Raw genomic sequence first — 230,686 nt, 5'->3', positions numbered from 1 at the left:
CGGCTTTGGCTAGGCCGGTTTTCTTTTCGTCGGCAAAGACGGCGAGTTCGTATTTTTCGAGCTTCTCGAGGACGCCTTTGGCACGTTCGATTACTGTTTGCGGCAGACCGGCGAGTTTGGCGACGGCGATGCCGTAAGATTTTGAGGCTTTGCCGGGTTGGAGTTTGTGGAGGAACACAACATTACCGTCCTTTTCGGCAGCCGTTATCTGATAATTTTTTGCTCCGGGTAGGTTTTCGGCAAGCTCGGTCAATTCGTGATAGTGCGTGGCGAATAAGGTCTTTGCAGAGTGCTCCTGTGAATTATGAAGATACTCGGCGACGGACCAGGCGATAGATAATCCGTCAAAGGTCGAAGTGCCGCGTCCGATCTCATCGAGCAGGACGAGGCTTCGCGGCGTGGCGTTGTGGAGGATGGCGGCAGTCTCGGTCATCTCGACCATGAAGGTCGAGCGGCCCGATGCAAGATCGTCCGACGCTCCGACACGCGTCCAGATCCGGTCGAGGACCGGAAGTTTGGCCGACGAGGCCGGGACGAACGAACCGATCTGTCCGAGGATCTGAATGATCGCGACTTGACGCAGGACGGTCGATTTGCCGCCCATGTTTGCGCCGGTGATGACCAGCAGACGGTCGGTCGAGTTGTTCATCACAAGGTCGTTAGGAATGAACGATGTGCCAAGCGAGGCTTCGACAACGGGATGACGGCCGCTCTTGATCTCGATCTCATCGCCATCATGCAAAACAGGGCAAACGTAATTTCTTTTTGCTGCGACCTCAGCCAAAGAGCAGAGTGAGTCTAACGTAGCAAATGCTCTTGCGGTGGACTGTAGTTTGCGCGTTTCTTCGCAGACTTTATCTCTAACTTGTTTGAATAACGTAGTCTCGATCTGGGCGATGCGGTCTTCGGCACCGAGTATTTTCTGCTCCCATTCTTTTAGCTGCGGCGTCGAATAGCGTTCGGCGTTGGCGAGCGTCTGGCGGCGTTCGTAATCGTCGGGAACACGTGAAACAGCTCCTTTCGATATCTCGATGTAGTAGCCGAAGACGTTGTTGAAACGGATCTTTAGATTTGAAATTCCGGTGCGTGTTCGCTCTTTTTCTTCAAACGCAGCGATGGTCTGTTTCGCGGAAGTCGAGATGCCGCGAAGCTCGTCGAGTTCGGCATCGTAACCATCGCGGATCACACCTCCGTCGGTTACATTGACGGGAGGTTCATCACTAATGGCACGGTCGATAAGATCGCGTGTCTCAGGCAATTCGAAAATGTTCTCGGACAATACTTGAAGCAGCAGGGAAGTCGCGTCCGACAGCGTCTCATTTACAAGTGGAGCCTGGCCGATCGAGCGACGCAACGCGATCAGATCGCGAGGGCTTGCCGTTCCGTAGTTTAAGCGGCCGATGAGACGTTCGAGATCGCTCACGTTCTTCATCAGGAAACGTAGCTTGTCGCGTAGAATCAGATCGGAAAGTTCGGTCACCGCCGAAAGTCGGGTTTGAATTTCACTGCGCTTGATCGACGGCCTTGTTAGCCATTGCTTTAAGAGCCGCGATCCCATTCCGGTAATACACTCGTCGATAACGCCAAAAAGCGTGTTCTTACTCTTTTCGCCGCGAGATTCAAATATCTCAAGATTCCGCAGCGTCACCGCATCGAGGACGAGAAAATCGTTGGACTCGAAATATTTTATCTCGGAAATATGGCCAGCTGTCGCACGCTGCGTTTCCTGCGCGTATTTTAGACAGGCTCCAGCGGCACTTGTCGCGGCACTTTTCCCGCCGAGACCAAATCCCGAAATTTCGCTCACTTCCATCTGGCGTTTGAGAAGGCTTTCCGCATCCCGAAGATCGAATTCTGCGTCATCGAGCGGCGTAAGCGTCAATGATGCATCGGACGATCTCGGCGAACCGTTGTCTTCAAAAAGAGACTGTGCCACGTCATTTTTTGACGCTCCAAATACTTGCCTAACTGCTTTTTCCAGCGATCGTGGATACAAAAGCTCGCGAGGTGCGTAAGACTCGATCTCGCCGCAGACCTTTTGAAGTGAATCCGCTCCGACGATCTCGGTTGCTAAAAATTGACCGGATGATGTTTCAAGGAAAGCTGCTCCGAAAGTTTCGCCGCTTCCGTATATCGCTGCTAGGTAAACAGACTCCTTTGATTCGACAAGTTGCGGGTCAATCGCGGTGCCGGGCGTAATGACCCGGACGACCTCGCGTTTTACGAGCTTTGTTCCTTTGGTAGGCGTTTCGGTCTGTTCACAGATGGCGACGCGATAGCCTTTTCGGACCAAGCGGGCGATGTAGTTTGAAGCTGCATGATGCGGAATGCCGCACATTGGGATCGGATTTGGCGTGTCCTTGTGGCGAGCGGTTAATGTAATCTCAAGTTCACGAGAGCCAACTAGAGCGTCCTCGTTGAACATCTCATAAAAGTCGCCCAGCCGGAAGAAAAGGATCGTTCCGGGGTACAGTTTTTTGATCTCGAGATATTGCCGAAGCATCGGCGTTGCATTTTCCATCGTTCAAAGGGTATGAATCAGAGTTTAGCGAAAGCCGTCAAAGTTTCAAAATCAGTGTTTTCAATGGCCGCAACCTTTGTTACTATAATTGTTTGCATGTATCTTGAGGTGCGTTTTTGAGTAGTTCCTTAACTACCGCGTTCGGGATGGTTGGAGCCATGAGAAATGATCTCCAAGGGAATTAGTTGTTGATTTGCTGGAATTTAGTATGAAAAAGTTAGGAATTTGTTTTACGTTTTATTTTCTGACCCTTTTTTGTGTCGTGAATGCCTTTGGGCAAGCCGTTGCCCCGCAAACAGCAGCAAAACCAACGCCACCAGAATCACTCATCAAAGTCATTTCCACACAGACGCCGGAAGAGGACCAATACAAGATCGGAACACAGGATATACTTGATGTTCAGGTATTTAAGCATCCCGAATTAAATCAGAGGATCGCTGTCGGCCCGCTTGGCACAATTGCCCTTTTTAAGCTTGAAAAGCCTGTAACGGCAGTTTGCAAGACCGCAAGGGAACTCGCGAATGATATAGAAATCGCTTACAAGGAAAAGTACCTGAGAGATCCCGACATCCAGGTAATGGTGCTTGAGCAAAAATCACGCTCATTTGCTGTTATCGGTGCGGTCGAAAAACCCGGAAATTATTTCATTTCGCGAAGGGTGCACCTGCTTGAATTGCTGGCTTTCGCGGGTGGGCCAAATAAGGAATCGGGAACGCGGGTTTTGGTCGCTAGAGCCGGGAGCAATTCGAACTGTAAAGAGAACTCAGCTTCGGCAGGTGATGACGAAGGAATCGAGGTAATGGACTTTAAACTTCGCGACGTCCAGGAAGGTAAACAAACGCTCTGGATGAAGGCGGGAGATGTGGTGTCGGTTTTGGATGCCGACATTGTTTATGTTTATGGAAATGTAAATAAACAAGGCTCGTTAAAGATCCGCGAGCCGATCACTCTGACGCAGGCAATTGCTTCTGCTGAAGGATTAAAACCGGCTGCGAAGACGAGCAAGATTCGAGTCTTACGACAGACTCAGGGAAAGGCTGATCGTGAAGAGATCATTTATGATCTTGGCCTTATCGACAAAGGAAAAATGAAGGACCCGTACCTTGAACCGAACGATATCGTTGCCGTTTCTGAGGATAAAGCAAAGGCGATCTTGCGAGGAATCACAAACACGATCAAGAATACTGTTCCGTCTGCGGCTTACCGTTTCTGAGGATAAAGAACGTTTACCGCGTTGTATAAAATGAAAGAGACCCGTGGAATAATTAAAAGCCCTTTGACGGAGACTACTGAGCTTGAGAGCAATTTTGAAACTCCTTTTGCTCCAGTCGGACGATACCCTGCATATCGCGATATCAATCAGCGCGAAGGGTTTCAGTTGGCGGACTATTGGCGTGCCATCCGCAAGCGTCTCTGGCTTGTGCTCGGCATTGCTGTTTTAATGACCACGCTGGCCGCGATCTACATGGCCCGCAAGCCAAACGTCTATCGGGCACAGGCCGTAGTTCAAGTTGATAACGAGCAAAACAATCCCGACCTCGTCACTACAGACCGTCAGCGGCCAATCTCAAATCCTGATCCGTCATATTTTAATACGCAGCTTCAACTCCTTTGGAGCGAAAGTCTTTTGCGACGTGCCGTCAAGGAACACGATCTCGACACAAATAAAGAACTGCTGCAAGCTAAAGCAGAAACTGGTTCCTCCGCCTGGAGATCGATACTGAAATCTATTGGCTTAGCGACGGCTGATAAAAATGACAAGGCGGGAACGGTTCGCCTTGAAGAGTCTGGGCTTGCAAGTTCCGACGAGATCGCCGAAGCAGTCAGGTTGACACCGTTTGTCGAATTGATCCGCCGTAACCTCGAAATTGAGCCTCGTCGCGAATCAAGGGCGACCGTCAAAGATACGCGTCTCATAGACCTCGCATTTTCTAATACAAATCCAGAACTCGCGGCATTCATCGTAAACAGCATTGCAGAAACATTTACTACCGTAAATCAGGAAAAGCGTTCGGGCACGAGCCGCAAGACTAACGATTTTTTGCAGGAGAGGATCGCCACTCTTCAGACAGATATTCAGAACGACGAACAAAAACTTGCCGATCTGACGCGGAGCGAAGGCATCCTCAAAACCGGCACCGATCAAACGATTGTGATTGATCGGCTCAGCGGTCTAAACAAAGATCTTTTGGTCGCTGAGAACGAGCGAAAGAATGCCGAAGCGGATTTTATGACGGTTAGCAATTCGCCCGACAAGGTCAAGGCCCTTGCCGAGGAGAAAATGGCTTCGTTTATAACCCAGCAAGACAATATCACTCGTACTCTGCAGGCCGATCTACTCAAAAAGATAGCCGAACTCCGTAAGGACCGGGCACAAAAGCTGCAGGAATTTCAGGAAGGCACAGATGTTATTCGCGAGATCGATGACCAGATAAAAAGCTACGAGGAATCCATAGACAAAGCCGTTGCGAAATTTAATACATATCGGGAGACGTATCGCGAAAGGGCGGCAAAGGAACTGCTTGAAAATCTGCGGACAAAATATCTACAGGCTAAGTCGAAAGAAGATAAGATCCGCGCGGATTTTAATAAACAATATAACGAAGCCCAAGGGCAAAATCAGGGTGCAGTTAATATAAGATTGCTTGAGCAAAATATTGAGACCAATAGAGGCTTCTTAGATAACCTGCGAAAGCAAGTGAGCGGAAACGACATCGCCGCTCAAGGCTCCGATAACAACATCAGTGTCATCGAGATCGCGATACCGCCGGAATTGCCAATTGGGCCACGCCGACTTATGACGGTTTTTGCTGCGTTGTTTTTATCGACGCTCTTCGGAATGGGACTCGCATTGGTCTTGGAGTATCTCGATGACTCTATTCGTTCTACGGAAGAGATAGAACAATTTCTGCAGCTTCCGGCACTTGCGGCGATACCGCGTATCGATCAGTTACAGAAACGGAAACTTTTACTTGTCGGATCTGACAACGAGACCGGCGTGGACTATTTGGCGTCGGAGCTGCTTATCCATGCCGATCCGCGCTCGTCTTTGGCAGAGGCCTATCGTCATCTGCGAACTTCAATATTGCTATCGACCGCCGGCCACGCTCCTAAGTCGCTTTTGATCACATCGAGTTTGCCGTCAGAAGGCAAGACCACAACGGCAACAAACACCGCGATCAGTCTCGCCCAAACGGGAGCAAAGGTTCTCATCATTGACGCCGATATGCGTCGGCCTCGGCTGCACTCCATTTTTGACATTGATAATCGCGCGGGACTTAGTACGCTGCTGGCAAGTGAATTGAGCGATGCCGAGATCGACGATGCGATCAGACAGGACGAAAAGTCTAAATTGTATTTGCTCACTTCAGGTCCGATACCGCCAAATCCCGCCGAGCTGATCGGTTCCGAGCAAATGGCAACGTTGCTGAGAATGCTGCAAAATCGATTTACTCACATAGTGGTAGATTCGCCTCCGATAGCGTCGTTTACCGACGGAGTTCTTATCGCATCAATGGTCGATGGTGTAATATTGGTGGTTCATTCAGGCAAAAGCTCGAAACAGGTTGTTCGCCGTTCACGGCAACTGTTGAATGAGATTGGAGCAAAGGTCTTCGGAGTGGTTTTGAATAACGTCAATCTTAACTCTCAGGATAATTACTACCACTACCAGAGCTACTATCATAGTGACAATTACCGCAGCGACGATCAACAAAACGGCTAGATCGACGGCTCTTGTATGAACTACAAAGAAAAGCGGATCTATATTGCGGGTTCCGGCGGTATGGTCGGGAAAGCAATTCGCAACAATTTTGAAAAAAGCGGCTACCGAGATCCGATTGTCCGAACATCCATAGAACTTGATCTGACCGATCAGACTAAGGTCGATCGTTTCTTTTCCGTAGAAAAGCCGGAAGTCGTTATCGTCGCCGCCGCCAAAGTTGGCGGCATTCTAGCGAATGATACGTACCGGGCTGAGTTCCTCTACGACAACCTGATGATCGAGGCGAATGTGATCCATTCCGCTTATAAACATCAGGTCGAAAAACTTATTTTTTTGGGCAGTTCGTGCATTTACCCAAGACTTGCATCACAGCCTATCAAGGAAGAATCTTTGCTTACAGGGCCTCTGGAATCGACGAATGAGCCCTATGCGATCGCAAAGATCGCGGGCATCAAACTTTGCGAAAATTATTTCCGGCAGTACCAGAGCGATTTCTTTTCCGTAATGCCAACAAATCTATACGGCCCGAATGACAACTTCGATCTGCAGTCATCTCACGTTATTCCTGGATTGATCCACAGGCTTCACATCGCTAAAACAGCTGCGTCCGATGAGGTAATTGTTTGGGGAAGCGGTACGCCGCTTCGAGAATTTTTATATGTCGAAGACCTCGCCGATGCCGTTGTATTTTTGCTGGAAAATCTTGAGGCCCGCGAAGCTTATGCTTACGGCATTTCACATATCAACATAGGCTCAGGGATCGAGATCGAGATACGGGATCTCGTCGAGTTAATCAAGAAAATTGTGGGGTTCGAAGGAAGTATTCGTTTTGATACTGAAAAGCCGGACGGCACACCACGAAAATTTTTGGACAGCTCTCGCCTGTCAAAAATCGGCTGGCAGCCAAAAATCTCACTTGAAGATGGATTGAAACTGACCTACGATTGGTTTCTTAGATCAGGAGTTTTCGAAAATTCAAAGCACGCATTGGATCACAAATGAAAAAGGCGCTCATCACCGGAATTACAGGACAAGACGGCAGTTACCTGACCGAGATCCTGCTTGCAAAAAATTACGAAGTGCATGGGATCATTCGAAAATCCAGCTCCTTTAATACGGGACGTATCGATCACCTTTATCGTGATCCTGAGATACTGAACAAGACCCTATTTCTGCATTACGGAGACCTGATTGATCCTAGCAGTCTTAATCGTTTACTGGACAAGATAGAACCTGAGGAAATATACAACCTGGCCGCGCAAAGCCACGTAAAGGTCTCATTTGATATTCCTGATTACACAGCCCAAGTTGACGCTCTCGGCACATTGAGATTTTTAGACGCCATCCGCGAAACTGGACTCAGAAGAGTAAAATTTTATCAGGCATCAACCTCAGAATTATTTGGAAAAGTGCAAGAAACGCCGCAGACTGAAACCACGCCTTTTTATCCGCGTTCCCCGTACGGAGTTTCTAAGCTTTTTGGATATTGGATGATCGTCAATTATCGCGAGGCATACGATATTTTTGCGAGCAATGGAATTCTGTTCAATCACGAATCACCGCGGCGTGGAAATACCTTCGTAACCAAAAAGATCACTCGCGAGATCGCTCGTCTTGTCCACGGAAAAGGCGGAAAGCTGATTTTAGGAAATCTTGACGCCAAAAGGGATTGGGGTTATGCACCGGAATTTTGCGAAGGTATGTGGCGAATCCTCCAACACCACGAAGCTGACGATTTTGTACTCGCAACCGGAGAATCGCACTCGGTTCGCGAGTTCGTTGAAACCGCATTTTCCAATCTTGGGATCGAGATCGATTGGACAGGAAAAGGCGTCGATGAAAAAGGCGTAATCAACAGTATTGACGAAATGGTCTTTGGAGAGAAGATCGGTTCGGTAGAACGATTTGTTAGTGTCAACGATGTTGTAGTTGAAATAACCCCGACATACTATCGACCGACTGAAGTTGACTCGTTGATCGGCGACGCGTCCAAAGCGGAAAAGATTCTCGGCTGGAAAGCGAAAACGCGCTTCGACGAACTTATCAAGATCATGATCGATGCCGACGTAGAATCCGTTAAAAATTCCCCGGCCGATTTCTAACCTTTTCGAATGAAAACACGAAAAATTGAGATCATCACGCCGGTTCATAATCGCCGCGAAGAGACGCTCCAATGTTTGAGAAGTCTCGCGCGGATCGACAAAACAGGCTTGCAGGTTCACATCATCGTCGTCGATGACGGTTCAACAGACGGGACTGCGGAGGCTATTGCAGCCGATTTTCCGGATGTTGAGATCATTAAGGGCGACGGCAACCTTTGGTACACGGCCGGAACGAATCGCGGATTAGAAGCCGCTCTTCGTCACGATCCCGATTATATTCTTGCGATAAATAACGATTCGATCTTCGATGAAAAGTGCATCCTGAGCATGGTCAAATGTGCCGAAAAATATCCACGGTCAATCATCGGCTCGCTTCTTCTGGATTGGTCAACACCGCATAGGATCTTTCAGGTCGCACCGCGTTGGGAATTGTTGCGAGGCGGTTATCGCCATTGGTTTCAACAAACGATATGGACCGTTCCGGAACGCCCCTGGGAAGTCGAGTTGATCGTTGGCAACTGTGTTCTGTATCCTGCCAAAGCGGTAAGGGATAACGGTTTAATGGACGAAAAGCACCTCGTCCAATATGGTGACGCAGAATACACACCACGAATGCGCCGACGAGGCTGGCGACTGCTCATCGAGCCGCGTGCCCGAACCTTTTGCAAGCCAAACGATCCAGCAACAGGATTTCGGAAATTGTCTCTAGCGAAGAAACTCAGCCGTTTCTTTTTTGACTCTACAGGCCCATATAGTTTCCGGCGCAAATTTTATGGGAGCATGGGAGGCGCGCCAAATCTAGTTGAAGGTTTGTTGGCAATTCCGATCTACTATTTGCGTTTGCTCATCGGGAAAAATACTGAGGGAGCTTGGGCACTTCAACAACACGAAGAACCGCTATCAAAAACGTTTGCGGCGGCTGTGATCGATGAATAAAAATTAGTTAAATGCGTCAGATCATCTACGTTTGGAATTATCGCGAATGGGGTGGTGCACAGATATATTTTTTGTCTCTGATGAAACAGGCAAAAAAGTCGTATCATGTGACCGCTCTAATCCCTGCGAACTCCGAACCGAAGATCTTGCAATATCTCAATTCGTTGCAGATCTCCATCGAATTTCTGCAAAATTCCTCCTTGCCTGATAGTAAGTACGGTCTGTTGGGTAGATTGGCAAATCGCATCACTATTCACCGCTCGGAAAGCCAAATGGTCCGCAACATTCTGGCTCGTCCAAACATTGCAGATGCGATATTTCATATTGATCTCGGCTTTTGGCAGTCTTTCTTTTCGCTTTTCAGGTTGTGCCGGAAGACCAATGTCTTTATGACGATTCATACCGGCCTGCCGCTTTACACGGGCTGGCGAAAATTGCGTTGGCAGATAAAAGGAAAAGTCATTAGCCGGTTCTCAAGCTTTCATCTGCTTGCTTCAAATCAAGAGGCAAAAGGTAGTTTACAACCGTACATCGGTTCGCAAAAATTCGCGCAGGTTGACGTCACTTATTCCGGCATTGATCCTGTTGAGATAACCAACGTTATAAACATTCTTCCTGCAAAAACTGAGATATTGAAACGATACGGACTGCCTGAAAATAAAACGATACTAATGACGGTAGGACAGTTCATCGAACGTAAGGGCTGCTGGGTTTTACTGGAAAGTCTAAAACAACTCAAAGACGCCGGGAGAGAATTTGTTTTTGTGTGGCTGTCGACAACGCTTCCTGACGCCGAGACTTTGAAGAAGGTAGAGTCTTACGGACTCGGCAGCTCATTTCGATTAATTGACTCGGAAGAGATCGGCCAAACACGCGAAGACATGTTGACACTGCTGAGCAGTGCGGACATTTTCATTCTTGCGAGTTTGCAAGAAGGATTGCCAATCGCCCTGATCGAGGCAATGGCACTAGGACTGCCATGCATCACCACAAACGTCAACGCCATACCCGAAGCAATCCTTGACGGCCAAACGGGCGTGTTAGTTCCTCCGCGCGATTCGATTCAACTAAGCAAAGCAATCGCCTCACTGCTAGACGATCCACTGCATAGGGATAGTCTCGGTGCAGCAGCGAAAAAAACTGCATTTGATAAATTCAATGCTCAAACTACAGCCGAGCGAACGCTGAAACTGTACGACGACGTGTGGCAAACAAACCGCTAGCAATGTAAAATCGTGCATTAGTATTCATTTTATGAAGGTTGTCATTCTATGCGGCGGACAGGGAACTCGTCTGCGTGAGCAGACAGAAACAATTCCAAAGCCGATGGTCGAGATCGGCGGCAAGCCGATCATTTGGCATATAATGAAGACCTATGCCCATTTTGGCTTGAATCAATTTGTCTTGTGTCTAGGTTATAAGGGCGAGGTCATCAAAGATCACTTTAGCCGGCATGGTAATAGTGAATGGGAAGTTTCGCTGATTGAAACCGGAGAAAATGCGATGACCGGCGCCCGTGTTTTTCGCGTTCGGGAACAATTGGGAAACGAAGCCTTTTGTTTGACTTACGGCGACGGACTAGGAAGTATCGACATTGCCACACTACTAGAGTTTCACAAAACTCATGGCAAACTTGCGACTGTCACCGGCGTGCGGCCTCCAAGCAGGTTTGGCGAACTGATGCTCGACGGCGATAAAGTTGTAACGTTTGCAGAAAAGCCACAGGTCACAGAGAGCTTTATCAACGGCGGCTTTTTTGTAATGGAGCCGGAATTCATCGACCGTTATTTGTCGGACGATGACAACCTCACGCTCGAACGTGAACCGTTACAGCAGGCAGCTCTCGATGGTGAACTGATGATGTTCGCTCATACAGGTTTTTGGCAGCCGATGGATACCTACCGCGAATGGAAAATGCTCGAGGAGATGTGGGATAACGGCACCGCCGAGTGGAAAATGTGGGATTAAGTTATGGATCTGAATCCGAAATTCTGGCTTGACCGTCGCGTCTTTGTGACAGGAGCGACGGGCCTTTTGGGAAGTTGGTTGACGGCTAAACTGGTGTCTGTCGGCGCCGATGTTGTGGTGTTGATACGCGATTGGGTTCCTGAATCTGAGCTGTTTCAAAATAACGCTGTGTCCGGCGCGACCGTGATACGCGGTGACCTTACTGACCAGGAACTTTTAGAACGCATTTTCAATGAATACGAGATCGAAACTGTTTTCCACGCCGCCGCTCAGACTATTGTCGGCACGGCAAATCGAAGTCCGATCTCGACGTTTGAATCGAACATCCGCGGAACTTGGTGCCTTCTCGAAGCTGCTCGCCGATCGGAGTTAATTAAACAAGTCATTGTCGCATCATCCGACAAAGCCTATGGCTCACATGACGAGCTTCCATATCGCGAGGACGCTCCACTGCAAGGGAAACATCCTTACGACGTCAGCAAATCCTGTGCAGACCTGATCTCGCAAAGTTACGCTCACACATTCGATCTGCCCGTATGCATCACGCGATGCGGAAATCTTTTTGGCGGCGGCGATCTCAATTGGAACAGATTAATTCCGGGCACGATACGGTCGGCAGTTCGTAATGAATCACCAATCATTCGCAGTGACGGCACTTACATCCGCGATTATTTTTATGTCGAGGACGCTGCACTTGCATATATGATGCTGGCGGAAAAAATGGAGGAAAATCCTGATATTTGCGGCGAGGCGTTCAACTTCAGCAACGAGATACAAATAAATGTGCTTGATCTAACGCATCAGATACTGAACTTGATGGGCCGCGATGATCTGAAGCCGACAATACTAAACCAGGCTGGAAATGAGATACAGCATCAATACCTGAACGCCGAAAAGGCCCGTAAAATTCTAGGGTGGAAACCTGAATTTACTCTCGACGACGGGCTGAAACTCACGATCGGCTGGTATCAGCGCTTTTTCGCTCAAAAATCATAAAAACAAATGTCGAATCCGGCTAACACGCGAATACTCGTAACTGGAGGCACCGGATTTATCGGGCGTTATGTTGTCGATCTGCTTTCGTCGGATGGACTTGATCCATTAGTCACAACATTTAATGAGACCACCCCAAATGCAGTTAACGTTGATCTGACGCATGTCGAGCAGGTAAATGACCTTGTCCAGAGTTATAAGCCGAAAATTGTCCTACATCTCGCCGGCGTTACAGGAAATGCCGACCCGACTGGCAGCATATACGATGAAGTAAACTTTAAGGGCACCGTCAATCTCCTGAAAGCTATTGAAAAAACAGGGGTTACACGAGTCATACTGCTCGGCACGGCCGCTGAATATGGCGATCAGCCAACGCCTTTTTGCGAAGACATGCCGGGAAAGCCAATTTCTCATTACGCGGTCTCGAAAGCAAAGGCCAATCAGTTCGCTCTTGACCTGCACGCCGCGAACGGTTTTCCGGTTACGATACTTCGAGTGTTCACAGCATATGGTCTTGGTCAGCCGCATAAGATGTTTTTTCCACAGTTAGTTACATGCGGATTACTCAACAAGCACTTTAAGATGTCCGACGGTCTTCAAAAGCGAGATTTTATATTTGTTGAGGATGTCGCGGCCGCAATAGTGCAGTCAATTACAGCCGAAAACGCCATTGGACGCATTATAAATATCGCCGGCGGGCAAGGCGTTGCTTTGCGGGATGTTGCCCGAAAGGTTTGGGAGATCTGTAGTGCAGACGATGATCTTTTGGACATAGGCGCACGCGAAAAATCAGGCGACGATGTATTCGATACAGAGGCTGACATTTCATTGGCTGCGGAAATACTAAACTGGCGTCCCGGACCTGGCATTTTGAGCGAACCTGACGATTTTTCCCGCTTGAAAGAAACCATTCGCAAAATGAAACACGAAATTACAACTTCAGCCGACCGATGAATCAGGCGATCAACAATCAGACGAGCAAGAGCATCTTCCGCAACGTCGTGTACGGTTCACTGACCTGGATCTTGCCGATCGGACTAGGGTTTGTCGCGACACCGATCATTGTCCGCTCGCTTGGCAACAGTGACTACGGAATTTACGCGCTTGTCTTGGGCTTTATCAGCTATTCGTTCACATTTAATTTTGGACGAGCTATCACAAAATACATTGCCGAATATCGCGTAACCGGAGAATCCGAAAAAATTCGCGATGTAGTTTCAGCCAGTTTTTTTCTCAATATCGTGATCGGACTCATCGGTGTTTTCGTGATGTGTCTGTCGGCAGGCTGGCTCGTTCGCACTGTATTTAACATCGAACCGGAAGCACAGCACAAAACAATTACGGCGATCTATATAGCCTCGGGAATTATTTTTCTCTGGATGCTCAGTCAGGTTTTTACATCCGTGCTGCAGGGAATTCAAAGATTCGATGTCTATTCCAAGATATTCACCGCCAATAGTTTTGTTTTAACTCTGGGCAATCTGGCTTTGGCATATTTCGGTTATGGCCTGCTCTCGCTGCTTACTTGGAATATAGTCGTACTATCCGCGTTTTTTATAGTCTTCGGCTACGCCGCAAGAAGGCTCCTACCGGAATTTGGGATCACATTTAAGTTCAACTCCGAAACGCTAAAACTCGTACTTCGATACAGCTCAGCGATCGTCGCAACTCAGTTACTCGCCAATCTCCTACTCCTGTTTGAACGCGGATTTATAACCCACCGACTCGGTCCTGAAAGTCTGACTTACTATGTTGTTCCGATGTCACTAGGCTTATATTTACACGGATTTGTCGCAAGTCTCGTACAGGTAGTGTTTCCGCTCGCCAGCGAACTCAAGAACGAACCGGAAAAGCTGCTCAGACTGTATTCAAAGGCCACAAAAGTAATTTGCCTGCTTGTCGTTTTCGTCGTTGTGAGCGTGTCCGTTGAAAGTTCTTTGTTTTTACGCCTTTGGATGGGCGAAGCCTTTGCCGTCAATTCAGCGAGTTTGCTTGTTCTGCATATCACCTGTTTTGGGCTTATCGCAATAGTATCCGTTGCCTGGCAAATGACAGAAGGATTAGGCCGCCCCCAATTCAACGCCATAGCTACCGCGGTTTGCACAACGATTGGAATATCGCTGATGATCCTGCTTTCAAACGGCCTCGGAAATTTTGGCGTTGCGCTCGCTCGGCTTATTGCCTTTATCGTTATGTTCTTCTCTATTTTTGTCGTAGAGAAAATGTTTTTCAAAAAGATGCAGTTCCGATTTTGGCTTGCTTTGACAGGCAACCTTGCTTTAGCTGCGATCACTGCCGCTGCGGTCGAATACTCGATCTCATCTTCACTACCATCAAATTGGCCGTCTCTTATTCTTGCAATTTTCGTCGGCGGTTTGGTTTATTGTCTGATCTTGTGGCTGCTAAACTTTGTAACGGAAGATGACAAACTCTTAGTCAAAAGAATATTCAATAGTTAGCATTAAAATGACTGGCTAAACGAAAAGATCTGACACTTTTCTTTTATCAAAATTCTGCGGAAGGCACAGAACATTTGCACCTATGTCATCCGGTTCAAAGCCATCTATTTTTTGAAGAGTGAAATGCGTCTCGTCGATCGCATAGAAATCGTAGCTAGCTTTTGAGCGAATAAATTCGATCAGATCGTTCGGGATATAACCAAACCCTTTTGAAGTAGCCAGAGCCATTTCGATTTCAAAGATAGGCAGCCTTTCCTGTTCGAATAACTTTGACGCTCCCTGCAGAGCCATTAACTCTGCACCTTCCACATCCATTTTGACTATGCTCACATTGTCGATCTCGTGTTCACTAAGATAAGAATCAAGCGTTGTCATCTTGCTTGTAAAAGTCTCATAGTCTGCATGGCCAAATGTCGAAATAGATGAGTGTCCGTCAGGCATATCGGCAAAAACATGCAACTCAACGTCCTTTTCCTCGTTGCCTAATGCGAGGTTATTTATCATGACATTATCAGGCGGAACATTTAGTTTTACGTTGCGTCCCAGAAGCGTGAAAATATGCGGAACAGGCTCAAAACCATGAACCTGCCCAGCGGGGCCAACCAATTTCTGAAACAAAGTCGTGTACCAGCCAATGTTCGCACCAATATCCAAACAGATGTTGTCGGGATTTATCAGTCGTCTGAAAATGTTAGAGATCACCGACTCGTATTCGCCCAGGAAATAAACATATTTGTAGGAGTTGTTTTTCGTATCAATAAACAGCTCGCGGCCGTCAATTGTTTTTACAACGATCTCTCGCGGCATCGTCGGAGAAAGGCTAAATGCCAAATTCGACAACCTGTGCCTGCCTCTCTTTAACGGCGAATTAAGTGTGTAAAGCCGGACGAGTTTGTGAATAAATCCCGGCTGTGTATTGTCTAATGTCATCTAAGAAATCTATTTCGCGCTTCCCTAAGATCCTGTCGGAACGCAGCCTGCCTGCCTGCGTGTAATGCCTCCCAAAACTAAATTGTCAGCTTGCTCGGCGACTAAAGTCTTCTGCGATTGCGCGTCCCTGAGATTTTTTTGCCACAGAAAACACAGAGAGCAAAGAGAAAATTAAAGGCCAGTCACACTTTGAGCTCGTCCCAAATTCTTCGTTCTCAAGCCAATTCATATGTTATTTTATCGGCGCCTCGAGTTTGAGGTCTTTGGGATCGTAAACGTAGTCAAAAAGTTTCTACCCAAGTTACCTTACTGCCGTCGATACCGTTGACCTCGACTTTCCTAAGGATACGTCCCAACTCATCGAACCAATATGTCGCGCAGCGACTGCCACTGTAGGTGAGCATGTCGGTCATCGAGAACGGGTTAGCGACTCGCAACGATTCGACCTCGTATTTGTCTGCTTTCGTTCCATGGAGATTTGCTTTACCAAGAAACCGGTAACGAACATTCGTAAGATCATCGGGCTCCCTGCTTTCCCTCAACTCGGTAGAGCCGCCAATAGACTTTATCCAATCGCCGTCGTTTTTTCGCTTAAAGAAGTACTTTCCATCCGAAATATATTCATGCCTCGACGGCCTTGGATAGTTGCTTTCGTCAACGCGCCGCCATTTGTTTGGATGGACAACCTCCTCAATCGACCGCTCAATTAACGCCCCCGACTTGTCCGGCTCTTCGAAATACTCAAATGTCTGTGTCATCCGATACGTCGCAGTCTTGAGCATTTCCTTTGCCTTTTTCTCTGCTTTTTCGAATTCCTTCTTTGTTATAGATTTTTGCTTCTCTGATAAGGATGTTGTTTGAGCCCGAACACCAAACACCGACAAGACCAACACAGCTAAAATCAACACAGGTCTAAGAAATTTCATCATTGAATAATACACGAAAAACATTTTCTGGCGTGCGTCCCAGAGTTTTTTTTTCACCACAAAGGCACGGAGAACACAAAGAAATAAAATCAGTCAATGTTCTTGTGTTTGCGTCCCTGAGAGTTACGGTTCAAGAACCCGGTCGCGACCGCTCCCGGTTCTGACATGCGCGTCCCTGAGATTTTGTCGGAACACAAGCAGCTTGCCTGCATGTGATGCGTCCCAGGATGTTTTTGCCACAAAGAAATCCTTTCCTGTCGCCGAAGGTGACAAAGATAATAGCCTGGGGTGAGTGAGCGGAGCGAACGTAACCCCAGGGATCTCGTTCGAACAATTCCGCTCCCTGAAGGGGAGCAACATCACGCGCCGATTGTTCGACCCCTTCGGGTCGGCGTTGTGTGTAACGCTGTACCGAGGGTTGCGGCCAAAGGCCTTACCCTGGGCTATTATCTTTTTCCCGGTCGGGGACAGGAAAGCGTATTGTCGTTTCACATACCTCATCTGATTCACCTCTGACACTTCATAAAAGCAGTTATCACTATGCACTTTGCTGATTGCGGATCTAACACCTAAGAATTCCTCACGAAATAGACACTAGCGCGGTTCGTCGAAAATTGAAATACCAACTTTCCAGATATGACGTAACTTTCTAGAAACGACGCAACTTTCCAAATATGACGTGGTTTTCCAGCCGTTATACATCACTAAATCGTTGTAAAAAAGTTTTTGCGCGAATGGGGTGAAATGAACAAAATCGATTGGGTTTCCATTCGGACCGTTCCTACCGTGCGGGCTTATATAAATATGTGGTAAAGTCACTATTTCGGCAGTTTATGAAGCTTGTTCAAAGGGTCGATTTTATTAAGAAACACTGTGCCGGTAAGAAGGTCCTGCATCTTGGCTGCGCCAATTATCCGTACACACAGGACTCGATCGACAAAGAAATGCTCCTGCATTTTGATCTGCAAAAGATCGCAGGCGAATTGTATGGGTTTGATTTTGACCAGCCGGGAATCGATGTTTTGGTAGCCAACGGCACCAAAAACCTATACAGAGCAGATCTCGAAAAACTCAACGAAGTGCCGCTGAACGAAACTTTTGATGCAATTGTTGCGGGCGAAATGATCGAACATTTGAACAACCCCGGTTTGTTCCTTGACGGCATCAAACGCTTTATGAACGCTGACACGCGTCTATTGCTGACGACGATCAACGCCTATTGCGGGATGCGTTTTGCGTGGTACGGTTTGCGCGGGAAAGGAGGCATTCAGGAACCCGTTCATCCCGACCATGTCGCTTATTATTCCTATTCAACGCTTACCGTGCTTTTGAAAAGATATTCGCTCAGCGTCGATGATTTTTTGTTTTATGACATTGGTACCGAGCACCGGCCACATAACAAATGGTATCTGAATGCGGTGAATGATGTTTGTACCTTTTTTGCACCACAATGGGCGGACGGCGTGATCGCAGTTTGTCGATTGTCAGATTAAACCGCAATAGGACGATGCAGAACGCTACTGACTACAATCGAAATTTTAGCCGTGGAAGCGGCGACCGGACGATCCTCGTTGGAGTCGCTCTAATGGCATTGACCGCGATCGTGGCAGCGTTTGCACTCTTTGCAACAACAGATACGTTTCGTTCATTTCCTTATCTATTTCTAGTTCCCTGGATCATCGGCCTCGCGATCGTTATGGCCGTGCCTTCGCTTGTTCTTTATTACAAAGGAAAATTTAGTTTTGCGGACCCAATTGTCTTTGCGACGTGGTCCTATTTCTTTCCGGCGTTTGTGATGGGTGGTTTGTTTTTCGCGTTTGGGTGGTCGCAGCCTTACTATCTCGCCTACACGCAGGACATCCCATGTACTTTGCCGCTTACCGTCGGCCTGGTCGCTCTCGGATTTACAGGATTGTCCGTTGGGTACTTTTTGCCGTTAGGGGAAAAGATCGGGGCATTTTTTGAACGTTTTTTGCCGCAGGCTAATTACGAACCGCCCAAGTATATTGGCCCGGGAATCGTACTTTTGATGCTTGGCATCTTGAATACGATACTTGCATTTATACTCGGCGTTTTCGGATATCAAAGGGCCGATGAGATCAGTTCGTATGACGGGTTGATCTATCTGACAACGCTTCTGTGGATGCAGGCGAGTTTTCTGCTTTGGAATGTTCTGTTTCGGAAGAAGCAGTTAACGGTCAGCAGCGTGATCGTTTTTGTCTTGCTCGTATCTACGGCGATAAGCAAGGCACTTCTCGCGGGCAATCGCGGCAGCGCTCTTGTATTATTTGAAGTGATTGTACTCGCATATATTTTGTCGGGACGCGAGTTGAAACTTAGACAGGCCGTCGTTTCCGGCATTGTTTTGACAGTGCTCCTTATCGGTGGAATGATCTACGGCACTACATTCCGAAACGTTAAAGGCGGTGAGGCTCAGCAGAGTTTTGATAAATATACAGATGACATAGGACGCACATTTGATCAGATCGGTAAAAGCGGTTCTGCAGAATCGCTGCAGTTCGGTGTTGATCGCCTCGCCGAACGGCTTGATATTCTCACAACACTTTCCGTTGTTGTTTCAAATTACGAACAACTCGCTCCATACGAAGAGGCCTACGATCTCGACAATAATATCTGGAAAGACATGACAATATTCCTGATCCCGCGAGTGATCTGGAAAGAAAAACCCTCGGCATCAGACGCCCGTAAATACAGCGACCTATATTTCAACCAAAGCGACACATCGTTTGCCATTACACCCATTGGCGACCTTCTGCGCAATTTCGGAATCGTTGGAATATTTATCGGCATGCTTGTCATCGGAATATTCTTGCGTGTCATTTACCGCACTCTTGTCGAGTCTCAAACGCAGAGTATTTGGCGCGTAACTTTGTATTTCATGCTCCTTACTTCGGTTTCCTACGAAGCATTTTATGGAACAATAATACCTACATTTATTAAGGTAGGTTTCGTCGCCGTTATTGGTGTTTTGCTTGTTACTCTGCTTGCAAAAACGAATATTGTGGCAAACCGAATGAGTTTACCGACCTCGCCAAATAGATGATAGCTTCAAAGGAAAAATCAGGCCTTTGTAGAGTATGCGGTTCGAGTACTATCGAATTCCTTTGCGAAACACAAAACGAGCATAGTTCAACGACCGTCATTCGCAATTACAGGTGCATAGAATGCGAGTGCGTTTTTGTGGGGAATGAGATCACCAGCAAAGAATTGGGTGAGGCATATTCTACTCTTGATTCAACAAGTTATTATGCTGATATCGAGGCCGAAAACCGCGAAAAGATGGCGACCGCCATTACCCATCTCGATAGTTTTATTTCAAAGAGCGACAGCGTGATCGACATTGGCACCGGCAATGGAATGTTTGTTGAGATGTTGCACGAAAATGGCTATAGCGATGTTTCTGCCCACGAGATAAAAGGTTCGGATCTCTCGGGGATCGCTGATATTGCCACGCACATTTATCAGGACTACGATTACAGCGCCGTTCCGTCGGCTGCATTTAATGCGGCGACTTTGCTGGACGTGGTCGAGCATGTTCCCGATCCGGCATATTTGATCGGTGCGTGTTCGAGGATCCTAAAAAAGGACGGATTCGTATATTTTCACACGCCGGTCGTAACGCGAACTGATCGTGTAATGCATTTCGTCCAGAAAATTCCCGGCTTACGAAAAGCGGGAATTATTTGGCAACGCGGCAGAACGTCGGTTTTTCATCTTCAGAATTATACGTCGGAAGCATTGAAAAGACTGCTCACAAATGCGGGCTTTGCCGACATCGAGATCGAGATCAAAAACGAACTGTCATGGCCCGTGAGAAAGTACGTGGAAATATACCTGCTCGAAAGACTTGGACTTCCGTCGTCCCTATCACCAATTATCACACCATTCGCGTATCCATTTTTAGGAACAAATCTATTCAATTCCAACAAGGCAATCGTCAAGGCACGAAAAGCCTGATTATTCGAGCTTTCGTGGCAAAACGATAAGGCAGAGGCTATAATCGTTCCAGTCATCTATGGAAAAGATAGTTTTCACCAACGGCTGTTTTGACATTTTGCATCCTGGACATATCGATCTATTGTCGAGGGCAAAAGCTCTTGGAACAAAACTGATAGTTGGCATTAACAGCGATGCGTCCGTGGCGTCGATAAAGGGACATGGAAGGCCGGTCAACAGTCAGAAAGAGCGATCTGAAGTGCTGTTAGGTTTGAGGTCGGTGGACGAGGTTTTGGTTTTTTATGAGTTGACACCAGAGAATTTGATAAAACAGATCAAGCCTGATGTCCTTGTAAAAGGCGGTGACTGGCAGGAATCTGAGATCATCGGTGCAGATTTTGTTCGTTCTAACGGCGGGGAAGTGTTTTCGCTGCCTTTAAAGGACGGATTTTCAACCAGCAATATTATTAAGCGGATGGAAAAGAATACTGTTCAACAAAATGAAGGTAGCGATCCGATGATCGCCAGTTCACTTAATGAGCACATCGCGCTTTTCAAAATGCTGCACGCCACTTATGAAGCGAACATTGCGGAATGCGCTGAGCTTATTTTTCAAACTTTTCAAGCGGGTAAAAAAGTCCTTATTTGTGGAAACGGCGGCAGTGCTGCCGACGCCCAACACATTGCAACTGAGCTCGTCTGCCGTTACGAATCCGAACGTAAGGGGTTGCCAGCGATAGCCTTGACGACCGACACATCAGCACTGACTGCAATAGCTAACGATTTCGATTTCGAACGTGTCTTTGCCCGTCAGGTCGAAGCTCTCGCTTCGGACGGCGACTTGCTTATCGCGATAAGTACAAGCGGCAATTCACCGAATATAATTTCCGCCGTAATGACGGCAAGAAGTGCAGGCTGTAAAATACTTGGCATGACAGGTGCTAACGGCAAGAAATTGGCGTCGCTCTGCGATGCTTGCTTTATGGTTCCGTCGAAACGTACCGCTCGTATTCAAGAAGCGCACATAACTATCGCTCACATCTGGTGCGAGATCATCGACACTAAATTCGCCGATACCAAATGAGCATTTTAGATAATTTTGCAAATGTAAAGATTCTCGTGGTTGGCGACATAATGCTCGACCGTTATTGGTGGGGCAGCGTCAAACGCATTTCCCCTGAGGCTCCTGTACCCGTCGTCGAGCTAGAAAAAAGCACTTTCGCTCCGGGCGGTGCCGCCAATGTCGCCGCAAACATCGCCGGACTCGGTGCAACGGCTCACCTTGTCGGGGTGATTGGAGCGGATAATGATGCCGACACGCTTGTAACTTTGCTTAAAAGGAAGGGGGTCGAATCAGATTCGCTTGTACGCATCGCCGGTCGTCCTACTAGCGTTAAAACGCGAGTTATCGCTCACAGCCAACAGGTTGTTCGCGTAGATCAAGAAACTACAGAGGACTTTTCGGATGAAGACCATGAAAGTATTTGGAAAAATATTGCAGCCGTATTACCTGACGTTGACGCTATTATAGTTTCTGATTATGCCAAAGGCTTGTTGTTGCCAAGTCTTTTGTGGCGTTTGATCGATTCCGCTCGTTCGCAAGGAAAAATCGTTCTCGTCGATCCTAAGGGCAAAAACTATTCACGTTACGCTGGAGCATCGCTCATAACACCTAACCGCCGCGAAGCTGCGGAAGCCTGCAATCTTAACGAGGACATGCCCGACCTTGTGTCTATCGCCGGCAATCAGTTGCTGAATGAGTTAGACCTTGCAATGGTTCTGATCACACAGGGCGAAGACGGCATGACGCTGTTTCAAAAAGATAAGGAACCGTTTCATCTGAGTACAGCGGCGAAGGAGACGTATGATGTAACGGGTGCGGGAGATACAGTCATTGCGAGTCTTGGAGTCGCTTTTGGGGCTGGATTGGATTTTGTCGAAGCAGCTCGCATCGCAAATCTTGCTGCCGGTTTGGTCGTAGAACAGGTTGGAACGACTGCGATCACACGCCAAATGTTGGAACCTGCTATTGAGAAGACTTGACGTGCCAAATTTGATGAATCACAAGATCCTCTTTGTCGATAGAAAGCCGTTTGAGTCAGTCAGTATCGAAAGGGTTTTTGACCAAATTTCCAAGGATATTCCGGCCGACCAATTCGACATCGAATCTCAAAAGATGCCATACGGCAACAGTCCGTTAGACATTTTGCTGAATCTGTTGTTCTTTCGACCGAAGTTGGCAGATATTTATCACATAACGGGCCAAATACATTATATGGCCTTACGACTGCCTGCGGACAAGACCGTTCTGACGATCCATGACTTGGTGTTTCTCCATCGGCGAACGGGTGTCAGGCGATATGTTCTAAAAAAGCTATTTCTGGACTTGCCAGTAAAAAGGCTCAAATTTATAACGGCCATTTCACAAGCGACGAAGGATGAAATAGTCAAATACACACATTGTGATCCAGGGAAGATTCGCGTCATCGAAAATCCTCTCGTCAATGGTCTCGCCCCAGAACCGATCAAGCCATTTGATCAAAAACGTCCGATAATCCTGCAGATCGGCACATCCGCAAACAAGAATGTCCCCAATTTGATAAGGGCTCTGGACGGCGTAAATTGCAGACTTCGAATAATAGGGCGAGTGAGTGCTAATATAAAAGAAGCTTTAGCGACCAGCGATGTTCAGTTCGAAAATGTTTTTGACTTAGGGACAAAAGACATGATCGAAGAATATAGAAACGCGGACATTATAGCCTTTTGTTCAACTTATGAGGGATTTGGGCTGCCTATCATAGAGGCTCAGGCGATGAAAAAGCCGGTAATTACAAGCTACCGTTCGCCAATGAAAGATGTGGCGGGAGCCGGCGCGTTTCTCGCAGATCCAAACGATGTGATTGCCATTAGAAATGGTTTGATTAAGATAATTAACGAACCAAAGTATCGTGAGGAATTAGTTTTAAATGGAACTCGAAATATCCTTAGATTTAGTTCAAAGAGCTTGGCGGCAGAGTATTTAGAGATTTACGAATCGGTATTGGGCAATTAATTTCATTTCACTAAGAATTAAAATGCGGGTTTTAATATTTGGCGCAAGTGGGATGCTTGGCCACAAACTTTATCAGCAGTTGAGTACCGATTTCGAGGTTTTTGCCACAATCAGATTGGGTTTTGATTCGATCAGCAAGTTCGGTTTCTTTGATAGAAAAAGCATCGTTGAGAATATTAATGTTCTAGACATCGAGTCCATACGCTCAGCAATTGAAAACACGAAACCAGACATTGTTATCAATGCCGTCGGCGTTGTTAAGCAACTTCCGGCATCGGAAGATGTCATCAATACTCTCAGCGTCAATTCTGTTTGTCCTAAACGCTTGGCGGTCTTGTCCAGCGAATATCATTTTCGACTTATCACGTTAAGCACCGACTGTGTCTTTGACGGCAAAAAGGGAAATTACGTCGAAACTGATAATCCTGATGCAAATGATCTTTACGGCATCAGCAAATTTCTCGGTGAACAAACGGGAGACAACTGTCTTACTATCCGCACTTCAATAATTGGAAGAGAATTGACAACGGGTCACAGCGTGGTCGAATGGTTCCTCAGCAATCGCGGCAAAAACGTTACAGGATATGTGAATGCTATCTATTCCGGATTTCCGACGATTGTTCTAGCAAAGATCGTATCCGACATCGTCACTAAACATCCCGAACTCAACGGCGTCTATCACGTTTCCAGTGATCCGATAAATAAGTTCGAGTTACTTGGCCTTTTGAATAAATATTATCAAGCAAATGTTGTGATCGAACCTTTTGAAGATTTTGTCATAGACAGAAGCCTCAATTCACTGTCATTTAGGAAGGCGACCGATTTCTCACCACTCTCCTGGGAAAAGATGATCGAACAGATGGCCGCCGACCCGACTCCCTACGATAAATGGAAAAAGTAAAACCGGTCATCCTGATTATCTGTGATTATTATCTCCCCGGTTTCGAGAGCGGCGGAGCAATGCGGACACTCGTGAATATGGTTGACCGTCTAAGCGATGGTTATGAGTTTAAGATCGTCACGCGAGATCACGACGGCCCTCTAAATAGGGCATCTTACACAAATGTCAGGATCAACGACTGGAATCAAATTGAGAACACCGACGTCCATTATCTTTCGAAAGATAGTATTCGGCTTGGGTCGATCAAAAAGCTTGTCCGCGAGATCAAACCCGACGCCATATACCTCAATAGTTTTTTTAGTCCGTTGACTGTCTTTACGTTGATTTTGCGTAGATGTAACGCGATTGACGCTATTCCGATCGTCCTTGCCCCAGAAGGCGAGCTTGTTCCCGGAGCTTTGTCCATCAAACCTCTTAAGAAACAACTTTACCTGAGGGCGGCTAAATCATTGAAATTATTGGACAATATTGCATGGAAAGCAGCGTCTGAATTCGAGCAGGAAAGCATACATGCCATTTTCGGCGGCGAAGCCAAGATCTCTATTGCTCCAAATATGCCACCGCAGATAACTCTTGGCGATTTTGATCTGGCCGCAAAACCGGAAAAGAGGCCAGGACAAGCAAAGATGGTTTTTTTGTCGCGGTTTATGCGGAAAAAGAACTTCAATTTTCTCCTCGAGCATGTTCGGAGGCTTAAGGATGATCTTTGCATTGATATTTTTGGGCCGATAGAGGACGCTGATTATTGGCGAGAATGTCAGGCTCTCATCAAAAAGCTACCACCTAACATCAAAATAGAGGCAAAAGGGCCGGTTTTACATGAAGATGTCGCAAGTACGCTCGCCAAATATCATTTTTTTGTGCTGCCAACACTTGGCGAGAATTTTGGCCACATTTTTATTGAGGCACTCGCTGCCGGCTGTCCGCTCATTATTAGCGACCGTACGCCGTGGAGAAATTTGGAAAAAGACGTGATCGGCTGGGATATTCCTCTTGAAAATCCCGATTCGTGGCTAGCCGTAATTAACAATTGTCAGAATATGGACAACGACGACTTTCGCATAAGGTCGGAAAATGCACGCCGATTCGCCGTTGCTTGGCTTTCGGACCCTGAACACGAGAATTCTAACCGGAAAGTTCTCGATTTTGCTCTTGTTTCGACCTAACGCATATCTGGTGCAGGTATTTTGGTAATTATCAGAATAAAGCTAAACTTGTTGTTTCGCTGGAAAATGAAAGAATTAGAAGGTAAACGAATACTTGTAACCGGCGGCACAGGCTCGCTTGGGAAAACGCTTGTCAACCGTCTGCTGACGGGTGAAATGGGTATGCCTGAAAAGATCACCGTCTTTTCACGCGATGAGGCCAAGCAGCATTACATGCGTCTCGAGTACATGAATCGCGAGACGGCGACCGACGACGTTATCTATCAAAATTCTCTTGACCGTCTTAATTTCCGTATCGGCGATGTTCGCGATTATTCGGCGTTAGTCGCCGCGATGCGCGATGCCGATGTTGTCTTCAACGCGGCCGCATTAAAGCAGGTGCCTTCCTGCGAGTATTTTCCTTTTGAAGCGATCCTGACAAATATCTACGGTGCGGCAAATATCGTCCGCGCTGTGCGCGAAAACGATCTGCACATTGAAAAAGTGATCGGAATTTCGACTGACAAGGCGTGCAAACCTATCAATGTCATGGGTATGACAAAGGCATTGCAGGAACGAGTGTTGATCGAGGCGAACCGTGATTGCGACTCGACTAAATTTAATTGTGTCCGTTACGGAAACGTGATCGCTTCACGCGGTTCGATCATTCCGCTGTTTGTTGAGCAGATCAAAAATGATCAGCCGATAACGATCACACTTGCCGAAATGACACGGTTTTTATTGAGTCTAGATCACGCCGTCGATACGGTTTTTGAAGCGGTCCGATCTGATGGACGTGGTGAGACTTTTGTTCCTAAAGTAGCGTCGGCGAAAATATCGGACGTTGCTCTCGCTCTGATGGGTGGGAAAAACCTGCCTTTGGTTTACACCGGAATTAGACCCGGCGAAAAGGTTCACGAAATAATGGTTTCGGAAGAAGAGTGCTTTAGAACAGTCGAACGCGGGGATTATTATGTCATTCTTCCTGTTTTGCCGGAGCTTAGAGCGGAACAAGATATTATGCCTGCGCTCGAAACTGAATATTCTTCACGCGACAATAATCTTGCCGTGCCGGAATTACGTGACCTACTGAGGAATTCGAGCGGAGAAATCATGCAATTCATGAATTAACGACAAAAGTCGTTCGTAATAGGCAAGAAATGCTCGTAACAGGCAAGAAATGCCCGTAACACGGTAGAAACGCTCATAACAGGCGAGAAATGCTCATAACAAGTGAGAAACACTCATAACAGGTGAAAATCGCTCATAACAGGCGAGAAATTGCCATAACACAAAAAAATTGCATATAACACGTAATATTTAAAGCAAACAGGCGAAATACTTAACACTATTAAGTTCCTGGCATAAAATACGCTGAAAACTGAAATTTATGAAGATAATGACGATCTTCGGCACGCGGCCGGAAATAATCAGGCTCAGCCTCGTCATGAAGGTGCTCGACCAACATTGCGAGCATGTCTCCGTACATACCGGCCAAAATTATGACGAGAGCCTGAGCGATGTTTTCATCCAGGACCTCGATGTTCGTACGCCAGACGTTCATCTCGGCATCAAATCAAAATCATTCGGCGATCAGATCGGACAGATCCTGACAAAGTGCGACGAGCTGCTCGAACAACACAAGCCGGACCGCGTCCTTATTCTTGGCGACACGAACAGCGCACTTTCTGCGATCGTTGCATCCAGACGACGCATTCCGGTATTTCATATGGAGGCGGGCAACCGCTGCTTTGACGACCGCGTTCCCGAAGAGATCAACCGGCGTATCATCGACCATTCCAGTACTGTGCTTATGCCTTACACCGAACGAAGCAAAGAAAATCTCGTTCGCGAAGGCATTGAGCGCGACCGCATTTACATCACCGGCAACCCGATCAAAGAGGTTTTGGACAACTATGCTGACAACATCGAGTCCAGCGACGTGATGGATAGCCTCAAGGTCAAGCCTTTTGATTACCTCCTTGTTACTTTGCATCGCGCAGAGAATGTCGATATCCCTGAGCGGCTGGCGGGAATTTTTAATGGCCTTGCTGAGGTCGCTTCAAAATTCGGAAAGAATATTTTGGTCTCGGTCCATCCGAGAACGGCCGAAAAACTTGAGCAGTACGGCATCCGCCCGGATTCGCAAAAAGTGCGCCTTTTGAAAGCACTTAGATTTTTTGATTTCGTAAAACTGGAAAAAAATTCGCTCGCCGTTTTAACCGACAGCGGCACGGTGCAGGAGGAATGTGCGATATTCGGCATTCCAAATGTGACGCTTCGCGATGTTACCGAGCGGCCTGAGACAATTGAATGTGGCAGCAATATTCTAGGCGGAGGAGATGTTGAATCTATCCTTCGTGCAGTCGAGATCGCCATAGCGCAGCCTGCAGCCTGGACCGCACCGCGCGAATATCTGGCTGAGAACGTTTCACAAACCGTAAGCAAGATCCTGTTGGGATATACTAGCCAACGACGGCATTTCTCGTGATTGGCAGCAAGAAAGAAACACAACTAAGACGGCTATGGATTTTGACTGAGGTTTATTATCCTGAGGAGATTTCCACCGGATATTATCTCACGTCGATCGCTGAAGGACTCGCTGAAAATTTCGATGTCAAGGTTTTATGCGGACAGCCGAAGCACATGTCTCGCGGCATGAGAGCACCAAAAAGAGAAGTCCGCAATGGCGTCGAAATTTTCCGTGCGGCTGCGACAACGTTAGACAAAAATGTGATGCTCTATCGTCTGTTCAATATGTTCACGATCGGCGTCGCGATGTTTTATAATTCGCTGAAACGCTTTCGAAAAGGCGATCAAATTCTCGTTGTAACGGCTCCGCCGACGATGCCGGTAACGACCGCGTTTGCCTCGCTATTGCGCGGAGCAAGTTACACGGTTTTAGTTCAGGACAGCTATCCGGAAATTCTCATCGCTGTCGGTGCGTTGCGGAAAAATTCGCTGGCCGTCAGCACCATCAATTTCTTCAATCGCTGGGTTTACAAATATGCTGCAAAAATAATTGTCATGGGCCGTGACATGAAAGAGCTTTTCGAGCGAAAGACAGCCGGACTCGACATTCCAATTGTGACGATTCCAAACTGGGCCGACCTCGAAACAATTCACCCGACGCCAAGAGAAAGTAATCAGCTTTTGAAGGATCTTGGTATTTCGGATAAATTTGTCCTTTTGTATGCGGGCAACATCGGCCATCCGACCGATGTCGAAACGATCATTAGTTCGGCAGAGCAACTCCGCGATCATCAAGAAATTCACTTTCTTTTCATTGGTGCCGGCGTTAAGAAAAAATGGGTCGAAGATCAGGTTCGCGATAGATCATTAACGAATGTTTCTGTTCTCAATTATCTTCCACGTGGCCAACAGATCGTATTCCTAAACGCCTGCGATGTTGGATTGATCGCATTGATAAATGGAATGTTGGGTACGGCGATGCCAAGCCGCACTTATAATATTATGGCTGCGGGCAAGCCGATCCTTGCGTTGACTGAGCAAGGTTCAGAGTTGGCCCAAGTGATCGACGAAGAGGGAATTGGAAAGTATGTCGATCCCGGCAAAACTCACGATTTGACGAACGCCATCTTGCAGATATTTGAGGACCGCGACAAGCTCGGTGAAATGGGTGAGCGTGCCCACAAAGCGGCGGTCGCAAAATACTCTTTGCTCGATGCCGTGGCAAAATATAGGAACGAATTAGTTTAGACAGAATGATCGATCTCGTTATGTTTTTGGTAATGCTTGCCGCGTCGTATATCGGCGTCGGTTATTACCTGCGCTGGAGCGAAAAAAACGAGGTCTTTGCGATTCCCAACGAACGCAGCTCTCACACCGAACCAATGCCACACGGTGGCGGACTCGTAATTGTCATAATTAGCCTGATTGCCTACGTTCTTATTTCGCTGTATCTCCCCGGCACATTTTCATGGGGATATTTTTGCGGCGCTTTGATGATCGCTTTGGTCAGTTTCCTCGACGATATTTACTCTATTGCATTTCCTTGGCGTCTCTTGGTCCACAGCATAGCTGCTTTCCTATTGATTCTCGACGTCGATACATGGCACGGCATATCAATGCTCGGCCATATCAATCTCGGAAATTTTGGCTACGTCCTGACATTCATATGGATCGTGTGGATGGTGAATTCATACAACTTCATGGATGGCATCGACGGACTTGCAGGTTTACAAGCGGTAATCGCCGGCGTCGGTTGGCTTGTGCTTGGCTACATCCTACAGATGCCTTCGATATTTCTTTTTAGCGGAGTCATCGCAGCAGCAAGCTGGGGATTTTTGATCCACAACTGGAATCCGGCGAAAATATTTATGGGTGACGTTGGCAGTGCATTTCTCGGATTTACGTTCGCATCACTGCCGCTTATTGCGAGAGTAAAAGCGAGTAAAAACCCTGATCTGCTACCGATCGCGGCGGTGCTGTTCGTGTGGTTCTTTCTGTTCGATTCGGTTGTTACAATTCTGCGGCGTGCCGTTCGCGGTGAAAAAATTTGGCAGGCACATCGCGAACATCTCTTTCAAAGGCTCACATTGTCGGGACTATCGCACCGCCGCGTAACGATATTTTACGGGATACTGGCATCAGTTCTCAGCCTGTTCATTTTGCTATCGGTGGAATTCAGGCAAGACATCGAGGTTGCGATCCTGCCGGTAGTTATAATTCTGACAGGAGCGTTGCTGGTTTTCCTGGCGAAAAGGGGCGTGTTAGCATAGATAATTATCTCGCTGATTTAAGAATGTAAAATTCAAAATAATTTTATGACATCAATTAATTCTGCTGCTGCGCTATCTGTCCGGCCTTTCAAATTTGAGTCGTATGGCGTGGTCGCCCAGATCACTAGTAACGTGCAGGATATGGTCGAGGAAGGAGAGCGTGTCGCCATAAGATCTCTGGTGGGCCAGATTAAGCCCGCCAAAGGAAAAAAGGTAGAGCAGTTGTTCGAAATTGAGCGCACTAAAAGCTCCTATAGACTCTTTGTTAATGGCGAAGGCATTGCATCGTGCCGAGGTAAAAAAAAGTTCTTCAAGTTTTTTGATGCTATTATGCGGATCACTATCGGCGAGCATGCCGTTGATAGGGTATTTATGCACGCCGGAGCCGTCGGATGGAAGGGGAAAGGCATCATATTTCCGGCGCAAAGTTATCAGGGAAAGAGCACGATCGTAACGGAATTGGTTCGTAGAGGTGCGGATTACTATTCGGACGATTTTGCTATCTTTGACCGCGACGGCCTTTTGCATCCCTTTCCGCGAATCATTACGATGCGCACCCGTGATGGAGAATTCAGGCATTATGACCTGCCCGTAGAATCTATTGGCGGGGTTCCCGCAACGGAACTGCTGCCTGTTGGACTGGTTCTCTTTACTAACTACGAGGCCGGAGCAGAATGGAATCCAATAAAATTGACTCCCGGACAAGGCTCTCTTGAGATGATGCCATTTGTCCTGCCATTGCGCCGCGATCCGAAACTATCCATGCTCGCCTTGAATTCCATTGCAAATAGTGCCATAATTGCTAGAAGTCGTAGAGGAGCCGCTGAGGAATTTGCGGATTTGATCCTCAATTTCGTTGACAATAACGCTAATTGAGGTAGAATTATGATAAATGCGTTTGTTTTACTTCCTTTGACATGTGTGCAATTTGGGTTAGAATACCCTTGTAATTAATTTTGTTTATATTATTTTGCTGGAGGAGACGATGAATAATCCTAATGGTCTGCAGAATCCAATGGCTCGCAATAGCGGCCTCGTGGTTCAGGAAATGCCCGACGAAGTTTTGGTTTACGATATGGACGCGAACAAGGCCCATTGTTTGAATCAATCGGCGGCTTTGATTTGGAAGTCCTGCGACGGCAGCAATTCCGTAACGGACATTGTAAAAGAGTTTGAATCCAATGGCCGCGGAAAAATCACTGAAGATTTTGTCTGGCTCGCCATCGATCAGTTGAGCGAGAACGGCCTGTTGGAGAATAAAGTTGCTCCAAGATTTCAGGGCCAGTCGCGCCGAACAGTCCTCAAGACCATCGGTTTGGCTTCAATGGTTGCACTGCCGGTGATCGCTTCGTTGGTCGCTCCAAAACAGGCATTGGGAGTAAACACTTGTGTCTGTACATCAAACCAGATGTGTAGTGAGCAGCAGAATGCCGGTTGTCCGAGCACGACCAACTGCAACAATTTGGGTCTATGTGCACCAAATCCTCCTCAACGCAAATCCTAGACTTATTGTTTAAGAGTTTCTAAGGGAGTAGCAAAGATTAAACGTCTTTGCTACTCTTTTCTCATTGGAGGCTACAAATGAATACCAATCCCAACGGACTGCAAAATCCGATTGCTCGTCAGAGCGGTATTGTAATTCAGGAAATAAACAATGAAGTTTTGGTCTACGATCTAAAAACGAACAGAGCATGCTGTTTAAATCATTCGGCCGCTTTTATTTGGAAAATGTGTGATGGTCAAAATTCGATCACTGACATTATTCGTTTTTTCGAATCAGAAGGGCTCGGAAAAGTTACTGAAGATTTTGTTTGGCTTGCAATAGATCAGCTTAGTGCAAATGGGCTTTTAAAGAATAAGTTTTTGCCAAGATTTTCCGGCCAATCTCGTAGAAAGGTTATTCAAACAATTGGTTTAGCGTCAATGGCCGCCATACCGATAATCGCATCGCTGGTAGCTCCACCAAGTGCGTACGCCTCGATATCTAACTGTGTGTGTACTTCTAGCTCTCAGTGCGCTTTTCCGCCAAACCAAAATTGTCCAAGCACTACCAACTGCAATAGCTTGGGTCTTTGTGCTCCGAATAATGCTCCGAGAAAAATTTAAGATTGATTGGTTGAGAATTTTCTATGAGTAGTGAAGATCAGACATCTTTGCTACTCTTTTTTCTGTGAGCGAAACGCAAACAGATGCTGTACAAGAGATTCGTGATCCTTCCCGCTGGTACATCCTTCAGAAAAAAGCGATGGAGATGCGGGCCGTGCAGGCGTTTTCGCTGATGCGAGAAGCGGGCATTGAGCCTGTCCTTATTAAGGGGTTAGCCGTAGCTCGCTTTTATCCCGAAGCAGGCTCACGAGCTTCTATCGATATGGACCTCGCCGTGTCATCTGATGATTTTGAAGCTGCAGATAAGATCGCCAGATCTGCCGCTGCTAACGGACTTGCCATCGATCTTCACCGCGAACTTCGTCATCTCGATACGGTTGCGTGGAATGACCTTTTTACCCATTCGCAATTGCGTGAGGTTGAGGGCGGCAGCATTCGTGTTCTGCGAGAGGAAGATCACATGCGCGTTCTAATCGTCCATTGGCTGACCGACGGCGGAGCACGCAAAGAGAGGCTTTGGGATTTTTACTATTGCATCATCGGACGCTCTCCGGATTTCGACTGGGACCGTTTCTTGAATACGGTAAGCGAACGCCGACGCCGTTGGCTCATATGCACAATCGGGCTTGCACATCATTATCTTGGACTCGATCTTGACGATACGCCTATCAGAGACGAAGCGAAAAATCTACCTTCGTGGCTTATCAAAGCGCTGGAAAAAGAATGGGCGAACGAAACACGGTTTATGCCGTTGGAGACAGTTATTCACGATCCAAAAATGTTCTTAATGCAAATTCCAAGACGACTGCGGCCAAACCCTATCTGGGCAACTGTCCAGTTAGAAGGCAGCTTTGATGCAAAAACCCGCTTGTTCTATCAGCTCGGCAGTTTTTTCCAACGAATAGTGCCTTCCTTTAAACGTGTGTCAAGTTCGATTTTCAGGAGGCCTAATTGACTAAATCACAAATCGTTCTTGCCATCGAATCCGCTATTTGCGGCGGCAGTATCTCTTTGCTCCGAGATGGCGTCGAAGTTGCGAACTGGATAGGGAAGTCAGATGTCTCAAAAGCCGAAGACCTGCTCGTCAACATAGACGCTATGCTCACGGCAAATGATATCGATCGACAAGAGATCAATATGATAGCCGTTTCAGCCGGACCGGGAAGTTTTACTGGAATACGGATTGGTATTGCCACAGCGTTGGGCATGAAAGCTGGCCTTGGGATCGCAATGTCCAGCCGGTCGGCGCTAAAGGCTATGGCGTTTTTGCAAACAAAAAATAAAGTGACTACCGCAATTCCGATGGGCCGTAAGGCGGTCTGTTTACAGTCATTTCAAAAGCAGGGCAAAAAGATCTATGTCCTCGATGAACCACATACGATGCCGGAAGATGCGTTTCTCTCATTACTGCAAAACGAAACAAATGTAACTTTCGTCTTACACTCCGCACTTTACTACAAGACTGAACAGCAAGGACACATAATAAATTTTGGCGATAATATCGCCTATGCTATTGGCTTGATCTGTTGTGAATATCAAGGGATCGTATCTGAGCCAATTTTTGTCAGCAAAAGCTTTTAAGAAACTCAAAAAAATGGTCGCCGATAATCAAGACATCTTACGGATCCGCCCCGTCGAAACCTCACACATCGCTGACCTCATCCGCATTGCTGAAGAAACCAACCTGAGCCATTGGTCGGCGCAGAGTTATCTCGACGAAATGAAGAATCCCGATTCGGTAATGTTGCGTCTCGAAGCCGGTAACAATTCTACGATCGGCTTCGTCGTTGGCCGTCTTGTGCCCGCTGGGGTGATTGAGATCGTCACGGACGCCGAAATATACAATATTGCAATATCGGAAAGTGAACAACGAAATGGGTTGGGCCAGTTATTAATCGATGCGTTTACTGAGGCCTGTCGTGAAAAGAAAGTAGCAAATATATGGTTGGAAGTTCGTGAATCCAATTATCAGGCTATTGCCTTCTACGAAAAAAACGGTTTCGATCGCGTTCAAACACGTCAGTATTTTTATGAAAACCCTCGGGAACACGCCCTTTTAATGAAACTAACATTGAAAAAAGAATCCGCTTGATTATTTAATTAATTAGGTCTAGAATTGGACTTAACCCGGTTACGAAATTGTTAAATTACGCCATCGGGCCCAAATTTTTTGAAAAAGTGAGGACAAACGCCATATGGACATGTCAACAGCGGATCCGGTGAGAGATGAACTGATAAAGAGCAATGCAGTATTCCGAGATCTTGTTCATCAGCATCAGGGTTTCGAAGCGAGATTGAACGAACTGGCCCATCTTTCATACCCAAGCGAAGACGAACAGTTGGAGGAAGTTACTCTTAAGAAAAAAAAATTAGCAATAAAAGACGAGATCTACGCGATTCTGGAGCAGCAAGCCGTTTCACACTAAGGAACGAACTTCGCTGCTAAATTTATTTTAAACAGGCAGTCTGCAGGCTTATTGGCCTTGAGGCTGCCTTTATTTGTTCTGCGGACATCCGTTTAGGCTGTAGCTGTAAGCTGCCGTATTGGTAAGCACGAAGATCAATCCGTTCGCAGCGATAGGACGTGCAACAAGGCTCTCATTCTCGCCAAAAACAATGCGGCCGGCGACTCGTCCGTTTGCAATGTCTGTCAGCACCGCCTCTCGTTCTTCAAAACTGGAGATCAAGGCGAAGCGTTCCGTCACTCTCGATATTTGTCCGATACGGCCGGAGAGACGTTTTTTCCAAATGCGTCCGCCGTTTCTGGAAGAAAGAAAATAAACAAAATTATCATGGGACGCAACCAGAACATGTCCGTCAAAAGCGGAGACTTTTGATATCTCACCCCCTGTTTTGAACGTCCAGATCGGCTTATCACCTCCATTCGATGCTGAAACGTTTCCTCGTTCGTCTCCGAGAATCAACACATAATTTTCCGCCGCACTCAGCGCCGTCACGGCAAATGGAAACTTTCGCACTGAATTGATCTCACCATTTTTTAGTGAAACGTCTAAAATCTGCTTACCCGTTGTCGCCAACATCACACTTGATGCGGTGAACGACGGTTCTCCGACAAATCCTTCTGCGATTTGTCTGGTCCACTCCACTTTTCCGCTCCTTACATCTATCGCATCGAGCGCACCATTTTTTGACACAACGATAACGGCTCCGTTAAACAAGCCGAGATAATGTCGATCAGTGTCAGGCAGTGTCATGGTCCAATTTGTAATGCCTGTATCTTTGCTAACCCAGCGAAGCTTGCTTCCGCTCGATTTTGACGTTTCACCCGCAACTTCTGAGGTTGCAAAAAACAAACTTCCATCGGTGGCGATGATATTAGAGCTGATCTCCCCGCCAAATTCTGACGACCAAATCTTCTTGCCGTCTCGCGATAGAGCTTCGATCCTCGCGCCATTCAGGCCCAAAAACACTCGGCTATCGTCTGCGGCAATCTGATCACCCGCCAAGTCGCCCAACGGATAAGACCAGCATTTGGCAACATCGATCTCAGCGCCCGCTTTTTTTTGCCCAAAAAGGCTTTGACACAATAAAACTGTGCAAATTACAAATAAAATGGTGATCCGGGAAAAAGGCGTGCCGTGCATTTAGTATCTTACTACTATTACTCTAAGTTGATCGAATTGATGATTTTATCACACGCCATTGTCGTGTTATATTGATGAAATAGTTACAACTAGCGTTTACATAAAAATTACACAAAAGAGGAAATTACTATGTCATTTAACAAGATAATACTGGTCGGCAATCTAGGTCGCGATCCAGAATTACGCTATACGCCACAAGGATCAGCCGTTTGCAGTTTTTCGATGGCAACAAATGAGAAACGTCGCGACAAATCTGGGGAGTTTCAGAATGTTGCTACCTGGTTTAGAGTGACGCTTTGGGGCAACCAAGCCGAGGTCGCCTCAAAATACCTAACCAAGGGAAAACAGGTATATATTGAAGGCAGGTTGCGAATGGAAGAATATACCGACCGCGAGGGCGTCATTCAAAAAACACTCGAAGTAAATGGCACCGATATGCAGTTCATCGGCTCACGCGAAGATGGTGGTGGCAGTTACAGCGGAGGCCATCAGGAAGGCGATCCCGACACCCACAGTGGGCCGCCATCAACGGCGAGTTCATCGGCAGGAGTATCGTCGGGTAGCGGAAGTTCAACTCCTGTCTCCTCGCCCGCTGGAGATGATGATATTCCGTTCTAATTGTTTCCATCGTTTCAGCAGTTCCGGAGCGGAACAAAAAATTAGCCACGCAACTGTACGAAATAAGTCATTGCTTTTTTCATACAATTGCGTGGCTATTTCATTTTAAACCCACTCACCCATCCCGCGAAATTTCTTATACCTCTCGTCGAGGAGTTTTTTTGTGTCCAGCGAAGTGAGAGCTTTGATCTCTCGAAGAAGCGTCTTTTTTAGTGTTTCGCAGATCTTGTCGAACGCTTTTTGACTTTTTGCGTCGTCCTCAGTGGGCATTGTCCAGGGGCTGGGTTCGGAGACGATCTCGTCGATGATGTCGAACTTTTTCAATTCCGATGCCGTCAGCTTCAATCCCTCTGCGGCATCGGCAGCCCGTCCGGCATCTTTCCAGAGAATAGCCGCGCAGCCTTCGGGTGAGATCACCGAATAGACCGCATTTTCCATCATCAGAACTCGATTCCCGATGCCGATAGCAAGTGCTCCGCCGCTGCCGCCTTCGCCAAGGACAACTACAACAACGGGAACTTTCAAGCCAGCCATTTCGCGCAGGTTAAACGCGATCGCTTCCGCTTGGCCGCGTTCCTCGGCGTCTATGCCGGGATACGCTCCGGGCGTATCAATAATCGTGATGATAGGACGGCCAAATTTTTCAGCGAGGTTCATTACCCGAAGTGCTTTGCGATAACCTTCAGGCTTTGGCATGGCAAAATTGCGATGACGGCGCTCGTTGATATCACGCCCTTTTTGCTGTCCAACAACACAAACCTCGATATCATCAAGCCGCGCAAACCCAGCGATCATCGCCGGGTCATCAGCAAAGCGGCGGTCACCATGGATCTCGACAAAATCAGTAAAAACCGTGTTCATCAGATCCATCGCGTAAGGCCGATCAGGATGTCGAGCTGTCTGGACGCGTTCAAAAGCGGTCGTAGTCATATTGGTCAATGATACCTTCTAGTTAACCCAATCTACAACGCAGCCGCGGGATTCGAGTTCGCGCTGCAAAGCCCGGCTGCCTTCGACCATCACACCTTCGGACTGAAGAGTGACATTCGCTCTATCGGCATTGATCTCAAGAATGACTCTGCAGCCTCCTTTGTAGCGATCGAAAAGAACCAAAAGATTCTCAAGAAAAGTTTCTGTAGAACCGTTAAGAGCAGGGCATTTGATGCGCAATTCGCGAGCTCTGCCTGCCTCGGCATCTTCAAGCGATTGAAGACTGTTGATCTTTAACGTCGGCTCTTGTCCTTCCGCAGCTTCGATGTTGCCTTCGGCGATGAACAGCCCATCGTCGGCTAAAATGGAACTTAGTTTATTAAAGCTCTCGCCCAGCAAAAGTCCTTTGATAGAACTCGAACGATCTTCGATGCGGCATTGTGCAAATCGATTGCCGCGTTTGCTCGTGCGAACCTGTAAACCACTGACCATTCCGGCGATCTTGAGGCTCTGGCCGGAAAGCAGATCATCGTATTCAGCAATGCTTTTTAGCCGCATTCCGGCAAGCAAGTCTTTGAAATTGTCGAGCGGATGCGTCGAAAGATAAAAGCCGATCGCCGCCTTCTCGCGTCTCGCAACCTCACTTTGCGGCCATGCTACTGTTTGCGGCAACGTTTCGGCAGCGTCATTTTCGCTTTCAACCGCACCGAACAGTCCGCTTTGTCCACGCATCCTGTTTTCGGCCGCGCGCTGGCCTTGTTGTAATGCAGCATCTATCGCAGCATGATTCTGGGCACGCCACGCACCGAGTTCTATTCCTTCCGCCATCAGCGAATCGAAAGCACCTGCGGCGATCAAACTTTCCAAACCACGACGATTTACTGCTCCTGATCCTAACCGTGAACAAAAATCGAAAAGAGAAGTAAACTTGCCGTTCTTTCTTGCGTCCATCATCGCCTGCACGCTCGTCGTACCCATGCCCTTAATCGCGGTCAGGCCGTAACGTACGGTGTTTTCGACCGGTGTAAAACCAACTTCACTTTCATTAATATCCGGTGGTAATAGTGCGAGTCCCATCGATCGCAACTCACTTGAATATTTATAAACCTTCGCGCTGTCATCCGCTTCGTGCGAGAGAACTGACGCATAAAAATACGCTGGATAATGAGCCTTAAGGTATGCAGTTCGAAACGCCAGGATCGCATACGCCATCGAGTGACTGCGGTTAAATCCGTAATCGGCAAACTTTGCCATCAGGTCAAAAATATCTTTGGCGGTTTTCTTCTTTATGCCGCGCTCGACAGCGCCGTCGATGAATTGGTTCTCATGACGCGCCATTTCTTCCTGCTTCTTTTTGCCCATCGCCCGGCGCATTAGATCGGCGTCGCCAAGACTATAACCGGCCAACTTCTGCGCGAGTTGCATGATCTGTTCCTGATATACAAGCACGCCAAAAGTGTTGCCAAGAATGCCTTCCATTTCAGGCACAATGTACTCAACTTCTTTAACGCCACGATGCCGGTCAATAAAATCATCGATCATTCCACCATCAAGCGGGCCGGGACGATAAAGCGCGTTTAAAGCAGAAAGATCTTCGAGTTCCTTTGGCCGAAGTTTACGGCACATGTCCTGCATTCCCGAAGATTCGAATTGGAATATCGCTTCGGTGCGGCCTTCGCCAAAAAGCTCCATCGTCTTCTGATCGTTTGTCGGAATTTCTGTCCAGTCGATCGTCACGCCGAGTTTTTCCTTCATTGAAATGAGACAGTCGTTGATGACCGTCAGCGTGGTCAACCCGAGAAAATCCATCTTGAGCATCCCGACTTTTTCAAGGTCGTTCATCGGATACTGGCTCGTGAGTTCGTCTTTACTGGACATTGCGACGGGCACAAGTTCGTGCAGCGGCCTGGGTGAAATAACAACTCCTGCTGCGTGAACCGACGTGTGCCTCGAACAGCCTTCCAATTTGAGTGCAAGATCGATGAGTTCCTTGACACCGGCATCTTTCATTGCGGCTTTCATTTCAGGCACGGTTTCGATTGCCTGTGAAATGCTCACGTTACGGCCGCGTATTGGCGGAGGTATCATCTTCGCGACCTTTTCCACCGAGCCAAACTCCATGCCCAATGCACGGCCCACATCCTTGATCGCAGCCCTCGAAGCCATGGTTCCAAACGTAATGATTTGGCAGACAGATTCGCGTCCGTAAAATTCCGTCACGTGATCGATAACATTTCCGCGTCCTCGAATACAGAAATCAATATCGATATCAGGCATCGAAATGCGACCCGGATTTAGAAATCGCTCAAAGAGAAGATCATATTGCAGCGGATCAACGTCGGTGATGCGCATACAATAAGCCGCAAGCGAACCGGCGGCCGAACCGCGCCCGGGCCCGACCGGAATGTCCTGCTCGCGTGCGTATTTGATAAAATCCCAAACGATCAAAAAGTAACCGGGAAAACCCATTTCCTTGATCGTCGCGATCTCAATGTTGAGCCGCTCTTTGTATTCTGCAAGATCGTGTTTGAGCGTACCGAGTGCGTTCATCGGATCCCATTCGGTTTTTCTGCGATCTTCAAAACCATCCCACAAAACTTTTTCAAAATACTCGTCAACACCTACAAAACCTGAATCGACCGGAACAGGATAATTCGGCAACTGACGCACGTCGTCGCCTTGTGGTATAACGAGATCACACATCTCAGCGATCTTCGTTGTGTTAGTAAGCGATGCCGGCAGTTCGTTGCCAAAGATCGCCCACATCTCTTCGGCAGAACGCAAATAACGGATAGCATCGGAACCGTATGACTTGTCGCTGACCGTTCGTCCTTCACCGATAGCGATCAATAGTTGATGAGCCCGAGCATCATCCTGGTTTAGATAGTGGACATCGTTCGTCGCAACGAGTTGAATGTTGCTTTGTTTCGAGAGTTCGACTGTATCTTTGATCAGCTTCTTGCCGTCGTCGCCAACTCGATCTTGTATTTCGAGAAAGAAATTTCCTGCACCAAAAATGTCCTCAAAAGTCTTTGCATGCGCGAGCGCCTTTTCTTCATTGCCAGTCGCGAGAAAATGACCAACAGCACCATCAATTCCACCCGATAGACCGATCAACCCGGCGCTTTTTTCCGCGAGAATCTCAAGGTCAATACGCGGTTTATAATAAAACCCTTCGGTGAACGCCATTGAAGATAGATGGACAAGGTTCTGGTAACCTTCGAGATCGCGGGCCAACAATATTAGGTTGTAATAGCCTCTTTCGCCTGCTTCTACTGCCGTCGTTCTGTCAAAACGGCTGCCAAATCTAACAAAAGCTTCATATCCGATGATAGGCGTAATGCCCTTAGCAGACATCACATTAAAAAACGAAACGGCACCATACATATTGCCGTAGTCCGTTATTGCGCAAGCCTTTTGCCCGAGTTCGTCAAGTTTTGCCGCAAGATGTTTAAGTTGGATTGTGCTCTGTAACAAGCTATAATCGGAGTGTAAATGCAGGTGGACAAAGTCCTTCTCTCCAAAAATTGGCCTTTCCGGTTTTTGCTCCATATATGAAGAAAGTTTATCTCGAAACATTTGGCTGTCAAATGAACGTCTCCGATTCGGAGCGCATTTCGACGACTCTTGCTAGAGACGGCTATGAAATGACCGCGGATGAGACGTCAGCAGATGTTGTGATCATAAATACCTGTTCGGTTCGTGAGAATGCCGAGCACAAACTGTATTCGCGCGTTGGACGTTTACGCAAGAGAACGGCAAACAAAATGCCAGTCGTCGGAGTAATGGGCTGCGTTGCACAATTAGAGGGAGAAACGCTTTTTAATAAGATCGAAGGTGTTAATTTTGTACTTGGAACAAGAGCTGTAGGCCGCGTCTCAACCGCCATCGAAGAGACTTTTCGAACAGGCAAAACTATTCTTGATGTCGGGGAACGCGAAGACGATTATGACTGGACCGTCGCCGATACACATCGCCATTCGCCATATATCGCATTTTTGCCGATCATCGAGGGCTGCAATAAGTTTTGTAGCTACTGCATAGTGCCATTCTCGCGGGGCAGGGAACGCAGCTTTGAAGCAACCGAATTAGTTCGGCAAATAGAGGAATTAAAGAAAAAAGGTGTCAGGGAAGTCCACCTCATCGGTCAAAATGTAAATAGTTATCGTCCGGAAACCGATGCCGGGCTGGAAAAAGTCGCAGGGAAGTCGCACTTTTCAAAACTTTTACATGCCGTTGCCGCAACCGGTATGGAGCGTATAAAGTTTGCGACCTCATTTCCCCGCGATTTCAGGACGGACATAGTAGATGCCATCGAGGAACACGAAAATCTCTGCAATTGGGTGCATTTGCCCGTTCAATCCGGCAGCAATCGTGTGCTTAAACTAATGAAACGCGGCCATACGATCGAGAAGTACTTTGCTCAAATCGACCGCTTAAAGTCATCAAGCCGTGATATTTCGCTCTCGACTGACATTATTGTAGGTTTTCCCGGCGAGACCGAGAAAGATTTTCAGGACACTGTTAAGATGGTCGAATATTGTGGGTTTGATATGGCTTATATTTTCAAATATTCGCCGCGTCCCGGCACACCGGCGTACGAAATGCATGACGATGTTTCGCCAGCGGAGAAAACGTTACGTTTCATGGAACTTGAGCGAACCCAGAAATACATACAAGACAAGCGTTTACAACGATATCTTAATAAAGTGCTTAAAGTGTTAGTTGAAAGAAGATCAACGCGAACGGAAAGCGGTTTAACCGGACACTCTACTTGCCACAAAGTAGTTAATTTCGTTGGTCAGGGCGATTTGGCTGGTAAAATAGTTGATGTCAGAATCACAGATATCAAGCCCAACTCATTATTTGGCGAAATTCATTAATATCATGGAAAACGGGCATAACCTTATAGAAGTAAAGATCGGTGCATTAATAATGGACCCGAACACTAATACGCCTATCGTGGTGCTTAAGGGCATTGAATCGGAAACCGTACTGCCCATTTGGGTTGGAGCGTTTGAAGCCAATGCTATTGCCCTGGAGATCGAAAAGGTCGTTCCACAACGGCCTATGACTCACGATTTGCTAAGGAACGTCATAATTGAGTGCCAATTGTCCGCAAAGAGTGTCGTTATTACGGACCTGCAAGAAAATACGTTCTACGCCCGCATCGAGCTAAAAGACAAAAACGAAGAAGCCGTAATGCTCGACGCCCGTCCGTCTGATGCAATCGCTCTTGCTTTAAGGCTCGATTGCCCTATATTTGTTGAACAAAAGGTGATCGACCTTTCAGCAGCAGCTCACACGCCTGAAAGCCCTCAGGATAACACGGAAACTCCAGTTGATGACTGGCCGGAGCTAATCGGCTGAAATCACGCGGTTTATTACATAATCTCTATTATCAGACGTGACGCATGTCATTTGAAATGGTAGTAAAAGGAATTATTAAACCCGTCCTTAGTGTGATGCTTCTCTGTTACCTCCTTCCTGGATGCATTTCGAGCGAAAGGTTCGTAGTAGAAAAGGCGTTAGGCGAAACTAGATCGATTCGGGACGCACAAAAAGAGTTTAAGAAATCTGCTGGGCGATTTGGAACTATTGATGAGCTATTCGAAAGTCGCTTGATTTCTTCAAAACCGGGCACAGGAATGACGTCCGGCTTTGAGTTTCGATGTGAAGCAGATGTTGATACTTATCAGTTATCAGTCACGCAGAAAGTCGCCCCTGACGCTGAAAATAAAGTAGAAATTGTTTCGTTTTTTGTAGATCAGTCTGGCATTGTACGCGTCAGTGTGGATCCAAAACGAATGGCAAACTCATCCAGTTATTCAGTTTCGGATTCCAATTTATAACGAACCGTGTTATCTTATGTGTGCATTGTTGTGTCTTATACGGGTTGTTATTTGACAAATTAGGTAGAAAAATCGACATCCAGAGATTAGCGTTCCACTAAGAAAATGAGAAATACGGCAAGCCGGCGACCGTAATCTTTGCACTAGATAGGTTTACGGATTCTGTGCCGCAATATGTCTTTTTTGTGGGAAAAACGCGGAACGGAGGCCAAAAAACGCTGTAACTGCAATAAGAATGGTCACTTGCGCGTTCCACCCAAAGGTGGAACGGTGTTCGTACACCCCTTCGCCCGCCTGACGATTAGATGCAACGAAAAAAGTGTTGGGACAGCAGACAAATCGCCCCAGGCTCCCTGTGATCGAGACATACATTATGCTGAAATTGACACAAAATCAGTAAAAAGTTATCATTATGGTTTTGTTATTTGCACAGATTTTAATTTGACAACCCTATATAAAAGGAGTTACGAAACATTGAGTAAGGGAAATTTTTTATTTACATCCGAGTCGGTAACCGAAGGCCATCCGGATAAAATTGCGGACCATGTTAGCGATGCCATTCTTGATGCGATCCTTGCTCAGGACCCTACGGCACGAGTTGCTTGTGAGACATTGGTGACGACAGGCTTGGCAGTCGTCGCAGGCGAGATCACGACAACGGCAAGAGTCAATTACAAAGAGATCATTCGTGAAACAATCGAAGAGATAGGATACAACAACGCCGAGTTTGGTTACGACTCAAATACCTGTAGCGTCATTGATGCTATCGGTACGCAGTCGCCCGACATTTCGCAAGGAGTTGATACTGGCGGTGCTGGAGATCAGGGTTTGATGTTTGGCTTTGCTTGTAATGAGACACCCGAGCTGATGCCGATGCCTATACAGATGGCTCACAATCTCACGAGACAATTGTCGAAGGTGCGTCGCGACGGTACAGTTCCCTATCTGCGGCCCGATGGAAAATCACAGGTTTCGATCGAGTATCGCGATGGACGTCCGTTTCGTGTTGAAGCTGTGGTTATCTCTTCGCAGACTGCTGACCTCGACATCGAAGACATTCGTGCTGACATCATGGAGCACGTTATCAAACCTGTTATCCCCGCTGAACTTCTCGATGACAACACGAAGTATCACATTAATCCGACCGGAAAATTTGTCATCGGTGGACCAATGGGAGATGCGGGTTTGACTGGCCGCAAGATCATCGTTGACACCTATGGCGGATACGCTCCGCATGGCGGCGGTGCTTTTTCGGGTAAGGATCCGACCAAGGTTGACCGCTCGGCGGCGTATATGGCGCGTTACATTGCAAAGAATGTCGTCGCTGCGGGACTTGCTGACAAATGCACGGTTCAATTGGCATACGCTATCGGCGTTGCGGAACCTGTTTCGGTCTTGATCGACACACACGGCACTGGGACGATTGACGACGAAAGGATCGCAGACATCGTCCGTGAGAATTTTACTTTGACCCCTGCAGCGATCATCGAAACGCTCGACCTTCGCCGCCCTATCTACAAGGCGACGGCTCGCTTTGGACATTTTGGACGCGTGAACGACGAATTCTCTTGGGAAAAGACTGACAAGGCCGAGGCCTTGAGATCGGCTGCCGAAAAAGGAGCAGCGGCTTAAGATTAAAAACACGCAGGCTGACAGCCTGCGTTCCGACAAAAATATATGGCAAACGCAGGAACATCAATGCAACACGACATCAAAGACATCAACCTGGCGCCGCAAGGCAAACAGCGTATTCTATGGGCCGACCGCGAAATGCCGGTTCTCCGCCTCATTCGCGAGCGTTTTGAAAAAGAAAAGCCGCTCACCGGCGTAAAGCTCGTCGCATGTGCACACATCACGACCGAGACGGCAAATCTGGCTCGCACGCTTCAGGCTGGCGGTGCGGAATCGCTGCTTATCGCTTCGAATCCGCTCTCGACACAGGACGATGTCGCGGCTTCGCTCGTCGCCGATTGGGGCATCCCGGTCATGGCTCATAAGGGCGAATCGACCGACACCTACGTCCGCCACGTCAAAGCGGCGCTCGAAACAAATCCGAATCTCATCATCGATGACGGCTCTGACGTTGTCGCAACGATGATCAAGGAAAAGCCTGAGCTTATCGGCAATCTCATCGGCACGACCGAAGAGACGACAACCGGTATCGTTCGCCTTAAGGCAATGGTCGCCGCCGGCGTGCTCACCTTCCCTTCAATCGCGGTCAACGACGCACAGACAAAGCATTTCTTTGACAACCGCTACGGCACGGGCCAATCAACGCTTGACGGCATCATTCGTGCGACAAATATTTTGCTCGCCGGAAAAAATCTCGTCGTCGTAGGCTACGGCTGGTGTGGAAAAGGCGTTGCAATGCGTGCCCGCGGTATGGGCTCGAATGTTATCGTCTGCGAGATCGATCCGATCAAAGCGATCGAGGCTGTCATGGACGGCTTCCGCGTGATGCCGATGATCGAGGCTTGCAAACTCGGCGATTTCTTCGTCACCGTGACCGGCAACCGCCACGTTATCGACCGTGAACATTTCGAGCACATGCGCGACGGAGCAATCGTCTGCAACAGCGGACACTTCGATCTGGAATTGAATCTAACGGCCCTGCGCGAAATGTCGAGCGAGGTCAACACACGCCGTCCGTTCGTCGAAGAGTATTCGAAGAAAGACGGCAAGAGCGTGATCGTTCTCGGCGAAGGCCGCCTGATCAACCTCGCCGCTGCCGAAGGCCATCCTGCTTCGGTGATGGATATGTCGTTCGCCAATCAGGCTCTGTCGGCTGAGTTTCTTGTTAAGAACAAAGGAACCCTCGCAGCAGGCGTCCACGTCCTGCCGCCCGAAGTCGATCAGGAGATCGCTTCCCTCAAACTCCGTGCGATGGGCGTCAACATCGACGAGCTCACACCGGAAATGCTCGAGTACATGACGAGCTGGGAAACAGGCACCTAGAGATGCAGAAGCCCGCACGTTAGTAAGGGCGAAACACGCAACATCAATTCACAAAGACTCGGCAATATGCTGGGTCTTTTTTTGTGTTCTTCTATTCCGAAGGCTTTAAAAAATCACTGGATATGCCCGTAAATACAGGCTTTTGTGCGAATAACCCCTCGACTGATCAACAAAAAGCCATCGGCGGACCCCAAAAAGCCACTTTTGAACGTCAAAAAGCCACTTTAGACCCCCAAAAAGCCATCAAAAAATCACCTTAAAATTACTTTCCCTGGCAGCGACGGTCCAACCCCGGCGGCGTTGGCGGGATGGACGGAATGGTCGGCAAGAGATTAACCACAGAGGCACAGAGAGCACGGAGAAGGAAGGTCAGATTCTGTTTTCTCTGTGTTCTCAGTGTCTCTGTGGTGAATTCTTGCGTTTCACACTTGCAATGCCCATTGTTCTGTGCGATATTTATTTTATTATGATAAGAAGAAGCTGGAAAGAATTTAAAGGTGTTGCGGCGCGGCGCATTCCGGACGAGATACGGTCATCGATCAACCCGAGCGGCGAGATCACGTTTGACCTTGATACATTTAAGAAGCTGGGCGAGCCGGAGGCGATGTTTCTGTTTTATGAAGAATCGACCCGCACCATAGGTTTAAAGCCCGCACATCCCGACGCTCACAACGCCGTGCTTGTCCGGGTTCGCCATGCACGTTCAAACCGCGTCGTCCGCTCAAGGCCTTTCATGCGCGAAAACGGCATCGAGCTCGAGCATTCGCTCCGCTTCCCTTTCCCGTTTATCGAAGACAAAGTTCTTATCCTCGATCTGCGAACGGCCGTGACCTGCAGCAGAGGCGGCTGGAAAAAAGCAAAGAAAAAACCGCCCAGCCTCCGCGCAGTGCGAGCGTCACTGAGCGGCCTAAAACACGCGATAAACGATCACGACAAAGAGATCTGGATCGAATCAGAAGACCGCCTCGGCAAACCCGTCGTCTGGTATTCCATCGACTCCAAAGGAAGAAAGAAAAAACACGTCCGTGATTCTCTAGGCATCCGCATCAGCCTAGATGAGGAATAACGCTTTTGCTCAGCGATGAACCGTCAAACCTTGACTGGTATTAGTTTCGGAATGCAACTCGGATTCGCGGAGCTGGCGGACCGCACGTCTTATCGATCAAGTCCAAGAGCTGGATGGCGACGATCATGCTTAACGATAAGAATTCTTACTATCTCGTCATCCACAATTTGAAACAGAAAGTGGTGTGAAAACTTCGGCAGGTTCACTCGTCTAAGCCCTCCGGCCTTCGGGAAAGAATACGGTCTTTCGCCAGCCGCTTTTGCGTAAAGGCGAAACTGTGCATAAAAATCTGCTGCCAATTCGGGCCCGCCCTCGCCATCATAATATTCCATGATTTCCAGAAGATCGGTATAAACCTTTGAGTCCAGCTCTACCTTCATCTGTGGCGGGGGCGATCCGCAATCATTCCATCAAGCTGCTCCAGCGTGATGATCCGACTTGGTTCTTCATCCATCTCGCGGCTGCGTTGAAGAGCTTCTTCGATCTCGGCTTCGTCTATAAAATCGTCCGGCAAAGACGCGATCAGCTTATCGGCGAGTTGGGCACGCTCATTGTCCGTAAGTGACAAGGCCAATTGTTCTACTTCTGCTATAACTGACATATCCCAATTTTAGCTTACTCACATTAAAATGTTAAGCAAATTTCTATCCGTGAAGGAGCGCCTTCCAATGGCACGCCGGACAAAAATGTCATTCCCAATTTGCTCGAAAATGATCTTGTCCCCAGGCTTTATCCCCAAAGCCTCGCGCACTTGCTTTGGCACGGTAATCCGCCATTTACTTGTGAGTTTAGCTTCCGCCTTCATCGCCCCTTATTTTATCTAAATACTCCTTACAATCAACTATACCGGCCAATACGATCTGTGGCAGGCATCACAAAATCGCCGCCGAAAAACCGTCCGCCCTCTGGCTGCTTAAACTCTGAAAGTCAAAAAGCAGGAAGCGTAGTCGCGTCAAAGGGTTATTAGAAAAAGAGCTATAAAGTCTCTTGCGGTTTCCGTGTATTCCCCTAATGTTTGACTGTTGTATTACAAAACGGATGAGCGACCTGAGCGTTGTCGAGAGCCGCCGTTCCACCTTCAGATTTGCGTTGAATGTGGTCGATCGTTATGGAGTTGATGTGCATTCGAGCGTTGCATATCTTACACCGTATAGCCCTTTGAAGTGCCTCCGTAATGAAGACAGCAGATTTCGTTTCATCGGAAAACGATTCTCCCTCGCTGGACTCATTCTCGACCGCCACGGTTTTCACAAACCGATATTCCTTCTTTGAAAGAACTTCTCTCACCACGTCATCGTTGACAATAGTGAAATTGGGTATTTTTTTGGCCGCCAACAGGTGTTCCATAAGATGACGGAAATACGTGGTGATGTGCGGCACCGCCTTGGCCGCAGTTCGATGATGACGGAGAATTTGTTCTGGAATATAGTCATCGTCCAAAAGAATGTCTTCAAATATGCTCCTTATTGAAGTGAACTCTTTTAAAAGACGCTTCGAATCTAATTCGATCAAAAACTCAATAATCGCCGAAAACGAGGCTGACTTGTGACGACCGCCTCTAGAATAGAAATAAACGGCAGGGTGAAGGCCAAGTGAAGATGGATGTAAGCTGTTGACCCTTCGAACGACCTTTAGAGTGTTCTTAAGAAATTGAACAGCAACTGCGCCGTCGATATCCTCGTTAAGTTCGCTAGTACCCACATTGTTGACTGCGTTAACGAGTTCAAAAACCAATAATGGACTTTGCGCAGAATACCCTTTACCACCAATTGGCAAATCAAGTGTTTTAACGGGATTTTTTAATTTGGGCAGAAACATCAGGTCGCTCAACTCGTGCGACAGCTCCTCTATTTGCTCCGAAACTTCTTGAGAGAACTTAGACCAGTAATGATGACTTTGTCCTTCTTTGATAATTGCCCTCGCGGCAATTCCGTTGGGCCGTTTTCGAGATTTGATAAGCTTAAGTTCGGTTTCGTTGATTTTTACCGCTTGTTGATTGATATTGAAAAACGAGGTTTCGGCCGTTTGAGCATTACCTTCAACCCATTGAAGTTGAACTGCAAGAGCACCAAGTTTTTTAGCCCGCGCCGCTATTTCGGGAGCTACTTTTTCCGGAGAACTTGCGGCGAGTACATAATCCGAATATCGACCAACCTGCTTTTCAACTAGTTTCCTCGTTCTAGCAGCAGCGGCGATCTGTTCCTCGGGCACGAGGCCCTGGAGATTAGTCTTGGAGGTTGTTCCACTTCCGTAATCGTCATTTATCCATGCGATTAAGGAACTGAGTCTATGGGATCCATCGATAACGAAGCTGAGACCGCTTTTACTATGCCAGAGAATGATAGCTGGAATTAGCTCCCCGTCTACAAAACTCTTAACTAGCTGAACAACACGCTTTGGATCCCATTCATTTGTTTCTCTTTGGAAGTCCGGTTTTCTTAATGATCTGTAAAAAAAATCCGTCTCACGTATGTCGGAGATTGAGAAAGACTCTTTTTTTTTCATTGAGGTCTCCGTTTCTTCAGCTTCAAAGTCCTCTCTCGGAAGTAGTGCGTCTAAATATACTTTAGCCATAGGAAATCTTTTGGTTTGAATGCTTAGTTTAGTAAGAACAAGGCTTCACCCACGTTACCGCACGAAGCGTCTCAAATTAACAAACAATTTAACTACAATTGCTCACAAGTTGGATAACCTGCGTCCTGAAATTTATCAGCGCAAATGTAGCACAAAAAACAGTGAATAGTGAATAGTTGATAGTGAATAGTGCCGGATTTGACCTTGAAAAAACAGGCACGAGCCGAACCCTTATGTCTGTTTGCAGACAGAGACTCTGGAAAACTTTTGTCACACTAGTTTAGTCAGGCGTGAAGCCAGCGACAAGGGGACGAAAATAAATGGCATTAACTTATTGTGCGGAATGTGGGCATGAGATATCGACTACGGCGGTGGCTTGTCCTAATTGCGGGCGGCCGGTGATGAAACCGGTGACCGAAACGAATTATGTGGTTGCTCCGCCGGTGCAGCGTGAATCTGGCTTTCCGACTTGGGCTTTTGTTCCGGTCGGCATAGTTGTCGTTGTGCTTATCTTTTTGGTTTTTGTGGCGCTGCGTGGAACTGACGATTCGGCAAATACAAATATCAGTGTCCGCGCTAATTCGAGAGCGACTCCGTCCGAGCCTTTGCGCGAAACTCGAACGACGAGCGTAGCATCTACTGACTCGCAAACGGTGACGGTTCCGCCGGGACAGACCACTGCTACGACCGTGCCGGGCACCACGACTTCGGTCCCGGTTGCTCCTCCATCCGACAAGGGTACGGTTGTGATCAATGCTCGTATCGCTCCGAAAACAGGAGCTCCGCAGAATGTAAGAAACGCGAAATTCTATCTGCTTGATAAGGACGTTGAAGCCATCTTGAGCGACGCCCGCGTCGTGCCGATCGAAGGAAACGATCTGATGAGCAGCCTCGGGCTTGCGATAGTTTTCCCTGATCGCTACGGCGATTTTATGCATTCGGCGATGCGGGCTGTTGCGTCGCATTCGAAATATTCGGGTACGACCGACAGCGGCGGCAACGCCAGCCTGCAAGGCATTTCTCCGAAAGAATATTATCTGTTTGGAGTAACAAAGGTCGGGCGAGGATTTGCTTTGTGGAACGCTCCGGTTTCAGTTATTGCAGGCCAGAATAATCTGAATCTCAGCCCGCAAAGTGTCGTTGAAATACCTGACTCGTCGGGGTGAAACAGCTACTTTTAAGCAAGAACTTTATCGCGGGCTTCTTTTGAGGTGATGACTGGGACGATCTCGAAATCCACGAGGTCGTTCCAGTTTGCGGTCCATTGGTCGAATAGTGCTGGATCGTCGGTTTCCATTAGCTGGAAGCAACGTTCGTGATTTGGTTCGATCCAACTGTCGATGTAGTTGAGGCCGTCGGGCATCATTCTTCCCTTTTCTTGAAACCGTTTGTAAACGGCGGCGGCGTTGCGGTCTTTGAAATTTTCGATCACCATGTAGAGCATTAGGTTCTCACTTTGGAAAGAAGATAGACGCCGAACATCGCGAAGATCAGCAGCGGCGACCAGACGGCGGATGTGGGCGAGAGAAAACCGTTGAGGCCGAACTGTTCAAAGACGCTGCTTGTGCCGGTGAACAAAAGCCAAAGGCCGACCGCGTAGCCGACGGTCACTGCCTTCCCTTTTCGGCTAAGCGAAAGCGCGAACGGTGCCGTGAAAAGCGCGATGATGAACGGCAGGAAAAGCGTCGCGTATTTCTTTTTAATCGCGACGCTGAGGTTGCGGCGGTCGAGTTCGGAATCGCTGTTTTCGAGCTGCGCTTTGATCTGGGTTATATTGAGATGGCTGGGTTTTTCGCGCGTTTCTATAAACGGATCCGCTGTCTCTGCGATTTCCCTTTTTTCAAGAATTTGCGTGTCGATCTTCCCTTCCCGCAGATCATTTTTCTCTACATTTCCAAGCAGGACAATTTTCCCATTCTCCCAAAAAGCATATTTTGCTCGGTACAAGGATTGCAATCCGGCCTGCCCTGTTGTGAATTCATAAACACTTAGATCTTTCACACAATTGGCGGAGCACGAACGATCTCGTATTTCGTTATCAGACGCAGATGCGGGTTTTATCGTCGCGGAATTATCAGCCACACGCTTGTCGTTATCAGACGCGATAGTGAATTCGTAGATTCGGTTATCGTTCGCTACCCAATGTCTGCCCGCAACATCGTCCAATTTACCGCCGCTGCGGATTAGGGAACGAATCGCATCCTGACGCTGGTTCGCTAAGGGCAAAATACGTTCTTGCATCTGCCAATTTACGGCGCCAAGAAGTGCGGTCACCACAAAGCATGGCACGAGCAAACGATAAACGCTCTGCCCTGCCGACGTCCATGTGACGATCTCGTTCTGGCGTGATTTGATGACGTAGGTTGCGAGCGTGGCGATCATCGCCGACGATGGGGCGATCTGCAGATACATGAACGGCATCAGGAAGAACAGATACTTCGCAAGGAGTAAAATTCCGCCGTCGATCGTGCCGGCGAATTTCCATAGATCAAACGCAGTAAAGATGACAAAGACCGTCGTCAAAAATCCGAACGAAAGCAGAAAGTATTTGAGCAGATTGATCGTGATGTCAAAGTCGCGAATGCCCGTCGTTACATCAACAAAAAGATTTCGAAACTGCAGCTTGTTCGGAGCGGTTCGGAATTTATTCGCAAATGCCGCGATCTTTTCCGTAGGTAAATTCCAACGCCCGATACGGCTTGAATAATTAAACCAAACGACCGCGATCAAACTTCCTGCGATCGGCAGCAAGCCGCCGAGCATGACGTTCATTGTGCCGGTGCGAGCAAGTTGTTCACCGAGAAATGCGAGCAGATAATATCCGATCAATCCCAGCAGAGCGAGCAGCACGCCCATGCCGCGTCCGCCTCGATTGAATCGCAAGGTCATTCCGGTACCGAGCAAACTAAAGATGAAAGGAGTGATCGAAAGAATGATGCGACGCTGCCAAAGTATCTGCGCCTCGACGCGATCTTTTCCTTCGCTGTTCGATGCGTAATCTGCAAGCTCTGTCAGGCCGAGTTCACCGAGCGATCCGCCAGACTTGCTGAGGCGTTCGATCAATTCGCTCCGCTGCGTTTTGATCGCAAGCCGAATCTCACCGAGATTTTCCGAGACATATTTTCCAGAACCAGGCACGAGAGGCAACGTCGTAACTACCGCATCCTGAAGAACAAGTTCAGAATTCTGATCGGACACATCGATGCGACCCTGCATTGACGTTATCAGACGCGCCGTTGCCGCACTTTTGTCAGCTTTGTATATAAAGATGTTGCTCCAGCGGCCGGTCTCGACATTGCCGTCGCGAACGAAGATCGTGTAACCGCCGAGTTCGTTGTTGAAAACGCCGGGCTCGATCGGTGATTCCAGCTTTTTGATAGCTGTCTGGAGAGCGACTCTGCGCACAAGAGCAGCGGCAAGCGGCACGCCTTTTAAATTGACAACGAACGCGAAGACCGAAAGCAATATCCCGAGTATTGCGATCGGAACTGTGATCTGAATATTGCCTACACCGGCCGCGCGGATCGCGACAAGTTCGCTGTCGGTCTGCATTTTTGCGAGGCCGATCACCGTTCCGACAAGCATCGCCATCGGACATGTGAACGCGATAACATTTGGTACGAGAGCTGCGCTCAATTGCCACATCAGCGTCGCGGGAATATTGACGCTAAAGAAAATATCGGAAAAGCGGCTTGCCTGCTGGACAAACAAGATCACGCTCAGCAGCAGCCACGAAAATACAAAATACGGCAGCACCGCGAGGACGAGATATTTTGAAATGAGCCAGCCGGATCTTTTCATTTATTTATTTATCGCCAGCGATTTTTCGCCGACGACTTCCCTGCCGAGCGACTGCGAGATCATCTGCTTTAGCAAAATTGAAAGATACCGAAGATCGTCACTTTTATCCGCAGTAAAGTTTGCAAACTCACTCGGTGAAATTCGCCGAGCAGCCAATGCCATAACCCGACTCGTCGCACTCAGCGATCTGCCAGATGACTTTGCGCACTCTAAACAGATCGGATGATAATTTCCGCGAAGAAAAGTTTCTTCACTGTCGGCAAACATTCGCTGACACTGGTCACATTTACTCCAGTCAGGCATATAACCCGAAAGGCGCAGCAGCCATAGTTCAAAATAAACTCCCACGCTCAACAATCTGTCAACGCCAGCAGCAGCGGTTTCGATCGAAGCTTTTACCATTCGGTAAAGCGTCTCATTAGGATCGTGCGGCGGAGAAAACGCGATGAGAATATCTCCGAGATAAGAAAATTTTTGCAGGAAATCCGGATTTGCTACTGCTGCGAAATGCGATTGGATGAGATCGGCCTTTTGGATGGAAACGAGTTCAACAGCATCCTTCTGAAAGTACTCAAGCTTGACGACCGAGAAAGGTTCTAGTGCGCTGCCGAATTTGCTTTGCAGCCGCTTTGCTCCTTTTGCCACGCCGCGGATCATGCCTTGTTCGCGCGTCAAAAAAACAACTATACGATCTGCCTCGGCCAGATTGTAGCTCTTTATGACCAGACTTTCGGTCTCGATCAGTGCCATTGTTTTACCAAGGGATAAAGTAAAGGATCCAGGCAAGCACCAGACTTACAACAATAAACTGAGCGAATGTTTTCGCACCGTAGATGATACGCTGTCGGTTCGTGCCGTTAGAAAAAACACCAAAAGCGACCGAAACGAAAAGAGCAAATCCAACAAGGTAGAGAAAATGTATCATTTTTTCCTCCCGCGAGATATATCGACCGCATCAAGGGTCGCCAGATAATTAAGCAAACCCGCAACCTCAAGAAATCTGCCGCCGTATTCGAAGGTCGCCAGCGCCGCAACATTGGACGATGGGGTGCCCGCGATAATATAACTCACGACCGCACCCAGCCCATTACCGAATCTGGCAAAGACGTTTAGAAGATAAAGCAAAGCTCCATCCTTAAACTCGAATCCCGGATAATGAGCGCCGCCGCTTACAATAGCTATTACGAACATCAGCCACACGACCGCAGCGACAAGAATGCCGCGTTTGATGCGGCCTTGCAAAAGGTGCCCTGAACCTGGCAAAAACCAGGAAATTATACCAATAAATATCGAATTATCCATTCAACTAATGTCTCAACTCTCTCAATAAATCACTTAATTATCTTTATGTAATTCTCTGAATCTGCAGGATTTAGGCATCATCACAATCTTAATAAATCACTTTAACCACGTAGCCACTTTACTAATTAGTTATTACGAATGACTGCGATGTTTGTTACGGTATTCTTGCGGCTATAACTGCATTTTTCTACGAATAGCTCAAATATATCCCGTGAAATACGATCAATATCCGCCGTCATTTCGGGATGCCACTGTACACCGAGAGCAAACCTGCTTTTTCTCGTGTCCTGAACACACTCAATGATGCCGTCTTTGGCCCACGCTACGGCCCTGAGATTCTTGCCAATCCTCTTTATTGCCTGATGATGTGACGAATTAACCCGAATCACTTCTTTAGATGTCTTAACCGCATTTAACTCTGCCAAAATGCTGTCGTTTGCGATCTTGAGGCTATGTGAATTGCGGTTCACTGGCATTCCCTGCTCATGTTTGATGCTTTTCGGGACCTGAGATTCAATGTCCTGTACAAGCGTGCCGCCGCGAACAACATTCAGGGCCTGCATTCCATAGCAAATAGCCAGCAGCGGCAAATTAAGCCGTTCAACCTCAAGCAGGACAAGCCTGTCGGTCTCATCCTTTTCCGGAATAACGGTTCCGAGCCTGTGATGCGGCTCTTCGTCATAATAATGCGGATCGACATCCGTATTACTGCCCGGCAAAAGTACGCCGTCAAGGTCAGCCAAACATTCGACTATATACTCGGATTTAGGAATAAGGCTCAGATGCACCGGCACGCCGCCACATGCCTCGACTGCCTCGCTATAGTCGCGGCCAAGGTAAAAGCGGCGAGTTTCCGGTTCTAATCGCATTGTAATGCCAATACGCGGACGCTTTGCCATAAGTATTTTATGTTCAATCAATCGGCTATCTATGTCAATTTGAGCATTTGAAATTAAAGCCTTATGATTGAGTTTTTATGCGACACGCCGAAAACAAAACGAAGATTCGTTCGACAACTGTTCTGCTCGTTAACCGCGACGGTAAGACCGCGATGGGTGGCGACGGCCAAGTGACGCTGGGCGAAACTGTCATCAAAGGCAACGCCCGAAAAGTGCGCCGAATTTCTAACGGTAAGATCCTTGCAGGTTTTGCGGGCTCGACCGCTGACGCATTTTCTCTATTGACGCGTTTTGAGACAAAGCTCGAACAGTTTCAGGGCCAGCTCGAACGTGCCGCTATCGAACTTAGCAAAGACTGGCGCACTGACAAATATCTGCGAAACCTCGAAGCCCTTCTCATCGTCGCTGACGGAAAGGACGCTTTTCTCATCTCCGGCAAAGGCGATGTGATCTCGTCGGACGACGGTTTGCTTTCAGTTGGCTCCGGCAGCATGTATGCTCTTTCCGCCGCTCGTGCAATGATGAAGCACACAATACTTTCGGCAAAAGAGATCGCGGAAGAAGCATTAAAAATCGCTGCCGACATTTGCATATACACAAATTCCGACATCATAGTCGAGGAAATTTAAATGCAGAAGCCCGCACGTAAGTAAGGGCGTTACACGCAACATTGAATGTTTCGCCCTAACTAACGTGCGGGCTTGTGCATAGATTTTATGGCCATTTATTTAGGCGGTGAGACTGCCGAAAAGAAGAATCTTGATGACCTGACGCCGCGGCAGATCGTTGCTGAGTTGGACAAATACGTCGTCGGACAAAATGCGGCGAAGAAGGCGGTTGCAGTTGCTCTCCGTAATCGTATTCGCCGGCAAAAACTCCCGCCGGAAATTGCCGAAGACGTTCTCCCGAAAAATATACTGATGATCGGTTCAACGGGGGTCGGTAAGACCGAGATCGCTCGTCGCCTCGCTCGTCTCGCAAATTCACCCTTCATAAAGATCGAAGCATCGAAATTCACCGAGGTTGGCTATGTAGGCCGCGATGTCGAAAGCATGGTACGCGAGCTTGCCGATGTTGCCGTCGATATGGGCAAACAAGCGGCGTTCGAAGACGTACGCCCGCGTGCTGAGCAAAATGTCGAAGAGCGATTGCTTGATATTCTGCTGCCGCCATCGGACATTTCTTATCCAGCGGTTGATGGTGACGAGCCTAGACATGAAACCGAACAACCCGGCTCGCGCACCCGCGAAAAGCTTCGAGAACAGCTTCGACGCGGCGATCTTGACGAACGTCTGATCGACATTGAAACACAGGATCGCGGTGGAGCGACTATCGATTTTGTTGGTGGGCAAGGCATGGAAGAAATGGGCGTCAATCTGCGCGATATGATGGGAAATATGTTTCCTTCGAAAACAGTCACGCGCAAATTGACTATTGCCGAAGCCCGCTCGTATCTGATTCGAGACGAACAGGAAAGCCTCGTCGACATGGAACAGATCACGCACAAGGCAATCGAAAAAGCTCAGTCGTCGGGCATCATTTTTCTTGACGAACTGGATAAGGTCGCGGGACGTGAATCTGGCTCGGGCAGCCCCGACGTTTCACGCGAAGGTGTCCAGCGTGACCTGTTGCCGATCGTCGAAGGCACCAACGTCAACACGAAACACGGCATGGTCAGCACCGATCACATTCTCTTTATTGCCGCTGGAGCGTTTCACGTTTCAAAGCCATCGGATCTGATTCCTGAGCTGCAAGGCCGTTTTCCGATCCGCGTCGAGCTTGAATCATTGACTATCGACGACCTCAAACGCATTCTCGTCCAGCCCAAAAACTCGCTGATCAAACAGTATCAGGCTCTGCTGGAAACTGAAGGGATCAACCTGACTTTTACCGACGACGCGATTGACCGCCTCGCCGAGATGGCAGAAGAGATCAATAAGGCAACCGAAAATATCGGTGCAAGACGACTACACACAATGGTCGAAAAACTTCTCGAAGACATCAGCTTTCTAGGAAGTGAACTCGAGCAAAAAGAACAAAATATAGACGCCGCATATGTCGATGAACGATTGACCGGCCTTATTCAAGACAAAGATCTGCGTCAGTATATTTTGTAACGGCTATTAACGGCGGAGACGGAAAGACGCAGAAAAACGACAGAAAATAATGATCACAATTCGGCACCACAATTTCTTAAAGAAAATCTCTGTGTCTCTGTGTCTTTGCGGTTCAATTCTCGTGTTTTACGGCTGCGGCAAGCGTGGACTTCCCGTGCCGCCTAAAGAAAAGGTATTGCAGCGTGTTGAGGTGTCAGGATTTCAACGCGGAAATCAGATCATTCTTTCCTGGAAGATGCCTGCCCGAAATGCCCAAAAAGGAGATGTTACAAACATTAGTCGTGCAGATATCTATCGTCTGGCGGAGCCGCTATCTGCACCATTGCAGTTATCCGAAGAGGAATTTGCCAATCGCAGTACATTGATAGCCGCTCTGGCCATAACAGATGCAGATTTTGCAGCAAAGGCACTCAGCTACAAAGACACGCTCGAATTCGCCGGGCAGGCAGCACGTTTGCGTTACGCAATTCGATTTGTAAATGCGTCAGGTCAAAAAGCCGGGTTTTCCAATGCGTTGCTGATCGAACCGACATCAAAGGTCTCGGCAAATCCGACTGCTCTGGCTGCCGAAGCCTCTCAGGACGCGATCCGCTTGAAGTGGCTTCCAGCGGCTGCAAATATTGACGGCTCAACCCCGACAAGCATTCTGGGCTATAACGTATATCGTTCGACCTCACAAAAAGAACCGGGAAAGTTGCTCAACAAGACGCCAATTACGACTGCCGGTTTCGATGATGAGTTCTTCGAATTCGGCAAGGACTATTATTATTTTGTCCGGGCCGTGTCGATCGGAACACAGGCCGACCCTATCGAGGGAGCAGAATCCAACATTGTAAAGATCAAAGCGATCGATACATTCGTTCCGTCTGCACCTAATTCCATCACAGTCGCAGCATCACCGATAACTATCTCACTCTTTTGGGCCGTCAACATCGAAAAAGATGTCGTAGGGTATAAGCTCTATCGCTCTGAGGACGAAGACCTGCCGAAGGATAAATGGACTTTGCTCACGACCGAATTATTGAAGACAAACACATTCCAGGACACAAAAGTCGAGTCCGGCAAAACTTATTATTACTACCTAACCGCTACCGACAAATTCGGAAATACCAGCGAAGCGTCCGAGATCGTTACTGAAATCGTACCGTAATAACTAATTACTGATGGCGATAATAAACATCGACAAGTCTTTTGCACCATCAAAGATCGTCTGCGTTGGTCGCAACTATGCCGAACACGCAGCCGAGCTTGGTAATGAAGTGCCAAAAGAGCCGCTACTTTTTCTCAAGGCTCCATCTGCGTTCATTTGCAGCGGTGAAACTATTGTCATTCCTTCGCAATCGCAGCAAGTTGAACATGAAGGGGAGCTCGCGGTCGTTATGTCTAAGACCTGTAAAGGATTAACCGACGCCGACGATTGGCTAGATTACGTTTTAGGGTTCACTTGTCTTAACGACGTGACGGCACGCGATCTGCAGCGAAAGGATGTTCAATTTACTCGTGGCAAATCATTCGACACTTTCTGCCCTATCGGGCCGCACATCGAGACTGAGCTTGACGTTTCTGACATCCGCGTCGAAACACGCGTCAACGGCGTCGTAAAACAATCCGGCCGAACATCGCAAATGGCTTTCCCGGTAGATTTTCTGATACGATACATTTCAAGACAGATGACATTGAACGCAGGCGACGTGATCGCGACCGGTACACCTTCCGGCGTGTCAAAAATGGAAAGCGGCGACGTCTGCGAGATCGAAATTGAAGGAATTGGAGTTCTTACGAACAATATTACGGAATTATGAAATTTTTTATAGACACTGCGAATTTGGACGAAATCAAAGAGGCCAATGAACTTGGCCTGATCGACGGCGTGACCACAAATCCGAGCCTCGTCGCCAAGGAAGGCGACGTTGATTTCAAAGAACACCTCGCCAAGATCTGCGCAATTGTAAAAGGTGATATCTCCGCCGAGGTAACAGCGCTCGACACCGAAGGAATGCTCAAAGAAGGCCGCGAACTTGCTAGGGTCGCGTCCAATGTCGTGATCAAGGTCCCGCTTACCCTCGACGGCCTCAAGGCCTGCCGCACGTTCCGGGCCGAAGGCACCAAGGTAAATGTGACGCTATGCTTCTCGGCCGCTCAAGCACTGCTCGCTGCAAAGGCCGGAGCCTCATACATCTCGCCCTTCATTGGACGTCTCGACGATGTGGCAACCGAAGGCATGCAGCTCATACGCGACATCGTCCAGATCTATGGCAATTATGGTTTCGAGACAGAAGTGCTCGCCGCGTCGATTCGACATCCAATGCACATAGTTGACTGCGCTCTGGTTGGTGCCGACGTTGCGACCATTCCCTTCAAGGTCATCACACAGCTCGTAAAGCATCCACTGACCGATAAGGGCCTCGAAGGTTTCCTCTCGGACTGGAAGAAAAGCGGAAGACAGTAACTGTAGAAAAGTAAACGGTTATATCAGGTAGTGGACAGGAGGAACCTTTGGTTTTGACTTGCCACTTTCATACTTACTTCATCAATGCTTTTAACTCACTGTGCAGTCCGGCAGCATTAGAATCGCGTTGGAGAGCAAACTGATATTTTGCTTTAAAATACTCGTCATCTTCCTTCATCTCAACCAATTCTTTAACCTTATTAAGATTTACGTCGATCAACTCGTTAGGTATGCCGTCTTTAAGGTCGAACATCTCATCGATCTCGACGATAAGCATCGAGAATTGTCTCAGCCAGGCAAAGTCTTCGTCCTCGAGCAGCAGATTAAGAAACTCGGTTGCATTAAGCTTACCGTGGATACCCTCGTATAACTCGCGTTCAAGGTCGAGCATTGATTTGTGGAGTTTAAGCAGCAAATTACGTGCATTTTTCAGTGTCTCGGCATTTTCCATAAATTAATATTAGCCCACTTCTAAATTAAAGCATACCGTGCTAATTTTTAATAATTAGCCTGCTAATAATTTTTTCTTAGCAGGCTAATCATACATTAACAGCTGGCTAATCAAATCTATTTAGGCGGCTAACAGGGCTGCCTAATACTTAAAGTAGCCATGCAATTCCTCGCTAGAATTTTGAGGTTTGGCTTCGTGAGTTACTTTGCGGTCTCTGTTAAAGTTGTTGTATTAAAACGCTCACCCACACAGCCAAACGCGAGTTCATAGAGAGGAATTATGACAACGAAAGCAACCATGGCGACACGCATCACATTTGAAGACACGGTCAGTTTTTTGCTGGCAAAGGTCACGACGGCATTTCGAAATTCGCTCGAACGTCATATGGGCGCGATCGGCCTTCACGGCGGACAGATCTTTGTGTTGCTCGAATTGTGGAAACAAGACGGGCTGCGTCAGATCGATCTTGCGAATCGCCTCAACCTCTCTGCTCCGACCGTTAACAAGATGCTAAAGGGCCTGATCGAGATCAACCTCGTAACGCGTTCTAGGATCGCAGACGACGGGCGTTCTACGCGGGTATTTTTGACTAAACTCGGCCTCGGAATGCGGGAGCAGATCGAAACACAGTGGCTCGAACTCGAAGAAAGCTGCCTCACGGGCCTGACCGAAACCGAGCGTCTGGTTCTCTTCGACCTTCTAGGCAAACTCCGCAACACCTACACCGGCCGTGAAGACACTTTGGACGACGAGATTTAGAGAGGCAACAGCATGAAGATTATTCTAGCAACCGACGGAACAAAATATAGTGATGCAGCCGTTGAAGTTCTTAACAAGATCAACCTCGGCGATAGCGATGAAGTTAAGATCGTCAGCGTAGTAGAACTTGCTGTGCCGCTTGCGGTCGATGTTTATGGAGGCTATCTGCCTGACACAACCGAACTCGAAAAGATCGCAAAGGAAAATGCCGCTAGGATATTAAGCGAAGCGGTTGAGCGTGCAAAAGCGATTTTAGGTTCAAAGGGTGTCGCAGTTACGACTGAAATACTTTTTGGATCGCCCGAAAGCCGCATCGTCGAAACTGCCGAAGAGACTCAAGCCGATCTAATAATCATGGGCTCGCATGGCTACAAAACCTGGGAAAGAATGTTGCTCGGTTCGGTGTCGAATTCGGTCGTCCACCACGCTCCGTGTTCCGTTATTGTCGTTCGCATGGACACGAAGAAATAGATGCATCGCCGTGAGATCACTGTTAATTCCCGCAAATATGATCAGGAGATCCGACGTACTTGGCAATGTGAATTGATCGAACAGAACGATTCGTTGATCGTGTTGGTCGGCGAATTTGACCATGACGTCGAGCATACCTCCCTCGGCTCGATCCGCAAAGGAACTATCTCTTACGAATACTTCTGGTTCGACCGCTGGTACAACATCTTTCGATTTCACGAGCCTGACGGAACGCTTCGAAACTACTATTGCAACGTCACGATGCCGCCGACATTAGAAGATGGCGTGCTTGATTATGTCGATCTGGACATCGATATCATTATTTGGCCTGACTTTGGTTTTGACGTTGTAGATCAGGTTGATTTTGTAACCAATGCTCTGAAATATGATTATCCCGAAGAGATACATAAGAAGACAGGTGACAGCATAACCGAAGTGCTTTCCTTGATTGATCGTGGCAAACTGCCAACGTAGTTTTTTTTCACATCACTCTTTCTTTTGAGGTACAATTTTCTCATAATTTCGATCAAGTCAATTTTGTTAGGAGGACGACCATGAAGACTAGAGGATTATTTTTCTTTTTATTATTGAGTTGTGGTTCAGCAAGCATAGTAGGACAAACACCATCATCAACTTACCGCTCAGCAGATCCGCTTATTGCGATGTCCTCTGATCTCGCAAAGATAACAACATCGGTACAAACTCTTGGTGCCACGCTGAAATCGTTTGTCGATAAGTTTGAAAAAGTTTCCGGACTTACAATGACCGAAAAACAACAAAGGCTCATTATTGGGATGGAGTTACTGACGCGGACGGAAACCCGCGTCGCTACGCTTCAAAAATCGCAGACAGAGTTGACTGAAAAACTGAACTCAACGAACAGCAGGATAAGCCAAATCGATACCGACCTCCGCCCGCGCAATATAAACAACAGCACGACATATGAAGGCACAACGGAAACCGAAGAACTCCGTGAAAGCAAGCGTCAAAAACTACAAAATGAACGGACAAATCTAGTTCGGCTTCAGGCACAGCTACAGAATTATTTGATGGAGACAAGTGAGGTGTTACGAGACGCTCAATCGCTTGCAGAGAGATTGAGGCGGACATTTTTGCCGCAAATTGAACGTGAGCTATACGATCAATAATCAACGCTGGATTCGCAGCATATAGCTGCAAATGCTTATCGGCGTGCCGACCTGTACAGGAACTCGCTGACCGGACGGCAGTTCTAAGTTATTTAATTCAGTTGCATTCTTGCCTTCATTAACTGCCCAAAAATTCCCTGCTCCATCGGTTATCAACGTCAGGTGCCGACGGCTGATCTCTACATCGCCGGAAAGCGGTATATCTACCGGCTTGCTCTTTGAACCACGGCCAATTACTATCTCGAGCTGATAGATGGGAATGACAGTTTGGCGAACGTTATTTTGCCAAACTTCCAGCCGATAAAGCTCGGTCAATCGGGGTTTGACGGCGGTCATTTCGTCGGTCTCATCCAGAGAAAGTGGCACTGCCTGTTGAATATTTACCTGAAGATCCATAGAACTAGCCGTCCGGGCTTTTAGGTTTGGATCAGTTGGCGGTGCTTTTTTTGCAGAAGGTTGTACGAACGCATCATTTGGCAATTTCAATCGCGGAAGAACGCCCGTCTTGCTCCCTGCCGAATCTTCCCAGCTATGCTGCACTCGAATGTCGCCTTTCTCAAGCGTTCCGTCGATCCGCAGTTCGAGAGTAAAAGATTTTGTATCCAGCTTTTTCCGTCCGGCGATCTCTTTCGCACGCTCGGCGAGGATATGATACAAACCTTGCTCAAGGCCTTTCCGCTTGACGCCCCGCCATTCTTTGTCATCTTCTTCGCTAAGGAAGATTGCGTATTCGCTCGGAATGATCGTTGTCCCTTGCGGCAGCGGAACCATCTCGGTCTGCATTACAGCTTCTACCGCCCGTGCGATCTTGACGATAAATTCCTCAGCTTTACCGCGCGGTTTGACCTGCGCATCACGAGCAGCCTGTTCAAGCACACGCTCCGCGCTGTCACCGTCGATCCATTGCCTTACTTTATCTAATACGCTCAATTTCTATTTTCCTTATCTAATTGCCGTCAGTGTCGAGATACTTGCCATTGAGCCAACCACGCGTCGCATTAGGCTGAAATGTCTGTGACCGGCCTTGCGTGACCACATCAATTTGATACCAGTTATCTCGTGAATTTACAATACGCACCTTTGAATTTTTCGTCACCAACCCGATCGGATCATTGTCTGTATTCGGAGCGGACCGCAAGTAGATATCGGTGCTCGCAACGGCAGTTTGCGCAGCAAAAGGGTTATGTATCTCCGGCAAGATCGCCCGTCCGCGCATATAGCTCGCAGTGCCGTAGAGAATGCCGGTAAACATAGCAAGAAAACCGGCGAAAACGGCGAGCCTTTGGAGACGGCTGCGTTTTCTGCGAGGCGTAATGTCAGAACCACCTGCGGTAGCGGGTGGTTTTAGACTGATGTTTGAGCCGTTCAATGATCCAGAGTTTGTGATGACCGAAGCATCAAAGGCCTGATCTCTATTTATTCCAACCGATAGCGGTCGCGGAGTAAAACCACCCGCCACCTCAGGTGGTTCTGACTGAAACTGCGGCTTAGCAGGGGCAAACGGTGTGTAGCCGCGCGAAACGTGCGCCTGCGGGAGCGAACGTCGTCGAACAAGCGTGCTCGCTTCACCTGTCTCAGCGATCTCGCGAACGACGGTCAGTGCATTCCAAAACTCCTCAACATCCTGATGGCGGCTCCGTGGATCGCGATGCGTCGCCTTTTGCAAAACTTGCAGCAGTTCATCTGACCATTCCTCGTGATCGATCGACTCGGGCAAAGCCGTCAGCGTCTCGTTCGCAAATGCTCTCGGAGCTTCGCCGCTAACGAGCGTATAGATCGATTTAGCCAGCGAATAAATGTCCGCCGCCGGCGTGAGTTGAGCGAAAGTTAGCGTGCCGGTTTGTCCGGCGAACATCGGACTGTGTTCCGGCGGAGCATAAACGTTCGTCCCAACGCGCGTTATCGGCGAATCAGTAGTGTTCACGCGAGCGACGCCAAAATCAGCGATCTTCACTGTCGAGCGGTCTTCGGTCAAAAGTAAATTCTGTGGTTTGATGTCGCGGTGAATAATCGAATGCCGATGTGCGTGGCCGAGGCCGGCGCATATCTGTTCGACATAGTCGAGCACTCGCTTTAGAGGCACTTCTTCCCTTCGCACCAAGTTTTGCAGGTCGCCGCCCGGAAGATATTCGAGTACGAGATAATGAAAAACTGCTCCATTCAGATCGCGTGCAGTTCCGTGGCCAAGGCGGTTGATAATATTCGGATGTCGAACGCGATCAAGAGCGACCGCTTCGTTCTGAAAATTTTCAACAAGAGTTCGTTCCAGAGCATCGTCAAGATCGTCCTGAAGAAACACGTTTAGGGCTTTTATTACGACCTGGCTGTGCGGCGATTGTGCAGACGCAAGAATGTCGTTGGCGAGATAAATTTCGGCGTAGCTGCCTCTCCCAAGCTGCTCGCTAATGTCATATCTCTTATCAAGACGCGAATTATTCAGGACAAGCTCTTTCATCATCAAAGGACAGAACAAGACACACTAATATCCCTAGTTTCAATACGATAACATAAACACAATGTTCAAAAAACAATGTCACAGATCGCCTAGCGTGTAAATCACGCCCGTGGAAATCATGGATATCGTGTAAATCACGCTATATCAAGAAAGTTAAGCCTTATCGTGGAAATCAAGCCATATCGTGGATATTGGTATTTCAAAAAACCGATTTCGATGCTAAGTTGTGGCTATGTACAAGAATCGTCTTAGCCGCAAAACGCCAAACATCACTCCAAACAGCCATCCGCATCTCTTCATCCCACGCTCCGGGATCGAATTTGCAAGTGTCGATCGCATCGAAAGCGTTTGCGCCATACTCATCGAAGGCCGCTTCGGGCCGGACTTCGTCTATCAGGTGATGGAGAACCCAACCGACCGACCGGAACTTGATCCGAAAGTGTTCTACGATCTGTCGGATGATTGTGAAGTGACGCGGCCTAACGATTTGTCCCATCGAGGACGCAACGATTATCAAGCGGTCGAAACCGCATACCGAAGAGCAAGACAGATTGCTCTTGCGGCAACAACGGCAAACGGTAATAATCTCACAGACGCATCATCTAATCAGGGACGCGGCTCTCCGTGATCCTCAGGGACGCTCTTTATTTTTGTTTCCCTCTGCGATCTCAGCCTACTCTGCGTTGAAATTTCTCAGGGACGCAAGAATTCATCCTGTCACCAACCGCTACGAACAACCGCCTTGACGCGGCATGATCTTTGAAAATATATCTTGGGACGCAAGTCAGAACAGGTAGCGATAGCGACCGGATTCCGCAGTTGCAGAAGCCCGCACGGAGTAAGGGCATCCTCAGGGACGCACCTATTTTCAACCTCTGCGTTCTATGCGTTGAAAATTTCCCGCAAAGACGCAAAGACCGCAAAGATAGAGTCTATCTCTGGGACGCATGATCTTTCCGCTGGAAATGCGAGCGTTAGCGAGGGTGCATTAAATTCTGGGACGCACCACACGCAGGCGAGCTGCCTGCGTTCCGACAAATCTCCGGGACGCGTGTGTCAGAACCGGGAGCCGTAGCAACCGGATTCCTAAACTGCAACTTCTGGGACGCAAATGATTACACCACACAAGCCTTAATTTTTCTCTGTGTTCTCTGTGGTGAAAAATCTTTGAGACGCGCAGTCACGCAGCTTATTTACAAAAAAACGCGCTGGCTGCGTGAAAGAGCAGCCAACGCATTTTTTATGAAAGAAAACCCGGTTAATCGTTAGTTCGCTGGAATCCGGTCGTTTGTATGTACTGGAAATACGGCGTGCCGGGCGGCAATCGGTTTATATCGAGGAACGTCGCGTCAAATACCCAGTTTCGATTCGGCGGGCTGTAAACATTGTTGCAGCATTTGAATGGACCGTTGTTATTGTGCGAGTTAAACAAGTTGATAAGCGATCCGCTGTAGTTAAGATACTCGCTGCCCCAATCTTCGAGAAAGCGCTTGAAGTTGTGAACGCCGCCGTTCATTTTTAGATCGCCTCCGCCTTGATTTGGCGTTCCGTTCAAGGTTGTTACCGTATCACCTGACAACATTGCAAAACGGCAGGTCGTCTCTGTTGCCTGTCGATTTCCGAGGTTAAATGGTGACGTGAAGCTAAGAGCATCCTGCCAGTTTCTTGACAGTATTGTTATTGAATCTGCAGCGATCGACGCCGGGATATCATACTGACTAGTGCTTAGTGGCAAATAGTCAGTGTGAGCAGTAGGGCTGCCGTGTGAAGATACACCCGTCGCGTTGTAGTTACCCAGTACATAAACTCCATTTTCCGACGCCACGGTAAATCCTCGTGTGTTTGCGGGTGTCGTTGTGTTGTAGATTCCCGGAATCGTCTCTGCGTTCACCAACCGGACACCGCGACGGTAGAATTTGTGATCGAATACTGCGGCGATGTCAGGTGAAATGTTGGTGTTAGTCCCGGTATATCTGATCGATTCATTGGCGTAGTCGGCCTGAAGCGTGTTGTTGCCATTAAGATCTTCGCCAAGTTGGCGGGTTCCGTCATTAGGGCCATACACATCTTCCATGTCATATTCGCCGTCAAAATCAAAATCACCGCGACGATCCGAGATGTAGAGGACCCAACCGCCTGCTTTCGTACCGGTGTTTGTCGGTTGAGGAATATCATTGCCTCGAAGAACATGTCCGGTCAACGTGTAATACGGTGTATTTGTGGGCATGTTGTTGTCCCATACACCATCAAGAAATTTTTTGAGATTTCCAACGTTGATATCGACCAAGCTCATCACGCCGGCCCACGGTACATTTGTTCCGTAGGTCGCATCAGGATCAAACGTCGCGGTCGTATCGTTGTATAGCCCCTCGCGAGTGTCGAACATGTTGATCGGAACGGGCACGACGCACGGTATTCCCGCCGCGTAACCTCTTATGCTCGCGTTGCGCATCGACGGAATTTCGTCACCTGTAAATCCAGCAGGGAAAAAAGGCGTTGCCGATGGTATGGTGCCGGTATCATAGCCGCCCGAAGGCGTAGACGACGGAGTGGGTGCTCCAGACCTGCTGCAACTGTCAGGTGTAGCTGAACCGGTGGGTGTTCTGATCGCCCTAGGCATAACATAGTTATAAGGAGAAGGTGAAGGACTTGCGGTAGCGCTCACATATGACATGTAAGTTCCGGCGCCATTAATATTCGCTCCCGGAATTACATAGCGCTGCAACTCAATGATGGAGCGGGTATCGATGCCACGCGTGTAATAGTTTGGATCAGTGATAGAAAAATTCCCGTCGCTAGGAGGGGCATCCGTTACTCCAAGACTCAGAATATCCTGGGTGATGTCCTGCGTGTCATAAACTTCCGTTGTTGGATTATATATGACCGTTTCGATCTTTATCCAGGTTTCCTTGTTAGGGGAATAGAACCGTTTGCCATTTAACTTGGTCGCTTGATACGGACTTGGGTTAGGACTAGCCGCGACCATAGGCGTCGGCTGGTAGCCGAGCGGTGTTCCTGCTGCAATAGCTCCCGAGACCTGACCGGTGGACTCGCCATCAAGCCTGATCCCACACGGTGTGGTAACGGCGGTAGCCGTGGTAGTTGCACAGCCGGGTAATTTTGCTTTTGAGTCAGCCAAAGAAACCCGAATACCAGTCTTGTTGTAATAACGTTCTGAAGCGGTGATCGCGTCGTCTTTCGTTGTGGTTGTTACGGCACTGAGGTTTGGTGACGAAACTGTTCCTGTTCCATTGTTCCAAACGTCGCCGACGGATTTGCCGCGTTTTACAATCTCAATGAGATCGAGATTTTGATTGGTGTTGTCGCTGTTCAGCTTCAACGGCAGTTTGAGTTCGCGAACGTTAGCATCGAGATTACCGTCGAACAGAGCCTTGTTTGTTCCCCAATTCGTTGAATTGTACGCAGTCGGAAGCGGGATCGCAGGAGCCGGACTCGTTCCAACCGGAGCTCCATTAGCCGGTGACGCCAATACGCTGCCCATGTTGTATTGAAGTTGAACATAGGTTCCCGATGCATTTTTTATGTACACATCGTCATCCCAATTGGTCCATGCTGAACCGTTCTTGGAAACATCCGTAAAAATAAAATTTGCCGCAGAAACTTTTGAAGAAAAATACAAACCGTCGCCAGCCTGCATAAAGAGCGACCCGTTTGAGTGTACGCGGCCGCCAAAATCGAATCGCGGGCCCGGATGGAACTCAAGGTCGTCGTCGTAAAAGATGCCGAACTGGAAGATAGGTATGAGATTGTTCAGGATGTTTCGAGTAAGCTGAACCTGAACTCCGACATTGTCGGTCGCAGTAGTTCGCAGGCGCCAGGTGTCCCGCTTTGCATATAAGCCTTTGAAGTCACCACCGGGAAGGACGGTAGGCACGTTATTCGATGTGGGAATTACTTCCTGATTAAACGTAAAGGGGCCGGAAAGCCCGGGAACTGCAGCAGTCCTCACATCATCAAAATCGGCGGTGGTTGGCTTTAGATTTATCTCGAACTTCTTATTGAAGTTGCGGGTCATCATTTCCAAGCTTCCCTGCGCGGCGTAAAACGCCTTGCTTTCTTTTGTCTCGTTGCCTACAGCCGCAGCTTCGGCCGAAGACCGGGACATTGCCAACGCGGCGAATATGCTGATGAGAGCCAGAACAAACAATGCGATAACAATGGCTGAACCCTTTTCGTTCTCCCTGTCAGCGGCTCTCACAATTCCTTTTTGCTCAATTACTATTTTCTTCATCTTAACTTGTCCGTCCCTTTTTTCAACTAGCATCGTAGCCCAAATTTCGCGTGCTAAATGTCGAGGTCATGCTCTCGCGGTATGGTTGTCCCGACGGATCTCGTTCGGTCGATCTCGTGCTGACCGTAAAACGAAGCTGTCGGACCGCTTCTAATCTTAACTGCGTGTCATCAGCGTTGCCGGCTACACCGTCAGGGCCAGCGCTGGGATTATCCGAAACCGTTCCGTCGTCCATAATGTACCTGATCTGGAAATCATCGACGTTATAAACCAGCGGTTCGTCCGCAAACGCTACCGCAGGAGTGACCGCTGGAACATTTACAAATTCCCTTCGCGTCAATGTGCCGTCAGAGGTCACAAAATAGGTCACCATCTTGACCCGCATCATACTCATCGTCGTCCCGGTTATCGAACTCATAAACCCGCCCGTGCCGGTTTGATTAAAGCCGAGCACGTCGCCGTTCGCAAATTGAACAGCGGTTGTACCGTTGAGACCAGTCGAGACCCCAAGAGCCGCTCCGTTGGTGCCAGAGACCAGATAGAGGTCATTTATGCGGCAAACGGAATTGGTGCCGGATGACGGTGCGATCTCGATGACACCGGCGGTCGGCGTTGTAGGCGCATTGATGTTCACAGCCGTTGAAACCTGATCGGTTCCGACCAGATTGAACGTCGAATCCTTAAAAAGGAAAGTAACCTGATCGGTCCTCGTATTCGCGACCGTATTATAGTTGTCAACGTTAAGATTATTTCCGGCAATGATAGGCGGAACCTCATCACGCGAAGTATCGAAGTCATTTGGAATACCGAGACGCGCCGAGATACGGTTGTCAGGCAGAAGGACTGAACTCGTCACCGGATATGCGTACCCGGCATTGTAAGTGTCGCGGCCGATCACGTTTAGGGCCATCCGCACATTCTTGGTCAACTGCACCTGCTGATTCGTTACTGCACGGCTTTGCGAAGCGATCCGCAGAACGCCCCAGATAGAACCCGTAACGATCATGAAGATCGTCATTGCAATGATGATCTCCAGAATCGAAAATCCGCCTTCGCGCTTATCTTTTCTTAGAACTTCTTTCGGACTGAGAATGGTAGGTGAATTTTTCATATTTACCTTTTTATTTACCGTCATATTTGGTTAAGACCGTCCTCACGGTTTCCTGCCGCTGCAATGCCCCAACGTTGTAGGTAACCGTGACAACCACAGACCGTATTCTGGTAGCGAGGGTTCCGGGTGGTGTGCAAACTGGTGATGGCCGGTCGGGATCACATATGTCTGTTATAACGATCTGACGCTGCAAACCTTGAACTACCGTTCCATTGTCGTCAGCGGTACCTATTACTTCGTCCGGCCCTGCCTCTGTTTCGACAGGTTGAAAACCGGTAAGAAATATTCCCTGCGGAGTGCCGCTCGGATTAGGATTACTGCCGACATTTCCAACCGCGTCCCAACCGAGCCGAGTTGGATCAGTTTCCTTTACAGACATGATCGATTCCATCGCAGATGTCGCGTACTGTTTTGCGAGTAATTGCTGTTCTTGTCCGCGTGTCTGAAGGACAGATCCCGAAATGCCCGATAATAAGGCCAAAATGCCAACCATAAGGATGACAATGGCTATCATTACATCGATATAAGAAAATCCCTCTTGTGATCTGGATTTCATAATTTTTGTCCTTTTTTCTAAATATCAGCGACAAATGCCGTGTTGATATATTTCCAATATCTAATTGCTCCGCTGCCTCCAAACAAGGTGATCGCCCTTACTTCATCCTTTTTTCTTGGCGTTGTACTTCCAGGCGAAACTGGCGGAAAAACATAAATATTTACGCTGATAGGGGTCGTACCGCCGGTGCCCACTACGGAGCCATCACGCCGAAATCGGGCTGCCCAAACATTGTGGCTCGTAACTGTAGTCGCTCCGACAAGATGCCCAACGGTATCCGTCGCAAACGTGATGTCGTTATAATTGGGCGGATTCGGTTTGGTCACACCTGTCGGTATCGTATCTATCCGAATGTCTTTGGTGGCTTCGAGAGGAACTTTTTTTATTTGGGTACCGGACGGGCTGCCATTCTCATCAATCAGCAAAATAGCATTGTCGGTCAGATCGATCTCAAAACGTATCGTTCGCCGCTGCGATAGTGCTAGTTGGCTCGCCTCGCGCATGAGATCGATAATCTTTAGAGCCTGATCTTCAGATTTGTAGAATTTCTTGTAATTTACGATGTAAGGTAATGAAATGGCCGAAAGGATCGCGATTATGACCAAGGCCATGACGATCTCGACGATCGAAGCCCCTTTTTCGGCGTTCCCTACTGATCGAGGTCTCATTTTCATACGTTTTCCTACTGAGTTCATTTGAGCCGATTGTGGACAGTAATTTTTAAGAGTGGGCTCGCTATAGATATGAAAGATGGAATGTTTAATTACTTCCAAAAACATTTTACATTGTTGAACTATAGAAAGCAACAATTTCAATTACTTTTCTTTGAAGGGTAATTTGGCTAGAATTACAGCAAGATCAAGCAACTGTATTAGTTAGGCTCTCATCATTTAATGTCTGAACAAACGTCCGCACCAAAAAGCAAATTTTCAGCCGACTGGCTATTGCGCGGAGCTCTGACAAAAATTGGCGATTCATTTGACCGTCTGACCGGCCGTCGATGGGTTCCCTCAAGCAGTCTGGCTGCGAGTGAGCTGATCGAGCGTATCAAAAGGCTTTTGGATGCGGAGGTCAAAGATGTTCCCGGAAAAGGTAAAGTCGTTCCGCATAACATTCAGTTGAAAATGCAGTGGAATAAATTTGCCGAGGGTGATGCAATTGAAACGCTTCGGACCGAATTGCTTACCGCCACAATCGATCATATAAATGATTCTCTTTATTACACCGAAGCACCGGTTTCTTTTGAGATCAAACCCGATTATTTTATTGAAGGCGTAAAACTCTACGTCAGTTTTAACAAATTTGTAGATGAGGAGATTGACGTCGGACAAAACATAACGATTCCCGCGATCAATGTTACTGCTCCGCAAAGTCCGACCGAGCCGAGTTCTACATCCACCGTCCATACTTATGTTGCAACGTATGAGATCAACGGAAAGACAAAACAGACAACGCTAATTTTCCCTGTCGGCCAGCGTCGCAGCGTTGGGCGAACTGGCTCGAGCGAACTTGCTCTTGACGATGCCAGTATTTCAAAGATCCATGCGTCGTTGGTTGTCAGCGAAGACGGTTCCCTGTCAATTGCTGACACAGGATCGACAAACGGAACATTTATAAATGACACTCGTATCGCATATGGAAAAGCGATGCGCCTTGAAAAGGATGATCGAGTAAAGTTCGGCCTGATCGAGGTCAACTTCGAACTTGCTCAGAAACCCGATGTGCCAGTAATGAATGACATGACAGATGGTGAGACGACCGATGATGATATGTCTGTAACGATCAATGACACAAACATAGAAGACGTGTCCGAAAGCAAGCCATAAGCCGATGTATTCACTTCTGCTTCTCTTTATCGATTGGCAAAAACTGCGGCCCGAAAATCTTTTCGGCGGTCAGGTTCTGGAACGCACCCCGGCAGGCCTGACGATATTTTATTCGATCGGCATGGGGATTTTATTGGTTTTCTTGATCTTGGGCTTTGTTGAGAATTTTCGGCGTTCAAAATTTGTACTCGAGCGTGACCTCTCGCTCGAAGTCGATAAAAAGCTCGCCCGAACGGTTGCAAACAAAAGCCTGCGTACCTGGCTCGTAGTATTCGTGATCCTCGCGGTTTTCATCTTCGGCTTTCAAGTTTATTGGACAAGATTTGCCGATGATTCCAATGAACAATTTCAGGCATTAAGTTATAAAGACCTGCGAGTTCGCCGAACAAACGCCGCAACGCTCCGCGGTTGGATGCTCGACCGAACCGGAAGACTCGACCAGGCGTTGGCACATTACAAACTCGACACTGACGGTGACATATCGAGGACCTTCCCGCTTGAAAAAGAAATGGCTCATCTTTTAGGAACCGAACGCGGAACTCCCGGACTTGAGCGAGCCTTGTACAGAAGAGGATCCGATCCGATGCCCGAGGCTTGGGAGATCTTAACGAAATATAGGAAGCCAGAACCTGAAGATAAAGACGTGCGAATCACAATCGACCGCAACCTTCAGGCGTATGTCGCTCAGCAATTGGAAGGAAAAAAAGGCGCGATCGTCGTCATGAATCCGCAGACCGGCGACGTGCTTGCGATGTACTCAAATCCGTCCTTTAACCTCGCCGATGCTCAGACCACAGAAGGCTATCTAAAACTTGAGGCCGACAAAGCGAATAAGCCTTTGCTCAGCCGTGCGACCCGTGAATATTACTCGGCTGGTTCCACTTTTAAGACGCTTACAATGATCTCCGCGTTTCGCGCCGGAAAGCAGGACTTTCTTGGTTCTGATCTGCCCGCACCGGACTGCTACACGCCTTTTAAAGGCTCACGGCCAATCTGTGACGCGGGCGGAAGCTGCGATATTTGCGCGATCAATGTGCCTATTCGCGAAGGCTTCAAAGTGTCGAGCAACCAGTATTTTGCACAATTGGCAAATTTTCTCGGGCGCGAACGCATGGGAGAAACAGCAAGGCTATTTAGTATCGCAGCGGTCGACAAAAGGGAAGAAGCCTTGACACAAGGCTTCTTTTCCGATATCTGGAACACCAGCGATAAACGAATTTCCAACGCACTCAGCCCTGCCCGCTCGACGATGGTCATCGGTAAAGATTTGACTCTGTTTGATTTTGGACTTGTAGGCATCGGACAAGGATTGGCTTCGCAAATGACTCCGTTTCAAATGGTGCTTGTGGCTTCTGCCGCAGGTAATTTGCAGGGACAACTCATGCAGCCAAAGATAGAGTTCGATGTTCAACCAAAGATGTTTTCCCAGATTCTCAACAAGCAGCACGCCGCCGATGTTCGTGAAATTATGTCAACGGTAACCGAGGAGCCGGGCGGCACAGGCGGAGCAGTTCGAAGCGCTTTAGCCGGAACAGGCATTAGGGCCGGCGGCAAAACAGGAACCGCCGAAAAGGACGATGCTCCAAGATTTGATCCGAAAACCGGCGAGCGGATGTTCGTATCAAAAAAGAAGAAAAATGAAAATGGCGAAATGGTTGAATACAAAGAGTATTTGACCTTCAACCGAACGGATGGTTGGTTCATCGCTATCGCTCCGCTTGAAAATCCGCAACTCGCAATAGCCGTAGTTATAGAAGATATAGGCAATCGTTTTGGTGGTCAAACGGCTGCACCGGTCGCGGCGAATGTGATTCTAAAAGCACGGGATCTTGGACTTCTTGGTGATAAATTTAAAGTTAAAGCACCAACACAGCCAAAGAAAAGATAAGGTCAATTGATCAAGTGACGAACAAGACATCAACACATTTTTTCATCCTGGTGCTCATCGTCATCTTGACTGCGATTGCCCACTATTCGATCTTTTACGGCGGAATGATTCGCGGATATGAGACGAGCGGTCTGGCTGCTCTCAGAAACCTAGCACTCCTCTCGATACTCGCCATACTTCCCATATTTATAAAAAGATTTTTGAGATTCACCGGTAATTGGACGCTCTATACGAGCTGCGTACTGCTTTTTTCGATTGGATTAACGGTGCAGTACCGACTCTTTTCCGACCGTGAATATGTTGCCGACATTGATTCAGCCGATAGAGCACGAATTCAAAATTCTGATATTTCTGACAAAGAAAAATCGCGTGAATTGCTTCGCGCAAAATTGAGGGCGATCGCAAAAGAGCGGGATGCGAAGATCAAAACTCTCCAACTGCATTACATCCAGGAGAACTATTCGCCTGAAAAAAAACAGATGATGGGACTTCCGGCTACTCCTCCAAGCCCGGTTGATCTTTCGAACGAAACCCTGAGGCCGTCAAAGGATACACTTTACGGGATTGCTACATCAGGTCTTACGCTTATCCCGCTATTTGGAATTTTCTGTTTGGTAGCGGCTTTTATCGTAATGCGGCATGACGGAACGCTCAAATTTCTACAGAACAACGGTTTTCTGGTAGTTATCCTAACGCTCGGCCCGCTGCTGCTTGCTGCCATCACTTCCCGTGCCGGAAAGTCCATTGGTAACAGCACTCCGTGGGAACTGGCCAAGATACCATTTTTGATCGGCTTCGCAGCAATCCTCGCAGTTCTTTACAAGGATCTCGCTCGAACATACTGGGGCATCCCAAGAGCAAAAGATGTCGTTCCGCTTGTATTTATGGCGGCGTTGCCGTTCTTTCCATTTTTTGTGTTGAAGGATTTCGGGCAAATGATGGTTTTCGGGTCAGCCTATGCAACACTTTATTTGATAGCTATACGACGTTTTTCACAGAGGTTTGTGCTTGTCGGAAGCGTCCTTTTTATCATGTCGATCCTTGTCGTCGGAGCATTGCCCGACAACACGCAGTCAAAGATCCCTTTGCTTCCAACGCTGGCCCAGCCTTTTAAAGCAGTGCTCCCAAACCGCATTCAACAGCGATTTCATTTGTGGCTTGACGGTTTTGATCCGCCGCCGCCAGAAACTAGCTGGTGGAAAGATGATTACAATGATTATTTCGCCGAGCTTGCAAAAAGAGATCCTAAGCTGCCTCAGATGATCGAGGAAAATCCTGAATTGCAAAAAACGATCAACATCGATGCATGGTTTGATAACCTTGCTTTTCAGCCCGCCCAAGCGACATTCGGCCTTTCTTCCGGCGGAGTTACCGGACGCGGATTGGGCCTCGGCTATCCCGAATTGATACCGGTTTCGGATTCGGACTACATTTTTGCCGCGGTTGCTGAGGAACTTGGACTATTCGGCGGGCTGTTAATAATATTTGCTCTAATTGTATTTGTCGGAGCAGGCGTCCGGACCGCTCGCGACTCACGCGATATGTTCAGCAAACTATGCTGCGTGGGTCTTGCTGCGTTCATCGGCTTTCAGGCCTTGGTCAACATTGGCGGCATTACACGCGCCCTTCCAATGACCGGCATCACGCTTCCTTTTGTAAGTCATGGCGGATTTAGTCTTGTTACAAGCTTTATTATGCTCGGAATGTTGATGGCATTTTCGCACAGAAACGCCATTGATCACGCACGAGACGAATTTAATGTTGCACCTAATCTTACATAATCTAAGACATTGTATAAATTGATGTTATAATTTTGAAAAATGGCAGATAAACTCCACGTTATTTCGGCAGCTATCACAGATAGAGGACTAAGCGAAAAGCGGCCGCAGAATGAAGATTCATTTCTTGAAATGGATCACTTAGGCGTTTATGCGATTGCCGATGGAGTCGGTGGTGCGGAGGGTGGCGAGGTCGCATCGCAGATGGCGATGGAAATACTCGGTGAAGCCTTTGCAAATAAGCCAAATGGCATTGATGCCGAAGAAATTCTAAGGAATGCTATCGAAAGCGCAAATGCGGCGATCTATCAGACAGCACAACAACTATCTAAGCTGTCGAGTATGGCGACGACTATAGTCGCACTCAACATCTCTGAGAACGTAGCCACGATCGGACACGTTGGAGATTCGCGTTTGTATCGCGTCGATCCTAACGGTTATCTCCACCGCGAAACGGAAGATCACTCGATGGTCGCTGACGAAGTGCGAGCTGGCCGCATGACAGAGGAGCAGGCTGAAAATCACCCTGGCAAAAACGTGATCAATCGAGCGCTTGGTGCCGAGCCAACCGTTGAAGCCGATTTCAAGACAATTCTTATCGAGCCCAGAACGACATTTTTGATATGCTCGGACGGCATCACGCGTCATGTCAACGATAATGAGATCAAAAATATATTAGCAGGCGCCAAGGAACCAGCTGAGATTTGCGCACATTTGAAAACTTTATGTTACGAACGCGGAGCTGAAGACAATCTCACTGCTGTCGTCGTTAGATGTTTGTCAGACGCACCTGAAAAAGAGATCACAACCGGCGATCTGTCCGGCGAAGAAGATACGATCGCAACGGCTCGAACTTTTTCGGAACGTGAAAGTGATACAGATGACGCTCAAACAGAACCAAATATCAGACAACCTGCAAGTAACCAACAAGAACGCATAGAGATGTTCTCTGCCTATGAAACCGATGTCGATAAAACTGCTACTGGTTCATTGGGCGGTATCGCAACGGCGTTTGGAATGTTGCTGCTTGGCAGTTTGCTCGGCCTTGGGCTCTACCATTTCATGCTTGTTCCTACTCCCAAGGAACAGTTGTTTCCTCAGCTATCTGAAATGAAGTCGGAAAATATAGCAATGACTTCGTTTGAAAAGCTCCGCAGAACTGTGGACAATGATCCGGCTTCTTACTTAAAAGAAATTCCGCCTGCTCGTGACGCCGAGGATTTCTATTTACAGGGCAGGGCTAATTTGCTTATCGGCGACTATGTCAAAGCACGGGCTGCCCTGCTTGAATCTCAAAAACATTTATCGACCACTGACGCCTCAAACTCAAAAATTCTGGTCGCCGATATTGCTGCTGCTCTCGTAATCGCAAACGATGTTGAAATGCAGAGACGATTTAAAGGCGAGATAGAAAATATGTTAAAGGCCCAACCCTGATAACTGCCCGCTGTATCAGAACCGCCGAGCTTCTTCAAAACGGTTTCCGCCTAGGTTTTGTCGTGAAGTTTATATAGATTGAAAGCCGCGTCAGGACGAGCTTATTAACTTGTGATTTGACGTTTTGCTTCGAAAAGCAGAACGCCTGCGGAAACTGCTAAATTTAGACTTTCGACTTCATTTTCCATCGGAATTCTAATAGCATCCTCGATCAGTTGTAATTCAGCGTTGTCTAGACCGTGTGCCTCTGATCCAAAGATCAAAAGCCGCGGCTTTCTCCAATCAATGTCGGCATAATTCTTCAAAGAATTTCCCGCGGCGGCAGTTGAAGTCAGTTGAGTACTTTTCGACCAATGTAAAGTATTTTCAATATCCGTGTTTTCAACTATCGGCAATCGAAAAGCCGATCCCATAGCGGCACGCAAAGATTTTGGCGAAAACACGTTGGCAGAATTGCTTGAAATAATTACGCCGGCAACTCCGGCGGCCTCGGCTGTCCTTAATATCGCTCCAAGGTTTGAAGGATTATTTATTTCTTTCAGGAATACAACAATCGAGAGTAGCGAATTTCCTAAATTTGTCTCGATTGCAGAAAGCGACGTTTCGGGACGCTTTGCGATCATGATAATTCCCTGCGGGTGCTTTGTATCCGAAAGTGAATCTAATAGACGGTTTGGTATTACCGCAATCGCAATATTTAGCGCGGCGATCATTTCGAATAGCTCATCGTCAGCAAAGTCATCTGTCACAAAACAATCATCAATGACCAGGTTTGAACGCAAAACTTCTTCTACTAATCTGCGCCCTTCGATGAATATCTGTTCAGGCACCTTGCCGTCGCGAACCTTCCGAGCATTGACCAATCGCCGATTATCGCTGCTTGTTATTTTTTCTATTTCTCTCATTTCCTATCCAAATTTAATCATTTATAACGATTTTTTGAAATAACAACAAATAATAGTTAAACTTAGTCGATATGCAGCCCGAATCAAAGACCAAAAGCAAGATCGAACTTTTGAAAGCAAAGTCACAAATCGCCGAAGAAGGCGGCGGCAAAGCGCGGGTCGAAAAACAAAAAGCCGCCGGTAAAATGACCGCCCGCGAGAGGGTCGAATTTTTCCTCGACGAAGGCAGCTTTGAGGAGTTTGATAAATTTGTCGTTCATCGCTCAACCGACTTTGGGATGGAAGAACAGAAATTTCCTGGCGATGGCGTGATAACCGGTCACGGTCTAGTGGACGGTCGCGAGGTTTTTGTTTTTGCACAGGATTTTACTGTTTTTGGAGGGTCGCTTTCGGAAACTCACGCAGAAAAGATATGCAAGATCATGGATATGGCGATGAAAACCGGTTTTCCGGTGATCGGCCTTAACGATTCCGGCGGAGCTCGCATTCAGGAAGGCGTGGTTTCCCTTGGTGGATATGCCGATATCTTTCTTCGCAATGTTTTGGCGAGCGGCGTCATTCCGCAGATTAGCTGCATTCTAGGGCCTTGTGCCGGCGGTGCGGTTTACTCGCCCGCGATCACTGATTTCAACGTGATGGTCAAGGACACGTCCTATATGTTCATCACAGGTCCTGACGTTATAAAAACCGTCACGCATGAGGATGTAACAAAAGATGAGCTGGGCGGCGCGATGACGCATAACACGAAATCTGGCGTTGCTCATTTTGCGGCCGATTCGGATGAACACGCACTGCGAATAACTCGTGAGTTGCTCTCGTTCATCCCTTCGAACAATATGGACGATCCGCCATTTGTTGCAACAGAAGATCCTTCTGATCGCTCCGATGAAAAACTCAATTCGATGGTCCCCGAAGCATCGACGCAGCCTTACGACATTCGCGACATAATTAATAATGTCGTCGATGAGGGTTATTTTTTCGAAGTCCAAGAGCATTATGCTCCAAATATTGTTGTCGGCTTTGCACGTCTCGGAGGCTATTCGGTTGGTATTGTTGCAAACCAACCGGCATTTCTTGCGGGTGTTCTCGATATAGACGCATCTGTTAAAGCCGCCCGCTTTGTACGTTTTTGTGATTGCTTTAACATTCCGCTGATAACGTTTGAAGATGTGCCGGGCTTTCTTCCGGGAGTTAATCAGGAACATCAAGGCATCATCCGCCACGGGGCAAAGCTGTTATACGCGTTTGCCGAGGCTACGGTGCCAAAGATCACAGTTATCACGCGAAAAGCCTACGGCGGAGCGTATTGCGTAATGGCCTCAAAGCATATTCGTACAGACATCAACTTTGCCTACCCATCTGCCGAGATCGCGGTCATGGGGGCAGAAGGGGCAGTGGGCATTCTTTACCGTAAAGAACTCCTAGATATAACGAATCCGGAGGAAAATCGGCAGCGGATCGTCAACGAATTCAACGACAAGTTTGCCAACCCATATGTCGCGGCGGAACGAGGTTACATCGACGAGGTCATCGAGCCAAAATTAACGCGTCCTAAGCTCATTCGCGCACTTTCGCTGCTCCAAAATAAACGCGACTCAAATCCGCCCAAGAAACATGGAAACATACCGTTATAATAAGTCAGTCAGCGAGTTAATGCCTCACCTTATATAAACTATAACTGTATTGTTTTTGAATATGTTACAAGTATTTATTTGAGTATTTGTTTAAGTGCGATGAATCTGCAAATCGAAAAGCGTCCGACGCAAGCGTACATTGATCTGGATGCCCTCGCCTCTAATCTCCACGCGTCCAAAAAATTCATCGGGGAAGACATAAAGTACATGGCAGTCGTCAAGGCAGACGGCTATGGCCACGGTGCCGCAGCATGTGCCGTTCGACTCGAATCCGAAGGCGTTGACTGGTTCGGAGTCGCAATTCCCGAAGAAGGTGTCGATATCCGCAAAGCAGGAGTAAAATGCCCTATCCTCTGCCTTGGTTCCTTCTGGCCCGGACAAGAAAAGCTCCTATTCGAATATGACCTGACACCTGTGATCTACGATCTCTCGATGGCGAAACTTCTTGGTAAATTTGCTGCCAAGCTCGATCGCACCATTGATGTTCATGTGAAGATCGACACGGGAATGGGCCGCGTAGGGATCAACCATAGCGACGCAACACGATTTGCTCAAGAATTAAAAACTGTCAGAGAATTAAACGTTACCGGCCTTTTAACACACTTTGCATCTGCCGAAGATCCAAAAGAGAATCCGTACACAAGTTTACAGGTCGAACGATTTGAAAAAGCCTGCGAAGAATTTGTTTCAGCCGGTCATACACCAAAATTATTTGACCTCGCCAATTCACCGGGAGCTATCGCTCACCCTGAATCTCGTCGAAGCATGGTGCGGCTCGGTGGAGCCTTATACGGCCTCATAGACGACATTTTGCCGTCGGAAACGTCACGCCCGGTATTAAAGCCAGTGCTTTCACTTAGTTCACGAATTGCTTATCTAAGACAAGTTCCAAAGTGCCAAACTCTTGGTTATGGCCGCACTTTCCATACACAACGCGACTCGGTAATTGCCCTTGTGCCGATCGGTTACGCCGACGGCTATCCGCGCGGCCTGTCGAATCGCGGCAAGGCCTATATAAACGGCCACATTGCCCCGATCGCCGGACGCATTTCTATGGACTGGACAATGCTGGACGTTACGGACATTCCTAACGTCGCAATAGCCGATGAGGTTTTTCTGATCGGTGGAGGTGAGGGCCATGCGATCAAGGCATCTGATCTGGCGCGAGAACTCGACACGATCGGCTACGAGATCACCTGCGGTATATCGCCGCGTGTGCCTCGAATATACATCTAGTCCGTTTCCAATAACAAAACCGAAGCTCTGAGGGCTTCGAAGATTATGCAATCGACCGGCGAATTTACCTGGAAGAACTTTTTTAACCGGCTTTACGACCGGTCATTCGACGCCGACGTTTTTAGCCGTGCGGCGCAGGTAGCATTCTATTTTTCCTTCGCTCTTTTCCCGCTTCTTTATTTTCTTGTAAGCCTTTTCGGACTCATTCTCGTGTCCTCGGAAGGACTCAAAAGTGAGCTTTTCGTTTATTTGAATCGGCTAATGCCAACTGCGGTTTTCAATCTGGTAAAAACCACGGTTGACGAGATAGTGGTAAACAGTACTGGCGGCAAGGCAACGATCGGACTGCTAGTTACTCTGTGGTCGGCTTCGGCGGGCGTTGATGCTATTCGAAATGCTCTCAACGATGTTTACAAGATCCGAGACAGCCGCTACTGGTGGCGAACAAAGGCCCAGTCGGTCGTGCTTACGTTTGTATTTTCAATTTTAGCCACTGTAGTGGTTGGCGGAGTTTTTTATGGTTGGCAGCTTGTCCAATACCTTCTGGCCGGCCTCGGCCTAGAAGTAACTTCACCGTTCATACTAGTCACAATACAATGGATATCAATTGTGCTGCTCATGCTTCTAGTCAGCGAGATAATCTACAATCTGCTGCCTGATTTTAAAACAATTCGCTGGGTATGGATATCACCCGGCTCGATCGTATCAATTCTTTTATGGATATTTCTCACAGGCGGATTCAGAATTTATCTGGGCTATTTCAATTCGTACGACAGGACCTATGGCTCGCTTGGAGCCGTCATAATCATGATGCTCTGGCTTTATCTTACGGCTCTCACTTTGTTGATCGGCGGAGCGATCAATTCGGTGCTTGCCGATCTCAATAAAACTGACGTACCCGAATAGATCTCACACATCAGATGCCGCTGACAAAAGGGCCTCTCGCATTGCTCCGGCAGTTCGCCAGCGATTTTCAACGTGCTTTGCCAGGGCCGTCTCGATCACTGACGCAAGTCTTACAGGCATTTCGGGAATGCGTTCCTTCAAAGGGATAATCGGTTTTTCAAAGATGGCTTTAACAGTTTCAGCAATGCCTGCCTTTGGGTCGATGTCGAGTGCGTTGGTACCGGTCAAGAGAGCATAAGCAGTCATTCCCATCGCGTAAATGTCGGACGGCGGCTTTACATCCTTAAAGTCGCGAACCTGTTCGGGCGGCATGTAAGCGATAGTTCCGGCTACATCTCCGACCATTGTCACTCCGCTCATTCCTGTTTCCTTAAAGCTTTTTGAAAGGCCAAAATCGGTTAGCTTTGCGATGCTATTTGGAAAATTGCCGCTGATCAATATGTTCTGTTCCTTTATGTCGCGGTGGACAAAACCTTGCTTATGAGCGAAATCCAAGGCCGCGAGGGTTTGTTCGATGATCCTTACAACTTCCCTGTAGCCAAGTTTTCCGCCTCTAGTTTTCGCCAGACGCGAAGCATCCATTCCTACGACAAATTCGGTAACAAGATAAACGAGGCCGTTGTGCTTTCCGTGTTCGATGTACCTGACAATATTCGGATGTTGGAGCGAAGATGCAACTTCGATCTCGCGGAGAAAGCGCTTTAACGACTGCTCACTGACCGCAACCTCTGGGAGCAGCGTCTTGATAGCAACTACCTCTCCGTTGTCTTCCGAACGGGCGAGCATCACACTGCCCATACCTCCCTGTCCGATAACCCGAACCATCTGGTAATTTGGAACAGGTTGAGGATTCTTCTTTAACTCCTCGCGGCAATCATCACAGATGTAAGAAAGCCGCGCATCGGGATCATCCGCCTCAAATGCTGAACGAGCACGACAATTTAAGCACTCGACCGGAACCATTGAGAGTTGTGTACTAATGAACTTCTCTTTGTCGTTAGCTGAAGCTTCAACGCCGCTCGAAACCTCGACTTCGAGCACCGTCTCGCCCCCCTGAATCCTGTCACCACTTTTCAGATAGACTGTATCGACACGCATGCCGTTGACGTAAGTACCGTTCGTGGAACCGAGGTCGCGAAGAAATGCCTGTGGCGGCGCAATTTCAATGAGGCAGTGATGACGAGAGAAAAACCGGTCTTGCGGAAGACAAAATTGCGCGTCCTCGCTCCGTCCGATCATGAACGTATCATGCTGATCGAATGTAAAATCACGGCCTGTTTGCGGCCCTGCTACAACGTGTAAAGTTACGAGCATTGTCCCTATTATTTAACTCGCAAGAATCGCGAATAACGCAAAAACCAGCGATGCTAGAAAACTGATCACACCCAAGACCATGCCGCCGATTGCCATTCCGCGTCCTCCATATCGATTGCTGTCGCCGTCGACATTTCGCATTCCGATAAAGCCCATAGCGGCTGCCGGCACACCGAGCCAAATCCCGCCATAACAGCATATTAGCGGTATGCTCAATATCCCAAGAATGAGAGCAATAGTTGGAACCGTCTGATCACGCGACAGTGAGAACTGCGGTGCTCCGAACTGGCGGTTCGTTATATTTTGAGGCTGCCACTGAGAGACGGGAGCAGTTGGCGGAGACACAGGCCAATTCGCAGGATTTGTGACACGCGATTGATCAAGCACTATCGTCGGCGGGGCATCGTCCGCGTAGCGCGTATTCGCATAAGGAACGTCAGTCAGGGATTCGCCGTCATCAAGACAAAAGTTAAGCTGAACGTCGTCGTAGGTTTTCCGGCATCGGGGACATTGCTTCATAAACGGAGCTTCTATCTCCTGATCTCAAGATTCTTGAAAACAACTTTCACGCCATCGCCGGAATACAACCCGACAACTCCCCCGCTATAGCCGTGCGTATTCTGGATCGACGTTACCATGGTTCCATTGATGTACATCTCGATCTTGTCGCTTTGGTCGCGCACTTCCAGGACGTTCTCTTCGGTACCACCCTTTATCGCATTTGAAGACGTCCAGTTCTTTACAACTGTTTCTTTTTGCGGCTCATGACGGACGACCTCGTACTTCTTCCGTTTTGTATCGATCAAAAATGCATAATCCTGCTGAAGTGGTTGAGGGTTGCTGTGAAAGATGAGTCCATAACCTAGACTCGAACTCGCATCGTTAACATTTTGGACCGTCACACGCGTATCCGCGTCATCGGTCTTATATTTATCAATCGGGTTATCTTCTTCATCTTTATCCGGCGCTACGAGAACATAATAAAAGCCCTTCCGAATTGAACCCATCGTCAGTTCGTCACCGCTCATTTCAGTGGTCCCATATACAGAAAACTCCTTGACGAACATATTAAGGTCAACAGTAGTTACATCATCTCTGCCCGTTGTTGATGTGGAAGTCGGGGTCTTGTTCGAATAAGGAGTTGGCGAACCAAATTTACTGTTACTGAAAACAGAATTCGCGGTTTTATCCGCCTGCGACGCGGCCCAGAACACAAATCCTACAAATCCACCGCCGCACAATAAAATCAAGATCCCAAGTATGCCTAATACCCACAGCCAAGCTTTCGACGACTTTTTAGGCGGCTGCATCGCATATTGCTGAGGCTGCTGCTGCCAATTTGGCGGCGAGCCGGATGTGCTGGTGCCCGGCGACGGTTGCGGTTGCGTTATGCGCGGCTCATTCATAACGAGAGTTTCCGGCAAGATTTGTCCAGACGCAGCCGCAGTCAATACCGAACCGTCTTCAAGACAAAAATTGAGGTTATCATCAGCGTATGTTTTCTGGCATCGAGGGCAGATCTTCATAGTTTTTCCTCATTTGAAAACGAGTCATTCAGAACGCTGTTATTATACTTTTTCACAACTCGAAACGCGACTTTTATGATACTCGGTAGGTCCTGATCAGGATCTCACGCACGTTCACTTTTGTCCTGCTTTGCGTTCTTTGCGGCGAGGAGGAGGATATTGCTTTTGCTGAGATGTCGGGAGACATGAATGTAGTGATGAAGGGCGATATCAAGGGGTCTGATGATAGCTGTCCCGAAAATGATGAAGAAGCACATCACCCAAACCGCACCGCCTATTTTTTGGGTGGCTTTTTCATGTTAATAAGTGGCTTTTGGGGCGCTCTAGACGGCTTTTTGGGGTGTCGAAGAGGTTTTTTTTCCTACTTTTGCTTCACTTTGGTTTCTTGGACTATGAGTTGGCTATTTTCCCCGGAAAGACCGCAAAAATTAACACCGCTTCAAAAAAAAGCTCCGCACAGAATGAGTGGAGCCGATCTAAATCATGTTGGACCATTATTTTGTCGTACAAATATCGGCGGAGGCGGTTCACGCTCGTAGATGCGGACGCCCTCTAATAGCCATTTCTCGGCTTCGCCTCGGTCGGTAAAGACATTGTATCGTGCTTTTCGGTTGGCACTGATGAGCAGTGCGAAATTCATCGCCGTTTGCTGATCCTTGTATTGATTGAGAACAGCGACTCGCACATATTTGACCATGTCAAGAAAATCATTGGTCGTTTGGAAGAGGTCTAAGCTGTTAAGCATCATAGGAACGTCTCGTTCCAGAAGTAGGCGCCTGTAATTGCCGCGATCGCATTCATTCGCGACTTCCTGCAAATAGGAAAGAGCCGTGGCCCGCGTCATCTCCTTTGCGTGTATGTGCGCATGGAGATAGTGCCTTCGAGAGTCGAATCTTAATTCATACGGCTTTAACGCGTCGTTCATGAATTTGTTCTGGGAAATTGTGTATTGTGACTGTAACATCAAACCGTGTTCCGTCGCAAGTTACGATTCGCAAGAAAGAAGGTAGTTCGACACTTCTTAGCGTTTCAGAAAGAAACTTCCTGTTATGTATTCTCGCATACCATCGCCAAGAAAAAATGGGTGCATATTAGATGCAAATTTGATGAAAAAATGAATACAGACAACCCAAAATCACTTCTCGAAGTCGCTCTGAATGTAAGGAAAGAGCACCAAGACGAATTGGAAAAAACAACCGCCGAACCCGAAATGTCTGAGGTCAAAACGCCCCCGATTGAAGAACCTTCCGAGCCTTCCATCCTCTCTTGATACATTGATTCGGAGCACATCATTGCAACGTCAACCCACAGCGCCCACAAAACTTTATTTGCGGAGGATAAGTTCCACCGCAGCGGGTGCAAAGCCGTGTAACCTGAGGCGGCATTGAGTGCGGAGTGCCTGATGCAGAGTGCGGAGTAAAAGACGGCGGCGAACTGTTATGCTGCTGCATAGCAGGCGTGATGTTCAAACCGCAGCGTCCACAGAATCGTGAATTGTGCGGCAGCGGTGACGAGCATCGAGGACACGGATATGTTTCAGAGCCTTCGCCCGCGCTGATCATCTTAAAGTTAGAACTGCCGCACCTCCCGCAAAAACGCACGCCTTCTGCAAACCGTGAATTGCAACTTACGCACGCGACAATGCCCGGCATCACGCTCGATGGAGCCGCTCCGCTGCCGATTCCCTGCGACGAAGTAGGTTGACTGGTGTATCTGGTCTTTAGTTGAGCTTGTATTACTTGCTCGCCCGTGCCGGGACGCACTTCTATAACGCGCTCATCATCTCTTTCGCCCTGTTTTGAAACACGCAAGATATGCTGCCCGGCGGGAATATCAATTAGAATTACACGTCCTGAACTTCCAACACTTCCCTTCCGCTCATCATTGACATAAACCTCGGCACCAACCGGAGCCATAACAACGAGCCGCGACTTGCCTGTTGTTTTACTTTCGTCAATATCCTCAGCGGCAGCCTCGAGTTCGTCGATCCAGTCGGAAACTGATGGCGGTCGATTGACTGGTTCGATCTCTAGAGCTTTCATTATCACGCGATCAACGTCAGCCGGAATGTCGGAGCGTATAGTTGATAGCGGCGGTGCCTTTTGCATCACCTTTTGCATAATTAGCTGCATCATGTCACCCGTGAACGGTGTTTTGCCGCCCAGCATCAGATAAGCGATCGTGCCAAGAGCATATAGGTCGGCACGCACATCGACGCCAATTTCTGGCTGCATCTGTTCGGGCGACATAAATTCCGGAGTGCCGATAATCCCGCGTGATGACGGCGTAGCATTCGAAGAAATATCTGTGACAGTCTGATTGACGATCTTCGCGAGTCCAAAGTCGCCGACCTTTACAAATCCATCTCCGCTCTTGCCCTTTTGCATGATAAAAATATTTGCGGGCTTGAGGTCGCGATGAAGGATTCCGAGTTCGTGAGCGGCATCAACTCCGTCTGCGATTTGCCTCAACAATCGAACGGCACGTTTCACCGGCAAAGTACCTTCGCGTCGGAGCAGCTTGTGCAGCGTCTCGCCTTCGACATACTCCATCACAAGATAAAAAATGCCATCGGGCGTTTCACCGAAGTCCGTCACGCTAACAGTATTGGGATGTTCGATCGACGCGGCGGCCTGAGCTTCTCGTTCGAAGCGTGCGATCGCCTCGCCTTCCTGCAGGTCATCGCTCGAAAGAATGTCCTGGCGAACCGTCTTAACCGCAAGTTTTTTCATCGCAAACTTGTTGTCTTTGGCAAGATAGACCTGTCCCATCGCTCCGCGCCCCAGCCTGCTTTCGAGCAAGTAACGACCGGCGATCATTTGCGGTCCGGGCAGCGAGAGACGAGTCTGCGTTTCGTCCAACGGGCAGACGACCACGTCGTCGGGGAAACAAAGTTCGCATTTTGGGCATTCACGCATCGCTGATAGATATTTTCAACGCAAAGTCGCAAAGGTGCAAAGACGCCAAGATATAATCTTGATCATTTCAACCAGTCTTTTTTCGCAACTTTGATTCTTAGCGTCTTTGCGTTAAAAATTCGGTTTGTTATAATTCAGCTTGCTTTTGGGTCGATAGCTCAGTCGGTAGAGCAACGGACTCTTAATCCGTGGGTCGCAGGTTCGATCCCTGCTCGGCCTACCAAAACCAGTGCACAGTTAAGAATGCACAATGTACAATCCTAAAAATTGTGCATTGTGCATTGTGCATTTTAGATCGTCTAAACTTGATCCCGCCATTTGAGCACTTCGTCGCGAAGGAGCGGATTTTGCTGAAAGCTGCCGGTTTGGCCCTGTGCCGCAGTGGCGCGTTGAATATGCCAGTAGCTTAGGCCGAGTTTGCCGACGGCACGAAGATAGCGACTGCGAGCTTTGTATTTCCCCGCAAAAACCCCACCGATCAACCAAGCGGAGCTTTTAAATGCAGATGTTACGGTTGTGCCCAACTCAGGAGATATCAACCCGCGTGCAATGTCGATAGCGAGCATGTCTTTGAGTATCCTGTTCTGCCGCCGCATAATGTACAACGCGAATCCGGCGATCAAACAGAAAAGCGGGATCTGCAAAATACAGTAGCTGATCATGAAAGAACACAAGCCCTCTAACGGCCCCATCGCAAAGCATGGCCCAAAGCCTAACGACTGAAAAAGGTCTGCGCTGTATCCGGCGAGAGCATTCCACGTAGCATGAAGTCCTACGGCCAAAATATATCCGCCGACCGGGGCTAAAAATCTGACAATTTTGTTATGAGATTCGCGTGAAATGCCGCATCCGATGCCGGTCATTGACGTAAATGTAACGTGCGCAAAAGGCGACAAAATTCCACGAAGGACAAACAGGATCATGAGGCTGACCAATCCGCCGTTTCCTAATGCACGCCCGTAATAGAGAACATTTTCGACGGTCGCAAACCCAAGAGCGATGACACCGGCAAAAACAATGCCGTCAAGAATATCGTCAAAATAGCGACGAAAGAAAACAAGGAGAATGATCAGGCCGATACCCTTTGAGCCTTCTTCGAAGATCGGCGCAGACATCACAGCTCCGACGGCCTCGCCCGCATCCGGTGATACAGCGATCCCGATAGCTGTACCGAGAACTGTATTGATAACGAATGAAACAACGACCGCCACAAGAGCACCCCAACAAAATGCAAGTGCCAGAAGCCATAAGGGTTCGGGATCATAACGGTCGAGCCAAACGAGCGGCATCAGATATACGATAGCCGGCACAAATGCAATAACCGACGCAATTATTGCGGGAAAAACGCCAACGCTTGCAAACATTATGAGAATAACGATCAGGGAGAGAAAAACAATGCCAAATAAGGTAACCGCAATTCCGATATACTTGCCTGTATTTGACGGCTCAGGTTTTTCCGCAACGCGGCCGAGGCCTAAACTTTGCAGCGATGCCTGAAAACTCACCGGTTCATTAGCCGCCATCCGGTTGAACTGCTGCACCTGAAGATCATTGAAATCTATTTGAGAAACAGTGGCCTGTTCCTCGTCAAGATAGACAATCGCCGTATTTCCCCGCGAGCCGAACTGGACCTCATCGCCGGAATTTAGTTTAACGGCCGTAATATTCGCGCCGTTCAGCAGTGTGCCGTTAGTGCTTTGATTGTCGCTGAGGTAATAACCGTCGGGGCGGGCTTCGATAAAAGCGTGCTGCTTTGAGGCGATTCGTTCCGTTTGCGGATCGAACCTGATACTGCATGTCTCGCCGCGTCCTACCGTAAGAAATCCACTCTCAAGCTCGTATTCTTGTCCGGAAAGAGTTCCACTCGTGATCTTTAATCGCAGTTTCATACTGCAATAATAAGAACGAAAAGACCAAAGTCAAGCTATAAGCTCGACTTTGGGCCCAGTTAAATCAGGTAAAGAACTAACGCGACGATACAGACGTCTGAGTTGTTCGTGTATCAATACGTCGTAATTCTCCCGAGGAAAGCTCTCCGTTAGAACTGTTAAGGGAGTACCGATAATTTGTGCTTGGACGAAACACAGCTATATCCATTTTGCCGTCGCCATCATAATCTGCAGTCACAGGAATATCCTCAGAAGTGCCGAATCTGTAAGATGTAAAACTGCGTGTTTGAGCATCTAGAATGTACCAAGCACCATTTGACGGGCGGTAAACAGCAAAATCGGATACGCCGTTTCCGTCAAAATCCGCGTTAACCGGACGATCGCCGTTTTGACCAAACACCTGATATACAGGAATTGCTGCTGTGCTCGGAAGGACGGCCCAGATACCCGTCGAAGAACGCCAAACTGCTACGTCCGCTTTGCCGTCTCCGTCATAGTCACCTGTGAGCGGTTTATCGCCAATCATGCCCCATTGCTGTGCCCTAAATCCGACTATGCTCTGCTGAATGTACCACATACCAGTCGAAGGCCGCCAAACGGCGACATCCGTCTTGCCATCTGCATCGTAATCGGCTGGAACAGGAACGTCACCGTTTTTGCCAAATCGAATCGAGACCAAGCCGTTTGTGCTTTCCTGCAAATACCACACACCTGTTGAAGGTCGGAAAACCGCGAAGTCGGCCTTTTCATCACCGTCATAATCGCCGGTGACAATAATGTCTCCCGCACGTCGGAAATTGGCCTGATCCATTATCGAATCATCAGCCATCTGCCATTCTCCAGTCGAAGGCGAAAATACAGAGGAATTTATTCCCCGTCCGTCCGTAGCCGCTGCGTTAATTCGCGTTGGCGAACTTATCAACCTTGTATCTAGAATCAGCATTCCTCTTGCCAGATCACCAACCAATATCTTGTCGTTTCCAAGATTGGGATAAACCGCCCAGAGACCGTCATAAGAAGTCGGAAGACCAGCCGCTCTGGCAGTTGTGCCGCAAACCATGTCCCAAGGCTCGGCATCAAGTGCGGCTTCTTGTTGTTCGCGAGTAGGCGGCGCAAAAGCTCCCGGAAACGTGTCGTACTGGCCGATACGGATCGGATTTGCCCGGTCGCTTATATTAAAAACCTGTAATCCTGCCTGATACCAAGCTATGTAAAGAAAATTTCCGTGAACAACCGGATTGTGAGGTGTCACGGCATTCAATCCCAGTTCCACCATTCCAATACTGTTCACAAGCAGAGGAGCGGCCGGATCCGTAATGTCGTATACCCTAAGATCGCCGCTACCGTTGTTAGTTTCCCGACAGCTATAAAGCCAATTCCCGTCTTCACTAGGCCAGGCGGAGTGCATACTGTTGCCCGCTGTAATGCTGGTTTGATCCGAAATAAATCCAAGCAAAACCGGAGCCTGTGTAGTGATATTTGAAATGTCATAAATCTCGGTGCGTCCGCGATTCGAACTGTTTCCCCATCCGGAGGTAAACATTCGGTTCCCTTTTACAACCATTGCGTGTACCCACTGCGGGTCAGTGGGGATAATATCACGGACAAATACCGGTGATGCCGGATTGGTAACATTAATTACCTTCAAAGTTTTTGTACTGAGGCTGTTAAAGTTTTCAACCAGAAAAGTTCCGCCATTCTGCTGAAATACCACCATTTCGTGGATCGAGTTGTGACCGTTGCCTGTGGTCGAATTTACCACACCTAGCAAAACTGGCGCGTAAGGATTCGTAAGGTCTACAATGTGAACGCCCGCAGTGTTGCCGGCGCCAAAATAACCGCGGTTTCCGACCACAATAGCCTCAAGAAACTGCCGATTGCTGCCGGATACTACCGGATTATAATGATTCGCCAAAACCGGAGCATCGGGGTTTGAGATGTCGTAAATAAAAACACCTTTGCAGCCATAACTTCCCTGAACGGCTATGTTGCCCGAAGCGAAGAGATCCGCATACCTTAGGCTCGCGCCTGATCCACTCGTACACGTCGGTGCTATCTCGCTTCTAAGGCGGACCGGTAACGCAGACGCATTTGATGCGAGCGTCATCACAAATGTAGTGATGATAAACAACATTAGTAATTGGGTGCGAACACGAAGGCAGGATCGTAGCATTAAAAAACTCCTAAATTAAAATAGACATAAGACTTAACAGTTCTTTGTACGCTTTTTTAAACAAAAATGCAAACAAAACCGCTCGCAAAGTCCGTTTGCGAGCGGCTTTTTGAAAAAGAACTATAAAAGTCAAGAAGCCTTTTGCTGTGCTTCGCGAATAACGAGATCAAAAGTACCTGGATCGACCTTTTTGAACCGGCGATTGCGATTCAGCGAAACGGCGATCGAGATGGTCGGGTTATTGCCTTTGAATTTCATGCCGCCAGCGATCAGTAGATTGTAAAGTTCGTTAACATGAAGCGGAGAGCCTGATTCCCTAAGCAGCAAAGTACAGGCCTGTGTGATCGTGCGGTCGTTAAAGCGATTACTTAAAGGTTCGTACCCCGTATGTATTGGTGGTGGCCCGCCGTTCCGATTTTGATTAAAATACGCAACGGAACTATCGCGGCGATATTCTCGATCAGACAATTCCTGATGTTCGGGATGCCTTTCAACCCGTCTCATCACAGGCAGCGGATCTTCTCCGTCATCTTCTACGATCCTAAAATTTGTCGGCCGCTTGCCTGATCGCGTTGCAACCAGAAGGCTGTCTATCGCCTTTTCAGTCTGCGCAGCGCTGTTTTCCAGAGCTCCCACCTCAATGCGCAGATCCTCGACTTCTGCCTCCTTCTCACGAAGTTGGGCCATAAGCCGGTTTTGAGCATTGCGTGTTTGGCGCAAACTTTGTTCAAGTGTTGCTATAAGGTTTTCATCCAACATATTGAGAAAATTGAGATTAGTCTGTTGAGGTTTACTTATGAGCTTCGGTCGATAATAAAATCCAATATATCTTCCAAAGAAGAACGATACTCTGTTTTCGGCAAAACATCAATACTTTTTCTCGCGCTCGACACATATGCCTTTGCCTGATCTCGAATGGCTTCAAGAATACTATGCTCGGCCAACTTCTTTTTTAAGTCATCACGAGAAAACTTGGCGTATTCCCCGAACAGCATTATTTTCTCAAATGCTGGCAGCAAAGATGGTTCCTTTCGTATAAGGGAGATAAGCGGCAGAGTGAGTTTTCCTTCCAGCAAGTCAGAGCCCGCTGCTTTTCCAAGCTGATCTGCATCGGAGGTCACATCGAGAATATCGTCAGCGATCTGGAATGCAATGCCGAGATTTATGCCATAATCCCGCATCGCTGCCTGAATTGAAGTATCGGCCCCGCTCAAGATGGCTCCGACCTCACAGCACGCCGAAAAAAGAAAAGCTGTTTTTCGCTGAAGAATGTCAAAATATTCCGCTTCAGAGATATCCAGCCGCCCAATAGTGGTCAACTGTATTAATTCGCCCTCAGTCATTTTGCGGGTCAGCCGCGTCAAGATGTCGATAATCTCGAGTGAACGCTCTCGAACAGTCGTCTCAAATGCCGACATATAGAGCCAGTCACCCATGAGGACTGCCGTCTGGTTACCAAATCGTGCGTTTACCGACGAACGATTTCGCCGCATGTCGGCATTATCTATTATATCGTCGTGAACAAGCGTCGCGGTGTGGAGCATCTCCATTACCGTCGCAAGCCGGATGACATTATCGTCACTGCCCTTTCCACCAGCAGCGTAATTAGACAAGATCAAAAGAGCCGGCCTGATTCGCTTACCGCCCGATGCTCTTAGATATTCTCCAAGATAATTTATGACCTGAATGTTAGAACTCGCTTGACGATCGAACTCGTTCTCAACAAGAACCAGTTCATTACTGATCAGTTCAAAGATCTTGGCAGCTTTAAAGGAAAGTGACGGATTTTTTTTTGCCGGAGCAAATTGTTGCATAAACTAATTTGACCGGTAATTATCGAAAGTCATATCAATTCCAAAGTCCCTACCTTTTAACGCTGCCATAACATCTTGTAGCGTATCTCGATCTTTGCCCGAAACACGGACGGTTTCGCCTTGTATCGAGGCCTGCACCTTGAACTTTTCGTCCTTGATAAATCGGACCACCTCTTTAGCTTTCTCGATCGGAATTCCCTGCTGGATCTTGACCGCTTGGCGAACCGTGCCGCCAGCCGCCGGCTCGATCTTCTGGTAATCGAGAGCTTTGAGCGAAATGCCACGTTTGACGAACTTGCTTTGCAGAATGTCGTTCATGTTGCGAAGCCTGGTCTCGTCTTCTGCCGAAAGCACCAGGTCCTTGTCCTGCAGCTCGACGGTTGCCTTACTGCCTTTGAAATCAAACCGCTGGGAAATCTCCTTCGTCGTCTGATTGAGGGCGTTGGTGATCTCGGCGTAGTCGGTTTTTGAAACTATATCGAATGAATTTTCTTTAGCCATAAAAAGATTTTGCCACGAATTACACAAATTGCACGAATGTAATTCTAATTAGAGTTATTAGTGTCATTCGTGGCCAAAGTTAGTTTGAAAAGATCGAGAAAGTTTTGAGTCGTCTGTCGAGCCAGATTCATCGCCTCAACACCGAGAAAATCCGCGAGAAAATGTGCAGTGTTTTTTACAAAGCTTGGCTCGTTCCGTTTTCCGCGAAAAGGCACAGGCGTCAAAAACGGACAATCGGTCTCTATCAACATTCTATCGAGCGGCACCACTCGGGCGGCATCACGCAAATTATTGGCCTTTTTGAATGTCACGTTACCCGCAAACGAGATCAAAAAGCCAAGCGGCATCAGTGCTTCTGCCATCTCAGGCGTTCCGCCAAAGCAATGCATTATCCCGCGAAATCCATCATACGAACACTCATCTTTCAATATCTCGACTGTCTCATCATCGGCATCGCGGCTGTGGATGATGATCGGCAAGTCCAATTCCCTAGCCGTTCTTATCTGCCGTCGAAATACTTCGACCTGCACATCACGCGGACTGTGGTCGTAATAAAAATCAAGCCCGATCTCACCCCAACCGATCACTTTTTTGCTCGATCTTACAAGGCCTAGAAGATGCTCTTCGGCCTTATCGTCATAAAGTTTTGCATCGTGCGGATGAACGCCGACAGACGCATAAACACTTTCGTATTTTTCCGCAACAGCAATAGCCCGACGAAAATCGTCCGAGTGCGGATCGCCCGTCCCAATATTCAGCATCGCCGCAACACCTGCATCCTTAGCCCGCTGAACAACGTCGTCACGGTCAACGTCAAACTGCTCGCCATCAATATGGCAGTGGGAATCGATGAAGATCATTTTAATCTGGCGCCGATTTTAACATCTTCCAAAAACGTCGCGATTGCTGGCGTATCTTCCTCGGTCAGCGACGCGGCGCAGATCATTCCCTGAGATTCGAGGCCACGCATTTTGCGGGGTTTTAGGTTTGCGACAACTACGACTTTGCGTCCGATGAGTTTTTCGGGTTCGTAATATTCGGCGAGGCCAGCGAGTATTTGCCGTGGATGCTCTTCACCAAGATCGACCTCAAAACGAAGGAGTTTGTCCGCGTTCTGCACACGCTCGGCAACCTTGATCTCGCCGACGCGAAGCTCGACCTTAATGAAATCGTCTATGGTGATGAAGCTGTCCGCTACAATTTCCTCCCTTTTCGCTTCTTCAGTTAACCCCCCCATCACCGCAGGTGGTTCCGACTGCGGCTCACTGCTCACTACATTCTGCTCACTTATTTCATTCATAACTTTACTCTTATCAATTCTCGGAAACACGCCGACCGTTTCGCCGATTCTAGTTCCGGCGGCAAGTTCTCCCCATTTCAAATTTGCCGGATCAATCTTTGAAATATCATCACTAAGACCGATCTGGCTGTAAATATTTTTTGATGCTTCTGGCATCACTGGATAAAGCAAAACACAAAGCCATCGCAGCGTTTCGCTTGCTCGGTAAAGCACCGCATTTAGCGTCTCACTCTGTTTATCGTCCTTGATCAATTCCCACGGCTTTGAATCGGAAATGAGTTTATCGACCCGTGCGATCACCGTCCAAACAACTTCCAGTGCCAAGCTAAATTCAAAGTTATCAAAACGCCGGATAAACTCGTCGCGGGCGTATTCGATAGCGCTGACAAGTTCCTGTTCGTCAGGGCTTACACCCGCACGTTTGGCATTTATATAATTTTCCTCAGCGATCTTACCGCTTGGTATCAATCCGTCGCGGTATTTTGTGATCATCGAAAACGTGCGGCTGGCGAGATTGCCAAGACCGCTTGCGAGATCGGCGTTCGCACGGTCGATCAGGTTTTCATAGCCGAATTTACCATCCTGCCCAAAGACCATTTCGCGAAGCAGAAAATACCGCAAAGCATCGACCTGAAAATGCTTGTGCAAAACATCTACGTCGATCACATTTCCAACAGTTTTCCCCATCTTTCGGCCATCAGCGTCGAGCCACATACCGTGAGCATAAACCGTCTTTGGCAAGTCCAAACCGGCCGCAGCCAGAAACGAAAACCAATAGACCGTGTGAAAACGCAAGATATCTTTACCAACCAAGTGAACAGCATTTTGCCAGTATTTTTCAAAACCGACCCTTACTTTCTCAGCATTACCGTAACCGATAGCAGTTATATAGTTCGAAAGCGCGTCAAGCCAAACATACATCACATGGTTCTCATCATCGGGAACAGGAACGCCCCACGAAACTGAACTCTTCTGACGGCTTATAGATAAGTCTTGAAGCCCGCCGCGAATAAAGGACAAAACCTCATTCCGCCGCGATTCCGGCCGCACCAAATCATCCTCGCTCTCGATCAGATCTATCAAAAAATCATCGTAATCCGACAGCCGGAAAAAGTAGCTTTCCTCAGAAACCTTGTCAAGCGGACGTTCGTGTATCAGGCAATTGGGTACTTCCGAGCCTTCGGGTATGACGTACTGCTCCTCAGTCTTGAATTCCGCACACGGAGCGCAGAACCAGCCTTCGTAAAAGCCTTTGAAGATCGTTTCGTTCCCTTTTGGAGTTTTGTGCTTTACGATCTCACGCCACAGATGCTGGACGCCTTCGTAATGAAATGGCTCGGTCGTCCGCATAAAAACGTCGTACCCGCCTTTTTCGGAATCGAGGCCAAAGTCGTGAAACATCCGCTTTAGTTCGCCGGAAACATAATCGACCTGTTCCTTTGGCGTCTTGCCCGCTTTCTCCGCAGCTCGTTGAATATTTATTCCATGCTCGTCTGTTCCGGTCAGAAAATAGGTATCAAATCCACGCTGTTTCTTATGCCGTTGGATCACGTCAGCCACGATCGTCGAATACAGATGCCCAAGATGCGGCAGGCTGTTCGCATAATAGATCGGAGTTGTTATGTAGAAAGTTTCGATTGCCAATTTACCCTATCCTTTTATCAATGACATTGCTTCCGCACGAGTTCGCGAATCCGTTCGGAAACCACCAAGAACAGCCGAAGTGATAGTAACCGCACCGGGCTTTTTGACCCCGCGAAGAGTCATGCATGTATGCTCAGCTTCAACAACGACCATAACGCCGATCGGGTCGAGTTTATCGAAAAGCGTCTGAGCGATCTGCTGCGTGAGACGTTCCTGGACCTGAAGTCGGCGGGCAAAGATCTCCGCGATCCGAGCCAGTTTTGAAAGCCCGATTATTCGGCCACCTTTTGGAATATAGGCAATGTGACATTTGCCTGTGAACGGAGCGAGATGATGTTCACAAACGGATGCGATCGAAATGTCCTTGACGATCACCATTTCGTCGTGCGAATCGCCGGGCAGCGGCACGATATGCTGGCTAGGGTCGATCCACATTCCTTCTGTCAATTCCGCGTAAAAATCAGCAACGCGTTCCGGCGTTTTTTGCAAACCTTCTCTATCAGGGTCCTCGCCGATCCCTTCTAGAATCAGCCGCACACCTTGTCCGATTTTCTTTAGATCAACCTTTTTTTGCTTTTTTTGTGCCATATAGCTGCGCCATTTTAGCTCGCGTGAAGTAAAGAGTTTATCCGTTTTGCAAGAAAAAGAAAAAGTTACACGATGCGGTGTTTCTGGCACCTTTTGCTATCTCCCAAATTGAACGTCTATAATTACGACTTTATCGCTTGTGTGTTAGATAGACAACGTAATGACAATCATCGAAATTCAGCAGATCCTACGCGAAACCGTAAAAGATACAGCTCGTTCACAATTCAACGTCGAACTGGACCAGATCGTTGTCGAGACGCCGCCAAAAACGGAGCTTGGCGACCTTGCCTTCCCTATTGGCTTTGAACTTGCCAAACAGATCAAACAATCAACTGGCGAAAAGAAGAATCCACGCGAACTGGCGGAACAGCTAAAGGCTGCATTGGAATCGAACGAATTTGTAAGCAAGGTCGAGGTCGCAGGTGCCGGTTATCTTAATATTTTCTTTGACCGTGGATCTTTTCTCCTACAAAATACCGCTGCCGAACCTCTGCCGCACTTGTCTGAGTCAAATTCCGATGATTCGCCCAAGGTTTGCGTCGAGCACACTTCCGTAAACCCGAATAAAGCTGCTCACATCGGCCATGTTCGAAACTCGGTGCTTGGCGATACTTTTCAACGCATCCTCAAAGCCACCGGAAAACGCGTAGAAGTACAAAATTACATCGACAACACCGGCGTTCAGGTCGCGGATGTTGTGGTTGGATTCATTTATCTGGAAAACAAAGATCTGGCCGCGATCAAGGCCCTCGATTCTGGACTAAAAGCGGCGGGCAAGAGTTTTGATTACTATTGTTGGGACCTCTACGCAAAGGTCGGCGTTGAGTATCAAACCAATGAGGAGCTAAAACAAAAACGTGCCGAGGTTCTTCACCTGATCGAGGAAGGCAACAACGCGACCGCTGAATTGGCTGATTTCGTAGCGACCAGAAATGTCGAATGCATACTCGATACAATGGAACGGCTTTCTATCCGCTACGATCTGTTGCCTCGTGAGTCGGAAATATTGCACCTTCATTTTTGGGACAAGGCATTTGAGCAAATGAAACAGCTTGGTGTGATCCATTACGAAAGTGAAGGCAATCACAAAGGCTGTTGGGTCATGCCGTTTGAAGAACAATCTGGGAATGACGAACACGAAACCGACAAGATACTTGTCCGTTCAAACGGAACGGTCACATACACAGGTAAAGATATTGCCTATCAGATGTGGAAGCTAGGAATTCTGGGTCTAGATTTCAATTACAGGTATTTTCACAAATACAAGAACAGCCAGGATGTGTGGATAACGACCGCCGTAACGCAGGCTGCCAATCTTCATGAAGACGTTCCACATTTCGGCGGCGGCGAGACGATCTACAACGTAATTGATTCACGACAATCCTATCCGCAGGACATAGTCCGAAAAGGTGTTGCAGCGATCTCACCAGAACGCGGTGAAAAGGCCAGCATTCATCTCTCTTATGAGATGGTAGCTCTTTCGCCCGCTGCGGCTGAGGAACTAGGATTCACGCTGTCCGAAGATGATCGCAAAAAACCTTTTATAGAGATGAGCGGACGCAAAGGCCTCGGCGTCAAGGCCGACGACCTCATCGACCGTCTCGAAACAAACGCACTCGCCGAAGTCGAATCGCGTCATCCTGATGCGAAAAATGAAGAAAAGCGTTTGATCGCAAGGCAGATAGCGGTCGGTGCATTGCGATATTTCTTGCTGAAATTCACACGAAATACGGTCATCGTTTTTGATTTTAAGGAAGCTCTTTCATTCGAGGGTGAAACCGGCTGTTTTTGCCAGTATTCGGCCGTACGAGCAAACTCTATTTTTCGAAAACTCGAGAAAAATGGAGTATCTGAGCGCAATTTGGCTGCCTGCGATCCATCGAAGATTATCTCGGTCCTTTCCAGTGAGACGGGTGATGACATTTGGTCGATGGCGGTCCTTGCGTCGCGGCTTGAAGAGACTGTCAGGCAAGCCGCTGTGGCAAATGAACCGGCAATTCTCGCAAAATACACGTTTACTTTGGCCAAGGCGTTCAACCTCTTCTACCATAATCACAAGATCATCGCTGAAACGGACGATGTGAAACGTGCTGTTCTAATCACGGTTGCCGACATGGCCCGGCGGGCATTAACGTCGGCTCTCGCCACCCTTGGCATCGAAGTGCCGGAAAGGATGTAAGTTGGCGCCTGTTGCAAATTCCGCGAGCAAAACTTAAAGTTTAAGTTTCGCAACACCATTTATGCTGATCGTAATGAAGCCGGATGCATCGCCTTCCGAGATTGAAAAAGTAGTTGAAACTATAGAAAATCTGGGTTTTTCGGCCCATAGGATGCCTGGTGAAAATCGCACTGCGATTGGCGTCACCGGAAACAAAGGCTCCATCGATCCTGCACATTTTGAAACACTTCCGGGCGTCGCCGACGCAGTTCGTGTGACGCAGTCATATAAATTAATTTCAAAAAATCAGCAGAAAGAGCGGACGGTTATACGGATTGGGAACGCATCAATTGGAGGTGGTGAACTCGCAATGATCGCCGGCCCGTGCGCTCTCGAAAACCACGAACAGGTATTTGCGACTGCGAAAATCGTTGCGGAAAGCGGAGCTAAGTTCTTCCGAGGTGGTGCGTTTAAACCCCGAACGTCACCGTATGCATTTCAGGGCATGGGCGAAGATGGTCTGAAAATTCTTGCTGAGGTTCGTGAGGAGTTTGGGCTAAATATTGTGACCGAAGCGATGGATGAAGCAGGTGTTGACGCCGTTGAAAAGTACGGCGACTGTATCCAGATCGGCGCCCGCAATATGCAGAACTTTTCCCTGCTCAAATATGTCGGCAAAACACGGAAACCGGTGCTTTTGAAACGTGGCCTTTCGGCAACGCTTGACGAACTGCTCCTCGCAGCGGAATACGTCATGGCAGAAGGCAATAGTGACGTGATCTTGTGCGAGCGCGGCATTCGCACCTTTTCGGGCCACGCACGCAACACGCTCGATCTTTCGATCGTTCCAGCCATTCACAGGATGTCTCACCTGCCTGTGATCGTCGATCCTTCACACGGAACCGGCCACAATTACATGGTCGGCCCAATGTCCCGGGCTGCTGTCGCTGTAGGTGCTGACGGGTTGATAATCGAGGTCCATCCCTGTCCCGAAGAGGCACTTTGCGATGGGGCACAGGCGTTAACGCTAAAACAGTATCTTGAACTCGTTACACAAGTTCGGACAATTCATGAAGCCGTCAACGTGACGGCCTCAGCATTTGCCGAAGGCCGTTGATCGCAGCGAACCTACCTAACATTTCACATAAAAAGATCCGTACATGTTTTCAAAACACGCACGGATCTTTATTTCTCTCGCCTAGAGCCTTTTGCCTATTTCGCCAGACGGAGTTTCATTAGCCCATAAAACTGAAGATAACAGCTCACCATTGATGCCAGTATCAGAAATGTCATCGGAGCGAATCTGATCGATTCCGGGAATGTAACGCCGACGCTTTGCTTAAAGAAAACACCGAACACTACTCCAAACAACGCCAGAGCGGTGCGTCCAATGAGCCAGTTGCCAAACTGCGGCTTCTCGTACCGCGATGGCAAAAAATACGGCAGCACGGCCAGCATCGCCATCGTAATGGCGATCAACAATGAGTCCATCGAAAATAATCGATTGGAACGCCCGTACTCCATTGACAGAAAAAACAACACAAAAGCTGTGTCGATACCCGCCAAGTTATAAAACCCTATTCCTTCAATTTTGTGAGTTATGTGTCTCATGTTCGTTGTATATTGTGTGCTTTAGTGTTTACGTCCGTTTTGTTATTACTTTTTGCTCATGCCCTTCTTGCTGAACTGTTTATAGGCAACTCGGAAAAGTTCAGAAAGGGCCTTTGCCATCTCAGGCGTCAGATCTTTATCGGCTCGCAGGTGAGCTTCGATAATATCGGTTGTCTTTTCGTGCGGGTAATAAACAACCGGCTCGACGTTCTTTGTCAGATGTTTTGTCATCAGACGGTCAACCGGAATATCAAGCCATTGCGTCAAACGAGCAATGTTGTCTGCATCGGGACGGCCTGTGCCGTTCTCAATACGCGAAAGTGTTGAAGCCGAAACCTGCGTCAGATCCCCGACATCACGTAAACTCAAATCCAATTCTTCACGGCGTCTTTTGATCGCCTGGCCTAATTCCGATGTACTTATCAAACTTTCATTTTTAGATCTCATGTTTTTTTCTCCTAAATTTTTGCAATTTTAATCGTAAGCCGCATCGCAGTATCACCGATGCTTTCTATTGCACAGATAAAACGTACCACATCATTTTTTTAAATGCAAGCGAGTTTTACGCTTGCAACAGAAAAATTATTCTGATACGATGTTTCACAGATGCAAGGTTTCATTGATGAAATTCTTATCTACTGACAAACAATAACTGAGTGGCCAAATCGGCCGCGAACAGAATCGTTACGATCAACCCGTAACGATTTAGACACACACAAGGAGACTAAAATGAACAGCAACGCTAGCAACGAAACGAAGACACAAGAAACGGCAACCCTATTTGAGTTAAACGAGATCGCGAGCAACGTCCTCGATTTTTCAACTACTTTACGCGAACTTCGCAAGACGGTCGATCCAAACTTGGTTCGACAACGTGCCGGACGAAGCGACCGCAACGGCAATATCCATATGGTCGAATATGTCGAGTGGCATACCGTCGCCGACATTCTCGACGAGCACGCTCCGAATTGGGGTCATACCGTAAAAGATATTAGAGCGATCGGAGACATAATCACGGTAACAGTAGCGATCACGATCGACGGTATAACACGCGAAGGTGTCGGGACAGGAAAAACGGCGAGCGAAACAGGCATTAAAAAAGCCGAGCATGATGCGTTGAAACGCGCTGCGGTCAAGTTTGGTATAGCCCGCGAATTATACAAACGTGAGGTCGACTCGATCGAGCAGGCTGAAAATGCAGTAGTTCCACCGGCTGCTGCATCACAGCAATTACCGTTTAATGATCCTATCGCAAAGAGTCTGGGCGACATGATCACCTCAAAACAACTGAGCATGATCCGAGCGATCTCACGCGAAGCAAATCTTGACGCCGAGACAGAATGCACGCAATTGATGAAGTGCAGCATTGCGGAGCTTTCAAAACGGGCAGCGTCGGAGTTGATCACACATCTACAGAATTTGCAGCAGAACAACACCGTCCCGATCAGACGTGTAGGTTGATGGCTGCAACACGATAGTTTTGGGCCGTTGCTGAATCCTGCCAAGCTTTACCTCCAAAGCGCAAATACACGGCGACGGTCCAAAACGTCATATTTTGCCCGCGAATAGCTCGAACTAATACAAACAGAAGAGATAAATGGCTAGATTCGTATGTATTCGCGGGCAATTTTTCATCAAAAACAAAACCACCTTTGCTTGCGTATTAAAAAGCAATCGGACAATATTTAGTTACACATTTTAATTAAAGGAGAAACTCACATGGCGGAACAAGCAAGTGAAATGGCCGAATGGGGCGGAATACCTCACGGCACATTCTGTTGGACCGAAATAGCCGGCAACGATGCCGAGAAATGTAAGGCGTTTTACACTAACGTCTTTGGATGGAAATTTCAGGACAGCAAAGCGGTTGACGGCTTTGCATATCACGAATACTCGACCGGCGGTGATTATCCGGCTGGCGGCTTGTATGAAATAATCCCGGAAATGTGCGCACCCGGTCAACCTGTACCGCCGCCGCATTTTATGACTTACGTTGGCGTTGACGACGTTGACGAAAACGCAAAACTGGCTGTCGAACTCGGGGCGACAATAATTAACGGCCCGCTGGATGTTCCCAATGTTGGCCGCATGTGTATTATTCAGGATCCAACAGGAGCAATATTTTCAACCTTTAAGATGGCAGAAGGAGGACACAATGGCTGAATTTAACATACCAAAGGCTGGAGAAATATGCTGGCGGGAATTGAGAACGAAGGATCTGCCGACGGCGATGGAGTTTTACACCAAGATGTTTGGCTGGGAATTGCCACAGTCCAAGCTGTCTCCAATGGAGTACAAAGAGATTGTCATGGGCGGCGTTTCTTCCGGCGGCATGATGGCGATGGACGAGAACTGGCCGGCCGAATTGCCGTCACACTGGGCAACTTACATAGCCGTCGATAATGCGGATGAAACAGTAACAAAGATCACGGAGAATGGCGGCAGCATTCGAGTTCCGCCATTCGATGCTCCAGGCGTCGGACGGATGGCAATGGTCGCCGACCCTTCGGGGGCGGACTTTGCGATAATACAGTTCGTGCAACCTTAGCAAGAAACCACTAAATTAAACGAAAAGGCACCAAAAAGAATTTTTCTTTTTGGTGCCTTTTCGTGTTTTTTCGTGGTTAACTTCTTTTGTTTGCCTTCGGTGTCGAAGATCTCGACCGTCGCCGCATATTCTTTCGCCTGCGGCAGAACTTCGCTGGCGTCTCCAACTATCACTATTGCCATTTCGCTCGGACGAACGTGTTTGACCGCGATGCGCTGAACATCATCAGCGGTCACAGCATCGACATTCTCGCGGTAAGTCTGTAGATAGTCATCCGGCAGACCGTAAAGGTTTTGATTTACTATTAAATTTGTCAGGCCTTCCTGAGTTTCAGCACGGATAGGAAAGACGCCCGTGAGAAAATTCTTAGCATCTGCTAATTCCGTTTCACCGACCTTTTCATTTCGGATGCGGTCGAGTTCATAAAAAAATTCTTTTAACGAATCGCCGGTGACAGATGTCCGCACCTCGGCGGTCGCTTCGAAATCGCCTGCCAGTTTCTTTGTTTCGAGACGCGTGTATGCCCCGTAGGTATAACCTTTTTCCTCACGCAAATTCATAAACACACGCGACGAAGCTCCTGCACCGAGAACCTGATTCATAACGATCAGCGGAAAATAGTCTGGATCGGTGCGCTTTACGCCTAGATTGGTCAACACGATATTCGACTGCGCGGAATCCGGCCGATCAACTATCGTAAGGCTGCGGGTACTGCGCGCAGGCGGCATTTCAAACGATGCTGAGGGCAAACTTCCCTGCTGCCAGTCGCCAAAAAGTTCGTTTAGCTCTGTAAGAAATTCGTCACGTTTGATGTCGCCGACGACGATGAACATCGCATTGTTGGGTATAAACGCCTTCGCATGAAACTCTGCGAGCTTTGATCGGTCAAGCTTCTCAATGTTTTCGGCATTCGGCGAAACCTTTGAATACGGATGCTCGCCGTAGATCAGTTTCGCGGCTTGTTCGCCGGCTAGAAAGCCCGGCTGAGAACGTTGAAATTTGAGATTCTCTACGGTATTTCGGCGATAAAGATCAAGTTCGTCTTCAGGAAATGTCGGCCGCAACACGACCTCCGCCATTAAACCAAGTATCTCAGTCCGGTAAAGCGAAAGGCTCGATGCAGAAATGATCGTAAAATCGTCTGAGGCACTCGCACCAATGCTTGCGCCTAGACGTTCGATCTTTTCAGCAAGCTGCAGGCTCGAGTAATTTTCCGTTCCCTCGGTCAACATCGACGCCATCGCGGACGTCATCCCGGTCGCATCTTGAGGATCGTTAACATCACCCGAATGAAACGCCAGCCGGTAGCTGACTAGCGGCAAACGTTCGTTCTCAAAAATAACCACGCGCAGCCCATTATCAAGCGTAGTCTGAAAAGGCTGCGGAATATCGAACTTTACCGGGGCTAATGGTTCGGGTACTGATTTTCGTAATTCTGGTGTCATAAATTTGGATTAACCACAGAGATCACAGAGGATTGAACAAAAATCTCTAATATCCAATCAAAACACTAAAAATCTCTTTTTCTCCGCGTCCTCCGTGTTCTCTGTGGTAAAGATTCTTACCCTTTTCCGGCGGGCACAACATCGAGTAACGCGCGATTGTCAGTATTCAAATACACACCGACCGCGTGGCGGATCTGTTCCGCAGTGACAGCGAGTAGTTCATCAAGATCGCTGTTTATCAATGTCGGATCTCCGTCATACAAAGCAAATTCTGCTATTGACTGAGCCCGCGACATCGAAGACTGCCGCATACGAACGGAATCATTTACAAGCTGATTCTCGATCTTTTCCATTTCTTCGGCGGTCGGGCCGTGGTCGGCGAGATCGTGGATCTCATGCATTATCGTTTCGCGGATCTTACTCAGGTCTTTGTCCGGCTTTGGTATTGCTCCGACAAAAATACTCGATGGCCCGCGTCGTTCATCGGTAAAACCAAAAAGCTGAATGACAGATTCTTCGCCCTTGACCAACTTTTGGTAAAGCCGCGAACTCTCGCCGTCGTAAAGGATCTTTCCGGCGAGATAAAGCGCATTGAATTCAGGTGAACGCCTCTTCGGGATTTTCCAGCCGATCAAAAATGCCGGAAACGGCGCCAGATTGTCTTCCCATTCCTTATAGGTCGAGGCGACCTCGGGCGGCTCACTCACATCAAGTTCAGGCGGCAAAGGCTGCGACTGTATATCGCCAAAATAGGTCTCGATCAGATCTTTTGCGGTTTGAATCTCAAACGCTCCGGACAGCGTAAGCACTGCATTATTCGGAGCGTAATAAATACGGAAAAATTCCTGAACATCCTCGACCGTCGCTTCATCCAGATGCTCCATCGATCCGATCGTCGAATGCGAATTGGCAAAATTCTTGTAGATCATCTCGTTGATGAGATCGAATATCTGCCCATAAGGCTGATTGTCGTACCTCAAACGCTTCTCTTCCTTCACCGCCTCGCGTTGGTTATCAAGATTTTCCTGCGTCACCGCCAGCGAACGCATTCGATCCGATTCAAGCCACAAAGCAAGCGGCAGCTGATTCGCCGGAAGCGTCTCAAAATAATTTGTCCGCTCGCTCGAAGTCGTCCCGTTCATCGTCCCGCCGGCCTTCATTATGTGCTGAAAATGCCCAGCCTTCGGCACATTCTCCGACCCCTGGAACATCATATGCTCAAACAAATGAGCAAAGCCTGTACGCCCTTCGCGCTCATTACGCGAACCAACGTTGTAATAGACAGCAACCGACACAACAGGTATCGCATTATCAGCATTTAAAACAACGCGCAATCCATTCGCGAGCGTGTATTCTTCAATTTCAAGCGGTGGCAATTTGAATGTTTCTGACATAATTTTCTGCTATTTTTATCAGAACATTTTGCCCACAAAAATGCAAAAAACAATATCTGTCAGAAAAGGACACTCAATATGCTCAATCGTCCGAAGTACGCTGACGGGCGTGAATAGCCACTCAACTTGAAAAATAACGGCGACTGTCTATCGCAGGAAGAGTTGATAGCGATTGTAAAAATCGTGATAGAATGTCTGTCATGAATATGCGTCCAAGCATGTAGATAATGCCGTGGATATGTTGCCTAGTGGTAATATGTGAGCATTGAGGTACATTATGCAGATCGTCGAAGAACAAATTGTAAATAAAATAAGAACTCTGTCCGACAAAGAGCGTGAAGATGTTTTGCGCTATGTTAACGGTGTGATCAGTAAACAGGATCGACCTAAGAAGTTGGGCGAAAAAATTCAGGAATTAGTGGCCGATGTTCCAGATGAAGTTTGGGAAAAGCTGCCTACAGACGGGGCCGAACAGCATGACCATTATATCTACGGAACGCCGAAAAGATGAATCTGGTATTTGCCGACACTGTATTTTTTGCGGGAATCATCAATCCGCAAGACCAATGGCACGAAGCGGCCGTACTCGCCGAAACTAATCTCCTCAACCCACATTACATAACTACCGAGTCAGTTCTCACAGAAGTCCTCACCTTTTTTTGCGAATACGGACCGCTATTACGCTTGAGGGCGGTTGAGATAGTAGAATTGATTCTCGCCGATCAAAATACCGAAGTCATTCCCATATCTCATGAGATTTTTCTTGAGGGGGTTGATCTTTACAAGAAACGCCCCGACAAAAGCTACAGTCTGACCGATTGTATCTCGATAAACATCTGCCGGAGCCGCGAAATCAAAGACGTTCTGAGCCACGACCGTCATTTCTCACAGGAAGGATTAAACATTCTGATGTAGAACCGAATCAAGAACTTCGTGACCTCTTCGCCGAGCTGGAAAAACAGATCGAGACGCTGAATAACAATCTGGAGGATCTCACCTAGTTCACTTTCTTATTGGCAAGATCAAGCAATGTTTTGATTCTCGGCTGTCCGTCCTTCTCCACGGAGCCCTCAAACCTGCCAATTTGAAGTTCAATGTCCTTGGCGTTGGCTAACTCACGAAGATCGTCGCGCTTAATGGTAAAGTTCACGCTTTGGAAGTAAAGTTGTTTGTTAATAAAAGTTTCAACGGAGCTATCGTTGACGGTGCCCTCGCCGAGGTCTAGTCTTCGCCCATCGCTGTGCGGAAAAGCCATGCTTTTCCATTGCGGCTATTAAGGATCTGCGGCTATGCCGCCGGAGCGGAGGGATCAAACTTTATGCTTTCTGTTTTATCAACTATCCTTACCATATGTGCGGACGAGCTTCACAGGCTGAGATGAAGGCCTATCGACAATTCATCTACGAATGGAATAATCCTGAACTTGCTGTGCCGCGGCGAAATCTTCGTCCGACAGAGCCTGCGTATATTGTTGCCCGGCGTGGTGACGGGCTTGTAAAGACGCTTGAGGCACGTTGGTGGTGTCAGTGGGACGGATCGAAGCAGTTTGAAGCAAAGTTCCCGACATTCAACGCCCGCGTCGAGACGATGCACGAGAAAAAGCTCTGGCCCGATCTTCTTCGCAAAGGCCAACGCTGCATCTTTCCGATAGACAGCTTTTACGAGTGGCCGATAAAAGGCAAAGGCCTGCCGCCGGTCGAAATATTTGTCGCCGGCCGCACGCCCTACGCCCTCGCCGGACTCTGGAGCCGCTACTTCGAAGGCGATCAAACGCGATACTCGTTCACCACATTCACCACCGAGCCGAACGAGTTCATGAAACCGATCCACGAAAAAGCGATGCCCGTCATCTTGGGCAGCATAGAAGAACAAAAACTCTGGCTCCTCGAAGGCGACGAAGCCCTGCTCCGTCCATTCAAAGGCGAGATGGAATTCGACCAACTCCCCGACACACTCGAACATCTTTATCCCGATGAGAATACGAAGTATTAGCCTCTTGCCTACCCAAACGGTTAGTGCTACATTTCCCTGCATATCTATTGAGGAGTTGAGGTGTCAAATAAATTCCACGAACTGACATTTACCCCAGCTGTTAAGGCGGCGCAGGAGCATTACGGTACCCGCAAAGCATACGCTAGATTTGAAGGTGGCGAGTCGGATTTTCATGGCCTGTCGGACGCCGAGATCGATTTCATTGATCAGCGTGACGGCTTTTATATGGCAACGGTGGGTGAGAACGGCCAGCCGTACATCCAGTTTCGCGGCGGTCCAAAAGGCTTTCTAAAAGTGCTCGACGAACAAACTCTCGGTTTCGCGGATTTTCGCGGCAACCTGCAATATATAAGCGTCGGAAATCTCGCCGGCAACGACAAAGCGGCACTTTTCCTGATGGATTACCCCGGACAGAGGCGTCTAAAGGTCCTCGTCAGGGTCGAGGTGAAAGACGCGGCAGATGTTCCCGAAATCATCGGACAGCTAACGATGCCCGGCTACAAGGCAAAGATAGAGCGTGCCATGATATTGCACGTCGAGGCTTTCGACTGGAATTGCCCACAGCACATCACGCCGCGATACACGATGGACGAGATACGCTCAATGACCGCACCGCTCCACGAACATATCGAAAAATTGGAAAGAGAGATCGAAAAACTCAAAACGAACAAACCCGACGGCTAAACAAAGGCGGCGAAGCCCTGCGCCGTCCATATGAAGGCAAAATGGAATTCGACCAACTCCCCGACACACTCGAACACCTTTATCCCGTGGAAAATATTAAGAAATAGAATGGCCATCGACCTAAATACCTTTGAGAAACTCGGAAAGAAGTACGGAGACGTTGGCAGTTGGGCGATCTGGAATCCTTCAAACGCAAAAGATACCGGAATAATTGCCGAGAATATGCTCACTCTGAAGCCTTCAATCGTAATGGGTGGCCTCAATATCTCGGCTTTTCGCTCCGAGACATGGTCAAACTTTAGAGGCGGCAAAAACGACCGAAAACTCATATACGCCTTCAATGATAGCCCGTATCGTGGCGCCTATATGACCGACCTAATAAAGGGTGAGATCGAACCCAAATCTTACAAGTTAATTCAGATGCTTCGTAGCGATCCAGTCAAGACTCGAAAGCATATAGAAGTATTTCGAGACGAAATGTCGGATATAGGTGCCGATTCCCAATCACTTTTTATTCTTTTCGGCGGGTATGTATCAAACCTTTTTGCGGAACACTTAGGACAAAATTTCGCCAACAGTGTGTCGGTTCCGCATTATGCTCGACATGGTACAGATTTAGATTGGTTAGAAGATACGTGGAAGATCCTTGAAGATTATTCGAGAGAATCAAATCCAGCCTTCAAAACAAAAATATCTAACCGGAACCATTCCATGCGCGATGTGGCGGATAGGCTACGACGATAAGACGGAATTTGACCAACTCTCCTCCTTTTTCGAACACTTTTATCCTGACGAGAATCGGAAGTATCAAATCTATGGAAGATCTGGATTATAAGCTGCTAGCAACTAACGGAAAGTGGACAAAAGAATTTCTCTACTTTGTGCAGGTTGCTCAGGGTGATATTTATTACGGATTAATTGGCAATCATGGTGCGGAAGGAAAGACTTCGAGGCACAAAAGCGGAATATCGCATATTAAATACAAGGACTCGATGACCAAACTTGGAAAAGGTCGACGCCTAACTGATTATGAAGGCTTACATCAATTATTTGCGATGAGTATTGGACGTCAAGTTTTTTCGAGTCCGCCGTTCGGAAAACCGGCAAAAGAAAAATGCATTAAGGGAAGCGTTACAATCGACGTTCGCCGATACAAACAGCGAGTTGGGATAATGGCCTTTCTTCTTGAACCTGCAAAAGCTATGCACCTTGACAAACTTCCAGATCAACTTAAGAATGTTCAATTCACTATCATGACGCAGACAAAGCCATGGTTTGTTCTTGCAATTTATGATGCGGGAACTGCAGTTTTAAAGGCGACAGAATCTACAATGTTGCCTTGGGAAAAGACGCTACTAAAGGTGGAGATTCCATCCTCTGAAAAGGGCGGAAAGCTGATTCTGATTGATGGGCCAAGTGTCGAGAATTAATTTCACGCGTTTTTTGCCTAAGATGTGTGAATACAAAAAACAAAGAAGGATTACCTCCCGAAAGGTTGCGGTTTAGCAAAGCGATTTCGAATATTAAATGGCAAAGCAAAGTGCAGGCATATTGATGTACCGCGTCGACAAGGAATCTCTCGAAGTACTGATCGTTCATCCGGGTGGGCCGTTCAATAGTTCGAAGGATGAAGGCGCGTGGTCGATACCGAAAGGCGAGTTCGAGGTCGGCGAGGAAACGCTAACGACGGCGATCCGCGAGTTTGAAGAGGAACTCGGCTCAAAACCGCCCGCAAGCGAATTTATTCGGCTAAAGCCGGTCACACAAAAGGCGGGAAAGGTAGTTCACGCGTTTGCAGTCGAAGGCGACCTCGACACCGAGAACGTTAAGTCCAATACCTTTGAGATGGAATGGCCTCCGAGATCCGGCAAGATGCAGGAGTTTCCCGAGGTCGACCGTGCCGAGTGGTTCGATATTCCGACCGCTCGCCGTAAGCTCAATCCGTCCCAGATCGCCCTCCTTGACGAACTTGTTGAAAAGGTCGGTAGTTGATCATGCCGCGATCGAGACCCGGAAAGTTAGGTCAAATCGAGAAAGCCAGCCTTCCCAAAGATGCAACATTGTGCTATGTTGAGGCGTACATCGTTGTAATAATAGCGATTTTGCTCTTTGAAAACGAAATGTGAAGAGAGATTAGCCACAGAGAGCACCGAGAACCCAGAGAAATAGATCATATTTTTCTCAGTCAGCTCTGTGTTCTCGGTGGCGATATTTCCTATGAAAAAACTCGTGGGACAGTGGGACACTCGGCACAAAAAAAATGCTTGTCCGGACGATGATTGCTTTTCGAGAAATCAAGAAAACCCGTAACCGCCTTATTTGCAGTGTTTAACATTTGCCTTAAGACAATGTCGTTTTTTTTGTAAAATTTACCGGACAAGGCAGTTTTTCGGCTGTAAACCATTGTGAAACAACCACTTACGCTGTCCGGTGGGGTCGCCGGACAAACTCCGGACAGCCGGACAAAAAGAACGGTGGGACAGTTGGACACCCAGGGCACTTACAAACAGATCCTGTTTTTTCTCAGTAGTCTCTGTGTGCTCTGTAGCAAATAGACGAAATTATTTGGAAATCAACCCTGTTTCGGTATATAACATAGTCAAACAAAACTGTGATCGGCGGTGATAAGGGTGCCGCCAATGCTGCCGATCTTTTTCTTTTTTGGTGCCGGTCGATGGCAGTTTGTGACTTGCATTTTCGGATAGCTGTTTCCTGACCTAACTTATGAACCGCCTTCGCCGAACCGCATTTGTCTTCTTTCTCGTCTCAACTGCTGTCGGCAGATCGTTCGCCCAACTAAGCGCTCCGTTAAATCCCGGTGTCGATCCATTCAGCATTAAAAGCGGCAGCACGTTTTCTGCGTCCGGCGGCTCAGGAACGACAAGGAATGCGTCTGTCGGAACCGTTTCAAGGCCATCCAAGATAGCTGCGGACATCCGCGAGGCTGCGGAGATAATCAACCGCAATTTCGCCGGCCAGACGATATCCAATCCCGCGATAACCAAGAATGCTGTCAGCGGCATGCTTAGGTCTTTGGACCCGCACTCAAATTTTTACGACACTGTAGAATGGAAAGATCTGCTCGACGAACAGCGCAGCGGCTACACAGGCATCGGAGCATCGATCTCCAATTTTGACCGTGCAAGCATTACGGATACGTACATACTTTCAACTTTTCCCGATTCGCCCGCAGCAAAGGTCCACCTTCGTTTTGGCGACCGTATCGTTGCCATAAACGGCGAGAAAATGACGGGAAAGATATCGGACGAGGTCCGTGACAAGATTCGGGGTGAAACCGGAACGATCCTTCGCCTCACAATTGAACGGGCAGTATCAAATCGCATTGAGACCGTTGAAATTCGCCGTAACCGCGTGCCACAACCATCAATTCCTGACGCATATATTCTGCGGCCAGGCATTGGCTATATAGATCTCTCAGAAGGTTTTAACTACACAACTGCCGATGAGTTTGACGCCGCGATACAGGAGCTTAAAGGCCTCGGAATGAAGTCGCTGGTCCTCGACCTTCGCGGCAACGGCGGTGGTATCGTCGATCAGGCCGTTAAGGTCGCTGAGAGATTTTTGCCTGCGGGAACTTTGATACTGACTCAGCGTGGTCGCTCACGGATCGATAATCGCGTTTGGAAATCTACAAACGTCTCTCCCGATACGATGCCGCTTGTCGTGCTGGTAAATGAAGATACGGCGTCGGCATCTGAGATAGTTGCCGGTGCGTTTCAGGACGACGATCGTGCGATGATCGTCGGTGAAAAGACTTTTGGCAAAGGGCTGGTTCAAAGCGTACTTAACCTGCCGGGCCGCACCGGACTAACGCTGACAACTGCTCGTTATTTGACCCCTTCTGGCCGATCGATCCAACGGGATTATACAAATCTGGATATTTACGATTATTTCAATCACAAAACTCCTGCTTCGTCGAGCGTCAAACCTTACTTCGAGGCCCGTACCATCACCGACAGAAAGGTAATCGGCGGTGACGGCATTCAGCCCGACGAAGCCGTTAAGTCTGATACGCTCAATGCGACGCGTGCCGCGCTGATCGATCCGCTTTTCTTTTTTGCGAGAGAAACTGTGAACGGAAGAGTAAGCGGAGCAGAAAGCTATCGTATCGCAGGGTTCTCATTCGGAAGTCGAATAGATGCTGGGGAATTTCTCGTGTCTGATGATTTACTTGCCGCGTTTAGTGAATTTGTAAAAAAGAACTCACCCGGCAAATTCTCTCAAGAAGCACTAATAAGAGAAGCCGCATTTATAAAGCTGCGGCTTCGTTACAATATCGCGATGTCCGCCTATGGCTCGATCTCGGCAAATCAGGTGTTGACAGAAGACGATCCGCAGGTCGCGAAGGCCGTTGAGACTTTGCCGCGTGCCGCTCAACTTGCACAACTAGCAGCAAAGGCCCGACAAAAATTGGCACGTTAGATCTACAAGTTTTATTTTTTGTAACGAAGTATTACGCCTTTCGCACCGACGGCCCAACCGAATTTCTTGTCCATAAAGAGCCCGTAGAGGTGTTCGCGAGTGTTGCTTTCCTGCCGGATCCAGGTTTTGCCTTTATCATTTGAACGAAGGACGTCGCCCTTGTAACCAACGACCCAACCGTTCTTGTCGTCTGCGAAATCCACACGCATAAAAGTCTCTTTAAAGTTTGTGTCGACTTTTTCCCAAGTCGCACCGCCGTTAGACGTGCGAAGGATCGTTCCGGTTTTTCCGACAACATAGCCGTCCTTGTCGTCCCGAAAATCAACATTGTAAAGAGGCAGCGAGGTTCCCGACGTCTGTTTTGCCCAGGTTGTTCCACTGTCCGTAGTGGCAAGGATAACGCCGCCGTCACCGACGATCCACCCGCGCGAATTTCCGCTAAAATCTAAATGAAACAACTCGGTTTTAGTCGGAACTTTAATTCGCTGCCATGAATCGCCACCGTCCTCTGTTCTCATCAGCAGCGAATCAACGACAATGTCATCACCGCCGCTGTGACGCAAAACTGAACCGATAGCATAGCCGCGTTTTTTATCAGAGAAGCGAATGCTCAAAAATTCGGGTGTTCCCGAACCAAATTCGCCGGTGCGATAAATACGTGTTTCCTGCCAAGTCTTGCCTGCATCGCGAGTGATGAACATCTTGCGGCCCGCGACGAGATAACCATTGTCATCGTTTCGGAAGTAGATCTCATTAATATCTTCGGTGGTGTTCAGGGGATATTTCGTCCACGTCTGACCGCCATCGGTCGTCGAAGCCAGATATCCGTTGTCCCCTGCGACCCAACCTTTGTCGGAAGAGGTGAAAAACACGGCAACAAGGTCTCCGCGGAGATTTGTAGTTTGCGTTATCCAACCCGTTTGAGCACTATAGCTAACAGCACAAATCGAGATAAAAAGGAAAGTTAATGCGATGATCCTCAATGTAATTCCTCCGACGAAAAGGTGATCTTTGACCATAGAATAATCGTTCTCAAGTCAAAAATCACCTTATCGGATGCATTTCCCCGCGTTAGAGTTTTCTAAAACTATGACTTCGTGATCCTATAAACTTTACCTTTCCAAACCACCACGACCTGCTCGCCGAGAGCAAAATACGGGGCGAGGCCACGTTCTTTTTGAAGCAGCTTGAAATAATCATCGCTGGCAAATTTAATGCTGACCTCTGTCAATTGAGCCGTATCCGAAAAGTCGGAATCGATCCAAACATTATCCTGACTGATAAAGTTTTTATTCGCTACGAACTGATTCTGCGACGTGTTTCGAATAATTATCTGTCCGTCTTTATCATCAGTATCACCAACAGCAACAATTTGTGTATTCTGCTGCATGGTGTTTTGCTGAGCGCTCAATCGAACAGCTCCGGCCCCACTCTTTTCTCTCATGGCCTTCGCCGCTGGTGCTCTTCTTGAAAAATCATCGACATCGGAGCTGCGTACGTTGGCCATCGAGCCGTCAGTCGCTAGATAAGATGTATACGGTGTCACCAAGCCGTAACGCGTTCCGAGTTCGACAACTTCATCTCGGGTCTCTTTTGTCTCGCCGTTGCTGCGTATCTGTTCGAGAAGCCATCCGACACGACGGCTTGCCCACAGACGCGGCAGGAAATCATTCTTGTCGGAACGCAATGGAAAATCGAGATCTGTATAGCTGAATGAGCGGGACTCTTTACCGGATTTGCCGGTCAGCCTTAGCGTGATGTCCTTAAGATCATTCGTATTTTTATACCGCCCGATGATAGTCATCTGCATGCCACGGAAAAGATCCGTTAGTTTTCTCGGATATGTGTATTCGGTCAAGACTGCTCCCCAGTCGAGATCAACATCCGAAAGCACCGGTGAACTTACACGCTGAAAGAAGTTAGACATTTTGAGTTCGAGGTCTTCTTTCGGCTGCACATAATCGGAAATGCCGTCGTTTTCCGAACCGAGACGGTCGAGCAAAGTCGTATTAACGTCGTAACCAAAGCCAAATGGAAAAACACGGACATCGACATTTTTAGCATTCTTAAAGTTTGCAATTATACGATCGACATTTGACTCACCGACGGTAGGCAAACCATCAGTCATAAATACCAGCATCTTGGGCCGGTCGCCTTTTTCAAATTGCTTCAACGAGGCAATGAGCGAATCGTTGATGTTTGTGCTGCCGGTCGGTTGAAGTTTGTTAATGAATTCCTCACCGCGCCGCTTTCCTTCTGCGTTGGCAGCTATTAGTCCCCTCTCCATCAAATGCTCTTCGCCGGCAAAGTTGATGATGTTAAACCTGTCGCCTTCGCGCAATGTCTTTACGCCGAACATCAATGCCTTGCGAGCTTTTTCGATCTTGCCTGCTTCGGCCATCGAACCCGAAGTATCCAACACAAAAACGATATCCTTGTTCACCAATTCCCTCTCAGAAACATCGTCCCTGGGCGAAAGCATCAACAGAAAATAACCGTCCTTGCCCGGTTCGCGATATGTGACGAGGGACATTCCAAAATCGTTGTTCGACAGTCCATAAAATAGTTGAAAGTCTGTGTCGTTGTTTTTTGTCTCGAATGAAACGCGGGCAGACGTCTCGCCCTTCATCTTAGTGTCGATCTGGTGCGTCGGGGAATAGATATTTCTCAACGCCTCTCGACCAACGATCTCGACCGTGCCTGAGATCGTGCCGAATTGCTGTCTCGGGCCCGGTTGCATACTAGAGTTGAATTCACGATGTGGGTGCGTTGGCCTCGCCCACAAATTGCGGCCTGTGCCGAGCGGATAGCGATATGCAACTGTGCCTGATTCGGCTTTTAGAACCTCAGTGTATGTAAGCTCAAGCTTCTTGTCTGAGTTTGGCGGTATAGGAAATATTGAGGCCTGAAAAAGGTCCTTGCCTGCGTATTCGAGCAATCCTGGATCCTTCTGCCGACGGACGATCTCGTCGTATATTCGCCGTGCCTCTTCCTTTGAGCGAACCTCGCCTACCAGCTTCTTACCATTTTCCCAGATCGCAAATTGCACGATCGAGGCGGTCTCAGGTATCGGGAAAAAGTACGTTCCTTCGAGCGTGAACTGTGTATCGTTGCGAAAGACCTGTTCGACATGGGTCGTTGCAACCTGGCCGTCGATCTTTGTATTGATCTGGATGGATTTGACCGGCAGTGCGTTTGGCAGAGGCTGCGGCATCGGCCTTGGATTACATGGCCTGGCAACGCAAACTATCGGAACGATCACGCCCTGCGCGGACGCGGAAATCGAAAAAGTGAATGCGGAAAATACAACGCCAAAAAATACGGCAACGGCTTTGAAGTGCATGAGTTTCTCCCTTAAAAGTTATTTGCGTTTTTATTACTAACGCTTGTTTGACGTTTAAAGGAACGCGGCAGGTTGCTTTGGCTTGCAGATTTTCTGTAGAAGCCTTAATTTTCTGGCCGCTCTTCGCTTTTCTCAGCATCACTATCTTGCTGTAGTGAATCGTCGATGTCCTTCTCAGCTTTCGCGCGGAGTTTCTCGACCATTTGTTCGGCTCGCAAAAGGCTGCCTTCCAGATTTGTCCGAGTCGTCTGAACTTGAGCGAGTAATGACTGGATATTTGCCCTTTCGGCGGTCAGGCTCTTTCGGCGGTTTTCGCGAATCTCTTCCGGTTTCATCGAGCCGCCTACCTGCAAGGCTCGCTCGATGATCTCCGGCCTGATGTCGTACTCGATCTGATCGAGACGCGCTCTGAGGGTGTTCTCTTTTTCGATCATTTCAAAAAGCTGCTTTCGTAATGAATCCGCTCGCTGTTCGGCGCGGGTAAGAATATCGAGGTTCATTAGGACGCGCTTTTGGTTATCGTCGTAATCGTTCTTTTTTCCCGACTCCAGCTTTTTCAGCCGTTCGTTGAGGTCTCTAATTCGCTCGGCATTTGTCGCGGCGGGCTTAGCGGAAGTTTTGGGCAGAGTTGTCGGCTCAACGTAATCGCCGGACTGGCTGATTATCTCGGCGCCTGTTACGACGGGCGGCGTGGCAAGCGGCCTGGCTTTACTGCGGCCATTTTGCGCCATCAATGAAGTAGCGGCGGTGCCAACTATCAAACTTAAAACAACAACCTTACAACTGATGTATCTCATATCTCACTTTTCCTTCTTCTTATCCGGGATAAAGTCGCCGCGGACAAGTTCGACTGCATTTTTTGCCAACCCGACGAACGGTATCGCGTCGATGCCGGAATTCAACAGGCCTTTTACGACGCCTTTTCTTTTAATGTCGCTTCCGACCAGAGCTATTGCGACGGCCGTGCCGCCAAACGGGATGGTCTTTGCCACGCGTTTTGCGACTTGCCAGCCGCCGGCGTGAATGATCTTACGTTTGATCTCGGATTTTTTGTCGGTCATCTTGCTTTTATTATACTTGCTTTAATTCGATGACAACAGCATACTTTTCTTTGCACGAAATCCTCCCGCCAAAGTTTCATTATCGATCAACGGATGTCGCTTGAGATCGCAAAATTATCAAGAAGCCACGGGGACAATTGGGTCCTGCGGGATATCGACCTGACTTTTGGTGAAGGCCGCGTGTTTGGCATCTGCGGCGGAACGGCGTCGGGCAAATCGACGCTGCTGCGTGTGCTGGCCGGCCAACTCAGGCCGGATGGCGGCTCGGTAAAGCTCGACGGCGACGACATTACGAGCACGTCCGCAAAGATGCGCGACGTTTCGCTCTATACCGCCGAAGGGCCGAAAGGGATTCTTGAAGCTCTCGGCATTGTCCCGCACAAAGAATCGACCGGCGAGCGGCAGATCAAGGCATTTGACGAAGCGATCGCGAACGCGGGCAAAGTTCTTCTCCTCGACGAGCCTTTCAATCAGGTCGATGAATATCGCCGCCAAGAGTGTATTGAAAAGATCCGACGCGCGGCGCGTGCGCGTAACCGGATAATCATATTTGCGTCGAGCGATTTCGCGTTGATCGCGGCGGTTGCGGACGATGCGGCGATACTTGCGGACGGCAGCATTACGCAGACCGGCACGCCGCAGGAGCTTTACGAATTTCCCGAATTGATAAACACCGCCCGCATCACCGGCGACAACAATCTCTTTGAAGTCCGGCGGCTCACGTCAACGAATGCCGAGCTGCCCGAGTTCCTCACCATCGACGGCGGGCACAAAGTCTTCGCGCACATCAACGAAAAGAGCCGCCTTCCGGCGATCAACCGCAACGTGATGCTCTCGATCCGTCCCGAGCAGATATCGATGTCGATCGGCAAATCGTTTCCCGAAGACAATCTCGTGCGCGGCGTCGTCACGGCGATAAAGTTTCGCGGCGCGACAACGCTGGTCGAATTCGACGCAGCCGGCCTCAAGCTAAAAGCACGCGTCTTCCGCACCGTCGGCCTCAACATCGGCGACGAATGCATGCTCGGCCTGCCGCCGCACCGCATCATCATCCTCAAAGACTAAAAATGGCTGCGTGATCGAAATCACGCAGCCCCGTTCCTGGCGTCTCGGTTCTCGGTGGTTCCGACACCCACGAGAACGCGACTATTGTTTCCGTCAGGAACGCCAAGATGGTAGCACCGCCCAAAACGGAAATCAAATATGTGTTCCTACGGGTTGACCGTGACAACGACTTGCTGAGACGGTTGGCCGTAGTTGGCGTTGCTCTTTTCAGTTACACCATAACGCGAAGCTGAATTGGATTATCGTCGGCGGGTGGGCCGGGATTGTAGGTACTGGACAGTCGCCAGTAAGCGTTGGCGACCTTTCAACAAACGCTGGACACTCGCCAACAGACGCTGGGCAAGCGCCAGCAAACGCTGGGAACTCGCCAACAAACGCTGGGGGCTCGCCAACATCCGCTGGAGACTAGCCAACATCCGCTGGCAAGCCGCCAAAGGACGCTGGGCGATTGTTAAACTTTACTAATAGCCAGTATTTATAAGGCTTTGGTGAGAATTTGGTGTTTTCAAGGCGGCTTCAGCCGTCTTCCCGCTTCCTACGCCCGTCGCCGAGCGGTGAAGCTATGCTTCACCGTGAGCCACAATATCCCATTGCGGCTACGCCGCCGTTCAGTTTAGCGGGCAACGGCTAACGATCATTATCGAGCTTAGAATTATCGTCAGCCGGCCGATGGCAGCTATTGCGTACATTTTTCTAAGCCTCGGTCATATCGAAATCCATAGAATCCATATCGACGTCCGATTCTTCGGGCTTGCCGAGGAGTTTGAGCCATAGAAAGCCGACGGTCCCGGCTGTGAGCGAGGCGGCGAGGATCGCCATCTTTGAGGCGTTGATGACGGCGGCGTTGCCGGTGAAGGCGAGATTGGTGATAAAGATCGACATAGTGAAGCCGATGCCTCCGAGCAGGCCGGCGCCGAAGATGTGTTTCCAGTTGAGGTCAAGCGGCAGCCGGCAAATGCCCGCCGCGACCGCGATAAAACTCAAAAGCGTGATGCCAATGGGTTTGCCTGCAATCAAGCCGAACATAATGCCCGAACTATTCGATGCGGCAAGCGACTGATACCAGTCGGCGCCGATGATTATCCCTGTATTTGCCAGCGCAAAGATCGGCAGAATGATAAACGCGACCGGCATGTGCAGGAAATGTTCAAGTTTGTGCGACGGCGATGCTTCGTCGTCCTCCTTCGCCGAGAACGGAATGGTAAACGCCAGCAAAACTCCCGCGATCGTCGCATGAACGCCCGACTTTAACATCAGGAACCACATCAAAACGCCCCCGATAAGATAAGGCGTCAACCGCATTACATGAAAATAACGTCGCATGGCCAGAAGGATCACAAAAACTGCCAGCGAACCGCACAGATAAAGCATCGACAGTTTTGCGGTGTAGAAGATCGCGATCACAATTATCGCGAAAAGATCGTCGATGACGGCAAGCGCGGTCAAGAAAACCTTGAGCGACGCCGGAACGCGGCTGCCCAGAATCGCCAAAACGCCCAGCGCGAACGCAATGTCCGTCGCCATCGGTATGCCAATGCCCGCCTGCGTTTCCGTTCCGCGGTTTAATCCAAAATGTATCAGCGCAGGCACAGCGACGCCGCCCAAAGCTGCAACGATCGGCAGCAGCGCGTTCTTAAAATTGGAGAGTTCGCCGTTGTAAAGCTCGCGCTCGAGTTCGAGGCCGATCAGCAAAAAGAAGATGGCCATCAGCCCGTCGTTTATCCAATGCTCCACGCTCAATCCGCCAACGTACGACTGCCAGAAGCCCAGATAATTCGTTCCGATCACCGAATTTATAAGTAAAAGCGAAACGACCGTGCAAACGATCAGCAAGATCCCGCTCGATTTTTCCGAGTGAAAGAAGGCTTGAAACGACCTCGACAGCTTTCTCTGGACAACGCTCATATGTAACTGTATCGCTCACGAAAATTTAGCACTATCAAATGCTCTTCGCAAGAAAAAGGCCTCGCCGCACTGACGAACTTTTCTGTCATTATTTTTTCAGATACTCTGTTTGCGAATTACTCCGCATTAAGACACTGCCCGTTATGGCGCAAACAAAAGCGATCATATAGATCACTGTGCGAACTATATGGGCGCTTTCCCACGGCAACCACAATGCCTTTACATTCGCCGGCGGCGATGCGGCGTTCCACGTCATTAACAGGTCGTTTAAAGGGAAATTTACCGCGACTGTCAGTATGAACGCTCCTATCGAACATACCGTTGCAATTGCCGCCAAGAAAAAGGCCGCAGATCTCACCTGACTCCTTAATGAGATCAGCCAGACGATTCCCGCAAGTATTGCCGCAATAACAAGCGGCGGCATCATTCGGAGGTAAACGACATGTATCCCCTGCTGTAGCTGAACAAAAGCCGACGGCTCGATCGATAGCCGCGCAGGTTCTGTCGTAGCGATCGCGATGAAAATTCCAGAGATTAAACCCGTGACAAGAACCTGAACACTGGCTGCTGCTGTAGAAAGACGCATTGGCTATTTCTCCTGTTGTTTTTAGAATACGACGGGAACTGTAGCACCAACGCGTGTGGCTTGGCAAGAAAAGGCCTCGTCGTGAAGACGAAGCCTTTGATCTAAAGGAACTAGCGATTAACTATTGCTGTGGAGTCACACTGAGAATGATCTGTACGCGGCGATTCTTTGCACGGTTTGCGGCCGAGGTATTTGGGAACATAGGCATGCTCGCGCCCAGGCCTTTGTAGTCCATGCGCGTTTCAGCGACGCCCATTGCGGCTAGTTTGTCGGCGACCGTTCGTGCACGATTCTCAGTCAATGTCTGAATGACATCGTTATTGCCGGTAGGATCAGTATGCGATTCGACCATAACGGTATAAGCGTTGTTATTAGCAATGATCTCACCAAGCGACGCGAGCTTGCCGTCGGCCTGATTGGTAAGCGCTCCCGAACGCGTAGTTGTCCAAAGATTTTCCGGCAGCGTTAAAACGATCCCGCGTGTGGTCTTTGAAACCGTTCCAAACACTTTCAGCGAGTGAATAAGATCGCCCTCGCGTGCCCGAATTTGAGCGGCATGAACTTCACGTTCACTCTTCTGTTGAATCGACGTTTTCTCCGCTTCCATAGCGGCGAGCTTTGATTTGGCATTTTCAGCCTCAACACGCAGCGTCGCATTGTCTTCGCGAAGCCGCCCGTTTTCGTCACGCAGATCTTTTACTTGATTTGCATAATTTTGGACATCGCGTTCGGCAAGCTCGCGGTTGCGCGTCTCACGAGCCAATTCGCTCTTAAGGTCGGCTATTTCGTTTTGTGCATCTGTGTATTTGTTTTCCGCAAGCCGTATCTCCGCGTCAGAGCGCGTCTTTTCGTTACGTTTTTCACGCGCTTCCCTGCGCACGGCGGCAGTCGTCTCAGCCTTTACCGCCGCGCTGATCGATTTGCGTGCAGCGATGTCAACCGTATCCGAATCGCGTCCTGCCATCCATGCATTGTTCGCATTCTGCAAGAGCGTTTCCGCTTCGGTAAGCTCGGGAGCAGCGTCGCGTTCCGCACCTGCAAACCGCGCGAGAGCTATCGCCTGCTTCGCCTGCAGAATGGCCGACGGCGTTTTGGCATAATCCGTTTCCGCTATCTCGGGCGTTCGCGGATCGCGGAAGTAGTCGCTCGTGTTTCCAAAATAGGTTATCGATGGTGTAGTCGCTATGCGTTTGCCTTCGGTCGAAACCGGATAAAGATTTTCGAGCATTATCTGCTGGCTCGGACGCGTCACAAGAAAATGCGGCTCCGCCGTGATGATCAATGCAAATGTCTGCAAAGGCGTCGTCACCGTGATCTTGGAATCTATAAAGAACAAACCGCTCCGCTTGATCTCGCCAAGATTATCGACTTGTCCCTCAGGCGAGATCGCCCAAACGACATACGTCGCGTAGCCTGCTCCCAATTCAAAGGGACGTGGCATTTTATCGACCGTGAGTTCAACCCGCGTGCCGCTGCGAGTCGTTCGCTTGACCGCAGCCGAGCCCTTCATTCGCGGAAACCGCGTCGTGCCGCGAAAAGGAACATTCACCGTATCGTCAAGCGGATATGTGATTGCCGTTGTTTTACGGGCGACATCGACCTGTGCCATCGCCGCCAAATGGGCCGCAACAATAAACGCAACTAAAGCCATCAACCTGAATGAAAGCATATTCTTCATAGATTATTTCTCCGTTAGGACAACGCTTTTAGAAAGATGCCATAATCTATTTGTTGGTTGCAACACAAGGACCTTGGACATACAAACTTAGTTCGGAGTATATTCTAAACTTTTGCACAAGCAATGAGCGATCTAAAGCGTCTTCTAAAATACGTCCAGCACCACTGGCTGCTCTTTGTCTTTGCTCTCATTGCGATGCTGCTGGGCGCGTTGTTCGAAACTGCCACCGGAGCGTTGCTCGTGCCGATATTCAACCAATTTCTGCCTAACAGCGGAATGAAATCTAAAACGCTCTTCGATCTCAGCAGTTTGGTGCCGACAAACGATTGGTTCAGAGCGTGGATCGCGATCTCGCTTCTGCTCATCACCTTCACCGTCCTAAAAGGCATCGCGGAGTATTTTTCGTCGTACCTAATGGCGAAGATCGGACAGTCAACGGTCCTAGAACTAAGAAACGAACTGTACGAGCATTTACTAAAACAATCGGCGACTTTTTTTGAAAAACACAGGACAAACTTCTTAGTTTCGCGTCTAGTCATAAGCTGTGCGGCCATCGAACTCGCGGTCTCGTCCAATTTACGCGACGTTCTGCGCGAATCCTTCATGCTGGTTTTCTTTATCGGCGCGGCAGCATATTACAACTGGCGTCTGACGCTCGGATCGTTGATCATAGCTCCTGTCATAGGCTTAATGACTGCGGTATTCAGCAAACGCCTTCGCAAACTCGCCGACGAATCGCTAAGAGGCAACAAAGACCTAAACGACACCGCTCAGGAAACGCTGGCGAATCAAACTATTGTAAAAGCCTACAGTGCCGAAGGCCGTGAGAAGGAAAGATTTTCAACCGTCGCAAAGGTCATCGCCCGAGCAAATCTACGCAGCGCTCAGATCGCCGCGACTTCGCCGCCCGCCATCGAGATCATCGGCGTCATAGCCATCATAGTTTTGATCTTCGTCGGACTACGTGAAATAAATCTCTCGCGAATGGATCCGGCTCAGTTTTTCACGTTCCTTTTCTTCTTGTTCCGCAGCTACGACCCGATGCGGAAAATATCGCGGCAGCACAACGAGATCACCAAGGCATTTTCAGCCGCCAGAGACGTTTGGAGCATCCTCGACGTTGATGAAACGTTGCCGGAAAAACCTGATGCTGATGAATTGCAGCCATTAAAAAATAGTATTCGGATCGAAAATGTTTCTTTCAGCTACCGCAACAGCAAAAGAAAGATCCTGCAGAACATCGACCTCGAAGTACCAAAAGGCTCTGTCGTCGCCCTTGTCGGCGAAAGCGGCGGCGGAAAATCGAGCTTGATAAAGCTTGTTCAGCGTTTATACGATCCAACCGAGGGAAGAATAACTTGGGATGGTACAGACCTTCGCGATGCAAAGGTTCTGAGTTTGAAAAAACAACTTGCCCTCGTCACGCAGGAAACTGTTCTATTCAACGACACCATCTATCAAAACATTGCTTATGGACGACCCGACGCTGATCTGTCAGAAGTAAAAGCTGCGGCCGAGATCGCCTACGCGGATGAATTCATCAACCAACTGCCGCAGAAATACGACACGGTGGTCGGCGAACGCGGAACTCTGCTATCCGGCGGCCAACGTCAACGTATAGCTATCGCACGGGCAGTTTTGGTAAATGCACCTGTCCTTATTCTTGATGAGGCCACATCCGCACTCGACACAGAAAGCGAAACGCTCGTCCAAAAAGCTCTGGCGAATCTAATGCAAAATCGCACTTCCATCGTCATCGCACACCGGCTCTCAACCATTCGCAAAGCTGATAATATCGTGGTGATGAAAAACGGCAAGATCGTCGAAATGGGAACGCACGACGAACTCCTTGATCACGGCGGAACATATAAGCTGCTTTATGAACTACAATTTGCTGATAAGGAAACGAACTACAAAATTTAAATTATGAGATCAATGACAGGCTTCGGCCGCGGCACTGTTGCCGAAAACAATTATGCAGTAGCCGTCGAATTGAAAACGGTAAATAACCGATTTCTCGACGTAAATCTGCGTGTTCCAAGCGAACTACAGGATCTCGAATCAATGATAAAACGTACGATCGGCGGACGCCTTTCGCGTGGACGTGTGGATGTGAATATTCAATACGATCGGACAACGGAAGTTAATTACGAGCTAAACCGTCCGCTCATAAGCGGATTTCTGGCAGCAATGAAAGATATGAAAAATGAGTTCGGCCTGTCAGGCGAACCCGATCTCAATGTCATTGCCCGCCTGCCAAATGTTGTGACGCCAAAGAAAGAAGATCTAGGGCCCGAGTTTGCCGCTGGGCTTGAAAAGGCTTTGACAGCCGCTCTCGATGATCTGCAAAAAATGCGTGAGAACGAAGGCCGCATGCTGAAAGACGAACTCGCCGGACGCCTCGTCGAGATCGAAACCCGAATGCCTGCCATCGAAACTGAATCGGCAAACGTCGCTGTCGAATATCGCGAACGGCTGACAAAACGCATCGGCGACATGCTAGCTAAAACTGATTCGCAGATCGAGGTCGATCAGGCACGCATGGCACAAGAAGTAACGTATCTCGCCGATCGGGCAGACATCTCCGAAGAGATCGCACGGATCACAACGCACATCGAACATTTTCGCACCATAATGAACGAAGACAACGATGTCGGCAAACGGCTGGATTTTCTGACACAGGAACTAAACCGCGAAGCCAACACCATCACGTCCAAAACCGGCAATATGACCGTTAAAGAAAATGCACTCGCGATCAAAAGCGAAATTGAGAAAATCCGCGAACAAGTGCAGAATGTTGAGTAACTTATGACCGGAAGATTGATAATCATCAGTTCTCCCTCAGGCGGCGGCAAGGGTACGCTTATAAAAGAAGTGCGCGCAATGATGCCCGATCTGGGCTTTTCTGTGTCCCATACCACGCGTCCGCAGCGATTCGGCGAAGAAAACGGCCGTGAATATTTCTTTATTACAAAAGAAGAATTTGAACGACGGATTAGTGATGGTGATTTTCTCGAATACGCCGAAGTTCACGGAAACCTTTACGGTACGTCGATCTCGGAAAGCGAAAAAGCCGCCAGCACGGGTAGGGATCTGATCGTCGAGATCGACGTTCAGGGTGCCGTCCAGATAATGGATAAGCTTAGCGATTCGCTCATTAGTATCTTTATTTTACCGCCGTCATTTGAGGTTTTGAGAGCGCGTTTGACCTCCCGAGGCACCGAAGGCTCAGCCGAACTCAAAACGAGATTGAGAAACGCATTTAACGAAGTTTTGCAGTACTCAAAGTTCAAATACGTCATCATCAACCAAGACGTTTCAATCGCTTCGCGACAGATCGTATCCATTATTACTGCCGAACGGCAAATGCTTGATAGACAAAACGATGCAATTCAGGGTATTCTTGATAGTTTCGATGCTTCTAAGCATCGATTCGAAGGAGAATGACCAAATTATGGCAGCAAAGAAAGAGCCGGTAATCGAAGAAATAGAAGAAGTTGAAGAAGAAATAATCAATCCGCCTGAGATCGATTCGAAATATCGAATGATAATTCTTGCCGCCCAACGAAGCAAGCAGCTCCAGCGCGGAGCCATCGCCCGCGTCGATATGGACATACGCAAAACCAAACCAACGCGCATTGCGATGAAGGAATTCAAAGAGCGAAAAGTGAATTTCGAGATCTTGGAAAATTAATTTTAGTTACAGCTTGAGCCGAAAAAAAGCCGTCCAATGGACGGCTTTTTTTCTTTTACATTCCCTTATAATTCGGCCCGCCACCACCTTCGGGCGTGACCCAGTTTATTATCTGATAAGGGTCAGCGACATCGCATGTTTTACAATGCACACAATTGCTAAAATTTGTTTTTAACTCTTTGCGTCCTGTTTCCGCACTCTCTTCCATTTCGTAAACCGCAGCCGGGCAAAATCGCTGGCACGGATTGCCGTATTCCTCGGCACATCTCGTTGCACAAATTTCGGTGTCAAGAACGTGCAGATGTGACGGCTGATCTTCGTTGTGGGCTACGGCACCGTAGAATACGTCAGTGACCTTGTCGAAGGTAAGTTCTTTATCGAAAGGCACACCGTTGTAGCGATCGAGTTTCAGATGATCGTTTGGTCCTAGGCCACCGATCGATGACCGTTTCTCCATTCGCTCGTGGCCAGCGACGTGGTGTTCTTTTGGCATAAAGCCCCACGCTAGGCCGTTTGTGAGGAATTGCAAGCCCGTATTTATCAAGCCTGACCAGCGGCCTTTTTGGAAGGCTCCGTGGAAATTGCGTACGGGATGAAGTTCGTCGTAGATCCAGCTTAGATTTACCTTTTCGTCATAATGCTTGAGTGTTTTTGATGAAAAATCTTCGTGCTCGAATGCTCCGACGATCGTTTCGGCGGCGAGCATGCCGCTTTTCATGGCGGTGTGGATTCCTTTGATGCGTTGCCCGTTGAGGAATGACGCGCTGTCGCCTACGAGCAGAACTCCGTCAGCGTAAAGTTTCGGCATGGTGTAATAGCCGCCGGCGTTGATGGTTTTGGCTCCGTATTTGATCATTTTGCCGCCTTTGAGAATTTCGGCGACCTTTGGGTGCGTCTTGAATTTCTGAAACTCTGCATGCGGATCGATCATCGGATCTTCGTAATCGAGGCCTGTAACATAACCGATGCTGACCATGTTATTCTTTAGACCGTAGATCCAGCCGCCGCCGTAAGTCCTTGTATCAGAGGGAAATCCAAGCGTATGTACAACCATTCCCTCAGGAAAATTGCCAGCCGGAACCTCCCAAAGCTCTTTAACACCAAGCGAGAAAACCTGCGGCTCTTTACCGTGATCTAATCCGAGTCTCGCGGTCAATTGCTTCGCCAAAGAACCGCGTGAGCCTTCGCCGAGAACAGTGACCTTTGCGAGGAGATCGACCCCCGCTTCGAAGTTTGGCTTCTTTTTGCCTTCTTTATCGATGCCTTTGTCGCCGGTGCGAACACCGATTACAGCGTCATTCTCGTCGTACAAGATCTCGGCAGCTGGAAACTCGGGGAAAATATTGATTCCCGCTTCCTCGCATTTTTCGCCCAGCCATTCGCATATCTTGCTCAGCGAAACAATGTATTTGCCTTTATTTTTTAGAGGCGGCGGCGTGATCGGAGCGACAAAGCGCCGTTTGTCTGTTAAATACCACGCAGCATCGTCAGTGACGACCGTATCGACCGGACAGCCTTGTGCAAGGAAATCGGGCATCAGTTCGCGGATCGCGATCGGGTCCATAACGGCTCCCGACAAAATGTGCGCTCCGACAAACGAGCCTTTTTCGACGATAGCTATCTCAAGATCGCCGATCTTTCGCCCGTGCTTGAAACCTTTTTCGACAAGCTCGTCGTGCCTTTTTATCTCGCTTTTCAGATGCAGCGCTGCCGCAAGATTTGCCGGGCCTGCCCCGACAAAGACCACATCCATCGGTACTTGTTCGCGTTCGATCATATTATTTTTGCAGAAGCCCGCACGCTTGTTAAGGGCTTATCACTCAACGTTTTAGATAGATCCAAGCCTGCTTTCCTGAGCGTAAAGTCACCTTGATCCGTTCGTAATTTCCGGGCTCGTATCGGTCAACCCTTTCGAGTTCCTCGGCTGAGATCTCAAAGATCATTCCGTAGATCTTATCACCGCTCGAAGCCACTGCCGTCAACTGCCGACTTCCCTCCCTTGTCAGAAAAACTGCGTCGTCAATAGCGATTTCCGCCGTTTTATATCCCTCGAGCGTGTCGCTCCAACCATTCAGTAGCCGGCCAAATAACTCTAACTGAGTTTCGCTCTTTTGAAGCGTTCCATAGGAAAAAAGATATTCCATTTACAAATGAATGGCGATTCAGTAAAGGACAAAGTATATCAAACCCGCATAAAAATACGGAATCGGCAGTGCGAAATTTGAATGTTGGACGGGTTGAAATGATCAAAATAAAGCCGAAGATGCCGGATGTAATCGACGACAACGTGGATAGAAGACGAGAAACATCTCCGAGTGTCGATGGCTCCGTGATGTCAGGCTAAATATTTGATCTGCAATGGTTTGATCAAAAAAGCCATCGGGAGACCTCAAAAAGCCATCAGAGTACCCCCAAAAAGCCATCGGAGACACCCAAAAAGCCATCGGGAAATTTGCGAATAACGCGAAAATGCACAGTTTACGCTGCCGGTCACAAGGCATGCACTTTTTACACTTAGTAACTTTCTCAGTGTGCTCTGTGACTCTGTGGTGAGAATTATTTGGGAATTGTTTTAATTTTTGGATTTTGATTCTGTCGGCCTATCTTACTTTGCGGTCTTGGCGACTTGGCGGGAAAACATGTCCCGCAAAGACGCAAAGGCGGCAAAGGAAGAAACATATCATGATACGAGAGTATTATTTTTTGTTTCACGCTTGACACTCTCATTTACCCATGCTAGATTTGAATCATGGCAAGAAAATGGGAAAAATTCACTGAGCCCGGAACACCAAAGATCGCGAAGCTTCATGTTTCGATGCAGCCATCCGGAACCGTAATGTTGAGCCGCCGGGCTTATGAGGCAATTGAAAGCCCGACGCATATTGAAATGCTTTGGGAAGATGAGACATGTACCATCGGCCTGCGAAGCGTGCCGGAGCGAACGCTCCACGCCTTCCGCGTCTATCGAATGGACCACCGCGGCACCGCACGCTTTCATGCACAGCGGTTCATCGACAAACACGACATCCGCGTCGAACAAACCGTCCGCTTCCCCACCGCCGCAATAGAAGACGGTGTGCTTGTACTCGAACTAGCCTACCGCGTCCCCTCACCACGCCGCGCCAGGAAAAAGAAATGAGCTATCATTTAGGGAATTGCCACTAGCTCTAGCTAGTGGATCGAAGAAGAAATATTATCGCGGCTTTAGCCGAACATTGGGCTAAAGCCCGGGATTTTTTTGACATCTCTGTCCACTAGCTAAAGCTAGTGGCAATTCTTAGAATTGTCGGAAATTTCCACCGCCGACCCAATGATAATTCCGATTTTCTGCAATTTGGCGGTATATAAAAATACTTTTCTTGCGGTATAATTTGCCGATAGTTGGCGGCGGAGCAGTTCGTGAAGGCAAAGACATCCACGGATTTAACGCCGCTATTGAGAAGTACGAAGATCTCGTCGCGGCCTGTGTCATCGACCCCGCAAAGGTCACCCGCACTGCTCTCCAAAACGCAGCCTCGCGTCCCGTTGAGTTATGCAAGACCATCTGTTTCGTAAAATATAAATCTATGTCTTTAAACATTGATACACCTGACTGGTTGCGCCGCTGGGGTTCTTTGCTCCTCGGATACGGTGTCATCGGTGGCGTGATATTTGGTGCCAATCAGTTGTTCGGTCAATTCGGCTGGCACACGAATGTTATTGGACTGGCTGTACTAACAATTGCGTGGACTTTTGGTTGGACTCTGCTCGAGGTGCGTCCGCCTCGCAACACGAGTGATCGATTTGGAATCGGAATTTTTATTTTAACGGAATCTGAAAAAGGACGATTGCGGCTCGAAAATGACCTGCTTCATCGAATGAACGACACCATTCAATCTCAAGGATTGGGAGACATCTTTGAATTCGTGCTTGCGACAAACGCTCAGGCAAAGAAGCACATTCCGTTAATAGCTAGGCACAAGGTTGTCTTAGCCTCTGCAAACCCGAGCGCACATATAAAAGATCACAAACGATTCGCGCGCTTCAAGAATAAAGCTAATTGCCAATTTTTTGTCTGGGGAACTTTGACGGAGAGAAATGACGGCGGTAAGACGGCGTTGATATTGAAGTCGGATGCTCTAATCCTCCACGCCGAACTTGCTCCGTTTCGAAAACGAATTCTTGAAGATCAATTTAAGTGGATTAGAGAATTCAAGATCGACGAAGACGCGGAATATCAAGGATTACAGTTCGCCGCTGATGAACTCGTACTAATGGCAGACTTGGTTGTTGGAAGTGCGGCCGCAATGGTTGGAAATGCGGTTCCAGCTCTCGCAATTCATGAAAGACTTCTCGAACACCTTAACCGCGTTCCCGAAACCCCCTCACGCAAGGCCATTAAAAAACATGTTACTGCAATGATTGCTGACGAGTTGTCGGTACTCGCGGTACTCGCTTACGAAGGCGCAAAGAACGCGGACCTGGCGAAAGAATATTTGCATCGCGCATTTGAGCTAAAACCCCATGACCATAATTCCTTAATCCTTTTAGCAAAAATTCAGTTTGAACACGATGGCGACGCTGAGAGTGCTCTGGTAACGACTCATAAGATGAAACCGGCAGCCAACGGCATAGGAATTTGGCGATACAATATCGCTTTTTTGGAGATGTTTAATGGGAATTACAAGGCATCGTGGCGGATGTATCAAGAGATATTCAGCACCACGTATCCCGGCGAGGATGAAACTGTTTCACAGGTAATTATCTTTAATGAAGCTCAAGCAAAGGTCGGATTTCTGCCATCGCTCTTAATCGTTGGAATTCTCTATGCGAAGAAAATCGGGAACTATCCTGAGGGCCTTCGTTACTTAGAAACTTTTCTAGAACAAGCGGCACCACGAAATGATTTCTCGCTACTGCGTACCTGGGCGACTGACATGCGGATCGAAGTGATGGGCGAAATGCGCTTAAGCGAATGAACCTTTTGACCTTAGCATGAAAAAGGTCTACATTTCACTCAATCCAAAGAAGCAAGCAGTATTTCCGGCGTTTTGGAGGCACGACGCGAAGAGATCGTGGCAATGCGAAATATGCGCAAGAAATCCATCGTAAATCCACCTACGAAGCCAAATGCGGCTCCGTCTTCATCGCGCGAAGATAGTCCGTCAAACTCTGCTAACGGTGCATCCGTGACAAAAGTCATCGCTCCTTCAAATAAAGCACGTCAGTCTTCGGACAGTTATGGAAGTCGCGGGCATAGAAGGCCTGAACTAACCATAACAACAGTTCAAAAGACGATTCTTGTTCAAAAAACATCTCTCCGCGTAGAAAAACATTTCACCGAATCTTGTCTTCCAAAGACTAAGGCTATTGGGTTTGAATCAAGCGAACTACTCCTTCCCTTGCTACGCTCTTACCCGAGTTCATGGTCTTTTATTGACAAAGTTGTCGTGATGCTCGTGCCAGACTGTCTGCAACATGTTGAAGAATATTATGCCAACGAAGGGAAACGTATGGAAGAGATGTATCCATCCTCGCAAATTCAATATATCGATCAACTTCTTGCGCGAGACCTATGCAAAAAAATTGAAGATCTTAAGAATGGTCTGTGTTAGATCTGCGACTCTGCGATTTTAATTACGGCGGCGCAGTTCGGCGTCGCTTAGAGAGAAGGTGACGTTATGAATGATAAGGAAAAGGCACAGGAAGGACTCAGACTTCTCAAGGAAGCGGTTCTTGAATTGATCAGGAAGCATCCGGAAGGAATCAGGCCAAACGCTATCAAGGATGAATTGGATCTCTGGTCGCCTGACAAGAAAGGAAAACACAAGGACACGCTTCTGTGGGGTATCCATAATCTCCTTGAGACAGACGATCTGGTAGAAAGAAGAAACGATGATACTCCGCGAAGGCTGGTTTGGCTCTTTCCACTCTGAATAAAGAATAGGGATTAGGCCTTTGGCAGAGGCCTGCTATTCTGCGATTTGATTTGCGGCGGCGCAGTTTGGCAGAATCAAAAGAAGGACGGCGTGGGGCCGTCCTTTTTTGTTTTGTTGTCGCGATCAATTGTCTGGTGTTGGCGGCGATGCGGCTTTTTTCTGTGGTCGCGTTCGACGTGCGACGCGGAGAGTCAAGCGGCAAGATTGCTCGTGGTCAGCGAACCTTTTTCATCTTCTTCTTTCGACTTTTCCGAGGCGTTTCTTTTTCTACATTTCTTAGTAGTTCAACGATAAAGGTCTTGGAGGACTTCCATTTATTTGTAATTTTAATCCTCGCACCGTCCTCAAGTATTTCAGAAATCTTTCCAACGAACGATTTTGTTCTTACCTCCTTACCTAGAGCGGAGTGCGGAAAGTTGGGCGCTTTCATTAGATCTGCTATCCAAGGAATTGTTTTGATTGGCTTTGGATCAGCAAAGATCGATACGGTGCCACGCTTACGGGCAAGATCTTCTTCATGCACACGATCCCAATCCATTTTTGGCTTCTTCACCCCAACATTATCGGTCGGACGGCATAAATTATCAATGATTTGTGGGGCATAGGCAGGGCTGCATCCTGTATATTTAGAGGTATGTTTTCAAATGCATATGAGGTAGCAAGTGCTTTTACTCAGCCGTTGGTGGTTGGGATACGATTTTTTGATGGGAGTGTCGAGGGCGGGCTTGGGTCGTTCGTGGTGCTTAACGACGAAGGGTGGATAATGACGGCGGCGCATAATCTCAGTCTTCCTTTTGCGCAGGAACAACATGCAAAAGAGATAGCGGCATTTAACGCGGAGAACGACAGGATCAACGCAGACGCATCCATAGACTCGGGGCTTCGAAATGATCTCTTGAGCAAGTTAAAGCCCAACCCAAAATGGGTGACAAATGTCACCATTATGTTTGGAGCCGGTCAACCCAAAATAGAGAATTACGCGATCTTCGGCAATCACGATATCGCCTTTCTGCAAATTGATAGGAAAGAGCTGTCCGGCTTAACGACCTATCCAAAGATCAAGGATCCGGCGGATCTAAAATTTGGAATGTCCGTGTGCAAATTGGGTTTTCCTTTCTATCCGATAAACATCACCTTCGATGAGAAAAAGCAGATGTTCGATGTACCACCAAACTTGTTTCCGATTCCGAGGTTTCCTATTGAGGGAATTTATACGAGAAATTTGGTCACCGGACATAGCGACGGTCTGGACATAATGTGGATGGAAACTTCGTCACCGGGCCTTAAGGGGCAAAGTGGCGGACCGATATTCGACAGCGAAGGAAATATCTGCGCGATCCAGTCTCAAAACGTTACGATCCCGCTCGGCTTTGTTGGAGAGGTAGAAATTAATGGCAGCAAAGTCCACGAGAATCAATTTATGAACGTCGGCATCGGCGTACATGCAGCGACCATTACTTCGCTATTAGCCAAATCGGGAATCAAGTTTGACCTGGCTAGTCCTTGAACTGTTCGATATAGCCGTCTAGGTCTTTTTGGAGGTCTTTGTTTCGGTTATAGCCGCGCTCGGAGATGAGGTCGAGTAGCTGACGGGCTTCGGCAACATCTTGCTCGGACGCGGCCGAGATAAGTTGCTGTAGATCCAACACGTCCTGCGGGCGCTGTTTCCAGTTTGCAGACAGAGTCTTTAATGCGATGAGTGATGAGACCGTTGCGACGGGAGCAACCAGTCCAAGAGTTATTTCAGCGTCCGTTGCCGAAGAGACAACCTCAGACTCAATTCCGGACGATCCAAACAGAATATCGACAAACATTTCACGGTCACCGAAAGGTACGAGTCTTATTGTAGAAAGGCTCTCGACCGCGTCTTGTTCGACTACAGTGTCAACAAAGTAACCCGAATTGCGGATCATCAATACGACCGCTTCGGCCTCAGCGTCAGTTTCGACAGCGACGGCGATATCTACGTCCTTAGTAAACCTCTCGATGGTACGAAAGGAAACCGCCATCCCGCCCACGACGGCAAACCTCGCCCCCATTTTTTTAAGGGGTGATGAAACGGCGATCAAATGAGCATGAATGTTCTTGATAATCGCGCCTCTGCTATCGAAAGCGTGACGGGTCAACTACGCGGCCCGGCCCGTCGCCATTCTCAGCACCCGGACGAATCCGATACCATCGGTTGATCTCAAGACGAAGCTCTTCAGGAGTTATTTCGGGATTTCGCAACCTTACCTTGTGTACGAAAGCTCGTTCTCCGAGTTCCTGTAATTCACCGATGATCTCAAACTTTGCGATAGAGTTCTCCACAATCTATATTTTACCATATTTCAGACGCCGTTTTGGACCCCATTTAACGCCTTGAAGGCCACTTACGGGAACCCAGTCGCTACCGCTCCCGGTTCTGACTATTGCTCAAACTGCTTCTTTAGACTCTCAGTATAAGGCGCCCGCGCTACGCCTTTTTCGGTGATGATCGCTGTAACGAGATCGTTTGGCGTGACGTCGAAGGCGTAGTTGGTGATGCCGACGCCGTCGGGGGCAAGTTGGTGCTCTTTGACGTGGGTGACTTCGACGCGGTCGCGGATCTCGATGGGGATCTCTTCGCCGGTTGGGGTGTTGAGATCGACTGTTGAGAGCGGGGCGGCGACGTAGAAAGGGATGTTGTGGCGTTTAGCGAGGACGGCGACCATGTAGGTGCCGATCTTGTTGGCGACATCACCGTTGGCGGCGATGCGGTCGCTGCCGACGACGACTGCCTGGACGTCACCTTTTTTCATAATGTGGCCGCTCATGTTGTCGGTGATGAGCGTGACGGGAATGTCGTCCTGCATTAGTTCCCATGCAGTGAGACGTGCGCCTTGGAGATATGGGCGCGTTTCGTCGGCGATGACGGCGATGTGTTTGCCTTGATTGACGGCTCCGCGAATTACTCCCAATGCAGTGCCCCAAACGCCGCCGGTCGCGAGGGCTCCGGCGTTGCAGTGTGTCAGGACGGTCGAATTGTCATTTAACAATTCGCCTCCGAATTGTGCGATCAGGCGCTGGGCTTCGATGTCTTCGTCGTGGATGGCTTTCGCGTCGGTTTTTAAAATCTCTTTTATCTCGCTGACCGACTTCCCTTCTGCTTTGGCTGTTTGGAAAGTGCGGTTCATTCGGTCGAGAGCCCAAAAAAGATTGACTGCCGTAGGACGAGTTTTGCCGAGGATGTCGCTGACGAATTCGAGTTCGTCGGCGAGGTCTTCGACACTTGTGCCGACAAAATTCTTTGCACCAAGCGCCACTCCATACGCCGCCGAAACTCCTATCGCGGGCGCTCCACGCACGACCATATCGCGAATGCCATCAGCGACGCCGTTGTAGTCGCGATACGTCAACCATTTTTCTTCGGTAGGCAGCAGACGCTGATCAAGCATCGCCACGCCTTCGTCCGTCCATTTAACAGGGATAATATCTAATTTCATAAGTCCGTTTCTCTGCAAAAACCTTGATTATAGCGAAGAATCTAATGTTTGTCTTTTAACCTTTCGATCTTTGCGAGTTCGCGTGCAATCTTCTCCCGCAAAGCCGCCAAGAGAAAGAAAAGAACTTTTGGCTCGCTTATGCCGTTTGTAATGCTATGAAGCTCGAACACACGCTAGACGATCTGTACGTTGCCCTAACACGCCGTTGGTGGACTCAAATGTTTACGGCTTTTACGAGGTGTTTACTTGCATTGGCTTTTATTCCGCCGAGCATTCCAAAGATCATGCACAAGCCGTTCACGACGCTGCCCGATTCAAATCCGGTCGGACATTATTTCAATGCATTGATGGATACGGGCTTTTATTACGAGTTCATCGGTTGGTCGCAGATAATGGCGGCGATCCTGTTACTAATCCCTCGAACGTCGCACATCGGAGCGATGATATTTTTGCCGATCATTGCTAACATCGCAGTGCTAACGTGCTCTGTCGGCTTTCAAGGCACGTGGCTGCTGACGATCTTTATGTGCCTCGCGGCTGTTTATCTCGTCGCATGGGAATACGACCGGCTGAAGCCGCTGATCTTTTTTACCCGTGAAGACAAGCCGCGCAGATTTAAGTATCAATATGTTGCGATATCACTGTTTTTTGCCGGCGGCGGCGTTGTGATGGGTGTTCTGTGGTGGATGATACGCCTCGGCAATTTTTCAGACTATTTTCGCGTCGGTTTTGGATTGACGATCACCGGAGCGATATTCGGACTCATCGTGGCTCTGCATTACAGATCTATGCCGGTTGGGCATTTAAGTTCTACACAATAAAAACCAGGGAAATTTGATACTCGACCGTCATTCGTTATATATTCGTGTGTCACCATTCAAAATTTTTATCAACGCATTATGACGGAGGCCTCGACCGATATCACAACTCAAGCAGTAAGCCCTCAGACGGAAACGAATTTCAGAACAGACTTTGAACTCAGACGTGAGCTGCCCGAACAGCTTAAGCCGCTAGCTGAGATCTCGTCCAATTTCTTCTGGTCATGGCAGCCGGAAGGCATCGCTCTTTTTCGCGATCTTGATCCAGCTTTGTGGGGTAAGTGTGAGCAGAGCCCACGGCTTTTGTTAAAAAAGATTGAGGGACTACGCCTTTGGCAGAAAGCTGCTGATACCGACTATGTCGAACGCGTTCAGCGATTTAGCCAACAGTTTCAGAAATATCTGGCGACGAATGACGATTCGCGAAAAACCGAGTTTGCTTATTTTTGTGCGGAGTATGGCGTGCACAATTCCCTGCCGAATTATTCGGGCGGCCTTGGCATTCTCGCGGGCGATCATCTGAAATCAGCCAGCGACCTTGACCTGCCGCTGAAAGCTGTCGGGCTGCTTTATCGCTACGGATATTTTAGGCAAAATATCCGTCACGACGGTTGGCAGGAAGAATCTTACAACGACGTTTTTGAATCGGAGTTGGCATTGACGCCGGTTTTTGAGTTGGACGGCAGTCGAATGACGGTCTCGGTTCATATTCGCGGACGCGAGGTTGTCGCTCAGGCTTGGCTTGCGCGTGTCGGGCGCATTTCGCTTTATTTGCTCGATACAAATGTGCCGCAGAATAGCGAAGTTGACCGTTTGATCACCGGACATCTTTACGGCGGCGACACCGAAACTCGGATCGTGCAGGAAAAGGTCCTCGGCATTGGCGGTGTGAGGCTGTTGAGAAAGTTGGGAATCGATCCGTCGGTTTTTCATCTCAATGAAGGACACTCTGCATTCTTGACGCTCGAACTTGCACGTGAATACCTTTCTTTATTTCCTAACGCAACGTTTGCGGATGCCAGCACAGCCGTCCGACAAAAATGCGTGTTTACTACACACACGCCTGTGGCGGCGGGCAATGATGTATTTGCTCCACAGTTACTCAGCGAGTGTTTTAGCGATGAATATATTGCATCATTAAAGTTAACTGAAGAAGAGTTTCTAGCTCTCGGACGAGCTGATCTGGCTGACGCCGCTGAATTTTTTGGAATGACGCCGCTTGCGATACGTATGGCGCGTTCGGCCAATGGTGTCAGTGCAAAGCATGGCGAAGTTTCACGCAATTTGTGGCTCAAGATGTTTCCTGATCTTGCGGAATCTGGTGCGGTGCCTATCACATCGGTGACAAACGGAGTTCACGCACCGACTTGGGTTGCTCCGCCGTTGCAGACGCTTTATGAGCGGCAGATAGGTCCGAATTGGTGTGAGATCGTTCGCTGCGGTGACGCTTGGGCTGACGCAGTTAAAACTTTGTCCGATTCCGATATTTGGAACAGTCATCGGATGCTGAAAAATCTTTTGATCGCATTTATTCGTGAGCGAACACGTTCGAAAGACACAGGCACCCAAGACACCATTAACGAACACGAAAATACTAAACATCTGTTCTCGCCGGATGTTCTGACCATTGGTTTTGCTCGCCGTGTCGCGGCGTATAAACGCTGGGACTTGCTGTTTTCCGACATCGACCGCTTGCTCAAAATGGTTGACGCCCCTGAACATCCGGTGCAGTTCGTCTTTGCCGGAAAAGCTCATCCGCAAGATCGCACTGCGAAAACAATTCTCCAGGAATTAATGAGCATCAACCACGAATCGAACTGGCAAAAGCGCGCGGTTTTTGTCGAAGATTACGATCAGGAAGTCGCACGCTATCTGGTGCAGGGCGTTGATGTTTGGATGAACGTTCCGCGTCGCCCGATGGAAGCCAGCGGCACCAGCGGAATAAAGGCCGCAATGAATGGTGTGCTAAATTTGTCTATACTCGACGGCTGGTGGATCGAAGGTTTCAACGGCGACAACGGTTTTTCTATCGGCGAACTTTCCGCTGAGAAGACTGATGAAGAAATGGACGCCGCCGACTCTGAGGCTCTCTACTCCGCTCTCGAAAACGAAGTCATTCCGGCGTTCTATTCAGTCGATGAACACGGCCTTCCAATTGAGTGGATAAGACGAATGAAAAACTCAATCGCCACGCTCACACCGCAGTTTTCGAGCGATAGAATGGTCAGCGACTACTTGAACGACATCTATCGTCAGATTAGCTAACGCCTAAACGAAACATATGCCAGAAACTTCTGAATTCAACGCCGGCGCGATCAAGCCCATCGAATGCGTTCGCGAAGGTTGGGAGCTGATCAAGGACGAGTATTGGATACTGCTTGGCATTTCGATCGTAGGAGCTCTGATCGGCGCTATTTCGATGTATGTTTTGATCGGAGCGATGATCTGCGGGATATTCGCCTGCTATCTGAAAAAAATCGATGGCGGACGTGTTGTTTTTGACGATCTGTGGCTTGGATTCAAGTTTTTTTGGCCGAGTTTGCTCGTGACGCTTGCCATCGTCGTGCCAATCGTCGTGTTCACGATAATAATGTTCATGACGATATATCTGCCGATAATAACTGCGGCGGTAATGGGAAATAAGGCCAACGAAGGTGCGATCCTAGGCACATTTTTAGTAGGGCTTGTGATCGATATCGTCGTTGCGGTCGTGATGGTCTGCATTCATTCGCTTTTGATATTTTCCTTTCCGCTGATCGTTGATCGCGGCCTTTCGAGTTGGGATTCGATGAAATTGAGCGCGAGGGCCGTAATAAAAAATCTCGGCGGCATCGGAGGATTGATCCTGGTCAATATGGGCCTTGCGTTGCTCGGTGAACTTGCGTTTTGCATTGGCTTGTACTTGATGATACCGATCATCACTGCCGCAAACGTCGTCGCATATCGAAAGGTGTTTCCCGCTGCTAATCCACGCAACTTTGCTCCGCCACCGCCAAACGCATACGAGGGAATATAATTATCTCAATCGAACCTACACAAATCGTTGAAGAGTCCAACCAGCAAATTTCGATCAAATGGTCGGACGATGCCGTGACGCAATTCACCGCCGCGCAGCTTCGACGCAGTTGCCCTTGTGCATCGTGCGTCAATGAGTGGACCGGCGAAAAGATCCTCCGCAGCGACAGCATAGCCGAGGATATTACATTTAATAACATGTCTATCGTCGGACGGTATGCCCTCAATTTTATATTCTCCGATGGCCACGATACCGGGATTTTCAGCTTCAAATATTTGCGGGACCTATCTTAGCATTGGCATACGCGGTATAATCGGCTCATGCAAGAACGCGATATTTTCGACGAACGGCAAGAGGTCAAGACGGCGAGTTTCTCGTGTCCTAATTGCCGCGAGCGCAACGATTACGAAGTTCGATGGCTAAAACGCATCAAGCGAAAACAAGCGCCCCGAAACTTGAACGAACACGAACGTGCGCAATTTCAAAAGTCGCGCGATTACATGGTGCGGGTTGACGATATGCTGATGTGCAAGAATTTGCGCTGCCGCAAAAGATTTGATATTCCGTCGTCACAGACAGTCGTTTTTATTTAGTAATTTCGTCGTGATAAAATGAAGGGGCTGTCCGTTCGGACAGCCCCTTTTCTTAAATAACAAACACTATTCTCAATAGATTCCAAACGTATACTCCAGTGTTCTGGTTATAGTTTGTGGAACGCCGTCCCTTTTTGCAGGTTCAAAGCTAATCCTTTTGGCAGCGGCTATTGCCTGTTCGGTTAAGCCATTCGGCAGTCCTCTTACCGTGGAAACCGATCCTATTTGTCCCGAAGCGAGAAAAGTGACCTTTAGTACAACTACCCCTTGAATATTAGCGACACGAGCTGCATCGGTATATGGCGGTTTCGGTTTTGAAATAATCTTTACGGATTGCGTGACACCGACTGGCCGTGGTGGAGGCGGCGGACCACCATCACCATCGCCTGTTCCATTTCCATTACCGTTTCCGAGGCCGCTGCCGCTGCCTGAACCATCACCCGAACCGGTACCTGTTCCACGACCGCTGCCCTGGCCTGTTCCAGTTCCGCTACCCTGTCCGCCTCCTGAGCCGGTTCCGTTGTTCCAGTTTGTAAATCTGCCGTTCGGATCGCCGTAACGGTCATATTTCTGTTCGAATGTTCGATTTCCCTGCGTCGAAGCCGGCGGTAATGTCAGCGTCGGATTTGTCATCCTTGGAATCGCTTGCGGAGGCCTTTCAGGTTTTTCTGTCTGGTTGGCGAGGTCGCCTTTTGTCGTTTCTTCTTCCTCTTTACCGCCACCGCCGCCACCACCAGCGTCTTTATCTTTTTTCTGCTGCACTTCCTCTTCGACCGTCATCGGTACTTCATCAAGGAGCGAAGCTAAGAAGGTGTCTTCATTGATCGCGCCGACCTCAAGGTCCTTGGCGAAGATGCTGTAAACAACACCTGTCATCAGCGAGAAAATGACAAAGAAGAGCGAACCCAACATCAGCGTGTTGCGCTGTTTGACATTCTTTTCCTCGATAACCGTGACGTAAAAGTTGCCATCAGACGCATAAGCATCGTGTTCAGCTTCTAACGAATTACGTTTTCCGTCCGCATCGACAGGTTTCGTCTGGACAAATACATCCGCAGATGTTGCCAAGGCTTTTGCACCCTTTGCGACAGGTTCTTTAACCGTCTTTTTCGCGGCCGGAACCGTTGCAGCTTTTATGACCTGCGTAACCTCGGGTGTTGTAGGAGCAACTTCGATGATCGGTTCTTCAACAGTGTCGATCTCCGTTGCCGGTGCTGCCTCCTGCACTGTTTCATTAGGTATTTCGAGGAGATCAATAGTTTCAACCGCGACAGGTGCCGCTGCGGCTTCCTGTGCGGACGCGTTTGCCTGTTCGAGCGGATTCATCTCAAAAGCTTCGAGAGCTTTGCCGCAATCAGGGCAAAACGCGAACTTTGCGGCAAATCCTTCATCACAAGAATTGCAATACTTAACAATTTTTCCCATTTTCCGACCTCTTAATAACGCTCGCATGACGAGCGACATACTAATAAACTAATTATACCGCGATTTTTTCAGAAGTTAAGCCTTTTTCAACAAAATTTTCCAAAGATCGCGGCAGTGCGATTCTTTCAATCTTTATAGATGCCGCTGCTGTTTGACGCGATGCCTGCGGGCATCTAATATTTTCATTTGTGAAACTAAGCGAAAGAGCCTTAAGTCTTGAGCCTTCAGTTGTGAGTGATAAAAAATGATTCTAGCATTTCGAAATATTGTTATTTGCACTTTTCTTGTGACAATTGTTCTTTCGTCTGTATTTTTTTCACAGACAACACTTCCGGCGCCAAAACAGGAAAAGCTGTTGAACGGGCTTAGGGTCTTGATGTGGCAGGATGCAAAGGCCGAGCAGGTTTGGGTGACTATCCGTGTTCATTCGGGTTCGGCGTTTGATCCGCAGGGCAAAGAAGGTTTAATGCAGATGCTATCCGACAATCTTTTTCCGAACGAAGCGTCGCGGGAATTTTTCAGAGAGGATCTGGAAGGCGATCTCAAGATCACAACGACTTACGACTACATCCAGATCGATGCCATGTCAAAACCCGACAGTCTTTTGACAATGCTCGAAACGGTTGCGACGGCGATCTCTAATCCGGTCATAGACAAAGAAACTACGACAAAGCTGCGTGCCGACCTTTTGGCAAAGATAACTGGAATGGAAGCCGATCCGGCATATCTCGCCGATCGGGCGGTCGCGAAAAGACTACTTGGAACATTTCCATACGGCAGGCCGCAGAACGGAACGGTCGATTCGCTAAAGAAAATAGATTTTGGTGATCTGATCGACGCAAAGACTCGTTTTGTGACCGCCGATAATGCAACGCTCACGATCTCAGGCAATTTTGACAGAGCAGCCGGTTTTAGGGCGGTCCGACGATATTTTGGCGGCTGGCTCAAATCGGACAAGAAAGTGCCTGCGACGTTTCGCCAGCCGGATGCTCCGCCGGCCGGAGTTCAGATCATCGCTTCACCCAAGGCCGAAGTGACGGCTGTTAGATTTGCGATTCGCGGAACTTCGCGTGGCAGCAAAGATTTTGCGGCATCGTCTGTCTTTGCAGCGATACTCGAATCCCGGTTGAAGGCGCGCGTTCCCGAGGCTTTTGCTTCAAGGGTTTTTGTGCGGAATGAAATATATCTTTTGCCCGGCGTGATCACGATAGGATTCTCCGCAGGTAAAGACGATCTTGGCACCGGAAATGGCAAGGTCGATGCTAATGATCTGATAGCCAAGGCACTGTCGGACGCCGTAACCGACGCCGAGTTTCAATCCGCCAAAACAGTGAGTGTCGCCACTTGGAACACACGAACAGCACCACTGTTTTGGCTGGACAATGACACATATAAAACTACTTCGATCGAAACCGATCGGCTCGTTTTCAACAACCTAGCGCTCGCCGATGTAAGAGCATATGCGGACACCGTTAAAGGTTCGCCGATGGCTTCCGTCCTCGTAAACACTCCGCCAGCGAAAAACTGATCGATGCAAGCCGAATTAAATCCAAAGGAAGCGGCCCATTACGCCGCCGTAAAGGAGATGTTTTCGGGCATCGCCAAACGCTATGACCTGCTCAATCACGTTCTGTCACTCAATATCGACAAACGCTGGCGCCGGCGTGTTAGATTGGAAATTCAGAACATTCTCGATGATAAAAATGCGGTCGTCCTTGATGTGGCCTGCGGAACCGGCGACCTGTCTATCGAATTGACGCGAGGCACAGAAGCCTCGGTGATCGGCACTGATTTTTGCCGTCCGATGCTCGCGGTTGCAGCGAAAAAAAACATTACAGAAAAAACTGCGATTCCCTATCTCGAAGCCGATGCAATGTCGCTTTCGTTCGCCGACAGCACTTTTGATGCTCTGACGATCGCGTTCGGGCTCCGCAATCTGCCTAATTTCGAGAATGGCCTGAAAGAACTTTACCGCGTTCTAAGGCCGGACGGAAAACTTGTAATTCTCGAATGTTCTCATCCGCCGCTGCCGGGATTTCGTCAGCTTTATCATTTTTATTTTGGCCGCATACTGCCCCGTATCGGCGGCATCGTCAGCGGTTCGCACGGTGCGTATAAATATCTGCCCGACAGTGTTTCAAAGTTCCCTCACCAGCGCGAGCTCGTCGCTTTGATGGAGCGGGCGGGTTTTAAAGATGTCAAATACACAAATCTAACCGGCGGCATCGCGGCAATCCATGTTGGACAAAAAATGCAGAAGCCCGCACATCAGTAAGGGTGGAACTTCTGCATCGCACCAATTTGTTATAAAATTTCTCTGCACACCGGCATTTTGATGAAATACAAGTTCCTCAATTTCGTACGCCAATTCGCGCTGATGCTGCTTGTCATCTGGACTGTGGTTTCGCTCGTGACACTACTAATCGAGATCGTGCCTGGCGATCCTGCGACAGTTATCCTCGGCGAGACAGCGACGCAGGAACAGCTGCAGAATTTCAGGACAAGGCATGGACTCGACCGTCCGGCGTTTTTCTTTTCTTACGGTTCCGAGAACGGTTTTGCGTGGAATGGCAGTGACAATCGTTACGCCGATTATTTTTTCGGATTGCTGCAAGGTGATCTCGGAACCTCTTTTCGAACTGAGCGACCGGTGAGAGATATGATATTCGAGCGTTACCCTGCGACGATCAAACTGGCTCTAGCGGCTATGCTCGTCGCGATCGGCATTGCGTTACCGCTCGGAGTACTTGCCGGCTCAAGAAAGAACTCACTTGCAGACAATGCCGCGTCGTTTTTTGCCCTTCTCGGAATATCGCTACCAACATTCGTTATCGGTCCGTTTTTGGTTTATATCTTTGCGGTTAGATTAGGCTGGTTTTCGCCAACGGGCAGCTATTATCCCGAAGACATTGTTTTGCCTGCCGTCACTTTGGGAGCCGCACTGTCAGCAATACTGACACGCATGGTGCGTTCGAGCGTGATCGAAGAACTCGGCGAAGATTACGTCCGCACCGCCCGCGCAAAAGGCGTCAGCGAGCGAATGGTCTTATTCAAGCATGTACTAAAAAACGGCTTGATACCGGTCGTTACGATTCTGGGTTTGCAGCTTGGCGTTTTGCTCGCTGGAGCGATCATCACCGAAAAGATCTTCAACTGGCAGGGCCTCGGACTTTTGCTTTTAGAAGATGGTATCAGCAAGCGCGATTACCGCCTGGTGCAAGGCTGCGTCCTCGTCATCAGCGTCACTTATATTTTGGCAAATTCGCTTACGGATTTTGTGTATCGCAAACTAGATCCGCGAATAAGACTCAGCTAATAGTTAACTATAAGTGATTCTGTCTAACCAATTAAAGGAATTTATTTAGATGCAATATTTTATCTTTGCTATATTTACCATTTCTATAATTTTCGTTCTAAACCTTGTTGTCATTTCGCAAACTAAAGTCGATCAGACAGATGTTCCGACTGTAACTAGCTGCCAACTAAATGACTTGCCAAATTTCTATGATGGCAAGGTTGTAAGGGTAAGTGGACGATTTTATGGAACTTTTGAAGGTTCGAGTCTGACTGATAATTCCTGCACCGGAGATGAGAAATCAATTGAATTTTCCTATGATTGCAAAACCGAAAAGCAGTGCGAGATTTTATGGAAGCCAATAAATGAAAAAACAATAGGTGACATTATTGATGGACGGCTTGCCGACGTCGTCGTAATCGGCACGATAAAATATGTGAAAGTGGGTAAAAATGAAAACCGACTTCCAGTCATCATCTTAGTTCAAAAGGTCGAAAAGGTATCGCGGATCGTAAATAAGCACTAACGCTTTCGAAACTTTCCGCTTCTCATGAGCAGACTTGCATATATCGGAATTGCTATTGCAGCGTTGTTTATCCTCGCTGCGATCTTTGCGCCGTGGATCGCGACGTATGATGTGACGGCTCAAAATCTTGCGATGCGATATGTTGGGCCGTCGGCGGAACATTGGTTTGGAACCGATGGGCTTGGACGCGATGTGTTTTCGCGCGTTGTTTTTGGTGCCCGCATTTCATTGCAGGTCGGCATTACCGTTGTCGTGGTCTCGTCGATTATTGGAACTGTCATTGGAGCAGTCGCCGGATTTTATGGTGGTCTCGTTGATAAGTTTCTTTCAGGGTATGTCTTTAATGTCTTCCTCGCATTTCCCGGACTTCTGCTGGCGATCGCTTTGGTAGCGTTTCTCGGTGCGGGCCAGGGCAAGCTGATAACGGCTTTATGTGTGATCGGATGGGTTGGATACGCTCGAGTGATGCGGGGACAAGTTCTGAAAGTGCGCGAGTATGATTACGTCCTCGCTGCCCGTGCTTTAGGCGCGAGCAATATGCGCATTTTGTTCACGCATATTTTGCCAAATGCCATTCAGCCGCTTATCGTTCAGGCATCGCTCGGCATGGCCGGAGCAGTTTTGTCGGAAGCATCGCTCTCATTTCTCGGCCTGGGAATTCCACCGCCTGCCCCTAGCTGGGGAACGATGATCGAAGAAGCCCGACAGTTTTTCAGCACCTCGCCGCATATTCTGTTTTTCCCAGGTGTTGCCATTGCGTTGACCGTATTAGCATTCAACTTCATCGGTGACGGCCTTCGCGAATATCTCGATCCAAAACAACGCAGCCGATGAAATCAAAAGTAAGTAACCCTTTTGACCCATAATGCATCTTAACGCAGTTAACTATAGTTTTTGATCGAGGTGGCCTCCAATGAAACGATTTTTTCCTATTTTTTTGTGTTTGTTCCTCTTAACCGTCGCGGGGTTTGCTCAGTCAGGACGAAAGGCAGTTTCGACGCCTAAGCCGACACCTGTCGCTGTTAACGCTGACGATCCGTCGCAATTTTCCGAATCAAAACCGCGTCCACCAAGAACATATCGTAAAACAGACAAATTTCCCGACGTTGGCGACAGGAAAAGTTCCCAAACTCAAATTAGTCCTCAAACACCCTTAAATACTGCCGACGATGACAATGGTGAGATCCTAAGAGTCGAAACAAATCTGATCACAATACCTGTCTCAGTCTTTGACCGCAACGGCCTTTACATTAAGAACCTGCGACAGCAGGATTTTAGGATATTCGAAGATGGTAAGGAACAGGAAATCGCCTATTTTGGTGCAACCGATAAGCCCTTCACGGTCGCATTGCTGCTAGACACGAGTTTGTCTTCAGAATTCAAGTTAGAGGACATAAAGCGCTCCGCCAAAGCATTCGTCGATCAACTGGAACCTCAAGACAGCGTTCTGGTGATCGAATTCAATGGCGACGTGAAAGTAAGGACCAAGGCTACGAACAACCGGGAGCAAATATATAAGGCGATAGACAAGGCGGATTTCAATTCCGGAACCTCGCTTTATAATGCCGTGGACGAGGCCTTGAGAAAGCAATTGTCGCGGATTGCGGGACGCAAAGCCGTTGTGCTTTTCACCGACGGTGTTGACACCACATCGCGAAAAAATAGTTACGACGGAACGCTCAGTTATGCTGAAGAATCAGATTCATTGATCTTTCCCATTTATTACAATACCTTTTTTGATGTCCGTGGCCGACAGAATCCCGGAATTTGGGGCGGCTTGTCCGAAAAAGGAACTCGGTCCGAAGATTACGCACTTGGTCGAAAATACCTTGAAGATTTGGCCGATGTAACCGGGGGACGCGTTTTCCGTCCCGAGTCAACACCTGGCGGCCTGACTGCAGCTTTTGAAGGAATTGCGGAAGAGCTTCGCCGTCAATACAACATAGGTTACGTTCCGAAAGAAGAAGGTAAAACCGGCCAGCGTAAACAGATCAAAGTTCGCGTCAGCAGGCCAAATCTTGTCATCAGGACTCGGGACAGCTATATTGTGGGTTCGTCCGAACCATCTGCAACACCCGCCAAATGAAAAAGTGCCCACAAGCGGACACTTCTAATTGAAAATGGTGATCCGAGCAGGACTCGAACCTGCGACCCAGTGGTTAAAAGCCACTTGCTCTACCGACTGAGCTATCGGACCACAAACGATAATTCTACAGTGCAAAATGTAAAATGCAAAATGTTCAACACTTTCTTCATTGAGCATTTCACAACCTGCATCATTTGAACCATCCTTCCATAACTGAATCTTTTAGGATTATTGTCTGATCGCGTTCGGGACCTGTAGAGATCAAGCCAATCTCGACACCAATCTGGGCAGAGAGAAATTCGACATAAGCCTTTGCTTTTGAAGGTAATTTATCAAATGCAGTAATGCCAAGCGTTTCGCTCATCCAGCCAGGTAAGGTTTCATAAACGGGTTTAATGAGACGAAGCTCGCTAGATACGGCAGGAAAGGTGTCGATGCGTTCGCCATTGATCTCGTAGCCCACACAAACCTTGATCTCATCCAAAGCGTCAAGCACATCAAGTTTTGTAAGTGCAACCGAATCGAATCCGTTCAGTTCCGCAGCATAACGAGTCGCTACTGCATCAAACCAACCGCATCGACGCGGTCGCTTTGTAACCGAACCGTATTCACGGCCGCGTTGGCGAATCAGATTCGCCATGTCCTCTTCAGATTCGACCATCTCGGTTGGGAATGGCCCTTCGCCCACTCGTGTAGCGTATGTACGTACAATGCCGAGAACTCCGGTGATATGATGCGGCGGTATGCCGGCACCGACCGACGCTCCGCCGGCTGTCGGATTTGACGAAGTCACATACGGATACGTGCCATGATCGACATCCAGCAATGTCGCCTGAGCACCCTCAAGCAATATTTTTTTCTTCGATTTTCGGGCTTCGGCAAGAAAATGCGAGGTTTCGCAAACGAAAGGTCTTAAGCGTTCAACAAGCGGCGAGATCTCCTCGAGTATTTCATCCGCACGAAGCGGCTGTTGTCCAAAAAGGACAATAATGCGATTTGCTTCTTCGAGGTTGCGTTCGATCCGAAGTTTTAGCAACTCCGGCGACATCGCGTCGGCAACACGAATGCCGCGCCGTCCTGCTTTGTCTTCGTATGCGGGACCGATGCCACGTAAGGTCGTGCCAATCTTCTCATTGCCAAGCCTTTCTTCCGATGTGTGATCCAACGCACGGTGATACGGCATTATCAGATGAGCTCGGCTCGAAACCTTGAGCCGGTCAGGCGTGACTGAAATTCCCTTTTCGGCGATCTGATCGACCTCTTCGAAAAATGCCTTCGGGTCGATGACCATGCCATTGCCGAGCACGCACGTTTTGTCTTCGTGAATAATGCCAGACGGCAAAAGCCTTAAAACAAAGGCGTTATCGCCTACATAAACGCTATGCCCCGCATTGTGTCCTCCTTGATAACGAGACACGATATCAAACCGGTCCGCCAGCAGATCGACAACCTTTCCTTTTCCCTCATCGCCCCACTGGGCCCCGATTATTACAATTATCATCCGTTATTCTCAATTGCGAAGTGTCCAATCGTATAGTTCAACATAATTTCTCGCTGCATTTTCCCATGAGTTATCAACCGACATTCCGTTACGTTGGATCTTTGCCCAAGTCGTTTTGTCTTCGTACGCAAAGCGAGCCTCGTATATTTTCTCAATTAGTTTATCTGCTCGGTACTCCGAAAATTTAAATCCGTTTCCGGTCCCGCTCACGGCATCAAAATTCTGCACAGTATCATCCAAGCCGCCGACCGCCCGAACTATCGGCACAGTCCCGTATCTTAACGAATACATTTGGTTCAATCCGCAAGGCTCAAACTTCGACGGCATAAGGAACATATCCGCGCCGGCTTCGATTAAATGTGCCAAGCTTTCATTGTAACCGATATAGACGCCGACACGCGAAGGTGCATAATCACGCAGGGTCTGTAGAAACTTTTCCGAATCTTTTTCGCCTGACCCAAGAGCAATAAAGTATCCGCCTGCGGCGAGAATGTCGCCAGCACCCTGTTTTATTAATTCGACTCCTTTCTGTGATGTAAGGCGCGTAACACCAGCAAAAATGGGGAGGTCGAGTTCAATGGGCAACTGAAATTGCTCTAATAGAGCGCGTTTACACTCTTTTTTACCGCTTAAGTCATTTATTGAAAAATGCGTCGGCAGTTCCAAGTCTGTTTCAGGGTTCCAAACCTCGTAATCGACGCCGTTTGTAATTCCGATCAGACGGTTTGCCCGCTGGCGTGTAAGCCAGTCTAGCCCATAACCAAATTCGCCGGTCTGGATCTCATAACCATAACGTTTTGAGACTGAAGAAATCGTATCAGAAACTTCAAGTCCTGCCTTCATTGCAGAAGCATAACCATTGAAACTAAAACTACTTACCGCAAAGTCAGAAGTAAAGCCTAATGCAGGTAATTCGCCCAGTCCAAAGCCGCCCTGATAGGCCATATTGTGTATGGAAAATACAGTTCGCGTTCCCTGCCAATACTGTTCGTAACGACGTCTTGACGCGATCTCTACAGCTGCAAAACCACAATGCCAGTCGTTCAGATGAACAATGTCCGGTGCCCTACCGATACGCTCCAATAATGCCAATGCAGCGTGATTAAAAAATGCAAACCGTTCGTAGTCTTCTGTGTAGCCGTAGATCGAATCACGATGGAATAACGACGGGGCGTCGATCAAAAAGGTTGGCGAACCATTTGCTTCGCTGTAAAAGGCCTTAGCATGGTAGGGACGCCCGCGCCAGGTCACCCAGAGATCGTCAATAGCCGTTTGCCAGAGATATTCGCCCTTGGTCTGCCAATAACAAGGGGTGATAAGCAGTGAATCGATGCCGATCTGCTTCAAAGCCTTTGGTAAAGCCCCGGCAACATCACCAAGCCCTCCGGTCTTTGAATATGGAACTGCCTCAGCAGAAATTACGGCAACACGCATAAAATGAGAAGCGTAAATAGTAAATCGCGAATAGCAGAAAACATCAAACGGCTTTCTGCTATTCACGATTCACAATTCACAATTAACCAACTAAGTTTGCATTGAGGCCAAAAATTCAGCGTTCGTCTTGGTCTTTGATAGGCGTTCAAGTACGACTTCCATCTGCTCGACCGGCGATAGTGGATTAAGTACTCGCCGCATGACCCAGATGCGGTTAAGATTTTCCTTGTCGATAAGCAATTCTTCCTTTCGTGTGCCTGAGCGCTGCAGGTCGATCGCAGGGAATAGACGCTTGTCGGAAAGCTTGCGGTCGAGATGAATTTCCGAGTTACCCGTTCCCTTGAACTCTTCAAAAATAACATCGTCCATTCGAGACCCCGTATCGATCAATGCAGTTGCAATGATCGTCAGGCTGCCGCCTTCCTCGATGTTTCGAGCCGCTCCAAAAAATCGCTTAGGACGCTGAAGAGCGTTTGAGTCAATACCACCTGACAAGATCTTGCCCGATGGTGGAACAACTGCATTATGAGCGCGAGCGAGACGCGTGATCGAATCGAGTAGGATGACGACATCACGTTTGTGTTCGACCAGACGTTTTGCTTTTTCGATCACCATGTCAGCAACCTGAACATGACGCGTGGGCGGTTCGTCAAAAGTCGAACTAATGACCTCGCCCCTGACGCTGCGCTGCATGTCCGTAACTTCCTCTGGCCGTTCATCGATCAACAAAACGATCAACGATACCTCAGGATGATTTTCCGTAACGGAATTTGCGATCGTCTGCAAGAGCATCGTCTTGCCCGTTCGCGGTGGAGCAACGATCAACGCACGTTGGCCTTTACCTATCGGCGTAACTAGATCGATGACACGAGCCGAAACTTTGTCCGGATCGGTCTCGATCTCCATCTTGAGCTGTTCGTCAGGATAGAGAGGCGTCAGATTATCGAAAAAGATCTTTTCGCGAGACTGCTCAGGAGCTTCAAAGTTGATCGCTTCAACTTTAATTAGAGCGAAATAACGTTCGCCTTCCTTTGGCGGACGGATCTGTCCTGAAACAGTGTCGCCGGTACGGAGGTCAAATTTACGTATTTGCGAAGGGCTTACATAAATGTCGTCAGGGCCGGGCAAATAGTTGTATTCAGGTGCCCGCAAGAAACCAAATCCATCGGGCAACGTTTCTAGCACGCCTTCGGAAAAGATCAAGCCGCTTTTTTCGGTTTGAGCAGCAAGGAGTTTAAAGATCAGCTCCTGCTTTCTGAGGCCAGTCGCTCCTTCGATGCCCATTTGCTTGGCTATATGGGTCAACTCGCTGATCGACATGTCCTTTAATCCTGCCAGATTGAGACTTGAATCGTCAGCCTTTCCATTTGAGGGCGGCGTTTTCGTCTCAGATGGAGCTGCCTTGCTCTCAACTATGTCGTCGTTTATCGGTTCGGTTTCTTCACTCATGGGCGTAGTTGATTCGTCGTCTGTGGCCTTGGCCACTCGAGGCTTTCGGGGTGATGTGGTTTTTGTTGCCATGTCAGTCAAATAAAAATGAGAATCAGAGAACTGCACTTATTAGTTCAGCGACTATTACAATTTCCCTCGCGCGTGACGCTTAAACGAAAAAGGATAAAACTTATAGGACGGAGAAAATCGTATGGATTGTATGTAGTATTGCCAGTGAATTAAGCCACAAAGCTTTAACGCGATACCCAGATATTATTCGGGAAAATCAATTATTACAATATTCAATACCAAAAATCAACCAAAAAATCGATTTTTTTGCCTTTAAGCAACAAAAACCACTCAGGGAGGATTCTTCGCTTTATACTTCGATCATCTTTGTTCCGGGGGGCTGGATTATTTTTTTTCCGGCTAGAAGGTCATTAGCACTGAGAATCTGTATCTTTGGATAATCGCGATCTAGTTCGTCTGAGTGGTATGTTCCGGCCGAAGTAGCTTCCTCGATCATCGGCGTTGTAGGCGGATTAGAAGTAACAAGCACGCCAATTGCGGCGTGCTCGATCTCAACAATACCGCGCAACTCTCTTACTTGCTCGCGACCAGCAACGCTACTCCTGACCTGGACGATTACAACAGGGTTCATCTTGGCAAAGATTTCACCAAAAATGTAACACAAACGACATCCAGTTCAAAACAGGCCTCAACTAAACTGAGGCCTTGCTGAAAATATGAGGGATGTAAAAGCAGGCTAGCGATTTGCGGGAGCGGCGGGCGCCGTGACTTCGACATTTATCTTTTGAGGCACCGGATTGGCGGCACGACGCAGGAAACCGCTGTAATAGAGGGCTCCAACGATCATGCCGACGATAATAATAAATGCGATCGCCCAAATGAAATTACTCGCTGTTCCGCCACCGCTTTCGACCGGAATCACTTCTTTTTCAACTACAAATTTATCCATATTTCCTCTCTTTCTGTAAAGTTTGTTACTCTCTCCATAGAACCATGCCGGTTTTGAAGATAAATGTATGTACGGCTGCGTACAAAAGGCATTGCCAACTATATTTTCGGCGCCCCAATTACCTGGATACAAAAAAGTAAAATCAACGCGTCAATGTGCCTTTATAGAAAAAGCAAAGGCAAATTATGGGTGTTCGGGCAAAATTCGTATTGCTTTTGTATTTCGATTTTGCGTAAATAGAATCACAACCACTTTTCGAACTGACAGAGCCTTTTCCATAGAGATTTTCCAGTATGCAAGAATTTACAGACCAAATGCCTTCAGACATCGAGCGTTTTCCGATGGTTCCCATCCGTGACGTCGTTATTTTTCCTTTTACTAAGGTTGCATTCAAGATCGGTCGACCTTCATCGGTAGCCGCTCTTGAGCAGGCAATGGCCGGCGAGCGGCAGATATTTCTTGCGACTCAGCACGACGCTACGGTCGATGAACCGTCTCCGGATCAAATCTACTCAACAGGCACGCTCGGCAGGATATTGCAGGCGCAGCGTCAGGACAACGGACAGATAAAGGTCGTCGTCGAAGGACGTGAACGCGGGAGAGCGGTTCGTGTCGAGCATGACGCGGACGGGATGTTTTTTGCCCATGTCAAACGCTTAGTTTCGACTGATGAATCTGGCTACCACACAGACGGTTTGCTGCAAAAGATCCATACGCTGGTCGAGCAGTTTTTGCGTGTTTCGCCCGACGCTTATTCGGACGCTCTTCACGCTAGCCTGCGCGGAGTTTCGGCTGCGCAGATCGCGGACTCAATGTCGTCTCACCTCCGTATCGACGTTCAGGAAAAGCAGGAACTTCTCGAAACCGCTTCTGTTGCCGGACGATTGCAAATGCTGATCACTATTCTTGAGGCTGAGATCGAAAAGAAGCAGATGGACCGCAATATCCATTCGCGAACGAAAAAGCAGATGGACAAACATCAGCGCGAGTACTATCTCAACGAACAGATCAAGGCAATTCACAAAGAACTCGGCCGCAAAGATGAAAAAGCCGAGCTTGAAGATCTGAAAAAGAAAATATTGAATGCAGGCATGACCGAAGAAGCGACCGAAAAGGCAATGCAGGAATTTTCCCGCCTTGAAGCAATGCCTCCGATGTCGGCAGAAGGAACTGTTGCAAGGACATATCTCGACTGGTTGATAAATGTACCATGGACGGCAAGATCCGAGGAGATCGAGGACCTTGCAGAAGCTGAAAGGACATTGAACGAAGATCATTACGGCCTCGAAAAGATAAAGGAACGCATATTGGAATTCCTCGCCGTACGCCAGCTTGTTAAAAATCCGAAAGGAACGATTTTGTGTTTTGCAGGCGCTCCTGGCGTTGGTAAGACATCTCTTGGCAAATCGATTGCCAATGCCACAGGACGTAAATTCGTCCGTCTTGCTCTAGGCGGAGTACATGATGAAGCAGAAATTCGCGGACATCGTCGGACGTATATCGGTTCGATGCCGGGACAGATCGTTCAGTTAATGAAGCGCGCCGGAACAACTAATCCGGTCATCTTATTGGACGAAGTGGATAAACTCGGACGCGATTATCGCGGCGATCCAAGCGCGGCTTTATTAGAAGTGCTAGACCCCGAGCAGAACAGCACGTTCCGGGACCACTATTTAGATGTAGATTACGACCTGTCACATGTCTTTTTTATTGCGACCGCAAATGTACTTCATACCATCCCACCGGCATTGCAAGACAGGCTTGAAATATTAACCTTGTCGGGCTATACCGAACGCGAAAAGATCGAGATCGCAAAGCAGCATCTGATCGGTAAGCAGTGCGAGAACTCTGGTATTGATAAAGATAGCGTCGTGTTTACCGATGAAGGAATTTTGGAGATCATCCGTCATTACACACGAGAAGCAGGCGTTCGCAACCTAGAGCGCGAGATCGGCTCTTGCCTGCGCAAGATCGCACGACAATTCGTCTCAACGGAAGACAAGACTGATTTTCGTGTTGTTATCGACGCCGACAAGGTCAAGGAATTACTTGGCACAATTCGGTTCCGCAAACAGGACATTGCCCGCAAGAGCGAGATTGGCCTTGTAAACGGTTTGGCATGGACGGAAGTTGGCGGTGACGTTTTGCAGGTAGAAGCGACGCTTGTAAAAGGCAAAGGTGAGGTCACGTTAACAGGCAAACTCGGCGAGGTTATGCAGGAATCGGCCAAAGCCGCTTTGACCTGCGTAAGGACGAGGGCCGAAGAACTTGGCATCGATCCGACGGTTTTCAGGGAATACGACCTTCACATTCATGTGCCTGAAGGAGCTATCCCTAAAGACGGACCAAGTGCGGGCATTACAATGGCAACCGCAATGGTTTCCGCTATGACTCGAAAAGCGGCGCGGCATAATGTCGCAATGACGGGTGAGATCACTCTGCGAGGCAAGATTCTACCTATTGGCGGTGTGAAAGAGAAATTGCTTGCTGCTCATCGATTTGGCCTGAAGACTTTGATTCTTTCACAGGAAAATGAGAAGGATTTGGTCGATATTCCCGAGGAGGTCCGCGACGATCTTACGATACACCTTGTGGATACGATCGATGAAGTTCTCAATTTTGCATTGGAAGGCAACATCGCTGTCGAGAACATAGAAACTCCGCAGATATGGAATCCCGATGCAGGATCGCAGGAAATATCGGCTGATCTAAAATAGCAGGTCTCTGACTAACTAAATGAAGATTATCTCCGCCGATTTTATTAAGAGTGCGTTTGAAAAAGAGCACTGGGTCACTGATCATTTGCCAGAGATATCTTTTTTAGGAAGGTCAAACGTCGGAAAATCTTCGCTCATCAATTCCCTTTTGCTTCGCAGAGGCTTGGCTCGAACATCGAACACGCCCGGCCGTACGCAAAGTATCAACTTTTTCCTGATCAACGAAAATTTTTATTTCACCGATCTGCCTGGTTACGGATATGCCCGCGTGTCTAAAACTATGCGTGCCGATTGGGGTAAAATGGCCGAAAATTATTTGGCCCAACGTGAAGAATTAGCTCTCTGCGTGCAGTTAATCGATGCTCGACACGGGCCGACAAGTCTCGACTTGCAGTTGAATGAGTGGCTGAACCATCACGAAAAACCGCATATTGTCGTTGCGACCAAGGCTGACAAGCTTTCAAATAACGAACTGCGAAAATCTCTTAATGCTGCGGAAAAGCAGCTAAACAACTCAAAGATCCTCGCCTACTCCGCTCAAACCGGGCGAGGTCGAGATGAACTCTGGAACGAGATCAAATCTGCAATTAAGGGTTAAGACTGATTCTATAAAGTCTAAGTTCAAGCGGCTTCTTCGCTTCGCGGAACGACTTCAAATACCGGTGCTTTTCGTTCGATCATTTCCTTGGTAACGACGATCTCTTTCACCTTCTTCTCCGACGGCAAATGATACATTGATTCGAGCAGTGTTTCTTCGAGGATCATCATTAGTCCTCGGGCACCGACCTTGCGTTTGTGAGCTTCATGGGCGATCGCCGCTACCGCACCGTCCGTAAATTTCAGCGAGATATTATCAAACTCGAATTTCTTCTGATACTGCTTGATAAGTGAGTTTTTCGGCTCCGTAAGAATCGTGATGAGCGCCGATTCGTCGAGTTCGCGAAGAACTCCTATGACTGGCAAACGTCCCACGAATTCGGGTATCAGTCCATAGTGGATCAGATCTTCCGGCTCAAGTTTGTCGATCGATTCTATATGTCGTTGACGATTGGTTTTGACATCGGCCTGAAAGCCTAGAGACTTATTGCGAAAACGTTTTTCGACGACTTTTTCAAGTCCGATAAACGCTCCGCCGCAAATGAAAAGGATATTCGTGGTGTCGAGCTGTTGAAAATCCTGCTGCGGATGTTTGCGTCCGCCGCCGGCAGGAATGTTCGCGACTGTGCCTTCAAGAATTTTCAAAAGTGCCTGCTGAACGCCTTCGCCCGACACGTCTCGCGTGATCGAAGGGTTATCATCCTTGCGGCATATTTTGTCGATCTCGTCGATGTAGATAATGCCTGTCTGTGCCTTTTCAAGATCGCCGCCAGCCGCCTGAAGAAGCCTAAGCAAAATATTCTCAACATCCTCGCCAACATAACCAGCCTCGGTCAGGCTCGTCGCATCAACAATGCAAAATGGCACGCTCAATTGGCGCGCAAGCGTCTGTGCAAGCAAAGTTTTTCCGGTGCCGGTTGGGCCAATGAGCAGAATATTTGATTTTTGAAGCTCGATGTCGCTGCGGCGTTTGGCTAGTTCCAGACGCTTATAGTGCTGGTAAACAGCCACTGAGAGCCGCTTTTTAGATTCGTCCTGGCCGATAACATATTCGTCGAGATAGCCCTTGATCTCTGCCGGTTTTGGCAGATTGGTTCGAACCGCAGTTGACGCGGTCTGCTCGTCGTCATTTATGATCTCATTGCAGATGTCGATGCACTCGTTACACACATACACGCCTGGACCAGCGATCAGTTTGCGTACATCATTTTGTGATTTACCACAAAATGAACAGGCTAGCAGTTCTTCTGGACGATGAAATTGGCTCATAAAATCTCAGTCGCAAATCGAAAATTATTTCTCGCGATGTTCTATAACCTCGTCTATTAAACCATATTCCTTGGCCTGAATCGGTGTAAGAATGCGGTCGCGTTCGACATCGATCTCAACCTGTTCAAACGACTGGCCGCTGTGGTTAGCAATTATCGTCGATGTCAATGTTCGCATGCGAATGATCTCTTCTGCCATAAGCCGCACGTCCGTCGCTTGTCCCGACGCACCGCCTGATGGCTGATGGATCAATACGCGTGCATTCGGCAATGAGAACCGCTTTTTAGGTGCACCTGCACATAACAGCAACGCTCCCATCGAAGCACATTGTCCAACACAAATGGTCGTCACATCGTTCTTGATGAACTGCATCGTGTCGTAGATCGCCATGCCAGCTGTAATGGAACCGCCGGGGCTATTTATGTAGAGATTGATATCACGTTCCGGATCCTCGGCTTCGAGAAACAAAAGCTGGGCGACGATTAGATTTGCGATCTGGTCGTCGATCGGCGTGCCGATGAAAATAATACTGTCTTTAAGCAAACGCGAGTAAATGTCAAAGGCCCGTTCGCCTCGCGACGTTTGCTCGACAACCATTGGTACTAATGCCATATAAATTCTCTCTTAATGATTTTAAAACCAGTTTAGGTAACGCTTGAATTTTACTAAGATAAGTTATTGAAAATATGGCGATTGCCACATCGACGATAGATTTTACAACTTTATTTCCAAAAATCAAGCAACTAACTCTATTCTACAGTTTCGCAGAAATGCAGTTTAATCTTCCTTAGCCTTAGCAGCCTTTTTCTTAGCAGGGGCCTTTTTTGGCTTTTCTTTTTTATCAGCAGTTTTCTCGTCCACACCTGCGGTCACTTGCGCCGATTCATCGACCCACGGGCCATCAGTGATCTTCGCAACAGCGGCTAGTGCCTCGATGGATTTTCGTGTCTTTAGGTTACCTCGAATATTCTCAACTCCGCCGCCTTGTTTTTCGAGAGATTCGCGTATCTCGTCTGCCGAAGCTCTGTAGTAGGCCGCCATTTTGTCGATCTCCTCGTCAACCTCGGCGTCCGCTACTTCAATTTTTTCCATTTCGGCAATCTTATCGAGCAGCATAGACCCGCGAACATCGCGTTCGGCTTGCTGACGCATATTGCCGTAAGCCATCTCGATAAATTGCTTATCTACTTGATTGAGATCGATGCCGCGCTGCTGCATATCCTGCGCAAAATTGTTCAGCAGATTACGGGCCTGATTTTCGATCAGGACGCCGGGAATTTCAAACGAATTTTCTTCGATCAACTTAGCAACAGCATCGTTTCGAACACGAGCGTCCGCGTCAGCCTCAGATACCTTTTCAAGATCGGCACGCAGCCGTTTACGCAGATCGGCAAGCGATTCGTAACCTTCGTCAAGACTCGTCGCCCAGGCGTCATCAAGCTTCGGAACTTCGGTCTTGCCGACCGATTTTATTTTTGCCTTGTAATGAACCGTTTTGCCGGCAAGCGGCTGCGACGAAAATTCTTCGGGATATGCGACAGTGAATTCCTTCTCATCGTCCGGCTTTACACCCATCAAATTTTCCGTGAAAGACTTTTCGATATGCTCACCGCCAAGTTCAACTTCCAGATCATCAGCCTTTATCGGTTCACCCGTGGAATCGCCGTCGAAAACGCCTTCTATATCCACGATGACCGTATCTCCAGCCTTCGATTTACGGCCTTCGACCGGAATTAGAGCGGCTTCCTTTTGGAGACGTTCGGTGATTAGGCCTTCGATCTCGCTATCTTCAACCGGTTTTACGCGGCGAGTAACCTCGATGCCTTTGTAAGACGGTTCAGGAACCGGCGGCATCACTTCGACATGAATATGCAGCGACAACGGCACGGAGCCATTGACCTCTACTGTTTCATGATCGTCGAGGTGTAAATGCGGTTCTGTCAGCGGTTGAAGGTTATGCTCCTGAATTGCCGCAGTAACGGCAGTTGGAACTACGTCCTGCAGCACTTCGCTCTTTATATCGTCCTTAAAACGCAAGCGGACGACATCAAGCGGCGCATAGCCTTTTCGAAAGCCGGGCACGCTTGCCCGATCTGCATATTTCTTGCTGACCTTAGCATAAGAGGCCTTAACAGCCTCGGCATCGATCTGCAAATGTATCTCTTTTTGTGTAGGTGAAATTTCCTTTATTTCGCTTTTCATCGATCAGTGTTTGGCGCTAAATTCGCCATATTCAGGCAATTATAAAACTCAGGAACAAATAAAACCAATGGCCGGAGGTATGTCGTTATTGACCAATGACCGCCGACCACTGATAAATGTTGAATGGTGCCGAGGACAGGAATCGAACCTGCACGCCTCGCGGCGCTAGATCCTAAGTCTAGTGCGTCTGCCAATTTCGCCACCTCGGCACGGGGCTTTTGAAGAATATCATTCTCGGCCTTTCAATGACAATTGCCGACAAACTAATCGTAAGTTTTTAGGCAAAAAAGGTCAGAATTATGTCCAACTATCCAGAGTTTTCTCCGTTCCAATCGTTCCACATCGTTCCACAGCGACGTGGAACGCTGTAAATACTGTAAATAATATAGTTATCGCTGTTTTTACGGCTGCATTCCACGATTTTTGAAAAGAGCTTTTTCGTCCAAATTTGAATGATTCACCTAGCAAACAAAAGCCTTAAACGATGTAAACACTGTTCTTACAGGGGTGTCACGGCCGCATTTCTAAAAATTCGTAAAAGCGCCGTTCGTAGGACAAATTATGACAAAATGCGCTCTTTGTAATACTGGTCTTTACCACTTCGATTGCTGTTCAACTAATTTTCAAATAACAAAAACAATCCGTACCTAACGAGTGTACTGCCTTTACTTACGTAGAAGCTTGTTCATTATTTATGCAGATATTTTCTGTCGTATTCGTCCCACGACATATTAATATCTCCGGTGCCGAGGCCGTCATGCATATCCGCTCCTAGTGCCTTTCTCTCCATTCTGAGAAAAAGTCTGTAACCGCCATAGCCGACCAGCCCTATCAAACCAAGCCAGAACACCCACGAAATAAGCGAACCAACGAGTCCTAAAACCCACAAAAACAGCATTCCGACAAAAACGAGGCCGATCGCACCCAGGATCAATTTGATGATGTTCATAAGTTTCACCTCCGACTATGATGGTTAATACGAAATCGCGGCGTTGATGTTCGTGGAAAATAATCGCATGTCGTATAATTCACGTTCGGAAGATTATCAACGATTTTGAGCACAAACAAAACTACAACAAAAGAAATCGCAACACAGCTAAACGCTGAATTATTTGGCGCAGCGACATCGATCCCGACAGGCGTCACGCATGACTCCCGCCAGGCCCGTGAAGGCACACTGTTTGTCGCGATTACGGGAGCCACCGTTGACGGACATCGATTTGTCGATGATGTAATGCGGCGAGGTGCGGCGGGGATTATTTCGGAGTTAGATCCGCCTGCGGACTTTGATGGAGCTTGGTTAAAGGTCAAAGATGCCCGTGTCGCTCTGGCAAAAGCTGCCGCAGTTATCAACGGCAATCCATCTCTTGACCTCGATCTCGTTGGGGTCACCGGAACGAACGGCAAGACGACAACGACCTATCTCATCTTTGCACTGGCCGAAGCCGCTGGGAAAAAGCCTGCGATGCTAACAACGGTCGAATACCGGATCGGCGACAAAAGCGAATCAGCCGTCCGCACTACGCCTGAGGCATCGGACACAAACCGCTTCCTTCGTGAAGCTGTGGATGCGGGATGCTCGATGGCTGTTATGGAAACTTCTTCGCAGGCTATCGACCTTCGCCGCTGTGATTGGCTTCGGTTCAAGGTTGCCGTCTTTACAAACCTAACGCGTGATCATCTTGATTATCACAAGACAATGGAGAATTACTTCGACGCCAAGAAGAAACTCTTCGACGGCCGACTCGGCGAAAAACCGGGCGCTTCGGTGATAAATATCGATGACGAGTGGGGAGTGAAGCTGGCCGACGAATTGAGGTCAGCCGGTGAGCGTGTTGTCACCTTTTCGCAAAACCCAGTCGCTGTCGCTCCCGGTTCTGACAAGCTTGCCGATCTGACGGCGACTGGTATCGAAGTTTCTCTTATTCGCGGCACGTCATTCTTGCTCAAAACCCCAGCCGGTGAAAGACAGATCAAGTCGCCGTTAGTGGGCAAGCCGCACGTTTACAATATGCTTTCTGCGACTGCCGCGGCGTTAGAACTCGGTTATGATCTCGATTCGATCTCAAACGGTTTGTCCACTTGTGTCGGTGCTCCGGGAAGATTTGAACGTGTGCCGCACGACGGCGATTTTGCGGTCGTAGTAGATTACGCACACACCGACGACGCCTTGCTGAATACGCTGAAGACCGCTCGTGATCTCACCGAAGGCAAGATCATCACTGTCTTTGGCTGCGGCGGAGACCGTGATCAGACCAAACGACGACCGATGGGCGAGGTTGCGGGCGAATACAGCGATCTCGTGATAATCACTTCCGACAATCCGCGCAACGAGGACCCACTAAACATACTTTCTGAAATTGAAATTGGTGTGAAAGAAAAAAGTCCACCTTACGAGATAATTCCCGACCGCAGAGAGGCAATCAATCGGGCCATATATTCCGCAAAGGCAAATGATGTTGTGATTATTGCGGGTAAGGGACACGAAACCTATCAGATCGTCGGCGGTGACAAGTTTCACTTCGATGACCGCGAGGTCGCGGCGGAATCTCTTTCGAGATTGAAAGAGGACGCTTAGCTTCCTTCCGTTTCCCTGACGATCTTTATCAACACATCGCGCTGCGCGGCCGTGAGCTGTTCAAAACGCACTCCAAAGCCGATCTCATAAACATGGTTGGCAACCTTGCCGTCAAATTGGACTTTCATTCCATCGGCCAGCGGCACAAATACTTTAACGGGATCACCGTCATTTATCTCGCCTGAACTCAGAACAAAACAACCTTCAATGCTGACATCGCTAACGGTTCCCGGCTGACGCCCGGCGGCACCTTCCCATTCAACGTCCATTTCTATCGAATATCGATTTGATGCGCGGCGTTCAGTGCCGCTGCGTCTATCTCTGATTGACATTCTCTACTCTTCCTCCGGGACATCAGATTTGAGCCCTTTACTATTAAAATAGTAATACACCGGCAAACCCAGCAGAATGATCGCCAATCCCGTCAACGCTTTGCCCGGAGCATCGATTACAGTTCTGTAAAGCAGCCACAATGCAACCAAGATAAAGACGGCGGGAACGACGGGATAGCCCCAGGCTTTGTACGGCCGTTCGAGATCTGGAAATTTCCTGCGATAAATAAAGACCGAGCCTGTTATCAATGCGTAAAATATCCACATCGCGAACACAACATAATCCGTCAACGCATCGAACGAACCGATCAAAGCTAGAACGCACGCAAGCAGGCCGATAAACAGGACCGAAGTCACGGGAACGTGATTGACCGAAAGACGTCCAAAGATGGGAAACATCATCCCTTCACGAGCCATTCTATACGGAATTCGTCCCGCAGCTAGCAGCGATGTATGAAGTGTTCCTAAAGATGACAGCATCAGTCCAACCGTGAAGAACGCAACCGCTGCACCTGTCGCGATCGATGCCGCGTTGCCGCCAAAAAACATACCGACCACGGCTTTTGCTACGGAAGAGTTCTTCGATACTGAAGCGATAGTCGTCGGATCAAGCACATAAAAGTAGGCGATTTGAGCGATGACGTACAGCACGATAACGAGGAACATGCTACCGATGATCGCCAAAGGAATATTGCGTTTTGGATCCTTCACCTCGCCCGCGACAAACGTCAAATTATCCCATCCGTCATATGCCCACAAAGCACCGAGCATCGCCGCCGCAAATCCGGCAAGAAAGGTGTAAGATGACGATCCGATCTTTACCGCTTCATCAACCCCCTCGCATGTGCCGCCGGAGTTCAACAACGAAAAGTGACCGAAATTACCACTGACAAGAACAAAAGCACCGATGCCGACGAAAAGGATCAACGCCATTTTGACGAACGTCAGAGCAGTTGCGATACGACCTGTGAGCATCACAGAAGCACAGTTCAATGTCGTAAATATAACGATCACCATCACCGCGACAAGCTGTAGTGTCGTCAATTCAAATGTCGTTCCCGCGATTGGAAAACTCGCAATCGATGCTGCAAGTTTGTTATCGAGAAAATCATTCATCCCGATCGCAAACGCCATAGCAGCAGCGGCTTGTGAACCCGGCCGGGCGATGAGTATCTGCATCCAGCCAAAAAGAAAACTCGCCGGCTTGCCGTATGCCTCCTCGAGCAGAACGTTCTGCGCCGATGCAACTGGACGCATCGCGGTAAGTTCCGCATAGGTCAATGCACCCGCGAGCGAAAGCAGTCCGGCTGCTACCCACGCAAGTATCACCCATTGCGGATCTCCCATATTGCAGGTCATCACACGCGACTTCAGGAAAACTCCCGTGCCGATAACATTGCCGATAATAATGGAGATCGCCGCGATGAGGCCGAGGCCGCGTATCAGTGTCTGTTTTGTGTCGTTTTCGGAGTTCATGTCCCTTGTAGGTTCGTCAATTGTGAACTGTCAGTTGCCTATTTGTAAATTGGCAGCGAGTTTCGCTTTTACCAATTAACAATTCACCAATAGACAATTAACAATCCGAAGTCATATTACGCGAAAATGGCCTTCAAGTGAAACCTGCGTCCCGTGATAAAATCGCGGTTATGCAGCAGATCGACATATCGGCGGACGAACTCGTTTCGGCACTTCTAAATATTGCCGCGAGCGAAACCGTATGCATTCTCGATAGCTGCGGCGTTAATCATCTCGGCTCGCACCTGTTGATCGCCGGCATCGAACCTGTTTCTCTTCATAAAATAGCCAATGAAGAATTCGAGAAAACACTAACAATTCTTGACGAGGCTTTAGATTCAAAACATCTCGCATCGATCTTCACGATCTCTTATGATCTCGGGAAAAAGCTGCTTGGTATATCACCGGAAATATCCGTCAACAAAGAGCCCGACGTCTTTCTTGCCCAATTCGATTCACTGATCGTCCATGATTACAACACCGGTATAACTAATATAGTTGGCGAACCCGTGCGGTTTGATTCTATTAGATCAAAGCTCGTTTCAAACATCTGCAATCTCAAATCTGAATTTTCAAATGGTCATGTAGATGTGCGATCAAATTTCACGCGCGATGAATATCTTTCGGCAATTGAAACGATAAAGGAACTGATCAGGCAGGGAGATACATATCAGACGAATCTGACGCAGCAGTTGTCAGCAAAATTGCCTGAAGGCCTCAAGCCGGAAACAATATTCTATCGATTGCGGCGTGACCATCCTGCACCATTTGCCGCTTTTATTAAGAGGCTGGATTCGACAGTCGTTTCGGCTTCACCGGAGCGATTTTTCTGTGTGGATGCCGCCCAGAGTAAAATCTCAACTTCGCCAATTAAAGGCACACGACCACGCGGCGAAACGGCCGCCGAAGATGCCGCACTTCGCCAAGCACTTCTCGAAAGTACAAAAGATCGTGCCGAAAATACGATGATCGTCGATCTGCTCCGAAACGACCTCGGACGCATAAGCGAATACGGCAGCGTGCATGTTGAAAAACTCTGCGATCTCGAAGAGCATCCGACGCTGTTTCACCTTGTTTCGACCATCAGCGGCGAGGTGAAACAAAACACGTCGTTTTCGGATATTCTAAAGGCCGTCTTCCCTTGCGGCTCGATCACCGGCGCTCCGAAGTTAAGCACAATGCGAATAATCAACGATACGGAGTCAACGCCGCGTGGCTTGTCTATGGGTGCGATTGGATACTATGTTCCAAAAGACAAATTCGGCCTGCCCGAGACCATCGACATGAGTGTCGCTATCCGCACAATGGTCATCCGAGATCAAATTGCCGTTTTTAACGTCGGCGGAGGCATCGTGATCGACAGCGATCCCGACAGCGAATACGAGGAAACTCTAACAAAAGCAAAAGCACTCATTGCCGCCCTGAAGCCCTTATAAAATTCGGTCAACCTTTCAAAAACGTTGTTTCACGTGATTCCAAAGTGTCCCAAGTGTCCCAAACGGTTTGGGACAGGCTAAGTTGTTGATTCCATTAGGTTATCCATCAAGTGTCCCACTGTCCCACCATTTTTTTTTGTCCACTTGTCCACGCTTTGTCCACGCATGGGCGTGGACAACATAAACTATTGATATGAATAGGGTTATGTCTGTGAAATAGCCTTGTCCACCGTAATTGGAAAAAAAGTTTTTCGTTTAGGTCCAACAAACTTCAGTTTGATGTCCCGAGCCGTCAAACTGAAGTTTGACGGACATTGTCCCACTTTTTCTTTAATCGGCTTGCCGCACCACATTATTTGATTATCAAAGAGCATAATCGCCAAAGAAAACGATCCCGCATCAACCTAGCGCATTTCTAAGCAAATTGGAAGACCAACTTTCTCGATATGACGTAACTTTCTCGATATGACGCAACTTTCCAAGTGCAAAAGCCCAAACTAACAACGGCAACTGAAATTTAGTTGAGTTTATGGTGGGTCGGGTGTAATATGAGCGTGAATTCTCGAAATAAGGGCGTTTTTGTTATGAAACCTTCCGTGCCCGTTTTATTGGTCTTTTTTCTCTGCTTGTTTGCGGCAATTGATATTCGCGCATCGGTGCTGACGGTTACAAAGACAGCCGACACGAGCGATGGAATCTGCGACGCCGATTGCAGCCTCCGCGAAGCCGTCACCGTTGCCGCGTCGGGCGACACCGTTGTTTTTTCCACGCTTTTCGACACCCCCCAAACCATAACCCTAACCCTCGGCCAAATAAACATCACCCAAAACCTAACCATCACCGGCACTGGTGCAGGATTGATAGACATTAGCGCCAATATGGACGGGAGGATTTTTAATATCTCTGCCAATCTCAATGTGACCATGTCAGGAATGAAGCTTCGTGATGGGAAAGTCGGAGTTACTGCCGGAGACGCTCAAGGCGGGGCGATTCGAGTCTTAATTGGCAGCGGGAATCTTGACTTGTCGTATATGGAATTTACGAATAATTATGCTTTCTACAATCAACCTCCATTTCCTACTGGTTTGGGGGCAGCATTGTATTGTAGTGGCTGCACAATGACATTGGCTAACCTCAACGTCCACCACAATCTAGGTCCGGCGAATGGAATTTATGTTGACGCGGGAAGTGTCTATATAAGGGATTCAGTTCTGATGAGCAACAATGGCGGAATCTACGGTGAGACGTTGAATATGACTAATACAACCGTCACAGGACACACATTTTCGGGTCTCGGTGGGAGGCATATAACAATCATCAACTCAAAGATAGTCAACAATAACGGACGGGGAATATATGGCGGCGATACCATGACGATAGAAAATTCAACCATTGCTGGCAATAAGGAAGGGGGACTTACTAGCTTTGGCACGGCAACGATTCGCAATTCAATGATCAGTAACAACAAGACGCTGGCCGGGGGAGGTGGTGGAGGGATAGGGAATGGCGGCACAATGTATATTATCGGTTGCAGCATAACGGGAAATCAGGCAGCGCAAGGCGGCGGAATCTGGACCAGCGGCGGGCGACTTTTCGTGACGAATTCGACCATAAGCGGAAACACGGCATTGGGTTTTAGCCCTGTGGGTTTGGGAGGGGGAATCTATAATGCGACAACTGCCTCGTCCGGTTCACAGGTGACCTTGATAAACTCGACTATTGTTAATAATCAGTCCCGGGGGATGGGTGGCGGAATTCGTCAGGATGCAACTGGCACGATGACCGTTCGAAACACGATCATTGCCCAAAATATATCGCTGTCAACCAATGAGGCAGATGTGTCGGGATCGTTTATATCGGACGGGGTAAATTTAGTTGGAAATACGACGGGGAGCACTGGTTGGATCTCCGTCGATCTGCTAAATCAAAATGCTAACATTGCCCCGTTTGGCAATAACGGTTCAAATACCTGGACTCATGCGTTGCTGCCGGGCAGTCCGGCAATTAACGCTGGCAATAATGCACTTACCGTTGACCCGCAAACGATGCTTCCGTTGATGACGGATCAGCGAGGATTTGTCCGATTCGTTGGCGGCCGAAATCCCACAGTCGACATCGGAGCCTATGAAGCCTCCTATTCATCATCACCCGTAACAGTACGCGGCCGAATAACGACTTTCAGCGGCCGAGGGGTCGACCGCACGCGGATCATGCTGGATGACGGGACCGGAAATATTCGTTACGGGCAAACAAATCCTTTTGGATATTACCGCTTTAATAATTTAATACCCGGCACGACCTACACAATTACTATTAGTCATAAGTCATCTTTTTTTACGTTCATTTCGCCGCAGTTCTTTACAGCCGATCAGAACCGCAGCGATCTTAATTTCATAACCGGTTTATAGATTTAGAACAAGAGACTGGTGTCAGACACTGCAATTTTGCGATCTATGATGTGCTGAGAAACATCGTCAACGCAAGCCCTCGCATCGTTAGTGCAAAGCGTAACATCCTTAGATCTTTAGTGACAAAACCATCTATTTAGTGTATATACAGTAATGTATGTTTAGCTGGGACATTCGAAAGGCGATACTGAACTTTGATAAACACGGAGTATCGTTTTAGGAAGCTGTCACGGCCTTTGACGACGAAAATGGACTTGATTGGGAGGATCGGCAACACTCTCAGGTTGAGAATAGACGAAAACGATTGGCGAGATCGGGGCTCGATAGGATCTTGATGATCGTTTATACAACAAGGAGTTTGAAAAATGGCAAAGAAACAACCCGTATCATCAGCGCGAGGCGCGCGTCTGAAAGAGAGGGCAAAGCATATCAAGGATAGTGATATTGATTTTTCGGATATTCCCGAATCAACTACCGAGGAGCTGAAAAGAGCAGTCAGGATCGGGCGTCCGTCAACCGGAAACGCAAAGCATCTGATAGCTTTCAGGATCGCGCCAAGTTTGCTTTCGAGAATACGCAAACTTGCAGCAAAACAAGGCACTCCATACCAAACATTGCTTCACGAATTACTCGAAGATTCAGTGAGCAAAAGGGCTGATTAGGCCGTATGTCAACATAAGAGACTCGTGTCAGAAACCGCGATTCTGCGATTTTTTTCAGAATTATTTCTGCAAGGCCACAAACGCAGCGAAATTGGGAACAAAGTTCGATTCAACGGTGTCTAAATCTCCAGAGAACAAAAAAGGAGAACACCGATGAACACACCTCACATAAACGTCACACCGCTGATAGATGTCTTGCTGGTACTGCTTATTATTTTCATGGTGGTTGCGCCGTTGAAACCGAGCAGCTTCAAGGCACGCATTCCTTCAGAACCAACTTATGACGGTCCTATCACTCCACATCCCGATACCCTCATTGTATTCATCGGTGCAGACTCCTCGTTGAAACTGAACAAAGAGACAGAAATGGGAAACGTCAGTGACTCGACAAAACTGATCGACCGCCTTAAAAACGTATTTGCTGAACGGATAGCTAACGGCAATGTGTCAGCGTCATTCGCTGACGACCCAAACCGCCCTACAAACGACCGCATCGAGCGCACCGTTTTTATTAAAGCCCCGCGCACCCTCGATTACGGCAGCGTAGCCAGTGTTTTGGATGCAGTAAAATTGGCCGGATCCTATCCCATTAGCCTTCAGATCGATGATCTCGATTGAGGAAAGTGCGAAAGCCTGCACGTGAGTAAGGGCGGAACATTCAACGTTGAGTGTTTCGCCCTTACTCACGTGCGGGCCTCCGCATTATGCTATAATTTTGTTGTTTGAGGACTATCGTCTTCGCTTCGCCGGATATTTTGCTCTCCAAACAGTTCCTCTTCGATGGTGAATTACTACGACATTTTGAAAGTGTCACCAAAGGCATCAAAGGCCGAGATCAAATCGGCCTATCGCCGTCTCGCGCGCAAACTTCACCCCGACAGCAAAACAGGCTCTGAGGAAACGGCCCTGAAATTCGCGGCTATCGCAGAAGCCTGGGAAATACTCGGAAATTCCAAAGAGCGTGCAAAATACGACCAGCGAATATTGCAGCAGCAGTTCAATGGTAACGGCAACGACTTTTCAGATTCGCTTTTTAATTCGTCCAATCGCCATGCACTGCGGTGGCGGCAAATGGTCTATGAAAAGCGTTATAACGACATTATAGACCGCATGATGGAAGAGGAACGCCGCGAATCAACGGCGTTTCAAAGGGCTATTTTCCCACTGGTTTCGTTCCTCTTTTCAACCGTGCTCGTAACGGCTCTTCGCCCGCAATTTTTTGCTCAAGCGGGCGTGATCGGCAACATTGTGATCGTTTCTTTGTTCGTCGCTGGAATTATTCATCTTATTGGGCGAATTCGCGAGGGATTTGACCGATATACAGAATCTGATGACAGCATCCACGACTCCATTTTAGATGGCAATGTGCGGCAGGAACCGCGACGCTCACAATATGCCGTCGCGGCGGCACTGATCGGAGGATTTTTTGTATGCATCGGCATCGGCTTTCTTATTGGAACACAGGTCCACTTTGCTGCCGATCTTTCGCCAATGATGTTCTCGGCCGAATTGAAGCCGGAATTTATATTTTATCCGCCCATAATTACTCTGTTTGTGGATATGATACACTCAGTTACTTATCGCTTTGAGGGTTGATGAATCGGCGGCGGCGTTTGACAAAACCATGCCGAGGCTATAAAATTTTGAGTTCGTCCTAACGGGATATTGAATAAAGATGGCTAATCATAAATCAGCAGAAAAGCGCGTCAGGCAAAATGCGAGACGCAAAGAGATCAACCGCAACAACCGCAGCAAATTGCGCACGCAGATCAAAAAGCTGCGTACATCGTTAGCAACGCATAACAAATCGGAGAGTACCGAGTTGCTGAATCCGACCGTTTCGTTGATCGATAAGGCGGTAAATAAAGGAATTATTCATAAAAACACAGCAGCGAGATATAAATCGCGTCTGACAAGGCACGTTGCAGAACTCGCCTAGAGATCGTTAGTTTTTCAAACAAAAATGTGGAAGCGGCCTGAAACAGGCGTCAGCTTCCATTTTTTTGTTACAATCCACTGGAAATGGCAGCACCAAGGCAGTATCGCTACTTTGACCTGATAATGGCGGCATTTGTCGCGGTTTTGCTGTGTTCCAACCTTATCGGAGTGCATAAGGTATCGTCGGTAGATCTACCCTTGATCGGCGAATATATTTACGGCACCGGCGTCTTATTTTTCCCGCTCAGCTATCTTTTCGGCGATATTTTGACCGAAGTTTACGGCTACGCTCGTTCGCGAAAGGTGATCTGGGCCGGTTTTGCTGCGTTGATCTTTGCTTCGCTAATGTCGTATGTCGTGACAAGCCTGCCTGCCGCTACAACAATGTCAGCCGACCAACAAGCCGCAGTTAGCTTGATCTTTGGACAGACTTGGCGCATCGTTCTCGCTTCCCTTTTGGGATTCTGGGCGGGTGAATTTGTAAATTCGTTCGTGCTGGCAAAGATGAAAATACTGACCGCAGGCAAATACCTTTGGATGCGAACTATCGGCTCTACATTCGCAGGTGAAGCGGTGGATAGCTTGATCTTTTACCCGATCGCGTTTCTGGGAACATGGTCAAACGAACAGGTTGTCACCGTAATGATAGGCAACTATATCATCAAGGTTCTGTGGGAAGTTTTGGCGACGCCATTTACTTACAAGATTGTTAGCTTTCTGAAACGTGCCGAACACGAAGATTTCTACGACAGCGAAACAAACTTCAATCCATTTACTATAGATGTGACCAATGGAACGAACTAGATCGGGACAATTAAATATTGCTAAAGATCTCGCGGTTCAGATAGCAAAGAATTTTCTCATGGGCTCAGCGGCTTTCCGTCGCTGGCGTCTCAAGCGTCCAAAAACTGCTACCACCTATTCGAACATAGATGAGTTCCTGACTAATTACGCCTTCGGAAGCCTCGGATTGATACTCGAATACTCCGGCGATCTAAAAGGAAAGTCCGTTTGCGAGATCGGCCCGGGCGATTATCTAACATCAGGCCTGAGCATATTGGCCGCAGGTGCGGATCACTATTGCGTGATCGACCGCTTTCCTGGGGATTATTTTGGCGAAGCTGCAAAAAGTTGGTATCGCGAGATCGAGAAACATTGGGCACGTTTTTTTCCAAATCTAACGTGGAACAAAACTATCGACGCAGAACATTTTCCCGAAAATTCAAAAGCTAGACTTGAGCTTATCGGCGACCCGCTTGAGTCCGCTCAAACGTCGCGAAGGTATGATCTCATATGTTCATTTCAGGTCGCCGAGCACATCACGGACATCGATACATTTGCGGATGTGCATGCACGGATATTGACGGATAACGGTGTAGGGCTTCACCGTGTAGATTTTGGCCCTCACGATTGCTGGTTTTCTTATCGCGATCCCGGAGTGTTCTTGCGTTTTCCGGATTGGCTTTGGCAGATGACGGGTTCAAATAGAGGCATTCCGAACAGGAAACGACACCATGAATTCTTGGCAGCCTTTGAGCGTGCCGGACTAAATGCCGAGATTCTTTTTACGGATAACTTCGACAGATCATTGATGGACCTCAAAAAGCTAAACAAGAAATTTCTCGAAATGCCAATGGAGTCTGTGCTCATCGGCACGGCGATCTATCGTTTGAGCAAAAAGAAGATCTGATCGACAGCCATGACGAAAACGGCATTATCTATATCAACGCCACTTGTCGAGATTCCCGGCTCGCTTATAGCAAATCTTTCTCCTGCAATGACCCGAAAATTGGCGATAGCGGTCGCGGGTTTTGCAGGCAAGACCGATCCTGTCAAAGTCACCGTTGAAGACTTGCTCAATTACTTTCCTGCCCGGTACGAAGACCGTTCAAATTTCGTCCAGATCAGCGAACTTTCCGGCGACGTCGAAGCCGCGGTTGAGATATTCGTCAAGACTTCCGGCTTTCTTCGGGTAGGAAAGAATCGCGGGCCGCGTCAGCCGCCGCTTTATATTTTTGAGATCACAGGAGCGGACGAGCAGCGACTGCAAAAGCCGGTCATCGTTAAATGGTTTGTCTCAGGAAAACAAGCTGAACGTATCGTCAACTATTACCACGACCGGTTTACACGCGGAACGCGCTTTGTTGCGCACGGCAAATGGGATTGGGACGATCGCCGTAACACGTTTTCGTTGATGGTAAACAAACCGGAGGAATTGGAGATACTGCAGTCGGAACCACCTGCGGTAGCGGGTGGTTTAACAGAGCCTATACTCATAATAGAAGGCGGAGGGGTTTCTGACACGGATGAGTTGTTGGAAGACGATGGTGATCCGGCACTTGCTACGATCCATACCGGCAAGGTTCCGATCTATCGCAAACTCGGGCCGTTCCAGACAAAACGCCTCCGTGAGGTTATTCACAGTGTCTTACAACATCTTGACCGCGTATCGGTAGCCGAGAATTTGCCCGCTGAACTTCTCGAACGTCAAGATCTAATAACTCGCGCGCAGGCTTTGGCAGAAATTCATTTTCCGCCCGTGGACTCTTCGCCGGCGGATTATGAAATGTTTCGCAGTGCCGCTCACACAAGGCTAATCTTCGACGAATTTTTCTGGCTGTCGTTCACGATGCAATTGCTTCGTGGCGAACGACAAAAGGAACCAAAAGGCACCGTCATTGAAATATCAGATGTCACCAAACAAAGGCTTAAGGAGATATTACCGTTCTCCCTTACCAATGCTCAGAAAAAAGTGATCGGCGAGATATTCAGCGATCTAAAATCTGACGCACCGATGAACCGGCTTATTCAAGGTGATGTCGGAAGCGGGAAAACCATCGTCGCCTTTCTCGCAATATTCGCAGCGATGGAAAACGGATATCAAGCGGCCTTAATGGCACCGACCGAAATTCTCGCCGAACAGCATTTTCGAAATGCTAAAACGATATTTGAAGGCTCCGGTTACCGCGCAGAGTTGCTTACCGGCAGCACAAAAGCTGCCCCTAAGCGTAAAGTCTATGAGGCACTAGCAGCAGGTGAAATCAATCTCGTGATCGGCACGCACGCGATCATTCAGGACAACGTAAAATTCGACAGGCTTGGACTCGTTGTGATCGATGAGCAGCATCGCTTTGGAGTGCTTCAACGGGCGCAGTTGCGGGCTTTGGGATTCAATCCGGACGTGCTTGTGATGACTGCTACTCCGATACCGCGTTCGCTGGCGATGACGGTTTACGGCGATCTTGATGTTTCGATCATAGACGAGCTGCCGCCGGGACGCACGCCGATAAAAACTGTCGTTCTTGGTGAGGACCAACGTCACGGCGTCTATAAAGGCATCGACCGTGAAGTGCGTCTTGGCAGACAGGTTTACGTCGTTTATCCGCTCATCGAAGAATCAGAGAAAATGGACCTCAAAGCGGCGACGATCATGTACGAAGACCTGCGGACGAGCATTTTTCCGCAATATACGGTCGGGCTGCTTCACGGGAAGATGAAGCCGGCAGAGAAAGAAGAGATCATGAACGATTTTGTCGCGGGCAAACTCGATATTCTCGTTTCGACAACAGTCATTGAAGTTGGAGTGGATGTCCCGAATGCTTCGCTGATGGTCATCGAACATGCCGAGCGGTTTGGGCTATCGCAGCTTCATCAATTGCGAGGCCGTGTCGGTCGAGGAGCCGAACAGAGCTTTTGCGTGCTGCTGACTGATTTTAAAAAGACAGCGGTCGCAAAAGAACGTCTTGGCATCATGGAGGCAACTTCCGACGGCTTTAAGATCGCCGAAAAAGATCTTGAGATACGCGGACAGGGCGAGATACTTGGAACGCGGCAGTCGGGCATTCAGAATTTCCGTCTCGGCAACATCGTCCGCGACCTCGACATACTCGTCGCCGCGCGAAAGGAGGCAGAACATTACCTCACCGAACGACGACTTTCACCCGAAACATCAAAAATGGCTAAGATCGCCCGCTCGGATAGAAAAATGCGGCTAGGCGGCATCGGTTAAACACTTTTGCCCACACCAATTTGATTCCCTAAACTGTAAGAAGAAGGATTTAATGCAAAGACGCCAAGGTTCAAAGACGCAAAGATCTATTAGATTGATCGATCAAAACCTTTATGGCTTCTTAACTTTGCGTCTTTGCCACTTGACGTCTTTGCGTTAAAAATCCCTATTTATGCGAGTGATCTCTGGCCTTTATCGCGGCCGCGTACTTAAAAGCCCGGCAGACAATAAAACGCGGCCCACGTCGGATCGCCTGCGTGAGACTTTATTCAATATCCTTGTTCCGCGTATAAATGATGAAACTCGATTCCTTGATCTATGTGCCGGAACTGGTGCGATCGGCATTGAGGCACTTTCTCGCGGCGCAGCTTTTGTGACATTTGTTGACCGTTCAAAAAAGTCCTGCGCGTTAATAGAAGAAAATCTCGATAAACTAGACGTTCCCGAATCAAGCACTGAAATCCTTGCCCTTGATGCCGAGAATTTTACCGGACGCGAACACACGACCGGTTGGGACATAGCTTTTTTTGATCCGCCTTACGACTCGGATTACTCGATCGTTGTTCATGAATTCGGTTATAACAAAACTTTGCTAAATGACGACGGAGTTCTCGTTGTCGAGCATCACTCAAAAAAGCACATGCCCGACGAAGTCGGCCAGCTTCGACGTTGGCGGATCCTAAAACAAGGCGAGACCTCTCTCAGCTTTTATGAACACGCCTGATCTATCTGAACAATGAAAATACTCGCTTGGGTCATTCTCTGCTTGATTTGGGGCACGACTTGGATATTCATCAAGGTTGGCCTCGACGATCTGCCGCCGCTTACCTTTGCGGCCGTGAGATTCATATTGGCAGTTTTGATCTTGTTCGTCGTTATCCGCATGCAAAAGATACCGATGCCGAAAACCGTTAAAGAGTGGCGGTTGATCGCTCTGACAGGTGTGCTGCAATTTTCGGTGAATTACAGCATGGTCTTTTGGAGCGAGCAGTACATCACATCGGGACTCGCAGCCGTTTTGCAGGCTATGATAACTGTCTTCGGACTGATACTCGCGTGGATCTTTTTACCAAATGAGCGAATTACGAAGTTAAAGATCTTTGCGGTATTAATGGGCATCGTAGGCGTTGCCGTGATCTTTTACGATCAACTCAACGTGCAAAGCCTAATGGCGTTTCTCGGCTGCGTAGGCGTGGTTGTCGGCTCATATGCCGCTGCACAGGCATCGATCCTCGTAAAAGCAAAAGGCGGAGAACTTCACCCTGCCGCACTTGTTTTTGGCCAGATGATCTGCGGTTTGCCGTTAATAGTAATTTACAGCCTCGCCGTCGAAGGCAATCCTCTAAATATCCATTGGACATGGAGTGCTGTGATCTGTGTCCTTTATCTTACGATACTTGGCACAATTGCGGCATTTTGGCTTTATTATTGGCTTTTAAGTAAAATCGAATCGACCAAGGCGATGATGATCTCGCTCGTAACACCGCTTATCGCTGTCGTGATCGGAGCAGTAACAATAGGTGAAACTCTGCCGCCGCAAACAGGTCTCGGCGGCCTTCTGATCATAGGGAGTATCGGGCTGATCGTATTTCGCAAGAAAATTAACCACAAAGACACAAATAAAGAAAAGATCGCTTAGAAATATTTGAATTAACGATACAACTTTTTTCTACAGTTTCTTTAATACATTGTTTTCCCTTTGTGTTCTTTGTGCCTTTGTGGTGAAAATCATCTTATGTTTTTCAAATTTACAACCGCAGGCGAATCGCACGGCAAGGCGCTTGTCGCCATCGTTGAAGGCGTTCCCGCAGGTTTAGCAATTGATATAGGCGCGATCAATCACGAACTCTGGCGGCGTCAGCAAGGCTACGGACGCGGCGGACGGATGAAGATCGAGACTGATACGGTCGAAATATTGTCTGGCATCCGTCATGGAAAAACTCTCGGTTCGCCAATTGCGCTAACGATCGAAAACAAAGATTTCATTCACTGGCAAGAAGTGATGTCGGTGACGAGTCTTGAAACGGAACCCACCAATCCGCGAGTCGTAAAGCGTCCACGCCCCGGCCATGCCGATCTTGCGGGCGGCCAGAAATATCAAACTCGCGATCTGCGTGACATTCTGGAACGCGCCTCGGCCAGAGAAACGGCCGCTCGCGTCGCCTGCGGAGCAATTGCGAAACAACTGCTCGCGGTCTTCGGCATTGAGATAAAAAGCCACGTTATCAAACTTGGCCATGTGCAGGTTGGGCCGCTTTGGAAAACTTGGGAAGAGATCGCTGCGATTCCTGTGGATTCGCCTCTAAATTGCGCCGACCAACTCAGTCAAAAAGATATGATCAAGCTCATTGACGAGACAAAAACGCAAGGCGACACTCTCGGGGGAATTTTTGAGGTCGTCGCTCGCGGAGTTCCTGTCGGCCTCGGTGCTCACACATCCTGGCACGACAAGCTGGATGGACGTGTTGCCCAAGCGATAATGTCGATCCATGCTGTCAAAGCCGTCGAAATAGGCACCGGCGTAGCCAATGCCGCAAAGCTCGGCTCTGAGGTGCATGATGAGATCTTTTGGAAGGATGAGGGAGGAGGGATGAAGGATGAAAAGGAAACGCCAACCTCATCCCTCATCCCTCATCCCACATCCTTCGGATTCGTTCGCAAGACAAACCGCGCCGGCGGCATCGAAGGCGGCATTACCAACGGCGAAGAACTTCGAGTACGCGGTTACATGAAACCGATCTCAACCCTTCGCAAAACCCTCCGTTCTGTCGATATCGACTCCAAAGAAACCAGCGACGCCGCGTTCGAACGTTCTGACATCACCGCCGTTCCCGCCGCAGGTGTGATCGGCGAAACGATGCTTTCGATTGTCCTTGCAAACGCGATGCGTGAGAAATTTGGGGGCGATTCAATAGATGAGATGAAACGAAACTTTGAAACTTACATGATTACCGTCAAGGAATATTGACGTGAAGTGGATACTAGTCTCCGCTCTATTATTTTTTTTCATGGCGTGTTCCTCGCCTGATCCTGTGAGCAACGTGACTGTTGCTCAAGGCCTCAATGAGGATCCCGCACTTCGTGCCGCGATAAAAAAGATCGAGCCTTTTTTCGAGCGCATGCGTCCGCCCGAACAGTACGACTGGCTTGGTTCGCATCGTGAGCCGGGGCAAACCTTCGAAGAGTATCTTAATAGCAACCCGACCAAACCAACACACGAAAGACAAAAGATCTATGTTCTGCCGCTCGGCAAATTCACCGTTCGTCAAAAGGAAATTATCAATCTAACGGCCAACTATCTTAAGGCCTTTTACGATCTCCCTGTCACGGTTATGCCGTCTCGTCCGCTCACTCGCCCCACCGTAAAAAATGACAGTCGCCAACTTCCTGTCACCAAAACTGAACAGTTACGGACGGGGTATATAATGGATAAACTTCTTAAGCCGATCTTGCCCGCAGACGGCGCGGCGTTGATCGCGTTCACTGCTGTCGATCTGTTTCCTGATTCGTCGATGCATTTCGTTTTTGGCCAAGCCAGTTTGAGTGACCGCGTTGGAGTTTGGTCGCTTAAACGACTCAGTGACAAAACCGATAATGCCACTTTCTTACGTCGGTCACTGAAGATCGCGATACACGAGACCGGCCATATGTTCTCTCTTATGCACTGTACGAAATACGAATGTGTAATGAGCGGAACTAATCATCTCGGCGAAACCGATCGCCGTCCGATCGATGCATGTCCCGAATGTATGGCAAAGGTCTGTTGGATGTCCGGAGTTTCGCCCAGCGAACGTTATGGAAAACTTGCGGCGTTTTGTCGAAAAAATAGTCTACGGAAAGAAGCCGAGGAATTCGAAAAAAAACTGGCTTCGATCGAACACTAATAATTATCTGCCAATATCACGCCTATACTGCATATTGGGCCAGCTTATCTTTTCAACCGCCGAATAAGCTAGTGCGAGAGCATGATCTAAATCATCACCCGTCGCAGTAACACCAAGCACGCGGCCACCGGCCGTAATAAATTCTCTCGACGCAGACAGAGCAGTGCCGGCATGAAATATATCGACATTTGGCATCACTGCTAGTTGGTCCAATCCATTTATTACATCGCCGGTTTGAGGTTTTGCGGGATAATTTGCTGAGGCAAGTACGATACATGCAGAACTGCCTGGAAGCCATTTTATTTCGAGATCATTCAAGTTCCCAGCGAGCATCGCTTCGCAAATATCGACAAGATCCGTTTCTAGCCTGACCAAAATAGATTGAGTTTCAGGATCACCGAATCGGACATTGTATTCGATAAGTTTGGGGCCATTGGCTGTCATCATCAGCCCGAGAAAGAGGATTCCTCGAAATCGAAAGCCTTCTTTTATGCTGCCTCGCAAAGTCGGATGAATGATTCGTTCGGTTATATCCTGCAACTGATCTGCGGCAAGCAGTGAATCGTCGCTAAACGTTCCCATACCGCCGGTATTCGGACCCGTGTCGCCTTCGCCGATGCGTTTGTGATCGCGAACGGGCGGCATCAGCGCAAAATCTTCTCCGTCAACGAACATCAACAGCGAAACTTCCTTTCCGACGAGACATTCTTCGAGTACGATCTTTTCAGCGGCATCAGCACCGACCAGATTTTCGAGATTCTTGATCGCAGCAACCGCCTCTGCTCGATTTCCGGCAACTACAACTCCCTTTCCCGCTGCGAGGCCATCGGCTTTTACAACTATGGGCGCAGATTCATTCCCAAAATCGCCGCTTTCAAGTTCGAGTATTGCGAAGCCCGGTGAATGGGCCACGGTGTATTTTGCCGTGGGAATGCCGTGACGGAACATGAAGTCTTTCGCAAACGATTTGCTAGCTTCAAGCTGCGCAGCTTGCTTGCACGGCCCAATTATCTTAAGGCCGTGTTTTTCAAACTCATCACATATACCAAGTGCCAGCGAGGTCTCGCCGCCAACAAAAGCGAGATCAATCAAATTTTGTGACGCAAAAGAGACAAGGCCGTTAATATCATCCGGCATGATTGGCACACACTCTGCCAGTTGAGCGATGCCTGCATTTCCGTTCGCACAATAAAGATTGACGCTGCTATTTTTCTTAAACGATCGGCAGATGGCATGTTCGCGTCCGCCTGAGCCGATGACTAAAATTTTCATAAAAATGACTGCGACCTGCTTTTGGTCACTCAACGGTCTTGACACTCAATATCGATAGTTGTAAGGTCAAATCTATTCAGTTTTGAAAAAAAAACACTAGTGTTTTGTGGTTGATCTCAACTGTAAATCTACTACATAAATTCTATTTTGCTGAAATTGAGCATTGATAGAATGGAGTAAATCGGTCATGTCAGAGGGCGATTTTCATACAACTCCAATTGGGACTTCGAACGGTGCCGAAGATTTCCAAGATGTCTCTATTCGCTGCATGGATTGTGCCCAGGATTTTATTTGGACGATCGGCGAACAAGTATTTTTCCACGACAAGAGTCTCCTCAATCCTCCTAAACGCTGTAAACATTGTAAGAAAGAAAAAAATCGCCGTTTGGAGGCTGTCGCAAGCAACCGCCTTACAGGAAAGCGTGAAAAGATCGAGGTCCGCGCCGAGTGCGCAAAATGCTCTGCCGCAACCACAGTTCCCTTCTATCCTTCACAGGGCCGACCGGTTTACTGCCGTAATTGTTTTCTTGATGTGAACGCCGGAAACGGAAACGGCACAAACAACGGTTCTCGCAGGTAAATTAACCACCTACATGGACATTGGGCCGCATTTCAGGATCATCTTCTGCCTGCCTTAATATTTCACGAGTAACCGGTGCCGTGTCGCCCTCGCCAAACAAAATATATCTTGCTAAATACATGATCGGATTGCCCTCACTCCAACCAAAATAGACGTGTGGTATTTTACCTGTCTTATCGCGCAGATAAAGCAGAAAAGCAGCAATGGCATTTGGCACTGCAGGAGCCTGTGTTCGTAGAATTTTATATCCTTCGACATCAATACCGCGAATATAGAGTTTCCCTTTAAACTCAGACGAATCACCCGGCTCTATCTCATAAAAAATAACCGGATCTGATGAAGGAATGTGATTGTCGACGCGCTTCTCGTGCTCCTTGAACCGATACTCGGTCATGTCGCCCGTCTCGCGGCGATTCGTCACGATTCGGAGTTCCCCTTCATCATTTAGTTCATCTATAAAGGCCTGAGCTGCTTCATCAAGCTCGATCTTATCAATTCGGATCTCAGTCGACCGCATGGCCCTCGATATGAATGATGCCGCAATGATTGCAAATATAAAGAACGAGGCTATCTTGATGCCATCCGGTCTTTCAATGATATTTGCCACAGTCGTATAAATAAATACGGCGGAAATAAGCCAAAACGCGCCTGTCCAACCGCTTCGACGCCGTCGTGCAGATAAAGAAACGGCGATCGCCGCCGACGACATCAAAACCAGAACGCCGGTCGCGTATGCTCCTGCCTGAGCATCAACATTAGCATCAAACAGCAAGGTTACGGCAAAACAGATAACGGTAAATACCAGCACAAGCGGACGCGTCGCCCTCGACCATTCCGGAGCCATGCCGTATCGAGGCAAATATCGCGGCACTATGTTCAACAATCCGGCCATCGCAGACGCTCCTGCAAACCAAAGGATCAAGATAGTGCTGAGATCATAAAACGTGCCGAACAAATCGCCCAGTTTTTTGTGAGCTATAAATGCAAGAGCACGCCCGTTTGCTTTGCCGATCTCTTTCGTAACTCCCGATGCTGTCTGCTCTGGTGTACAAGCACAATATTCTGGAACTGAATGGGTTTGCTTGCTAAGACTACAATCAACACGCGGACAAAATTCCGTTTTTTGAATGAGTAAACTGGTAACAAAGCTACTAGCAATGAGCAAAAAGCTCATTATCAACGCCGCAGTCATCAAAAGTTTGCGAGTATTCTCGATGCGATTCGGGCTTTTTACGAGCGGCATCACTGCAACGCCGGTTTCAAAACCAGACAGACCTAGCGCTAGTTTGGGAAAGCTGACTACGGCAAGCAAAACAATTCCCGCCAGTCCTGCGATGTTGTAACTACCGAACGACACTTTTGTCGTGAACATCGACTCACGCCAGTTAGAAAGCAGCTCAGGATGAGTCGCAACTTCGTAAAGTCCAACGCCTAGCACGATCAAATTCAACAAAATATAGGTAGCGACAAGAAAAACAGCAATACCAATTGCTTCCTTAAAACCCTTGAGAAAAACGACGCCGAGACAAGCGATCAGTGCGAACGTTACTATTACGGGATGTTCGAGAAACGGCAGATGCTCGTGGATAAATGGATTTTCGAGTATGTGAGCAGTTGCGTCGGCTGCAGACAGGGTAATGGTGATTACAAAATCTGTGGCGACAAAACCGAGGAGAACGAGGACGAAGAGTTTGCCCTTCCATCTCGAAAGCAAGGCTTCGAGCATGGCTATCGAGCCTTCGCCGTGAGGGCTTTCCTTGGCAACGCGACTGTAGATCGGGAGTGCTCCAAAAAGAGTCAGGAGAATCAGGATAAACGTGGCAACTGGTGACAAAACTCCGGCTGCCAGAAAAGCTATGCCCGGTTGATAACCCAGCGTCGAAAAATAATCGACGCCGGTCAGGCACATCACCTTCCACCATGGATGGCTGTGGTGCTTTCCCTCAGGAGCCACCGGACCCTCGATCTCGGCAACGCTTCCGTCAAAAAGCCATTTCTTGAACCATCCCGGCTCGCCTGTTTTCATAACCTCTGAAATCAAAAACCGCCGAGCGTCTAATACCCGCGGTTTCTCAGGACACGTATAAGGTCTAACTTAACAAAAACACAACCCAGAAAGTAAAACACAAATTCCGGTGAAACAGGTAAATTTTACGCTGATTATCGTTAAGGTCAAGTCTGCTTTTAAGACAAAATAATGGGGGCGCCGTCTCCCACACCGTCGCCCCCTCGTCATTTTTCAATGACTATGTTCACCGGGAGGTGAACAACCATAATTATCCACAGCCAGCTCAAAAACGCAAATAGCGGAGTAATTTTATTAGTAAAAGAAAGGTCTATAAGATTACTCTATGTTAATCGCACCAACCAGAGAGCTTTCAGAACCATTGTCATTTACAAAGATGCTATATTGGCCAGCTTCGATCTCTGGATCGACCATGACCATAAAACTAATTCCGTAAATGCCTTCGCTAAATTCCTGAGAAGTGGGGGACAGCCGAACAAGTTTAATGTAAGGACTGCTGGATCTCAGCTTCAAAGTCTCCGAGGCGAGATCTTTACCACCGATGCTGACAACATAAGCTCTGGCCCGTTTTAAAGAAATACCATAATCAGCAAGTTGTCCATTGAGCCCGAGATAATTGATGAGTACATCAGACGAACGCAACGAGATTTTCTCATTAAGCACCTTACTTTCGCCCGCTTCGATGCTTACGTTTCCAAGCTCACTGCTCACCGATGCAACAAAAAGATCGTTTGATCTCCAATAAACCGAGTATTCACCAACGGGCAGTCCACCTAAACGAAAAGTTCCGTCTACAAAGGTTTCGGTTTGTGCCATCACTCTACCTGAGACCGTTTCTTCAGCCCAAACCTGCAGCCCTTTTCCGGGTTTTCCTGCTGCGGTAGAAAGTTTGCCGCTGATGACGCCGCAGCAGTTCTCCAATTCATCAGGAGAACCGTAAAGTTCACGGATAGCTGCTATGTCACTCTCTGACAAAGTACGTGGGCTTAAATCCGCAACGCCCATCGTTCCGTTCTTCGCAAAGCTTTCCGACATCGTTGAAGAAAGAACTCCAGAATGGTGAAGCCCCAAAAGATGACCGATCTCATGAGTCAGCGTCGACTCAAGGTCGAATGTCCCAAAAGTGCCGTCGGTAGAAAACTGCTGGAATGGATTTAATACAATGTCGGCCTCGGTAATGAAGCCCTTTCGATTAAAAAACACGCGCGTCTTTGCCGACACCGATTCGGCATCCTTGGAAAAGAACAAGACATTTTCCGGCGACTGAGCTATGGTTATCAAACTGATACCGTCGCCAGCAGCCCCGCCTAGGCTTACACTTTGTTTATCGGAGAATTCTATCTGCAGATCGACATTAGCCGCACTCGTCCACGCCTTAAGGCTACGACGAATCGCTCCGGCAACGTCGCTGTCGTACTTGATGTTTGAGCTAGTTCGTGTGAGCGAACTTGAAATCGCGATCTTGACCGTTTTGCTTTTCCAGCGAAGACGCTGAAGATCAGACCTGGCCGGAGCAGCCATCCCAGCGGCTGGCGCAACGGTGTTTGTACTGCCAAAGGCAACAGTTGAAAAACAATACAGGATAAAAGACCCTAAAATAAGGATACGGATCACTTTCATCAACTTAATTACATACGTGAACCGGCTTCTTCATCGCCTCGTCCGACATTTTCCAGATCGGAGAAACTAACTACAATGAGAAGCACTACGAGAGCCAACGTTGTCAATACATACAAGATCGGGATCTGCTCAAAATAGATCAACGAACCAATAACTGCCCCTACAACCAGCAAATAGAGAACCACTGTCATTGTGCGGCCAAGTTTTTTATTTTTGTTTGCCATGTTATTTTCTGTGAACAGCTCTTGAAGTCAAAATTCCAAAATGCCACTCAATTATTCAAATTACATTCGTGCCAAGCTCAATCGATGATCCGCAACGGCAGATCCTGGTTATCCACGATCTTGTTTTCGCTTGCGGCGATAACCGGCGGATACTTTCGTTGAACACGGCCTTTGAATGCGACCTCTATTATATCAAAAGGTTTCAGATCGACGTCATTTATTTCGCCTTTTTTGATTTTTTCGAGGTCAACTTGCACGATATTCGTTTCGGAATTATCACGTCGAAAAATGGTCACCTTTTGAACGATCGCCCCTTTCGCAAGATCCCCGGCAGTCGAAATAGCCCGCGTTAAGGTCATTCCCGAGCGTGAATATATCGGCCTTGGGTTATTTACCGCTCCGATAACATATATCGGAAAAGCCTTATCGACGGTAATAATATCACCGCTAAAAACGAGCGGATCCGCAGAAGTTTTGCCTGTCAAAAGCTCGCTTATTGAGATGTTAATTGCCTGAAGGCCGTTGCCTGATGGCCTATTTTCGCTGGATGCAGCTCCTAACTGACTTAGACAATTAAGTTCAGGACGTCTCAAAATAGTGATCTCGCCGCTAGCATCGTCGGTCAATCCGCCCGCAGCAACTATCAACTCTCTGAGCCGAACAGTACGCATCACACGAAACCGCATCGGAATCTTAATTGCGCCGTCCAGTCTAGCCACGGCTCGATTCGAACGATCCACTATCCTGACCGTTACCTTTGGATCGCGCAGAATTTTTGAATAAATTCGTGCCAGTTCGTCAGCTATGTCATTCTCAGAGCGGCACAATCCAGTAATTGTTGACAATTGATCCAAGCCTTCAAGGGTTCCGGTAGAAGTGAGTGTTCCACGCCAGTCGTATTCAAGAGTACCTGCAAAATCAACGTCTATCAGATCCCCAAAGTGGATCAGGTCCAGTTCGTTCTTTGGTTGTTCAGGTGTTTCGGATGGAGCGGGTGCTTGAGAAAGAATGCAAAGACGTAAGACGACTACGCAGATAAGGCTCCAAAAAACAGATGATGTACCTTTCACGTCAATGCGGCTTGGTTACGGGAAGAAAATAAATTACTTAGTCGGTTGTTTGTTATTTGCGCCTACCGTTTTCTTCTTTTGGTGATGATTGCGTGTATTGACGGTTCCCGGAACGGCAAACCCTTTAAACTCCCAATTACATCCGTCGCACAGCAAATTATAGCGAAGGAACACTTTTGAAAAGATAGAAGTTGGCCGGTATCCGCGTCGGATACGACTGCTTCCACATTTAGGACATCGTTGGGAAATCATCTCATTTACCGAATTAAAATCGGTGTAATCGATTATTTTCCCTTATTTCCCGCTTTCCAGCAAACGTATTCGGTCAATTTCGGCGTTTATGTGCATCGCAGCATGTTCACGGTCCTTTGTGTAAATATTATCGCGGCCCAGATCAAACAATGCGTCGCGGTAAAGGCTCAATGCCTCACGAAACTCTCCTTTGAATGCCGCCCGTTCCGCCCGTTCGACTTGATCTGAGACACGGATCGACACCGTCATTTCCTCCAGCAGATCGCGCGATTCCAGCAAACTTTGTTCAGCCGGATAAAACTTCAGGGCATAGTCGATAACTCCGACTGCCTCTTTCGCTGCCTCGATCTTGTCCGCAATGTCTGTCCGGGTGTTCGCTTCACCGGTCAGAGATCTTGCCTCGATCTCGGCCCACTGCAGCAAATGATAGCGATGATACTCGGCCGCTGACCTTCGGCCTTTTAATAAAGCGCTGAATCGCGGTGAATTGGGATTGACCGTTTTCAATTCGCTGTCGGCAAGCGCAAGATATTCGCCGCAAAGCTCAAAAACCTCACGATGTCCGGCGGAAAATTTACTCAACACCTTTGCCGCACTTGATTTCTGTTTTATGTCGGCGAGGATCGCGGAGTTTTGTTCGAGGGTGACTTTGTTAGCACTATGGCGGTTTCTGAACTGAGGATGAACGCCTGAGTACTTTTGTGCCAAACCGGGTTCAATAAATCGGTATCGCTGGGCGCGCCTCAGCAACATCGAACGCAGCACGACAGCCCCGCCGAGAATCATGCTCGCTCCAACACCCGAAGTCACCCATGGTGCGTCCTCGCCTTCCTCACGCAAGACTCCCCAGGTCAAAAAGAAAAACGCGATCGCGACCGAAACTGCTAGCACGTAATAATTCGATGCCGGCAGCCAGAATGGCCGGCGAACGATACCGACTGCCGCGTGGCGTCTTTGACTGGAATGTAAAGAGTTCCGTCCCTGCATTATGGTTAAAGATATTGGCCGATTTTCGACACTTAATACTGAAATTTTTAACTGGGAATGTCAATAGAATTAACTACAACATGAAGATCAATAAATCATTTTTGATATAATGCGACAATGAAACGGCAAAAGAAAAAGAAGGTTGAGGATCGGCCGGTTTTTGATTCGATCCGAAAGCCTACGGCTCCACCAACTCAAAAATTTGGTGGTGACAAACCTCAGGAGAAGCTTTTACCGTCAGGCCGCAAATCAAAACACAAAAAAGATCCGGGAATGGACTCGTAGATATGGCAATCGCTGGCAGAAATGGTAATGGACGCAAGGTTCCGGGAGTTTGGGCTCGTCCCGAGATGAATGTTACTTTTATCGCGGAAATAATGCCGGGCATACCCCGTGAGGAGAGGACGTTTCGCATACAACACGTCTTAAGAAACGGACGCGTCAAACTTCATGATTTCCCCGGCGAATTTCGCGAGGCGGCCTTTGAACCACTTGATTTTACTAACGCAAAATAATCAACGACTACCACTCGTAAACTTTTCCAACTTCGAGGACATTCAATCGCCTCAATGTGAGTTCGCCGATCTCTTTCACTATAGTGTCTCGATACATCGGCTTTAAGTTAATTACATAAACTTCACAATCCTGGTTTGTGAATTTTTCAAGCTCGCGTTCAAGCTTTTGGGGCGTAAGATGATTTGATACGGCGGCAAGCTCGCTCATCTCGTTTGGAAAGGCACACTCGACCAAGACAGCCTTCAGATCCGAAGTTGTGTTTAGGACACTCCAAATATCCTCAGTTTCAGCCGTGTCGCCGGTAATGCCGACCGACACTTTGCCGTCCGAGACCACATATCCGCTCGCCGCGACCTTATGATTCACCCCAACGCTGGTGACAGTCAGGTGCTGTGCCGAGAATTTGCTTCCCTGTTTGAATTCGTGGTATTCGACCACCCTGCCGGACTTATTCATCAGCTCAGAAAATCTCGGATACACCGCCCAGTTGAAAATATCACGCTCGAGTGTCTCAATTACATCTTTCGTCGCATGAACGCGGATCGGCTCGTTAAGGGTGGCAAAAAGATCGTCGATAAACATCGGAAGCCCGGCGATGTGATCAAGATGTGTATGCGTAAGTATTATGTCGCGAACCTGCTGACGCTGAAGCTCCGTGCATGAAAATGCCAAGCAGCCGGCATCGATAGCGACTCGATCGTCGATGATGATCGACATCAAATGTTGTCGGGCAGATGCCCTTCCATCTTCATCGATCGTACTCGGAAGTAATTGGACTCTCATCTCAGATCAAAAAAATCAATAATCTATCGTGCGCAAGTTTGTGCTCGGCCACCGTCTATCTCGTAGGTCGCTCCGGTGATCCATCCAGCATTTTCGGACGCAAGAAAATAGATCAATTCTGCTACCTCTTCCGGTGTTCCGACGCGGCCAATCGGATGTGTTGTCTTGGAATGCTCCAAAAAATTCTGATACGAAGTGTCATCCATACCGCCGCGTTTATGAATATTTGTTACTACAACTCCGGGATTTACCGCATTAACGCGGATCCCCTTAGCAGCAAGTTCAAGTGCTGAGCACCGCGTTAGCTGGTCAACGGCTGCTTTTGAAACACAATACCCCAATACTCCGGGAAACGCACGCGTACCGGCAACACTCGATACATTGACTATATTTCCCTTAGTTTTGGCAAGATGCGGCACACATCGCTGCATGAGGTTAAAAACCGAGCGAACATTAATATCCATCAGATCGTCCCAGTCTTCGAGTGACGTGTTTTCAACGGTTCCATTCCTGATAATTCCCGCTGAATTTACCAACACATCGATCTGTCCAAAACTTTCAATTGCAACAGTAATTATCCGATCAGCTTGCTCCGCTTCGGTAACGTCCGCAAGATGTACCTTGATCTGACCGTCAGCCAATGGGTCATTTAACCCGTTCAAGGCACTTTCGTCGCGTCCAACCGCAACAACATTCATACCTTTCCCAGCAAACAACATAGCCGTTGCCCGTCCAATACCACTGCTTGCACCGGTTACGACCGCGACTTTTCCATGCATATCTTATTATTTAAATAGTCGGATTTCGCAGATAAGAATACCAGTCCATCCCAAATTCTGGCAAACGGAAATACTCATCCATCGTACGATATTATTTCTTATGGGTTAGCAGGCCGGAAAATAACGTCGTACCGTGGAAGTTGGGGTTTCAATTTTCGCGTTAATCTGCTAGCTTGAAGCGAGATTGTTGTAAATTCAGCGGTCGTTGCTCTTTGAAAACTAAATGGTGAATCGCTAATTTTTGGCTTATGAAACGCATTTCACGTTTCAGCGTGAATTGATATCGTTGCGGCGTTTGAATGCCATAACACTAGTGTTTACAGCAATTGTAATTTTTGCAAGAAATCGTAAAACTTTTTTCAGAATCGTGGAATTCGGGTAATTTGTACACCTTAAGCCCCTCAACTGCAACATTTACAGCGTTCCACCCCGATGTGGAACGCGGTGGAACGACAGAAACGAAAATCGCGAAAAAAAACGGTGGGACAGTGGGACAAGCGGCAATTTACAGACAAGCGCAATTAGCGGTCAACATATTGCTCACCGCTTTCCAATTAAGGTTTAAGAATTTAAAGAGACGGAAACTTATGATTCGCTTGGACGCGGGTTTGAGGCACGGAAGAGTTCAAAAGCGGCTTTGGTTTCGGTGCTTTTACGGATCTTGAAGTCGGCGACCCAGTCTGAAACGGTCGAAACCATCTCACGGGCAGCGTTTCGGGGTGCAGACTTTTTCCGCTTCTTTTTACTGACCTTAAAGGCCGAAGCTTCCTCTTTTTTTACTATTTTTATCTTAGGTCTATCTGTCATGACTTTATTCTATCTGCCGCATGTTGCGGAATTATTAAATGCTGATGTTTTTTGCTGATCGCAAAATTTATGAGAACAAATCGGCTATTTGCACTAATTGGATTACGACAACGTGTGTGTGGTTGTTCCAAAAATGTTGCACACGCAGTATTTGATATGCTTCTGACTGATATTAGGCCGATTGCCGATCGCTGAACGTGTTTTTATGGCGTCAATTGTTCTATGATGTTTCTATGTTCGCCGTTGCTGACATGATCGTTATTCACTTCGCTTTCGGCTCGCCATTTGGCGTGTACCAGATCGCACGTGGGGGACGAGTGAGATCAGCAAGGTCAGCGGTAAATGTTGCCCTACATTTTACTCTATGGCCGATCTTTGCCTTGGCATTTTTACGTAAATGGCTGACTGAATACAGCAGCAATCCGGAAGAAACATCTGAAGGCAAAATTGCTGATATTCGCTCAAAACTTGAGGAACTGGTATTTTCGACCAATTCGCCCGTCTCGATCCTTGGATTTCGTGAAGTTTTTGCCCGATATACTGACCTCACCTCAGCATTGAACCACGGTCGATCGACCGATTCGCTAAAAAACGTGCTCAATGTTAGCGGACACAAAAATATTACAGCAGCATCGGCATGTATGGCTCGCCGCAACCGACGGTTGCTTCATTTCCATCAGGAACAAGCTAGAAACGAGTTTATTGAAATGCTCTTGCATTTCCACGATGTCCATTCAACTAAATACGGCGCTGTCGCTGACTGTATCGTGGATCTCGGATATTTGTTAGAAGATCATAAAACATTGGAGGTCGTTGGCCGCCTGAACATGAAGGGTCAAAGACAAGACCCGTGGCACGTCACCCTAAACTAACGAATTCTCCATAAGACCATTACGACCAGATCGTCAGTGATGTTGTGCTATAGAAAGAATCTAATTAGGAGGCTAAAAATCTATGACAGATCAAACTAATACAGCTGCGTCTACAATGCAGGAAATACCGCCCGAAGGGAAGATAATGCAGCTTATTATGGGCGGTTTTGTTGCGCAGTCCGTCTATGTTGCGGCAAAACTTGGCGTCGCTGATCTTTTGGCAAAGGCAGAAAAAACTACCACAGATCTCGCTGCTGCGACCCAGACTGATGAACGATCGCTTTACAGGTTGCTCCGAGCTCTTGCCAGCCTAGGCGTTTTTACCGAAACGTCTGACAGAACATTTACTAATACGCCAATGAGCGAGACGATGCTGGCTGATTCGCCAACGAGCATGCGGGCTATGCTACTGATGGTCGGCGACCCTGAGCACGGCCGAGTGATCAACGACCTGGAATACAGCGTTCGCACCGGCAAACCGGCTTGGGAGCATGTTCACGGTGTGCCGGCATTCAAGTATTTCTTCGAAACAAACAAGGAATTTGGCGACATATTTAACCAGGCGATGACCAGCGGTTCACATGCACAGATCGCGGCGGTGCTCGCATCTTACGACTTTTCAGATATTGGAACGCTTGCCGACATTGCTGGCGGCCACGGGCATCTGCTTGGCGGAATTATGAAGAAATATCCGTCTATGAAAGGCGTACTTTTTGATCTTGGCGTCGTGCTCGCCGGAGCTCCTGAAATGCTGGCCTCGTATGGCGTTGCCGACCGTGTCGAGATGGTCGAAGGGGACTTTTTCAGTGACATACCGGTCGCCGCGGACGCCTACATTCTAAAGCACATTATCCACGATTGGTATGACGACAATTGCGAAAAGATACTTGGATGCATACGCCGCTCGATGCCCGATGACGGCCGCGTATTGATCGTTGATTCCGTAATTCCGCCAGGCAACGCCCCTCATCCAGGCAAGCTACTCGATCTTGAAATGCTTATCTCACCCGGCGGCGTCGAAAGAACCACGGCTGAGTTTGAAACATTACTGACCAACTCCGGCTTTAAGATGACACGCATCATCGCAACGCCCTCACCAGTAAGCATTGTCGAGGCGTTCAAGGCATAATGCATTCTCAAACACCGCCGCAACGTGTCGTGATAACCGGAATAGGATGCGTCACACCTATCGGCATCGGGCGAGAAGCATTTTGGCGGTCACTCGAAAACGGGGTTAGCGGAGTAAGGCAAATAGTGGATTTTGATGTCACTAATTCGCCTGTGAAAATAGCTGCCTATGTTCCTGACTTTGACTGGCAATCTCAATTAAATCCAAAAGATCGTAAACACGTTGCCCGCACCGTACCGCTTGCTTTGGCGGCTGCCCGCGAAGCTCTCGCGGACGCAAACATAGAGCCTGAGCATCTTTCGCTTGAAGAAAAACAGGCCTTCGGTGTCGAACTCGGAACCGGCGGTGGCGGCCTTGCTTTTACCGAAAAGCAGTATTCATATTGGTACATCGGCCCTGAAACGCAGGCGAGCGTCTATGTTATCCCTTCTTCAACACACGGCGGCCTTTCAAGCGAGCTTTCAATGGCTTTCGGACTTCGCGGGTTGTCGCATGTAGTGTCAACTGGCTGCACGAGTTCGACGGATGCCATATTTTACGCAGCCCAGCATATCGCTACCGGCAGACAGGACAGGATGATCGCTGGCGGTGTCGATGCTCCACTCGCTCCGGGAATTCTCGCTGGATTTAATGTAATGACGGTGCTGACCAATCAATGGAATAAAGAACCACAAAGAGCGTCTAGACCATTTTCAAAAAACCGTTCCGGCATGGTGCTTGGCGAAGGCTCGTGGATGTACATTCTCGAAAGCCTCGAATCCGCCCAGGCTCGCGATGCAAAAATTTACGCCGAGATCACTGGCTATGCTTCCACGTGCGATGCTTATCACCGCGTGCGGTTGGAAGATTCCGGCACCGAACCAGCCCGAGCAATGTCCCTCGCTCTCAAAGACGCCGGCAGACATCCAGCCGACGTCGACTACGTAAATCTCCACGGCACATCGACTGTCCTGAATGACAAGATCGAAACCAACGCGGTCAAGATCGCACTTGGCGATCATGCCTATCAAATACCGATGTCGGCAACGAAATCACAAATTGGTCATCCGCAAGGAGCAAGCGGGTCAGCTGGTATTGGAGCTGCTCTTTTCGCGCTCCAAACTCAAACTGTTGCCCCGACAATTAATCTCGACGAACCTGACCCTGAATGCGACCTTGATTATGTCCCTAACCAATCAAAACCTGCCACTGTAAATGTAGTATTGTGCAACTGCATTGGATTTGGTTCAAAAAACAGTGCTCTGGTGCTGGAAAAAATAAACGCCTAAATGTCTCGTGATTTTTCCAAACGCAGCCATCAACTTGAACGCCTCGACGTCGGCGACTACACGCCAGCCGAATATCGCCGCTGGCAGAAGGAAATGCGTTTTATTCACCGGATCTTTGGTGAAATGCGTGCCCTTAGGCGGACACTTTGCCGAGACCTCAAACGGACGGAGGGCCCAGTTTCCGTGCTTGATGTCGGTGCCGGTTCGGGCGAATTGCTGCGTGCATTGAATACTTGGACATACGCCCGCAAAACCTTTTTTGTAGGTGTTGAGATAAACCGTGAGGCCACGCTTTCTATCCAAAGCGAGACGATCTCGGCCGTTCAAAGCGACGCATTGAATCTTCCGTTTGCGGACAAGAGTTTTGATTTTGTTTTTTGCTCCCTTTTTCTACACCATCTTGGCGACGAAGCCGCTGTCAGCCTTCTCAAAGAAATGAGCAGGGTCGCCAGGAAGCGTATTTATGCCATCGACCTTAATCGCCATCCGACCGCATATTATTTGTATAAGGCTCTGGGCAGGGTTCTGCTGCAGCGCTTTACGCTTGAGGATGGTGCTCTGTCGATACTCCGAAGTTTCAACCCGGAAGAACTGCTGGGCCTTGCGAGATCGGCAGGCCTGCACAATATAAAGATCGAACATTCCCGTGTAAACCGTTTGATATTGTCCGGCCGTTAAACTTTCCTAATGAGCATTACGCTTAGATCTGAATATGAAGTTGCGATAGTCGGTGCCGGCCCGGCGGGTTCCAGTTGCGCGATCCGTCTTGCTCAGAGCGGCGTGAAAGTTTTGCTGATCGAACAAAAACAATTTCCACGAGCTAAGTTATGCGGCGAATTCATTTCTCCAGAATGTTTCATCCATTTTGCCGAGCTAAGTGTCCTTGACGAAATGTCGATCGCAGGCGGAGTCGCACTCGAACGGACAGTTTTTTACGCGCGAAATGGTAGATCGGCCACTATCCCAAGCAAGTGGTTTGACGCAGATTCTCACGCATTGGGGTTGAGCCGTGCTGAAATGGATCTCCGGCTTCTAAATCGAGCACGAGCAGCCGGTGTCGAAATTCTGGAGGAAACGAGTGCCACAGGTTTGTTATTCGATAACGGGAAAGTTAGCGGTGTGCGGCTAAAAAACAAAACCCGCGAAACATTTGGGGCGAATTCGGCCATTACTATAGATGCAACGGGGCGAGCGAAAATATTAGCAAGGCAAATCGAAAAAAATGATGAAAATTTTAGACATAAACGAGCTGATTTTGTCGCGTTCAAAACTCACCTAAATGGAGCGACGATTCCACACGGCGATTGCGAGATATACGCATATCGCGGCGGTTATGGCGGTTGTAACTGCGTCGAAAACAACCGTTTTAATTTGTGTTTTATCGTCTCGACAGAGATCGCAAAAAAATACAACAGCGATGCGTCAGAGATTCTGAAGAAAGTCGTTTGTGAAAATCAACGAGCTGCTTTTTCGCTTCGCAATGTAGAAATCATCGATGATTGGCTTGCGGTGCCGATAGAGAGTTATGGCCGTGCAGAACTTGCTCCTACCAAAGGCCTATTGACGATTGGCGATGCGGCAGCATTTATCGATCCATTTACCGGCAGCGGAATTTTACTCGCGCTAGAAAGCTCAAAGATCGCCGCTAGCGTCATAAATGATGGCCTTGTGTCACAATCTTCTTTTGCTGAGATCGCGAATGAATATAAAAGGCAATACTCCATCTCCTTTGACCGTCGCCTCAGAATAAGTTCATTCGTCCGTCACGCCGCTTTCGTGCCTTTCCTCGCCGAGACCGTAATAAAAACGCTCGCAATGAGTGACCGCCTCACCTCTCGTCTGGCAAAAGCAACGCGCGGCTAACTGAAACTTTCTTTAGTGTTTTGTATTTCCCAAGATTTGATCGATCGCATGTTTAAGCACAGGCCGGATCACTTCAAAACATTCCTCGACACCTTTCGGCGAGCCGGGCAAATTAACAATAAGTGTAGTTCCTCGAATGCCGCAGATGCCGCGTGAGAGCATTGCCATTGGTGTCTTGGCGGCCGTTTCACGGCGCATCGCTTCCGCGAGACCGGGAGCTTCGCGTTCGATCACAGCCCGCGTTGCTTCAGGCGTGTTGTCTCGCGGGCCAAAACCTGTTCCACCGGTTGTAAGGATCAGGTCGATGTCTTCCCTTTCAGTCAGGGTATGCAGCGTGTTACGAAGATGTTCCAGATCATCGCTGACTATAATCTTCTCGACTATCTCGGCATCAATAGAAGATAAAAGTCCAGCCAGCCGCTTGCCCGACAGATCGTTGTCAGTGCTACGGGTGTCACTTACGGTTATTATCGCGGCTTTAGGTTTCATTTATTGCAGGATTATTGAACTCTTCATGGCTCGACCAATGCTTGTCAGTAATAGAGATTTCGGATGAGAGTATTTCATCAATCGCCCTTTGTAAGGCTCCCACTCGCTCCGACGTATCGGTTTTCCCAAAAAACAAAAACTTCGTGATCGTTGGCTCATGCGGTTCTATGAAACATAAAAATCCATTTGGAGATTCGTCATAGTTTCCGCAACCAATCCAGAGCGGAAAATCTTCATTCTCAATCGGAAGCATCCAACCCCAGTCCTCGGCAATGAGATCGTGGGGATAAAACCCTTTTTTCCTCAAACCGTCCGACAGGAACTCCGCTAAGCGTTTTCCGTATCTAACTGGATTAATATCATCTTCCTCACCTTCATAAGGGGGAAACGCGTCAGACCGAAATTCTACATATGTCAACATATTTTTGCTCTCATCCCGCGGTCGCTTCGATCTCTTCGATACGCCTCGCCTTTTTGTGACTGTAAAAAACGCTCATCAAAACACCCAATACAACAAGCAACATTCCCGCCAACGATAGTATGGATTGTGGCTCGCCAAATATAAACCAGCCAAAAGTCAAAGCATAAATGAGGCCCGTATAGTTGATGATAGCGACACCAGCAATGCGTTCGCTTTGTAGTGCCCTCGTCAGAAATACCTGGCCGAGCTGCGAGAAAATCCCGACAAGCAAAAGATAAAGCCAATCCCAACCATACGGCGTTTCCCATTGAAAAAACAGGCTGAAAAATCCGACTGCCAATCCTACGAGCTGAAAATGCAGCACGACGGTCAACGGGTGCTCTTTTCCGCGAAGGCTGCGGACCAGATTATATGCCATGCCCGAACAAGCCGCCGATAAAATGCCCACAGCGAGATAAAGAGGCGAGATCCTGTTGTCAAAACGCTCGATCAGTAGCACCCCGCTAAATGCAATAGCATAAAACAGCCACTGTGCCGGCATTACGCTTTCCCTTAAAACAAAGATCGCGATAGTGGCTGTAAATATCGGCGAAAGATATTGTATCGTCTGTGCCGACGCCAACGGCATTTGTTGAAGAGTTAGGAAAAAACAAAAAAGAGCCGTCGTGCCAAATATTCCGCGAAGCAACAACATCGAATGATTCGAACCGATCACGCTCGCTTTTGCACGCTGCAGTCCATAAACACAGAGTGCACTAGAAACAATGCAGCGAAAAAACACGATCTCCATCGCCGGAATGTGCGCGACTTGTTTGACAAAAACGTTTGCCAAAAAAAATGCGAGCGTCGATAAAAACATCGCACGCACGCCTTTTGTAAAAAATGTAGGTTTCTCGCTCAAATTACGAGGTTAATTATTTGTTGCCACCATTGCAACCGCAATTGTCGCCGCATCCCGCTTTCGATGAAAAGGAGTCACGTTTTTGCAGCAGCGAACGACCTGCAAAAACGATCGCTGCAATTATAATTATCCCGACTAATATGCTTTGAAAGTACATTTAACCAAAACCGAGTAATTTGCCGCCCTGATATGTGATGAAAGCTCCGACATACGCAAGCGCCGTCATATAGGCCGTCATAAACAGCGGCCATCTCCATGAATTTGTCTCGCGGCGGACGACAGCAATGGTGGACATGCATTGCATAGCAAGAACAAAAAAAACCATCAGCGTCAATGCCGTCAATGGCGTCCAAACGGGCTTGCCGTCGTCAGTTTTTGCATCGCGAACTGCGGCAATAAGCGTTTCTGATTCTTCGTTCTCGTCCTTGCCAACGTTGTAAATAATGCTCAGCGTCGAAACCAAAACTTCCCGTGCCGCAAAGCTTGCGATCAGTGCAACACCGATCTTCCAGTCAAAACCAAGCGGCTGAATCACCGGCTCGATCGCATGTCCTAATTGGCCGGCGAAAGATTGTTTGAGATGTTCAGACGGCATGCACTGGCGGAGCGTATATCCAGTAGGATATCCTCGGCAGTCTTTGGCCGTGTCTGGACCTACCGCCTGATCGGGAAAGTACATCAACGCCCAAAGAATTATTGAGATCGCCAGGATCACAGTTCCCGCACGTTTTAGAAACAGCCACGCGCGCGTGAGCATGTTTTGCACAACAGTCCGGAGGTTTGGCAACCGATACGGCGGCAGTTCCATAAGGAACGGTGGTGGTGGGGCCTTTAATAGAGTTCGTTTTAAAACGAACGCGGCGGCGATAGCGACGATGATACCGAGCGCATACATCGCCAGCATCAACACCGCACCAAGCGAAATAAATCCGAATACTGTTTGACCGGCAAAAAACGCTGCTATCATCAGCGTATAAACCGGCAAACGAGCTGAACAGCTCATAAATGGCGCGATCATTATTGTTGCAAACCTATCGCGTCGGCTTTCGATAGTTCGTGTCGCCATTATTCCGGGAATTGCGCACGCAAAGCTGCTGATAAGCGGCAGAAATGCCTTTCCGTGCAGCCCGACGCGGCTCATGAGTTTGTCGAGCAAAAACGCGGCACGCGACATATAGCCGCTGTCTTCGAGCAACGAAAAAAAGAAAAAAAGTAGTAATATCTGCGGGAGAAAAACAACAACGCCGCCGACTCCTGCAATTATTCCGTCTGCAAGAAGATCAGTGAGAATGCCCGGCGGCATTTCGGTTCGAACAAGTTCGGCAAGCGAGCCAAAGCCCATTCCGAGCAAGTCCATCGGTACACTCGCCCAGGAGAAGATCGTTTGAAAGACAAGCAGCAACACCGCTACAAGAATTACGAGACCGAAAAATTTATGCGTCAGTATTCTGTCGATCTTTTCTGAAAGGCGATGTTGCTTGTGATCGCTGTGCCAGACAGATTCCTGAACGACGCTCGAAATAAAATTGTATCTGGCAAATATCTTACCGTGCGAGCCGTCTTCTTCTATTTCTTCAAGAACATACGGCACTGTCGGTTTGGTGCCGAGTACTTCTTTTATTTTTGCCTCTAGTTCCGTCTTTCCCCGTCCGCTCTTAGCGTTGACAGTAACAACCGGCGTTTTGAGCAGCGTTGCAAGCATCTCAACATCGATCTCGTGCTTCTCTTTTTCGAAAACATCGATCATCGTCAATGCGATTACCACCGGCACGCCAAACTCGAACAACTGCATCACGAGATACAGATTGCGTTCGAGATTAGTCGCATCGACGACCGCAACGATCGCGTCCGGCTTCGGAGTGCCCGCTTGCGCGCCTGTAATGATATCTCGTGCAATGTGTTCGTCGAGCGAGGTAGCGTCGAGGCTGTAGAGGCCGGGCAGGTCAATGAGATTGGCGAAGACACCATTCAATTTCCACGGCCCTTCTTTCCGTTCGACCGTAACGCCGGGATAATTTGCTACTTTTTGTTTGAGGCCGGTGAGAGAGTTAAAGAGGGTCGTCTTGCCGGCATTTGGATTGCCGGCAAGGGCTATCGTAATGTGAGGATTAGTTGCACTGTCGTTCATTCATCGCTTCAGTCTAAAGGCTGACCTCTACACCGTCAGCTTCGCTTCTTCGCATGGCAAGACTGTAGCCGCGCACTCGCACTTCAATGGGATCACCAAACGGAGCCATCTTTATCACTCGTACGTCCACGCCGGGAATTACACCCATTTCCATTAAACGCCGCGAAACACGACTCGTACCACTTACATTGGTAACGCGAGCATCGCATCCCACCGGCAGTTCTGTCAGTGTCAATTTCTTAGCTCCCTCAGTTTTTCTTTTCATCTTTCTTGGGTTTCATCTCCCATAAAACGTTGATGATCAACCACTTTCCATTAATTTTGCCGATATGCATATAATCGACCCAATCATGCATTTCACATTTGACCGTCGCTGCCCCACCTGTAATATCAAAGATCGTAACGTCTTTCTGCTGATTCTCTTTAGGCGTTTGTTTGCCAAAACCACCGCGAGTTCCCTGTACCAACGCCATCGCCGTCATTTGTCCTAAAGAGCTTTGGCCCTTATCATTTGTGCGAACGATACGTTTTGCCAAGTCCGGACTCAAAGCACTCTCCATCTTTTCTGCATTGCCTTCGTACCAACCTTCCGCATAATTTAATGCTGTTCGTTTTATCGCCTCACGATCTGCGTCCGTTTGACCAAAACCCGAGATCGCCAATGCGATCAGAAACAAGAAACCAAAGAACAAATTCCCTTTCATCAGAACTCCTTTCCAAATATATTCTAACCTAATTGAAAACCGTTTTCAATTTCAATTAATAAAAAGACTGAACGGTTCTCATATTTGGATACGCAGATTATTTAGAAAGGTTTTTTGGGGGTAAGACCAGATCGGCCTGGAAGTTGCCGAATACGAACCGTAGAGGAATACGCTCGTTCGAGTCTAGCCAGATTTTTGGTGACCGTTTGTCAAAGGTCTCATTGCCCGTGGTGATCGAGATCATCTGCGCCAAGATCTTTTCCCCGCCTAAGGTTATCTCCTCAGGATTTGAAGGCACGAGAATGAAGACATTTGGCTCCGTTTCCCAAAATACTGCGACGCGAGTGTCATTAACCGGATTTTTCGGGTCCTTGCTCGGCTTCAGGTTGAATGAACGCATCGCATAGATCAATGAAAGCAGCGAATGAGTTCCTACAGGCGCATCGACCGAAATTTCCTTACCAACAGAAATGTTTCCCGTTCGGGGGTCAAATACTGCAATCTTATTGAGCCACTTTAGATCCCTGCTAAACCGTGCTTCAACCCATCGAGGAGCAAGCGTATCAGGATCGACCTGAACCTGGATCGAATCGCCAAGTCCGAACATGGTATTTCCCTGTTCGGTGCCCGTAACCGTTGCAGTCAACAGCAAGCTGTCCTCATTGTTAAATAATTTTCTCTCTTTCGCAGAGAGAGTAATCACCGCTATCTTCTTTCCGCTCTCAGACACATCATAGTTGAGCGTTTCACCGAGAGCAAAACCCAATTCGGGTAAAATCGGCTGGTTTTCGATGTAAGGCGGCGGCGTTGGTTTTGGCGGTGGAGTAACCGCAGGCGATGGTGTCTTGGGCGTTTCGGGTGTCGGTGCGGCTGTTGGCTTTGGTATCTGAATGGCCGCTATTGACGCATTAACGATGCCTTTCGCCGTCTTAAATCGAATAAGGACCGGAATGCTATCCTGATCAGCCGTAAAGTTGATCTTCAAATCCTTGATTCCGATCGCCGCAAGATAATCACTCTGAACCTCGCTCACTAATGTAACAAACTCACCCGCTTCGGCCTTAACTTTTTCGCTGATCGTGGACCTAAATGTCACGGTGTACCGCTGTCCGTTTTCCAACAACGGAAACGAGCCCACGCCTCGGCTCTCGCGAATTTTATAGATCATGGAAAGCATGTCAAAACTGGTGGTCGGCGCTTTTAGAAAATTATCGACCGTCTCTTTTGGCTCGACCCCGAAATTTGTCGTTTTGCTAATATAAACAGGCAGCCCGGTATCAACTGCGGCATATACTGTACGCTTTTCGTCGAATTGATAAAAAGCCGCGCTTACAACACCAAGCGTTTTCAAAGTCGATCTAAGTTCTACAACTTGAGTACCGCTAAGGTTGCCGTGCGAAACTACCGCCATCTCTACGTAAGCCCCACTTGTGAACTTACCGACCGAGACGTTGTAAGTAAGTCGTTCGCCCACACGAAAGCGAGAACGCGAGCTGACAACCGAATCAGCCGTGCCCTGTGCTGCTGCGGAATTCGAAAAATAAGAGCAGGAGCAAACCGCGACCAATATCGCGATGAACACGTGACGGCTGCTGATAGACACTCGACTATTTCTTGTTCTCATTAATGGGTCGTTATAGTTTCACCGATGATCCGTCTTACGGCTTCTAATCGGTCGTTTGCTTGAATGATCGGCCGGCCGATAACTGCAAAATCGGCCCCGTCCTTTATCGCTTCGGTAAATGTTTTAACACGCTTTTGATCGTCTTTAGTTGCAAACTGTCTGATTCCCGGTGTGACGATCAGAAAATCAGGTTTCGTCATTGCTTCTCTGACTGCCGCGATCTCCTGGGGCGAAGCTACGACACCGTCAAGTCCGCAATCGGCAGCCAGTTTTGCCAGTTTTACAACTTGCTCTTGTACGCCGCAAGTTATCCCGATCTCATCAAGAACTGACTGTGTCGAACTCGTTAGGATAGTCACGCCTATAATAAGCGGACGAACCAGTCCTTCCTTTTCACAAACCAGCCGAACTTCATCGACAGTTCTTTTCATCATTTCCGAACCGCCGAGCGTGTGAACATTCAACATCCAGACGCCGAGCCTCGCAGCTTCGATGGCGGCATTTGCAACCGTATTCGGAATATCGTGAAACTTCAGATCGAGAAATATCTTGAGTCCCGAATCAGTAAGCTCCTTCACAAATGAAGATCCTGCGGCGGTAAATACCTGCGAACCGATCTTAAATGCTCCAACCTCGCCACGCAATTCCCTCACGATCTCTCGTGCCTCCTCAGCCGTCGGCACATCAAGAGCCACGATGATCCGCTCTTTTGGGCTTAATGATGGATATTCTGAGGCGAAGGGCTTCGTCATTCTTAGTCGAGGTCAAGGGGATTTCTGAAAGGCTTGTCTGAGTCAGTATCGGCCCGCTTTAGGGCTTCCTGAAATTTCTCTTCTAATAATCTCTCGCGATCTTTCATCGATGACATTTCCTGAGCAAATATCTGTTCGCGGTGCTCTTTCTGCTTGTTCAATTCGCCTTTTAAATCCTCAAAAGACCCATGCACTTTTTTCTTCTCCTCGTGAGCGAGAAGTGCTCCCGTACTAGCATCGACCGTCAATTTCGCTTCGCAGCAAGGGCATGTCAACGTGTATCTTTCCATAACCGATACAGATTATACAACAAAAGCCTATTATTCCGCCTTTTTAGGATCGGTATTAGTCTCTGTCGTACCAGTTGCCGGAACCAATTTAAGAAACTGATCTGCTGTCGCGAGTTTCACATTTGGGATTCGATCTGTCGTAATGTTTACCACTTGAGCGCTTCTCAGGACTATCGACAACGACCTGTTCTTTTCGTCGATGGTGGTCGATTCAACTTTTAGCAGCTTCGGATGTTTCTTCCAGATACGCACTTCATACAACTTCCCATTCTGAGTTGCTTGAGCGATCTGCGAATCTTCAGGTGACGGCACAAATTTCAGCACCGGACGCCCCGCGCCAGGAGCTGGAGAAGTTATGGTGTTTGATTGCCCGACTGCTGGAGCAGCGATGGAACTCGAAGTCGCGTTTTGCGTGTTCGTCTGGCCGCCAACTTCCGAATTACCCGAACAACCGCTGCTTAAACTCACCGCGATAAAAATAACAAATAAGAAGAAAGCCTGTTTCATTTTGTTCTTAGTTTGGATGTTAGATTTGTCTTTACGGATTCCCACTCACTTTCAATAATACTGAAATAGATCGAGTCACGAAAACGCCCGGTGTCACATATAACATGATTGCGAAAAACGCCCTCTTCCTTCGCTCCGAGCCTCAATATCGCATTTCTCGATTTCTCATTCAGCACGTCGGTTTTCAATTCGAGGCGAATGCACTTCCACACTTCAAAAGCATGAGTAAGCATCAGCAGCTTAGCTTCGGTATTTACCGCGGTTCGTTGCCACGCCGGATCGATCCAAGTCCAGCCGATCTCCGCCCTGCGATTCTGAACGTCGATATTACCAAGTCGTGTCGAACCAATTACTTTGCCCGACGAACGTTCGACGGTTACAAACGGCAAAGCTACGCCCTTATTTTGATCAGCAATCGCAATTTCGATATAGCTTTGCATGTCGTCGCGCGAACTAACATTCATCGGATTTAAACGCCACAACGATTCATCCTGGCCTGCTTCCCACAGGCCATCCAGATGCTCCAAAGCCATCGGCTCAAGCCGAACAAACTTACCTTCTAAAATTACCGGCTCAACTTTCATACTTATGTCAGTAGCCCGCACGTAAGTGAGAGCCTGCTCACGTTGAGGAGCCCTTACTTACGTGCGGGCTACTGACACCGCTTTTCCTTAATAAACTTTAAATGTCGTAATACATAGAAAACTCAAGCGGATGCGGTCTTAAACGCAATGGCGTGATCTCATTCTCGCGCTTGTACTTGATCCAACGCTCGATCAGCGAGGTCGTGAAAACATCACCCTTGAGCAAAAATTCATGATCGTTCTCAAGTGCGTTCAAAGCCTCATCCAAACTGCCCGGTAGCGAAGGCACGTTTGCCAACTCCTCAGGCGGTAGATCGTAAATGTCCTTGTCCAGCGGCTCGCCCGGATCGATGCGGTTCTGCACACCATCGAGGCCTGCCATCAACAAAGCGGCAAACGTCAAATAAGGATTGCACGACGGATCGGGCGGACGAAATTCGAGGCGTTTCGCTTTCGGTGACGATGAGAACATCGGAATTCGCACGGCCGCCGAACGGTTGCGTGCCGAATATGCGAGGTTCACAGGAGCTTCAAAGCCGGGTACGAGACGTTTATATGAATTCGTCGTCGGGGCCGCGAGAGCGACAAGCGCCGGAGCGTGCTTCAAAAGTCCGCCTATGTAGAACTTCGCCATTTCCGAAAGCCCTGCATACTGGTCGCCGGCAAAAAGCGGTTCGCCGTCCTTCCAAAGCGACTGGTGACAATGCATACCCGATCCGTTGTCGCCGTAGATCGGTTTCGGCATAAACGTCGCGGTCTTGCCATGAGCGTGTGCCGTGTTTTTGACCACGTACTTAAAGAGCATCAGGCTGTCAGCCGTATGCAGAAGGTTTGCGAACTTGAAATCGATCTCACACTGTCCGGCAGTCGCGACCTCGTGATGATGGCATTCGACATGAATTCCAACCTGCCCAAGTATCGTCGCCATCGTATTGCGGATGTCGATCAGCGTATCAAGCGGAGCTACCGGCACATAACCTTCCTTAGGGCGAATGTGATAGCCGTTATTGATCGCAAATTCGTTGCTCTCACGGCCCGAGTTCCAATGGCCTTCGTCAGAATTCACATGAAAACCTGCCGAATGCTGATCATTGTGAAAACGTGCCTCGTCAAAGATAAAAAACTCGGCCTCGGGGCCAACGTTTATCGTGTCAGCGATGCCTGTAAATTTCAGATAGCTTTCCGCCCGCTGTGCGACCGAGCGCGGATCGAGCCAATAGCCTTCTTTAGTGATCGGATCAACCGCATTTGCGATCAGACACAGCGTCGTGTCTTCGGTAAAAGGATCGATCCAAAACCGTGAAGGATCCGGCACGAGCAGCATGTCCGATTCATGAATAGCCGCCCAGCCGCGAAGCGACGAAGCGTCAAATCCAAAACCGTCCTCAAAGCTGTCCTCAGACAACTGCCCGATCGGAAAAGTAAGGTGATGCCACGACCCGATAAGGTCAGTAAACCGAACAGAAACAAATCGCGCTTCCTGATCGGCGGCAAAAGTTAAAACATTCTTGGGGTTCATTATTTCTCCTGCTAAGTAGAGTAATGTATGTAAATATGACTAAATTCGGCGGAATTTCAAAAATAGTGATAATACAATAACAGTAACAAAGTTTCAAAATGAGTACGGAAGTCCGCTAGGTAAGGCGGATCAGAAATCAACTTTTTGGTCAATCTTCATTTTGGAAACATCAAATTCAACGTTGCCTCCCAGAAAAAACTTTGAGATGGAATTTATATTAAAGATTGGCTTTAGCTTTTTTGTATCGTCAGTTACCAGCGGTTTGCCATCTTTACCCAATCTGTCAAAGTAAAAGATCGCAACACCTGTGTCTGTTTGCGGCGCAACATATTGAACCAACTCTCTCTTCTCCTTCTTGTCATTCGTCAAATAAATGCTCTCTTTAATATCCTCAAATTTTACGTTTCTAAATCTTCGCCCTATCAAAGTTGCACTAGCGTTAGATGATGCAGGTTGAAGAACGACCATGATGTAATATTTCTTACATAACTCACAATCGAGAATGGGTTTGTTTCGTTCGTCGATTTTTGCCTTTTCGCTGGCTCCCAAACTGTCATATTTTTGCCCAATTTGATTGATTCTAACCAAGGCTCGACGCACAATGTCGGCGGAATAAAGCCTTACAATGATTACCGGCGAAACCGATCCAAACGTCATTTTTTCGTTTAGTGCCTTGCTGTCCATTTCAACACCGACCTCAGAGTAATTGAAAGACCAAGGTGATTTGTTTATGATTTTCATGCAATCGTCCAAATTCCACTTGTCTGCAGGTTTTTCCCACGAATTCTGGGCACTAACGGTACCGCACAGCAATAGGCCAAAAGCCAACGGGAAAAGCTTCAAAAGAATTGTTTTCTTGATCATTGAACTGAGGCCTCCAATATATTTTGTGGTTTTCACGGGTTAATAATTCAACATTGTATATGGATATAGCCTAGACATTCAAGGCTGATTTTGTCCCCTGCCAAATAACCAGTAAACCGTACAGCGATGATCAATCCGTCGAAATCAACGAGGACGGCTTTTCAACCTGTTTAATTCGTCTGACCTATTATCTCAATGCTGAAGAAAGATATCTTCTAAGGGATTTGTAGCAACGCAATAACCCCGTCAAATCGAAAAAACCACGTCAAATCGAGAAAGCGGCATTCCCAAAGATGCAACAATGTGCTATGCTGAGGCGTACATTGTCGTAATTACAACGATTTTGCTCTTTGAAAACAAAATGTGAAACAAGATCTGAAGGCAAAGGAGCGTATTTTTTATTATTTCTCTGCGATCTTTGCGGCTTTGCGGGAGAGATGCTTGTCCGGGCAAAGTTTACCCTTCAGAAGATCGAACGAAGAGGTAACCGCTTTATTTGCGGCGTTTAGATTTGCTGTAAGACAATATCTTAGTTTTTTGTAAAATTTACCGGACAGAGCTTTTTTTCGGCTGTAAACAATTGTGAATACAGTCACTTACGTTGTCCGGTGGGGTCACCGGACAAATCCGGACAAGCCGGACAAAAAAAACGCTGGGACAGTGGGACAATGGACAGCGTTTACTACTGAGAACACAGAAAATTAGATCTTATTTTTCTCAGTGATCTCTGTGTGGTCTATGGCAAAAATTTAGACGATCTCGCCCACGAGGTCGTAGTCGTGGGCTTCGGTGATTTTGACGTTGTAGATCGCTCCGATCTGCGGGTCGAGGCTTTCGGGCATGTCGTTAATGAGGATGTAACCGTCGATCTCCTGGGTTTGTCCTTCGAGGCGGCCCTGAAACAAAAGGTCGGATTCTTGTGAAAGACCTTCAAAGATCACAGAAAAGGTTTGACCGATCTTAGCTCGGTTCAACTGCTTACTGATCTTTGCTTGTTCTTTCATCAGGCGGTTTCGGCGTTTCATTGCGATCTTGGGATCAACCTTGTTGGGCAGATCAAACGCGGGCGTTCCATCTTCGTCGGAGTAAGTAAAGACGCCAAGATTGTCGAAGCGGCAGTTTTGGACGAACTGGATAAGCTCTTCGAAATACTCGTCCGTCTCGCCGGGAAAGCCGGTGATAAACGTCGTGCGGATCGCAATACCGGGAACCTTTTCGCGGACTCGGGCGATAAGTTTTTCAAGCGATTCGCGAGTGCCGCCGCGTTTCATCAGCTTGAGAACATTCCTCGAAGCGTGCTGCAGCGGCATGTCGAGATATTTGACAGCTTTTGGCGTCTCAGCGATGGCAGCGAGAAAAGCATCCGAAATATGTGTCGGATAGGCGTACATTACGCGGATCCATTCGATGTCCTCGATCTCGCCAAGAGCACGGATCAACGCGGCCAGAGCATCGACCTCGCCAAGATCTTCGCCGTAGCGTGACGAGTCCTGTGCGATGAGGACAAGCTCTTTGACACCTTGTTTAGCAAGATTGCGTGCTTCTTCAACGATCGAGCCGAAACGCCGTGATCTGAAAGATCCACGCATAGACGGTATCGAGCAGAATGCACAAGGCCGGTCGCAGCCTTCGGCGATCTTGATGAACGCTGTGTGCGATTGCGTAGCGAGCATTCGCGGCGAGTATTCGTCGTAAAGGTATGTAGAAGTCTTGTTGCCGACAGGCGTGATCGTTAGCTGTTTCGCGTCAAATTTCGCATCAGCGGCTTTGAGAATCTCGTTGACCTGCGAAGTGCCGATAAACGCATCAACCTCGGGCAGCTCATTCATCAGGTCGTCGCGGTAACGCTCGACAAGGCATCCGGCGACGATGACGCGGCTCGCTTTGCCATTTGCCTTCCATTGCGTGGCTTCGAGAATAGCGTCGATCGATTCCTGCTTGGCGGACTCGATAAAGCCGCAGGTGTTGACAACGACGGTGTCCGCTTCACCGGCGTCATTTGTTATTTGATAACCAGCCTCGGCAAGCTGGCCCATCATCACCTCACTGTCAACGAGGTTCTTAGGGCATCCGAGACTGACAAATCCGACTTTTTTCATACTGCGTTTCGGCATAGTTCGAAACAATAAGGATAGCACAAAGGTTAGTGCTCGTAACTTTGCGGTCTTTGCACCTTTGCGGGAGACAATTTCCCGCAAAGACGCAAAGGCCGCAAAGAAAAGCTAATCAGCCTTTAAATTCTTTAACCAGGTTTCGATCTCGTCGGCTTCGTCTCGTGAAAGATTCTTTTCTCCGAACCGAACGCGATTGTATTTTTCGGTGATGCTGACAACTTCGGGGATTCCCGACGAATATGCAAATTCGAGAGGTGTCTGGTGAGGCTCGCGAATCCAGCCTTTGTCGGCAAGAATTCGCTGCATGCGGTCGTAAAATTCAATGATCGATGCGTGGCGTTTTTTGAAAAATCGATCCCAAAGGCGTTGCCAGATTGGGAGTCGTTCGATCTTTCGAAAAAGCCAAATGAACAGGAATATTCCAAAGATCGCGGCTGCAACATAGCCAATGCCGTAGGCAATCGCTATGACGCTCGCCTGTAGCCCTTTATCGCCGCGAACATTCTTCCACCACTCGGCCAGAATGTTTTGGGCTTGGTTCAGATACGACATGATGCCGGATTGATATTCGCCAATGCCGTTTCGCACCGAACGGACAAGCGACCGCTGCTCCTGATCGTCATAGGCGACGAAATGTTGTATCCAGAATGTTTCGAGGGCTTCGAGATATTTGCTGATGCTTGCTGTGATTCCGGCGGACGATGTAGCTGCTGTCTGTCCGGAAAACGGCGTCGGGTCGAAAGGAACCCAAACATCTTCACCGGGAAAATAGACCTCGACCCAAGCGTGCGCATTTCGCTGCCGGACAATGGTAACTTCTGCCGCGTCATTGTATTCGCCGCCGTTGAAGCCGTTAACGATCCGCGTCGCGATGCCCTGCGTCCGCAGCATCATCGCCATTGCGGTCGCAAAATATTCGCAATGGCCTTCGCGAACGTTAAACAAAAAATCGGCGAGTGGTTCATCACCGCCGGCTTTTTGTTCAAGCGTGTAGCCGAAGTTGTTTTGGAGAAAGCTTTCGATCGCGCGGGCTTTGTCATAGCGATTTTTCGCCGTTGCCGCGACCGTTTCCGCGAGGTTTGCGATACGCCGATCAAACGCGGGCGGAAGCAAACGGTAATTGCTTACATCGGAGATGTATGGCTTGTCGTCCGCACGAAGCTGAGATGCAGACGGCAGACTTCGATCCGAAAGCACCTTGTAACTTACACGTTCGTAACTGCGCGAATAGGTCAGCGAACCGTAAGCGTCTTTGAACACGACAGGAAAATTTCCCTGAATCGCGACGGCACGCGTCAGTGCAAACAAGACAGGCGTGTCGAGCGGTTCGAGGTAGATGGTTTGGATCGCGCGGTTCTCGCGGCCGGCGGAAAAATCGACTTGAACGAGTTCGCCTTCGCCTTTTTCAAAAGCGATCTTTGTGCCGGTTTTCGATTTGCTCCAGGACTTGTTATCAAAAGTGTCGAGTGCGACTCCGCGAAAATAAAGTCCGCTGTCTGCGTTGGCGCTGCCTTCCAGTTTGACACGCATCACGACTTCGTTGCTTTGCTGAATCTGGCCGATGCCGCCGAGACGCACTGTGTCGGAAAAGCCCGACGAGGTCTTTTGCCCGAGCTGATTACCGCCAAAGCCCGCACCGCCTACACGCGGCAAGAGAAAGAACAGCGGCAGTGCAAGCACGATAATAAAAACGATGAGCGTCAACGCCGCAGACGGCAGCCGACGGACTGGCAAAGCGGCTTTCGATTCGGAACTTGGGTCACGTTCATGGACGGTTTCGCCGCTGACCTTTAGTTCGACCGCGTGCGAAGTTTTCCTTATCTCGAACGCAATGATCGCCGACGCCATCACGAGCAGATACACAATAAATGTCAGCAGATAAAGTGCGCTGATGCTCAAGCCCGCCGCGAGCAGCACTTCGAAGAACGACATCAGATAGAGAAAGATCCAATCGCGGTCGCTCTTTTTCTGGAGGAGTTTGATTGCCGTCAGACTGAGGATCATTCGAGCGAGAATGCCCGCGATCGCCGCTTCGCCTCCGGAAAATGTGATGATGCGGAAATGCCACGCGGCAAAATATAGTGGTAGAGCCAGAACGATAAGCACCGTTCCCAGCTTTTCCGATATCTGCCAACGCGAGCCTTCCAAACGCCAAGCAACGATCATCACGGCGATAAATAGACCAGTGCCGGCGATGCCAAACGTCCCCGAAACCCACAGCGACACAAAGCCGCAAAAGACAGCAATGTAGGAAACTAAACGGAAGAATCTTTCGAAATGCATCAATTGGCGGCAACTCCGCTTTTCAATTATATAGCGCCCGAACTGAAAAGTTGCGTTATCTAATTAAAATCCCGCGAGCAATTATCATTAGGAGGTATTAAGATTACCGCAAACCTATACTTAAAAAGCACTCGCGGCGATGATCCAAAACACTAGAATCATCGTCAGTCCCCCGAGACAATCAAGGGCGACATCGGACAGCGAGCCGTGGCGTTCCGGGTAGAAACTCTGCCGGATCTCGTCTATTGAAGCCACAACCAAGACGACTGCGAACGCTCCGGCATGCCAAAATTTCGCCGCCACAAGCAGCGACGAATTGTAGAAAACAATAGAAGCCAGCAGAGCGAGAATCGCGTAACCAGCAAAATGACACAATTTGCGGAGGAAGACATGGTTTTTATTAATTACCTGCGCGTCATCGCTTGGAAACAGCAAATGAAACATGGGAGCGAAATAAATTATAGTTCTCGAAACCGAACCTTTGTTTGACGAAAGATATAAAGTCCCGCTGATCCATAAGATTAAAGGAGCATAGAGCCAAAAATTCTCTTCTTGTAAAAAATCCATTACGCGGACTCCTTACGGTGCGGGAAGATCAGCGAGAAAATGATCGACGCCGAGATGACTGTCAAAATAAACCCGAGCGAGTATGATATCGGGAACTTTCCGCCGAACAGATCATTCAGCCACACCATCTTCAGTCCTACAAATACTAAAACTATCGCCAGTCCGTATTTCAATAAATAGAACTTGTCGATCACGCCGGCAAGCATAAAATACAAAGACCTAAGACCGAGTATCGCGAAAATATTCGACGTAAAGACGATGAACGGCTCATTTGTAACCGCAAAGATGGCGGGTACGCTGTCAACCGCGAATATTATATCCGTTGCCTCCAAGAACAGTAAGGCAATGAACAGAGGAGTTGCATGCCAACGACCTCCAACCTTTAGAAAGAAACTCTTTCCGTCAATTGTATTCGTGACCGGTATGAATTTCCGAAAGATCCTGATCAACAGATTTTTTTCCGGTTCGATCTCTTCTTTGCTGGTAAAAAACATCTTGATGCCCGTAATAATCAGAAATCCGCCAAACAGATATACCACCCAGTGAAACTGCATCAATGCAGACCCCAAAGCGATAAATATTGCCCTAAATACGAGAGCTCCCAGAATGCCGTAGAACAGAACGCGATGCTTGTACTTTGCCGGTATTCCAAAATAGCTGAATACCAGCACAAAGATGAAAATGTTGTCAACGGAAAGTGATTTTTCGAGAATGTAGCCGGTTAGAAATTCAAGCCCGACTTGGTGCCCGATTTCCGCACCAAATTTGCCGGCAGCATATAGATAAAAAAGAAAATTAAAAATTAATGCAAGCGTCACCCAAACGATGGTCCATATCGAAGCTTCCTTAAAAGAAACAACGTGGGCTACGCGGTTGAAAATACCGAGATCGATGGCGAGCAACGCCAACACAAAAGCCATAAACCCGGCATAAAACCACCAATATTCTGCAAATGGAAATAGACTCATTGTTTTCTCCATCGGTACACGCTCAAGCCGTTACCGCTTTGATCGCTGATGAGCGAGCTCGTAGTTAGCTGCTCTTAATAGCACCGTTAAGGATCCTTGCGATCTGCTTAACTGCGGTGATCTCCTCGTCACATATTCGCCTGCCGCCAGCCGGGAAATTAGAATCGCCGCCCGACACCTCAGCAATAAGCGTGCATTGTGAGATCAGGCTGTACTTCTCCTTGGCTCGTTCATCATCATCGAGTGTTTCCAATCCCGCTCTTAGTTTTTCGAGTGACTCTTGGAAGAAATCCTCTTTTGGACTCAGTTCGAGCCAATGGAGTAGTTGATTTAGGTTTTCGTCACTCGGGTCAACGCCTAGATCGAATAGGGAGTCGAATATCATCTGGCGTTCACGTTTTGTTATCCGTCCGTCGGCCCATGCGACCTTAACAAGCGGGAGCAATTTTAGATGGTCGGAAATGCCATTTTTTTCTGTCTTAGAGTTTAGTTGTGACTCCTTTGTGTCCAAACGCGAGAGTCGTTTTTCCGTTTGCTGGAAATTGATTTCTTCGTCTGTGCCGCTGGAGTGGCCGCGCCATAGGCCGTATATCTGTTTTTGGCCGAGGTCGGCAACATAGCGTGTTTGCTCCAGCATTAGGGATGAGATCGCAGCCGTCATGCCCAGCGGAAGGCCATAAAGCCTATCAGCAATATCATTCCACAGCGTCTCCATCACCGAGGCGTGCGGACGAGACGAGAGCCGCGTCATTATTTCAACGAAATTTACGTCATCTTTCAGCAGGCCGTAAATTTCCGCCGTCTTCAGGACCGCATTTTGCTCAAATCTTCCGACTCGGCCATCTACCCAAGCGACCTCGATCAATGGCGTAAGCATCAGTAAAAATGTGTCATCCGATGTACGTCCCGCAGTTTGCAAGAGACTTCGTATTCGTCTGGCATAACCTACAAATTTTCGTTCGCGTGTCGTCTGATTTCGATATGCTTCGATTCCTTGCAATAAGAAATTATCCATTTGCACACTCCTCCTTTTTTTAAGTCTGCAAATACAAAAAGACCTCTTGCAGACTAAAGCCGCAAAAGGTCTCGATATTTCCCAACTCACCGGTTCGCTTGGCTGTTGATGCGAACGTATTGACGATGAGGTGGACCTCTGAGCAAACAGAGGTTTCTACTCCCCTAACAAATTGTGATTTCACTTTATCTAGACTTAATACAGATGTCAAGTGAAGCACAAATGATTTAAATCTTAACCGCTCAGTCGGCTATATTTGGTGGTCTTTTCCATGCGTCGGAAATACTCAGCCTATGCAAGATCGGTTTTAGTGCGCTAGGTCAAAAAGTTCTGTTTGTTGAGAACGTGCAGGCCTTTACAAATTTCTGTATTATTATTTCTTATGGCAATGGCCGAAAGTGGCGAGAAAGAGTTTATTTCGATCGTGATGCCTGTTTATCGCGAAGCGGCGCATATTGGCGAGGTGTTGAAGGATGTCCACAAAGCTCTCGTCGAGGCTGATGTGCGGTTTGAGATCATACTGGTCGAAGACGGTTCGCCTGACGACACATGGAAAGCTCTTGTTGAGCAATCAAAAAACTATCCGATGATGCGTGCCGCTCGTCTGAGCCGGAATTTTGGAAAGGAACACGCACTCTGCGCCGGCCTCGAAATGGCTCGCGGCGACGCTGTCATCGTTATGGATGCCGACGGCCAACATCCGCCGGCGATCCTGCCAAAGATCATTTCAACGTGGCGTGAAAGTGACGCCGACATCGTCGAATGTACAAAGATCGACCGCGGCGAGGAGACGCTTTTCAGCAAAGTCGCAGCGGGAATGTTCTACTGGCTTTGGAACAAGCTTTCGGGCTTTGAGATGCGCGGAGCGTCGGACTACAAACTGCTCAGCCGTCCAGCTGTCGATGCCTATCTCGAAATGGACGAGCGAAATGTTTTCTTTCGCGGCATGACAGCCTGGCTTGGTTTTACTCGTGCTCAAGTACCGTTCGAGGTCGCAGTCCGCGCAGGCGGCAGCACGAGCTGGTCGATCATGCATCGCGTGAAATTGGCACTGACAGGCATCTCCGGATTCTCGTCGTTGCCGCTACAGTTTGTAACATTCACCGGGTTGATATTTTTGCTGTTCTCGGTACTCTTTGGCATTTATACATTGATCCTACAGATCAAAGGAAGCGCGGCGACCGGATTTTCGACCGTCATTCTGTTGCTGCTCGTGATCGGAAGTTTGCTGATGATAAGCTTAGGAATTATCGGTATCTATCTCGCTCGAATTTACGACGAGATCAAAGGGCGTCCGCGATATGTGATCTCGCAGCGGATCGAACCAAATGAAGCAGCGACGCCGCAGAGACGAAAAAACGATAGTTCTGTTCAGCCGCTTTTTGAAATGGACAGTAACGTATAGATATGTTTGAGAATTTTCCAAAAACGCGTTCGGTTCTGCCGCCTGAGTTTCAGGCGATCTACGCCGACCAATATAAAGAGAACCGCGACGGCGGTTCAAAAGCCAGCGGCATCGCACAAAAACTCGAAAGCTGGATGCACCGAAAGGTCGCTGCTGATGTGCAGTCAGGCGCTGAGAAATCAACGCTTGAGATCGGTGCAGGAACGCTTAATCAACTTCCCTACGAGCCAAATTCAAAGCCATACGATGTTATCGAGCCCTTTCACTCGCTCTTTGAATCGTCACCGCTCAAAATCCGCATCAGAAATGTATACGACGATATTTCTGAAATTCCGGCCGACACGAAATACGACCGCATCATTTCGATCGCTGCTTTCGAACACATCTGCAATCTCCCGGAAGTCATTGCACGCTCAGGGCTTTTGCTTACGGAAGGCGGAAACCTTCGCTGCGGAATTCCAAGCGAAGGCACGATAATGTGGAAACTCGGCTACACGCTTTCAACGGGCATGGAATTCAAACGCAAGTACGGCCTCGAATACGAAGTTCTGATGAAACACGAACATGTCAACACCGCCAAAGAGATAGAAGAAGTGCTGAATTACTTTTTTGCCGACGTCCAGAACAGCGTTTTCGGCGTGGCGAAGGCTATATCTTTTTACCAGTTCTACGCCTGCAAGGCTCCGAGGTTTGATCGTTGCTCTAGCTACCTCGCCGACATCGCTTAAAACTTACATTTATTTCTTTTGTTTATCGGGGCCGACCGGAATCATCGCGGCCTTGGAATCGGTGATGTCCAAGACAATGAGAGTTTTTGTATTATTTGCTGTGGAAAGACATAGGCCTGATGGTTTATTAAGTTTTATATTTCCGTCCAGATGATCGTCATCCATCATATTTCCGTTCGTATCAAACACGATCATATCTTTTGTCACGCCGCTCGTAACGTACAGCCGGTTTGCCTGCGTATCGAATTCGCAATCAGGATAAGAATCAATTCCCTGCTCCCAAACCTCGACGGGCCACTGTCGGACAAAATTACCGTCAAGATCGAAGACCTGAATTCGTTTATTTCCTGATTCAGTAACAAAAACAAGACCGGTACCAATGGCGATGCCCATAGGTTCGCCAAATTGGCCTTCGCCTTTGCCGGGCGATCCGAAAGAAGTGAACTCCTCCGTCGCGGGATCAAATTTAACTATGCGGCTTCTCCCCTGATCGACAATATAAAGTTTGCCATCAGGAGCTGTCGCCATGTCGCGTGGGCCGTAAAACTCTACTTCAGGTTTGCTCCATTCTTTTTGGAATTCACCATCCGAGCCAAACCTTAACAACTTATTGTTACTCGCATCCACAACATATATATTTCCATCATCATCGACAGCTATTCCATTTGGCGAATTTAATTCGCCGACGCCTTTACCAAAAACACCAAAGGACAAAAGAAACGCACCATCAGAGTCGAATTTCTGAACGCGGTGATTGCCCGTATCGGCGACATAAAAATTCCCACTGGAATCAACCGCCACACCTCGCGGTCTCGAAAACTCGCCGGGTTTGTTGCCGATTGATCCAACGATCTTCGCATTTGAAAGATCGCCTTCACTATTCGCAGGGCTTGTTTTGTATAATAGATAGACGCTTTTCTGTGAGATGACCTCACAGTTTGTGCAAGTCACATCACTGCTCAAAACCAAAACATCAGCCGGTATCGGTTCCTCTTCGGCCAAGTGATAGAAATTCGCCAGATCAATCCCCTGCATAGTCGCATACCAATATGCGTCAATATACGCAGGACCAGCCACACCGTCCTTTAAATAGATCGGCCTTGCTGGTTGAGCAAGGGCATCCGCCAAAATAATTGGATAGTCTGCATCATAAGCCACCCGGCGTTCGGGCCCGATCCGCCGAAATTCCTTATGAAACGAAACTGCCTGGCCTACCGTTAAGGCCATGAGCACAACGAATACAAAAGTTCCTAACAGTTTAGCCTTCGGCCAACGCCAAAATGCAATCGAGTGTTTCTCTTCTGCGGATTTATCATCAACATCGCCCAACAACCAAGACATTGCCGGAATTGTAAATAACATAAAGAAAACCGGAAATGCCAGCAATCTAAGCGTATGATGGCGGTGTACAGTGATTGCACCGGGCACTATTGAAACAAACAGTCCAAAGATAACAAAAAGCCACCACCGATCGCGGCGAAACTTAAATACGATCAAAATTATCCCAACAACCGCTAAGACAAACGTTGCAACATAAATTTCACCTTCTCCCGTAATATGGTGCCGTTGGAGAGGATCACCTGCAGTCAACAAGAATCGCGGACTCAAGTCAGAAAAATAGCTGGTCACAAATGTCCATGCGATTGTTGACCATGTTCGATCAGGAAGGATGTAAGTCACTTCCTTGAATCTCTTTGAAATTACCGCCTCGTTGGTAAAGTTGAGGACTATTAACGGAATCAGTGTAAAGAAGTAGATAGCCCAAGTCTTTAGTATTCCGCCTATGAGAGCTCTATTTACTGCAAACAACAACATTCCAAGAGCAAACGCGGGAGCAAGTAACCTGCCGGAGGTGTAGGAATAAGTGATAAGGGCGAGCGAGACCGCAATTAAAACGCTGTGCGAAGAACTCCATTTTGCGGACTTGTACGCGTTGTGGAGAAAGAGCAGAAACAAGACAACCGCAAAAACAAACACAAAGTTATCCAAAACAAGTCTGCTAATCTCAAAAAACCACGGCGTCGCCATTGCGGTTAGAGAAACGATAACACCTATTAGCCGACGTTCAGATATTTTAGTAGCCAGCAGCCCTAGTAAAATCATTGCGATGAACACGACCGTCGCCGCAAGTATCCGGGCTGACAAAATACTTGGCGAAACAAAAAGGAACATCGCAGCCAGCAGGTACACGTCTGTCGGATGAGCATAGCCGATAGAATTTCCCGAGTAACACTGAATAAATAGTGGGAAACTATCTCCATTTTCAGCGGTGCCCGTTGTCGCGATCAAATATCCGTTGTAGGCAATGCAGGACTCATCAACGTAGAAACCTGGTGGATTCGTTGATATGCCGGAAAGAAAGATGGGGTAAATTAAAAGGGTGCCGGCGATGATAATCCATCGCCCATGTTTGCCTGAGATACCGGTCGACAACTTTTTTAATAACGACAGTTTGGTATCCTCACTTACCCTTTTTAGGGCTTTCCAGAGCAATTTTAGAAACTTTTGAACTACCGGTATTCAGTACAAATAACCAATTCTTTTTGTTAACCTCAGCTACCGTGATCGAGGTAGGGGTTTCCAGTTTGTCATCACCATCAGGTTTAAATCCTACTAGCGGATTTCCTTCGAGATCGAAGGCAAGTATCTCGTTCGTCTTGCTGCTGGAAACATAGACGGTCTTAGTGTTCTCATCAAAAGCAACATCCGGATATTCATCGGCAGCTCGCGTTAAGACAGCAACCGGCCATTGGTGTATTACCTTGCCCAAAGAGTCGAAGATCTGCACACGACCATTACCCAAATCCGCTACAAAAACCATATCGTCCGCGACGGCGATTCCCGTTACGCCAGAAAGTTGGGACGGCTCAGAACCAGCGCTTCCCCAGATCTTGGAATAGGTTTGTTTTTCCAAATCGAACGCAACTATTCGTGAGCGCCCTTGATCGTCAATATAAGCTTGTTTGTTCGAACCTATTGCAATATCACGCGGACCATAAAACCCTGTATCAGGCCCCTCAAAAACCTTATCAAAAGTTCCATCCGCCTTGAACTTGACCATTTTCTGGGTACCCACATCAACGACATAAATATTGCCGTCTTCATCTGCCGCAACTCCATTGGGAGACTTTAGCACCATTTCGGGTGGGCCTGTTGCTCCGAACTCGATCACAAATCGGCCATCGGCATCAAATTTTTGAATGCGGGAGTTACCAGTATCGGCAACGTAAATATTACCTTTCGAATCAACGGCAAGTCCTTTTGGAGAGGAAAATTGCCCAGAGGTACTTCCGACACCGCCTACAAATACAGACGGTGCACGCGACGGACTTGCGGGTACCGGTGCCCCAAACTGCGACATGTCAGGCCTTTGATTTCGGAAAAGCAAAAAGCCTCCGTCCTGATAGATCACCTGACACTCAGTACATGTGCTTTTGGAGGTCAGGACCAGTGCACCCTCTGGAGGATTCTGACGATCGAGAAGATGTACAAAATCCGCGCGGTCTACACCTTTCGTCGCGCCAAACCACAGTCCGAGCATATATACGGGCTCGCCGGAATCATGAAGATAGATCGGCCTGTCTCCTTCAGCAAGAGCTTTGTCCAAAACCCTTTCATAGGCTTCGTGAAAAACGGTCTTGCGGCTAGGATCGATACCATTTTTTCTAAAAACGATCTGAAATTGGACCGTTTGAACTGCTGTAAACAGCAGCAGAATGCCAAGCATTCCAAATCTGATATAACGCTCGGTTGAAGAAGACCAAAATGAAGCTCGCTTACTCTCTACCGAATCAGATATATCAGCTTTTTCATTATAAATTCCCATTAGCCATGAGATCGCGGGAACTGTTAGCAGCAAGAAAAAGATCGGAAACGCAAGGGCACGCATCGAATGATGTCGTTCAAAGGTGATGGCTCCAGGCAGCATCGACGCAAATGCTCCATACAAAATAAAACGCCACCAGGTACTTGAGCGATGTCGTATCAGAACAATTATTACGCCGAGAATACCAAGTGCAAATGTCCCTACCAGCAATTCACCCATGCCAGCGTTTGGAACGTGATGACGAAGAAGTTCGTCACCTTTAATAATAAAGAAAACTGGGCTAAAATCCTGGATAAGAGCTACAAGAACAGTACCTATATTTTCAAAAAGCGATGCGCTTTTTGAGAGATTTGTGGCCCTCAAAAATCTGCCGGATATGATGAGTGGGTCTTTGAGATACACCATGATCATTGGAATCATAGTGATCGAATAAATCACCCAAACCTTAAAAACATCTAGCAGCTTTCGAAGATTGACTGCAAATATCAATAGTCCAAATACGAAAAGCGGACCAATGACTCGTCCGGTTGCGTAACTGTATGTAATAAGCGTCGCTAGCAGCGATATCGAGAGTACATCAGTGAATTTCCATCGCTCCTTTTTGTGGGCGTTGTAAAGGGAAAATAAAAATAGCACGATGGCCAGAATGAGAACAAACGTCTCCATAACAAGCCTGCTGAATTCAAACAGCCATGGTGTCGCCATAGCCGAAAGAGCAACAATGATACCAATCGACGTTCGACCTGATATCCTCGCGGCCAGAAGTCCCAATAGAAGTATCGCAATAAACACCAATGTCGCAGCAAAAACGCGGGCACTAATAACACTTGGTGAAATAAACGCATATAAAATGGCTAAGGCATAAGGCTGACTTGCACTCATATATTGCGACCAACCCTGTGTGTAGCAATGTATGTAAAGTGGAAACTTAGTACCGTCTTCCTGCTCACCGGTCGTGCCGATCAAATAACCGTTGTAGGCGATGCAAGCCTCATCTATGTAGAAACCCGGAGGATTTGTCGAAAGGCCATAGATCCAAAGGCAGTAAAGCAATACTATCCCCGCTAAGATAATCAGCCCGTTGCGCGAAAAGGCCGCGCCAATTTTATCTACGAACGACATTGTTGGAATCCCTATCTACTTATTTCGTTGTTTTCGATGCTTCCTTATTTGCTTTTGGTACTTCTGTTGTTTTTAGAGCTTCCAATTCAAAGCGGGAAACCCTGTTACTGTTTGTATTGAGAACAAGCAACCATCTTTTCTTATTCGCTTCAAAGACAGCCAATGACGTTGGATTATCCATTTTCTCGTCGCCCTGCGAATTAAAACCACTCATGGGGTTTCCATTTTCGTCAAAAGCCAGAACTTCATTGGTTTTTCCGCTCGAAACGTAAACCGTCCGTGTCTGCTCGTCGAACACAACATCCGGAAACTCACTTGACGTTCGTTCCCATGTCGGAATCGCCCACTGCCTGAGAAATTGGCCTTCCAGATCGAAGACCTGAATTCTTCCATTTCCCAGATCCGCGACAAATACCAAGTTGTCACCGACAGCAATTCCGGTTGGATCCTTAAATTCGCCGTCACCAGTACCCGCAGTTCCCCACGTACGAGAAAATGTCTCTGCAGAAGGGGAAAACCTCGCAACGCGCGTCCGCCCCTGATCAATGATATAAACCTGCTTGTTCTGCCCAACGGCAACATCACGCGGACCATAAAAACCGGTATCCGGCCCCATGAACTCCTTTGCAAAAGTTCCATCAGGATTGTATTTCAGCAGTTTATGGTTACCCGCATCTGTTACATAGATATTTCCTTCGTCATCGGTCGCAACACCGTTCGGCTCCTTGATTTTGCCTTCGCGTTCGCCCGGATCGCCAAAAACTGCTACAAATTTTCCATCCACGTCGAATTTTTGTATACGATTATTGCCCGCATCCGCTACATAAAAACTGCCTTTGTCATCTGCGGTTATCCCGCGCGGCTTTTGGAACTTCCCTGGTGAATTCCCCTCTCCGCCGCGAAACGCAGGAACGGCTTCGCTCGGGTTGATCGGAGCTCGCGGCTCTTCAGGCGGTAATTGAATTTCCGGCTTGGGATCACCTAGTTCATCAGGAACCTTGTAAATGACCATTTTGGCATACTTATTGTCTTTGTCTTCAAAAACGACGTCGAAATATGCCTCAAAAATGGCCTCGTTGATTTTTTTGATGCTTTCGTTATTTTTCCGCAGATTGTTGTCGATCGCGACATAATTTATGCCGTTTTCCTTAAGCAAATCGAAAACTTCCTGAGGATTTGTGGACTCCAGCATTCTGACATAGACCTTATCGCGTTTCGCCGTGTCGTAACCTGCTCCCCATGCGTAATATGGATGTCCGTAAAACAGTTTACGTCCCGCATTGAGGATTCCGTGACTTGTGTATCTGGCGGAAAGGAAAACTGAGTTCGGTGGCGTATTTTCAGCAACCCAATTTACAAGAGGATCTTTTCCATAGACGACTTCGCCCCAATCCGTAGTATGGAAAGGATACAGGTCAAGAGCTCCGCTAAGCGTAACCAAAACCGTCAGAATTGCAGCGGCAATCTTGCTCAAGATCGTCGTTTTCAATATCCTGAGATTCCAAAGCCACCAAAGTCCTGCTCCAACATAAAGGTTTGCGACAACAACCCACACATTAAGGAATTTGTGATTTGTCAGTGCCTCGAGGCTAAACTGGAAGCAGAAAGTAAGAATGATCAAACTTGAAATAGCCAGGAAGAGCCTTCGCTGGAATGACGTGCCGATAATCAATGCAATCGCAATCAGCAACCATTTGAATCCAAAGGTCCAACCGAGATACTCGAGCACTTGTAAAATGGTCGCTTGTTTGCCGAGCGAATAACCCCAACTTACCAGAGAATAACCTGGATCCGGCATTCCTCCGGTCTTTAGAAATATTACCTGCGGCAACGCAAAGATAGCGGTCGCAATACCGAGTGCGACCAACTGCCTTCGTTGCGGGAACAGAACGAATAACACCGCAAGGACAGCAAAAGCCGAAACAAAAATAGCCCCATTCCACATGGGCATCAATCCCAGCAAAACACCCACAAACACGAACGACATTATGCCGTCCGTTCCCTCGCTGAACCATTCGCCCCAGGTTTTTCGCGGCTTAACAGGTTCGCTCGGTGTTTCGTAAATTGGTTCAGATTCAAACTTTGGTTCTGCACGCGAAGCATCGCCAACAAATGATTCCGAGTTCTCAAACTGTTCGGCTTCGGAGCTTATGCTATCGGCCTCGATCTCAAGCGGATCGGTTTTAGTCGAAAAATTTTCACGATCTGTAGGCTCATGCTCGACAGATGCATCACTGTCAGGTTCCTTCTCGCTCTCGCCCAATTCAAGCAAGTCCGAGCCCGATGAAAAATCCTCCGCCTGCATCGGATCGGCAAAAACAGGCCTTTCCTCGGCCTCGCTTTCAAATGTAGAGACAGGCTCACTTCCGGCCATTTCATTCGACCAAGTATTTTGCTCTTCTAATGCAGCAGCTTGGGCCGCAGCTCGATCTAAAGATGCTTGAATCTCGGCAGCCCTGATCGCTTCAGCTCTTTCCTGCTCGGCGCGAAGCCCTGCGGCACGAGCTTCGGCCTCAAGTGCCCTGATCTCGGCAGCCTTTGCCTCGGCAGTCTTATATCGAATGATCAAAAACGTAAGAGCCAATAGGAATATGCCTATGGAACTTGCGAGGTGGCGTTGGTTGGCGTAATTGACCAGCGACCAGACGCCCCAAGTTTCACCGCGATATTGATAGCCTGACGGTATAAAATCGGGGCTTACGGCCACCTTAGCTATGATGGCGGACAGATCCCAACCCAGTGAATCGAAGAATGTATAGAACGAAAGCGTGCCGTGAAAGAAGAAAAGTGCCGCTGCTATTCGTCCGACCACTCGTGAGCCGAAGACCAGTGCTCCGAGCGTCATTACAAGGATCAGCATTGAGCCCATCGACAGGATCGCAAGGATGTTATTGGCAAATGCAGGGCTAAAACCTAGGTATTCAAGGTTGCCGGCCTGAAAATAGAATAGGAAATGGTAACGCATCTTATCGCCCGTAAAGTGCGTAAATTCGGTCGGAAAATTGTGTCCGCGGGCGAAGGACTGCATTATCGAAACGGTTGAACCAAAGTCGCTCGACTGATGGATACCGATCAGCATGTTGCCGTCCTTCATACCAAAAGTGGACAGCATCAGGTAACTTGCCAGCAAAAAGCAAAGGCCGAAAGCTATCCAATCCCATTTCCTGAATTCTGTCTCTGAGCGATCGTTATGTGTGAGTAGAATATTGTTGGGCGGACGAGTTCGGAGCCAATAGATAAGGGCTGTTGACATTACGAAAAACAGAAGGTTGCCCCATGTAAGCGGAGACGAGGTCCAGTAAAAAAGCAAGCCGCAAAAATACGTCCACCAAGTGCTTATAAGCACTCCGGTCAAAAATGCCGCAGCAAGACGATGCGGGATCGACACGAACGTAAAAAACCGCCGGCATATCGAATCGCCGAGGATAAATACCAGAACCAGATAGAGTAAAGCAAACATTCTAAGATGTTGGACAGAGTAAGAAGTGCAGTCGTGTAAGAACTACCCTCGTCTCGTCGTCTCCTGTATTCGAACTATAGATTTAGCAGCAAGGCAATGCAAAACCAGATTTTAGCAGGTTTTTGGGTGATTCTGCAAAAAAGTTGACCGAATTGGTAGTGGCTCACTTTGAAAATTCAGTTAAATTTCCCCTGTGTCCTTTGTGAGGGTTACTTTGTGACCTTTGTGTTTATAAATGATTTCTAAACACAGAGTCCACAGAGCAGGAACACAAAGGTCACAAAAGATTTTCAAACTAAACCACTACGATCAATTACCCGTCCGCTCCATGATTTGCGATATTTTTGAGAGATATTTACGGAACGACGATGGAAAAGAGGATGATAATGCTGAATGTAATTGACGAGGATGTGGATAGAAGACGAGAACCGCCGCCTCGCGTTACAAAAGCCGTGATGCCAAGCTAAATATATGATCTGCAAAGGTTTATCGTCAAAGCGACGAAAAAGCGCCATCTTGCGCCCCAAAAAAGCCATCGGAGACCCTCAAAAAGCCATCGGAGACACCCCAAAAAGCCATCGGAAAAATCTTATATTGAAGGCAATTTCGGCTTTAAAAACGTCGTTTTTTGCATTTTCCACTAGTCGCCCACCAGACAGCTCCGCCGATTTCGCTGCCTCGCCCGCAAAACAGCCGCCTCGACAACCACCGCCAGCCACGAAATGTGTTTGCTGCAATTCGTGCTTTTTAGGGAAAAAGAGCCGTACGGTCATTTACCGTTTGCTATAACCATCGGAGAAGGTAAGGTATAATTTTCCACGTCGAACAATTCCTGATCCCGAACAATGGCATTAAGCTGGAACGAAATTAAGACACGTGCGGTCGAGTTTTCCAAAGAGTGGGAGAACGATTTTAACGAACACGCCGAAGCGAAATCTTTTATGGACGCTTTTTTCGATGTGTTCGGCATCTCGCGCCGCCGAGTCGGAACTTTTGAACACAACGTCAAAAAGGAAGACGGACGACAAGGCTTTATTGATTTTTTGTGGAAAGGAAACATCCTTATCGAGTTCAAATCTCGCGGCAAGGACCTCGAAAAGGCCCACGGCCAGGCGAGGGATTATTTTCCAGGGTTAAAAGACGGCGAGCTGCCAAAGCTGATATTGATCTGCGATTTTGAACGCTTTCGGCTTTACGATCTCGAAGAAGGAACAAACGTCGAATTCAATCTCTCGGAGCTTGTAAACAACGTCCATCATTTTGCCTACCTGCTCGGTTACCAGAAAAGGATCTACAAGGAACAGGACCCGGCGAATATCAAAGCGGCGGAGCTGATGGGAAAGCTCCACGACCGGCTCGAAGAGATCGGTTACGCCGGACACTCGCTTGAGGTCTATCTTGTCAGGTTATTGTTTTGTCTCTTTGCCGAAGACACGACGATCTTTAACAAGCAGCAGTTTCAGGAATTTATCGAGCAGCGAACGGGCGAGGATGGCAGCGATCTTGCCGGAAGGCTGCAGGAACTCTTTCAGGTTCTCAATACGCCAAAAGAAACGCGTTTCACAAATCTCGACGAACAGCTTGCGGATTTTCCGTACGTAAACGGAAAGTTGTTTGAAGAGACGTTGCCGACTGCGAGCTTTGACGCGAAGATGCGTGCGGCGTTGCTCGATTGCTGCTATCTCGACTGGAGCCGTATATCGCCTGCGATCTTTGGATCGATGTTCCAGAGCGTGATGGACCCGAAGGAGAGACGCAATCTCGGTGCTCATTACACCAGCGAGACAAACATCTTAAAGCTCATCAGGCCGCTATTTCTCGACGACCTGTGGAAGGAATTTGAAAGCGTAAAAGACAGCAAGAACAAACTGCAGGAATTTCACCGACGGTTGAGCACGTTGAAATTTCTCGATCCGGCGTGCGGCTGCGGCAATTTTTTGGTCATTACTTACCGCGAACTGCGGCTGCTTGAGATCGAGATATTGCGGATGCTGAAAAAGTCGGGTGAGCAATTTCTGAATGTGGGCGATATTATCTGGCTCGATGTCGATATGATGTACGGCATCGAATTTGAAGAGTTCCCGGCCCGCATCGCCGAGGTCGCAATGTGGCTGATCGACCACCAAATGAACATGCAGATCAGCAACGAATTTGGCCAGTATTATGTCCGTCTGCCGCTAAAAAAATCTGCACACATTGTTCACGGCAATGCGTTGAGATTAGATTGGGCGGAAGTCATAGGCGGAAACGCGACCGTTAGGGAGCGTGCAGGTGGCGACGCAGGCACGCTCGTTCACACTCGCGTTTCCGCCCGTAATTCCGTGTCGCTGAAGGCGACGAATGTAATAGCGTCGGGTGAAACCCGACGAACGGGTTCCGAGCAGATTTCCGTCCCTGAAGGGGACGAACTGGCGGCGGATGGTTCGACCCCTTCAGGGTCGGAATTGGTCACCAACGATAACGTCGGGTTTCACCCGACGCTATTACCTCAGTCCCTTTCAGGGACAAGAGATTTTGATGAACTCTATATCCTGGGCAATCCGCCGTTTGTTGGGAAAGACAAGCGAACCGTCGAGCAAACGGCAGATATGGAGTATTGTTGTTCGGACGTGACGAATTTCAAGACTCTTGATTATGTCTGCGCTTGGTATATAAAAGCGATCAAGTTTATCGAAAACACCCAAATCAAGGTCGCTTTTGTTTCGACCAACTCGATAACGCAAGGGGAACAGGTTAGCATCCTTTGGAGTTATATGTTGAGCAAAGGTGCAAAGATACATTTTGCACATCGAACGTTTCAATGGAGCAATGAGGGTAAAGGGAATGCTGGAGTTTACTGTGTAATAATTGGATTTGGCTTAGGTGAGCCAAGAAAAAGAACGATCTTTGAGTATGAGACGCCTCGCTCCGGAGCATATGTGGTTGAAGCCAATAACATTAATCCGTATTTGATCGACGCCGCAAATATTGTCGTCGTCTCACGCTCTACCCCACTTTCCAGCGTCCCTGAATTAGTCAACGGTAGCAAAGCCGTCGACGGAGGTAATCTATTTCTGAATAGTCGTCAGGAACTAGAAGAGTTTCTTGCTAAAGATCCATCGGCTGCACAGTTTGTTCGTATAATCTATGGCTCTGAAGAATTTATTAATGGTATAGATCGTTGGTGTATTTGGCTTGCCGATACTTCACCAAATGAGTGGCGTAAAATTCCTGCGATAGTCGAACGAGTTCAGGCCGTAAGAGATTTTCGGCTCAAGAGCAAGAAAGCGGACACCGTAAGGATAGCTTCAACTCCGTATTTATTTGGTCAGAACAGACAACCCAATTCTGATTTTTTATTGATTCCTCTCGTTTCATCCGAACATCGTCGGTACGTTCCAATTGGATTTTTCCCTAAAGAAGTTTGCGTTAACAATCTTGTTTCCGTTGTTCCAGATGCAACTCTCTATCACTTTGGAGTTTTAACTTCGGCAATGCACATGGCTTGGATGCGTCATGTTTGTGGCCGTTTAGAAAGTCGCTATCGTTACTCAAACTCTCTCGTTTACAACAATTTCCCGTGGCCGGAAAACCCGACCGAAAAACAGATCAACGCGATTGAAACTGCCGCCCAGAGAGTTTTGGATGCGCGTGCCGAGTTTCCAAAGAGTTCGCTCGCCGATCTGTACGATCCGCTGACGATGCCGCCTGCACTTGTTAAGGCGCATAACGAACTCGACAAGGCCGTCGATCTCGCCTATCGCCCGCAACCATTTACAAGCGAAGCGAACCGCATGGTGTTCCTCTTCGAACTCTACGAAAAATACACCGCCGGGCTTTTTACAAAAACCAGCAACAAAAAGCCACGGAGCAGTCGCAAATAACAACAGATATTTAGCCACAGAGAGCACAGAGATCACTGAGAGCTTTTCGCGGCGGTCTCTGTGTTCTCTGCGGCAATTTAAAGCAGGTGTTTAAAGCATGCAAGCATTTAAAGCGTTTGCTTGTTTAAAGCACTTTTAAAGCGCTCCTTATGCGATTTAAAGCAGGTGCTTTAGACGAGCCGCGGAGCATACAGGGTGGTCAGTTGTTTTAGATCAATTTAAGATTGGCGATTTTTTTGAAATGCCGGCGGTTGTAAGTAACTAATTCGAGATCAAGGGATAGACATGTAGCGGCAATCAGTGCGTCTGCGAGTCGAAGGCCGTCACGGTCACTGTGAATTTCTATGAGTTCGATCGCTTTATCAGAAATTTTCGCGTCGAGACGAATGTGTTCGAAGGTGTTGAGAAAGGCTTTTGCGTCTGCAATCTGTCTCTTATTAGCACCCTGCAAAAATTCGATATATGTGATTGAGTTGATGCAATTGGTGGTCTCTGCCGGTTGCGACGCTTGAACTCCTGGATGTCGCCAATTCACCACAAGCACAGTCGTATCAAGCAGTATGCGCTTCATATCTCAAACTTGCGGTCATTATACTCGCGAATTCGCTCGGCAATTTCTAGTGACTTTCTTATTTCCGGGTCATTTGATTTTTCGATCTTATCAACCCATGCTCGTAATTCTTTTATAACTGGGTCGTCGTCCCATTTCTTTGCGCTTGTCTTTTTAAGGCTGTTCGGTTTTTTCAGAGCCTCGACGAGTTTGCGGCGTTCGGTGACGGGCAGGGCTTTTGCCTGTTTCAGAACTGTTTCAAATGTTGCGGACATAACGATACCTCAAACACATTGTAACATGGGGATGAGCCGCAAATAGAAAAGCCCACTCATATTGAGCGGGCTTTTCTTTAATTAAATCCGGCGACTTCCTACTTTCCCACACCTGAAAGATGCAGTATCATCGGCTCCAGTAGGCTTAACTTCCGTGTTCGGGATGGGAACGGGTGTGACCCTACCGACAGAATCACCGGAAAACTTGTGATCTCAAATCTGCGATTTCAAATTTGAGATCTGATATTTTCAAGAGAGCCCTTACTCACGTGCGGGCTGCTGACACTTGATACCTGATAACTGAATACATTGCAAGTCCACTACTTTTTACTTTCTATCGTCTTGCGTTGCTTTAACATTAAATTTGCTTGTCAACAAATTTTATGGTCAAGCCTTGGGACATTTAGTACTAGTCGACTAAATACATTACTGCACTTACATCTCTAGCCTATCAACGTGGTGGTCTTCCACGAGTCTCACTGGCAATACTAATCTTAGGTCTGGCTTCACGCTTAGATGCATTCAGCGTTTATCCATGCTTGACATAGCTACCGAGCGATACGGCTGGTGCCATAACTCGTACACTAGAGGTCAATCCAACCCGGTCCTCTCGTACTAAGGTCAGATTCCTTCAATATTGCTACGCCCACACCAGATAGGGACCGAACTGTCTCGCGACGTTCTGAACCCAGCTCACGTACCATTTTAATCGGCGAACAGCCGAACCCTTGGGACCTTCTTCAGCCCCAGGATATGATGAGCCGACATCGAGGTGCCAAACCCTGCCGTCGATGTGAACTCTTGGGCAGGATCAGCCTGTTATCCCCGGCGTACCTTTTATCCGTTGAGCGACGGCACTTCCATAAGCGACCGCCGGATCACTAACTCCTACTTTCGTACCTGCTCGACGTGTATGTCTCGCAGTTAAG

217 protein-coding genes, 3 tRNA genes, 2 rRNA genes and 2 pseudogenes (2 of these 224 only partly in view) are annotated in these 230,686 nt (G+C 48.2%); 118 read left to right on the top strand and 106 right to left on the bottom strand.

Translation table 11 applies throughout. From position 1 onward, the window contains the following. A protein-coding gene (gene mutS / locus IPL32_15145; protein MBK8467156.1) for a DNA mismatch repair protein MutS crosses the window boundary here: on the bottom strand, positions 1 to 2,521 show its 5' portion. It extends 146 nt beyond the left edge of the window; 2,521 of the gene's 2,667 nt are visible here — the first part of the coding sequence; it begins with the start codon at positions 2,519 to 2,521; its stop codon lies off the left edge, out of view. Positions 2,522 to 2,729: 208 nt separating this feature from the next. Here mutS and IPL32_15140 point away from each other — a divergent pair, with 208 nt between their 5' ends. The 10 genes from IPL32_15140 to IPL32_15095 are packed head-to-tail and all read left to right on the top strand — an operon-like array spanning position 2,730 to position 14,703. Continuing rightward, on the top strand, positions 2,730 to 3,734 hold the full coding sequence (locus tag IPL32_15140) for an SLBB domain-containing protein (GenBank protein ID MBK8467155.1): 1,005 nt from the start codon (positions 2,730 to 2,732) through the stop codon (positions 3,732 to 3,734). Between the two features lie 30 nt (positions 3,735 to 3,764). Then, positions 3,765 to 6,245 (top strand): polysaccharide biosynthesis tyrosine autokinase, encoded by a 2,481-nt coding sequence (locus IPL32_15135; protein ID MBK8467154.1) that lies wholly within the window; start codon positions 3,765 to 3,767, stop codon positions 6,243 to 6,245. A gap of 15 nt (positions 6,246 to 6,260) precedes the next feature. After that, a complete protein-coding gene (locus tag IPL32_15130) occupies positions 6,261 to 7,247 on the top strand; it encodes a GDP-L-fucose synthase (protein ID MBK8467153.1) in 987 nt (328 codons plus the stop codon). Then, positions 7,244 to 8,347, top strand: coding sequence for a GDP-mannose 4,6-dehydratase (gene gmd, locus IPL32_15125; protein ID MBK8467152.1), 1,104 nt, complete (start codon positions 7,244 to 7,246; stop codon positions 8,345 to 8,347). The genes IPL32_15130 and gmd overlap by 4 nt, the downstream gene beginning before the upstream one ends. 9 nt (positions 8,348 to 8,356) lie before the next feature. Further along, positions 8,357 to 9,283, top strand: a complete 927-nt coding sequence (locus tag IPL32_15120) for a glycosyltransferase family 2 protein (protein ID MBK8467151.1) — start codon at positions 8,357 to 8,359, stop codon at positions 9,281 to 9,283. Between the two features lie 11 nt (positions 9,284 to 9,294). Further along, positions 9,295 to 10,506 carry a glycosyltransferase family 4 protein gene (locus tag IPL32_15115; protein MBK8467150.1) on the top strand — a complete coding sequence of 404 codons (1,212 nt, stop codon included), beginning with the start codon at positions 9,295 to 9,297 and terminating at the stop codon, positions 10,504 to 10,506. 31 nt (positions 10,507 to 10,537) lie between these two features. Then, positions 10,538 to 11,251 carry a glucose-1-phosphate cytidylyltransferase gene (locus tag IPL32_15110; protein ID MBK8467149.1) on the top strand — a complete coding sequence of 238 codons (714 nt, stop codon included), beginning with the start codon at positions 10,538 to 10,540 and terminating at the stop codon, positions 11,249 to 11,251. Between the two features lie 3 nt (positions 11,252 to 11,254). After that, on the top strand, positions 11,255 to 12,247 hold the full coding sequence (locus IPL32_15105; protein ID MBK8467148.1) for a GDP-mannose 4,6-dehydratase: 993 nt from the start codon (positions 11,255 to 11,257) through the stop codon (positions 12,245 to 12,247). 6 nt (positions 12,248 to 12,253) lie between these two features. Next, positions 12,254 to 13,198: an NAD(P)-dependent oxidoreductase gene (locus tag IPL32_15100; protein ID MBK8467147.1), complete on the top strand. Its 945-nt coding sequence runs from the start codon at positions 12,254 to 12,256 to the stop codon at positions 13,196 to 13,198. Further along, positions 13,195 to 14,703: an oligosaccharide flippase family protein gene (locus IPL32_15095; GenBank protein ID MBK8467146.1), complete on the top strand. Its 1,509-nt coding sequence runs from the start codon at positions 13,195 to 13,197 to the stop codon at positions 14,701 to 14,703. The genes IPL32_15100 and IPL32_15095 overlap by 4 nt, the downstream gene beginning before the upstream one ends. Before the next feature lie 15 nt (positions 14,704 to 14,718). Here the strand turns inward: IPL32_15095 and IPL32_15090 are convergent, their stop codons facing one another. Beyond that, positions 14,719 to 15,633 carry an FkbM family methyltransferase gene (locus tag IPL32_15090; GenBank protein MBK8467145.1) on the bottom strand — a complete coding sequence of 305 codons (915 nt, stop codon included), beginning with the start codon at positions 15,631 to 15,633 and terminating at the stop codon, positions 14,719 to 14,721. A gap of 281 nt (positions 15,634 to 15,914) precedes the next feature. After that, positions 15,915 to 16,562 (bottom strand): hypothetical protein, encoded by a 648-nt coding sequence (locus IPL32_15085; GenBank protein MBK8467144.1) that lies wholly within the window; start codon positions 16,560 to 16,562, stop codon positions 15,915 to 15,917. 803 nt (positions 16,563 to 17,365) lie between these two features. Between IPL32_15085 and IPL32_15080 the strand changes: the two genes are divergently transcribed. The 19 genes from IPL32_15080 to IPL32_14990 all read left to right on the top strand — a co-directional run bounded on the left by IPL32_15080 (position 17,366) and on the right by IPL32_14990 (position 34,888). Beyond that, positions 17,366 to 18,052 (top strand): methyltransferase domain-containing protein, encoded by a 687-nt coding sequence (locus IPL32_15080; GenBank protein MBK8467143.1) that lies wholly within the window; start codon positions 17,366 to 17,368, stop codon positions 18,050 to 18,052. Positions 18,053 to 18,066: 14 nt separating this feature from the next. Then, positions 18,067 to 19,623 (top strand): hypothetical protein, encoded by a 1,557-nt coding sequence (locus IPL32_15075; GenBank protein MBK8467142.1) that lies wholly within the window; start codon positions 18,067 to 18,069, stop codon positions 19,621 to 19,623. A 137-nt stretch (positions 19,624 to 19,760) separates the two neighbouring features. Further along, the gene (locus tag IPL32_15070; GenBank protein ID MBK8467141.1) at positions 19,761 to 20,537 is read left to right on the top strand and encodes a class I SAM-dependent methyltransferase; all 777 of its coding nucleotides are present in this window, start codon (positions 19,761 to 19,763) and stop codon (positions 20,535 to 20,537) included. A gap of 58 nt (positions 20,538 to 20,595) precedes the next feature. Further along, positions 20,596 to 21,600: a D-glycero-beta-D-manno-heptose 1-phosphate adenylyltransferase gene (gene rfaE2 / locus IPL32_15065; protein MBK8467140.1), complete on the top strand. Its 1,005-nt coding sequence runs from the start codon at positions 20,596 to 20,598 to the stop codon at positions 21,598 to 21,600. Next, positions 21,597 to 22,559, top strand: coding sequence for a D-glycero-beta-D-manno-heptose-7-phosphate kinase (gene rfaE1 / locus IPL32_15060; GenBank protein ID MBK8467139.1), 963 nt, complete (start codon positions 21,597 to 21,599; stop codon positions 22,557 to 22,559). The genes rfaE2 and rfaE1 overlap by 4 nt, the downstream gene beginning before the upstream one ends. Before the next feature lie 13 nt (positions 22,560 to 22,572). Beyond that, complete coding sequence (locus IPL32_15055; protein ID MBK8467138.1) at positions 22,573 to 23,568, top strand: glycosyltransferase; 996 nt, start codon at positions 22,573 to 22,575, stop codon at positions 23,566 to 23,568. Between the two features lie 22 nt (positions 23,569 to 23,590). Next, positions 23,591 to 24,469 carry an SDR family oxidoreductase gene (locus tag IPL32_15050; GenBank protein MBK8467137.1) on the top strand — a complete coding sequence of 293 codons (879 nt, stop codon included), beginning with the start codon at positions 23,591 to 23,593 and terminating at the stop codon, positions 24,467 to 24,469. Beyond that, positions 24,457 to 25,635: a glycosyltransferase family 4 protein gene (locus IPL32_15045; GenBank protein ID MBK8467136.1), complete on the top strand. Its 1,179-nt coding sequence runs from the start codon at positions 24,457 to 24,459 to the stop codon at positions 25,633 to 25,635. The genes IPL32_15050 and IPL32_15045 overlap by 13 nt, the downstream gene beginning before the upstream one ends. Before the next feature lie 66 nt (positions 25,636 to 25,701). Continuing rightward, positions 25,702 to 26,745, top strand: coding sequence for a polysaccharide biosynthesis protein (locus IPL32_15040; protein MBK8467135.1), 1,044 nt, complete (start codon positions 25,702 to 25,704; stop codon positions 26,743 to 26,745). A 259-nt stretch (positions 26,746 to 27,004) separates the two neighbouring features. Further along, entirely contained in the window at positions 27,005 to 28,105 is a 1,101-nt protein-coding gene (gene wecB / locus IPL32_15035; GenBank protein MBK8467134.1) for a UDP-N-acetylglucosamine 2-epimerase (non-hydrolyzing), read from the top strand. 41 nt (positions 28,106 to 28,146) lie between these two features. After that, positions 28,147 to 29,334 carry a glycosyltransferase family 4 protein gene (locus IPL32_15030; protein ID MBK8467133.1) on the top strand — a complete coding sequence of 396 codons (1,188 nt, stop codon included), beginning with the start codon at positions 28,147 to 28,149 and terminating at the stop codon, positions 29,332 to 29,334. A 5-nt stretch (positions 29,335 to 29,339) separates the two neighbouring features. After that, entirely contained in the window at positions 29,340 to 30,356 is a 1,017-nt protein-coding gene (locus IPL32_15025; protein MBK8467132.1) for a glycosyltransferase family 4 protein, read from the top strand. Between the two features lie 45 nt (positions 30,357 to 30,401). After that, the gene (locus IPL32_15020) at positions 30,402 to 31,232 is read left to right on the top strand and encodes a hypothetical protein (protein ID MBK8467131.1); all 831 of its coding nucleotides are present in this window, start codon (positions 30,402 to 30,404) and stop codon (positions 31,230 to 31,232) included. A 109-nt stretch (positions 31,233 to 31,341) separates the two neighbouring features. Continuing rightward, positions 31,342 to 31,860, top strand: a complete 519-nt coding sequence (locus IPL32_15015; protein ID MBK8467130.1) for a PqqD family protein — start codon at positions 31,342 to 31,344, stop codon at positions 31,858 to 31,860. Positions 31,861 to 31,937: 77 nt separating this feature from the next. Next, entirely contained in the window at positions 31,938 to 32,462 is a 525-nt protein-coding gene (locus IPL32_15010) for a PqqD family protein (protein ID MBK8467129.1), read from the top strand. Between the two features lie 64 nt (positions 32,463 to 32,526). Then, the gene (locus tag IPL32_15005; protein MBK8467128.1) at positions 32,527 to 33,417 is read left to right on the top strand and encodes a nucleotidyltransferase family protein; all 891 of its coding nucleotides are present in this window, start codon (positions 32,527 to 32,529) and stop codon (positions 33,415 to 33,417) included. After that, complete coding sequence (gene tsaB / locus IPL32_15000) at positions 33,414 to 34,043, top strand: tRNA (adenosine(37)-N6)-threonylcarbamoyltransferase complex dimerization subunit type 1 TsaB (GenBank protein MBK8467127.1); 630 nt, start codon at positions 33,414 to 33,416, stop codon at positions 34,041 to 34,043. Before IPL32_15005 ends, tsaB begins: the two co-directional genes overlap by 4 nt. Then, positions 34,024 to 34,554: a ribosomal protein S18-alanine N-acetyltransferase gene (gene rimI / locus IPL32_14995; GenBank protein MBK8467126.1), complete on the top strand. Its 531-nt coding sequence runs from the start codon at positions 34,024 to 34,026 to the stop codon at positions 34,552 to 34,554. Before tsaB ends, rimI begins: the two co-directional genes overlap by 20 nt. A 109-nt stretch (positions 34,555 to 34,663) precedes the next feature. Beyond that, entirely contained in the window at positions 34,664 to 34,888 is a 225-nt protein-coding gene (locus IPL32_14990) for a YdcH family protein (GenBank protein ID MBK8467125.1), read from the top strand. 69 nt (positions 34,889 to 34,957) lie between these two features. Here the strand turns inward: IPL32_14990 and IPL32_14985 are convergent, their stop codons facing one another. Then, positions 34,958 to 35,929 (bottom strand): PQQ-binding-like beta-propeller repeat protein, encoded by a 972-nt coding sequence (locus IPL32_14985; protein MBK8467124.1) that lies wholly within the window; start codon positions 35,927 to 35,929, stop codon positions 34,958 to 34,960. A gap of 267 nt (positions 35,930 to 36,196) precedes the next feature. On the opposite strand from IPL32_14985, the gene IPL32_14980 reads away from it, so the two are divergent. After that, complete coding sequence (locus tag IPL32_14980) at positions 36,197 to 36,685, top strand: single-stranded DNA-binding protein (protein ID MBK8467123.1); 489 nt, start codon at positions 36,197 to 36,199, stop codon at positions 36,683 to 36,685. Between the two features lie 105 nt (positions 36,686 to 36,790). On the opposite strand, the gene IPL32_14975 is transcribed toward IPL32_14980, so the two are convergent. Then, positions 36,791 to 37,615: an acetyl-CoA carboxylase carboxyltransferase subunit alpha gene (locus IPL32_14975; GenBank protein ID MBK8467122.1), complete on the bottom strand. Its 825-nt coding sequence runs from the start codon at positions 37,613 to 37,615 to the stop codon at positions 36,791 to 36,793. Positions 37,616 to 37,633: 18 nt separating this feature from the next. Beyond that, complete coding sequence (dnaE, locus tag IPL32_14970; protein MBK8467121.1) at positions 37,634 to 41,092, bottom strand: DNA polymerase III subunit alpha; 3,459 nt, start codon at positions 41,090 to 41,092, stop codon at positions 37,634 to 37,636. Positions 41,093 to 41,169: 77 nt separating this feature from the next. On the opposite strand from dnaE, the gene miaB reads away from it, so the two are divergent. From miaB to IPL32_14940, 6 genes are all read left to right on the top strand, one after another. Continuing rightward, positions 41,170 to 42,498, top strand: coding sequence for a tRNA (N6-isopentenyl adenosine(37)-C2)-methylthiotransferase MiaB (gene miaB / locus IPL32_14965; GenBank protein ID MBK8467120.1), 1,329 nt, complete (start codon positions 41,170 to 41,172; stop codon positions 42,496 to 42,498). 4 nt (positions 42,499 to 42,502) lie between these two features. After that, positions 42,503 to 42,985: a bifunctional nuclease family protein gene (locus IPL32_14960; GenBank protein MBK8467119.1), complete on the top strand. Its 483-nt coding sequence runs from the start codon at positions 42,503 to 42,505 to the stop codon at positions 42,983 to 42,985. A gap of 44 nt (positions 42,986 to 43,029) precedes the next feature. Further along, entirely contained in the window at positions 43,030 to 43,467 is a 438-nt protein-coding gene (locus IPL32_14955; protein ID MBK8467118.1) for a hypothetical protein, read from the top strand. Positions 43,468 to 43,941: 474 nt separating this feature from the next. Next, entirely contained in the window at positions 43,942 to 45,099 is a 1,158-nt protein-coding gene (locus IPL32_14950) for a methionine adenosyltransferase (protein ID MBK8467117.1), read from the top strand. Between the two features lie 45 nt (positions 45,100 to 45,144). Beyond that, positions 45,145 to 46,422 (top strand): adenosylhomocysteinase, encoded by a 1,278-nt coding sequence (locus tag IPL32_14945; protein ID MBK8467116.1) that lies wholly within the window; start codon positions 45,145 to 45,147, stop codon positions 46,420 to 46,422. Positions 46,423 to 46,888: 466 nt separating this feature from the next. Next, entirely contained in the window at positions 46,889 to 47,488 is a 600-nt protein-coding gene (locus IPL32_14940) for a hypothetical protein (protein MBK8467115.1), read from the top strand. A gap of 89 nt (positions 47,489 to 47,577) precedes the next feature. On the opposite strand, the gene IPL32_14935 is transcribed toward IPL32_14940, so the two are convergent. The 4 genes from IPL32_14935 to IPL32_14920 all read right to left on the bottom strand — a co-directional run bounded on the left by IPL32_14935 (position 47,578) and on the right by IPL32_14920 (position 50,062). After that, positions 47,578 to 47,868 (bottom strand): hypothetical protein, encoded by a 291-nt coding sequence (locus IPL32_14935; protein MBK8467114.1) that lies wholly within the window; start codon positions 47,866 to 47,868, stop codon positions 47,578 to 47,580. Further along, positions 47,865 to 48,089: an addiction module protein gene (locus IPL32_14930; GenBank protein ID MBK8467113.1), complete on the bottom strand. Its 225-nt coding sequence runs from the start codon at positions 48,087 to 48,089 to the stop codon at positions 47,865 to 47,867. Before IPL32_14930 ends, IPL32_14935 begins: the two co-directional genes overlap by 4 nt. Before the next feature lie 18 nt (positions 48,090 to 48,107). Then, positions 48,108 to 48,293 carry an AbrB/MazE/SpoVT family DNA-binding domain-containing protein gene (locus IPL32_14925; GenBank protein ID MBK8467112.1) on the bottom strand — a complete coding sequence of 62 codons (186 nt, stop codon included), beginning with the start codon at positions 48,291 to 48,293 and terminating at the stop codon, positions 48,108 to 48,110. A gap of 203 nt (positions 48,294 to 48,496) precedes the next feature. Then, complete coding sequence (locus IPL32_14920; protein ID MBK8467111.1) at positions 48,497 to 50,062, bottom strand: DUF262 domain-containing protein; 1,566 nt, start codon at positions 50,060 to 50,062, stop codon at positions 48,497 to 48,499. A gap of 320 nt (positions 50,063 to 50,382) precedes the next feature. Between IPL32_14920 and IPL32_14915 the strand changes: the two genes are divergently transcribed. After that, on the top strand, positions 50,383 to 51,228 hold the full coding sequence (locus IPL32_14915) for a zinc ribbon domain-containing protein (GenBank protein ID MBK8467110.1): 846 nt from the start codon (positions 50,383 to 50,385) through the stop codon (positions 51,226 to 51,228). An 11-nt stretch (positions 51,229 to 51,239) separates the two neighbouring features. On the opposite strand, the gene IPL32_14910 is transcribed toward IPL32_14915, so the two are convergent. The 6 genes from IPL32_14910 to IPL32_14885 form a co-directional block, all read right to left on the bottom strand. Then, complete coding sequence (locus IPL32_14910; protein ID MBK8467109.1) at positions 51,240 to 51,506, bottom strand: DUF3303 family protein; 267 nt, start codon at positions 51,504 to 51,506, stop codon at positions 51,240 to 51,242. Continuing rightward, on the bottom strand, positions 51,506 to 53,863 hold the full coding sequence (locus IPL32_14905; protein ID MBK8467108.1) for an LptF/LptG family permease: 2,358 nt from the start codon (positions 53,861 to 53,863) through the stop codon (positions 51,506 to 51,508). The genes IPL32_14910 and IPL32_14905 overlap by 1 nt, the downstream gene beginning before the upstream one ends. Then, positions 53,864 to 54,613: a DNA repair protein RecO gene (gene recO, locus IPL32_14900; GenBank protein ID MBK8467107.1), complete on the bottom strand. Its 750-nt coding sequence runs from the start codon at positions 54,611 to 54,613 to the stop codon at positions 53,864 to 53,866. It abuts the gene before it with no gap. 4 nt (positions 54,614 to 54,617) lie between these two features. Next, on the bottom strand, positions 54,618 to 54,788 hold the full coding sequence (locus tag IPL32_14895) for a hypothetical protein (GenBank protein ID MBK8467106.1): 171 nt from the start codon (positions 54,786 to 54,788) through the stop codon (positions 54,618 to 54,620). Continuing rightward, positions 54,785 to 55,165 carry a hypothetical protein gene (locus tag IPL32_14890; GenBank protein MBK8467105.1) on the bottom strand — a complete coding sequence of 127 codons (381 nt, stop codon included), beginning with the start codon at positions 55,163 to 55,165 and terminating at the stop codon, positions 54,785 to 54,787. The genes IPL32_14895 and IPL32_14890 overlap by 4 nt, the downstream gene beginning before the upstream one ends. A gap of 125 nt (positions 55,166 to 55,290) precedes the next feature. Then, positions 55,291 to 56,064: a gamma-glutamyl-gamma-aminobutyrate hydrolase family protein gene (locus tag IPL32_14885; GenBank protein MBK8467104.1), complete on the bottom strand. Its 774-nt coding sequence runs from the start codon at positions 56,062 to 56,064 to the stop codon at positions 55,291 to 55,293. Positions 56,065 to 56,141: 77 nt separating this feature from the next. On the opposite strand from IPL32_14885, the gene hslV reads away from it, so the two are divergent. The 5 genes from hslV (at position 56,142) to fsa (ending at position 60,630) form a co-directional block, all read left to right on the top strand. Then, the gene (hslV, locus tag IPL32_14880) at positions 56,142 to 56,693 is read left to right on the top strand and encodes an ATP-dependent protease subunit HslV (protein MBK8467103.1); all 552 of its coding nucleotides are present in this window, start codon (positions 56,142 to 56,144) and stop codon (positions 56,691 to 56,693) included. An 87-nt stretch (positions 56,694 to 56,780) separates the two neighbouring features. Further along, entirely contained in the window at positions 56,781 to 58,181 is a 1,401-nt protein-coding gene (hslU, locus tag IPL32_14875) for an ATP-dependent protease ATPase subunit HslU (protein ID MBK8467102.1), read from the top strand. A 91-nt stretch (positions 58,182 to 58,272) separates the two neighbouring features. Beyond that, positions 58,273 to 59,331, top strand: a complete 1,059-nt coding sequence (locus IPL32_14870) for a hypothetical protein (GenBank protein MBK8467101.1) — start codon at positions 58,273 to 58,275, stop codon at positions 59,329 to 59,331. Between the two features lie 13 nt (positions 59,332 to 59,344). Continuing rightward, the gene (locus tag IPL32_14865; GenBank protein ID MBK8467100.1) at positions 59,345 to 59,983 is read left to right on the top strand and encodes a fumarylacetoacetate hydrolase family protein; all 639 of its coding nucleotides are present in this window, start codon (positions 59,345 to 59,347) and stop codon (positions 59,981 to 59,983) included. Then, complete coding sequence (gene fsa, locus IPL32_14860; GenBank protein MBK8467099.1) at positions 59,980 to 60,630, top strand: fructose-6-phosphate aldolase; 651 nt, start codon at positions 59,980 to 59,982, stop codon at positions 60,628 to 60,630. Before IPL32_14865 ends, fsa begins: the two co-directional genes overlap by 4 nt. 73 nt (positions 60,631 to 60,703) lie before the next feature. On the opposite strand, the gene IPL32_14855 is transcribed toward fsa, so the two are convergent. Next, positions 60,704 to 61,081 carry a hypothetical protein gene (locus IPL32_14855; GenBank protein ID MBK8467098.1) on the bottom strand — a complete coding sequence of 126 codons (378 nt, stop codon included), beginning with the start codon at positions 61,079 to 61,081 and terminating at the stop codon, positions 60,704 to 60,706. A gap of 279 nt (positions 61,082 to 61,360) precedes the next feature. Here IPL32_14855 and IPL32_14850 point away from each other — a divergent pair, with 279 nt between their 5' ends. The 4 genes from IPL32_14850 to IPL32_14835 all read left to right on the top strand — a co-directional run bounded on the left by IPL32_14850 (position 61,361) and on the right by IPL32_14835 (position 63,459). After that, positions 61,361 to 61,840 (top strand): winged helix-turn-helix transcriptional regulator, encoded by a 480-nt coding sequence (locus tag IPL32_14850; GenBank protein ID MBK8467097.1) that lies wholly within the window; start codon positions 61,361 to 61,363, stop codon positions 61,838 to 61,840. Between the two features lie 12 nt (positions 61,841 to 61,852). Next, positions 61,853 to 62,311, top strand: coding sequence for a universal stress protein (locus IPL32_14845; protein MBK8467096.1), 459 nt, complete (start codon positions 61,853 to 61,855; stop codon positions 62,309 to 62,311). Beyond that, the gene (locus IPL32_14840) at positions 62,312 to 62,785 is read left to right on the top strand and encodes a DUF402 domain-containing protein (GenBank protein ID MBK8467095.1); all 474 of its coding nucleotides are present in this window, start codon (positions 62,312 to 62,314) and stop codon (positions 62,783 to 62,785) included. It begins immediately after the preceding gene. Between the two features lie 80 nt (positions 62,786 to 62,865). Beyond that, positions 62,866 to 63,459: a hypothetical protein gene (locus IPL32_14835; protein ID MBK8467094.1), complete on the top strand. Its 594-nt coding sequence runs from the start codon at positions 62,866 to 62,868 to the stop codon at positions 63,457 to 63,459. Here IPL32_14835 and IPL32_14830 read toward each other — a convergent pair whose 3' ends face one another. Next, positions 63,460 to 64,389, bottom strand: coding sequence for a DUF3662 domain-containing protein (locus IPL32_14830; protein ID MBK8467093.1), 930 nt, complete (start codon positions 64,387 to 64,389; stop codon positions 63,460 to 63,462). It abuts the gene before it with no gap. A gap of 16 nt (positions 64,390 to 64,405) precedes the next feature. Then, positions 64,406 to 65,917, bottom strand: a complete 1,512-nt coding sequence (locus IPL32_14825) for a protein kinase (GenBank protein ID MBK8467092.1) — start codon at positions 65,915 to 65,917, stop codon at positions 64,406 to 64,408. Positions 65,918 to 66,146: 229 nt separating this feature from the next. On the opposite strand from IPL32_14825, the gene IPL32_14820 reads away from it, so the two are divergent. Then, entirely contained in the window at positions 66,147 to 66,542 is a 396-nt protein-coding gene (locus IPL32_14820) for a hypothetical protein (protein MBK8467091.1), read from the top strand. A gap of 630 nt (positions 66,543 to 67,172) precedes the next feature. Here the strand turns inward: IPL32_14820 and IPL32_14815 are convergent. Genes IPL32_14815 through IPL32_14800 form a run of 4 tightly spaced genes read right to left on the bottom strand, consistent with a single transcriptional unit; the run spans position 67,173 to position 72,501 of the window. After that, positions 67,173 to 70,166, bottom strand: coding sequence for a pilus assembly PilX N-terminal domain-containing protein (locus IPL32_14815; GenBank protein ID MBK8467090.1), 2,994 nt, complete (start codon positions 70,164 to 70,166; stop codon positions 67,173 to 67,175). Between the two features lie 22 nt (positions 70,167 to 70,188). Continuing rightward, positions 70,189 to 71,277, bottom strand: coding sequence for a prepilin-type N-terminal cleavage/methylation domain-containing protein (locus IPL32_14810; protein ID MBK8467089.1), 1,089 nt, complete (start codon positions 71,275 to 71,277; stop codon positions 70,189 to 70,191). Between the two features lie 10 nt (positions 71,278 to 71,287). Beyond that, positions 71,288 to 71,833: a hypothetical protein gene (locus tag IPL32_14805; GenBank protein MBK8467088.1), complete on the bottom strand. Its 546-nt coding sequence runs from the start codon at positions 71,831 to 71,833 to the stop codon at positions 71,288 to 71,290. 17 nt (positions 71,834 to 71,850) lie between these two features. Further along, positions 71,851 to 72,501 carry a hypothetical protein gene (locus IPL32_14800; protein MBK8467087.1) on the bottom strand — a complete coding sequence of 217 codons (651 nt, stop codon included), beginning with the start codon at positions 72,499 to 72,501 and terminating at the stop codon, positions 71,851 to 71,853. Positions 72,502 to 72,726: 225 nt separating this feature from the next. Between IPL32_14800 and IPL32_14795 the strand changes: the two genes are divergently transcribed. The 4 genes from IPL32_14795 to IPL32_14780 are packed head-to-tail and all read left to right on the top strand — an operon-like array spanning position 72,727 to position 78,762. Further along, positions 72,727 to 73,659: an FHA domain-containing protein gene (locus tag IPL32_14795; protein ID MBK8467086.1), complete on the top strand. Its 933-nt coding sequence runs from the start codon at positions 72,727 to 72,729 to the stop codon at positions 73,657 to 73,659. A 4-nt stretch (positions 73,660 to 73,663) separates the two neighbouring features. After that, complete coding sequence (locus IPL32_14790; protein ID MBK8467085.1) at positions 73,664 to 75,547, top strand: hypothetical protein; 1,884 nt, start codon at positions 73,664 to 73,666, stop codon at positions 75,545 to 75,547. Positions 75,548 to 75,561: 14 nt separating this feature from the next. Continuing rightward, positions 75,562 to 77,328 (top strand): FtsW/RodA/SpoVE family cell cycle protein, encoded by a 1,767-nt coding sequence (locus tag IPL32_14785; GenBank protein ID MBK8467084.1) that lies wholly within the window; start codon positions 75,562 to 75,564, stop codon positions 77,326 to 77,328. 39 nt (positions 77,329 to 77,367) lie between these two features. After that, positions 77,368 to 78,762, top strand: a complete 1,395-nt coding sequence (locus IPL32_14780; protein ID MBK8467083.1) for a serine/threonine-protein phosphatase — start codon at positions 77,368 to 77,370, stop codon at positions 78,760 to 78,762. 104 nt (positions 78,763 to 78,866) lie between these two features. On the opposite strand, the gene IPL32_14775 is transcribed toward IPL32_14780, so the two are convergent. Further along, entirely contained in the window at positions 78,867 to 79,667 is an 801-nt protein-coding gene (locus IPL32_14775; protein ID MBK8467082.1) for an RNA methyltransferase, read from the bottom strand. A gap of 71 nt (positions 79,668 to 79,738) precedes the next feature. Between IPL32_14775 and IPL32_14770 the strand changes: the two genes are divergently transcribed. The 3 genes from IPL32_14770 (at position 79,739) to IPL32_14760 (ending at position 83,443) form a co-directional block, all read left to right on the top strand. Next, complete coding sequence (locus tag IPL32_14770) at positions 79,739 to 81,301, top strand: acyl-CoA carboxylase subunit beta (GenBank protein MBK8467081.1); 1,563 nt, start codon at positions 79,739 to 79,741, stop codon at positions 81,299 to 81,301. Between the two features lie 99 nt (positions 81,302 to 81,400). Then, on the top strand, positions 81,401 to 82,537 hold the full coding sequence (gene alr, locus IPL32_14765; GenBank protein MBK8467080.1) for an alanine racemase: 1,137 nt from the start codon (positions 81,401 to 81,403) through the stop codon (positions 82,535 to 82,537). Between the two features lie 45 nt (positions 82,538 to 82,582). Beyond that, complete coding sequence (locus tag IPL32_14760) at positions 82,583 to 83,443, top strand: YihY/virulence factor BrkB family protein (GenBank protein MBK8467079.1); 861 nt, start codon at positions 82,583 to 82,585, stop codon at positions 83,441 to 83,443. A 3-nt stretch (positions 83,444 to 83,446) separates the two neighbouring features. On the opposite strand, the gene IPL32_14755 is transcribed toward IPL32_14760, so the two are convergent. From IPL32_14755 to IPL32_14740, 4 genes are all read right to left on the bottom strand, one after another. Then, the gene (locus IPL32_14755; GenBank protein ID MBK8467078.1) at positions 83,447 to 84,757 is read right to left on the bottom strand and encodes a protein kinase; all 1,311 of its coding nucleotides are present in this window, start codon (positions 84,755 to 84,757) and stop codon (positions 83,447 to 83,449) included. Between the two features lie 12 nt (positions 84,758 to 84,769). Continuing rightward, positions 84,770 to 85,276, bottom strand: a complete 507-nt coding sequence (locus IPL32_14750) for a DUF4190 domain-containing protein (protein ID MBK8467077.1) — start codon at positions 85,274 to 85,276, stop codon at positions 84,770 to 84,772. 11 nt (positions 85,277 to 85,287) lie between these two features. Then, a complete protein-coding gene (locus tag IPL32_14745; protein ID MBK8467076.1) occupies positions 85,288 to 86,283 on the bottom strand; it encodes a hypothetical protein in 996 nt (331 codons plus the stop codon). A 481-nt stretch (positions 86,284 to 86,764) separates the two neighbouring features. Next, positions 86,765 to 87,208, bottom strand: coding sequence for a hypothetical protein (locus IPL32_14740; GenBank protein MBK8467075.1), 444 nt, complete (start codon positions 87,206 to 87,208; stop codon positions 86,765 to 86,767). Positions 87,209 to 87,397: 189 nt separating this feature from the next. Here IPL32_14740 and IPL32_14735 point away from each other — a divergent pair, with 189 nt between their 5' ends. Beyond that, positions 87,398 to 87,553, top strand: a complete 156-nt coding sequence (locus tag IPL32_14735; GenBank protein ID MBK8467074.1) for a hypothetical protein — start codon at positions 87,398 to 87,400, stop codon at positions 87,551 to 87,553. A gap of 19 nt (positions 87,554 to 87,572) precedes the next feature. Here the strand turns inward: IPL32_14735 and IPL32_14730 are convergent, their stop codons facing one another. Continuing rightward, the gene (locus tag IPL32_14730; GenBank protein ID MBK8467073.1) at positions 87,573 to 89,201 is read right to left on the bottom strand and encodes a protein kinase; all 1,629 of its coding nucleotides are present in this window, start codon (positions 89,199 to 89,201) and stop codon (positions 87,573 to 87,575) included. 147 nt (positions 89,202 to 89,348) lie between these two features. Between IPL32_14730 and IPL32_14725 the strand changes: the two genes are divergently transcribed. Then, a tRNA-Lys gene (locus IPL32_14725) sits at positions 89,349 to 89,424 on the top strand. A gap of 76 nt (positions 89,425 to 89,500) precedes the next feature. Here IPL32_14725 and IPL32_14720 read toward each other — a convergent pair. The 8 genes from IPL32_14720 to folE form a co-directional block, all read right to left on the bottom strand. Beyond that, positions 89,501 to 91,090: a PrsW family intramembrane metalloprotease gene (locus IPL32_14720; protein MBK8467072.1), complete on the bottom strand. Its 1,590-nt coding sequence runs from the start codon at positions 91,088 to 91,090 to the stop codon at positions 89,501 to 89,503. A gap of 76 nt (positions 91,091 to 91,166) precedes the next feature. Further along, positions 91,167 to 93,224, bottom strand: a complete 2,058-nt coding sequence (locus IPL32_14715; protein ID MBK8467071.1) for a VCBS repeat-containing protein — start codon at positions 93,222 to 93,224, stop codon at positions 91,167 to 91,169. Positions 93,225 to 93,392: 168 nt separating this feature from the next. Next, positions 93,393 to 94,022 carry a hypothetical protein gene (locus tag IPL32_14710; protein MBK8467070.1) on the bottom strand — a complete coding sequence of 210 codons (630 nt, stop codon included), beginning with the start codon at positions 94,020 to 94,022 and terminating at the stop codon, positions 93,393 to 93,395. Positions 94,023 to 94,057: 35 nt separating this feature from the next. Next, a complete protein-coding gene (locus tag IPL32_14705; protein ID MBK8467069.1) occupies positions 94,058 to 95,077 on the bottom strand; it encodes a polyprenyl synthetase family protein in 1,020 nt (339 codons plus the stop codon). A 3-nt stretch (positions 95,078 to 95,080) separates the two neighbouring features. Beyond that, the gene (locus IPL32_14700; GenBank protein MBK8467068.1) at positions 95,081 to 95,578 is read right to left on the bottom strand and encodes a YajQ family cyclic di-GMP-binding protein; all 498 of its coding nucleotides are present in this window, start codon (positions 95,576 to 95,578) and stop codon (positions 95,081 to 95,083) included. Positions 95,579 to 95,622: 44 nt separating this feature from the next. Continuing rightward, positions 95,623 to 96,438, bottom strand: a complete 816-nt coding sequence (locus IPL32_14695; protein MBK8467067.1) for a TatD family hydrolase — start codon at positions 96,436 to 96,438, stop codon at positions 95,623 to 95,625. Further along, entirely contained in the window at positions 96,435 to 98,522 is a 2,088-nt protein-coding gene (gene metG / locus IPL32_14690; GenBank protein ID MBK8467066.1) for a methionine--tRNA ligase, read from the bottom strand. Before metG ends, IPL32_14695 begins: the two co-directional genes overlap by 4 nt. A gap of 6 nt (positions 98,523 to 98,528) precedes the next feature. Beyond that, the gene (gene folE / locus IPL32_14685; protein ID MBK8467065.1) at positions 98,529 to 99,110 is read right to left on the bottom strand and encodes a GTP cyclohydrolase I FolE; all 582 of its coding nucleotides are present in this window, start codon (positions 99,108 to 99,110) and stop codon (positions 98,529 to 98,531) included. A gap of 160 nt (positions 99,111 to 99,270) precedes the next feature. Here folE and argS point away from each other — a divergent pair, with 160 nt between their 5' ends. Beyond that, positions 99,271 to 101,289 (top strand): arginine--tRNA ligase, encoded by a 2,019-nt coding sequence (gene argS, locus IPL32_14680; GenBank protein ID MBK8467064.1) that lies wholly within the window; start codon positions 99,271 to 99,273, stop codon positions 101,287 to 101,289. 61 nt (positions 101,290 to 101,350) lie between these two features. Then, positions 101,351 to 102,385: a 3-deoxy-7-phosphoheptulonate synthase gene (gene aroF, locus IPL32_14675; protein ID MBK8467063.1), complete on the top strand. Its 1,035-nt coding sequence runs from the start codon at positions 101,351 to 101,353 to the stop codon at positions 102,383 to 102,385. A 95-nt stretch (positions 102,386 to 102,480) separates the two neighbouring features. Here the strand turns inward: aroF and IPL32_14670 are convergent, their stop codons facing one another. After that, positions 102,481 to 102,879 (bottom strand): hypothetical protein, encoded by a 399-nt coding sequence (locus tag IPL32_14670; GenBank protein ID MBK8467062.1) that lies wholly within the window; start codon positions 102,877 to 102,879, stop codon positions 102,481 to 102,483. A gap of 45 nt (positions 102,880 to 102,924) precedes the next feature. Beyond that, positions 102,925 to 103,326, bottom strand: coding sequence for a helix-turn-helix transcriptional regulator (locus IPL32_14665; GenBank protein MBK8467061.1), 402 nt, complete (start codon positions 103,324 to 103,326; stop codon positions 102,925 to 102,927). A gap of 282 nt (positions 103,327 to 103,608) precedes the next feature. Here IPL32_14665 and IPL32_14660 point away from each other — a divergent pair, with 282 nt between their 5' ends. The 3 genes from IPL32_14660 to IPL32_14650 all read left to right on the top strand — a co-directional run bounded on the left by IPL32_14660 (position 103,609) and on the right by IPL32_14650 (position 105,427). Beyond that, a complete protein-coding gene (locus tag IPL32_14660; GenBank protein MBK8467060.1) occupies positions 103,609 to 104,340 on the top strand; it encodes a hypothetical protein in 732 nt (243 codons plus the stop codon). Between the two features lie 258 nt (positions 104,341 to 104,598). Next, entirely contained in the window at positions 104,599 to 105,042 is a 444-nt protein-coding gene (locus tag IPL32_14655) for a VOC family protein (protein ID MBK8467059.1), read from the top strand. Further along, positions 105,035 to 105,427 (top strand): VOC family protein, encoded by a 393-nt coding sequence (locus IPL32_14650; protein MBK8467058.1) that lies wholly within the window; start codon positions 105,035 to 105,037, stop codon positions 105,425 to 105,427. The genes IPL32_14655 and IPL32_14650 overlap by 8 nt, the downstream gene beginning before the upstream one ends. Here the strand turns inward: IPL32_14650 and IPL32_14645 are convergent. Both IPL32_14645 and IPL32_14640 read right to left on the bottom strand, forming a co-directional pair. Then, on the bottom strand, positions 105,424 to 106,872 hold the full coding sequence (locus tag IPL32_14645) for an insulinase family protein (protein MBK8467057.1): 1,449 nt from the start codon (positions 106,870 to 106,872) through the stop codon (positions 105,424 to 105,426). The genes IPL32_14650 and IPL32_14645 overlap by 4 nt on opposite strands. 116 nt (positions 106,873 to 106,988) lie before the next feature. Beyond that, on the bottom strand, positions 106,989 to 108,266 hold the full coding sequence (locus IPL32_14640; protein ID MBK8467056.1) for an insulinase family protein: 1,278 nt from the start codon (positions 108,264 to 108,266) through the stop codon (positions 106,989 to 106,991). Between the two features lie 277 nt (positions 108,267 to 108,543). Here IPL32_14640 and IPL32_14635 point away from each other — a divergent pair, with 277 nt between their 5' ends. Both IPL32_14635 and IPL32_14630 read left to right on the top strand, forming a co-directional pair. Further along, the gene (locus tag IPL32_14635; protein ID MBK8467055.1) at positions 108,544 to 108,777 is read left to right on the top strand and encodes a hypothetical protein; all 234 of its coding nucleotides are present in this window, start codon (positions 108,544 to 108,546) and stop codon (positions 108,775 to 108,777) included. After that, positions 108,774 to 109,181: a type II toxin-antitoxin system VapC family toxin gene (locus tag IPL32_14630; GenBank protein ID MBK8467054.1), complete on the top strand. Its 408-nt coding sequence runs from the start codon at positions 108,774 to 108,776 to the stop codon at positions 109,179 to 109,181. The genes IPL32_14635 and IPL32_14630 overlap by 4 nt, the downstream gene beginning before the upstream one ends. Positions 109,182 to 109,263: 82 nt before the next feature. On the opposite strand, the gene IPL32_14625 is transcribed toward IPL32_14630, so the two are convergent. Next, entirely contained in the window at positions 109,264 to 109,521 is a 258-nt protein-coding gene (locus tag IPL32_14625) for a hypothetical protein (GenBank protein ID MBK8467053.1), read from the bottom strand. Positions 109,522 to 109,616: 95 nt separating this feature from the next. On the opposite strand from IPL32_14625, the gene IPL32_14620 reads away from it, so the two are divergent. The 6 genes from IPL32_14620 to IPL32_14595 all read left to right on the top strand — a co-directional run bounded on the left by IPL32_14620 (position 109,617) and on the right by IPL32_14595 (position 115,385). After that, on the top strand, positions 109,617 to 110,258 hold the full coding sequence (locus IPL32_14620) for an SOS response-associated peptidase family protein (GenBank protein ID MBK8467052.1): 642 nt from the start codon (positions 109,617 to 109,619) through the stop codon (positions 110,256 to 110,258). Between the two features lie 60 nt (positions 110,259 to 110,318). Next, entirely contained in the window at positions 110,319 to 110,942 is a 624-nt protein-coding gene (locus IPL32_14615; GenBank protein MBK8467051.1) for a pyridoxamine 5'-phosphate oxidase family protein, read from the top strand. A 30-nt stretch (positions 110,943 to 110,972) separates the two neighbouring features. Then, positions 110,973 to 111,686: a hypothetical protein gene (locus tag IPL32_14610; GenBank protein MBK8467050.1), complete on the top strand. Its 714-nt coding sequence runs from the start codon at positions 110,973 to 110,975 to the stop codon at positions 111,684 to 111,686. Positions 111,687 to 111,757: 71 nt separating this feature from the next. Beyond that, on the top strand, positions 111,758 to 112,372 hold the full coding sequence (locus IPL32_14605) for a hypothetical protein (GenBank protein MBK8467049.1): 615 nt from the start codon (positions 111,758 to 111,760) through the stop codon (positions 112,370 to 112,372). 97 nt (positions 112,373 to 112,469) lie between these two features. After that, positions 112,470 to 112,934, top strand: coding sequence for an NUDIX domain-containing protein (locus IPL32_14600; GenBank protein MBK8467048.1), 465 nt, complete (start codon positions 112,470 to 112,472; stop codon positions 112,932 to 112,934). 732 nt (positions 112,935 to 113,666) lie between these two features. Continuing rightward, positions 113,667 to 115,385, top strand: a complete 1,719-nt coding sequence (locus IPL32_14595) for a S41 family peptidase (GenBank protein ID MBK8467047.1) — start codon at positions 113,667 to 113,669, stop codon at positions 115,383 to 115,385. Positions 115,386 to 115,396: 11 nt separating this feature from the next. Here IPL32_14595 and IPL32_14590 read toward each other — a convergent pair whose 3' ends face one another. The 4 genes from IPL32_14590 to IPL32_14575 form a co-directional block, all read right to left on the bottom strand. Next, positions 115,397 to 116,404, bottom strand: a complete 1,008-nt coding sequence (locus tag IPL32_14590; GenBank protein ID MBK8467046.1) for a hypothetical protein — start codon at positions 116,402 to 116,404, stop codon at positions 115,397 to 115,399. A 68-nt stretch (positions 116,405 to 116,472) separates the two neighbouring features. After that, the gene (locus IPL32_14585) at positions 116,473 to 118,728 is read right to left on the bottom strand and encodes a VWA domain-containing protein (protein ID MBK8467045.1); all 2,256 of its coding nucleotides are present in this window, start codon (positions 118,726 to 118,728) and stop codon (positions 116,473 to 116,475) included. A gap of 104 nt (positions 118,729 to 118,832) precedes the next feature. Further along, positions 118,833 to 119,525: a hypothetical protein gene (locus IPL32_14580; GenBank protein MBK8467044.1), complete on the bottom strand. Its 693-nt coding sequence runs from the start codon at positions 119,523 to 119,525 to the stop codon at positions 118,833 to 118,835. A gap of 3 nt (positions 119,526 to 119,528) precedes the next feature. After that, positions 119,529 to 119,789, bottom strand: coding sequence for a hypothetical protein (locus IPL32_14575; GenBank protein MBK8467043.1), 261 nt, complete (start codon positions 119,787 to 119,789; stop codon positions 119,529 to 119,531). Positions 119,790 to 119,882: 93 nt separating this feature from the next. On the opposite strand from IPL32_14575, the gene IPL32_14570 reads away from it, so the two are divergent. Next, positions 119,883 to 120,854, top strand: coding sequence for an ATP-binding cassette domain-containing protein (locus tag IPL32_14570; protein ID MBK8467042.1), 972 nt, complete (start codon positions 119,883 to 119,885; stop codon positions 120,852 to 120,854). Between the two features lie 693 nt (positions 120,855 to 121,547). Here the strand turns inward: IPL32_14570 and nhaA are convergent. From nhaA to IPL32_14555, 3 genes are all read right to left on the bottom strand, one after another. Continuing rightward, positions 121,548 to 122,759, bottom strand: coding sequence for a Na+/H+ antiporter NhaA (gene nhaA, locus IPL32_14565; GenBank protein MBK8467041.1), 1,212 nt, complete (start codon positions 122,757 to 122,759; stop codon positions 121,548 to 121,550). Positions 122,760 to 122,847: 88 nt separating this feature from the next. After that, positions 122,848 to 123,345 (bottom strand): DUF1772 domain-containing protein, encoded by a 498-nt coding sequence (locus IPL32_14560; GenBank protein ID MBK8467040.1) that lies wholly within the window; start codon positions 123,343 to 123,345, stop codon positions 122,848 to 122,850. Between the two features lie 121 nt (positions 123,346 to 123,466). Further along, a complete protein-coding gene (locus tag IPL32_14555; GenBank protein MBK8467039.1) occupies positions 123,467 to 125,023 on the bottom strand; it encodes an OmpA family protein in 1,557 nt (518 codons plus the stop codon). Positions 125,024 to 125,146: 123 nt separating this feature from the next. Here IPL32_14555 and IPL32_14550 point away from each other — a divergent pair, with 123 nt between their 5' ends. The 4 genes from IPL32_14550 to rpoZ are packed head-to-tail and all read left to right on the top strand — an operon-like array spanning position 125,147 to position 128,717. Further along, the gene (locus IPL32_14550; GenBank protein ID MBK8467038.1) at positions 125,147 to 126,946 is read left to right on the top strand and encodes an ATP-binding cassette domain-containing protein; all 1,800 of its coding nucleotides are present in this window, start codon (positions 125,147 to 125,149) and stop codon (positions 126,944 to 126,946) included. A 3-nt stretch (positions 126,947 to 126,949) separates the two neighbouring features. Next, entirely contained in the window at positions 126,950 to 127,828 is an 879-nt protein-coding gene (locus IPL32_14545) for a YicC family protein (GenBank protein MBK8467037.1), read from the top strand. Positions 127,829 to 127,831: 3 nt separating this feature from the next. Then, complete coding sequence (gmk, locus tag IPL32_14540; protein ID MBK8467036.1) at positions 127,832 to 128,470, top strand: guanylate kinase; 639 nt, start codon at positions 127,832 to 127,834, stop codon at positions 128,468 to 128,470. A 7-nt stretch (positions 128,471 to 128,477) separates the two neighbouring features. After that, a complete protein-coding gene (rpoZ, locus tag IPL32_14535; GenBank protein ID MBK8467035.1) occupies positions 128,478 to 128,717 on the top strand; it encodes a DNA-directed RNA polymerase subunit omega in 240 nt (79 codons plus the stop codon). Between the two features lie 55 nt (positions 128,718 to 128,772). On the opposite strand, the gene IPL32_14530 is transcribed toward rpoZ, so the two are convergent. Together IPL32_14530 and IPL32_14525 are read right to left on the bottom strand one after the other, a co-directional pair. Continuing rightward, positions 128,773 to 130,494, bottom strand: a complete 1,722-nt coding sequence (locus IPL32_14530; GenBank protein MBK8467034.1) for an electron transfer flavoprotein-ubiquinone oxidoreductase — start codon at positions 130,492 to 130,494, stop codon at positions 128,773 to 128,775. 43 nt (positions 130,495 to 130,537) lie between these two features. Then, a complete protein-coding gene (locus IPL32_14525; protein ID MBK8467033.1) occupies positions 130,538 to 130,861 on the bottom strand; it encodes a gamma-glutamylcyclotransferase in 324 nt (107 codons plus the stop codon). A gap of 605 nt (positions 130,862 to 131,466) precedes the next feature. Here IPL32_14525 and IPL32_14520 point away from each other — a divergent pair. Both IPL32_14520 and IPL32_14515 read left to right on the top strand, forming a co-directional pair. Continuing rightward, positions 131,467 to 131,856 carry a hypothetical protein gene (locus tag IPL32_14520; protein ID MBK8467032.1) on the top strand — a complete coding sequence of 130 codons (390 nt, stop codon included), beginning with the start codon at positions 131,467 to 131,469 and terminating at the stop codon, positions 131,854 to 131,856. Positions 131,857 to 132,088: 232 nt separating this feature from the next. Further along, the gene (locus IPL32_14515) at positions 132,089 to 133,675 is read left to right on the top strand and encodes a hypothetical protein (GenBank protein ID MBK8467031.1); all 1,587 of its coding nucleotides are present in this window, start codon (positions 132,089 to 132,091) and stop codon (positions 133,673 to 133,675) included. Between the two features lie 38 nt (positions 133,676 to 133,713). On the opposite strand, the gene IPL32_14510 is transcribed toward IPL32_14515, so the two are convergent. Then, positions 133,714 to 133,899, bottom strand: a complete 186-nt coding sequence (locus IPL32_14510) for a hypothetical protein (protein ID MBK8467030.1) — start codon at positions 133,897 to 133,899, stop codon at positions 133,714 to 133,716. On the opposite strand from IPL32_14510, the gene IPL32_14505 reads away from it, so the two are divergent. Continuing rightward, positions 133,886 to 134,311 carry a hypothetical protein gene (locus tag IPL32_14505; GenBank protein ID MBK8467029.1) on the top strand — a complete coding sequence of 142 codons (426 nt, stop codon included), beginning with the start codon at positions 133,886 to 133,888 and terminating at the stop codon, positions 134,309 to 134,311. The genes IPL32_14510 and IPL32_14505 overlap by 14 nt on opposite strands. Positions 134,312 to 134,377: 66 nt before the next feature. Beyond that, complete coding sequence (locus IPL32_14500) at positions 134,378 to 134,632, top strand: hypothetical protein (protein ID MBK8467028.1); 255 nt, start codon at positions 134,378 to 134,380, stop codon at positions 134,630 to 134,632. Positions 134,633 to 134,849: 217 nt separating this feature from the next. Here IPL32_14500 and IPL32_14495 read toward each other — a convergent pair whose 3' ends face one another. Continuing rightward, complete coding sequence (locus IPL32_14495) at positions 134,850 to 135,173, bottom strand: hypothetical protein (protein MBK8467027.1); 324 nt, start codon at positions 135,171 to 135,173, stop codon at positions 134,850 to 134,852. Positions 135,174 to 135,269: 96 nt separating this feature from the next. Here IPL32_14495 and IPL32_14490 point away from each other — a divergent pair, with 96 nt between their 5' ends. Then, positions 135,270 to 136,142 carry a trypsin-like peptidase domain-containing protein gene (locus IPL32_14490; GenBank protein MBK8467026.1) on the top strand — a complete coding sequence of 291 codons (873 nt, stop codon included), beginning with the start codon at positions 135,270 to 135,272 and terminating at the stop codon, positions 136,140 to 136,142. Here the strand turns inward: IPL32_14490 and IPL32_14485 are convergent. From IPL32_14485 to mtnA, 3 genes are all read right to left on the bottom strand, one after another. Further along, positions 136,132 to 136,674 (bottom strand): nucleotidyl transferase AbiEii/AbiGii toxin family protein, encoded by a 543-nt coding sequence (locus IPL32_14485; GenBank protein ID MBK8467025.1) that lies wholly within the window; start codon positions 136,672 to 136,674, stop codon positions 136,132 to 136,134. The genes IPL32_14490 and IPL32_14485 overlap by 11 nt on opposite strands. Positions 136,675 to 136,738: 64 nt before the next feature. Continuing rightward, on the bottom strand, positions 136,739 to 136,945 hold the full coding sequence (locus IPL32_14480) for a hypothetical protein (protein MBK8467024.1): 207 nt from the start codon (positions 136,943 to 136,945) through the stop codon (positions 136,739 to 136,741). Positions 136,946 to 137,043: 98 nt separating this feature from the next. Continuing rightward, positions 137,044 to 138,099, bottom strand: coding sequence for an S-methyl-5-thioribose-1-phosphate isomerase (gene mtnA, locus IPL32_14475; GenBank protein MBK8467023.1), 1,056 nt, complete (start codon positions 138,097 to 138,099; stop codon positions 137,044 to 137,046). A 155-nt stretch (positions 138,100 to 138,254) separates the two neighbouring features. Here mtnA and IPL32_14470 point away from each other — a divergent pair, with 155 nt between their 5' ends. The 5 genes from IPL32_14470 to IPL32_14450 all read left to right on the top strand — a co-directional run bounded on the left by IPL32_14470 (position 138,255) and on the right by IPL32_14450 (position 142,526). Continuing rightward, entirely contained in the window at positions 138,255 to 138,920 is a 666-nt protein-coding gene (locus IPL32_14470) for a DoxX family protein (GenBank protein ID MBK8467022.1), read from the top strand. Positions 138,921 to 138,998: 78 nt separating this feature from the next. Further along, positions 138,999 to 141,182 carry an alpha-glucan family phosphorylase gene (gene glgP, locus IPL32_14465; GenBank protein ID MBK8467021.1) on the top strand — a complete coding sequence of 728 codons (2,184 nt, stop codon included), beginning with the start codon at positions 138,999 to 139,001 and terminating at the stop codon, positions 141,180 to 141,182. A gap of 16 nt (positions 141,183 to 141,198) precedes the next feature. Beyond that, entirely contained in the window at positions 141,199 to 141,933 is a 735-nt protein-coding gene (locus IPL32_14460) for a hypothetical protein (protein MBK8467020.1), read from the top strand. Beyond that, positions 141,918 to 142,226 carry a DUF971 domain-containing protein gene (locus IPL32_14455; protein MBK8467019.1) on the top strand — a complete coding sequence of 103 codons (309 nt, stop codon included), beginning with the start codon at positions 141,918 to 141,920 and terminating at the stop codon, positions 142,224 to 142,226. The genes IPL32_14460 and IPL32_14455 overlap by 16 nt, the downstream gene beginning before the upstream one ends. 27 nt (positions 142,227 to 142,253) lie before the next feature. Next, positions 142,254 to 142,526 carry a hypothetical protein gene (locus IPL32_14450; protein MBK8467018.1) on the top strand — a complete coding sequence of 91 codons (273 nt, stop codon included), beginning with the start codon at positions 142,254 to 142,256 and terminating at the stop codon, positions 142,524 to 142,526. A gap of 72 nt (positions 142,527 to 142,598) precedes the next feature. On the opposite strand, the gene IPL32_14445 is transcribed toward IPL32_14450, so the two are convergent. Then, positions 142,599 to 143,951, bottom strand: coding sequence for an energy transducer TonB (locus IPL32_14445; protein MBK8467017.1), 1,353 nt, complete (start codon positions 143,949 to 143,951; stop codon positions 142,599 to 142,601). A gap of 244 nt (positions 143,952 to 144,195) precedes the next feature. On the opposite strand from IPL32_14445, the gene IPL32_14440 reads away from it, so the two are divergent. From IPL32_14440 to IPL32_14415, 6 genes are all read left to right on the top strand, one after another. Next, positions 144,196 to 145,479: an insulinase family protein gene (locus IPL32_14440; GenBank protein ID MBK8467016.1), complete on the top strand. Its 1,284-nt coding sequence runs from the start codon at positions 144,196 to 144,198 to the stop codon at positions 145,477 to 145,479. A 57-nt stretch (positions 145,480 to 145,536) separates the two neighbouring features. Beyond that, positions 145,537 to 146,226, top strand: a complete 690-nt coding sequence (gene ubiE, locus IPL32_14435) for a bifunctional demethylmenaquinone methyltransferase/2-methoxy-6-polyprenyl-1,4-benzoquinol methylase UbiE (protein MBK8467015.1) — start codon at positions 145,537 to 145,539, stop codon at positions 146,224 to 146,226. 60 nt (positions 146,227 to 146,286) lie between these two features. After that, entirely contained in the window at positions 146,287 to 147,267 is a 981-nt protein-coding gene (locus IPL32_14430; protein ID MBK8467014.1) for an ABC transporter permease, read from the top strand. Positions 147,268 to 147,316: 49 nt separating this feature from the next. Continuing rightward, positions 147,317 to 147,772, top strand: coding sequence for a hypothetical protein (locus IPL32_14425; GenBank protein MBK8467013.1), 456 nt, complete (start codon positions 147,317 to 147,319; stop codon positions 147,770 to 147,772). A 24-nt stretch (positions 147,773 to 147,796) separates the two neighbouring features. After that, entirely contained in the window at positions 147,797 to 148,606 is an 810-nt protein-coding gene (locus IPL32_14420; protein ID MBK8467012.1) for an ABC transporter permease, read from the top strand. Positions 148,607 to 148,685: 79 nt separating this feature from the next. Next, positions 148,686 to 149,858: a VWA domain-containing protein gene (locus tag IPL32_14415; protein ID MBK8467011.1), complete on the top strand. Its 1,173-nt coding sequence runs from the start codon at positions 148,686 to 148,688 to the stop codon at positions 149,856 to 149,858. 35 nt (positions 149,859 to 149,893) lie between these two features. Here IPL32_14415 and IPL32_14410 read toward each other — a convergent pair. The 6 genes from IPL32_14410 to IPL32_14385 form a co-directional block, all read right to left on the bottom strand. Further along, a tRNA-Lys gene (locus IPL32_14410) sits at positions 149,894 to 149,969 on the bottom strand. A gap of 79 nt (positions 149,970 to 150,048) precedes the next feature. After that, positions 150,049 to 151,359: an adenylosuccinate synthase gene (locus IPL32_14405; GenBank protein MBK8467010.1), complete on the bottom strand. Its 1,311-nt coding sequence runs from the start codon at positions 151,357 to 151,359 to the stop codon at positions 150,049 to 150,051. 9 nt (positions 151,360 to 151,368) lie between these two features. Beyond that, positions 151,369 to 152,859, bottom strand: a complete 1,491-nt coding sequence (locus IPL32_14400; protein ID MBK8467009.1) for a glycogen synthase — start codon at positions 152,857 to 152,859, stop codon at positions 151,369 to 151,371. A 24-nt stretch (positions 152,860 to 152,883) separates the two neighbouring features. Then, positions 152,884 to 154,242 (bottom strand): transcription termination factor Rho, encoded by a 1,359-nt coding sequence (gene rho, locus IPL32_14395; protein MBK8467008.1) that lies wholly within the window; start codon positions 154,240 to 154,242, stop codon positions 152,884 to 152,886. Positions 154,243 to 154,603: 361 nt separating this feature from the next. Next, positions 154,604 to 154,885, bottom strand: a complete 282-nt coding sequence (locus IPL32_14390; protein MBK8467007.1) for a hypothetical protein — start codon at positions 154,883 to 154,885, stop codon at positions 154,604 to 154,606. 105 nt (positions 154,886 to 154,990) lie between these two features. Beyond that, complete coding sequence (locus tag IPL32_14385; GenBank protein ID MBK8467006.1) at positions 154,991 to 155,203, bottom strand: hypothetical protein; 213 nt, start codon at positions 155,201 to 155,203, stop codon at positions 154,991 to 154,993. A 293-nt stretch (positions 155,204 to 155,496) separates the two neighbouring features. On the opposite strand from IPL32_14385, the gene lon reads away from it, so the two are divergent. Then, complete coding sequence (gene lon, locus IPL32_14380; GenBank protein MBK8467005.1) at positions 155,497 to 157,920, top strand: endopeptidase La; 2,424 nt, start codon at positions 155,497 to 155,499, stop codon at positions 157,918 to 157,920. Between the two features lie 19 nt (positions 157,921 to 157,939). Beyond that, entirely contained in the window at positions 157,940 to 158,518 is a 579-nt protein-coding gene (locus IPL32_14375; protein MBK8467004.1) for a YihA family ribosome biogenesis GTP-binding protein, read from the top strand. Between the two features lie 23 nt (positions 158,519 to 158,541). Here IPL32_14375 and clpX read toward each other — a convergent pair whose 3' ends face one another. The 5 genes from clpX to IPL32_14350 all read right to left on the bottom strand — a co-directional run bounded on the left by clpX (position 158,542) and on the right by IPL32_14350 (position 162,937). Next, positions 158,542 to 159,786: an ATP-dependent Clp protease ATP-binding subunit ClpX gene (clpX, locus tag IPL32_14370; protein ID MBK8467003.1), complete on the bottom strand. Its 1,245-nt coding sequence runs from the start codon at positions 159,784 to 159,786 to the stop codon at positions 158,542 to 158,544. 24 nt (positions 159,787 to 159,810) lie between these two features. Further along, the gene (locus IPL32_14365; protein ID MBK8467002.1) at positions 159,811 to 160,398 is read right to left on the bottom strand and encodes an ATP-dependent Clp protease proteolytic subunit; all 588 of its coding nucleotides are present in this window, start codon (positions 160,396 to 160,398) and stop codon (positions 159,811 to 159,813) included. A 165-nt stretch (positions 160,399 to 160,563) separates the two neighbouring features. Continuing rightward, entirely contained in the window at positions 160,564 to 161,988 is a 1,425-nt protein-coding gene (gene tig / locus IPL32_14360; GenBank protein ID MBK8467001.1) for a trigger factor, read from the bottom strand. A 124-nt stretch (positions 161,989 to 162,112) separates the two neighbouring features. Further along, positions 162,113 to 162,197, bottom strand: a tRNA-Leu gene (locus IPL32_14355). A 479-nt stretch (positions 162,198 to 162,676) separates the two neighbouring features. Beyond that, a complete protein-coding gene (locus IPL32_14350; protein MBK8467000.1) occupies positions 162,677 to 162,937 on the bottom strand; it encodes a hypothetical protein in 261 nt (86 codons plus the stop codon). A gap of 105 nt (positions 162,938 to 163,042) precedes the next feature. Here IPL32_14350 and IPL32_14345 point away from each other — a divergent pair, with 105 nt between their 5' ends. Beyond that, on the top strand, positions 163,043 to 164,566 hold the full coding sequence (locus IPL32_14345) for a UDP-N-acetylmuramoyl-L-alanyl-D-glutamate--2,6-diaminopimelate ligase (protein MBK8466999.1): 1,524 nt from the start codon (positions 163,043 to 163,045) through the stop codon (positions 164,564 to 164,566). Here the strand turns inward: IPL32_14345 and IPL32_14340 are convergent. Both IPL32_14340 and IPL32_14335 read right to left on the bottom strand, forming a co-directional pair. Then, positions 164,563 to 164,898, bottom strand: coding sequence for a PilZ domain-containing protein (locus IPL32_14340; protein MBK8466998.1), 336 nt, complete (start codon positions 164,896 to 164,898; stop codon positions 164,563 to 164,565). The two genes, IPL32_14345 and IPL32_14340, sit on opposite strands and share 4 nt — an antisense overlap. Before the next feature lie 3 nt (positions 164,899 to 164,901). Next, complete coding sequence (locus IPL32_14335) at positions 164,902 to 166,374, bottom strand: amino acid permease (protein ID MBK8466997.1); 1,473 nt, start codon at positions 166,372 to 166,374, stop codon at positions 164,902 to 164,904. A 137-nt stretch (positions 166,375 to 166,511) separates the two neighbouring features. Between IPL32_14335 and pabB the strand changes: the two genes are divergently transcribed. From pabB to IPL32_14265, 14 genes and pseudogenes are all read left to right on the top strand, one after another. Next, complete coding sequence (pabB, locus tag IPL32_14330; protein ID MBK8466996.1) at positions 166,512 to 167,849, top strand: aminodeoxychorismate synthase component I; 1,338 nt, start codon at positions 166,512 to 166,514, stop codon at positions 167,847 to 167,849. Between the two features lie 584 nt (positions 167,850 to 168,433). Next, positions 168,434 to 170,257, top strand: a complete 1,824-nt coding sequence (locus IPL32_14325) for a CSLREA domain-containing protein (protein MBK8466995.1) — start codon at positions 168,434 to 168,436, stop codon at positions 170,255 to 170,257. A gap of 223 nt (positions 170,258 to 170,480) precedes the next feature. After that, positions 170,481 to 170,696, top strand: a pseudogene (locus IPL32_14320) (BrnT family toxin). Next, entirely contained in the window at positions 170,623 to 170,919 is a 297-nt protein-coding gene (locus IPL32_14315; GenBank protein ID MBK8466994.1) for a hypothetical protein, read from the top strand. The pseudogene IPL32_14320 and the gene IPL32_14315 overlap by 74 nt, the downstream one beginning before the upstream one ends. 153 nt (positions 170,920 to 171,072) lie before the next feature. Continuing rightward, positions 171,073 to 171,537 (top strand): biopolymer transporter ExbD, encoded by a 465-nt coding sequence (locus IPL32_14310; protein ID MBK8466993.1) that lies wholly within the window; start codon positions 171,073 to 171,075, stop codon positions 171,535 to 171,537. A gap of 162 nt (positions 171,538 to 171,699) precedes the next feature. After that, positions 171,700 to 172,515 carry a J domain-containing protein gene (locus tag IPL32_14305; GenBank protein ID MBK8466992.1) on the top strand — a complete coding sequence of 272 codons (816 nt, stop codon included), beginning with the start codon at positions 171,700 to 171,702 and terminating at the stop codon, positions 172,513 to 172,515. A gap of 79 nt (positions 172,516 to 172,594) precedes the next feature. Next, a complete protein-coding gene (gene rpsT, locus IPL32_14300) occupies positions 172,595 to 172,858 on the top strand; it encodes a 30S ribosomal protein S20 (protein ID MBK8466991.1) in 264 nt (87 codons plus the stop codon). An 83-nt stretch (positions 172,859 to 172,941) separates the two neighbouring features. Further along, the gene (locus tag IPL32_14295) at positions 172,942 to 173,661 is read left to right on the top strand and encodes a queuosine precursor transporter (protein MBK8466990.1); all 720 of its coding nucleotides are present in this window, start codon (positions 172,942 to 172,944) and stop codon (positions 173,659 to 173,661) included. Beyond that, a complete protein-coding gene (locus IPL32_14290) occupies positions 173,648 to 174,547 on the top strand; it encodes a hypothetical protein (GenBank protein MBK8466989.1) in 900 nt (299 codons plus the stop codon). The genes IPL32_14295 and IPL32_14290 overlap by 14 nt, the downstream gene beginning before the upstream one ends. Positions 174,548 to 174,556: 9 nt before the next feature. Next, a complete protein-coding gene (recG, locus tag IPL32_14285) occupies positions 174,557 to 176,866 on the top strand; it encodes an ATP-dependent DNA helicase RecG (GenBank protein MBK8466988.1) in 2,310 nt (769 codons plus the stop codon). A 172-nt stretch (positions 176,867 to 177,038) separates the two neighbouring features. Then, positions 177,039 to 177,590 (top strand): 16S rRNA (guanine(966)-N(2))-methyltransferase RsmD, encoded by a 552-nt coding sequence (gene rsmD / locus IPL32_14280; protein MBK8466987.1) that lies wholly within the window; start codon positions 177,039 to 177,041, stop codon positions 177,588 to 177,590. Between the two features lie 12 nt (positions 177,591 to 177,602). Continuing rightward, the gene (locus IPL32_14275; protein ID MBK8466986.1) at positions 177,603 to 178,505 is read left to right on the top strand and encodes an EamA family transporter; all 903 of its coding nucleotides are present in this window, start codon (positions 177,603 to 177,605) and stop codon (positions 178,503 to 178,505) included. Positions 178,506 to 178,601: 96 nt separating this feature from the next. Beyond that, positions 178,602 to 179,834: a chorismate synthase gene (gene aroC, locus IPL32_14270; protein ID MBK8466985.1), complete on the top strand. Its 1,233-nt coding sequence runs from the start codon at positions 178,602 to 178,604 to the stop codon at positions 179,832 to 179,834. A 1-nt stretch (position 179,835) separates the two neighbouring features. Continuing rightward, the gene (locus IPL32_14265; protein ID MBK8466984.1) at positions 179,836 to 180,750 is read left to right on the top strand and encodes a hypothetical protein; all 915 of its coding nucleotides are present in this window, start codon (positions 179,836 to 179,838) and stop codon (positions 180,748 to 180,750) included. Between the two features lie 3 nt (positions 180,751 to 180,753). Here IPL32_14265 and purD read toward each other — a convergent pair whose 3' ends face one another. Next, positions 180,754 to 182,022, bottom strand: coding sequence for a phosphoribosylamine--glycine ligase (gene purD, locus IPL32_14260; GenBank protein ID MBK8466983.1), 1,269 nt, complete (start codon positions 182,020 to 182,022; stop codon positions 180,754 to 180,756). Between the two features lie 187 nt (positions 182,023 to 182,209). On the opposite strand from purD, the gene IPL32_14255 reads away from it, so the two are divergent. Further along, entirely contained in the window at positions 182,210 to 182,602 is a 393-nt protein-coding gene (locus tag IPL32_14255) for a zinc-ribbon domain containing protein (GenBank protein MBK8466982.1), read from the top strand. Position 182,603: 1 nt separating this feature from the next. Here the strand turns inward: IPL32_14255 and IPL32_14250 are convergent, their stop codons facing one another. From IPL32_14250 to IPL32_14230, 5 genes are all read right to left on the bottom strand, one after another. Next, on the bottom strand, positions 182,604 to 184,511 hold the full coding sequence (locus IPL32_14250; protein MBK8466981.1) for an APC family permease: 1,908 nt from the start codon (positions 184,509 to 184,511) through the stop codon (positions 182,604 to 182,606). A gap of 435 nt (positions 184,512 to 184,946) precedes the next feature. Beyond that, positions 184,947 to 186,248: a matrixin family metalloprotease gene (locus IPL32_14245; protein MBK8466980.1), complete on the bottom strand. Its 1,302-nt coding sequence runs from the start codon at positions 186,246 to 186,248 to the stop codon at positions 184,947 to 184,949. 8 nt (positions 186,249 to 186,256) lie between these two features. Continuing rightward, complete coding sequence (locus tag IPL32_14240; GenBank protein MBK8466979.1) at positions 186,257 to 186,472, bottom strand: hypothetical protein; 216 nt, start codon at positions 186,470 to 186,472, stop codon at positions 186,257 to 186,259. Positions 186,473 to 186,549: 77 nt separating this feature from the next. Next, the gene (locus IPL32_14235; protein MBK8466978.1) at positions 186,550 to 187,542 is read right to left on the bottom strand and encodes an SLBB domain-containing protein; all 993 of its coding nucleotides are present in this window, start codon (positions 187,540 to 187,542) and stop codon (positions 186,550 to 186,552) included. 294 nt (positions 187,543 to 187,836) lie between these two features. Then, positions 187,837 to 188,781, bottom strand: a complete 945-nt coding sequence (locus IPL32_14230) for a hypothetical protein (protein ID MBK8466977.1) — start codon at positions 188,779 to 188,781, stop codon at positions 187,837 to 187,839. A gap of 117 nt (positions 188,782 to 188,898) precedes the next feature. Between IPL32_14230 and IPL32_14225 the strand changes: the two genes are divergently transcribed. Continuing rightward, positions 188,899 to 189,066 (top strand): hypothetical protein, encoded by a 168-nt coding sequence (locus tag IPL32_14225; protein MBK8466976.1) that lies wholly within the window; start codon positions 188,899 to 188,901, stop codon positions 189,064 to 189,066. Positions 189,067 to 189,068: 2 nt separating this feature from the next. Continuing rightward, entirely contained in the window at positions 189,069 to 189,296 is a 228-nt protein-coding gene (locus tag IPL32_14220; protein MBK8466975.1) for a hypothetical protein, read from the top strand. Between the two features lie 7 nt (positions 189,297 to 189,303). On the opposite strand, the gene IPL32_14215 is transcribed toward IPL32_14220, so the two are convergent. The 3 genes from IPL32_14215 to IPL32_14205 all read right to left on the bottom strand — a co-directional run bounded on the left by IPL32_14215 (position 189,304) and on the right by IPL32_14205 (position 191,666). Beyond that, on the bottom strand, positions 189,304 to 190,080 hold the full coding sequence (locus tag IPL32_14215) for a 3',5'-cyclic-nucleotide phosphodiesterase (GenBank protein ID MBK8466974.1): 777 nt from the start codon (positions 190,078 to 190,080) through the stop codon (positions 189,304 to 189,306). 23 nt (positions 190,081 to 190,103) lie between these two features. After that, a complete protein-coding gene (locus tag IPL32_14210) occupies positions 190,104 to 190,859 on the bottom strand; it encodes an SDR family oxidoreductase (protein ID MBK8466973.1) in 756 nt (251 codons plus the stop codon). Positions 190,860 to 191,444: 585 nt separating this feature from the next. After that, a complete protein-coding gene (locus IPL32_14205; protein ID MBK8466972.1) occupies positions 191,445 to 191,666 on the bottom strand; it encodes a hypothetical protein in 222 nt (73 codons plus the stop codon). 233 nt (positions 191,667 to 191,899) lie between these two features. On the opposite strand from IPL32_14205, the gene IPL32_14200 reads away from it, so the two are divergent. The 5 genes from IPL32_14200 to IPL32_14180 all read left to right on the top strand — a co-directional run bounded on the left by IPL32_14200 (position 191,900) and on the right by IPL32_14180 (position 196,798). After that, on the top strand, positions 191,900 to 192,538 hold the full coding sequence (locus IPL32_14200; protein MBK8466971.1) for a hypothetical protein: 639 nt from the start codon (positions 191,900 to 191,902) through the stop codon (positions 192,536 to 192,538). Between the two features lie 82 nt (positions 192,539 to 192,620). Continuing rightward, positions 192,621 to 193,667 carry a methyltransferase gene (locus IPL32_14195; protein ID MBK8466970.1) on the top strand — a complete coding sequence of 349 codons (1,047 nt, stop codon included), beginning with the start codon at positions 192,621 to 192,623 and terminating at the stop codon, positions 193,665 to 193,667. Next, positions 193,667 to 194,935 (top strand): beta-ketoacyl-[acyl-carrier-protein] synthase family protein, encoded by a 1,269-nt coding sequence (locus tag IPL32_14190; protein ID MBK8466969.1) that lies wholly within the window; start codon positions 193,667 to 193,669, stop codon positions 194,933 to 194,935. The genes IPL32_14195 and IPL32_14190 overlap by 1 nt, the downstream gene beginning before the upstream one ends. Next, positions 194,936 to 195,613 carry a methyltransferase domain-containing protein gene (locus IPL32_14185; GenBank protein ID MBK8466968.1) on the top strand — a complete coding sequence of 226 codons (678 nt, stop codon included), beginning with the start codon at positions 194,936 to 194,938 and terminating at the stop codon, positions 195,611 to 195,613. A 9-nt stretch (positions 195,614 to 195,622) separates the two neighbouring features. Then, positions 195,623 to 196,798 (top strand): NAD(P)/FAD-dependent oxidoreductase, encoded by a 1,176-nt coding sequence (locus tag IPL32_14180; GenBank protein ID MBK8466967.1) that lies wholly within the window; start codon positions 195,623 to 195,625, stop codon positions 196,796 to 196,798. Positions 196,799 to 196,810: 12 nt separating this feature from the next. Here IPL32_14180 and IPL32_14175 read toward each other — a convergent pair whose 3' ends face one another. The 20 genes from IPL32_14175 to IPL32_14080 form a co-directional block, all read right to left on the bottom strand. Beyond that, the gene (locus IPL32_14175) at positions 196,811 to 197,287 is read right to left on the bottom strand and encodes a MogA/MoaB family molybdenum cofactor biosynthesis protein (protein MBK8466966.1); all 477 of its coding nucleotides are present in this window, start codon (positions 197,285 to 197,287) and stop codon (positions 196,811 to 196,813) included. Then, positions 197,277 to 197,708, bottom strand: coding sequence for a hypothetical protein (locus tag IPL32_14170; GenBank protein ID MBK8466965.1), 432 nt, complete (start codon positions 197,706 to 197,708; stop codon positions 197,277 to 197,279). Before IPL32_14170 ends, IPL32_14175 begins: the two co-directional genes overlap by 11 nt. A gap of 10 nt (positions 197,709 to 197,718) precedes the next feature. Further along, a complete protein-coding gene (locus IPL32_14165) occupies positions 197,719 to 198,609 on the bottom strand; it encodes a DMT family transporter (protein ID MBK8466964.1) in 891 nt (296 codons plus the stop codon). Between the two features lie 13 nt (positions 198,610 to 198,622). Further along, a complete protein-coding gene (locus IPL32_14160; protein MBK8466963.1) occupies positions 198,623 to 198,766 on the bottom strand; it encodes a FeoB-associated Cys-rich membrane protein in 144 nt (47 codons plus the stop codon). Next, entirely contained in the window at positions 198,767 to 200,737 is a 1,971-nt protein-coding gene (feoB, locus tag IPL32_14155; protein MBK8466962.1) for a ferrous iron transport protein B, read from the bottom strand. It abuts the gene before it with no gap. 13 nt (positions 200,738 to 200,750) lie between these two features. After that, positions 200,751 to 201,002: a ferrous iron transport protein A gene (locus IPL32_14150; GenBank protein MBK8466961.1), complete on the bottom strand. Its 252-nt coding sequence runs from the start codon at positions 201,000 to 201,002 to the stop codon at positions 200,751 to 200,753. Next, a complete protein-coding gene (locus IPL32_14145) occupies positions 200,986 to 201,441 on the bottom strand; it encodes a nuclear transport factor 2 family protein (GenBank protein MBK8466960.1) in 456 nt (151 codons plus the stop codon). The genes IPL32_14150 and IPL32_14145 overlap by 17 nt, the downstream gene beginning before the upstream one ends. Positions 201,442 to 201,538: 97 nt before the next feature. Further along, the gene (locus tag IPL32_14140; GenBank protein MBK8466959.1) at positions 201,539 to 203,065 is read right to left on the bottom strand and encodes a DUF3108 domain-containing protein; all 1,527 of its coding nucleotides are present in this window, start codon (positions 203,063 to 203,065) and stop codon (positions 201,539 to 201,541) included. After that, the gene (gene pyrF / locus IPL32_14135) at positions 203,065 to 203,817 is read right to left on the bottom strand and encodes an orotidine-5'-phosphate decarboxylase (protein ID MBK8466958.1); all 753 of its coding nucleotides are present in this window, start codon (positions 203,815 to 203,817) and stop codon (positions 203,065 to 203,067) included. The genes IPL32_14140 and pyrF overlap by 1 nt, the downstream gene beginning before the upstream one ends. A gap of 2 nt (positions 203,818 to 203,819) precedes the next feature. Then, positions 203,820 to 204,107 (bottom strand): 2-nitropropane dioxygenase, encoded by a 288-nt coding sequence (locus IPL32_14130; GenBank protein MBK8466957.1) that lies wholly within the window; start codon positions 204,105 to 204,107, stop codon positions 203,820 to 203,822. A 30-nt stretch (positions 204,108 to 204,137) separates the two neighbouring features. Then, on the bottom strand, positions 204,138 to 204,614 hold the full coding sequence (locus IPL32_14125; protein ID MBK8466956.1) for a hypothetical protein: 477 nt from the start codon (positions 204,612 to 204,614) through the stop codon (positions 204,138 to 204,140). Beyond that, on the bottom strand, positions 204,611 to 205,198 hold the full coding sequence (locus IPL32_14120; GenBank protein MBK8466955.1) for a GNAT family N-acetyltransferase: 588 nt from the start codon (positions 205,196 to 205,198) through the stop codon (positions 204,611 to 204,613). The genes IPL32_14125 and IPL32_14120 overlap by 4 nt, the downstream gene beginning before the upstream one ends. 97 nt (positions 205,199 to 205,295) lie before the next feature. Next, a complete protein-coding gene (glnA, locus tag IPL32_14115) occupies positions 205,296 to 206,717 on the bottom strand; it encodes a type I glutamate--ammonia ligase (GenBank protein ID MBK8466954.1) in 1,422 nt (473 codons plus the stop codon). A gap of 129 nt (positions 206,718 to 206,846) precedes the next feature. Further along, positions 206,847 to 207,581: a hypothetical protein gene (locus IPL32_14110; protein MBK8466953.1), complete on the bottom strand. Its 735-nt coding sequence runs from the start codon at positions 207,579 to 207,581 to the stop codon at positions 206,847 to 206,849. 401 nt (positions 207,582 to 207,982) lie between these two features. Further along, positions 207,983 to 208,177, bottom strand: a complete 195-nt coding sequence (locus IPL32_14105) for a hypothetical protein (GenBank protein ID MBK8466952.1) — start codon at positions 208,175 to 208,177, stop codon at positions 207,983 to 207,985. A 153-nt stretch (positions 208,178 to 208,330) separates the two neighbouring features. Next, positions 208,331 to 209,680, bottom strand: a complete 1,350-nt coding sequence (gene rimO / locus IPL32_14100; protein MBK8466951.1) for a 30S ribosomal protein S12 methylthiotransferase RimO — start codon at positions 209,678 to 209,680, stop codon at positions 208,331 to 208,333. Positions 209,681 to 209,803: 123 nt separating this feature from the next. Beyond that, the gene (locus tag IPL32_14095; GenBank protein MBK8466950.1) at positions 209,804 to 211,978 is read right to left on the bottom strand and encodes a DUF3488 domain-containing protein; all 2,175 of its coding nucleotides are present in this window, start codon (positions 211,976 to 211,978) and stop codon (positions 209,804 to 209,806) included. A 120-nt stretch (positions 211,979 to 212,098) separates the two neighbouring features. Beyond that, positions 212,099 to 212,545, bottom strand: a complete 447-nt coding sequence (locus IPL32_14090) for a VanZ family protein (GenBank protein ID MBK8466949.1) — start codon at positions 212,543 to 212,545, stop codon at positions 212,099 to 212,101. After that, the gene (locus IPL32_14085; protein ID MBK8466948.1) at positions 212,545 to 213,525 is read right to left on the bottom strand and encodes a TerC family protein; all 981 of its coding nucleotides are present in this window, start codon (positions 213,523 to 213,525) and stop codon (positions 212,545 to 212,547) included. Before IPL32_14085 ends, IPL32_14090 begins: the two co-directional genes overlap by 1 nt. A 52-nt stretch (positions 213,526 to 213,577) precedes the next feature. Continuing rightward, entirely contained in the window at positions 213,578 to 214,528 is a 951-nt protein-coding gene (locus tag IPL32_14080) for a TerB family tellurite resistance protein (protein ID MBK8466947.1), read from the bottom strand. A 388-nt stretch (positions 214,529 to 214,916) separates the two neighbouring features. On the opposite strand from IPL32_14080, the gene IPL32_14075 reads away from it, so the two are divergent. Together IPL32_14075 and IPL32_14070 are read left to right on the top strand one after the other, a co-directional pair. Then, on the top strand, positions 214,917 to 215,933 hold the full coding sequence (locus IPL32_14075) for a glycosyltransferase family 2 protein (GenBank protein ID MBK8466946.1): 1,017 nt from the start codon (positions 214,917 to 214,919) through the stop codon (positions 215,931 to 215,933). Positions 215,934 to 215,935: 2 nt separating this feature from the next. Continuing rightward, complete coding sequence (locus IPL32_14070) at positions 215,936 to 216,661, top strand: class I SAM-dependent methyltransferase (GenBank protein MBK8466945.1); 726 nt, start codon at positions 215,936 to 215,938, stop codon at positions 216,659 to 216,661. Between the two features lie 9 nt (positions 216,662 to 216,670). Here the strand turns inward: IPL32_14070 and IPL32_14065 are convergent, their stop codons facing one another. The 3 genes from IPL32_14065 to IPL32_14055 are packed head-to-tail and all read right to left on the bottom strand — an operon-like array spanning position 216,671 to position 225,069. Then, positions 216,671 to 219,094 carry a 6-bladed beta-propeller gene (locus IPL32_14065; GenBank protein ID MBK8466944.1) on the bottom strand — a complete coding sequence of 808 codons (2,424 nt, stop codon included), beginning with the start codon at positions 219,092 to 219,094 and terminating at the stop codon, positions 216,671 to 216,673. Between the two features lie 28 nt (positions 219,095 to 219,122). Beyond that, positions 219,123 to 221,609 carry an NHL repeat-containing protein gene (locus tag IPL32_14060; GenBank protein ID MBK8466943.1) on the bottom strand — a complete coding sequence of 829 codons (2,487 nt, stop codon included), beginning with the start codon at positions 221,607 to 221,609 and terminating at the stop codon, positions 219,123 to 219,125. A gap of 19 nt (positions 221,610 to 221,628) precedes the next feature. Beyond that, a complete protein-coding gene (locus IPL32_14055; GenBank protein ID MBK8466942.1) occupies positions 221,629 to 225,069 on the bottom strand; it encodes an SMP-30/gluconolactonase/LRE family protein in 3,441 nt (1,146 codons plus the stop codon). Positions 225,070 to 225,914: 845 nt separating this feature from the next. Between IPL32_14055 and IPL32_14050 the strand changes: the two are divergent. Beyond that, positions 225,915 to 227,309 (top strand): annotated as a pseudogene (locus IPL32_14050) (class I SAM-dependent DNA methyltransferase). 1,831 nt (positions 227,310 to 229,140) lie between these two features. On the opposite strand, the gene IPL32_14045 reads toward IPL32_14050, so the two are convergent. The 4 genes from IPL32_14045 to IPL32_14030 all read right to left on the bottom strand — a co-directional run. Then, complete coding sequence (locus IPL32_14045; GenBank protein MBK8466941.1) at positions 229,141 to 229,503, bottom strand: PIN domain-containing protein; 363 nt, start codon at positions 229,501 to 229,503, stop codon at positions 229,141 to 229,143. Continuing rightward, on the bottom strand, positions 229,500 to 229,757 hold the full coding sequence (locus IPL32_14040) for a hypothetical protein (GenBank protein MBK8466940.1): 258 nt from the start codon (positions 229,755 to 229,757) through the stop codon (positions 229,500 to 229,502). The genes IPL32_14045 and IPL32_14040 overlap by 4 nt, the downstream gene beginning before the upstream one ends. 85 nt (positions 229,758 to 229,842) lie before the next feature. Then, positions 229,843 to 229,958: ribosomal RNA gene (gene rrf / locus IPL32_14035) — 5S ribosomal RNA — on the bottom strand. Between the two features lie 182 nt (positions 229,959 to 230,140). Next, positions 230,141 to 230,686: ribosomal RNA gene (locus tag IPL32_14030) — 23S ribosomal RNA — on the bottom strand (it continues 2,342 nt past the right edge of the window).

The organism is Chloracidobacterium sp. (assembly GCA_016711345.1).
Taxonomy (GTDB): Bacteria; Acidobacteriota; Blastocatellia; order Pyrinomonadales; family Pyrinomonadaceae; genus OLB17.
The sequence above is the reverse complement of the archived record's forward strand: the minus strand, read 5'-3'. Positions and strand labels throughout refer to the sequence as shown.

Excerpts from the sequence above, each read along its gene's own strand:
- IPL32_15140 (MBK8467155.1), top strand. The coding sequence starts at position 2,730 with ATGAAAAAGTTAGGAATTTGTTTTACGTTTTATTTTCTGACCCTTTTT.
- IPL32_15135 (MBK8467154.1), top strand. The coding sequence starts at position 3,765 with ATGAAAGAGACCCGTGGAATAATTAAAAGCCCTTTGACGGAGACTACT.
- IPL32_15130 (MBK8467153.1), top strand. The coding sequence starts at position 6,261 with ATGAACTACAAAGAAAAGCGGATCTATATTGCGGGTTCCGGCGGTATG.
- gmd (MBK8467152.1), top strand. The coding sequence starts at position 7,244 with ATGAAAAAGGCGCTCATCACCGGAATTACAGGACAAGACGGCAGTTAC.
- IPL32_15120 (MBK8467151.1), top strand. The coding sequence starts at position 8,357 with ATGAAAACACGAAAAATTGAGATCATCACGCCGGTTCATAATCGCCGC.
- IPL32_15115 (MBK8467150.1), top strand. The coding sequence starts at position 9,295 with ATGCGTCAGATCATCTACGTTTGGAATTATCGCGAATGGGGTGGTGCA.
- IPL32_15110 (MBK8467149.1), top strand. The coding sequence starts at position 10,538 with ATGAAGGTTGTCATTCTATGCGGCGGACAGGGAACTCGTCTGCGTGAG.
- IPL32_15105 (MBK8467148.1), top strand. The coding sequence starts at position 11,255 with ATGGATCTGAATCCGAAATTCTGGCTTGACCGTCGCGTCTTTGTGACA.
- IPL32_15100 (MBK8467147.1), top strand. The coding sequence starts at position 12,254 with ATGTCGAATCCGGCTAACACGCGAATACTCGTAACTGGAGGCACCGGA.
- IPL32_15095 (MBK8467146.1), top strand. The coding sequence starts at position 13,195 with ATGAATCAGGCGATCAACAATCAGACGAGCAAGAGCATCTTCCGCAAC.
- IPL32_15090 (MBK8467145.1), bottom strand. The coding sequence starts at position 15,633 with ATGACATTAGACAATACACAGCCGGGATTTATTCACAAACTCGTCCGG.
- IPL32_15085 (MBK8467144.1), bottom strand. The coding sequence starts at position 16,562 with ATGATGAAATTTCTTAGACCTGTGTTGATTTTAGCTGTGTTGGTCTTG.
- IPL32_15075 (MBK8467142.1), top strand. The coding sequence starts at position 18,067 with ATGCAGAACGCTACTGACTACAATCGAAATTTTAGCCGTGGAAGCGGC.
- rfaE2 (MBK8467140.1), top strand. The coding sequence starts at position 20,596 with ATGGAAAAGATAGTTTTCACCAACGGCTGTTTTGACATTTTGCATCCT.
- rfaE1 (MBK8467139.1), top strand. The coding sequence starts at position 21,597 with ATGAGCATTTTAGATAATTTTGCAAATGTAAAGATTCTCGTGGTTGGC.
- IPL32_15055 (MBK8467138.1), top strand. The coding sequence starts at position 22,573 with ATGAATCACAAGATCCTCTTTGTCGATAGAAAGCCGTTTGAGTCAGTC.
- IPL32_15050 (MBK8467137.1), top strand. The coding sequence starts at position 23,591 with ATGCGGGTTTTAATATTTGGCGCAAGTGGGATGCTTGGCCACAAACTT.
- IPL32_15045 (MBK8467136.1), top strand. The coding sequence starts at position 24,457 with ATGGAAAAAGTAAAACCGGTCATCCTGATTATCTGTGATTATTATCTC.
- IPL32_15040 (MBK8467135.1), top strand. The coding sequence starts at position 25,702 with ATGAAAGAATTAGAAGGTAAACGAATACTTGTAACCGGCGGCACAGGC.
- wecB (MBK8467134.1), top strand. The coding sequence starts at position 27,005 with ATGAAGATAATGACGATCTTCGGCACGCGGCCGGAAATAATCAGGCTC.
- IPL32_15025 (MBK8467132.1), top strand. The coding sequence starts at position 29,340 with ATGATCGATCTCGTTATGTTTTTGGTAATGCTTGCCGCGTCGTATATC.
- IPL32_15020 (MBK8467131.1), top strand. The coding sequence starts at position 30,402 with ATGACATCAATTAATTCTGCTGCTGCGCTATCTGTCCGGCCTTTCAAA.
- IPL32_15015 (MBK8467130.1), top strand. The coding sequence starts at position 31,342 with ATGAATAATCCTAATGGTCTGCAGAATCCAATGGCTCGCAATAGCGGC.
- IPL32_15010 (MBK8467129.1), top strand. The coding sequence starts at position 31,938 with ATGAATACCAATCCCAACGGACTGCAAAATCCGATTGCTCGTCAGAGC.
- IPL32_14990 (MBK8467125.1), top strand. The coding sequence starts at position 34,664 with ATGTCAACAGCGGATCCGGTGAGAGATGAACTGATAAAGAGCAATGCA.
- IPL32_14980 (MBK8467123.1), top strand. The coding sequence starts at position 36,197 with ATGTCATTTAACAAGATAATACTGGTCGGCAATCTAGGTCGCGATCCA.
- IPL32_14975 (MBK8467122.1), bottom strand. The coding sequence starts at position 37,615 with ATGACTACGACCGCTTTTGAACGCGTCCAGACAGCTCGACATCCTGAT.
- miaB (MBK8467120.1), top strand. The coding sequence starts at position 41,170 with ATGAAGAAAGTTTATCTCGAAACATTTGGCTGTCAAATGAACGTCTCC.
- IPL32_14960 (MBK8467119.1), top strand. The coding sequence starts at position 42,503 with ATGGAAAACGGGCATAACCTTATAGAAGTAAAGATCGGTGCATTAATA.
- IPL32_14955 (MBK8467118.1), top strand. The coding sequence starts at position 43,030 with ATGTCATTTGAAATGGTAGTAAAAGGAATTATTAAACCCGTCCTTAGT.
- IPL32_14945 (MBK8467116.1), top strand. The coding sequence starts at position 45,145 with ATGGCAAACGCAGGAACATCAATGCAACACGACATCAAAGACATCAAC.
- IPL32_14940 (MBK8467115.1), top strand. The coding sequence starts at position 46,889 with ATGATAAGAAGAAGCTGGAAAGAATTTAAAGGTGTTGCGGCGCGGCGC.
- IPL32_14935 (MBK8467114.1), bottom strand. The coding sequence starts at position 47,868 with ATGAAGGTAGAGCTGGACTCAAAGGTTTATACCGATCTTCTGGAAATC.
- IPL32_14930 (MBK8467113.1), bottom strand. The coding sequence starts at position 48,089 with ATGTCAGTTATAGCAGAAGTAGAACAATTGGCCTTGTCACTTACGGAC.
- IPL32_14925 (MBK8467112.1), bottom strand. The coding sequence starts at position 48,293 with ATGAAGGCGGAAGCTAAACTCACAAGTAAATGGCGGATTACCGTGCCA.
- IPL32_14920 (MBK8467111.1), bottom strand. The coding sequence starts at position 50,062 with ATGGCTAAAGTATATTTAGACGCACTACTTCCGAGAGAGGACTTTGAA.
- IPL32_14915 (MBK8467110.1), top strand. The coding sequence starts at position 50,383 with ATGGCATTAACTTATTGTGCGGAATGTGGGCATGAGATATCGACTACG.
- IPL32_14910 (MBK8467109.1), bottom strand. The coding sequence starts at position 51,506 with ATGCTCTACATGGTGATCGAAAATTTCAAAGACCGCAACGCCGCCGCC.
- IPL32_14905 (MBK8467108.1), bottom strand. The coding sequence starts at position 53,863 with ATGAAAAGATCCGGCTGGCTCATTTCAAAATATCTCGTCCTCGCGGTG.
- recO (MBK8467107.1), bottom strand. The coding sequence starts at position 54,613 with ATGGCACTGATCGAGACCGAAAGTCTGGTCATAAAGAGCTACAATCTG.
- IPL32_14895 (MBK8467106.1), bottom strand. The coding sequence starts at position 54,788 with ATGATACATTTTCTCTACCTTGTTGGATTTGCTCTTTTCGTTTCGGTC.
- IPL32_14890 (MBK8467105.1), bottom strand. The coding sequence starts at position 55,165 with ATGGATAATTCGATATTTATTGGTATAATTTCCTGGTTTTTGCCAGGT.
- IPL32_14885 (MBK8467104.1), bottom strand. The coding sequence starts at position 56,064 with ATGGCAAAGCGTCCGCGTATTGGCATTACAATGCGATTAGAACCGGAA.
- hslV (MBK8467103.1), top strand. The coding sequence starts at position 56,142 with ATGCGACACGCCGAAAACAAAACGAAGATTCGTTCGACAACTGTTCTG.
- hslU (MBK8467102.1), top strand. The coding sequence starts at position 56,781 with ATGGCCATTTATTTAGGCGGTGAGACTGCCGAAAAGAAGAATCTTGAT.
- IPL32_14865 (MBK8467100.1), top strand. The coding sequence starts at position 59,345 with ATGGCGATAATAAACATCGACAAGTCTTTTGCACCATCAAAGATCGTC.
- fsa (MBK8467099.1), top strand. The coding sequence starts at position 59,980 with ATGAAATTTTTTATAGACACTGCGAATTTGGACGAAATCAAAGAGGCC.
- IPL32_14855 (MBK8467098.1), bottom strand. The coding sequence starts at position 61,081 with ATGGAAAATGCCGAGACACTGAAAAATGCACGTAATTTGCTGCTTAAA.
- IPL32_14850 (MBK8467097.1), top strand. The coding sequence starts at position 61,361 with ATGACAACGAAAGCAACCATGGCGACACGCATCACATTTGAAGACACG.
- IPL32_14845 (MBK8467096.1), top strand. The coding sequence starts at position 61,853 with ATGAAGATTATTCTAGCAACCGACGGAACAAAATATAGTGATGCAGCC.
- IPL32_14840 (MBK8467095.1), top strand. The coding sequence starts at position 62,312 with ATGCATCGCCGTGAGATCACTGTTAATTCCCGCAAATATGATCAGGAG.
- IPL32_14835 (MBK8467094.1), top strand. The coding sequence starts at position 62,866 with ATGAAGACTAGAGGATTATTTTTCTTTTTATTATTGAGTTGTGGTTCA.
- IPL32_14825 (MBK8467092.1), bottom strand. The coding sequence starts at position 65,917 with ATGATGAAAGAGCTTGTCCTGAATAATTCGCGTCTTGATAAGAGATAT.
- IPL32_14820 (MBK8467091.1), top strand. The coding sequence starts at position 66,147 with ATGTACAAGAATCGTCTTAGCCGCAAAACGCCAAACATCACTCCAAAC.
- IPL32_14815 (MBK8467090.1), bottom strand. The coding sequence starts at position 70,166 with ATGAAGAAAATAGTAATTGAGCAAAAAGGAATTGTGAGAGCCGCTGAC.
- IPL32_14810 (MBK8467089.1), bottom strand. The coding sequence starts at position 71,277 with ATGAAAAATTCACCTACCATTCTCAGTCCGAAAGAAGTTCTAAGAAAA.
- IPL32_14805 (MBK8467088.1), bottom strand. The coding sequence starts at position 71,833 with ATGAAATCCAGATCACAAGAGGGATTTTCTTATATCGATGTAATGATA.
- IPL32_14800 (MBK8467087.1), bottom strand. The coding sequence starts at position 72,501 with ATGAGACCTCGATCAGTAGGGAACGCCGAAAAAGGGGCTTCGATCGTC.
- IPL32_14795 (MBK8467086.1), top strand. The coding sequence starts at position 72,727 with ATGTCTGAACAAACGTCCGCACCAAAAAGCAAATTTTCAGCCGACTGG.
- IPL32_14790 (MBK8467085.1), top strand. The coding sequence starts at position 73,664 with ATGTATTCACTTCTGCTTCTCTTTATCGATTGGCAAAAACTGCGGCCC.
- IPL32_14780 (MBK8467083.1), top strand. The coding sequence starts at position 77,368 with ATGGCAGATAAACTCCACGTTATTTCGGCAGCTATCACAGATAGAGGA.
- IPL32_14775 (MBK8467082.1), bottom strand. The coding sequence starts at position 79,667 with ATGAGAGAAATAGAAAAAATAACAAGCAGCGATAATCGGCGATTGGTC.
- IPL32_14770 (MBK8467081.1), top strand. The coding sequence starts at position 79,739 with ATGCAGCCCGAATCAAAGACCAAAAGCAAGATCGAACTTTTGAAAGCA.
- alr (MBK8467080.1), top strand. The coding sequence starts at position 81,401 with ATGAATCTGCAAATCGAAAAGCGTCCGACGCAAGCGTACATTGATCTG.
- IPL32_14760 (MBK8467079.1), top strand. The coding sequence starts at position 82,583 with ATGCAATCGACCGGCGAATTTACCTGGAAGAACTTTTTTAACCGGCTT.
- IPL32_14755 (MBK8467078.1), bottom strand. The coding sequence starts at position 84,757 with ATGCTCGTAACTTTACACGTTGTAGCAGGGCCGCAAACAGGCCGTGAT.
- IPL32_14750 (MBK8467077.1), bottom strand. The coding sequence starts at position 85,276 with ATGAAGCAATGTCCCCGATGCCGGAAAACCTACGACGACGTTCAGCTT.
- IPL32_14745 (MBK8467076.1), bottom strand. The coding sequence starts at position 86,283 with ATGAAGATCTGCCCTCGATGCCAGAAAACATACGCTGATGATAACCTC.
- IPL32_14740 (MBK8467075.1), bottom strand. The coding sequence starts at position 87,208 with ATGAACGACGCGTTAAAGCCGTATGAATTAAGATTCGACTCTCGAAGG.
- IPL32_14735 (MBK8467074.1), top strand. The coding sequence starts at position 87,398 with ATGAATACAGACAACCCAAAATCACTTCTCGAAGTCGCTCTGAATGTA.
- IPL32_14730 (MBK8467073.1), bottom strand. The coding sequence starts at position 89,201 with ATGCGTGAATGCCCAAAATGCGAACTTTGTTTCCCCGACGACGTGGTC.
- IPL32_14720 (MBK8467072.1), bottom strand. The coding sequence starts at position 91,090 with ATGAAACTGCGATTAAAGATCACGAGTGGAACTCTTTCCGGACAAGAA.
- IPL32_14715 (MBK8467071.1), bottom strand. The coding sequence starts at position 93,224 with ATGTTGTTTATCATCACTACATTTGTGATGACGCTCGCATCAAATGCG.
- IPL32_14710 (MBK8467070.1), bottom strand. The coding sequence starts at position 94,022 with ATGTTGGATGAAAACCTTATAGCAACACTTGAACAAAGTTTGCGCCAA.
- IPL32_14705 (MBK8467069.1), bottom strand. The coding sequence starts at position 95,077 with ATGCAACAATTTGCTCCGGCAAAAAAAAATCCGTCACTTTCCTTTAAA.
- IPL32_14700 (MBK8467068.1), bottom strand. The coding sequence starts at position 95,578 with ATGGCTAAAGAAAATTCATTCGATATAGTTTCAAAAACCGACTACGCC.
- IPL32_14695 (MBK8467067.1), bottom strand. The coding sequence starts at position 96,438 with ATGATCTTCATCGATTCCCACTGCCATATTGATGGCGAGCAGTTTGAC.
- folE (MBK8467065.1), bottom strand. The coding sequence starts at position 99,110 with ATGGCACAAAAAAAGCAAAAAAAGGTTGATCTAAAGAAAATCGGACAA.
- argS (MBK8467064.1), top strand. The coding sequence starts at position 99,271 with ATGACAATCATCGAAATTCAGCAGATCCTACGCGAAACCGTAAAAGAT.
- aroF (MBK8467063.1), top strand. The coding sequence starts at position 101,351 with ATGCTGATCGTAATGAAGCCGGATGCATCGCCTTCCGAGATTGAAAAA.
- IPL32_14670 (MBK8467062.1), bottom strand. The coding sequence starts at position 102,879 with ATGAGACACATAACTCACAAAATTGAAGGAATAGGGTTTTATAACTTG.
- IPL32_14665 (MBK8467061.1), bottom strand. The coding sequence starts at position 103,326 with ATGAGATCTAAAAATGAAAGTTTGATAAGTACATCGGAATTAGGCCAG.
- IPL32_14660 (MBK8467060.1), top strand. The coding sequence starts at position 103,609 with ATGAACAGCAACGCTAGCAACGAAACGAAGACACAAGAAACGGCAACC.
- IPL32_14655 (MBK8467059.1), top strand. The coding sequence starts at position 104,599 with ATGGCGGAACAAGCAAGTGAAATGGCCGAATGGGGCGGAATACCTCAC.
- IPL32_14650 (MBK8467058.1), top strand. The coding sequence starts at position 105,035 with ATGGCTGAATTTAACATACCAAAGGCTGGAGAAATATGCTGGCGGGAA.
- IPL32_14645 (MBK8467057.1), bottom strand. The coding sequence starts at position 106,872 with ATGACACCAGAATTACGAAAATCAGTACCCGAACCATTAGCCCCGGTA.
- IPL32_14640 (MBK8467056.1), bottom strand. The coding sequence starts at position 108,266 with ATGTCAGAAACATTCAAATTGCCACCGCTTGAAATTGAAGAATACACG.
- IPL32_14635 (MBK8467055.1), top strand. The coding sequence starts at position 108,544 with ATGCAGATCGTCGAAGAACAAATTGTAAATAAAATAAGAACTCTGTCC.
- IPL32_14630 (MBK8467054.1), top strand. The coding sequence starts at position 108,774 with ATGAATCTGGTATTTGCCGACACTGTATTTTTTGCGGGAATCATCAAT.
- IPL32_14625 (MBK8467053.1), bottom strand. The coding sequence starts at position 109,521 with ATGGCTTTTCCGCACAGCGATGGGCGAAGACTAGACCTCGGCGAGGGC.
- IPL32_14620 (MBK8467052.1), top strand. The coding sequence starts at position 109,617 with ATGTGCGGACGAGCTTCACAGGCTGAGATGAAGGCCTATCGACAATTC.
- IPL32_14610 (MBK8467050.1), top strand. The coding sequence starts at position 110,973 with ATGAAGGCAAAATGGAATTCGACCAACTCCCCGACACACTCGAACACC.
- IPL32_14605 (MBK8467049.1), top strand. The coding sequence starts at position 111,758 with ATGGAAGATCTGGATTATAAGCTGCTAGCAACTAACGGAAAGTGGACA.
- IPL32_14600 (MBK8467048.1), top strand. The coding sequence starts at position 112,470 with ATGGCAAAGCAAAGTGCAGGCATATTGATGTACCGCGTCGACAAGGAA.
- IPL32_14595 (MBK8467047.1), top strand. The coding sequence starts at position 113,667 with ATGAACCGCCTTCGCCGAACCGCATTTGTCTTCTTTCTCGTCTCAACT.
- IPL32_14590 (MBK8467046.1), bottom strand. The coding sequence starts at position 116,404 with ATGGTCAAAGATCACCTTTTCGTCGGAGGAATTACATTGAGGATCATC.
- IPL32_14585 (MBK8467045.1), bottom strand. The coding sequence starts at position 118,728 with ATGCACTTCAAAGCCGTTGCCGTATTTTTTGGCGTTGTATTTTCCGCA.
- IPL32_14580 (MBK8467044.1), bottom strand. The coding sequence starts at position 119,525 with ATGAGATACATCAGTTGTAAGGTTGTTGTTTTAAGTTTGATAGTTGGC.
- IPL32_14575 (MBK8467043.1), bottom strand. The coding sequence starts at position 119,789 with ATGACCGACAAAAAATCCGAGATCAAACGTAAGATCATTCACGCCGGC.
- IPL32_14570 (MBK8467042.1), top strand. The coding sequence starts at position 119,883 with ATGTCGCTTGAGATCGCAAAATTATCAAGAAGCCACGGGGACAATTGG.
- nhaA (MBK8467041.1), bottom strand. The coding sequence starts at position 122,759 with ATGAGCGTTGTCCAGAGAAAGCTGTCGAGGTCGTTTCAAGCCTTCTTT.
- IPL32_14560 (MBK8467040.1), bottom strand. The coding sequence starts at position 123,345 with ATGCGTCTTTCTACAGCAGCAGCCAGTGTTCAGGTTCTTGTCACGGGT.
- IPL32_14555 (MBK8467039.1), bottom strand. The coding sequence starts at position 125,023 with ATGAAGAATATGCTTTCATTCAGGTTGATGGCTTTAGTTGCGTTTATT.
- IPL32_14550 (MBK8467038.1), top strand. The coding sequence starts at position 125,147 with ATGAGCGATCTAAAGCGTCTTCTAAAATACGTCCAGCACCACTGGCTG.
- IPL32_14545 (MBK8467037.1), top strand. The coding sequence starts at position 126,950 with ATGAGATCAATGACAGGCTTCGGCCGCGGCACTGTTGCCGAAAACAAT.
- gmk (MBK8467036.1), top strand. The coding sequence starts at position 127,832 with ATGACCGGAAGATTGATAATCATCAGTTCTCCCTCAGGCGGCGGCAAG.
- rpoZ (MBK8467035.1), top strand. The coding sequence starts at position 128,478 with ATGGCAGCAAAGAAAGAGCCGGTAATCGAAGAAATAGAAGAAGTTGAA.
- IPL32_14530 (MBK8467034.1), bottom strand. The coding sequence starts at position 130,494 with ATGATCGAACGCGAACAAGTACCGATGGATGTGGTCTTTGTCGGGGCA.
- IPL32_14525 (MBK8467033.1), bottom strand. The coding sequence starts at position 130,861 with ATGGAATATCTTTTTTCCTATGGAACGCTTCAAAAGAGCGAAACTCAG.
- IPL32_14520 (MBK8467032.1), top strand. The coding sequence starts at position 131,467 with ATGGCAAGAAAATGGGAAAAATTCACTGAGCCCGGAACACCAAAGATC.
- IPL32_14510 (MBK8467030.1), bottom strand. The coding sequence starts at position 133,899 with ATGACTTTTGTCACGGATGCACCGTTAGCAGAGTTTGACGGACTATCT.
- IPL32_14500 (MBK8467028.1), top strand. The coding sequence starts at position 134,378 with ATGAATGATAAGGAAAAGGCACAGGAAGGACTCAGACTTCTCAAGGAA.
- IPL32_14495 (MBK8467027.1), bottom strand. The coding sequence starts at position 135,173 with ATGGATTGGGATCGTGTGCATGAAGAAGATCTTGCCCGTAAGCGTGGC.
- IPL32_14490 (MBK8467026.1), top strand. The coding sequence starts at position 135,270 with ATGTTTTCAAATGCATATGAGGTAGCAAGTGCTTTTACTCAGCCGTTG.
- IPL32_14485 (MBK8467025.1), bottom strand. The coding sequence starts at position 136,674 with ATGGGGGCGAGGTTTGCCGTCGTGGGCGGGATGGCGGTTTCCTTTCGT.
- mtnA (MBK8467023.1), bottom strand. The coding sequence starts at position 138,099 with ATGAAATTAGATATTATCCCTGTTAAATGGACGGACGAAGGCGTGGCG.
- IPL32_14470 (MBK8467022.1), top strand. The coding sequence starts at position 138,255 with ATGAAGCTCGAACACACGCTAGACGATCTGTACGTTGCCCTAACACGC.
- glgP (MBK8467021.1), top strand. The coding sequence starts at position 138,999 with ATGACGGAGGCCTCGACCGATATCACAACTCAAGCAGTAAGCCCTCAG.
- IPL32_14460 (MBK8467020.1), top strand. The coding sequence starts at position 141,199 with ATGCCAGAAACTTCTGAATTCAACGCCGGCGCGATCAAGCCCATCGAA.
- IPL32_14450 (MBK8467018.1), top strand. The coding sequence starts at position 142,254 with ATGCAAGAACGCGATATTTTCGACGAACGGCAAGAGGTCAAGACGGCG.
- IPL32_14445 (MBK8467017.1), bottom strand. The coding sequence starts at position 143,951 with ATGGGAAAAATTGTTAAGTATTGCAATTCTTGTGATGAAGGATTTGCC.
- IPL32_14440 (MBK8467016.1), top strand. The coding sequence starts at position 144,196 with ATGATTCTAGCATTTCGAAATATTGTTATTTGCACTTTTCTTGTGACA.
- ubiE (MBK8467015.1), top strand. The coding sequence starts at position 145,537 with ATGTTTTCGGGCATCGCCAAACGCTATGACCTGCTCAATCACGTTCTG.
- IPL32_14430 (MBK8467014.1), top strand. The coding sequence starts at position 146,287 with ATGAAATACAAGTTCCTCAATTTCGTACGCCAATTCGCGCTGATGCTG.
- IPL32_14425 (MBK8467013.1), top strand. The coding sequence starts at position 147,317 with ATGCAATATTTTATCTTTGCTATATTTACCATTTCTATAATTTTCGTT.
- IPL32_14420 (MBK8467012.1), top strand. The coding sequence starts at position 147,797 with ATGAGCAGACTTGCATATATCGGAATTGCTATTGCAGCGTTGTTTATC.
- IPL32_14415 (MBK8467011.1), top strand. The coding sequence starts at position 148,686 with ATGAAACGATTTTTTCCTATTTTTTTGTGTTTGTTCCTCTTAACCGTC.
- IPL32_14405 (MBK8467010.1), bottom strand. The coding sequence starts at position 151,359 with ATGATAATTGTAATAATCGGGGCCCAGTGGGGCGATGAGGGAAAAGGA.
- rho (MBK8467008.1), bottom strand. The coding sequence starts at position 154,242 with ATGAGTGAAGAAACCGAACCGATAAACGACGACATAGTTGAGAGCAAG.
- IPL32_14390 (MBK8467007.1), bottom strand. The coding sequence starts at position 154,885 with ATGAACCCTGTTGTAATCGTCCAGGTCAGGAGTAGCGTTGCTGGTCGC.
- IPL32_14385 (MBK8467006.1), bottom strand. The coding sequence starts at position 155,203 with ATGGATAAATTTGTAGTTGAAAAAGAAGTGATTCCGGTCGAAAGCGGT.
- lon (MBK8467005.1), top strand. The coding sequence starts at position 155,497 with ATGCAAGAATTTACAGACCAAATGCCTTCAGACATCGAGCGTTTTCCG.
- IPL32_14375 (MBK8467004.1), top strand. The coding sequence starts at position 157,940 with ATGAAGATTATCTCCGCCGATTTTATTAAGAGTGCGTTTGAAAAAGAG.
- clpX (MBK8467003.1), bottom strand. The coding sequence starts at position 159,786 with ATGAGCCAATTTCATCGTCCAGAAGAACTGCTAGCCTGTTCATTTTGT.
- IPL32_14365 (MBK8467002.1), bottom strand. The coding sequence starts at position 160,398 with ATGGCATTAGTACCAATGGTTGTCGAGCAAACGTCGCGAGGCGAACGG.
- tig (MBK8467001.1), bottom strand. The coding sequence starts at position 161,988 with ATGAAAAGCGAAATAAAGGAAATTTCACCTACACAAAAAGAGATACAT.
- IPL32_14350 (MBK8467000.1), bottom strand. The coding sequence starts at position 162,937 with ATGAACATCATCAAATTGATCCTGGGTGCGATCGGCCTCGTTTTTGTC.
- IPL32_14340 (MBK8466998.1), bottom strand. The coding sequence starts at position 164,898 with ATGTCAATCAGAGATAGACGCAGCGGCACTGAACGCCGCGCATCAAAT.
- IPL32_14335 (MBK8466997.1), bottom strand. The coding sequence starts at position 166,374 with ATGAACTCCGAAAACGACACAAAACAGACACTGATACGCGGCCTCGGC.
- IPL32_14325 (MBK8466995.1), top strand. The coding sequence starts at position 168,434 with ATGAAACCTTCCGTGCCCGTTTTATTGGTCTTTTTTCTCTGCTTGTTT.
- IPL32_14315 (MBK8466994.1), top strand. The coding sequence starts at position 170,623 with ATGGCAAAGAAACAACCCGTATCATCAGCGCGAGGCGCGCGTCTGAAA.
- IPL32_14310 (MBK8466993.1), top strand. The coding sequence starts at position 171,073 with ATGAACACACCTCACATAAACGTCACACCGCTGATAGATGTCTTGCTG.
- IPL32_14305 (MBK8466992.1), top strand. The coding sequence starts at position 171,700 with ATGGTGAATTACTACGACATTTTGAAAGTGTCACCAAAGGCATCAAAG.
- rpsT (MBK8466991.1), top strand. The coding sequence starts at position 172,595 with ATGGCTAATCATAAATCAGCAGAAAAGCGCGTCAGGCAAAATGCGAGA.
- IPL32_14295 (MBK8466990.1), top strand. The coding sequence starts at position 172,942 with ATGGCAGCACCAAGGCAGTATCGCTACTTTGACCTGATAATGGCGGCA.
- IPL32_14290 (MBK8466989.1), top strand. The coding sequence starts at position 173,648 with ATGGAACGAACTAGATCGGGACAATTAAATATTGCTAAAGATCTCGCG.
- recG (MBK8466988.1), top strand. The coding sequence starts at position 174,557 with ATGACGAAAACGGCATTATCTATATCAACGCCACTTGTCGAGATTCCC.
- rsmD (MBK8466987.1), top strand. The coding sequence starts at position 177,039 with ATGCGAGTGATCTCTGGCCTTTATCGCGGCCGCGTACTTAAAAGCCCG.
- IPL32_14275 (MBK8466986.1), top strand. The coding sequence starts at position 177,603 with ATGAAAATACTCGCTTGGGTCATTCTCTGCTTGATTTGGGGCACGACT.
- aroC (MBK8466985.1), top strand. The coding sequence starts at position 178,602 with ATGTTTTTCAAATTTACAACCGCAGGCGAATCGCACGGCAAGGCGCTT.
- purD (MBK8466983.1), bottom strand. The coding sequence starts at position 182,022 with ATGAAAATTTTAGTCATCGGCTCAGGCGGACGCGAACATGCCATCTGC.
- IPL32_14255 (MBK8466982.1), top strand. The coding sequence starts at position 182,210 with ATGTCAGAGGGCGATTTTCATACAACTCCAATTGGGACTTCGAACGGT.
- IPL32_14250 (MBK8466981.1), bottom strand. The coding sequence starts at position 184,511 with ATGTGCCTGACCGGCGTCGATTATTTTTCGACGCTGGGTTATCAACCG.
- IPL32_14245 (MBK8466980.1), bottom strand. The coding sequence starts at position 186,248 with ATGAAAGTGATCCGTATCCTTATTTTAGGGTCTTTTATCCTGTATTGT.
- IPL32_14240 (MBK8466979.1), bottom strand. The coding sequence starts at position 186,472 with ATGGCAAACAAAAATAAAAAACTTGGCCGCACAATGACAGTGGTTCTC.
- IPL32_14230 (MBK8466977.1), bottom strand. The coding sequence starts at position 188,781 with ATGCAGGGACGGAACTCTTTACATTCCAGTCAAAGACGCCACGCGGCA.
- IPL32_14225 (MBK8466976.1), top strand. The coding sequence starts at position 188,899 with ATGAAACGGCAAAAGAAAAAGAAGGTTGAGGATCGGCCGGTTTTTGAT.
- IPL32_14220 (MBK8466975.1), top strand. The coding sequence starts at position 189,069 with ATGGCAATCGCTGGCAGAAATGGTAATGGACGCAAGGTTCCGGGAGTT.
- IPL32_14215 (MBK8466974.1), bottom strand. The coding sequence starts at position 190,080 with ATGAGAGTCCAATTACTTCCGAGTACGATCGATGAAGATGGAAGGGCA.
- IPL32_14210 (MBK8466973.1), bottom strand. The coding sequence starts at position 190,859 with ATGCATGGAAAAGTCGCGGTCGTAACCGGTGCAAGCAGTGGTATTGGA.
- IPL32_14205 (MBK8466972.1), bottom strand. The coding sequence starts at position 191,666 with ATGACAGATAGACCTAAGATAAAAATAGTAAAAAAAGAGGAAGCTTCG.
- IPL32_14200 (MBK8466971.1), top strand. The coding sequence starts at position 191,900 with ATGTTCGCCGTTGCTGACATGATCGTTATTCACTTCGCTTTCGGCTCG.
- IPL32_14195 (MBK8466970.1), top strand. The coding sequence starts at position 192,621 with ATGACAGATCAAACTAATACAGCTGCGTCTACAATGCAGGAAATACCG.
- IPL32_14190 (MBK8466969.1), top strand. The coding sequence starts at position 193,667 with ATGCATTCTCAAACACCGCCGCAACGTGTCGTGATAACCGGAATAGGA.
- IPL32_14185 (MBK8466968.1), top strand. The coding sequence starts at position 194,936 with ATGTCTCGTGATTTTTCCAAACGCAGCCATCAACTTGAACGCCTCGAC.
- IPL32_14180 (MBK8466967.1), top strand. The coding sequence starts at position 195,623 with ATGAGCATTACGCTTAGATCTGAATATGAAGTTGCGATAGTCGGTGCC.
- IPL32_14175 (MBK8466966.1), bottom strand. The coding sequence starts at position 197,287 with ATGAAACCTAAAGCCGCGATAATAACCGTAAGTGACACCCGTAGCACT.
- IPL32_14170 (MBK8466965.1), bottom strand. The coding sequence starts at position 197,708 with ATGTTGACATATGTAGAATTTCGGTCTGACGCGTTTCCCCCTTATGAA.
- IPL32_14160 (MBK8466963.1), bottom strand. The coding sequence starts at position 198,766 with ATGTACTTTCAAAGCATATTAGTCGGGATAATTATAATTGCAGCGATC.
- feoB (MBK8466962.1), bottom strand. The coding sequence starts at position 200,737 with ATGAACGACAGTGCAACTAATCCTCACATTACGATAGCCCTTGCCGGC.
- IPL32_14150 (MBK8466961.1), bottom strand. The coding sequence starts at position 201,002 with ATGAAAAGAAAAACTGAGGGAGCTAAGAAATTGACACTGACAGAACTG.
- IPL32_14145 (MBK8466960.1), bottom strand. The coding sequence starts at position 201,441 with ATGAAAGGGAATTTGTTCTTTGGTTTCTTGTTTCTGATCGCATTGGCG.
- IPL32_14140 (MBK8466959.1), bottom strand. The coding sequence starts at position 203,065 with ATGAGAACAAGAAATAGTCGAGTGTCTATCAGCAGCCGTCACGTGTTC.
- pyrF (MBK8466958.1), bottom strand. The coding sequence starts at position 203,817 with ATGACGAAGCCCTTCGCCTCAGAATATCCATCATTAAGCCCAAAAGAG.
- IPL32_14130 (MBK8466957.1), bottom strand. The coding sequence starts at position 204,107 with ATGGAAAGATACACGTTGACATGCCCTTGCTGCGAAGCGAAATTGACG.
- IPL32_14125 (MBK8466956.1), bottom strand. The coding sequence starts at position 204,614 with ATGAAACAGGCTTTCTTCTTATTTGTTATTTTTATCGCGGTGAGTTTA.
- IPL32_14120 (MBK8466955.1), bottom strand. The coding sequence starts at position 205,198 with ATGAAAGTTGAGCCGGTAATTTTAGAAGGTAAGTTTGTTCGGCTTGAG.
- glnA (MBK8466954.1), bottom strand. The coding sequence starts at position 206,717 with ATGAACCCCAAGAATGTTTTAACTTTTGCCGCCGATCAGGAAGCGCGA.
- IPL32_14110 (MBK8466953.1), bottom strand. The coding sequence starts at position 207,581 with ATGATCAAGAAAACAATTCTTTTGAAGCTTTTCCCGTTGGCTTTTGGC.
- rimO (MBK8466951.1), bottom strand. The coding sequence starts at position 209,680 with ATGAAAAAAGTCGGATTTGTCAGTCTCGGATGCCCTAAGAACCTCGTT.
- IPL32_14095 (MBK8466950.1), bottom strand. The coding sequence starts at position 211,978 with ATGCATTTCGAAAGATTCTTCCGTTTAGTTTCCTACATTGCTGTCTTT.
- IPL32_14090 (MBK8466949.1), bottom strand. The coding sequence starts at position 212,545 with ATGGATTTTTTACAAGAAGAGAATTTTTGGCTCTATGCTCCTTTAATC.
- IPL32_14085 (MBK8466948.1), bottom strand. The coding sequence starts at position 213,525 with ATGGAGAAAACAATGAGTCTATTTCCATTTGCAGAATATTGGTGGTTT.
- IPL32_14080 (MBK8466947.1), bottom strand. The coding sequence starts at position 214,528 with ATGGATAATTTCTTATTGCAAGGAATCGAAGCATATCGAAATCAGACG.
- IPL32_14075 (MBK8466946.1), top strand. The coding sequence starts at position 214,917 with ATGGCCGAAAGTGGCGAGAAAGAGTTTATTTCGATCGTGATGCCTGTT.
- IPL32_14070 (MBK8466945.1), top strand. The coding sequence starts at position 215,936 with ATGTTTGAGAATTTTCCAAAAACGCGTTCGGTTCTGCCGCCTGAGTTT.
- IPL32_14060 (MBK8466943.1), bottom strand. The coding sequence starts at position 221,609 with ATGTCGTTCGTAGATAAAATTGGCGCGGCCTTTTCGCGCAACGGGCTG.
- IPL32_14055 (MBK8466942.1), bottom strand. The coding sequence starts at position 225,069 with ATGTTTGCTTTACTCTATCTGGTTCTGGTATTTATCCTCGGCGATTCG.
- IPL32_14045 (MBK8466941.1), bottom strand. The coding sequence starts at position 229,503 with ATGAAGCGCATACTGCTTGATACGACTGTGCTTGTGGTGAATTGGCGA.
- IPL32_14040 (MBK8466940.1), bottom strand. The coding sequence starts at position 229,757 with ATGTCCGCAACATTTGAAACAGTTCTGAAACAGGCAAAAGCCCTGCCC.